208 protein-coding genes, 9 pseudogenes and 1 riboswitch (1 of these 218 only partly in view) are annotated in these 230,686 nt (G+C 40.5%); of the genes and pseudogenes, 102 read left to right on the top strand and 115 right to left on the bottom strand.

The annotated features are described in order from the left end of the window. Positions 1–167: 167 nt before the first annotated feature. From ACLKML_RS03510 to wecA, 4 genes are all read left to right on the top strand, one after another. Positions 168–1,304 (top strand): polysaccharide export protein, encoded by a 1,137-nt coding sequence (locus ACLKML_RS03510; protein ID WP_413283682.1) that lies wholly within the window; start codon positions 168–170, stop codon positions 1,302–1,304. A gap of 67 nt (positions 1,305–1,371) precedes the next feature. Then, complete coding sequence (locus ACLKML_RS03505; protein WP_413283681.1) at positions 1,372–1,812, top strand: low molecular weight phosphotyrosine protein phosphatase; 441 nt, start codon at positions 1,372–1,374, stop codon at positions 1,810–1,812. A gap of 153 nt (positions 1,813–1,965) precedes the next feature. Further along, on the top strand, positions 1,966–4,137 hold the full coding sequence (locus ACLKML_RS03500) for a polysaccharide biosynthesis tyrosine autokinase (RefSeq protein WP_413283680.1): 2,172 nt from the start codon (positions 1,966–1,968) through the stop codon (positions 4,135–4,137). Positions 4,138–4,337: 200 nt separating this feature from the next. After that, on the top strand, positions 4,338–5,456 hold the full coding sequence (gene wecA / locus ACLKML_RS03495; protein ID WP_413283679.1) for a UDP-N-acetylglucosamine--undecaprenyl-phosphate N-acetylglucosaminephosphotransferase: 1,119 nt from the start codon (positions 4,338–4,340) through the stop codon (positions 5,454–5,456). 249 nt (positions 5,457–5,705) lie between these two features. Here the strand turns inward: wecA and ACLKML_RS03490 are convergent. Then, positions 5,706–5,900 (bottom strand): annotated as a pseudogene (locus tag ACLKML_RS03490) (S4 domain-containing protein); the annotation flags it as partial. 10 nt (positions 5,901–5,910) lie between these two features. Between ACLKML_RS03490 and ACLKML_RS03485 the strand changes: the two are divergent. Beyond that, positions 5,911–6,487: pseudogene (locus ACLKML_RS03485) on the top strand (IS3 family transposase); the annotation flags it as partial. A gap of 36 nt (positions 6,488–6,523) precedes the next feature. Here the strand turns inward: ACLKML_RS03485 and ACLKML_RS03480 are convergent. Continuing rightward, positions 6,524–7,507, bottom strand: a complete 984-nt coding sequence (locus ACLKML_RS03480; protein WP_413283678.1) for a hypothetical protein — start codon at positions 7,505–7,507, stop codon at positions 6,524–6,526. Between the two features lie 245 nt (positions 7,508–7,752). Between ACLKML_RS03480 and ACLKML_RS03475 the strand changes: the two genes are divergently transcribed. Continuing rightward, the gene (locus tag ACLKML_RS03475) at positions 7,753–8,295 is read left to right on the top strand and encodes a tyrosine-type recombinase/integrase (RefSeq protein ID WP_413283677.1); all 543 of its coding nucleotides are present in this window, start codon (positions 7,753–7,755) and stop codon (positions 8,293–8,295) included. Here ACLKML_RS03475 and ACLKML_RS03470 read toward each other — a convergent pair. Continuing rightward, the gene (locus ACLKML_RS03470; protein ID WP_413283676.1) at positions 8,215–9,324 is read right to left on the bottom strand and encodes an alanine/ornithine racemase family PLP-dependent enzyme; all 1,110 of its coding nucleotides are present in this window, start codon (positions 9,322–9,324) and stop codon (positions 8,215–8,217) included. The genes ACLKML_RS03475 and ACLKML_RS03470 overlap by 81 nt on opposite strands. Continuing rightward, entirely contained in the window at positions 9,321–10,526 is a 1,206-nt protein-coding gene (locus ACLKML_RS03465) for a DUF1611 domain-containing protein (protein ID WP_413283675.1), read from the bottom strand. Before ACLKML_RS03465 ends, ACLKML_RS03470 begins: the two co-directional genes overlap by 4 nt. A 699-nt stretch (positions 10,527–11,225) precedes the next feature. Between ACLKML_RS03465 and ACLKML_RS03460 the strand changes: the two genes are divergently transcribed. After that, a complete protein-coding gene (locus ACLKML_RS03460) occupies positions 11,226–12,449 on the top strand; it encodes an MFS transporter (RefSeq protein ID WP_413283674.1) in 1,224 nt (407 codons plus the stop codon). A gap of 193 nt (positions 12,450–12,642) precedes the next feature. Here ACLKML_RS03460 and ACLKML_RS03455 read toward each other — a convergent pair whose 3' ends face one another. From ACLKML_RS03455 to efeO, 5 genes and pseudogenes are all read right to left on the bottom strand, one after another. After that, complete coding sequence (locus tag ACLKML_RS03455) at positions 12,643–13,161, bottom strand: GNAT family N-acetyltransferase (RefSeq protein WP_413283673.1); 519 nt, start codon at positions 13,159–13,161, stop codon at positions 12,643–12,645. Positions 13,162–13,541: 380 nt separating this feature from the next. After that, a pseudogene (locus ACLKML_RS03450) lies at positions 13,542–14,002 on the bottom strand (AAA family ATPase); the annotation flags it as partial. 315 nt (positions 14,003–14,317) lie between these two features. Further along, positions 14,318–16,069: an FTR1 family iron permease gene (locus tag ACLKML_RS03445; protein WP_413283672.1), complete on the bottom strand. Its 1,752-nt coding sequence runs from the start codon at positions 16,067–16,069 to the stop codon at positions 14,318–14,320. After that, positions 16,044–17,303 carry an iron uptake transporter deferrochelatase/peroxidase subunit gene (efeB, locus tag ACLKML_RS03440; RefSeq protein ID WP_413283671.1) on the bottom strand — a complete coding sequence of 420 codons (1,260 nt, stop codon included), beginning with the start codon at positions 17,301–17,303 and terminating at the stop codon, positions 16,044–16,046. Before efeB ends, ACLKML_RS03445 begins: the two co-directional genes overlap by 26 nt. Positions 17,304–17,306: 3 nt before the next feature. Continuing rightward, on the bottom strand, positions 17,307–18,101 hold the full coding sequence (gene efeO / locus ACLKML_RS03435; protein WP_413283670.1) for an iron uptake system protein EfeO: 795 nt from the start codon (positions 18,099–18,101) through the stop codon (positions 17,307–17,309). A 413-nt stretch (positions 18,102–18,514) separates the two neighbouring features. On the opposite strand from efeO, the gene phnD reads away from it, so the two are divergent. From phnD to phnE (ACLKML_RS03415), 4 genes are read left to right on the top strand one after another with little or no spacing between them, the layout of a single operon-like run. Beyond that, positions 18,515–19,456: a phosphate/phosphite/phosphonate ABC transporter substrate-binding protein gene (gene phnD / locus ACLKML_RS03430; RefSeq protein WP_413283669.1), complete on the top strand. Its 942-nt coding sequence runs from the start codon at positions 18,515–18,517 to the stop codon at positions 19,454–19,456. Positions 19,457–19,464: 8 nt separating this feature from the next. Further along, positions 19,465–20,253, top strand: coding sequence for a phosphonate ABC transporter ATP-binding protein (gene phnC, locus ACLKML_RS03425; RefSeq protein WP_413283668.1), 789 nt, complete (start codon positions 19,465–19,467; stop codon positions 20,251–20,253). Positions 20,254–20,303: 50 nt separating this feature from the next. Continuing rightward, positions 20,304–21,041: a phosphonate ABC transporter, permease protein PhnE gene (phnE, locus tag ACLKML_RS03420; protein WP_413283721.1), complete on the top strand. Its 738-nt coding sequence runs from the start codon at positions 20,304–20,306 to the stop codon at positions 21,039–21,041. After that, entirely contained in the window at positions 21,029–21,838 is an 810-nt protein-coding gene (gene phnE, locus ACLKML_RS03415) for a phosphonate ABC transporter, permease protein PhnE (protein ID WP_413283667.1), read from the top strand. The genes phnE (ACLKML_RS03420) and phnE (ACLKML_RS03415) overlap by 13 nt, the downstream gene beginning before the upstream one ends. Positions 21,839–21,883: 45 nt before the next feature. Here the strand turns inward: phnE (ACLKML_RS03415) and ACLKML_RS03410 are convergent, their stop codons facing one another. The 4 genes from ACLKML_RS03410 to ACLKML_RS03395 all read right to left on the bottom strand — a co-directional run bounded on the left by ACLKML_RS03410 (position 21,884) and on the right by ACLKML_RS03395 (position 25,685). Then, positions 21,884–22,381 carry a GNAT family N-acetyltransferase gene (locus tag ACLKML_RS03410; protein WP_413283666.1) on the bottom strand — a complete coding sequence of 166 codons (498 nt, stop codon included), beginning with the start codon at positions 22,379–22,381 and terminating at the stop codon, positions 21,884–21,886. Further along, positions 22,378–22,650 carry a DUF1778 domain-containing protein gene (locus ACLKML_RS03405; protein WP_413283665.1) on the bottom strand — a complete coding sequence of 91 codons (273 nt, stop codon included), beginning with the start codon at positions 22,648–22,650 and terminating at the stop codon, positions 22,378–22,380. The genes ACLKML_RS03410 and ACLKML_RS03405 overlap by 4 nt, the downstream gene beginning before the upstream one ends. A 327-nt stretch (positions 22,651–22,977) precedes the next feature. Next, the gene (locus tag ACLKML_RS03400) at positions 22,978–24,531 is read right to left on the bottom strand and encodes an AbgT family transporter (protein ID WP_413283664.1); all 1,554 of its coding nucleotides are present in this window, start codon (positions 24,529–24,531) and stop codon (positions 22,978–22,980) included. Beyond that, entirely contained in the window at positions 24,531–25,685 is a 1,155-nt protein-coding gene (locus ACLKML_RS03395; RefSeq protein WP_413283663.1) for a M20 metallopeptidase family protein, read from the bottom strand. Before ACLKML_RS03395 ends, ACLKML_RS03400 begins: the two co-directional genes overlap by 1 nt. A gap of 815 nt (positions 25,686–26,500) precedes the next feature. Between ACLKML_RS03395 and ACLKML_RS03390 the strand changes: the two genes are divergently transcribed. Continuing rightward, a complete protein-coding gene (locus ACLKML_RS03390) occupies positions 26,501–27,868 on the top strand; it encodes an L-cystine transporter (protein ID WP_413283662.1) in 1,368 nt (455 codons plus the stop codon). 270 nt (positions 27,869–28,138) lie between these two features. Here the strand turns inward: ACLKML_RS03390 and tnpA (ACLKML_RS03385) are convergent, their stop codons facing one another. Further along, positions 28,139–28,594, bottom strand: coding sequence for an IS200/IS605 family transposase (tnpA, locus tag ACLKML_RS03385; protein ID WP_413283661.1), 456 nt, complete (start codon positions 28,592–28,594; stop codon positions 28,139–28,141). Positions 28,595–28,671: 77 nt separating this feature from the next. Between tnpA (ACLKML_RS03385) and ACLKML_RS03380 the strand changes: the two genes are divergently transcribed. Beyond that, on the top strand, positions 28,672–30,051 hold the full coding sequence (locus ACLKML_RS03380) for an RNA-guided endonuclease InsQ/TnpB family protein (protein WP_413283660.1): 1,380 nt from the start codon (positions 28,672–28,674) through the stop codon (positions 30,049–30,051). 234 nt (positions 30,052–30,285) lie between these two features. Then, the gene (locus ACLKML_RS03375; protein WP_413283659.1) at positions 30,286–31,893 is read left to right on the top strand and encodes a methyl-accepting chemotaxis protein; all 1,608 of its coding nucleotides are present in this window, start codon (positions 30,286–30,288) and stop codon (positions 31,891–31,893) included. A gap of 117 nt (positions 31,894–32,010) precedes the next feature. Here ACLKML_RS03375 and ACLKML_RS03370 read toward each other — a convergent pair whose 3' ends face one another. The 7 genes from ACLKML_RS03370 to ACLKML_RS03340 all read right to left on the bottom strand — a co-directional run bounded on the left by ACLKML_RS03370 (position 32,011) and on the right by ACLKML_RS03340 (position 37,623). After that, positions 32,011–32,997 carry a LacI family DNA-binding transcriptional regulator gene (locus ACLKML_RS03370; RefSeq protein WP_413283658.1) on the bottom strand — a complete coding sequence of 329 codons (987 nt, stop codon included), beginning with the start codon at positions 32,995–32,997 and terminating at the stop codon, positions 32,011–32,013. Beyond that, complete coding sequence (locus ACLKML_RS03365) at positions 32,987–33,727, bottom strand: copper homeostasis protein CutC (protein ID WP_413283657.1); 741 nt, start codon at positions 33,725–33,727, stop codon at positions 32,987–32,989. Before ACLKML_RS03365 ends, ACLKML_RS03370 begins: the two co-directional genes overlap by 11 nt. Positions 33,728–33,816: 89 nt before the next feature. After that, positions 33,817–34,611 (bottom strand): transporter substrate-binding domain-containing protein, encoded by a 795-nt coding sequence (locus tag ACLKML_RS03360; RefSeq protein WP_413283656.1) that lies wholly within the window; start codon positions 34,609–34,611, stop codon positions 33,817–33,819. A gap of 14 nt (positions 34,612–34,625) precedes the next feature. After that, a complete protein-coding gene (locus ACLKML_RS03355) occupies positions 34,626–35,540 on the bottom strand; it encodes a N(4)-(beta-N-acetylglucosaminyl)-L-asparaginase (RefSeq protein WP_413283655.1) in 915 nt (304 codons plus the stop codon). Then, positions 35,540–36,274, bottom strand: coding sequence for an amino acid ABC transporter ATP-binding protein (locus ACLKML_RS03350; protein WP_413283654.1), 735 nt, complete (start codon positions 36,272–36,274; stop codon positions 35,540–35,542). The genes ACLKML_RS03355 and ACLKML_RS03350 overlap by 1 nt, the downstream gene beginning before the upstream one ends. Positions 36,275–36,283: 9 nt before the next feature. After that, on the bottom strand, positions 36,284–36,955 hold the full coding sequence (locus ACLKML_RS03345; protein WP_413283653.1) for an amino acid ABC transporter permease: 672 nt from the start codon (positions 36,953–36,955) through the stop codon (positions 36,284–36,286). Between the two features lie 2 nt (positions 36,956–36,957). Then, complete coding sequence (locus ACLKML_RS03340) at positions 36,958–37,623, bottom strand: amino acid ABC transporter permease (RefSeq protein WP_413283652.1); 666 nt, start codon at positions 37,621–37,623, stop codon at positions 36,958–36,960. Between the two features lie 291 nt (positions 37,624–37,914). Here ACLKML_RS03340 and ACLKML_RS03335 point away from each other — a divergent pair, with 291 nt between their 5' ends. After that, positions 37,915–38,232, top strand: coding sequence for an antibiotic biosynthesis monooxygenase family protein (locus ACLKML_RS03335; RefSeq protein WP_413283651.1), 318 nt, complete (start codon positions 37,915–37,917; stop codon positions 38,230–38,232). A 268-nt stretch (positions 38,233–38,500) separates the two neighbouring features. Continuing rightward, on the top strand, positions 38,501–39,322 hold the full coding sequence (locus ACLKML_RS03330) for a lipase family protein (protein ID WP_413283650.1): 822 nt from the start codon (positions 38,501–38,503) through the stop codon (positions 39,320–39,322). A 488-nt stretch (positions 39,323–39,810) separates the two neighbouring features. Here the strand turns inward: ACLKML_RS03330 and ACLKML_RS03325 are convergent, their stop codons facing one another. Together ACLKML_RS03325 and ACLKML_RS03320 are read right to left on the bottom strand one after the other, a co-directional pair. Continuing rightward, positions 39,811–41,301: a methyl-accepting chemotaxis protein gene (locus tag ACLKML_RS03325; protein ID WP_413283649.1), complete on the bottom strand. Its 1,491-nt coding sequence runs from the start codon at positions 41,299–41,301 to the stop codon at positions 39,811–39,813. A gap of 39 nt (positions 41,302–41,340) precedes the next feature. Continuing rightward, positions 41,341–42,189, bottom strand: a complete 849-nt coding sequence (locus tag ACLKML_RS03320) for a substrate-binding periplasmic protein (RefSeq protein ID WP_413283648.1) — start codon at positions 42,187–42,189, stop codon at positions 41,341–41,343. Positions 42,190–42,482: 293 nt separating this feature from the next. Here ACLKML_RS03320 and ACLKML_RS03315 point away from each other — a divergent pair, with 293 nt between their 5' ends. The 4 genes from ACLKML_RS03315 to ACLKML_RS03300 all read left to right on the top strand — a co-directional run bounded on the left by ACLKML_RS03315 (position 42,483) and on the right by ACLKML_RS03300 (position 46,107). Then, complete coding sequence (locus tag ACLKML_RS03315; protein ID WP_413283647.1) at positions 42,483–43,679, top strand: ABC transporter substrate-binding protein; 1,197 nt, start codon at positions 42,483–42,485, stop codon at positions 43,677–43,679. Continuing rightward, positions 43,679–44,788, top strand: coding sequence for a FecCD family ABC transporter permease (locus ACLKML_RS03310; RefSeq protein WP_413283646.1), 1,110 nt, complete (start codon positions 43,679–43,681; stop codon positions 44,786–44,788). Before ACLKML_RS03315 ends, ACLKML_RS03310 begins: the two co-directional genes overlap by 1 nt. After that, complete coding sequence (locus tag ACLKML_RS03305; RefSeq protein WP_413283645.1) at positions 44,788–45,534, top strand: ABC transporter ATP-binding protein; 747 nt, start codon at positions 44,788–44,790, stop codon at positions 45,532–45,534. Before ACLKML_RS03310 ends, ACLKML_RS03305 begins: the two co-directional genes overlap by 1 nt. Positions 45,535–45,783: 249 nt before the next feature. Continuing rightward, positions 45,784–46,107 carry a DUF3316 domain-containing protein gene (locus tag ACLKML_RS03300; RefSeq protein ID WP_413283644.1) on the top strand — a complete coding sequence of 108 codons (324 nt, stop codon included), beginning with the start codon at positions 45,784–45,786 and terminating at the stop codon, positions 46,105–46,107. Between the two features lie 99 nt (positions 46,108–46,206). On the opposite strand, the pseudogene ACLKML_RS03295 reads toward ACLKML_RS03300, so the two are convergent. Further along, positions 46,207–46,416: pseudogene (locus ACLKML_RS03295) on the bottom strand (prevent-host-death family protein); the annotation flags it as partial. Positions 46,417–46,679: 263 nt separating this feature from the next. Between ACLKML_RS03295 and ACLKML_RS03290 the strand changes: the two are divergent. The 3 genes from ACLKML_RS03290 (at position 46,680) to ACLKML_RS03280 (ending at position 48,715) form a co-directional block, all read left to right on the top strand. Beyond that, positions 46,680–47,018 (top strand): DUF1971 domain-containing protein, encoded by a 339-nt coding sequence (locus ACLKML_RS03290; RefSeq protein ID WP_413283643.1) that lies wholly within the window; start codon positions 46,680–46,682, stop codon positions 47,016–47,018. 247 nt (positions 47,019–47,265) lie between these two features. Further along, positions 47,266–48,432 carry a methyl-accepting chemotaxis protein gene (locus tag ACLKML_RS03285; protein ID WP_413283642.1) on the top strand — a complete coding sequence of 389 codons (1,167 nt, stop codon included), beginning with the start codon at positions 47,266–47,268 and terminating at the stop codon, positions 48,430–48,432. Between the two features lie 145 nt (positions 48,433–48,577). Continuing rightward, positions 48,578–48,715: a hypothetical protein gene (locus ACLKML_RS03280; RefSeq protein ID WP_413283641.1), complete on the top strand. Its 138-nt coding sequence runs from the start codon at positions 48,578–48,580 to the stop codon at positions 48,713–48,715. A gap of 212 nt (positions 48,716–48,927) precedes the next feature. On the opposite strand, the gene ACLKML_RS03275 is transcribed toward ACLKML_RS03280, so the two are convergent. Beyond that, positions 48,928–49,836: an IS5 family transposase gene (locus ACLKML_RS03275; RefSeq protein WP_413283640.1), complete on the bottom strand. Its 909-nt coding sequence runs from the start codon at positions 49,834–49,836 to the stop codon at positions 48,928–48,930. Positions 49,837–49,870: 34 nt separating this feature from the next. After that, a complete protein-coding gene (locus ACLKML_RS03270) occupies positions 49,871–50,887 on the bottom strand; it encodes an IS630 family transposase (RefSeq protein WP_413283639.1) in 1,017 nt (338 codons plus the stop codon). Between the two features lie 442 nt (positions 50,888–51,329). On the opposite strand from ACLKML_RS03270, the gene ACLKML_RS03265 reads away from it, so the two are divergent. From ACLKML_RS03265 to ACLKML_RS03245, 5 genes are all read left to right on the top strand, one after another. After that, on the top strand, positions 51,330–52,715 hold the full coding sequence (locus tag ACLKML_RS03265) for a hypothetical protein (protein WP_413283638.1): 1,386 nt from the start codon (positions 51,330–51,332) through the stop codon (positions 52,713–52,715). Between the two features lie 264 nt (positions 52,716–52,979). Next, positions 52,980–53,303 (top strand): DUF3316 domain-containing protein, encoded by a 324-nt coding sequence (locus ACLKML_RS03260; protein WP_413283637.1) that lies wholly within the window; start codon positions 52,980–52,982, stop codon positions 53,301–53,303. A 257-nt stretch (positions 53,304–53,560) separates the two neighbouring features. Continuing rightward, positions 53,561–55,537 (top strand): methyl-accepting chemotaxis protein, encoded by a 1,977-nt coding sequence (locus ACLKML_RS03255; RefSeq protein WP_413283636.1) that lies wholly within the window; start codon positions 53,561–53,563, stop codon positions 55,535–55,537. A 445-nt stretch (positions 55,538–55,982) separates the two neighbouring features. Beyond that, on the top strand, positions 55,983–56,306 hold the full coding sequence (locus ACLKML_RS03250; protein WP_413283635.1) for a DUF3316 domain-containing protein: 324 nt from the start codon (positions 55,983–55,985) through the stop codon (positions 56,304–56,306). Between the two features lie 209 nt (positions 56,307–56,515). Then, positions 56,516–56,974 carry a GNAT family N-acetyltransferase gene (locus ACLKML_RS03245; RefSeq protein ID WP_413283634.1) on the top strand — a complete coding sequence of 153 codons (459 nt, stop codon included), beginning with the start codon at positions 56,516–56,518 and terminating at the stop codon, positions 56,972–56,974. A 31-nt stretch (positions 56,975–57,005) separates the two neighbouring features. Here ACLKML_RS03245 and ACLKML_RS03240 read toward each other — a convergent pair whose 3' ends face one another. Continuing rightward, entirely contained in the window at positions 57,006–57,611 is a 606-nt protein-coding gene (locus tag ACLKML_RS03240) for a DNA-3-methyladenine glycosylase family protein (protein ID WP_413283633.1), read from the bottom strand. A 448-nt stretch (positions 57,612–58,059) separates the two neighbouring features. Between ACLKML_RS03240 and ACLKML_RS03235 the strand changes: the two genes are divergently transcribed. Then, complete coding sequence (locus tag ACLKML_RS03235) at positions 58,060–59,376, top strand: NAD(P)/FAD-dependent oxidoreductase (RefSeq protein WP_413283632.1); 1,317 nt, start codon at positions 58,060–58,062, stop codon at positions 59,374–59,376. A gap of 48 nt (positions 59,377–59,424) precedes the next feature. Here the strand turns inward: ACLKML_RS03235 and ACLKML_RS03230 are convergent, their stop codons facing one another. Both ACLKML_RS03230 and ACLKML_RS03225 read right to left on the bottom strand, forming a co-directional pair. Continuing rightward, the gene (locus ACLKML_RS03230; RefSeq protein ID WP_413283631.1) at positions 59,425–59,763 is read right to left on the bottom strand and encodes a HopJ type III effector protein; all 339 of its coding nucleotides are present in this window, start codon (positions 59,761–59,763) and stop codon (positions 59,425–59,427) included. A 134-nt stretch (positions 59,764–59,897) separates the two neighbouring features. Beyond that, positions 59,898–60,428, bottom strand: coding sequence for a GNAT family N-acetyltransferase (locus tag ACLKML_RS03225; RefSeq protein ID WP_413283630.1), 531 nt, complete (start codon positions 60,426–60,428; stop codon positions 59,898–59,900). Positions 60,429–60,657: 229 nt separating this feature from the next. On the opposite strand from ACLKML_RS03225, the gene ACLKML_RS03220 reads away from it, so the two are divergent. Further along, positions 60,658–60,903 carry a Rho-binding antiterminator gene (locus ACLKML_RS03220; RefSeq protein ID WP_413283629.1) on the top strand — a complete coding sequence of 82 codons (246 nt, stop codon included), beginning with the start codon at positions 60,658–60,660 and terminating at the stop codon, positions 60,901–60,903. Between the two features lie 65 nt (positions 60,904–60,968). Further along, positions 60,969–61,355: a DUF1801 domain-containing protein gene (locus tag ACLKML_RS03215; RefSeq protein WP_413283628.1), complete on the top strand. Its 387-nt coding sequence runs from the start codon at positions 60,969–60,971 to the stop codon at positions 61,353–61,355. 57 nt (positions 61,356–61,412) lie between these two features. Here ACLKML_RS03215 and ACLKML_RS03210 read toward each other — a convergent pair whose 3' ends face one another. Beyond that, positions 61,413–62,765, bottom strand: coding sequence for a diguanylate cyclase domain-containing protein (locus tag ACLKML_RS03210; RefSeq protein ID WP_413283627.1), 1,353 nt, complete (start codon positions 62,763–62,765; stop codon positions 61,413–61,415). 506 nt (positions 62,766–63,271) lie between these two features. Between ACLKML_RS03210 and ACLKML_RS03205 the strand changes: the two genes are divergently transcribed. The 7 genes from ACLKML_RS03205 to ACLKML_RS03175 all read left to right on the top strand — a co-directional run bounded on the left by ACLKML_RS03205 (position 63,272) and on the right by ACLKML_RS03175 (position 71,317). Beyond that, positions 63,272–64,405: a transporter substrate-binding protein gene (locus tag ACLKML_RS03205; RefSeq protein ID WP_413283626.1), complete on the top strand. Its 1,134-nt coding sequence runs from the start codon at positions 63,272–63,274 to the stop codon at positions 64,403–64,405. Further along, positions 64,402–64,980, top strand: coding sequence for an ANTAR domain-containing response regulator (locus ACLKML_RS03200; protein WP_413283625.1), 579 nt, complete (start codon positions 64,402–64,404; stop codon positions 64,978–64,980). The genes ACLKML_RS03205 and ACLKML_RS03200 overlap by 4 nt, the downstream gene beginning before the upstream one ends. 4 nt (positions 64,981–64,984) lie before the next feature. Continuing rightward, the gene (locus ACLKML_RS03195; protein WP_413283624.1) at positions 64,985–65,839 is read left to right on the top strand and encodes an ABC transporter permease; all 855 of its coding nucleotides are present in this window, start codon (positions 64,985–64,987) and stop codon (positions 65,837–65,839) included. Next, entirely contained in the window at positions 65,836–66,762 is a 927-nt protein-coding gene (locus tag ACLKML_RS03190) for an ABC transporter permease (RefSeq protein ID WP_413283623.1), read from the top strand. The genes ACLKML_RS03195 and ACLKML_RS03190 overlap by 4 nt, the downstream gene beginning before the upstream one ends. Positions 66,763–66,839: 77 nt before the next feature. After that, positions 66,840–68,450 carry an ABC transporter substrate-binding protein gene (locus ACLKML_RS03185; protein ID WP_413283622.1) on the top strand — a complete coding sequence of 537 codons (1,611 nt, stop codon included), beginning with the start codon at positions 66,840–66,842 and terminating at the stop codon, positions 68,448–68,450. Beyond that, a complete protein-coding gene (locus ACLKML_RS03180; protein WP_413283621.1) occupies positions 68,440–69,387 on the top strand; it encodes an acetamidase/formamidase family protein in 948 nt (315 codons plus the stop codon). Before ACLKML_RS03185 ends, ACLKML_RS03180 begins: the two co-directional genes overlap by 11 nt. A 193-nt stretch (positions 69,388–69,580) precedes the next feature. Continuing rightward, entirely contained in the window at positions 69,581–71,317 is a 1,737-nt protein-coding gene (locus ACLKML_RS03175; protein ID WP_413283620.1) for an ABC transporter ATP-binding protein, read from the top strand. Between the two features lie 259 nt (positions 71,318–71,576). Here ACLKML_RS03175 and ACLKML_RS03170 read toward each other — a convergent pair whose 3' ends face one another. Together ACLKML_RS03170 and ACLKML_RS03165 are read right to left on the bottom strand one after the other, a co-directional pair. After that, positions 71,577–73,475 carry a PhoX family protein gene (locus ACLKML_RS03170; protein WP_413283619.1) on the bottom strand — a complete coding sequence of 633 codons (1,899 nt, stop codon included), beginning with the start codon at positions 73,473–73,475 and terminating at the stop codon, positions 71,577–71,579. Positions 73,476–73,739: 264 nt separating this feature from the next. Further along, the gene (locus ACLKML_RS03165) at positions 73,740–74,489 is read right to left on the bottom strand and encodes a tetratricopeptide repeat protein (protein WP_413283618.1); all 750 of its coding nucleotides are present in this window, start codon (positions 74,487–74,489) and stop codon (positions 73,740–73,742) included. 86 nt (positions 74,490–74,575) lie between these two features. On the opposite strand from ACLKML_RS03165, the pseudogene ACLKML_RS03160 reads away from it, so the two are divergent. The 3 genes and pseudogenes from ACLKML_RS03160 to ACLKML_RS03150 form a co-directional block, all read left to right on the top strand. Continuing rightward, positions 74,576–74,677 (top strand): annotated as a pseudogene (locus ACLKML_RS03160) (ATP-binding protein); the annotation flags it as partial. Between the two features lie 44 nt (positions 74,678–74,721). Next, positions 74,722–75,738, top strand: a complete 1,017-nt coding sequence (locus ACLKML_RS03155; protein ID WP_413283617.1) for an IS110 family transposase — start codon at positions 74,722–74,724, stop codon at positions 75,736–75,738. 230 nt (positions 75,739–75,968) lie between these two features. Next, positions 75,969–76,360: pseudogene (locus tag ACLKML_RS03150) on the top strand (AAA family ATPase); the annotation flags it as partial. A gap of 58 nt (positions 76,361–76,418) precedes the next feature. Here the strand turns inward: ACLKML_RS03150 and tnpC (ACLKML_RS03145) are convergent. Then, positions 76,419–77,672: pseudogene (tnpC, locus tag ACLKML_RS03145) on the bottom strand (IS66 family transposase). Positions 77,673–78,189: 517 nt separating this feature from the next. Here tnpC (ACLKML_RS03145) and ACLKML_RS03140 point away from each other — a divergent pair. After that, the gene (locus ACLKML_RS03140; protein WP_413283616.1) at positions 78,190–79,206 is read left to right on the top strand and encodes a LacI family DNA-binding transcriptional regulator; all 1,017 of its coding nucleotides are present in this window, start codon (positions 78,190–78,192) and stop codon (positions 79,204–79,206) included. A gap of 15 nt (positions 79,207–79,221) precedes the next feature. On the opposite strand, the gene ACLKML_RS03135 is transcribed toward ACLKML_RS03140, so the two are convergent. From ACLKML_RS03135 to ACLKML_RS03100, 8 genes are all read right to left on the bottom strand, one after another. Next, positions 79,222–80,178, bottom strand: a complete 957-nt coding sequence (locus ACLKML_RS03135) for an ROK family protein (protein WP_413283615.1) — start codon at positions 80,176–80,178, stop codon at positions 79,222–79,224. 30 nt (positions 80,179–80,208) lie between these two features. Further along, a complete protein-coding gene (locus ACLKML_RS03130; protein ID WP_413283614.1) occupies positions 80,209–81,633 on the bottom strand; it encodes a glycoside hydrolase family 1 protein in 1,425 nt (474 codons plus the stop codon). 55 nt (positions 81,634–81,688) lie between these two features. Then, entirely contained in the window at positions 81,689–83,092 is a 1,404-nt protein-coding gene (locus ACLKML_RS03125; protein ID WP_413283613.1) for a glycoside hydrolase family 1 protein, read from the bottom strand. Between the two features lie 24 nt (positions 83,093–83,116). Next, complete coding sequence (locus ACLKML_RS03120; protein ID WP_413283612.1) at positions 83,117–83,428, bottom strand: PTS lactose/cellobiose transporter subunit IIA; 312 nt, start codon at positions 83,426–83,428, stop codon at positions 83,117–83,119. Positions 83,429–83,493: 65 nt separating this feature from the next. Continuing rightward, a complete protein-coding gene (locus ACLKML_RS03115) occupies positions 83,494–84,807 on the bottom strand; it encodes a PTS sugar transporter subunit IIC (protein ID WP_413283611.1) in 1,314 nt (437 codons plus the stop codon). 15 nt (positions 84,808–84,822) lie between these two features. Next, entirely contained in the window at positions 84,823–85,128 is a 306-nt protein-coding gene (locus ACLKML_RS03110) for a PTS sugar transporter subunit IIB (protein ID WP_413283610.1), read from the bottom strand. Between the two features lie 354 nt (positions 85,129–85,482). Next, positions 85,483–86,184, bottom strand: a complete 702-nt coding sequence (locus ACLKML_RS03105) for a type 1 glutamine amidotransferase (protein ID WP_413283609.1) — start codon at positions 86,182–86,184, stop codon at positions 85,483–85,485. A 64-nt stretch (positions 86,185–86,248) separates the two neighbouring features. Further along, positions 86,249–87,286 carry a permease gene (locus ACLKML_RS03100; protein ID WP_413283608.1) on the bottom strand — a complete coding sequence of 346 codons (1,038 nt, stop codon included), beginning with the start codon at positions 87,284–87,286 and terminating at the stop codon, positions 86,249–86,251. Positions 87,287–87,578: 292 nt separating this feature from the next. Between ACLKML_RS03100 and ACLKML_RS03095 the strand changes: the two genes are divergently transcribed. Continuing rightward, complete coding sequence (locus tag ACLKML_RS03095) at positions 87,579–88,523, top strand: rhodanese-related sulfurtransferase (RefSeq protein ID WP_413283607.1); 945 nt, start codon at positions 87,579–87,581, stop codon at positions 88,521–88,523. A gap of 188 nt (positions 88,524–88,711) precedes the next feature. Then, positions 88,712–89,032: a hypothetical protein gene (locus ACLKML_RS03090; protein WP_413283606.1), complete on the top strand. Its 321-nt coding sequence runs from the start codon at positions 88,712–88,714 to the stop codon at positions 89,030–89,032. A gap of 9 nt (positions 89,033–89,041) precedes the next feature. Here ACLKML_RS03090 and ACLKML_RS03085 read toward each other — a convergent pair whose 3' ends face one another. Beyond that, a complete protein-coding gene (locus ACLKML_RS03085) occupies positions 89,042–90,073 on the bottom strand; it encodes a two-component system response regulator (RefSeq protein WP_413283605.1) in 1,032 nt (343 codons plus the stop codon). Between the two features lie 230 nt (positions 90,074–90,303). On the opposite strand from ACLKML_RS03085, the gene ACLKML_RS03080 reads away from it, so the two are divergent. Beyond that, positions 90,304–92,664 (top strand): Lon protease family protein, encoded by a 2,361-nt coding sequence (locus ACLKML_RS03080; protein ID WP_413283604.1) that lies wholly within the window; start codon positions 90,304–90,306, stop codon positions 92,662–92,664. Positions 92,665–92,857: 193 nt separating this feature from the next. Here the strand turns inward: ACLKML_RS03080 and ACLKML_RS03075 are convergent, their stop codons facing one another. Then, complete coding sequence (locus ACLKML_RS03075; protein ID WP_413283603.1) at positions 92,858–93,652, bottom strand: flagellar brake domain-containing protein; 795 nt, start codon at positions 93,650–93,652, stop codon at positions 92,858–92,860. Between the two features lie 374 nt (positions 93,653–94,026). Here ACLKML_RS03075 and ACLKML_RS03070 point away from each other — a divergent pair. Continuing rightward, positions 94,027–95,118: pseudogene (locus ACLKML_RS03070) on the top strand (RNA-guided endonuclease TnpB family protein); the annotation flags it as partial. A gap of 82 nt (positions 95,119–95,200) precedes the next feature. On the opposite strand, the gene ACLKML_RS03065 reads toward ACLKML_RS03070, so the two are convergent. Continuing rightward, complete coding sequence (locus ACLKML_RS03065) at positions 95,201–96,991, bottom strand: glycoside hydrolase family 13 protein (protein WP_413283602.1); 1,791 nt, start codon at positions 96,989–96,991, stop codon at positions 95,201–95,203. 69 nt (positions 96,992–97,060) lie between these two features. Then, positions 97,061–98,101, bottom strand: coding sequence for a LacI family DNA-binding transcriptional regulator (locus tag ACLKML_RS03060; RefSeq protein WP_413283601.1), 1,041 nt, complete (start codon positions 98,099–98,101; stop codon positions 97,061–97,063). 429 nt (positions 98,102–98,530) lie between these two features. Between ACLKML_RS03060 and ACLKML_RS03055 the strand changes: the two genes are divergently transcribed. The 4 genes from ACLKML_RS03055 to ACLKML_RS03040 all read left to right on the top strand — a co-directional run bounded on the left by ACLKML_RS03055 (position 98,531) and on the right by ACLKML_RS03040 (position 103,370). Then, entirely contained in the window at positions 98,531–99,880 is a 1,350-nt protein-coding gene (locus tag ACLKML_RS03055; RefSeq protein WP_413283600.1) for an ABC transporter substrate-binding protein, read from the top strand. Between the two features lie 202 nt (positions 99,881–100,082). Further along, the gene (locus ACLKML_RS03050; RefSeq protein ID WP_413283599.1) at positions 100,083–101,093 is read left to right on the top strand and encodes a carbohydrate ABC transporter permease; all 1,011 of its coding nucleotides are present in this window, start codon (positions 100,083–100,085) and stop codon (positions 101,091–101,093) included. After that, positions 101,094–102,257, top strand: a complete 1,164-nt coding sequence (locus ACLKML_RS03045) for a carbohydrate ABC transporter permease (RefSeq protein ID WP_413283598.1) — start codon at positions 101,094–101,096, stop codon at positions 102,255–102,257. It abuts the gene before it with no gap. Positions 102,258–102,278: 21 nt separating this feature from the next. Then, a complete protein-coding gene (locus ACLKML_RS03040; RefSeq protein ID WP_413283597.1) occupies positions 102,279–103,370 on the top strand; it encodes an ABC transporter ATP-binding protein in 1,092 nt (363 codons plus the stop codon). 142 nt (positions 103,371–103,512) lie between these two features. On the opposite strand, the gene ACLKML_RS03035 is transcribed toward ACLKML_RS03040, so the two are convergent. Continuing rightward, positions 103,513–105,090, bottom strand: coding sequence for a BCCT family transporter (locus ACLKML_RS03035; protein WP_413283596.1), 1,578 nt, complete (start codon positions 105,088–105,090; stop codon positions 103,513–103,515). Between the two features lie 559 nt (positions 105,091–105,649). Between ACLKML_RS03035 and ACLKML_RS03030 the strand changes: the two genes are divergently transcribed. From ACLKML_RS03030 to ACLKML_RS02990, 9 genes and pseudogenes are all read left to right on the top strand, one after another. After that, entirely contained in the window at positions 105,650–106,141 is a 492-nt protein-coding gene (locus tag ACLKML_RS03030) for a MarR family winged helix-turn-helix transcriptional regulator (RefSeq protein WP_317717240.1), read from the top strand. Positions 106,142–106,651: 510 nt separating this feature from the next. Continuing rightward, positions 106,652–107,641, top strand: coding sequence for an ABC transporter substrate-binding protein (locus tag ACLKML_RS03025; protein ID WP_413283595.1), 990 nt, complete (start codon positions 106,652–106,654; stop codon positions 107,639–107,641). Between the two features lie 69 nt (positions 107,642–107,710). After that, positions 107,711–108,610: an ABC transporter permease gene (locus ACLKML_RS03020; protein ID WP_413283594.1), complete on the top strand. Its 900-nt coding sequence runs from the start codon at positions 107,711–107,713 to the stop codon at positions 108,608–108,610. Beyond that, positions 108,603–109,835, top strand: a complete 1,233-nt coding sequence (locus ACLKML_RS03015; RefSeq protein ID WP_413283593.1) for a quaternary amine ABC transporter ATP-binding protein — start codon at positions 108,603–108,605, stop codon at positions 109,833–109,835. Before ACLKML_RS03020 ends, ACLKML_RS03015 begins: the two co-directional genes overlap by 8 nt. Positions 109,836–110,013: 178 nt before the next feature. Further along, a complete protein-coding gene (locus tag ACLKML_RS03010; RefSeq protein WP_413283592.1) occupies positions 110,014–110,412 on the top strand; it encodes an OsmC family protein in 399 nt (132 codons plus the stop codon). A gap of 117 nt (positions 110,413–110,529) precedes the next feature. Continuing rightward, positions 110,530–111,003, top strand: coding sequence for a DUF2850 domain-containing protein (locus tag ACLKML_RS03005; protein ID WP_413283720.1), 474 nt, complete (start codon positions 110,530–110,532; stop codon positions 111,001–111,003). A gap of 146 nt (positions 111,004–111,149) precedes the next feature. Further along, positions 111,150–111,722, top strand: coding sequence for a class I SAM-dependent DNA methyltransferase (locus ACLKML_RS03000; RefSeq protein WP_413283591.1), 573 nt, complete (start codon positions 111,150–111,152; stop codon positions 111,720–111,722). Positions 111,723–111,783: 61 nt separating this feature from the next. Then, positions 111,784–112,029 (top strand): hypothetical protein, encoded by a 246-nt coding sequence (locus tag ACLKML_RS02995; RefSeq protein ID WP_413283590.1) that lies wholly within the window; start codon positions 111,784–111,786, stop codon positions 112,027–112,029. Between the two features lie 166 nt (positions 112,030–112,195). Then, positions 112,196–112,570: pseudogene (locus ACLKML_RS02990) on the top strand (helix-turn-helix domain-containing protein); the annotation flags it as partial. A gap of 27 nt (positions 112,571–112,597) precedes the next feature. Here ACLKML_RS02990 and tnpC (ACLKML_RS02985) read toward each other — a convergent pair. The 27 genes from tnpC (ACLKML_RS02985) to ACLKML_RS02855 form a co-directional block, all read right to left on the bottom strand. Then, the gene (gene tnpC, locus ACLKML_RS02985; RefSeq protein WP_413282880.1) at positions 112,598–114,109 is read right to left on the bottom strand and encodes an IS66 family transposase; all 1,512 of its coding nucleotides are present in this window, start codon (positions 114,107–114,109) and stop codon (positions 112,598–112,600) included. 59 nt (positions 114,110–114,168) lie between these two features. Beyond that, positions 114,169–114,522, bottom strand: coding sequence for an IS66 family insertion sequence element accessory protein TnpB (gene tnpB / locus ACLKML_RS02980; RefSeq protein WP_413282881.1), 354 nt, complete (start codon positions 114,520–114,522; stop codon positions 114,169–114,171). Continuing rightward, positions 114,519–114,842 (bottom strand): IS66 family insertion sequence element accessory protein TnpA, encoded by a 324-nt coding sequence (tnpA, locus tag ACLKML_RS02975; protein WP_413282882.1) that lies wholly within the window; start codon positions 114,840–114,842, stop codon positions 114,519–114,521. Before tnpA (ACLKML_RS02975) ends, tnpB begins: the two co-directional genes overlap by 4 nt. A gap of 45 nt (positions 114,843–114,887) precedes the next feature. Next, on the bottom strand, positions 114,888–115,601 hold the full coding sequence (locus ACLKML_RS02970) for a BspA family leucine-rich repeat surface protein (RefSeq protein WP_413283589.1): 714 nt from the start codon (positions 115,599–115,601) through the stop codon (positions 114,888–114,890). Positions 115,602–115,718: 117 nt separating this feature from the next. Beyond that, the gene (locus tag ACLKML_RS02965; RefSeq protein WP_413283588.1) at positions 115,719–116,231 is read right to left on the bottom strand and encodes a hypothetical protein; all 513 of its coding nucleotides are present in this window, start codon (positions 116,229–116,231) and stop codon (positions 115,719–115,721) included. Then, positions 116,216–116,413: a hypothetical protein gene (locus ACLKML_RS02960; protein ID WP_413283587.1), complete on the bottom strand. Its 198-nt coding sequence runs from the start codon at positions 116,411–116,413 to the stop codon at positions 116,216–116,218. The genes ACLKML_RS02965 and ACLKML_RS02960 overlap by 16 nt, the downstream gene beginning before the upstream one ends. Next, on the bottom strand, positions 116,410–117,153 hold the full coding sequence (locus ACLKML_RS02955; protein ID WP_413283586.1) for a hypothetical protein: 744 nt from the start codon (positions 117,151–117,153) through the stop codon (positions 116,410–116,412). Before ACLKML_RS02955 ends, ACLKML_RS02960 begins: the two co-directional genes overlap by 4 nt. Before the next feature lie 38 nt (positions 117,154–117,191). Further along, entirely contained in the window at positions 117,192–117,902 is a 711-nt protein-coding gene (locus ACLKML_RS02950; protein WP_413283585.1) for a hypothetical protein, read from the bottom strand. Then, the gene (locus ACLKML_RS02945; RefSeq protein ID WP_413283584.1) at positions 117,892–119,178 is read right to left on the bottom strand and encodes a hypothetical protein; all 1,287 of its coding nucleotides are present in this window, start codon (positions 119,176–119,178) and stop codon (positions 117,892–117,894) included. The genes ACLKML_RS02950 and ACLKML_RS02945 overlap by 11 nt, the downstream gene beginning before the upstream one ends. Further along, entirely contained in the window at positions 119,178–119,825 is a 648-nt protein-coding gene (locus ACLKML_RS02940) for a bacteriophage T4 gp5 trimerisation domain-containing protein (RefSeq protein WP_413283719.1), read from the bottom strand. The genes ACLKML_RS02945 and ACLKML_RS02940 overlap by 1 nt, the downstream gene beginning before the upstream one ends. After that, entirely contained in the window at positions 119,756–121,282 is a 1,527-nt protein-coding gene (gene tssI, locus ACLKML_RS02935; protein ID WP_413283583.1) for a type VI secretion system tip protein TssI/VgrG, read from the bottom strand. The genes ACLKML_RS02940 and tssI overlap by 70 nt, the downstream gene beginning before the upstream one ends. A gap of 554 nt (positions 121,283–121,836) precedes the next feature. Further along, positions 121,837–123,222: an amidase gene (locus tag ACLKML_RS02930; RefSeq protein WP_413283582.1), complete on the bottom strand. Its 1,386-nt coding sequence runs from the start codon at positions 123,220–123,222 to the stop codon at positions 121,837–121,839. Positions 123,223–123,243: 21 nt separating this feature from the next. Then, entirely contained in the window at positions 123,244–124,047 is an 804-nt protein-coding gene (locus ACLKML_RS02925) for an ABC transporter ATP-binding protein (protein ID WP_413283581.1), read from the bottom strand. Between the two features lie 11 nt (positions 124,048–124,058). After that, positions 124,059–124,886 carry an ATP-binding cassette domain-containing protein gene (locus ACLKML_RS02920; RefSeq protein ID WP_413283580.1) on the bottom strand — a complete coding sequence of 276 codons (828 nt, stop codon included), beginning with the start codon at positions 124,884–124,886 and terminating at the stop codon, positions 124,059–124,061. Continuing rightward, positions 124,883–125,701 carry an ABC transporter permease gene (locus tag ACLKML_RS02915; RefSeq protein ID WP_413283579.1) on the bottom strand — a complete coding sequence of 273 codons (819 nt, stop codon included), beginning with the start codon at positions 125,699–125,701 and terminating at the stop codon, positions 124,883–124,885. Before ACLKML_RS02915 ends, ACLKML_RS02920 begins: the two co-directional genes overlap by 4 nt. After that, on the bottom strand, positions 125,701–126,642 hold the full coding sequence (locus ACLKML_RS02910; protein WP_413283578.1) for an ABC transporter permease: 942 nt from the start codon (positions 126,640–126,642) through the stop codon (positions 125,701–125,703). Before ACLKML_RS02910 ends, ACLKML_RS02915 begins: the two co-directional genes overlap by 1 nt. 213 nt (positions 126,643–126,855) lie before the next feature. Continuing rightward, positions 126,856–128,346, bottom strand: a complete 1,491-nt coding sequence (locus tag ACLKML_RS02905; RefSeq protein ID WP_317715988.1) for an ABC transporter substrate-binding protein — start codon at positions 128,344–128,346, stop codon at positions 126,856–126,858. Between the two features lie 334 nt (positions 128,347–128,680). Next, a complete protein-coding gene (locus ACLKML_RS02900) occupies positions 128,681–129,604 on the bottom strand; it encodes a LysR family transcriptional regulator (protein ID WP_413283577.1) in 924 nt (307 codons plus the stop codon). Positions 129,605–129,869: 265 nt separating this feature from the next. Next, positions 129,870–130,682, bottom strand: a complete 813-nt coding sequence (locus ACLKML_RS02895; protein ID WP_413283576.1) for an ABC transporter ATP-binding protein — start codon at positions 130,680–130,682, stop codon at positions 129,870–129,872. Beyond that, positions 130,679–131,557 (bottom strand): ABC transporter ATP-binding protein, encoded by an 879-nt coding sequence (locus tag ACLKML_RS02890; RefSeq protein WP_413283575.1) that lies wholly within the window; start codon positions 131,555–131,557, stop codon positions 130,679–130,681. Before ACLKML_RS02890 ends, ACLKML_RS02895 begins: the two co-directional genes overlap by 4 nt. Further along, on the bottom strand, positions 131,557–132,477 hold the full coding sequence (locus ACLKML_RS02885) for an ABC transporter permease (protein WP_413283574.1): 921 nt from the start codon (positions 132,475–132,477) through the stop codon (positions 131,557–131,559). Before ACLKML_RS02885 ends, ACLKML_RS02890 begins: the two co-directional genes overlap by 1 nt. A 53-nt stretch (positions 132,478–132,530) precedes the next feature. Then, entirely contained in the window at positions 132,531–133,601 is a 1,071-nt protein-coding gene (locus ACLKML_RS02880; protein WP_413283573.1) for an ABC transporter permease, read from the bottom strand. Beyond that, positions 133,601–135,205 (bottom strand): ABC transporter substrate-binding protein, encoded by a 1,605-nt coding sequence (locus tag ACLKML_RS02875; RefSeq protein WP_413283572.1) that lies wholly within the window; start codon positions 135,203–135,205, stop codon positions 133,601–133,603. Before ACLKML_RS02875 ends, ACLKML_RS02880 begins: the two co-directional genes overlap by 1 nt. A gap of 208 nt (positions 135,206–135,413) precedes the next feature. Next, entirely contained in the window at positions 135,414–136,388 is a 975-nt protein-coding gene (locus ACLKML_RS02870; protein WP_413283571.1) for a dipeptidase, read from the bottom strand. 425 nt (positions 136,389–136,813) lie between these two features. Continuing rightward, positions 136,814–138,841, bottom strand: coding sequence for a heparinase II/III family protein (locus ACLKML_RS02865; protein WP_413283570.1), 2,028 nt, complete (start codon positions 138,839–138,841; stop codon positions 136,814–136,816). A 172-nt stretch (positions 138,842–139,013) separates the two neighbouring features. Continuing rightward, positions 139,014–140,417: a glucuronate isomerase gene (gene uxaC / locus ACLKML_RS02860; protein WP_413283569.1), complete on the bottom strand. Its 1,404-nt coding sequence runs from the start codon at positions 140,415–140,417 to the stop codon at positions 139,014–139,016. Positions 140,418–140,763: 346 nt separating this feature from the next. After that, complete coding sequence (locus tag ACLKML_RS02855) at positions 140,764–142,527, bottom strand: sodium:solute symporter family protein (protein WP_413283568.1); 1,764 nt, start codon at positions 142,525–142,527, stop codon at positions 140,764–140,766. Between the two features lie 626 nt (positions 142,528–143,153). Here ACLKML_RS02855 and ACLKML_RS02850 point away from each other — a divergent pair. From ACLKML_RS02850 to ACLKML_RS02835, 4 genes are read left to right on the top strand one after another with little or no spacing between them, the layout of a single operon-like run. After that, positions 143,154–144,263 carry an ABC transporter ATP-binding protein gene (locus tag ACLKML_RS02850; protein WP_413283567.1) on the top strand — a complete coding sequence of 370 codons (1,110 nt, stop codon included), beginning with the start codon at positions 143,154–143,156 and terminating at the stop codon, positions 144,261–144,263. Between the two features lie 34 nt (positions 144,264–144,297). Continuing rightward, positions 144,298–145,350: an ABC transporter substrate-binding protein gene (locus ACLKML_RS02845; RefSeq protein WP_413283566.1), complete on the top strand. Its 1,053-nt coding sequence runs from the start codon at positions 144,298–144,300 to the stop codon at positions 145,348–145,350. 30 nt (positions 145,351–145,380) lie between these two features. Continuing rightward, positions 145,381–146,619: an ABC transporter permease gene (locus ACLKML_RS02840; protein WP_413283565.1), complete on the top strand. Its 1,239-nt coding sequence runs from the start codon at positions 145,381–145,383 to the stop codon at positions 146,617–146,619. A 3-nt stretch (positions 146,620–146,622) separates the two neighbouring features. Further along, the gene (locus tag ACLKML_RS02835) at positions 146,623–147,474 is read left to right on the top strand and encodes an ABC transporter permease (RefSeq protein ID WP_413283564.1); all 852 of its coding nucleotides are present in this window, start codon (positions 146,623–146,625) and stop codon (positions 147,472–147,474) included. A gap of 46 nt (positions 147,475–147,520) precedes the next feature. On the opposite strand, the gene rpiB is transcribed toward ACLKML_RS02835, so the two are convergent. Together rpiB and ACLKML_RS02825 are read right to left on the bottom strand one after the other, a co-directional pair. Continuing rightward, on the bottom strand, positions 147,521–148,021 hold the full coding sequence (rpiB, locus tag ACLKML_RS02830) for a ribose 5-phosphate isomerase B (RefSeq protein WP_413283563.1): 501 nt from the start codon (positions 148,019–148,021) through the stop codon (positions 147,521–147,523). Between the two features lie 57 nt (positions 148,022–148,078). Beyond that, the gene (locus ACLKML_RS02825) at positions 148,079–149,644 is read right to left on the bottom strand and encodes a diguanylate cyclase (RefSeq protein ID WP_413283562.1); all 1,566 of its coding nucleotides are present in this window, start codon (positions 149,642–149,644) and stop codon (positions 148,079–148,081) included. 404 nt (positions 149,645–150,048) lie between these two features. On the opposite strand from ACLKML_RS02825, the gene ACLKML_RS02820 reads away from it, so the two are divergent. Then, positions 150,049–151,929 (top strand): methyl-accepting chemotaxis protein, encoded by a 1,881-nt coding sequence (locus ACLKML_RS02820; protein WP_413283561.1) that lies wholly within the window; start codon positions 150,049–150,051, stop codon positions 151,927–151,929. 137 nt (positions 151,930–152,066) lie between these two features. Here ACLKML_RS02820 and ACLKML_RS02815 read toward each other — a convergent pair whose 3' ends face one another. Further along, a complete protein-coding gene (locus tag ACLKML_RS02815) occupies positions 152,067–152,783 on the bottom strand; it encodes a 3'-5' exonuclease (RefSeq protein ID WP_413283560.1) in 717 nt (238 codons plus the stop codon). A 3-nt stretch (positions 152,784–152,786) separates the two neighbouring features. Then, positions 152,787–154,670 (bottom strand): DUF294 nucleotidyltransferase-like domain-containing protein, encoded by a 1,884-nt coding sequence (locus ACLKML_RS02810; protein WP_413283559.1) that lies wholly within the window; start codon positions 154,668–154,670, stop codon positions 152,787–152,789. Between the two features lie 158 nt (positions 154,671–154,828). Here ACLKML_RS02810 and ACLKML_RS02805 point away from each other — a divergent pair, with 158 nt between their 5' ends. Then, positions 154,829–155,527, top strand: coding sequence for a haloacid dehalogenase type II (locus ACLKML_RS02805; protein WP_413283558.1), 699 nt, complete (start codon positions 154,829–154,831; stop codon positions 155,525–155,527). A 207-nt stretch (positions 155,528–155,734) separates the two neighbouring features. On the opposite strand, the gene ACLKML_RS02800 is transcribed toward ACLKML_RS02805, so the two are convergent. From ACLKML_RS02800 to ACLKML_RS02775, 6 genes are all read right to left on the bottom strand, one after another. Beyond that, a complete protein-coding gene (locus ACLKML_RS02800) occupies positions 155,735–156,550 on the bottom strand; it encodes an ankyrin repeat domain-containing protein (RefSeq protein WP_413283557.1) in 816 nt (271 codons plus the stop codon). Between the two features lie 42 nt (positions 156,551–156,592). Further along, entirely contained in the window at positions 156,593–157,399 is an 807-nt protein-coding gene (locus tag ACLKML_RS02795; protein ID WP_413283556.1) for an ankyrin repeat domain-containing protein, read from the bottom strand. Continuing rightward, positions 157,396–158,772, bottom strand: coding sequence for a PAAR domain-containing protein (locus ACLKML_RS02790; RefSeq protein WP_413283555.1), 1,377 nt, complete (start codon positions 158,770–158,772; stop codon positions 157,396–157,398). Before ACLKML_RS02790 ends, ACLKML_RS02795 begins: the two co-directional genes overlap by 4 nt. Then, positions 158,751–158,942, bottom strand: a complete 192-nt coding sequence (locus tag ACLKML_RS02785; RefSeq protein WP_413283554.1) for a hypothetical protein — start codon at positions 158,940–158,942, stop codon at positions 158,751–158,753. Before ACLKML_RS02785 ends, ACLKML_RS02790 begins: the two co-directional genes overlap by 22 nt. A 523-nt stretch (positions 158,943–159,465) precedes the next feature. After that, positions 159,466–160,980 (bottom strand): NAD-dependent succinate-semialdehyde dehydrogenase, encoded by a 1,515-nt coding sequence (locus tag ACLKML_RS02780; protein ID WP_413283553.1) that lies wholly within the window; start codon positions 160,978–160,980, stop codon positions 159,466–159,468. Positions 160,981–161,140: 160 nt separating this feature from the next. Further along, positions 161,141–161,848, bottom strand: a complete 708-nt coding sequence (locus ACLKML_RS02775; RefSeq protein WP_413283552.1) for a glutamine amidotransferase-related protein — start codon at positions 161,846–161,848, stop codon at positions 161,141–161,143. 198 nt (positions 161,849–162,046) lie between these two features. Between ACLKML_RS02775 and ACLKML_RS02770 the strand changes: the two genes are divergently transcribed. Further along, positions 162,047–163,534, top strand: coding sequence for an aldehyde dehydrogenase (locus tag ACLKML_RS02770; protein ID WP_413283551.1), 1,488 nt, complete (start codon positions 162,047–162,049; stop codon positions 163,532–163,534). A 115-nt stretch (positions 163,535–163,649) separates the two neighbouring features. Here the strand turns inward: ACLKML_RS02770 and ACLKML_RS02765 are convergent, their stop codons facing one another. From ACLKML_RS02765 to ACLKML_RS02735, 7 genes are all read right to left on the bottom strand, one after another. Then, positions 163,650–164,192 carry a cupin domain-containing protein gene (locus ACLKML_RS02765; protein ID WP_317716007.1) on the bottom strand — a complete coding sequence of 181 codons (543 nt, stop codon included), beginning with the start codon at positions 164,190–164,192 and terminating at the stop codon, positions 163,650–163,652. 92 nt (positions 164,193–164,284) lie between these two features. After that, on the bottom strand, positions 164,285–165,124 hold the full coding sequence (locus ACLKML_RS02760; RefSeq protein WP_413283550.1) for an ABC transporter permease subunit: 840 nt from the start codon (positions 165,122–165,124) through the stop codon (positions 164,285–164,287). Further along, positions 165,124–166,029, bottom strand: coding sequence for a putrescine ABC transporter permease PotH (gene potH / locus ACLKML_RS02755; protein ID WP_317716009.1), 906 nt, complete (start codon positions 166,027–166,029; stop codon positions 165,124–165,126). Before potH ends, ACLKML_RS02760 begins: the two co-directional genes overlap by 1 nt. Then, the gene (potA, locus tag ACLKML_RS02750; protein WP_413283549.1) at positions 166,026–167,192 is read right to left on the bottom strand and encodes a polyamine ABC transporter ATP-binding protein; all 1,167 of its coding nucleotides are present in this window, start codon (positions 167,190–167,192) and stop codon (positions 166,026–166,028) included. Before potA ends, potH begins: the two co-directional genes overlap by 4 nt. Positions 167,193–167,452: 260 nt before the next feature. Continuing rightward, positions 167,453–168,517: a polyamine ABC transporter substrate-binding protein gene (locus ACLKML_RS02745; protein WP_413283718.1), complete on the bottom strand. Its 1,065-nt coding sequence runs from the start codon at positions 168,515–168,517 to the stop codon at positions 167,453–167,455. Positions 168,518–168,620: 103 nt separating this feature from the next. Next, the gene (locus tag ACLKML_RS02740; protein WP_413283548.1) at positions 168,621–169,964 is read right to left on the bottom strand and encodes an aspartate aminotransferase family protein; all 1,344 of its coding nucleotides are present in this window, start codon (positions 169,962–169,964) and stop codon (positions 168,621–168,623) included. Positions 169,965–169,980: 16 nt separating this feature from the next. After that, positions 169,981–171,312, bottom strand: coding sequence for a glutamine synthetase family protein (locus tag ACLKML_RS02735; protein ID WP_413283547.1), 1,332 nt, complete (start codon positions 171,310–171,312; stop codon positions 169,981–169,983). Between the two features lie 231 nt (positions 171,313–171,543). Between ACLKML_RS02735 and ACLKML_RS02730 the strand changes: the two genes are divergently transcribed. Both ACLKML_RS02730 and ACLKML_RS02725 read left to right on the top strand, forming a co-directional pair. Further along, entirely contained in the window at positions 171,544–172,917 is a 1,374-nt protein-coding gene (locus tag ACLKML_RS02730; protein WP_413283546.1) for a glutamine synthetase family protein, read from the top strand. A 53-nt stretch (positions 172,918–172,970) separates the two neighbouring features. Further along, on the top strand, positions 172,971–174,248 hold the full coding sequence (locus ACLKML_RS02725) for an NAD(P)/FAD-dependent oxidoreductase (RefSeq protein ID WP_413283545.1): 1,278 nt from the start codon (positions 172,971–172,973) through the stop codon (positions 174,246–174,248). A gap of 99 nt (positions 174,249–174,347) precedes the next feature. On the opposite strand, the gene ACLKML_RS02720 is transcribed toward ACLKML_RS02725, so the two are convergent. Then, entirely contained in the window at positions 174,348–175,958 is a 1,611-nt protein-coding gene (locus tag ACLKML_RS02720; protein WP_413283544.1) for an ABC-F family ATPase, read from the bottom strand. Positions 175,959–176,100: 142 nt separating this feature from the next. Continuing rightward, positions 176,101–176,529, bottom strand: a complete 429-nt coding sequence (locus ACLKML_RS02715; RefSeq protein ID WP_413283543.1) for a MarR family winged helix-turn-helix transcriptional regulator — start codon at positions 176,527–176,529, stop codon at positions 176,101–176,103. Between the two features lie 98 nt (positions 176,530–176,627). On the opposite strand from ACLKML_RS02715, the gene ACLKML_RS02710 reads away from it, so the two are divergent. Both ACLKML_RS02710 and ACLKML_RS02705 read left to right on the top strand, forming a co-directional pair. Then, positions 176,628–177,368 carry a siderophore-interacting protein gene (locus ACLKML_RS02710; RefSeq protein WP_413283542.1) on the top strand — a complete coding sequence of 247 codons (741 nt, stop codon included), beginning with the start codon at positions 176,628–176,630 and terminating at the stop codon, positions 177,366–177,368. 72 nt (positions 177,369–177,440) lie between these two features. Then, entirely contained in the window at positions 177,441–177,707 is a 267-nt protein-coding gene (locus tag ACLKML_RS02705) for a DUF5062 family protein (protein WP_317716017.1), read from the top strand. Positions 177,708–177,791: 84 nt separating this feature from the next. Here the strand turns inward: ACLKML_RS02705 and ACLKML_RS02700 are convergent, their stop codons facing one another. The 20 genes from ACLKML_RS02700 to pduA all read right to left on the bottom strand — a co-directional run bounded on the left by ACLKML_RS02700 (position 177,792) and on the right by pduA (position 195,963). Then, a complete protein-coding gene (locus tag ACLKML_RS02700) occupies positions 177,792–179,570 on the bottom strand; it encodes a choline/carnitine O-acyltransferase (protein ID WP_413283541.1) in 1,779 nt (592 codons plus the stop codon). A gap of 375 nt (positions 179,571–179,945) precedes the next feature. Further along, entirely contained in the window at positions 179,946–181,142 is a 1,197-nt protein-coding gene (locus tag ACLKML_RS02695; RefSeq protein WP_413283540.1) for an acetate/propionate family kinase, read from the bottom strand. A 9-nt stretch (positions 181,143–181,151) separates the two neighbouring features. Then, entirely contained in the window at positions 181,152–181,682 is a 531-nt protein-coding gene (locus ACLKML_RS02690) for a EutP/PduV family microcompartment system protein (protein WP_413283539.1), read from the bottom strand. 14 nt (positions 181,683–181,696) lie between these two features. Then, complete coding sequence (locus tag ACLKML_RS02685; protein ID WP_317716021.1) at positions 181,697–182,044, bottom strand: BMC domain-containing protein; 348 nt, start codon at positions 182,042–182,044, stop codon at positions 181,697–181,699. 21 nt (positions 182,045–182,065) lie between these two features. Then, positions 182,066–182,614 (bottom strand): BMC domain-containing protein, encoded by a 549-nt coding sequence (locus ACLKML_RS02680; protein ID WP_413283538.1) that lies wholly within the window; start codon positions 182,612–182,614, stop codon positions 182,066–182,068. A gap of 3 nt (positions 182,615–182,617) precedes the next feature. After that, a complete protein-coding gene (locus ACLKML_RS02675; RefSeq protein ID WP_413283537.1) occupies positions 182,618–184,012 on the bottom strand; it encodes an SLBB domain-containing protein in 1,395 nt (464 codons plus the stop codon). Further along, on the bottom strand, positions 184,012–185,130 hold the full coding sequence (locus tag ACLKML_RS02670; protein ID WP_413283536.1) for a 1-propanol dehydrogenase PduQ: 1,119 nt from the start codon (positions 185,128–185,130) through the stop codon (positions 184,012–184,014). Before ACLKML_RS02670 ends, ACLKML_RS02675 begins: the two co-directional genes overlap by 1 nt. A gap of 41 nt (positions 185,131–185,171) precedes the next feature. Beyond that, a complete protein-coding gene (locus tag ACLKML_RS02665; RefSeq protein WP_413283535.1) occupies positions 185,172–186,578 on the bottom strand; it encodes an aldehyde dehydrogenase family protein in 1,407 nt (468 codons plus the stop codon). A 3-nt stretch (positions 186,579–186,581) separates the two neighbouring features. Next, positions 186,582–187,643, bottom strand: a complete 1,062-nt coding sequence (locus ACLKML_RS02660) for a cob(I)yrinic acid a,c-diamide adenosyltransferase (RefSeq protein WP_413283534.1) — start codon at positions 187,641–187,643, stop codon at positions 186,582–186,584. A gap of 12 nt (positions 187,644–187,655) precedes the next feature. Next, a complete protein-coding gene (locus tag ACLKML_RS02655) occupies positions 187,656–187,943 on the bottom strand; it encodes a EutN/CcmL family microcompartment protein (protein ID WP_317716027.1) in 288 nt (95 codons plus the stop codon). Between the two features lie 6 nt (positions 187,944–187,949). Continuing rightward, a complete protein-coding gene (pduM, locus tag ACLKML_RS02650) occupies positions 187,950–188,498 on the bottom strand; it encodes a PduM family microcompartment protein (protein WP_413283533.1) in 549 nt (182 codons plus the stop codon). An 11-nt stretch (positions 188,499–188,509) separates the two neighbouring features. Further along, positions 188,510–189,142 carry a phosphate propanoyltransferase gene (locus tag ACLKML_RS02645; protein WP_413283532.1) on the bottom strand — a complete coding sequence of 211 codons (633 nt, stop codon included), beginning with the start codon at positions 189,140–189,142 and terminating at the stop codon, positions 188,510–188,512. After that, positions 189,135–189,707 (bottom strand): BMC domain-containing protein, encoded by a 573-nt coding sequence (locus ACLKML_RS02640; protein WP_413283531.1) that lies wholly within the window; start codon positions 189,705–189,707, stop codon positions 189,135–189,137. The genes ACLKML_RS02645 and ACLKML_RS02640 overlap by 8 nt, the downstream gene beginning before the upstream one ends. A gap of 20 nt (positions 189,708–189,727) precedes the next feature. Beyond that, a complete protein-coding gene (locus ACLKML_RS02635; protein ID WP_413283530.1) occupies positions 189,728–190,090 on the bottom strand; it encodes a glycerol dehydratase reactivase beta/small subunit family protein in 363 nt (120 codons plus the stop codon). Beyond that, a complete protein-coding gene (locus ACLKML_RS02630; RefSeq protein ID WP_413283529.1) occupies positions 190,083–191,933 on the bottom strand; it encodes a diol dehydratase reactivase subunit alpha in 1,851 nt (616 codons plus the stop codon). Before ACLKML_RS02630 ends, ACLKML_RS02635 begins: the two co-directional genes overlap by 8 nt. Positions 191,934–191,975: 42 nt before the next feature. Continuing rightward, complete coding sequence (pduE, locus tag ACLKML_RS02625) at positions 191,976–192,494, bottom strand: propanediol dehydratase small subunit PduE (RefSeq protein WP_317716033.1); 519 nt, start codon at positions 192,492–192,494, stop codon at positions 191,976–191,978. A gap of 13 nt (positions 192,495–192,507) precedes the next feature. Next, a complete protein-coding gene (locus tag ACLKML_RS02620; RefSeq protein ID WP_317716034.1) occupies positions 192,508–193,179 on the bottom strand; it encodes a propanediol/glycerol family dehydratase medium subunit in 672 nt (223 codons plus the stop codon). A gap of 11 nt (positions 193,180–193,190) precedes the next feature. Next, positions 193,191–194,855, bottom strand: coding sequence for a propanediol/glycerol family dehydratase large subunit (locus ACLKML_RS02615; RefSeq protein WP_413283528.1), 1,665 nt, complete (start codon positions 194,853–194,855; stop codon positions 193,191–193,193). A gap of 20 nt (positions 194,856–194,875) precedes the next feature. Beyond that, positions 194,876–195,682 carry a propanediol utilization microcompartment protein PduB gene (gene pduB / locus ACLKML_RS02610; RefSeq protein ID WP_413283527.1) on the bottom strand — a complete coding sequence of 269 codons (807 nt, stop codon included), beginning with the start codon at positions 195,680–195,682 and terminating at the stop codon, positions 194,876–194,878. Continuing rightward, on the bottom strand, positions 195,682–195,963 hold the full coding sequence (pduA, locus tag ACLKML_RS02605; protein WP_317716036.1) for a propanediol utilization microcompartment protein PduA: 282 nt from the start codon (positions 195,961–195,963) through the stop codon (positions 195,682–195,684). The genes pduB and pduA overlap by 1 nt, the downstream gene beginning before the upstream one ends. Before the next feature lie 700 nt (positions 195,964–196,663). Here pduA and ACLKML_RS02600 point away from each other — a divergent pair. The 27 genes from ACLKML_RS02600 to ACLKML_RS02470 all read left to right on the top strand — a co-directional run bounded on the left by ACLKML_RS02600 (position 196,664) and on the right by ACLKML_RS02470 (position 223,844). Further along, positions 196,664–197,446 (top strand): MIP/aquaporin family protein, encoded by a 783-nt coding sequence (locus ACLKML_RS02600; RefSeq protein ID WP_413283526.1) that lies wholly within the window; start codon positions 196,664–196,666, stop codon positions 197,444–197,446. 151 nt (positions 197,447–197,597) lie between these two features. Further along, complete coding sequence (locus tag ACLKML_RS02595; RefSeq protein WP_413283525.1) at positions 197,598–198,509, top strand: PocR ligand-binding domain-containing protein; 912 nt, start codon at positions 197,598–197,600, stop codon at positions 198,507–198,509. A 120-nt stretch (positions 198,510–198,629) separates the two neighbouring features. Then, on the top strand, positions 198,630–199,415 hold the full coding sequence (locus ACLKML_RS02590) for a hypothetical protein (protein WP_413283524.1): 786 nt from the start codon (positions 198,630–198,632) through the stop codon (positions 199,413–199,415). Positions 199,416–199,554: 139 nt separating this feature from the next. Then, positions 199,555–200,703 (top strand): lactaldehyde reductase, encoded by a 1,149-nt coding sequence (fucO, locus tag ACLKML_RS02585; protein WP_413283523.1) that lies wholly within the window; start codon positions 199,555–199,557, stop codon positions 200,701–200,703. Between the two features lie 170 nt (positions 200,704–200,873). Then, positions 200,874–201,064, top strand: a riboswitch (cobalamin riboswitch). Positions 201,065–201,184: 120 nt separating this feature from the next. Next, positions 201,185–202,213, top strand: a complete 1,029-nt coding sequence (locus ACLKML_RS02580; RefSeq protein WP_413283522.1) for a sirohydrochlorin cobaltochelatase — start codon at positions 201,185–201,187, stop codon at positions 202,211–202,213. An 8-nt stretch (positions 202,214–202,221) separates the two neighbouring features. After that, entirely contained in the window at positions 202,222–203,196 is a 975-nt protein-coding gene (locus tag ACLKML_RS02575; RefSeq protein WP_413283521.1) for an ABC transporter ATP-binding protein, read from the top strand. Then, a complete protein-coding gene (locus ACLKML_RS02570; RefSeq protein ID WP_317716043.1) occupies positions 203,189–203,929 on the top strand; it encodes an ABC transporter permease in 741 nt (246 codons plus the stop codon). Before ACLKML_RS02575 ends, ACLKML_RS02570 begins: the two co-directional genes overlap by 8 nt. Continuing rightward, positions 203,926–204,876: a FecCD family ABC transporter permease gene (locus tag ACLKML_RS02565; RefSeq protein WP_413283520.1), complete on the top strand. Its 951-nt coding sequence runs from the start codon at positions 203,926–203,928 to the stop codon at positions 204,874–204,876. Before ACLKML_RS02570 ends, ACLKML_RS02565 begins: the two co-directional genes overlap by 4 nt. Further along, positions 204,869–205,606 carry an ABC transporter ATP-binding protein gene (locus ACLKML_RS02560; RefSeq protein WP_413283519.1) on the top strand — a complete coding sequence of 246 codons (738 nt, stop codon included), beginning with the start codon at positions 204,869–204,871 and terminating at the stop codon, positions 205,604–205,606. Before ACLKML_RS02565 ends, ACLKML_RS02560 begins: the two co-directional genes overlap by 8 nt. Continuing rightward, positions 205,575–206,333, top strand: coding sequence for an ABC transporter substrate-binding protein (locus ACLKML_RS02555; RefSeq protein ID WP_413283518.1), 759 nt, complete (start codon positions 205,575–205,577; stop codon positions 206,331–206,333). The genes ACLKML_RS02560 and ACLKML_RS02555 overlap by 32 nt, the downstream gene beginning before the upstream one ends. A 65-nt stretch (positions 206,334–206,398) precedes the next feature. Next, positions 206,399–207,646 (top strand): cobalt-precorrin-5B (C(1))-methyltransferase, encoded by a 1,248-nt coding sequence (locus tag ACLKML_RS02550; RefSeq protein ID WP_413283517.1) that lies wholly within the window; start codon positions 206,399–206,401, stop codon positions 207,644–207,646. Further along, positions 207,639–208,292 carry a precorrin-8X methylmutase gene (locus tag ACLKML_RS02545; RefSeq protein ID WP_413283516.1) on the top strand — a complete coding sequence of 218 codons (654 nt, stop codon included), beginning with the start codon at positions 207,639–207,641 and terminating at the stop codon, positions 208,290–208,292. Before ACLKML_RS02550 ends, ACLKML_RS02545 begins: the two co-directional genes overlap by 8 nt. Before the next feature lie 13 nt (positions 208,293–208,305). Further along, positions 208,306–209,553, top strand: coding sequence for a precorrin-6y C5,15-methyltransferase (decarboxylating) subunit CbiE (gene cbiE, locus ACLKML_RS02540; protein ID WP_413283515.1), 1,248 nt, complete (start codon positions 208,306–208,308; stop codon positions 209,551–209,553). Beyond that, positions 209,550–210,314: a precorrin-2 C(20)-methyltransferase gene (gene cobI, locus ACLKML_RS02535; RefSeq protein ID WP_317716050.1), complete on the top strand. Its 765-nt coding sequence runs from the start codon at positions 209,550–209,552 to the stop codon at positions 210,312–210,314. The genes cbiE and cobI overlap by 4 nt, the downstream gene beginning before the upstream one ends. Positions 210,315–210,325: 11 nt before the next feature. Continuing rightward, complete coding sequence (locus ACLKML_RS02530; protein WP_413283514.1) at positions 210,326–212,086, top strand: cobalamin biosynthesis protein; 1,761 nt, start codon at positions 210,326–210,328, stop codon at positions 212,084–212,086. Next, positions 212,079–212,900: a precorrin-3B C(17)-methyltransferase gene (cobJ, locus tag ACLKML_RS02525; RefSeq protein ID WP_413283513.1), complete on the top strand. Its 822-nt coding sequence runs from the start codon at positions 212,079–212,081 to the stop codon at positions 212,898–212,900. Before ACLKML_RS02530 ends, cobJ begins: the two co-directional genes overlap by 8 nt. Next, entirely contained in the window at positions 212,897–213,691 is a 795-nt protein-coding gene (gene cobM / locus ACLKML_RS02520; RefSeq protein WP_413283512.1) for a precorrin-4 C(11)-methyltransferase, read from the top strand. The genes cobJ and cobM overlap by 4 nt, the downstream gene beginning before the upstream one ends. Further along, positions 213,684–215,048, top strand: a complete 1,365-nt coding sequence (gene cobA, locus ACLKML_RS02515; RefSeq protein WP_413283511.1) for a uroporphyrinogen-III C-methyltransferase — start codon at positions 213,684–213,686, stop codon at positions 215,046–215,048. Before cobM ends, cobA begins: the two co-directional genes overlap by 8 nt. Continuing rightward, complete coding sequence (gene cbiB, locus ACLKML_RS02510; protein WP_413283717.1) at positions 214,987–216,006, top strand: adenosylcobinamide-phosphate synthase CbiB; 1,020 nt, start codon at positions 214,987–214,989, stop codon at positions 216,004–216,006. The genes cobA and cbiB overlap by 62 nt, the downstream gene beginning before the upstream one ends. Then, the gene (locus ACLKML_RS02505; RefSeq protein WP_413283510.1) at positions 216,006–217,193 is read left to right on the top strand and encodes a threonine-phosphate decarboxylase; all 1,188 of its coding nucleotides are present in this window, start codon (positions 216,006–216,008) and stop codon (positions 217,191–217,193) included. Before cbiB ends, ACLKML_RS02505 begins: the two co-directional genes overlap by 1 nt. A gap of 59 nt (positions 217,194–217,252) precedes the next feature. After that, a complete protein-coding gene (gene cobU, locus ACLKML_RS02500) occupies positions 217,253–217,786 on the top strand; it encodes a bifunctional adenosylcobinamide kinase/adenosylcobinamide-phosphate guanylyltransferase (protein WP_413283509.1) in 534 nt (177 codons plus the stop codon). A 146-nt stretch (positions 217,787–217,932) separates the two neighbouring features. Continuing rightward, positions 217,933–218,964: a hypothetical protein gene (locus ACLKML_RS02495; protein WP_413283508.1), complete on the top strand. Its 1,032-nt coding sequence runs from the start codon at positions 217,933–217,935 to the stop codon at positions 218,962–218,964. Between the two features lie 13 nt (positions 218,965–218,977). Continuing rightward, positions 218,978–220,477 (top strand): cobyric acid synthase, encoded by a 1,500-nt coding sequence (locus tag ACLKML_RS02490; protein WP_413283507.1) that lies wholly within the window; start codon positions 218,978–218,980, stop codon positions 220,475–220,477. Between the two features lie 83 nt (positions 220,478–220,560). Next, the gene (locus ACLKML_RS02485; RefSeq protein ID WP_413283506.1) at positions 220,561–221,880 is read left to right on the top strand and encodes a cobyrinate a,c-diamide synthase; all 1,320 of its coding nucleotides are present in this window, start codon (positions 220,561–220,563) and stop codon (positions 221,878–221,880) included. Continuing rightward, positions 221,877–222,449 (top strand): histidine phosphatase family protein, encoded by a 573-nt coding sequence (locus ACLKML_RS02480; protein WP_413283505.1) that lies wholly within the window; start codon positions 221,877–221,879, stop codon positions 222,447–222,449. Before ACLKML_RS02485 ends, ACLKML_RS02480 begins: the two co-directional genes overlap by 4 nt. 10 nt (positions 222,450–222,459) lie before the next feature. Next, positions 222,460–223,077: a histidine phosphatase family protein gene (locus ACLKML_RS02475; protein ID WP_413283504.1), complete on the top strand. Its 618-nt coding sequence runs from the start codon at positions 222,460–222,462 to the stop codon at positions 223,075–223,077. A gap of 5 nt (positions 223,078–223,082) precedes the next feature. Further along, on the top strand, positions 223,083–223,844 hold the full coding sequence (locus ACLKML_RS02470; RefSeq protein ID WP_413283503.1) for an adenosylcobinamide-GDP ribazoletransferase: 762 nt from the start codon (positions 223,083–223,085) through the stop codon (positions 223,842–223,844). A gap of 126 nt (positions 223,845–223,970) precedes the next feature. Here ACLKML_RS02470 and ACLKML_RS02465 read toward each other — a convergent pair whose 3' ends face one another. The 3 genes from ACLKML_RS02465 to kduD all read right to left on the bottom strand — a co-directional run bounded on the left by ACLKML_RS02465 (position 223,971) and on the right by kduD (position 226,057). Next, positions 223,971–224,612 carry an RpiB/LacA/LacB family sugar-phosphate isomerase gene (locus ACLKML_RS02465; protein WP_413283502.1) on the bottom strand — a complete coding sequence of 214 codons (642 nt, stop codon included), beginning with the start codon at positions 224,610–224,612 and terminating at the stop codon, positions 223,971–223,973. Positions 224,613–224,741: 129 nt separating this feature from the next. Further along, entirely contained in the window at positions 224,742–225,263 is a 522-nt protein-coding gene (locus tag ACLKML_RS02460) for a YgjV family protein (protein ID WP_413283501.1), read from the bottom strand. Between the two features lie 32 nt (positions 225,264–225,295). Then, positions 225,296–226,057, bottom strand: coding sequence for a 2-dehydro-3-deoxy-D-gluconate 5-dehydrogenase KduD (kduD, locus tag ACLKML_RS02455; protein WP_413283500.1), 762 nt, complete (start codon positions 226,055–226,057; stop codon positions 225,296–225,298). Positions 226,058–226,341: 284 nt separating this feature from the next. On the opposite strand from kduD, the gene kdgR reads away from it, so the two are divergent. From kdgR to cysN, 5 genes are all read left to right on the top strand, one after another. Next, positions 226,342–227,124 carry a DNA-binding transcriptional regulator KdgR gene (gene kdgR, locus ACLKML_RS02450; protein WP_413283499.1) on the top strand — a complete coding sequence of 261 codons (783 nt, stop codon included), beginning with the start codon at positions 226,342–226,344 and terminating at the stop codon, positions 227,122–227,124. A gap of 305 nt (positions 227,125–227,429) precedes the next feature. Beyond that, complete coding sequence (locus ACLKML_RS02445; protein ID WP_413283498.1) at positions 227,430–228,107, top strand: glutathione S-transferase family protein; 678 nt, start codon at positions 227,430–227,432, stop codon at positions 228,105–228,107. A gap of 500 nt (positions 228,108–228,607) precedes the next feature. Continuing rightward, the gene (gene cysD, locus ACLKML_RS02440) at positions 228,608–229,522 is read left to right on the top strand and encodes a sulfate adenylyltransferase subunit CysD (protein WP_413283497.1); all 915 of its coding nucleotides are present in this window, start codon (positions 228,608–228,610) and stop codon (positions 229,520–229,522) included. Further along, a complete protein-coding gene (gene cysC, locus ACLKML_RS02435; protein WP_413283496.1) occupies positions 229,523–230,152 on the top strand; it encodes an adenylyl-sulfate kinase in 630 nt (209 codons plus the stop codon). It abuts the gene before it with no gap. Positions 230,153–230,361: 209 nt separating this feature from the next. Continuing rightward, positions 230,362–230,686: the 5' end (the start) of a sulfate adenylyltransferase subunit CysN gene (cysN, locus tag ACLKML_RS02430; RefSeq protein ID WP_413283495.1), read on the top strand. It continues 1,085 nt past the right edge of the window; the window shows 325 of its 1,410 coding nt (coding positions 1–325); its start codon is at positions 230,362–230,364; its stop codon lies beyond the right edge, outside the window.

Below are 230,686 nucleotides of genomic sequence, written 5' to 3'. Positions count from 1 at the left end.
TGTATTGCCACTCACTATTCAATGTGGCAGCCGTTCCATGTTTATTATAATTGGAAGCAAGATCTCATTTTTCGCTCCATTTACTCTTTGCAAGGCTGTATAGCTTATAGAATCCGTGGCTGTTATTGTTGAGTGTCACGATACATTCCTTTTATGATTTGGTTAACATGAAAATTAATAAAAATCGTCTCCTTTTAGTACTGCTGCCTGCATTTCTGGTTGGGTGTACTGTTCCTGGGTCTCACCTTTCTACCGATAATAAAAATGTGATCCTTGCTGCTGAAGATGAGACACAACCGGACATCTCAGATGTGGTTAACTTGTACCCTCTTACCGCACAGTCGGTGGCCAATTATCGTAGTGAAACTTTGTCGGTTTCTCTGGCTAATCCTAAATTAGATGCCGATATTGCTTTGTATGAATATAAAGTCGGTGTCGGTGATATTTTAAATATTACTATTTGGGACCATCCTGAACTGACCATTCCTGCAGGCTCTTATCGCAGTAGTGAAGAAGCCGGTAACTGGGTACACGCCGATGGCACTATTTTTTATCCTTACATTGGTGTGGTACAAGTCGCGGGAAAAACTGTTCGTGACATCCGTACCGATATTGCCAGCCGCTTAGCAAAATACATCGAAAGCCCTCAGGTAGACGTTAACGTAGCCGCGTTTCGCTCTAAAAAAACCTACATTACTGGTGAGGTTGCTACACCAGGTCAACAATACATTACCAATATTCCTTTAACTTTACTCGATGCCATTAATCGCTCTGGTGGGTTATCTGAGGATGCCGATTGGCGTAATGTGTCACTCACCCGTGACGGCATAGAGGAAAATCTTTCGTTGTACGGTTTGATGCAACGTGGCGATTTAACTCAAAATCGCTTGCTGCAAGCGGGCGATATAGTGCACGTGCCGCGTAACGATGCGCAGAAAGTGTTTGTGATGGGCGAAGTTAATGAACCTAAGTTACTTAAAATTGACCGAGTGGGCATGAGCTTAACTGAGGCGCTGAGCCAGGTGGGCGGTATTAGCCAACTTTATGCCGATGCAACCGGAGTGTTTGTGATTCGAACCTCCGATGATAAATCTGAACGGATGGCCGATATCTACCAGCTAAATATGCAAGATGCCTCCGCTTTGGTGATTGGTACCGAATTTGATTTAAAACCTTATGACATTGTGTATGTGACCGCTGCGCCCATCAGCCGTTGGAACCGTGTGATTGGTCAGTTAGTGCCGACCATCTCCGGCTTTAATGAATTGACAGAAGGTGTACTACGCATTCGTAATTGGCCATAAGCTAAGGTAGAATAGACATTAGACCACATTTTTATTGTGGTCTATTTTTTATAGTTGAAAGAATATTATGTTTAATAAAATTTTAGTGGTATGTGTGGGCAATATTTGCCGTTCACCTACTGGCGAGCGAGTACTGCAAACCTTGCTACCAGATAAACAGATCGCCTCAGCAGGTATTGCTGCCGAAAAAAGCGGACTAGTCGGCAAACCGGCCGATAACAGTGCTGTTGCCATTGCCGCAGAGAATGGGGTTGATGTGGCAAACCACCAGTCTCAACAACTGACCGCCCAGCTTTGTGCTCAGTATGATTTGATCTTAGTGATGGAGAAAGGGCATTTACAGGCTTTGACTGAAATATCCCCCGAATCTCGTGGTAAAGCGATGTTGTTTGGCCAATGGATTGGGCAGAAAGATATTCCCGATCCGTATCGCCAGAGCCGCGAAGCCTTTGAACATGCTTATCAATTGATTGATCAAGCCGCGCGCGCGTGGGCGAAAAAGCTGTAAAGCTTAAATTCTCTCAGGTTTATGTTTTGCAACATTTAAGTACCGCTTAAGATGGTGTAAGCTAAGCCACGACTGAAAAATCATACAAAAAAGCATGCGGCAAGTCGTTAGCATGCTTTGTTAAATCGTACTCTTTTAGGAACTCGCAATCTAATGACAACACAACCATCTCAGCAATCATATTCTGATCACTCCGATGAAATAGATTTAGGAAAACTGCTTGGTATTTTACTGGATGCTAAATGGTTCATTATATTCATCACCTTCTCCTTCGCTGTATTTGGTGTTGCTTTTGCGCTGCTTTCTACCCCGATATACAAAGCCGATGCCTTGATTCAAATTGAACAGAAAAGCTCTGGTGGTATCTCATCCATGGTGGGTGATATGGGCGATCTGTTTGCTCAAGAATCGTCGGCTACTACTGAAGTGGAGATCATCAAATCTCGGATGATTTTGGGCGAGACAGTCGATAAATTTAACTTAACTATTGTTACTTCCCCTGTCTATATGCCCTTGGTAGGTAAAGGCCTGGCTCGTTTAACCGGTGAGATTAATACGATCTCGGTTGGTCGTTTTTTGCTGCCAGATTATGCCAGTCAATATGGGCATACCATACAGATTGTTGATGCCGAGCAAGGCACTTATCAACTGGTTCGTGAAGATGAACGGGTTATCTTGCAAGGCAAAGTAGGCGAGCTGGCCAACGTAGATGGTTACAGCTTATTTGTCGCGGGCTTTGACTCTAGCAATGGCTTTGAGTTTGCTATTGGTAAGCGTAGTCGACTAGAGGCCATTGAATGGCTCAAGTCTTCCTTATCTTTGGCTGAACAAGGCAAACAGACCGGTATTTTGAAATTAAGCTTTGAAGGCGAAGATAAACAGCTGATTGCCGAAATACTTAACCATATCAGCCAGATCTATTTCTTACAGAATGTCGAGCGTAATTCAGCTGAAGCAGAGAAAAGTCTGGCTTTCTTAGAAGGCCACTTACCAGGTATTAAATCGAAATTGACAGATTTTGAAAATACCTTAAACAATTATCGCCAAGAGAATGAGTCAATAGATCTTGGCCTAGAAGCGCAATCCACTTTGCGAGTGATGGTTGAGCTTGAAGCGCAGTTAAATGAACTGACTTTTAAAGAGAGCGAAGTTAGCCAGCGCTTTACCAAAGACCACCCTACTTATAAGGCTCTTATTGATAAGCGACAAGTTTTATTGAGTGAAAAAGAGCGGTTAAATAAGCAAGTGCAAAAGTTGCCGAAAACGCAACGAGAGGTGCTGCGTATGACCCGTGATGTAGAAGTCAACCAACAGATTTATATTCAACTGCTTAATAAAGTGCAAGAGCTGAGCATTATTAAAGCCGGTACCGTAGGTAACGTGCGTATTTTAGATGATGCGCAAACTTATTCCCGAGCAGTAAAACCTAAGAAGCCACTGATTGCTGTGTTAGCCACCTTACTCGGTGGTATGTTAAGCGTTGCTTTAGTTTTGGTTAAGGCTGCTTTCCATAAAGGTATTGAAAGCGCCGATCAAATTGAACAGATTGGTTTATCTGTTTATGCTGCGGTACCTAAATCTGCTTTGCAGATTGAGCTTAGTAATCGCTTTAAATCTAAAAAGCACAAAAATCAAGGTACGCAAGCCTTGCTGGCAGAATCTAACCCCGCCGATCTTTCGGTGGAAGCATTACGTGGCCTTCGCACCAGCTTGCACTTTGCTATGTTAGAAGCAAAAAATAACATTGTGATGATTTCCGGTCCGGCGCCGAGTATTGGTAAGTCGTTTATCTCAACTAACTTTGCTGCGGTTGCAGCGAAAACCGGCCAAAAGGTATTGTTAATTGATGCTGATATGCGTAAAGGGTATTTGCAACAAAGCTTTGGTGTGGGTTGGGATAATGGTCTTTCTGATTTACTAGGTGGCAAGCAAGAGAACGCTCAAGCGGTGAAAGCCACGCCAGTTGAAAATTTGGATATTATCACCCGTGGTCAAGTGCCGCCTAACCCATCGGAATTATTAATGCACCCGCGCTTTGCCCAATTATTGGACTGGGCGGCGCAAGAGTATGATTTAGTTATTGTCGATACCCCACCAGTCCTGGCGGTTACCGATCCAAGTATTGTTGGCGCGCTTGCTGGCACCACATTAATGGTGGCCCGTTTTGGTCAAAATACCATTAAAGAGATTGAAGTGGCGCGTAATCGTTTTGAACAATCGGGTATTGAAGTGAAAGGGGTTATCTTTAACGCTATTGAGAAGAAAGCATCTAGCTCGTACGGTTATGGTTATTACAACTATGCGTATTCAAGTGATAAAAAATAGCCATTGATAATAAATAGTCATTAAATCCGCTATTAATAGAAAATTTTTTTACATTTGAATGCCAGTCAGCTTTGCTGATTGGCATTTTTTATTATTAAACGAGGCAAATATGAGCTATGCTATGCAACGCTAAGCACAGCGTGCTAGCGTTATTTTTATTAAAAAAATTCCATATCGTCAGATGCTAATTGATTAATATTATGTTTTTAGAACTATTTTTTGTGTTTATCTCGTCGTTTTTATTTCTTTTTATGCTGCGTAAAGCGGCTAGAAAGGTTGGGTTAGTTGATAAACCTAACGCAAGAAAACTTCATAAAGGTGCGATTCCACTGGTTGGAGGGCTTGCCATATGCATTTCTATCACTCAGTTGTTGGTATTTAAACCGGATCTTATTACTCACAGTAAGTTGTTTATTGGCTGTATTGTTTTACTCGCCGTGTTAGGTGCGTTTGACGATAAGTTCGATATCAGTGTGAAAATTAGGTTGTTGGTTCAAACTGCTCTAGCGATTGTTATGCTGAATGTCGCCGATATCGAATTATTAGATATTGGCAATATTGTTGGCGGCGGCAATATCCATTTAGGCTTACTCGCGCCTATTGCCACTATTGTGGCGGTTATTGGTGCAATTAATGCGTTTAATATGGTTGATGGTATTGATGGTTTGCTTGGCGGGCTATCGATAACGGTGTTTGCTGGCCTATCTTATTTACTGTTCGACAAAGGGCAAACCGGCTTAGCCTATCTGTCTATCGCAATCATTGTGGCCATGATCCCGTATGTTTGTATGAACCTTGGCATATGCGGAAGGCAACGAAAAGTCTTTATGGGCGATGCGGGCAGCATGGTAATTGGTTTTAGTGTGATTTGGTTGTTACTAGAAGCTAGCCAAAACTCTCAGCATAACAGTGGCCCGATTATGCGCCCAATTACTGCGTTATGGCTTATTGCCGTACCACTGATGGATATGGCAGCGATTATGATCCGCCGTATACGTCGCGGTGTGTCACCATTTAAACCCGATAGAGAACACCTTCATCATATTTTCCAACGTTTAGGTTTTTCTTCGCGGGAAACGTTACTCATTATCTGCTTAATCTCAGTTTTTTATGTCAGTTTCGGTATTTATGGTGAAATGAACGCGATTGATGAATCGGTTATGTTTGCGCTGTTTATGTTCTGTTTTGCGATTTATGCAGTTTCATTAAGTTATGTGTGGCGTATTACTCATTTTTTACGCAAGAGGCTTAAATTGCACCGGATACGTAAGCTACGTAAAACATCAGTTGCTGGTGTTTTGGAAAGCGATAACGTGTAAGGTAATTCTAATGTGTAAATAGGGCGACAACATGTCAACCTAATTACCATTTGATCTAACTGTAATTTCATCTAATTATTTTCTGATCTAACAGCTATCTGATTTGATTGAAGCTATCCACTATTATTGACGCTATCCACTGTTTATTAAGGCTAATACAGTGGATAGCTTGTAGTGATTTGCTTGTAATGAATAGCTTGTCGTGGCAAGTAATTTACACAAATACTTATGTTTATGTATACGTATCGGTTATTTCAGTTTGACTAAGCAAAAGTGCTTCTTACCACGCTGAATTAACCAGCACTGATCAAATAACGCAAAGTCGGGCTGTGGATTAGTTGGGGTTATGTTTTCACCATTTACACTAATCGCATTATCTTTGATTAGCTTTCTGGTGATACGTTTGGATTTCGCTAATCCTGATTCAACCAACAACTCTACCACATAAATATAAAAATCGGGCTCAGAGCACATAGCTATCCCTAATTATTTAGAGCGTCAATTTGCAGTGACGGCTCCAAACAAAGTTTGGGTTGGAGATGTAACGTTTGTGTGGACAGGAAATCGATGGGCATATCTCGCGGTAGTCATCGACCTATTTTCACGTAAGCCTATTGGGTGGGCGATGTCTTTATCACCTGATAGTAAATTAACAGGTAAAGCACTTTCAATGGCCTTTGAATCACGAGGTCAACCGGAAGGTATTTTGTTCCACTCGGCATCCAGGGAAGCCATTATACAAGTAGGAAATATCGTCAATTACTTTGGCGTTATCGAATCAAGCAGAGCTTATTACGCAGAGGAAACTGTTGGGATATAGTCCGATGGAACGTTTCTTCAGAAGTTTGAAAAGTGAATGGATCCCTGAAAATGGTTATCGTACTTTTTCTGAAGCTAAAGAACAGATTGTTCGGTACATTATTGGATATTACAGCCAGCTTAGGCCCCATCAATATATTGGAGGATTAACACCGAATGAATCGAAACGATTATTCTGGTTAAACTCCGACATCGTGGCCAATTATTCTTGACCACTTCAAACTGCTTCTTATGTTGAGAGGATAAGGCTATTTCACTTCGTATCTAAGTAGAACTTCATTATCTAAAACAACATTTGTTGACCAAATGAAGCTCGCTCCATCACCACTGAATTTCTCAATAAAATTCATGTAAGATTTCTTGTTATTCACACCAATTTGATCTTCTGAGTATTCAGTTGCTCGCGGCCATGAAACTGCGTCAAAATCTTTTGCCATCCAGTTACTTGGAGTTTCCCAGTGAGCTGCATAAGCATTTTCACCGTTATCTGTACCTTGTGTTGTACAGTTCTCCGATAGTCGCTCACCATCAACTTCACTCAGGCAACTTAAATCATAGATTGGTGCAGTATAAAATGTCTGTGCTTGCCAGTCGGAACCTGTCACAGTACCGTCACTAAAGCTGGCGATAAAACCACCATCGCCTGGGTGGAATGCCTTCCCACGGTTGTCTTCTGTACCTAAACCTAAATTTTCTTCCCAATCAATTACTTTTACAGCAATAGTGTATGGCTTATTTACTTTGAATTTTACGATACTAGAGTTAAACGGTGTGAAAGGTACAGTGTCTACTGCAACGAGCTGGCCATTAATATATAGCTCGAAATAGTTGTCAGCAAAGATGTAACCAGTGATCTCTTCACCATCAGGATCAATAACAGCTACAGGCACAGAGGCTTCATCCACATCGGCTATGCTTTCGGGTGTGATGTTGGCGCACTCTTCATAAAGATCGACCGCTTTTGGCGCAGTTGTAAAATGGTTTTGAGCAGGGATTGTCCACACTTTTCCATCAGCGTCAGCAATTTCACCGATGCCTGCAACACGGCTTCGACCATTCGCACACTCAAAAAGGTTTGCTTCTACTGTTTTTGCAAGACCTTGGGTAATGCTAGCTGAGCCTTTGTAATCACTAATTGCTCCAGTTACCGTTAGGTCGGAGGATGGAGAGCAGCCAGCCAGCAGCAAGGCGATAGACGCAAGAGCGAAAACTTGATTGTTTGTAGTACCCATCAATAAAAATCCAGTAGTAAGTATGAAGCTTAAGTGTAGTTTTCAGTCTCAACAAATCAATATGTTGAGCTACATAAATAGTTGGCGCATATATTAGGCTATGTACTGTAAATTAACGTAAGCGATGTGCAATTTTCAGTAAATGAGCTTCTAGCCCGAACTTTTATATCTAGTCCCTCATAACTCATAAATGTCCATTTCCTTCCAACTACAATCGTGATGACCAAATTTAAAAGGAGGTCATCATGGTAGTTTTCAACAAAACGAAACGAAGTGGCGTCAAAAAGCCTTTTCGGCTTGAGGAGATTTGGCGGATCAGAACCAGATTAGAAATTGAAAATAATTTGATACAGCTTGCGTTGCTCAACTTAGCTATTGATAGCAAACTTAGAGCAAGTGATTTGCTCGTTCTCAGAGTTTGCGATGTATCTTCGCAAGATAGGATATTTAACCGCGTTAAGCATATCCAGCGCAAAACAGATATTGAAGTTCAATTTGAGATAACGACAAGAACTCAGCAGAGTCTAATGAAATGGATTTTGATGGCTTCGCTACATGACAGCAATTTTATTTTCCCAAGCCAAAGGCGAAAGCAACAACCGATTAGCTATTCGTACTATCGATACTTAGTGAGGAGATGGGCTTCTAATCTGGGGTTGGATCCTAACTTGTATGGCACTCACTCGATGAGGAGAACAAAAGCGACGTTAGTCTACGCAAAAATTATGCGTTCCATCTTGCTTTCTTCTCCCTTTAGGTGCCTTAAAATATTTATTGATATAACGTGAAGACATAGAAGATAAGAGCGCACTGTAATCTAAACCGAATGTGATTCTTTCCCCTACAAATAGTGGTTTTTGTGAGGGTTCAAGGACAAGATGATCACTGGTTGAAGACATGATCTTAATCCCATTCGGAGCCTTAAGCCCGCTGACACAAACATCTTGGCGGCCTAATGCTAGAATAGCTTGTGAGACCTCCCCTCTATCTTGAAGGCTTTCTTTTTCACCAAAAGCATTTCCCCCCCGACTCCCCCAAGGCAAAGTCGGTTTAGTCTTGGATTCAATCACTTCAGCGGTCAAAGAAACCGCATTCGTATGTAAGCCTTTGATATTTTCGTGCTCTAAAGGCTCACAGCCTAAAAAAATTGCTTCTCCTATACGAAGGTTATTTACTCGAGTTAAGCCTGTTCTCTGAAGAGCCCAGTTAACTGAAGCAGAATTACCCCCTGAAATAATCTCTAGACTGATCCCAAATGTAGCTTCAATTCCATCGGCAAGCTCAGAAAGAATATTCATATTTTGATCATCTGGAGCGACACCATACCGACAGGCTAAATTCGTACCAATTCCTTTTATCGTGATGTTTGGTAAAGAAATAACTTTTCGGATAAAATCAATAATATGATGGGGCATCACACCTTCTCTGAGATCGCCAAGCTCAACCATAATAATGATACCGTGACGGCAATTTTGTTGTTCCGCTGCATGTGAAAGCCTCTGAATTACTTCAACTTCAGAATTTAAACTCATATCACTGTATTTTATTACGCTCGCCACTTGACTTAGCATGGGTGTACGTATGAGCATTTTAGGGATAGCAATGCCAGATTCAGTCATCTTTTGAAGATTTTCGATTCTTGAATCGGCTAACATTGTTGCGCCAGCATCAATAAGAACTTGTGCGATGATAGGGTGGCCGAGGAAGGCTTTTGTTACAGGTGTAACGGATATATTTTTTAGTGAGAGCTGAGTAATCAGGAACTGAGCGTTATGGTGAATCTTCCCACAATCAATGTCTAATCTAGGGTAGTTCACCCTTTTGCGGCCAGTTTACTTGCTATTATAGGGAAAGCTGACGTTACGATGTGCAGCAGATGTTCGACAGGCTGTGATAATGCATCAGTAACCGGTATACCAAATTCGGTAGTGTAGCTGTCTATCACACAGCGTGTTTCATCTAAAGACATATCTTCATGATTCAGTGTTAGTCCAATAACATCGGTATTAGAAAATGTTTCGATAAGATTGATTTCTGAGGCAATCGAAGGCATTGGGCAATCAGGAAAATCACTACGATATAAACGTTTAGGAGCATGTTGCAATATCACACCCGCTGGACAACTGCCACGTAAGATAAATGCGCTGGTTGAAAACGCAGGGTGACTCAAGGCTCCTTGCCCTTCAATAATAATCAGGTCCGGATTTTCTTTTTCATAGGCCTGTACAATGACAGATTCCAACTCACCGGCACAAAATTGTGAAGGGACAGCATCGAGTGCAACGCAGTATTGTGCGCCTTGCATAATACCTGTTTGACCAGTGGCAATCAGAACGACGTTAAGGCCTTTTCTAGTCAGTTCATTCGCCAATATTGTTGCTGTTGTTCGTTTTCCTAGCGCGCAATCCGTCCCCATTACAGCAATTCTCGGACATTTAACGTTATGTATTTTGCCGCTAAACGTTTTCAGATCGCCTTTACTTTTGGGTTTGCGAGTATCGAATATTCGAACGTTATTCTTTAAGCTAGCTTCTAAAAATAGAGGATCATCAGTTAGGAATTCATGCAAGCCATTTACGATGTTCATTCCTAGTGACATGGCATTTAAAATGATGCTTTTATCTAAGTCAGATAAAAAACCACTTGATGGCGCGATGCCAAAAATGAAGTAATCGGGAATGCTTTCCGCGTGAATGATAGCTTCTTCAGCATTGGCAAGGATCGGTATTCCATTGGCTTTGTTATCAAGTACTTCTCCAGCATCTAAGCCGGCAGATACACTATCAATAACCGATAGAATACGATAGCTTAATGAATGCCTCACTAGCCCATTAGCGGTTTTACCATCAATTTCACCGAAATTACCTTCGCAATATATAATTGCCGAAGGGATGACAGGTTTCACTTTCTGAGCAAGTGGTAGCCAAGGAGCGATATGGGTTGCATCGTAGTTGGTTTTGAAATTTTCAATTCTAGTGAGTTTGAAGATGTTTCTTAACTTTTGGGTTGAAATAGACATAATTAAAGCCTGCGGTGAGGCTTAGGAGGGCAACTAAGGAGTGCCGAGATGCGAGTTCGGAAAAGAAAAGAAGTCCCGACTAAGCGGTAGGGATAGAAACTAAGGTAACACACTCACCAGACTTTTGTTGATTATTATTCATATGCTTTCTAAGTCTATCACTTTCAGGCTTCACCCATACTAACGTGACTGATTAGATATCTACGACTCATTGTTCAACGTCGCCGTATCAACCTCTCAGCTTTGAGGTTTCAAGATACTTTTTCTAATATCAGTTAAGTGAGTTAGAGTTTTTGATCTAACACATTTTGTCCACAAGTTTGTTATAGCAATAATTCTGCTAGTTAGTTTTTACTCTGAATCTTCTTATAGTTGCCAATCTTCAGCATATCTGTAGCCTTAAATAGTTGAAATTGGGTTTAATTCGACGTTCTATCTTACCAAATTTGATAGTCTTGATTTGGTAGAGAATGATTGACCGTACTGGCATCTAACAACATTTCTAACTATATGGCTAAATTCAGTGAGCCATTACAAGTAGTGTGTTGAGGCTTAACTAGATATAAGTATATGCATGCAAAGATCGGCGGTTTTCAAGCTACTTGTCGCCTCGAAAAAATATCTTGCTATCTTATTACTTATTTCGCTTAATGCAGCTTACTTAAAAAATAATTACTGGTTATCTATTAAAAGCGAACTATGAACAGTTATCTTTCTTTTATTCGTCAGCAATGGCCGATGTTGGCATTTGGTTTTATTACTATTTTTGTTGGTAATTTTGGTCAATCTTTTTTCCTTAGTTGGTACGGTGCTGATATCCAAAGAGAGCTGGTCATTTCAGCTATCGATTATGGTTTGATTTACGCTGTTGCCACACTTTGTAGCAGCGTAACTATTATGGTTGTTGGCGGTATGGTCGATAGTTGGCCCGTTCGTGCCTTTACCACACTTGTTACCATTATTTTAGCGGTAGCTTGTTTGTTAATGGCGAATGTTACATCACCTTTTATGTTGTTTTTTGCCTTTTATGCATTGAGATTAACAGGACAAGGTCTGTTACCACACACCGCTCAGACAACAATGATACGTTGTTATTCAAGTCAACGTGGTAAAGCCATCAGTATTGCGGGAAGCGGAGTTGCGATGGGTGAAGTTATATTACCTACTATGATTGTGTTACTTATTGGAAGCGTAGGTTGGCGATCCAGCTGGTATACATTGTCAGCTTTGGTTCTATTTCTATATTTGCCTGTTGCATATTATTTGTTGGCTAAAACCGATCAAGTTAAGGCATTAACTAAGAAAGTCCGTATCATAGGAAAAGGTAAAATAAAACAAGGACGTAGAGAGGTATTGGCCGATTGGCGTTTTTGGGCAATATTACCTTCAACGTTAGCGGCGCCATTTGTTGTTACAGGTGTTTTTATTCAACAAAATTTCTTATTAACAGAAAAAATGTGGTCACCGTCGTTATTAGCAAATAGCTTCGTTGCTTATGGTGTTATGCACTGGATAGGTTCAATGGTTGCAGGTGCATTGGTTGATAGATACGGTGCAAATCGTTTATTGAACTACTTCATGTTACCACTTATTGCTGGATTGATGACATTAACTTCTTTGGATCAAAGTTGGTCTGCAATTTTGTTTATGACGTTATTTGGTACAGGGATAGGGGCTTCAAATCCTATTATTAATGCACTTTGGGCTGAAGTATATGGTGTAGAACATATAGGGGCAATTCGCTCTATAATGACCTCCTTAATGATATTTTCGACCGCAGCCGCCCCGTGGTTTTTTGGGTTTTTTATCGAGTCAGGCTGGTCTAGTCGTTCATTTTTTGGCATGTTAACGACGGCAATGATGATCGTGTCAATAATAATCTTGCCTGCTCAACGCGTGTTTGCAAAACAAATAAATAAGTGAATACAATCAGTTAACACTATTTAGTGTACGCTCATATAATAGGAGTTTCCTACCGAATTAGCTAGAAAAGGATGTCAATAGATAGTGCTTCTGCATTTTACGCAAGTTATGATCACCAAGTGCTTGGAATTCTGTAAATAAGTGTATTTTGATAAGAGAGTAAACTCAATAATGCATTTGTATAAATATACCGCTACTCACATCGCACCCAGTATCTTGCCAGTGGATTAGTAAAAACTTTTCCCACAACGATATTTTCAAGCTTACCACCATTAGCTTCGATAACTTTACGCGATGCATAGTTGTCTTCGTCAGCAGTAATCAAAGCTTCATTGATACCAAGTGCTCTTGCTTTGGATAACGCAAGTTTAAGCATGACTTTGCCATACCCACGACCACGAGATGAAGGGGCAATATCATATCCAATGTGTCCCGCTTCCACTGATAGAAACTCGTTACCAATATTGTGACGAATTCTAATAACACCCAGAATGCTTCTCTGATTGTTTATTAGCCAAAAGTGATCACATGGAACATAATTATCTCGTAAGTTCACGCCATTTGATTCATCAGTTAAACGCTGAATATAAGTCGTAAAGTTAGTTGCACCATCTCTGTAATAGTCTGAATTTTCAGTATCTTTGTCGGCAAAGTCTTTGTAGAAGGCCAAGAATTCTGATTTAAACTCTGATGAAGGTAAAACTAATTTCATGCTATTTATTTCCTTGTTGTATAAGGTTTTTTGACAGAAAATCCGTATTTTCTTTCAGTCTATAATGCTCTCAGCAGCTATGTAATTCAAGCCGCATTCGTAAGTTAAATGGCGATTTTACATACATGAGCATTTGACCTAAATGATGAAGGTGGGGAAAAGGAAACGCATTATGTGGCAGTGCAAAGTATATGATAAATCAAATAATCAGCATGTAGCGTCTTCGTTGAATCAGAACTGACGTGAAAACTTTTGCCCAAATACAATTTACAACGTGGTTTTTAAACAGCTAATACTCGCTTATGGTGGTTAGTTTAGGCTTCAATACTAGATTGTTTTTGAAAGCCCCGCTGGGGCTTTCTGTTTCTTTTGTCACTAGCCTAATTTTTGTCTAGATCATTCAAATGATCAAGTAAGTATTCTGTGTAGTAAAGCGGCATCACTATGTGCTTTTTCTCTGTTGCTGGAGAGCCTTGAGTACCTGTAAGTTTGATTGTCTTGTGGGGCTTGCACTTCTCGATGTAGGATTGCAATGATTTCGCACGGGTTCGCTTACCGCTTTTGACTTCTACAGGTACGATACGACCTAGGTCATCAGCGATGACGAACTCTATCTCCGCTCTTGCATCTCCCCAAGAGAAGCTTGGTTCAATAGCCCTACATCAAAGAGAAATAGTTTAACCGTATTTTCCTTCTGATAAGCAGCTAAAGGAGAACGAGGCTGTCCTTCAATAGGATGGTTTTTTAAAGCAAGCCGACACTTGTGAAGCCATGTGATCGCACTTTCATATTCAGCATAGCGAGACTTGCGTTCGTGAACTCCCTTGAATTTAAACCGTTTATTTTTGATTGGTTGCTTCACAAGGAGATCAATGAGCGCAGTGATAAAGCCCTAACGGACTTTCAGATGCCAGCCTTGAGTTTATTTTTAGTGATGATAGAAGAAAAGATAATAATAACCAATGGTACCGCATATTAAGCAGGACAATCCTTTGTACTACCTTGTCACACCCAGCAGAGTTATGAGTGGCAGATGATTGTTTGGCTTGTCATAGCAAGTTATCGCAGTTTTCATTGATGGTTTGTCGATGGTTAAATAAAGGGTGTTGCACGTTCATACATCACCCTTTTGTTGAGAGTTTTTCTTTTACTGTCGCTATGCGGGCTGCGGTATTTTCTTATGTTGCCAATAAATTGATGCAAGGATGATAAGCACATAAACTAAATGTGCAATCACGGTTTCAATAGTAGGGTAGAACCCGATAAAGTTAATCGTTGGCAGATAGTTAAGCACATGGATATTGATGCTGCTTGTCAACTGTAGCGCATGAATACTTACGCCTAACATCTTGAATGCCAAGAAGTAGACCAACCAAGTGAAGATCTTAAAGATGACTGGAGTAGGCAGTTTGACTGATGTTTTTAAGATGGTTATTGTGACGACAGCAAGCACTCCAATGGCAATGACAATGCCAAGTATGAACTGGCTAAACTCTATTTTAGGTAAAATACCCGCATAAAATAGAATGGTCTCCGCGCCTTCTCTAAACACAGCAAGGAAGCTTAAAGCGGCGAGAGAAAAGAAGCTTCCCGCTGTTAGTGCGTTCGTGGTGTGTTTTTGTAAAAAACGTTTCCACGATTGTGCCGACGATTTTCCGTGTAGCCATAATCCCACAAACAGCATCATTACAACGGCGATTAACCCCACCACACCTTCTAATGTCTCGCGTGTGGTTCCTGCGATATTGGTGGGTAAGAAATGCACGAATGCCCATGCGAAAGCTAAGCTAGTGACCAGTCCAGCTGTCGCACCACCAACCACCCAACGTTGTCCGCGTTTTTGTTGTGCGGCTTGCATGGATGAAAATAGAGCAATCACGATTAATAGTGCTTCTAAACCTTCTCTTAATAAGATCAGTGCTGCGTCCATTGCGGTATAGTTCGCCGTAGGGTTTAACGCGGAAAGATCAGTAATGAGCTTCTCTAAAGTTGCTTGGCTTTTGCTGTTGCCGTTTGCTGCAATAATGAGTGGCAGTTGGTTTTCAACTTTGGTGTACAAACTTGGTGCACGAGTGCTTACGTCGCTTTCAAACACTGGCCAGTTTTTAATAAAGGTCAGTATGTGTCCATTCCCTGTATCATAATGTTGCTGCTGATAATCGCTTAACGCTGTGTTTAGCAGAGCGATACCTTCCTCAAGCCCCATATCACTATTGCTTGTGGCAATGGTTTCACCATTGTTAAAGCTTCTCAGTGTGTCACCTAGATTGTTGCTTTGTTGCTTAATTTCATCCCATGATAGCGTGGTGCGCGCTTTTGCAACATTTAATAAGGCTAATGAGGTTTCTATGCGACCGTAATGCCCCATACTGGTCTCATGAACGACGCGCTCACGTTTTGCCCAAGCGCTATTAAAAGTGCGGAATGTGCTTTGCAATTGTGCTATATCCTGCTCTTCAATGGCTTTAGCCATTGCGTCGTATGTGGGCATTACGCGTTTAATAAATTGTTTGCGCATCGAAGCGTAATCAACTGGGTTGACGTAATTCTCAAGCTGGATCAAAGAGGAAGAGAGCGCAGTTAAATTTTCAACTGATGGGGTTTGCTCTGCGATGCTTATGGCGGTAAAGACATTTTTCTTATTGGCGGTATCTGCTATGGCTAGGCGATTAAGATAGGCGCCAACCTCAGCAATGTTTTGCTTGGCAGCATCAATGTCGCCACTTTTGCTGGCTCCAATGGCGTCTGATAGCGCAATATAAGCAGGTGAGAAATTCACTTTATCGGCTGCAAACACGGATGTGCTTGTAGCCAATGATACGGCAACCATGTTACATAGCAGCATTGCGTAAACAATAAACTGCTTAGAAAGGCGAATAAGACTAGCCTTCAAGTAAAGATTGTCCAATGTACTCTCCTTCTTTTACGCCTCTGAAACAAGCAAAAAGACCACTACCCACGTGCGTGATGTATTCATTCATTTTATCGATATTGCCAAAGGCGTTTTGTATCGCAATGAACTGCTGCGGTGATTTTTGAAATGAAATAAATAACAAACCAGTGTCATACTGGCTGGTCAGTGTGTTGATTCCGCCGGCATAAGAGAACGAACGGCGTAATAGTTGAAGCCCTGTTCTGTGTGCTAGGTGGACATGGGAATCCGTTGGCATCACAGGTTGACCTTTTTCGTCTTTTAATGTCGGGTCAATCATTTCGAACTCGTTTTTTTGTCCCATAGGTGCACCGTGAACTTTATCACGTCCAAAGGTGTTCTCTTGTTCGTTGTAGCTGGTGCGATCCCACGTTTCTATGTGCATTTGAATACGACGAACCACCATATAGCTGCCACCATCCATCCAATCTGGACCATCAGTCCAAATGTGCTTATCGGCGTCTTTCAAGGTGAGGGCGTTGGCAGTACCATCTTTAAAGGCGAACAGGTTACGCGGCGTGTGGCTTTTTTTATCGTAAGAATTAAACCCGTTTTGTGCCCACAGCATGGAAACCATGGATGTTCGCGCATAACGAACTAATTGTCTTATGGCGTGAAACGCCACTTGTGGATCGTCGGCGCAAGATTGAATACAGATATCGCCGCCCGTGTACTGCTCTTTCAGTTGATCACGTGGAAAGTGTGGTAGAGGAACAAATTCAGCTGGTGATTTATCTTGTAGTCCGACCTTTTGTATAAAAGAAGGCGTAATTCCAAAAGTTAGCGTGAGATTGTATGGGTGCAGGCTGTCGGCTTCGCCTGTATCTGCTGGCGGCACAAACTTGTTTTTGCTGTAAGGTGCAATGTTTTTACCTTGTGTTAGCAAAGCGGATTGCCTTGTCCACTCTTTAAACAATTGTATGACGGCTTGTTTGTCAGGGTTATCAAGCTTTAACACCATGAAATAAATATGACGCTGAGCTGGTGTCACAATACCAGCCTGATGCTTACCATAAAATGGCACATGCCCTTCGGCATAGGAAGGGACATCGGATTGCGCGGTTTCTTGTGCGATGTTTTGATTGGTTTGTGCCGCAATTGCTTTCCCCAAAAGAAGGGAAGAGCCGCCAATAGCCGCTCCTTTTAGCAAGCGACGACGCGATAAACTGGATGGTTCAACAGACGTCTTATTTTGTCGTTCACTTGTCATTGTTTACTCCAGAATGATACCCATTTGAGCTAAAGGTTCGCCTAATTTGTTAACGGCTTCTGCAAGACCTGCGATTTCAGATTCAGTTAACTCTGTATAGTATTTGAATTCGTCGCCCACTTTTTGATCAGCAAGTAGTTGGTTTACTTCTGCAAAACGTGTATCCAGTGTTTTCACTAGGTCAGCATCGATTTGAGTCAACTTCGGCTTAAAGATATCGAAGATTTTCTCCGCGCCGTCGATATTGCCTTGGAAGTCATAAAGGTCAGTGTGGGAGAATATTTCTTCTTCACCAGAGATTTTGCTTGTAGAGACTTCGTTCAACAAATCCACCGCACCTTGAACCATCAATTCTGGTGTGACTTCTACTGTAGATACTTTCGCGCGCAGTTCTTTCACATCAGACATTAGCTGAGCGGTGTATTTTTCTGTGCCGTCGGTTGTATTGTTCACCCAAAGGATTTCTTCAATTGGGTGGAAGCCTGTCCATTCTTCGTTTGGTTCTAAATCCGCTTTACGCGCATCAATACGAGGATCTAAATCACCAAAGCTTTCTGCAATTGGTTCCGCAGTTTCAAAGTTCATACGAACGATAGGGTATAGCTTTTTAGCTTCTTGTAAGTTGCCTTCGTTAAGTAAATCAACAAATTGTTGAGTTTGAGCCACAAGCGCGTCGATTTTATCAACCGCAAACGTTTTGTATTCTTGTCGTTCAGAATCAACATTAGGCGCTGCTTGAACTGCTCCTGCCAAGCTTACCGATGCGAATAATGCGAAAACTGTCTTTTGGAAGTGCATAAATACCTCTTCATGAGAATGATAATGATTAACAATAACAATTGTACGAAATTCTACGATCAATTGTAAATTTGTCAATTATTTTGTTTCAAAATGTAAATTTTTTGCATTGGAAAGGTATTAAGTACAAATGATAGAGAGTAATAACAGAGTGAGAGCGCCACTTAGCATAGGATTTGTCTCGGTATAACATTGTCAAGTTAAAATTATATGGGAGTGTTTCCATATGAGCATTTATAACTATCCAGTTTCTGGATAGTTTTAGGTATATGAACATTGTATTACAGGGACTTAATTCATATTTATGTAGCAAAATGGTAATGCGCTGGTTGTAGTCTTCGTATCAAACGTTACATGCGCAGATCAATATATAAATTTGCGAAGACTCAGCTACTTATTAAGGGCGATACAAAATGAAACCTCTTTACGCATTTGCTTTTGCGTCATTGCTAGCCGCGAACACCGTTCATGCAGAGTTCTCTCTGGATAGTCGTTATGTTGATAATGACAACGATTTGGTGGCAGATATTCCAACCGATAAGTCTAAACTGCTTGACCCAAGCACACTTATCTTTGCTTATACACCGGTTGAAGACCCATCAGTATACGTAGATGTGTGGTCCAATTTCCTTGAGCATATGGAAAATATTACCGGTAAAAAAGTGAAGTTTTTCCCAGTTCAATCAAATGCCGCTCAGATTGAAGCAATGCGTGCAGGCCGTTTGCATATTGCTGGTTTTAACACCGGTTCGAATCCTCTTGCGGTTGCTTGTGCCGGTTATCGTCCATTTACTATGATGGCAGCAAAAGATGGTTCATTTGGCTATGAAATGGAAATCATCACTTACCCTGGTTCTGGTATTCATTCACCAAAAGACATAAAAGGTAAGAAGTTAGCATTCACTTCTCAAACTTCAAACTCTGGTTTTAAAGCACCGTCTGCTATTTTGAAAGCAGACTTTGACCTTCTTCCTGAGCGCGATTTTGAGCCAGCATTCTCTGGTAAGCATGATAACTCAGTGCTTGGTGTTGCGAACAAAGATTACCCAGCAGCGGCAGTGGCTAACTCGGTATTGAATCGCATGATCGCACGTGATGTGGTGAAGAAAGAACAGATCAAATCTATCTATAAGTCTCAGACTTTCCCGACAACAAGTTACGGTATTGCGTACAACCTAAAGCCTGAACTTCAGGAAAAAATCAAAGAAGCCTTTTTCTCTTACAATTGGGAAGGCAGCAAACTGCAAGAAGAATTCAAAAGCGAAGGCCAGTTCTTGCCCATTACCTTTAAAGAACATTGGAATGTTATTAGGAAGATCGACGCAGCAAATGGTGTTGCATATACCTGTAAATAGGCTTTATTTTGCTAAAAATAGAACATCTAAAAAAGCGTTATAAAACCGGCCCTTGGGTACTAAAAGACATCAGTTTTGAGGTGCCAAAAGGTGAGATTGTTGGACTTATCGGCCCTAGCGGGGCAGGTAAATCTACACTTATCCGTTGTATTAATCGCTTGATTGATCCCTCTGAAGGGAAAATTTTTCTTGAAGACACCTGTTTGAGTAAACTCTCCACCAATCAAATTAGGCAACAGCGCCGACATATTGGGATGATTTTTCAGGAATACGCGTTGATAGAAAGACTCAGTGTCATGGAGAACGTGTTATCTGGTCGACTCGGTTATTTACCTTTTTGGCGAAGCTTTTTACGACGTTACCCTCAACAAGATATTAATAATGCCTTTGAATATCTCGAACGGGTGGGTCTGATTGACCACGCAAATAAACGAGCGGATGAACTGTCGGGTGGTCAGCGTCAGCGTGTCGGCATTGCCCGAGCTCTGGCTCAGACTCCGAACTTATTGTTAGTCGATGAGCCCACAGCAAGTCTGGATCCTAAGACGTCAAGACAGATCATGCGTCTTATTCAGTCAATCTGTCGTGAAAATGGATTGCCTGCCATCATTAATATCCACGATGTTCCGCTAGCCGTGCAGTTTGTGGATCGCATTATCGGACTTCAGGGTGGCGAACTCGTCTTTGATGGCAAACCGAGTGAACTGACCGAAGAGGTACTGACTCGTATTTATGGCGATGAAGATTGGCATGCGGTAAAACCTGATGAAGATCAGGATTGCGAGGAGGCGGCTTGATGCGAACCTGGCAAAGACCTCACTTTCTTGTTCCGGACCGACGCTGGAGAATGGCGCTTTGGGTACTGTTTTTTCTCTATCTAGTGATAGGAGTAGGCAGCGTAGAAGTGAACTGGTTGCGTGCCTACGAAGGACTGGAAAGAGGCATGCGTTTCCTTGAAGGCTTTTTGCAGCCCGATTTTACCAGTAGGGCAAAAGATATCTATGCCGGCATATATGAAAGCTTGACTATGACGGTAACCTCTACTGTTGCCGGCATATTGCTTTCTCTACCTTTTGGTTTGGGGGCGGCGCGCAATATATCACCAAGACCTATTTATCTGTTCTGCCGCAGTTTTATTGCGATATCTCGTTCAATGCAGGAACTTATCGTCGCAATTTTCCTTGTGGCTTTGTTTGGCTTCGGCGCTTTTGCGGGCTTCTTAACCCTTACTTATGCCACGATAGGCTTTTTAGGTAAGTTATTGGCAGAAGAAATTGAAGGGATTGATCGCAAACAGCTCGAAGCGGTTAGCTCAACGGGGGCAACCTGGTTGCAGCGCTTTCATATCGCCATCTGGCCGCAGGTGACGCCACGTATGATTGGTCTGTCGTTTTATCGATTTGATATCAATTTCCGCGAGTCAGCGGTCATTGGCATCGTTGGTGCAGGTGGTATTGGTGCCACTTTGAATACCGCAATTGATCGCTATGAGTACGACTCAGCAGGGGCGATACTGATTTTAATTATTCTCATAGTGATGGCCTGTGAGTACCTTTCTGGATGGATTAGAAAATGGGTCAGCTAGAACAAAATAAATTATGGAAAAGCAGAATAAACCGTCAGGCATGGATTGTCTGGGGGGGTTGGTTCGTTATTGTATTATTAACGGTTTACTGCTGGATCATTATGAACGAAGAGACAATGTGGATCTTTGTTTATGATGCTCCTGAGCAGGCAGCTGATCTGATTAGCCGTATGTTCCCACCGGATTGGATGTACGTCAATAAGCTATATAAGGCACTGTGGGATACACTCAATATCGCGACACTTGGTACGTTATTGGGGGTTGTGCTGGCTTTTCCGGTTGCTTTTTTGGCCGCAAGAAATACGACACCTTCAACGGTGTTTATTCGTCCGATAGCGTTGTTTATTATTGCCGCTTCACGTTCAATCAACTCATTGATTTGGGCGTTACTTTTAGTCGCAATTTTGGGGCCGGGTATTTTGGCCGGTATCATCGCCATTGGACTTCGCTCTATTGGATTTATCGCTAAACTGCTATACGAGAGCATTGAAGAGATAAACAGTACCAGTCTTGAAGCGATTGAATCTACAGGCGCTTCACGCTTGCAAGCCATTGATTATGCAATTATTCCACAGATATTACCTGCGTTTCTGAGTATTGCGATTTTCAGATGGGATATTAATATCCGTGAATCGACAATATTAGGGCTAGTTGGCGCTGGGGGGATTGGGTTATTTTTATCATCATCACTTAATGTTCTAGCCTGGCCTAAAGTGACGCTGATCATCATCGTTATTTTGGGTACAGTGGTAATCTCTGAATTCCTGTCTGCAAAAGTCCGTGATTTATTGATTTGATGCTATGAGATTTGCTGTTCGTTCAATCGTAGAGAGTACCGTTAACTAGCCTAAGCTTGCTCTCACATTAGCAATGGTGATAAAGAGTTTGTTTTCAGCGTCTTGAAATGCTTGAAAACCATAACGTTCATAGAAATGTTTTGCACCGTCTTTGGCATCAACGATAACAACTGGAAATGCAACGCTATCACTAGCCGCTAATAGTTTTCTGAGGGCGTCTATAAGCAGCCACTCACCAAAGCCTTTTCCTTTGTATCGGCTATCGACAGCAATACGGGCAATCAGACCACCAGAAGTGGATGATTGGTGCTTTTTTTGTAACTTATCGGGCAATGCCTTAAAGTCAATTGGCGTCATTGTTAGTGTGTAAAAGCCGATGATATGTGAGTTGTCGTTATCATCTTCTAAAACAAACGTTCTGGTGTTGTCTTTCTTTGCTTGCTGGCTCGCCATTACTTTCAAATAATTATTGAGAGCTTCGATGCTACAGTTGAATCGGTTTCTATCATGCTTAGCTTTATCTAGAAGTACCGTATTCATCATCGAGTTTTGCTCTCGTATCGTTCAGAAGCCGCTTTTAGTTTTGAGTTCTGTGTTGCAGGACGGTCTAAAGCGTCCATTAGTAACATAGCATCAGCTTGGCTCAGTTTTAAAGCTTGTTCGCGTTCGATGACTTGTTTAGCTTTTTCGATTGCTGCACTTAAAACAAATGAGTTAATACTAGACATGCCAGCGATTGCGGCAGCCTTAGTAAGTAAATCTTGTGTATCAACATCAACTCTAGCCGTGATGCGAGGCAAGCTAGTCGCCATAATGTTATCTCCTGTTGTGTCAAAATGTCACATGAGTATTATGGTCTTAAAGTGTGCAATAAGCAATTTGTGTGTCACTTTGGTACGAAAACTAATTGGGCGTTAGCAATATGGAGTATTTGTGAGCTGTGATTCTATACATCGATTTAGAGTTATTACGTATAACTATTCTTGGTATCAATATTTGATCAAATGTCTAAATTTGAAACAGAGAGAAATGCGATGAATACTGCTACAAAATTACCAAGTGTTGAAGAGTGGTAAGTCGCTTACAAAAAAAGGGCAAGATACTCTCTATGCCCTCATTCAATATGATGAAACTTTTACTTAGTTAATGTACATCGATACGCCAGGACCAACATCTAGACCAAGACCTGTCCACAATAGTAAGAACGCGGTCCAGAAGACAAGGAAACCAATCGCAAGAGGTAGCATGGTTGCCATTAAGGTGCCGATGCGTAATTCTGGTTTATAGCTTTGCATGTATACCAGTGCGACACTGAAGTACGGCGACATTGGAGAGATAATGTTGGTAGAACTGTCTCCAATACGGAACATGGCGAGTGTGAATGCTGGGTCAATATTCAATTGCATTAGCATTGGGATGAAGATTGGTGCAAACAGAGCAAATTGTGCACTGCCACTGGTCATAAAGACATTACAGATACAAGTAATCAAGATGAAGCTAATAATTAATGCATAGCCATCAAATCCTACCGACTGTAAAAAGTGAGCACCTTCAAAAGCAACTAAGTTACCAATGCCTGTCCATTTAAAATAAGCAATAAATTGAGCGATAGCTAAAAATAGTACCAGTGTGGTTGCGAGCGCTTTGACTGATTCCGCCATCAACGCTGGTATATCTTCTACTTGCTTAATTTTTCCGACTGCTTTGCCGTAAATTACCCCTATTCCTAAAAAGTAAAAAAACATGAATGGAACCAGGCTTTTTAGAAACGGTGAAGGAATTAATCCGCCATCGGCATTTCTTAGCGCGGAAGATTCAGGTAACACTAGCGCTAATACAAATGCAATGTAACCCAGCGTAAACCAAGCCACGCGTTTTAAGCCTAACTTTTCATCTGAGGTCATATCGACATCAGCGGTTGGCTGTTCTTTTTGCATGCTGGATATTGGGTGTATTTTGTTCAGACGTGGTTCGACTACTTTATCTATGATAAGCGTACCAACCGTGGCTAGGACAAATACTGAAGCGGCGACAAAATAGTAGTTATCTACCGCACTGACGTAGGCATCAGGATCGACGATTCGAGCCGCATCGGTTGCTATTCCGGCAAATAAGGCATCACCGACGGTGATAAATAAGCTGGCATCAAAGCCCGCTCCAGCGGCTGCATATGCGGCGGCGGCACCGGCTAATGGGTTGCGGCCAACGCTATGAAAGACCATAGCGACCAGTGGGATAAGAATTAGGTAGTTGGCATCTGACGCGATAGAACCACAAATACCTGCGATAAATACGCAAAACGTTAATAAGTGATGCGGTGCTTTGGCAACGGTCTGGGTTAACAAAGTGGATAATAAACCCACTCGCTCAGCTAAGCCAATCCCTAGCATTACGGTAATAATGGTACCAAGTGGTGGAAAGTTGACAAAGTTTTTCACGAAATTCGTGAACATATAAGCAACCCCATCACCAGAAAGCAATGATTTAATTGGATAAGTTTCTGCGGTCTTAGGGTTATAAGTGTTGACGCCAAAATAGTTCAATATGGCCGAAATGACCATGACAAAAATGGCAAGATATACAAACAGTAAAAACGGATGCGGTAATTTATTCCCTGTCGTCTCTACCCAGGCTAAAAAGCGGTTATCTTTGATTGTGTCCGGTTGCGACGGTAGTTTTTCTGTCTTTTCCATTAATTATCTCTCCCTAAATAAAATTGTGCTATATCCATATACACTTGTCGTGCTACTGCGATGTTGTTGTCGTTGAAATCGTAATGCGGGTTATGTAAGTAAGCGGAATCTTCGCCATTACCAATAAAGAAATAACACCCCGGCCTTTCCAGTAAGTAGAAGCTGAAATCTTCTGCGCCCATTGTGGGCATATAGTCAATTTCCAATAAGTTATCGCTATCGAAGCTATCTTTACATGCATGCATCACATCGGTGGTTTCTTGGCGATGATTGACGAGTGCGGGAATGGATAGCAAATTGATCAACTCGTACTGACAATTGAATTGTTCACACACACACTTCAAAGTCTTCTCAATTTCATGAACCAATAGCTCATCGGTTTCTTTATGATCCGAACGTACGCTTAAGCTCAGTTGTGCGTGTGAGCTAATAACATTATGTCCTTGTCCTGCATGGAACTCTGAAACCGTTACCGCAGCGGAGTTGAGCGGAGACAGCTTTCTAGATATGACGGTTTGAACTTGAGTGACAAAGCTTGAACCGGCAACAATAGGATCATGTGATAAATGAGGCATGGCAGCATGCCCACCTTTGCCAGTAATATTGACGGTCAGGCTGGTATTGCCTCCCATCGCCGGACCTGATTTGACAAACACAAGCCCCTGTTTAAAGCCGGGTCTATTGTGGTAGCCAAATATTTTATCGACTCTAGGATTTTCAAGCACGCCATCATCGATCATTGCTTTGGCACCGGCTCCGCCTTCTTCGGCAGGCTGCATAATAATCACAATGGTGCCGCAATATGAGTCTTTGGCCTTCATTAATGATTCTGCTGCACAAAGTAAGCTCGCTGTGTGCCCATCATGGCCACAAGCGTGCATTTTTCCTTCATTTTGAGATTTATGCTCAAAGTCATTCAATTCTTCAATTGGGAGCGCGTCTAAATCGGCACGAAAGGCAATCGTTGGTCCCGGCCTGTTGGTATTGAGTACCGCTTTTACACCAGTTTTTCCTATTCCAGTGGTAACTTGGTAGCCTAGGTTAGTTAAATGTTCAGCGACTAATTTACTTGTGTTGAACTCCTCATATTTCAGTTCAGGATTGCGATGAAGCGCTTTCCTCATTTCGATGTATTTGTTTATATCTGTGTCCATAACCATCCATGTTGTTGATTTAATGTTATTTTAGTTTTCGTGATGTTAATCCATTTGATTTCACTTAACAATGTTTCATATTAAATAAAAAAATAAGCTTTAAGTGAAAATGGAAATAGGGAAGGTTATTTTTGTTGTTACTCTTAACTTCTTCTTTTTTAAGAGGTGGTACACATCGTTGTGTGGAATATGTACGAACGATACTCACATTATGAACATACTAAAGTCAGGTAAAAAAAATGTTAAATACCTTATGTATATGACCAAAAAAACAAAGAATATGGATAATGTGAGTAGGTATGAATGGAGTTAGCCTGTATTCATATTCAATTCAAAACATTTAAATAACAATTTATTTAAATCAATAAATAAAAATTAGTGCAGGGGATTTAATTTATCGATAACTATTTTTACTAAATATAATTTCATATTATTTGATTTTGCATAAACGGGAAATGAAGGGTGAATTTATTGCTACATTCAGTGCGATAGGATTCAATAATGCTTTCAAAGTTTCCCAACACTCGTCGATTGTGAGTAGAGTTATACATTCGTTCGAACGGTTTTTTTATGTTTGATAGCGTCAGCGTGTCGAAATCAGTTTAGTTAAGCAAATGAATATAGCGATAATTGTTAGTTCTATAACTATATATTCCAGTGTTCTTGCTTAATTATTGGCTATAACTCTGTTTTTAATGCCATTTTGTTCTATTTAATAAATAAATGTTCTTTTCCCTTCTGTCATAAAGCGTTATGTTTCCGCCCCCAAGCCTTGTTTAGGTATTCACACATTTATTTTTTGTAAGGAACTCACTATGTCGGTTTCAATATTGGCAGCCTTAGCGGTTTTTGTTGGTATTTTATTCTTCCTATTTAGCCAACAACAAAAAGCGCACTCGTTATCACGACTGGTTTTCTTTGGTTTGATATTGGGCAGCTTATTTGGTCTCGCTATCCAACTTATATTCGGTGAAGGTAACCCTGCCATCAACTTTATACTTGATTGGGTTAAAGTAGTGGGTAACGGTTATGTCGGATTGTTGAAAATGGTGATCATGCCACTTGTTTTAGTGTCTATGATCTCGGCAGTAGTGAAGCTTGAAAAGGGCGGCTCACTGGGTAAAATTTCCGGTTTAACTATTTCAATCCTATTATTCACCACTGCGATTGCTGCATTAATTGGTATTTTGGTTGCACAGGGTTTTGGACTGTCTGCTGAAGGGCTTACCGAAGGTGCTCGCGAAACGGCGCGAATTTCAATTTTAGAGACTCGCTCTGAGGCTGTGAGTGATTTGACCATTCCACAAATGCTGATTAGCTTTATTCCGACTAACCCATTTGCAGACCTAACGGGCGCGCGTTCAACTTCTATTATCGCGGTTGTTATTTTTGGTGTTTTAGTTGGCATCGCTGCGCGTAAAGTTATGGCTGAAAAAGTAGAATACGAAGACGTGATTCGTCGTAGCGTTAACGCGATTCAATCGATTGTGATGCGTCTTGTTAAAATGATAATGGCGCTGACACCATACGGGATTGCGGCGTTAATGACCAAAGTGGTGGCTACATCCAATGCGTCAGATATCCTGAATTTATTAGGTTTTATCGTGGCTTCTTATGTGGCGATATTATTGATGTTTGTTGTCCATGGGTTGCTTGTTTCTTTAGTTGGTGTGAGCCCGAAAGAGTACTTTAAGAAAATTTGGCCTGTCCTTACCTTTGCATTTACTTCTCGAAGCTCGGCTGCGACCATTCCGCTAAATGTGGAAGCGCAAATCACTAAATTGAACGTGTCGCCTGCTATTGCAAACTTGTCGGCTTCTTTTGGTGCAACTATTGGGCAAAACGGATGTGCAGGGATTTATCCTGCTATGTTGGCTGTCATGGTGGCTCCAAGTGTGGGGATTGACCCAACTGATTTACATTTTATCGTGTCATTAATCGCCATGATCACCATTAGTTCATTTGGTATAGCTGGTGTTGGTGGTGGGGCAACATTTGCGGCCTTAATTGTTTTACCTTCAATGGGCTTGCCTATTACTATTGTCGCGTTATTGATTTCAATTGAGCCGTTAATTGATATGGCAAGAACGGCGTTGAATGTGTCTGGTGCGATGACAGCAGGCACCATTACTAGTCGAGTCTTGGATCAGAAAGCGACAGAAAGCGAAATGCAAAACGCATAAAAACCGCTTACAACATTGAATATAAGCCGTCATTTACCACAATGACGGCTTTTTTATTTACTTATACGTATCACTAGCGCGATAATAGCGGTTAATTCAGTCATCGTATCCGTTGTAACAACGGTTTTTATATTACGTTTAAGTCGGTTTGAATAAGGACGAGCCCTCAGAGCTCGGCTTTAATTCTGTCACCAGTAAGGTTACGTGTCTTTATTGAACATAAAGCTTTCGCAATCTCGCCCTTTTAAGGGCGAGTCAAGCAAGAGGTAACTAGTCTTTTTTGTGACTTAAAGCGCGTGATGTCTTAATAGCCCTTTCACTTGGTGGTGTACTTTGGTTTTCGATGTACTGCTTAACCACATCCAAACTCGCACCACCACATGACACGACACAATAGCTAGGCGACCAAAAGTGATTGCCCCAAAGCATTGCCTTTATGCGCTCCCAATACTCGCGCCTTAGCATGTATGACGATTTTCCTTTCAGCTTACCAACCAAGTTCGATACAGCTACCTTTGGGTGAATAGACACCATCAAGTGAACGTGATCATGCTCACCACCGAACTCCAATAATTCGCAATCCATCTGCTTGCATGTTTCTTCCATTATCGCCTTGGTTCTATCCAGCATCTCTTTAGTGAAAACACCTTTACGATACTTAGTAAAAAAGACTAGATGTGCATTATTTTTAAAAAGGCAGTTTCTGCCTGTTCTCCATTCGTACATATTAACAATAGACTAGATTGACAGGTTGGCAATCAGTGTAATAACATTCACTGCAAATGACAACCAACGGAACTACCATGCTAACTGGCATCAAGCTACGAGCTAACCCTACATCCAATCAAAAACTGGTACTAAGTCAGTGGATGGGCTGTGCGCGTAGTATTTGGAATGCCAAAGTCGATGAAGAAAGGTATTACCGTACTTTTGCGCGTAAGTATTATCCAATTGGTACTTATACCCCTATTGATCAGAAAGCATCGCAATTCAAATCTAAAGAGCTATCACCTTGGCTCTATCAGTGTCCTAGCCAGATAATCCGCAACAGTGCTGTTAACTGGTATCAGACTTACCAAAAGTTCATGAAAGGCGCGTGTGGACGACCTAAGCGCAAGCCTAAAACTGATCGCGGTAGCATCTACCTTACTCGCGAGGTGTTCCGCTTCGACCGTTGCGAAGATGGCAATTCACGCCTATTTATCGGCACGAAGACTAACAATATTGGTTACTTATCTTTTAAAGCTCATAGTAAGTTCGAGATCCCGAACTCGCTTTATGTGCGTAAAGAGCGTGGTCAATATTATGTGTCTTTCTGTTATGAGAATGGTAATAGTGAAGATGGGTTGTCTAGCAATTCTGAGCATTTAGCGTTCCTGCAAGGTTCAACAAAAGAGTATCTGGAAGAAAGCGTTATCGGTGTAGACCGTGGTGTTGCCATCCCTGCTCATGCTGGCTCAATGACGTTCGACTTCTGTGACAATCAGAAAAAGAAGATGAGCAAAGCTGATCGCTATATTAAGCGACTACAGCGTAAGTTGGCGCGTCAGGTAAAAGGCTCAAATCGCAGGAACAAGACTAAGCACCGTATTGCTACGCATCATGCTAAAAAGGCGAACATACGTAATGATTTTGCGCATAAAACAAGTCGTTCATTAGTCGATAGTCAAGCTAAGGTTATTGTGTTCGAGGCTCTAAGAACCTCAAGCATGACGCGCAAACCAAAGGCAAAGCAGGACGAACAAGGTCGATATGTGTCAAACAAAGCCAAGCAAAAGGCAGGGCTAAACAAGTCCATCTTAAATGTTGGTTGGCACATCATAGAAACCTACACGAAATACAAGGCTTACCAAGCAGGTAAAGCCGTATTCAAAATAAATCCAGCCTACACCAGTCAGGAGTGCGCCAAGTGCGGTCCCACTCACCCCGACAACCGAGAATCACAAGAACTATTTGAGTGCGGTAACTGTGGAAACACTGACAATGCAGATAACAACGCATCACTGGTCATTAAAAAACGGGCAATTAATCTAATATTAGACACTGGAACGGTGTTGTCTGACGATGGAGTTCTACGAACGAAGTCAGATAGTGGACGTGGAGGCAATCGTAAGACTAGCCGAGCCAAAAGCTCGACTAGCGGTGTCCAACGAAGCGTCAAAAAAGAAAAGTTAGCGGCTTAGGCTGTTATCTTGGAAGCTCGCTGCTTTACCTGCGAGTAGTTCACTAGTCAGATTTGATGTCGAGTCTGGCAAAAAGTTAAAGTGGAATAAGAGGAGAGATTGTAAAGTTATTACTTTTTTTGCCGATAAAGGGATTGATAAAGGCAATTAACATGACATTTCAGGTTTAATGGTATCAATATTAACGGCTGACAATGAATACGAATTATCATATATGTAGTAGGTATGGATATCATGACAGATAAAGAAAGAACATTTGGCGAGAATGCCACACTCATCTCTGTAACGAATTTGGATGGTGTTATCCAATATTGCAACCGCGATTTTATTGAGATTAGCGGGTACAGTGAAGATGAACTTATAGGTTCCCACCACAATATTGTTCGGCATCGTGATATGCCTAAAGCCGCATTCGAAAATTTATGGTCGACGGTTAAGGCAGACAAACCGTGGAAGGGGATGGTAAAAAATCGATGTAAAGATGGTGGCTATTACTGGGTTGAGGCGTATGTAACACCAATATTTGAAAATGGCAAAAAAATAGGCTATCAATCTATTAGAAGTTGCCCATCTCGTAAACAGATAACTGATGCTCAATCTTTATATTCTAGTTTGAATGCAAATCCTCAAAAAAGAATGCCAAAACCTAACTTCTTATCGACGTTAACCTTGTCATCAAAGGTCAATACTATTGTGAGCTTGGTTTTTATCTCGATAGTTTTGATGGAATGGCACAATGGTCAGCTTTTGAGTTCTGATTTTGTCCACATAGCCTCTAATCTATGGATACTATGTTTATTTGGTATTTTACTATACGTAATAAACGCGGATGTTATTAAGCGCGTCAATCAGTTAACGGCGATTATTAAACGTATTTCATCTGGAGATCTGACTGAAAGAGTCGACATTAGTCAGCAAGATGAAATTGGTGAAGCGTTGGTGTCGGCGAAAATGCTTCAGGGCAGGCTTAAAGCGGTTATTGGTCGATTCGGTGAGTCATCTCAAGATTTGCTCCAAGCAACGGATGTGCTTAGTGCAACTAGTACCACCACAAAAGAAAGTATGAATGTGCAGCATGTTGAAACTGAGTTAGTGGCAACAGCGATGGATGAAATGAGTGCAACCGTTTCTGAAATTGCTCAAAATACATCACGGACCTCAGAGCTTGCAGCACATGCCAATACAGCAACTGACAATGGAAAAGTAGTCGTTTTATCTACTAAAGACACGATTCTAAATCTTTCGGAAAGCTTATTACTTATTTCTGAGTCGATAAACGAATTAGCAAGCGAGTGTCAACAAATTAGAGATATTACTGATTCTATTAGCGGCATATCAGAGCAAACGAATCTATTAGCACTCAATGCTGCGATTGAAGCGGCAAGAGCAGGAGAGCATGGTAGAGGATTTGCGGTAGTTGCCGATGAAGTAAGAGTATTGTCCTCTAGAACGCAGCAGTCTACCGTAGAAATATCAACGATGATTGACCGACTGCAACGTGGAAGTAGTCAGGCTGTTGAGGCGGTAGAGGCGGGGCTAGAAAAGGTAAACTTTTCTGTAGAGCAGATACAACAAACTGAAAATGCGTTTACTGATATCGCCAATTCAGTTGTTGATGTCAATGACATGAATATGCAGATAGCCACAGCCGCAGAGCAACAATCTAGTGTAGCAGAAGAGATGAATCAAAACGTCACTTCAATAAGTAGTCATTCTTATAAAACGATGGCGAATGTTGAAGCATTGGAAGAGGAAATAGTAACATTAACAAAAATGTCTGAATCTCTAAAGCTCCAACTCAATCAGTATAACCTAGGGGATACCTCATCTATAACTTCTTGATGTAATATTTGAATGAGTTGCTGTCGAAAGAGCCGTAATTTTTGGCCGCTAGTGTGCATTTGGTTTGGAGAAGCTAATTGTGGGCTAATATGTCTTTCATTTTGCATTAAGGTAGCTTTAATCTCGGCAATAAAATGTTGTATCAACAGTTAAATGTCTCGATTGCTTATTTTTGAATGTATTTTTACGTAATAAACTGGTTATTTTTTTAATAAAAGAATCATTACAGTATCCAATGGACGAAAAACGATAGCTTCCTCTTTGGGAGAATTGGGTATTATCAAATCCGTAGATAAATTTCTTGTTAACGATATCGGGTGAGTTATTGCGAAAAAAATCAACCGCAGCCATGGCCATGGCATCCGATGTGCAAAAAATACCTAAATTATCTCTATCTTGCTGCGGTTGAGATTCTAAATATTGAGTCGCTAATTCATATGAGTAGTCGCAGTATGCTAATTCCACAATATCGATATGATGAGTCTTCATTGCCTGCTGGTAACTTTTTATTCGTTCTTGTTCTGTCGATGATGTTTGTCGGCCACATAATAGTAGCGCTTGTGAAATAGAACGTTGATTGGCATTAAGAATGGCTTCTTCTATGCCCAAGGCTTCATTTACTGTGACAGAAAAACCGGATTCAATTTTTCTGCCATTAAGCATGATGACTTTATCGGTATAAAATAGAGTGGGAGCCTCTTCTGGCTGAATCAAATCAGAAAAAATTAAAGCAGCATCTACTCTATGCACGAATGGGTTTCGCTTGATTTCCGTGATATCTTCTTCTGAACGGAGCCGGATAAATAACGCTTGTTTTTCTAATGCTTGAATAGCTTGAATAAGTGGATCGAAAAGAGCAAGGTCACTTATGTCTGCAATGTGGTTTACTACGATAGCAACCAAGCCTGTTGATTTGTCTCTCAAGCTTTGAGCAAATGGGTTGGCGACATAACCCAACTCTTCTGCCGCTTTGAGAACTCGAATCTTTTTTTCTGCCGCAATGGGTCTATTTTTTCCTGAAAGGGCGCGAGAAGCAACAGCTTTAGAAACGTTAGCCAGTTTGGCTACATCATCTAATGTTGGTATTGATGCTTTATCTCTCATTGAATTGTGTCACTATCTTTTTTATTAATTGGAAGTCGGTAACGTCAATAAAATTATCGTTAATAGAGTTTGTACCCATGCTGGCATTTGAAAAAGAGACCATTTTACTGGTCTTGGATTTCTTACCCGATAAATGCAATTCAGTGGCGTCGGTGTCGTTAATTATGAGCATCGCATTGTCATTGTTTATTCCACATCCAGGCATTACGGTAATTCTGTGAGCAGATTGCTGGACTAGTGCTTTTATGCACTCTATTCCGTTTACCGCTGTATCTGCACCACCGGACGTTAGTACTCTTTCACAGCCTAAATCAATAAGAGTTTCTAACGATTTAAATGGATCTTGAACTAAGTCGAATGCACGATGGAAAGTGACGCCCATATTATCTGCGGTATTTACGAATTTTGTTACCGCGCGCGTGTCAATTTGAGCATCTGAAGTCAGCGCTCCTATGACTATGCCATTGATACCTATCTCTTTAAAAAACTGTATCTCATCACACATCATATCTATTTCTCTGTTCGAGTAAAGAAAGTCACCACTTCGAGGGCGGATCATAGCATAAATTGGTGTATGAGAATTTACTGCAATGGAGGTAAGGCCATAAGTAGGTGTCAGTCCACCTAATAATAAGGCGCTACAAAGCTCAATTCTGTCAGCGCCAGCTTTTATTGCATTGTCAAGAGACTCTATATTATCAACACAGACCTCTATAGATATTTTATTCATAGGTAAATTGACCAAAAAATTGTTGAGGGATACCCGACTCCTCCAATTTAGGAGGGAAGTTTGAAGAAGCCAGGTATAATTAGGTGTGTTTACCAAATACCATCCAGTTTTGGAGCATTTGCTTCTGCTCCCCACCATTTGTGGTAGGACTGTTGGTAATCGCCAGAGTTTATGTAGTCTGATACGAACATATCCATCCAGCGTAGAAATTCTGGATCGCCTTTGCGTACGCCAATAGCGATGGGATCGTTTGAATATAAACCTTCAAGTGTGACTAATTTATCATTCTGAGTTGCCAAGTAATCAACTAAAGAACTGTCTTCGATACCGGCATCTACACGACCTTGACGCAGAAGTAACACACCGTCAGGTGCAAAAGTATCGGTATAAACTAAATCTGCACCCGGTACTGCTCGCTTTAAGAATGATTCACCAGTTGACCCTCTACCTACGACAACTTTTTTACCATCTAAGTCTTGCAAATTATCGATATTCAGGTTTTTTTGAGTAATGACACGAAGACCTGCACGATTATATGGAATGGTAAAATCTATGGCTTTAGCCCGTTCTAAGGTTGCGGATAAATTACCAATAACTGCGTCTAATTGGTCCGAAAATAACATAGATACACGAGCGTCACCGTGGACATCGGTAAAGCGTGCCTCTACGCCGAGTTTATCGGCTAAACGATACGCTAGATCGACATCGTAACCAACAGGTTGGTTTTTTTGGTCACGGAAACCAATTGGTTCACCTCCAAGCGATACGCCTATTTTTATGAATCCACGTTGTTGAATTTCTTCTAGCTTACCAGCGATGGCCTGGGCAGAACTAAAAGCAAGAGCACTACATAGAACCGTAGATATAATCCTTTTAAATTTCATTTTTTACTCCTTTATTAACATTTTTCCGCTACACAGTGTTGCGGGCTCTTCATACCAGTTTTATAAACCCAGTACTTAATTTCTTCTTCACACCCCACATTCACAACTCGGTGATTGTCATTTTTATCTATGGCATGGATCACGACACCAGCTAGAAAGCCACCTTTAAGTGACTTTAGCTCTTCAATTGCCATATCTACTGCATCGTGAAGTGAATAACCGAGTCTCAATGCCATTACGATGGAATACGACGTGTTTGCTCGGATTGTCATTTCACCAGTGTGTGTACATGCGGCCGCGCCATAGCGACTATCAGCATAAAAACCAGCGCCAACAATAGGAGAGTCACCCAAACGACCTGGGTATTTCCAAGCCCAACCAGATGTACTCGTCGCAGAGTAGGTACTTCCATGTTTGTCGTTGCTTAAAAATACAGTCGTATCACGAACTTTTTCTGGATCGGTAATTAAGCTATTTAATTTAGCTAACGGCCTTTTAGACATGTCTGGATTTTGTTCATTAGTGATCTCTTGTAGCTTTTCAAACCAAACTCGTTTCGACTCTTCCATCAAAGGTGAACTACACTTGAATCCCATTTCATAGGCAAACCTTGTTGCGCCGTCCCCAACAATTATTTCGTGATTAAGTTCTTCCATCACTTTTCTTGCAACACGAGTTACATGAAAGTGATCTTTGATGGCTCCTACAGCGCCAGTGCGTAAATCGTCACCATCCATAACTGCGCCATCAAATTCCATTTCACCTAATAGGTTGGGCCAGCCACCATAACCAACACTGCGTACTTTTGGTTCTGCTTCTACTTTTTCGATACCATGAATAATCGCATCAAGGCCATTTTTACCGTTATCCAGCATATCTGCGGTATCTTGGATCCCTGCCCAAGCTTCTGAATTCGAGAGAACAATCATTATTTACTATCCATTTTGTCTAAAAATCGTTTGATACGAGGATCTTGTTTACCACCTTGCTCAGAAAAAAATGCTTCTTTTTCTAAATCAGCTCTCACTTTCCCTTGATCAAGGAAAATGATTCTATTGGAAATTTTTCTAGCAAAGGCAATTTCATGAGTTACGAAAATTAATGTTGTTCCAGAGTCTGCCAGCTGTGCTAAAACATCGAGAACTTCAGAGGTCATCTCCGGATCCAGAGCACTCGTGACTTCATCTAAAAGAAGACATTCAGGTTCCATTGCTAAGGCGCGACAAATACCAATACGTTGTTTTTGTCCGCCAGATAATTGAGCTGGGTAAGCATCACTTTTGCTTTCAAGTCCCACTAAAGAGAGTAACTCTGTGGCTTTTTTAATCGCGTTCTCTTCTTTCCAACCTAGAACTTCAATTGGTGCGAGAGTGATGTTTTCCATAATTGTAAGGTGTGGGTATAAATTAAAATGCTGAAATACTGTAGAGACAGTTTGTCTGATCTTGGAAAGTTCATTTCTATTGTTAACCGATAGATTTTTTACATGAATATCTCCAGAATTTAATTTCTCCAAGCCATTAATACAGCGAATTAAAGTGGATTTACCAGAACCACTCGCTCCTAAAATTGATACAACATCTCCTTTATTAATAGTTAAAGAAACATCATCAAGTATTACTGTATCACCAAATTTTTTTTGGATGTTGTTAATCAAAATCATGATTTATCCTTAAATACTGAGCCAATGTTGGTGCTTATTAAGACGGTTTTCAAAATGTCTGCCAATTCTAGATAGCGCCCAAGATAGAGTGAAATAGGTCAAACCTATAATTGGCCAAACAATAAATGGTTGCCAGGTACGTTGATTTAAAATTTGACCAACTTTTGTTATATCCATAACGCCAATAACTGAAATTAACGATGTGACCTGTAATTGATTAACCGCGAGCCCAATCAACGGTGCAATAGCAACTAGCAATGCTTGAGGCGTGATAATTTTCGTTAGTACTTTCCACTCAGAAAGACCAAAGACTCTTGCGGCCTCGATTTGGCCTTTATCAATTGACGCTAAAGAAGAAACTACAATCACTGATACAAAAGCAGCAGTATTGCCAGAGAGCGTAATAATTGCCGCTTCTTTCGCGTCTAAATTAATCCCTAAAATCATTGGGAGACCAAAATAGATTAAGAACAGCTGAACAATCACGGGTGAATTTTTTAAAAATTCAGTGATGAATGTACATACATGGTTTAAAAGCAGTATTCGGTAATGTCTAGATAGGGCGAGAAAACAGCCTAATATCGCTCCGATGACACTTGAAATAACAAATACTTCTAATGAAACTCCAATACCATGAAGCAATACAATAGCGTCGTATGGTACAAAAACATGATTAGACAAAATTAGTTCTCCATAACGAAATGTCGATTAAATCTAGCGTGAACACGAGATATCAGGAATGACAACATGTACGTAAGCACACAATAGAAAAGTAATAAGAAAAAATAGACTTCAAAAGGTCGGAATGTTTCTGCCGCGATTATTTTTGCGGTACCAGTTAATTCATTCAACGTTACGGTAGATAAAATTGATGTCGTTAGAATTAAATTGATAAATATAGAACCCAACGGCCTAATGGAGGTGCGAAGTGCTATTGGAAGAATGATTTTTTGATAGATCAGTTTTCTGGATAAGCCAAATGATTGAGCGGCTTCGATAACTTCGTTGTCTACTTGCATCACACTGGCTCTTATCACATCTGCACAGTACGCGCCTACTGCGACTGATAGTGCGAGAATTCCTGTGGTATAAGGATCAATAAAAATGCCTAGTTCTGGTAATCCATAAAAAATAAAGAAAACCTGCACGATAAAAGGGATGTTACGAAAGCAACTAATATAACTATAGCCAAATATACGGATCCATTTTGTGTGACTCACACACGCGAACATAATCGCTAGTCCAATCAAAAAACTACCAATTATAGATATGACACTGACGAAAGCTGTTATTTCGAATCCGTCAAGAAAGGCCCCTAGGTGATGGTAAATGATGGTTAAATCAAACATAAATCGCAATCCATTTGCAAAGTGAAATCGATTTCACTATACATTTTTAAGATTGAATGTAAATGTTTTTAAATTGTTAATGTGATCTATGAATGGGCCATTGAGGCAATCGATAAGATGGGGTTTTTATCTATCAAGGTGTTGATTTTAATGTGTAAAATAAATAATTCTGTTCGGTTATATGCTGATTTTAATTTAAGTTTCTGAATATTATTTTTTTTTGAAAAACAGGTTTTATGTTAATTGTTCAATTAAACTCTTTGTGTAACTTGCCTGTTTTAAGGAGATGGAATGTCAGCAATCGCAAATACACCAAACCCACCATATTATGCCGTGATTTTTACTTCTACGCGGACAGAAGGGGATAATGGTTATGGTGAAATGTCAGTTAGAATGCTCGAATTAGCAAGACAACAATCCGGCTTTCTAGGTGTAGAGTCTGCACGAGAAGACGTTGGAATTACGGTTTCATATTGGTCAAATCTTGATTCAATCAAACAATGGAAAGCGAATTATGAGCATATAGAGGCTCAAAAGGCTGGCCGTAAGTTGTGGTATGAATCCTTTAAGGTTCGTATCTCAAAAGTCGAGCGAGATTATGGGATTTAAAAGTATAAAAATAACAATTGAACAGCGCCGATTATCTATGGCCAGAATGTAAATTGATTCGATTGATACCGATTAGATTCCTGCTGAACCTGTAATTCTATTGTGTATAACCCTGCCAAGTAAGCTTCTTTTAATTATCCTCTATCTAAAGTTAGGCATTTGTATCGCTAGTGTAATGCAGCTGCTATTTGACGCTGATGATGTTATCTAAAGCCTATTAAATTAAGTCAAACCAAACGAGTCTAGTTGGGTTAATAGGAGCTTTATTATGGATGTTTATGATCATTTTACTCGTTTGTCTGGTATTGAGTACGATAAAGAAACATCGCTATCCTTAGCAGTTGCATGCTTACTTGCGTATCAGCCAGATGAATCTGAAGTCAAGAAAATTATAGAACGTTGGGAGTATCAGCTAATTGGTTTAGAAAGTACCTTAAAAGGTAAAGACATAGATACACAGTGTTATGTAATGGAAAATGCCGATAATGTGGTGGTGGTATTTAGAGGCACCGATTCAATAGAGGACTGGCTTGGTAATTTTCAAGCCGTTTATGATCCTGGGCCGCTGAATAAAACTAAAGCGCATGAAGGTTTCCAAGATGCTCTTTTCCCAGCGGTTATTGCTATTACACGTATGCTTGAACAACCTATTCGATACTCGAAAAAATTGTGGGTCACTGGCCATAGTTTAGGTGGAGCACTTGCTTCTTTGTTCGCGGGTATGCTGATAGAGCATGGTTATGCGGTGCATGGTATTTACACCTTTGCTAGCCCTAGGCCAGGAAATGGCTCTTTTGAGGTGCAGCTGAATAGCAATGTATTTGGGCCTCATTATCGAGTGGTCAACTCTGGTGATATCGTTCCTCATGTTCCCCCTGAACCGTTCTATAGCCATCCAGGTTCTCGCATTATCTTAAAAGAATTTGGCATTGTTGACTCCAAAGGTTCTTGGTTTGAACAAAGAATCATGGCTTTAGAGAAGTTTATCGAGAAGACGGCCAATTTATTTGATGTTGTCGATAATCACAGTTTGAATGCAGACCAAGAGAGTTATATTCCTCGTTTGATAAGAGAACTGAATCGTGGATAGCTTTCTACTTTATTACCTTAAATTTTAATGAAGAGTCACAAGCTTTAGATGTTTGAGCTCTGAATTTGGTTCTTGGTCGTTAAGTACACCAGTCTCTCATACCTATAGATTGTAATTCGTACGGATGTTTTACTTAAATCATGGCTAATAAATCCAATATTGGTGCGAATAATACAGATCTAACTACTGGTTTAATAAAAATATAGGGCTATTTTTGTTCTAGTAGCGATACTATTTTTTATCTTTGCGGTAAAAATTATGTCGGGGTAATTAATGACCGAATTAGTCGTGCCATTCTGCCTTTTATTGTGGCCAATATAGTTATCGTTTTACTTATTACATATGTTCCGGCATTTACTTTATTTATCCCTTCATTATTTAACTGATTTCACTACTTACCAATAAAAAAGCTGAAACTCTGCCTAGAATTTAGACAGATTTTCAGCTTTTAATCAGAGTTACGGTTAATTTAATTCATGTAGATTGTATCAAAGTCTAAAGTTGGATAAATCACCTTTAATACTGGTGCTAAGCGATTCTAGAATGTGGCTCAGTTCGCCCACTTGGCCGGCATTCTCGGTTACTCTGGAAGTAAGTGAGTTGATAGTCATTACTTTTTCACTTACCTCGGCGGTTACCGCATTTTGCTCTTCTGTTGCGGTTGCAATATGTGTGTTCATATCGTTTATTTCATGGATATCACGAATAATATCTTCAAGTGCGGTTATTGCATATTCTGACTCTGCAATCGTCTGAGATAGCGTAGTGGTTGTCACAGACATTTGCTTGTTCGCTTCAACAGATGACACTTGTAGGTCTTTGATGATCCCTTCAATTTCTTTGGTTGAATCTTGCGTACGTTGCGCGAGTCCGCGAACTTCATCTGCAACAACGGCAAAACCACGACCATATTCACCGGCTCGGGCAGCTTCTATCGCTGCATTTAATGCCAATAGATTGGTTTGTTCTGCAATTTCTTTTATTACAGTTAGAACGGTATTAATTTGTTCACTGCGTTCTTTGAGTTCACCTATGGTTGTTGAGGTGCTGGATAAGTCTAAGCCTAAGTTATGAATTTCTTCGACTGTTTTCTTAACGATGTTATTGCCTTTCTCAGCTAAAAGGTTGCAGCTCTCTGTCTTTTGCGCCGTTATGTTTGCATTTTGCGATACTTCTTGTGTTGTCGATGTCATCTCATTTAATGCTGTAGCAACTTGCTCGATTTCAGCTAACTGTTGGCCTGTGGCAGCTTTGTTTGTTCCTGCATTCGATTTTATCTGACCGGTGCATTCTGTTAATTCATCCGCTGACGTCACAATGCGAGTGACCAAACCATGCAGATTTTGTAAAAATGTGTCGAAACCTTTCGCTAACATTCCGATTTCATCATCGCTTTTTATGTTAAGTCTTCTGGTTAGATCTCCGCCTCCTTGAGCAATTTCAGACATCGCATTAGCAACCACTTTTATCGGGTTGACTACGTAACGGCTCAATACTACCCAGTTTGTTAATTGCAAGGCTAATAAGATAACAATGGCAATTACAATGAACATCATTCGTGCGGCAGTTAGAACCCCATCGTTACTGTCATGTCGATAGGTTACTTCAATTTTACCAACGTCCCTCGACCCTCCCCATACTACCTTATTAGTGTGAGTAACTAATTGAGATTTATCGATATTATCTTCACTTTCTGCTTGCGCAATCAGCTTATCGCGATGGTCAAATGCTTTGATCTTAGCTATGTATGGGAACAGTACAAACGACTGTAAAATATCGCTCGTTAGTTCAGAGTCATACGAAAAAATAGGCTCTTGTAAAACAATAGAAAGGGTATGGTCGGCTTCAACTATTTGTCTTTCAAGCGCCTTGTCAAAGTAGTTACAGACTAAAATATAACTGGTCGATAGAATGGCTACCATCACGACTAAAGTAACGGAAGAAAGGATCATCATCGAGCGATATTTGATTGAGTTCATGTTTATATCCTTGGCTTTAAATTTAGCCACTTAAATTGGTTATAGCTGATTAAGGTCTAGCCAAAATTCTTTTCTGTCAAACGGAGTGTCTGGGTGCATAAATGGGTTATCGATACGAATGACGGATCTTCCTCCAAGGTTGGCTTTTTCTAATACTGCTGTTATTGCCGAGTTATTAAAGAATAATTGATCAAAGCTGCCGTCTTTAATCGACATTTCAAACCCTTTATACAGTTTTTCATGCAAATCTTTCGCATTTTTATTGACATAAAACAGCATCGCGTATGGATAGATCAGCATCACTTGTTTTTCAACCACGAGATTTAATTCTGGGCGTTGTTCTACCTCAGGCCAAGGTTCATGAATGGCTCTTGGGAAATAATCAAAACGGCCGCCTTCCAACATTTTGAATAAATTTGGGTATTTAATGGTTGTTAATGTTGGTAAGCCTGCACTTTTTAGAACTTGTGTATCCGCCCAAAATTTACCTTGACCACCATTGAGTTTTTTTAAATCTTCTAGAGTTCGAATGTGATTAAAACGCGGTTGGTCACCTTTGCGGATAATGAAGATCCGATGGCCAAGAATGCCTTTTAAAATGGGTATTCTTACCGCATTCAAACGTTTGTCGTTTTCAGGCGATGCGCCAGACCACATAATATCAACATTACCAGCTTCGACTTCACTTACGTTACGCGCTGTATTGGTGGTATTGGGGATTTGAGTTAACTCAACATTGCTATCTACTTTACTTAGTGCTAATTGTAAAATCTCAAGAACGAGCTTATTTCTAGTATCTGTCGCCTCTATAATTTTATATTGATCTGCTGATACATTAGCGATAGATAAACACGATAATGTAAAGGCGATTATTGTTACCACTTTCATTCTTTATCTCCAGATAAAATCTGATCTACTTTCTTTTTCGTAACAACTACTGTTACTAATTATCGGCTATACAACCTATTTCTTTAGTGTAGTGAAAATAAATAACATGGCCTTTGACAATAAGCATAGTTAATGTGAATAAGTTGCATCTATATCTGAAGTTTTTGGTATATGAGCAAGGCGTGTTCCTTTTTACAAAGTAAATTATTTTGTAACATTTACTTACAATTATCTTGAATCTAAATTGCAATGCAAATCATTCTCATTTGCATAATTGGTATGGTTTCCTTCTCATGAAAAAAATATTTTCCCTATATTCGTTAGTTACTCCTTTATATTTGTCTGTTACTAGTATGATTTTGCTCACTTTATCTGTATTTAGTTCAACAGTATTGGCCGATACGTTCCCGGTTACGGTAACGGATGTGGCAGGACGTACCATCACATTAGAAACTCAACCGAAAAATATTGCTTTGTCGACAGGGCGCGTTTTCCCTTTGCTTGAAATGATTTATCAGCAAGAAGCTGCCGATCATTTGGTGGCATGGCGCGACGACACGCGAGTGTCAGCACCAAGTATGTATGCTGATTACATTAAAGATTATCCGCAACTTGAAAATGTTTTGAAGATCGGAAAGATTAAATCAGGTGAGTTCGATACCGAGCGTTTTATCAACATGGCAGAAAAGCCGGATCTATTTGTGGTGGATATATCAAACATTAAATTAGCCGAAGAAAAAGGGCTGATCAAAAAGTTAGATAAACTGGGTATCAAAGTGCTTGCGATAGATTTTCGTGAAAACCCTATTAAAAACACGCTGCAATCGGTGACCAGTTTAGCAACGGCGCTTGGTAAACAACAGCAAGGCCAAAAATTTGCTGAGTACTATCAAAATCATGTTAATCATTTAGAACAAGTGGTGAGTTCGCTACCTGAAAGTGAATTGAACAAAAAAGTATTCATCGAAAGAGCGGCCGGTTATCACGATTCATGTTGCCATACGTTTGCTACCGGTAATATGGGCGCATACATTCCGTTTTTAAAAGCAATTAATATTGCCGATAAGCCGTTGCAAGGCGCGATAACAGGACAAATGTCGACAGAGAGTGTGATTACTTACCAACCGGATGTTTACATAATGCAAACTACGGGTTGGATAGATAAAGACGGCAATGCGACAGCGGGTGTTCCATTTGGTTATGCGCCACTTAATCCTGCTGCGATTAAACAAGCGACCGCATCATTAATGGATCGCCCTTGGCTTAAAGCGGTTAACGGATACCAAAATAAAGCGGTTTATTCTATTTATATGCCTTTTTATAACTCGCCTTATAATCTAGTAGCCATGGAGTATTTTGCTAAGTGGCTTCATCCTGAACAGTTTAAAGATCTTAACCCTGAAAAGACGTTTGAAGAGATGAACCAACGTTTTGCGAATCGAAGCGTAACCGGTGTGTTTGGTCAAAATAACTTTGAGGCGATGAAATAGTGAGTGATTTGGCTTGTACATCCTATGTCAAATTACGCCAAAGTAATGGTGAAGATACGTTGTTATCAGGAAAGCGTCAGGCACTAAAGAAACATAATGCTCGCGCCAGAAAGAAAAAGGTCGCACTGGGTGCTTTCTTTTTGCTCAGTGTGGTGTGCTTGATTGCCGATATTTTGATTGGTTCGCAAGGGCTAACGCTGGCACAAGTACTTAATGGGGTTTTTCATCCTGCTTCAAGTGACATCGCTAGCCGCGTCATCATTTGGGACATTCGCATGCCGATGTCTCTGATGGCCCCATTGGTTGGAGGGGCGTTAGCTATTGCGGGTGCTCAGATGCAAACTACGTTGAACAATCCATTGGCTGACCCGTATACATTTGGCGTTTCTGCTGCTGCTGGATTTGGTGCCTCTTTGGTGATCACAAATATAGTGGCATTACCGTTTATACCGCCGCAATATCAAATTGCGGTGATGGCCTTTCTAATGTGTTTACTGACCACATTTATGATCGCGGCTATGTCTTCTATTCGACGAATTTCGATTGAAGGGGTGATGTTGTTCGGCGTAGCAATTATGTTTGCTTACGATGGCATGCTGATCATGATGCAATATATTGCAACAGAAACGCAGTTGCAGACCTTAGTGTTTTGGCAAATGGGGTCGCTTGACCGAGGGAGTTGGCAAAAAATATCCATACTTGCGATTCTTCTACCTGTGGTTATGGCTATTATGATGAAAGATGCTTGGAAACTGTCATCGCTAAAAATTGGCCAAGAACGCGCGGAAGCGATGGGTATAAACGTTAATCGTTTGCGCATTAAAACGTTAATTTTGGTGTCGATTATAACGTCCTTATCCGTGTCGTTTGTTGGTGCGGTTGGGTTTGTTGGATTAGTCGCGCCTCATATCGCCCGAATGATTCTGGGTGAAGATCAACGCTTTTTTTTACCGGCTTCGTTTTTACTTGGCGCGGTATTGCTTGAGTTGGCTTCTATTGCCAGCAAGTCGATTATGCCCGGTATTATTCTGCCCTTAACGGTGATGATGTCGATGGTCGGTGTACCTTTCTTTATCTTTTTAATTGTTAAAAAAGGAGGACGTTTCTGATGAGCCTCAATATTCAGAATCTCTCGGTCTCTTTTAATGGTAATCAAGTACTGAATAATTTGACCATTCCAACTATTTATCCGGGCGAAATGGTGTCATTAATTGGTAAGAATGGCGCAGGCAAATCCACCGTTCTTAAACAGATGACCAAACTCATTCAGTTTGATCCTAAGTTGATTACCTTAAATGGCCAACCAATCGCAACTGATGACATTGGTTATTTGCCGCAAGATCATAGGATTTGGGCAAGCATTACTGTAGTTGAACTGTTAATTACCACCATGCATGTGGGCCACAACTCATTGTTAACCAAAGCAAACAGCGCCGAAACGGCGTTAGCGTTACTTGACAACATAGGCATTATCCATCTTGCCAACAAGATGTGCACTGAACTTTCTGGTGGCGAAAGCCAAATGGTGGGCTTAGCGCAAGCGGTAATCAATCAGCCTAAAGTGTTGATATTAGATGAGCCTACATCTGCATTGGATATGAATAACCAACTTAAATTATTGGAATATGTGAAAGAATACACACGCACACATTCTGCTTATACCTTGATGGTGGTGCATGATTTAAATTTGGCTATTCAATATTCCGATAAAGTGGCCGCATTGCATAATGGCGTACTGTTTACCTATGGTGAACCGAAAACAATTATTAACCAACAACTCATCTCTGATTTGTTCAGTGTTAATTCACACATTATTCAGCTTGATGATTATCCTATCGTTGCTGCTTGTTTGTAGAGGACGGATCTATAGATATTGGCGATTTATCAAGTTACTTTCATTAAATCAATTAGCTTTATTTATTTTACTTACTTCAATTTAAGTATGTACCGTACAGGCCAGTTTATGGATTTAAAATCTGTCTCTGGCTTTTTCTTAATCTCCTTTACGTTCCTTTACATTCATCTTAACCCTGCCTTAACCACCCTAAAGCGTATGATAACCCCATCTTGTTAAGACATACGAAATTCAAAAAAGGGTTCTATCATGAAAAAAATTATTACTACTGCTATCGCTGCACTTCTTATCAGTTCAACTGCATTTGCAGGTGCGGTAACGTCTACATCAACATTGAAAACAGCAAGTTTTGACAGTAAAGCACAAGCGTATGAAGCTGCGTTTGAACTTGCTGATTCAATCAATGACAAAACCGATAACCAACTGCAAAAAGATTTGCATGTACTAAATGGCTCTGGTGTATCGGTGAATGATGTTGAAGTGAACGTGGAAGAGTTTGCTACCGATCGCAATGACATTGGTTACCGCGCAATTCTTGAAGTGAACTACTCTTATGACAGCAGCGACAGCTAAGATGTGAGTACCGCCAATCACCTTATTACCACTGCTAATTAAGAAACGAAAGGGTCCAGATTTGGGCCCTTTTTTATAGTTTTGTAAGGCTAAAGGTACCTAAACTACTTTCATACGCGCCAATACTTGAGCTTGTGTAACTTCGTGAGAAATACCCGAACCAGATGCTAAGTGACCCTCGGCGATACGCATTTTTTCCAATAACTCGATCTTTTCTTGCACAACTCCATATCCCGCAATATCAAGTACCACTGCAACGCCCTTGCCATGTTGAGCCGTCACCAATGAACGGCGAGTTTCGTTTATTTGTCACTTCGAAATAGTCGTGTGAAGGAAATTGTCATTATGATATTTATATTGTCTATATGACAAACTATAAACCGCTGTCCATATGACAATCTTGATCTTAAATTAAATATAATATATTGATATTATTAGATTTTATTTTCTGGCATATATCATGCTATTACAAAAGAGACATAATAGTTTTTTAAGGTAAGAAGATTACCAGTTATGCAGAAGCAACCGAGTAATTAGTTACCTATACATCAAATATAGCTAGGAGAACAACTATGAGCCACCAAAGGATCCCTAATAACTGGACTATTCAAAGATCAACTCAGTTCTTTACCAACGAGAATGTGCCAGAAGCATTACTGTCTCATCACAATACCGCAGAGGGTGTTTTTGGCCAACTTTGTGTGATGGAAGGCGTCGTTACTTATTATGGCTTTGCCGATGAAAATGCTGTTGAACCGGAAGTTAAAGTAGTCATTCCTGCGGGGAGTTTTGCAACCAGTCCTCCACAGTACTGGCATCGTGTGGAATTAAGTGATGATGCCCAGTTTAATATTAATTTCTGGTCTGATTCAGATAAGAAAGATCAAAAAATGTATCTCACCAAAGCCTAACTGTTACATGTTGCAATTTAAATTTTCTATGTTTTTAAATAAAAAAAATAAGGTAATCAGTATTTATAAAGAAATCATAATCCTATGCACGTTGAAAGTGGGCTTGGTCGTTGCAGATGGAATAAAAACAACAGCAGTCAGAGTTTATCTCATAGGCAGAAGTGAATATGCAGCAAGGTTATTTATTCTTCAGGCCAAAAACTCTTATTCAATAACGTTAAATTGAACATTTTTAACAGAGGTTAAAATGAGATCTTTATTTTTACGCATGAGAACGATTCACTGGCTAGGTGCTATCTTTCTATTTATTAACGCCTTATTTTTCACCGAATCAACAGTATCTCAAGTGTTCCAATATATAGTGACTGTATTTTTAGTAATACATGATATTGATGAAAAAATCTGGGGAGTAGACTCGCTTAAAAACGTTGCTCTATATATGAAAGCCTTTGAAAGAAGGGATTTGTCGGTACCTTGTGATATAGATAGCTCTTATAACAGCGAATTTGGTAAAGTTTTGGAGGTGATTAATCGCTTTAGAGAGGAAGTTAGGTTAGCACTTACTGATATCCAAAAACAGGCCGGTGCTTCAGATGATATTGCCGAGCATCTTAAGGGGAAGGTTCAAAGTATTTCTATACGCATTGGCGAACAAGATACACGAGTGAGTGGGATTACTCAGTTGGTTGATGTGTTAGATAACACGTCGGCAGCACTTCGAGATAAAGGCGAAGAGACCCGGCAACAGGTAGAAAGCACTAGAGACGGGATTATTCGCTCCAATGAAACCATGGGTGAGATGATACAAGAACTGAGTCAATATATTACCAGTAATGACGAGTTACAGAATAAGTTTACTGCACTTTCTGAGCAAACAAGTTCCATAGGACAAGTTATCTCGGTAATAAGTAATCTGGCCGACCAGACTAATTTATTAGCACTCAATGCAGCCATTGAAGCGGCAAGAGCCGGTGAGCACGGGCGTGGTTTTGCCGTTGTAGCTGATGAAGTAAGAAATTTGGCGGCATCTACTCAGAGTAGCTTGGATGAAATAAATAGCATCATTGCTGGCATCTCCACTGCGGTACTTGAAGCCGGAGAGCAAATGAAATTGCAGTCAGGAGCGATAGAGTCAGTCTCGGCACATACACAAGCAGGACAGGAAGAGCTTCTGGCTACCTGCAGTAGCATCGATGAAATCTTGAATCTTATTAGCAATGACAACAACATAGACAGTGTTGATATTCATCAAATTAGTCGACTTGTTAATGATGTATCACTTGAAGTTGAAGTTCTTAAATCTCTGTCAGGTTCAAATGCTAAAGATTGCGAAGAGCTACAAATACAGGGTGACAAGTTAACGAATGTTACTGAGCAAATCGTTGAACAACTGGGCACATTTAAAACTCATTAAGGTTGTCTATTTGGTTGTTCTTACTCTCCTTTACGTTCCTTTACATTTATCTTAACCCTGTCTTAACCACCCTAAAGCGTATGAAGCTGCGTTTGAACTTGCTGATTCAATCAATGACAAAACCGATAACCAACTGCAAAAAGATTTGCATGTACTAAATGGCTCTGGTGTATCGGTGAATGATGTTGAAGTGAACGTGGAAGAGTTTGCTACCGATCGCAATGACATTGGTTACCGCGCAATTCTTGAAGTGAACTACTCGTATGACAGCAGCGACAGCTAAGATGTGAGTACTGCCAATCACCTTATTACCACTGCTAACTAAAAACGAAAGGGTCCAGATTTGGGCCCTTTTTTTGAAAGAAAGAGAATATCACTATAGTAATAATTTTAGTGCTTTATTTTTACTTTAGGAGCTTATTACTCATATGTTTTTAATATGGCGTTGTTGATCAAATCAGGTAAAAGACGCAGTTATCTTATAGAACCTACCTGTTAGTTTCTAATGGGCATACTTCGCCCTAGGACTTTGTTAATTGCTTTGACATTTGCTAGCGCCTCACCAACTTGAGCGTTATAGCATCTCAAGCTCAATGTGCCGCTAGTCAATCTTTTGTATCGAGACATTGCCGTCTCAGAGATTGAACGGTCGTGATAACCAGAGTCAGTTTTCCACTGAGCTAGCGTATCGTTTCTAAGTGCATCGACCGCTTCATTCCGAGGATGTCCCTTTTCCCAGTAATCAGCATTTTTTCTGGGAGGTATAAGAGGCTTGTTGCCCTTATTTTGCAATATTTCATGGCATTTTTTTGGATCGTAAGCACCGTCTGCTGATACGAAATGCACCTTTCTACGAAGCGGGTTCAATAATGTAGGGAGAGCTTCGCTATCACCAACATTGACGAGGCTGACTTCTGCGCGAATAACATCATGAGTATCGACATCAACGGCAAGATGCAGTTTACGCCAAGTCCTACGTTTTTCAGCGCCATGCTTTTTAACTTTCCATTCGCCTTCTCCAAAGACTTTCAGGCCTGTTGAGTCAATTGCGATATGGCGAACTGAGCCTTTAGATTTATTCTTATATTTTACCTGAACGGTCTTAGAACGTTTGCTGATACTTGTGTAATCAGGGGAACGTAAGGGGACATTCATCAATGCAAATATAGAGTCGATAAAACCTTGAAGTGCACGCAACGGAAGAGAGAATATCCCTTTAATCATCAAAGCTGTTTCGATTGCAGTATCAGAAAATTGAAAGCCTCTGCCACGTTTACCGTGGTGGCTTTTGCATTGCCATGCTTCAACGGCGGAGTCGTCAATCCAGAACGTCACTGAGCCTCGTTTACACAAGGCTTCATTATATTCACGCCAGTTGATTATCTTCTTTTTTGACTTACCCATAACATCACTATGTCTCTACTATACCCAATCAACTTCAAGTTGCAGCTTTCAAAACCTGAAAATTATCGTTAATTCGGGTCGTAAGCGAGCCTGCAACTTTTGGTAAAGTCACATCGAAAAATGTATTTATTGCATCCTTAAAGGATGCTTTTGTAGGGAAGCAAACATTATTTCTGGCATGTTCATGCATGACCTTCCACAGGCGCTCAATTGGATTTAAATTTGGACTATATGGCGGTAAATAATGCAGTTCAATATTGAGCATAAAGGCGAAATCTTTCACCAACTGACTTCGATGATACCCTGCACCATCAAGTATGACATTAATCTTTTGCCCCAACGGATAATGTTCTTTTTTGAATTTCCAAAAGAAACGAGCAATACTTTCACTATTAATCGTTTCATAACTGTCAGTCACAGTAGCAGCTATATCAGTTAGATTTAACGCACCGACAAAGTTCAATCGAGTACGACTACCAGTGGTTTCAATCACTTTGTCTTCACCTTTGCGGATCCAACCATAAGTAATCTTGGTCGCTTGACTTGGATGCACAGCATCCATAAACAAAATAGGTTCGTTTTTTTTTAGCTCCTGATAATATTGAATAAAAGCATCTTGAGCTTCAGGATTAAATCTATGTAGAACACCTTTAGGTTGCTTATAAGAGAAAGCATTATGATGTAACCATTTATTCATTCCAGCGACTGTATAGGTAATTTGAAATTCATTTTGAACATATTCAACAATCTGATGAGTATGGAAATAGGTATGTTCTGTCAGGTGTTCAATCAATGACATTGTTTCAGCTGCATTAAGTTTACTTTGCGACCCACCATTTTCAGGTGCCAATTTCTCAGACTGTAGATAATCATTAAGATGACGAGTCACTGTTGTTTGATGAATTCGCAATGCTTGCGAAATCATAGAAACAGACCAATCTTCAGATGCAAGCAAAACAGCCTTAATGCGATTACGCACTCGACCATCACGAGCAGAATCATGCATGCGCTCAAGTTGTTTTTTCTTTTGATTGGACAGTTCAATTTTCATGATGTCTAGCATGATCCTATTCATAGAGAACATCAAGCATCTTCAATGATCACGGGTATATATGGGATCAGATCGCAAGAATAAGGAAAGGTTCAACTGATTTAGTCAACAACGCCTTTTAATATAATAAATTAATAATTTTAAGAGTTGGTAGGTTTAATTTTTATTATATTAATCATGTGTTTTTTAATCTTTATTTTAATTCCGTCCTTTAGTTATTAAATTTAAATATGTTAATTTTTAAATAGATGATTTTATGTTTGATATAAGAAAAAATTGTAATTTAATTAATAGGTTACTCTGGTTGTTGTTAGTAAGAAATTTGTGATTAATGTCACTAATTGTAAATGAAAATCTGTTTTTTTATTAAATATCTGATTCCAGGCATTGGTAAATTTTGTTATAGTTTTTGAAAAACAACCTATAAATAAAGGTGCAATCAGTGGATGTCAGTAAATACGAAGAAATTTTTGAAGAAATATTTTTTAATTTAGCTCAAGAGTCAAATATTATATCCGATGGAATATACCTTAAACCAAATATTCCAACCAAAAAACTTACTGGCGCTATCGGCAAATATGCACAAGACATCGCCCCTGAAGAAATCATCGTTTTAGTCGATGACACGGTATTTGGAGGGGCTAAAGAAGGTATGATCCTTACCTCTTATGAAATACTTGGTAATGAAAAGTTTGAAGATGCATTTTGTGTATCTTATGATGAGGTAGACGACATCGGCTTTCCTAAAAAGCGCAAATTGTATATTAATGGTTTGAAGCGTATGACTTTTACACTTCCTGACCATAATGCTCTCGTTAACTTAGCAAAGAACCTTGAAATTTCAATAAAAAAATCCAAATTGGCTTTTAGTAAGCCCACTCAGAATCAACCTGATCAGGTTAGTGTAACGGCTGATGTATCGACGTCCGACACGCCTAATGACAATGCATCCGTCGACACTAAAATTGTTCACAAAACAGAGCCGATTAATAAAATAGAACAGAAAGTCAATATTAATTACAGTGACGATGATATTCGATCAGATAAGCAACAAATCAATTCAGCAATTCAAGCACCTAAAACAGAGGAAGATGCTCCCCAACTTTCTGATGTCGATGAGCAAGTTGTTTTAAATTTAAAGGTGTGGAAAAACGATTCAATTTTCCCTGCAATTAAGAAGTGCTACCGTATTGAGCAGGTTAGTTCTGTACTTCCTGTTAGCCCTAATCAATATAAAGAAGCTGGTGAAGCTTTGGTTAAGTCTTGCCATAAAGCGATCGTTAAATATAGAACGATACTCGTCGATAAAGCTGAATTCCAAGAGATGGCAAATAATACCGCAACGCTTGAAGCCCTTTGTCATTTTGCTAGTACTGCAATTGCAAAAATGAAATCTGAGCGTGTTCCAGAAGAGTTTATACAAGCCATACTTGAGCGGAATTTTTATGACGTATTTTTAATGAAGCCAACAGACCGAAATAGTGAGATGTGGGCGAGTATCATGAGGGTTGTGACAGGGTACTTAGAAGTTTGGTATAAAACTAAAGATTGTGTGAATTTTGAGGTGTTTATCATCAGGCTGATTGGAAGCAATATAGCGGGTAATTTTGATATTGATTTGAATAAAGTATTGTCTATTATTTACCCTGATGGTAAAAATGCGATTGAAGATATGTTGTATGTGACGACTGAATACGATGAAAGCTTGCAAAAATACCATCGGTTTGTGGAGCGAGAAGCGGATTCTTTAGTTGAGACAGTTTTTCGAATATTGAATGGAAGTGATGCACCAAAGAGTCGATCAACCTACTGGGATATTAATTGCTGAGAGTTTGAAGCTCTTAAATCTCTGTCAGGTTCAAATGCTAAAGATTGCGAAGAGCTACAAATACAGGGTGACAAGTTAACGAATGTTACTGAGCAAATCGTTGAACAACTGGGCGCATTTAAAACTCATTAAGGTTGTCTATTTGGTTGTTCTTACTCTCCTTTACGTTCCTTTACATTTATCTTAACCCTGTCTTAACCACCCTAAAGCGTATGATAACTCCATCTTGTTAAGACATACGAAATTCAAAAAAAGGGTTCTATCATGAAAAAAATTATTACTACTGCTATTGCTGCACTTCTTATCAGTTCAACTGCATTTGCAGGTGCGGTAACGTCTACATCAACATTGAAAACAGCAAGCTTTGACAGTAAAGCGCAAGCGTATGAAGCTGCGTTTGAACTTGCTGACTCAATCAATGACAAAACTGATAACCAACTGCAAAAAGATTTGCATGTACTAAATGGCTCTGGTGTATCGGTGAATAATGTTGAAGTGAACGTGGAAGAGTTTGCTACCGATCGCAATGACATTGGTTACCGCGCAATTCTTGAAGTGAACTACTCTTATGACAGCAGCGACAGCTAAGATGTGAATACTGCCAATCACACTATTATCACTGCTAACTAGAAACGAAAGGGTCCAGATTTGGGCCCTTTTTTCTATTTCTCTCAGATACTTTTCAATACAACGTCTGGTTGTGATCTAATCCAACTACATTTTCTTAGTTTTCGTGAATAATTGGGCGTGAAGGAATTCATGAATGAAATACTGCCCTTATATTAATTATGGTGGTATATTTATTAGCAATAACTAATAAAACACTCTCTAATAAGGGACCGTCCATGCCTCTAAAATCAATTAAGCAAAGATATAGTTTAGTTCTAGTGACCTTTATCGCTCTAATCACTATCCTCACAACGATTGGTATACAGCAATGGGTTAAACCAGAACTACAAGCAGAAGAAGAAAAAAATCTTAGCTTTGCTGTCAAAGATATTGCCACTGAAATTAAACTAACCCTTACGTCTGTCCAGGCTCAACAGCGTTCTACGACTCAACTTATCCCGAACCTTGAAAGTGCGCAAATTGATTTGTTATTACCTTACTTAGTTGATCAGTATGGCAATCAATTGGTATTTGGTGGCGGTATTTGGCCTATGCCGAATAAGAGAGTTGCTGGTGTAGACAGAGCAAGCTCTTTCTTCCATCGTGACGTAAATGGCCAACTGATAGTAAACACTTACTGGAATAGTGATGAAGCTCCGGACTATTTCACACAAGCATGGCATAAGGCAGGACAGAACGCCCCTAAAGGTCAATGTGTTTGGGCCAATGCTTATAAAGATGGTGCCAGTTTACAACCACGCACTAACTGCGCAATGGGTATTTATCAAGGTTCATCGTTGTATGGTGTTTCAACTGTTGATGTGACTCTTGGTTTCTTCAATGACCTTGTTGCGGATAAAGAGCGTGAACTTAATGCAGAGATATTGATTGTTGAAGCAGATGGTAAGATTCTTAGTACCAATAAAGTGCTTAGCAACGACAATGTCATCTTAACTGAACTGTCTGAACAGTCTTATCCATTGGCTACAACGTTAAATGAAGCTTTAAAAACGTCAGAATTCAGAAAAGAATTTGAGCAAAATGGTGAAAAACACATTCTTTTAATTCAACAAGTTGAAGGGACTCCGTGGCTTATCGCTGTAGCAAAACCAACAAATTTACTCACGATGCAAACTCAAGAAATTATGTCTACCTTGGCCATGATTCAGTTACCAATGGTCGTCATTTTATTAGCGGTCTTGCTTTATGCATTTACAAGTTTAGGGAATCGATTTAAGACTCTTAAAGAGAATGTAGATACACTTTCTGCAGGTGATGCAGATTTAAGTATAAGGCTTCCGATCAAAGGTGAAGATGAGTTAGATGCTGTTTCGGAATCTATGAATAACTTTATTTCATATCTACAAAAGTTGATCACTAACGTTATAGAAGCAAATAGAGTTTGTAATGAACAAATTACGGCAATGTCAGCGGTGACTGAGAAAACCCTTATGGTTTTGGATAAACATGTTAAAGAAACAGACATGGTAGCAACTGCGGTCAACGAATTAAGCTCTTCAGCACAAGAAGTTGCAGGATATACCAATCAAAGTACAGATATTACCAATTCAGCACATCGTGAAGCTCAGAACTCGGAAGGTTCAGCACGTAAAGCAACGGACAGTGTTGGTGAATTAATGAAAAATGTTGAACTTACTTCTGAAAATGTTGGCAAGATGCAAGATAATGCAGCTTCAATTGAAGGTGTTTTACAAGTTATTCGTGGTATCGCAGAACAAACAAACTTACTTGCACTTAATGCGGCGATTGAAGCTGCTCGGGCAGGTGAAATGGGTCGTGGTTTTGCGGTTGTTGCCGATGAGGTTAGAAATTTAGCAGCAAAAACTCAAGACAGTACTACCGAAGTGGCAGAGATGTTGGATATTTTAAAAAGTGGTGTTGAAACAACGGTTATGTCAATGTCAGAAACTCGAGATCAATGCCAAGTCACATCGGTATTGACGAATGAGGTAACCGAAGGTATCGCCATTATGCAAAATTCCGTATCCAAAGTGGATGATGTGAGCGTTCAAATTGCCACGGCTGCAAATGAGCAAAGTCACGTTGCCGATGATATTAATCGAAGTATGGTATCTATTAGCACTATGCTTACAGAATTACATAGCCATGGTCAAACATCAGAGGAACACGCTAAAGCTCTTCAAAATGCTAATCGAGCATTGCAAGATCTCGTTGATCAATTCAAGGTGTAATATCTAAAACAAGATTGTTTCAGATACTTTTACCAATCACGTAACAGGAGCCGGCTTGAGTCGGCTCTTTTGGTTATTTATCTTATTTATTTGAAATTGCTTGTTGAGTTAGTGAATATTACGTTTTTTGTTACATTATGCAGTGATTAATAGATTAATTTTTAGTTAATCTTTGTTCTCTATAACCATTAAATCTAGTTATTTAAAAATATTTTTCACTAACTTTTCAGTTAAAAATCTACCTAGCTACTTTTTAAATTAAGTAGTCATATTAGTTTCGCTTACTTTAATATAAGCCTGTACCGTACTGGTCAATGTATGAACGTAGCTGATTTTTATCTCCTTTACGTTCCTTTACATTTATCTTAACCCTGTCTTAACCACCCTAAAGCGTATGATAACCCTATCTTCTTAAGACATACGAAATTCAAAAAAGGGTTCTATCATGAAAAAAATTATTACTACTGCTATCGCTGCACTTCTTATTAGTTCAACTGCATTTGCAGGTGCGGTAACGTCTACATCAACATTGAAAACAGCAAGTTTTGACAGTAAAGCACAAGCGTATGAAGCTGCGTTTGAACTTGCTGATGCAATCAATGACAAAACCGATAGCCAACTGCAAAAAGATTTGCATGTACTAAATGGCTCTGGTGTATCGGTGAATGATGTTGAAGTAAACGTGGAAGAGTTTGCTACCGATCGCAGTGACATTGGTTACCGCGCGGTTCTTGAAGTGAACTACTCTTATGACAGCAGCGACAGCTAAGATGTGAATACTGCCAATCATCTTATTAATACCGCTAACTAAGAAACGAAAGGGTCCAGATTTGGGCTCTTTTTCTATTTAATGATGTATTGTTTTGATGCGAGTGTCATAAGCGATAAGCTTGTTGAAGGATTGTTATTAGAGGCGGCGTTAGTCAGTTACTATATAATCGACAATTATATCTTTCCGTCAAATTAGGTGTAACAAGAATGAACGTACGAAAAGCAAAAGCTCATGAGCTTGATTGTATTTATGCGATGGGTTTTGATGTTTGGAATGATGGTCTGACGTTTGAAGAGTATTTAACGGCTTGCCGAAAAAGCACCAAGTATCAATCTGGTACTTGGTATCTGTTAATAGATAATGACAAGATAGTTTCGTCGCTCATTGTTTATAGCGATAATTTTGGGCTTAAAGAAGGTTGTTTTGGTGTTGGATCCGTTGCAACGTCTCCAAATTGTCGTGGTAAAGGATATGCCTCTTACTGCATTAGTTCCATTACTACTGAACTGTTTGCTAACTCTAATTGTAAAGCGGTGTACTTGCATAGTGATATTGGTTATGAGTTTTACCATAAGCTCGGCTTTGTCCGCATTGAAGGTACGGATTGTATGTTGTATGCCAAACAGTCATCCAAATGGGACCACTCAATACCCAGTTATTTCTAGTTAATAATGACTCTTTTTGAGTTATTTCTGCTTAAGTATTATGGTAATAATTCCACAGGAATAGTGATCCAATGCTTCGCCAAGGCGTCCAATGGCTAACCAATTCACGTGCTTGTGTAGGGGTTGGCCTATAATCGAGTTGTTTTAATCGTTGTAATCCGATAAGTATTCCTAAATCGTCTGCAGGAAATATATCGGTTCGCCCTAATGAAAATATTAAATATATTTCGGCGCTCCAACGGCCAAGCCCTCTAATACTAGTGATGGATTGTATTGCCTCTTCATCGCTCAAGTGTTTTAAAGCATCAATATCAAAATTGTCGTCAAGAATGTCTTTTGCTAATCCTTGAGTATACTCAATTTTTCTGTACGACAAGCCCGCATCACGAAGCTGTTGATCTGGAATTTTTACGAATTGCTCTGCGGTAACGTCGTCTAAGAGACAAAAGACACGCTGTGTTATTACCGTAGCCACTTTGGTGGATAATTGTTGACTTATTATGGTAGATAAAAACGCTTCAAATCCACTAGAACGCATATGAATTTCTGGTGGACCGAACCTAGTGAACGCTTCTTTTATCTCTGGGTCAGCTAGACTTAAGTGTTGCATGCCCTGCAGTATGGTTTCAGCCTTCATATTTATCCTATTTGTGAGTACTGTTTTAAACATCTAAACGAGTGGTAAACACCTAAACTAATTTTACTAACGTTGACTATACTTAATTCAGAAACAAGCTGTTGAGTTAGTAGCTGGTTATGTCAGTGGCACTTGTTAGATCTAAACATCTTGCATATTTATATAAGAATATGCTAATTTAGATTGTGCTTTAGTTTGCTGCAACAAAAGGTATTTTAACTAAATAAGAGTGTATAGAAAATGCTTTGGTAAAAGCAGTGGCAACAACTAAGCACGTTCAATGTGTGTTGGTACAGTATCTAAATTAAACATTTTGATTTTTGTACAATTTTAAGTGATAGGCCGTTTTGAATACAGTCTCGCTTCAATGATGTGAAATTCCGCCACGCATAGAGTCAGTGATAATCAAGTTAATGTTGAGTAACGTAACTTAACTAAGGAAAAGAAAATGGCAATTTCCCGACGAACATTATTAAAATCTGGTTTAGGTATTGGTGCGCTCGGTGTGGCTGGTGTCACTTATAGTGAGTTGCAGAAAATAAAGACCAATGCAAAAATTGTCGTTGTAGGCGGGGGAGCTGCTGGGATCGGTATTTCCAATATGTTGTTACGCAGCCTTGACGGAGTAAGTATGACGATCGTAGAGCCTAGAGACTTTCATTGGTATCAACCAGGACAAACACTCTTTCTTGCCGGATCATATACAGAACCTAATGACGTAGTTGGTCCAATCGAAAAATACCTCGATCAGCGCGTGACGTGGAAGCAAGATTCAGTAGTGGAGTTTATTCCAGACCAAAATAAAGTCGTGACCACTGATGGTGAATCAATACACTATGACTATCTTATTGTGTCTACTGGGCTCAATCTACGCTATGACATGATTGAAGGCATGGATGCAAGCTTGATCGGAAAAAATGGTATAGCGAGTATTTATCATAGCCCTGAATCTGGCATTGCGAGCTATAAACAAGCTCATGATTTTATTAGTAATCCGGGGCAAGGTAAGGCTATATTTACACGGCCTCAAGGCGCAATGAAGTGCGCAGGTGCGCCGATGAAAGCAATAAACTTGGTTGAGAGTTTTGCTCAACAGTCGCCAAATCGTGAACACATAAATTTTGACTATTTTACGTCAGAATCATTCCTGTTCTCGGTCAAACCATTCAATGAAAAGCTGATAGATATTTGGCAGCAACGTCAGATCACGCCTAACTACGGACATGTGTTAAGTGCGCTTGATCCTGAGAAAAAAACAGCGACGTTTAAGCTAAATGATGGCGAGAGAAAAACGTTAGAATGGGATTTTATTCATATTGTGCCTCCTATGATGCCTCCTAAAGCAGTTATTGAATCAGAGTTAGCGGATAGTAATCGGTTCCAAGGGTATCTCGAAGTCGAGCCTTATACCTTACAACATAAACGTTATCCTAATGTGTTTGGTTTGGGAGACTGTGTTGGAACACCAATTGGTAAAACGGCCGCTTCGGTTAAATCTCAATTACCAGTGGTAACCCACAACCTTTGTGCATTGCTTCGTGGAGAAGAATTGAGTGCGAGATGGGATGGTTATACGTCCTGCCCTATGATTCTTGATGTTGGACATGCCATGCTGTGGGAGTTTAATTATTCACTGCAACCTGTAACAGCATTACCGTTTCAAGTTGTTGACCCACTTGAAGAAAGTGCTTTGGCATGGCGTATGGAAGAAACCTTCCTAAGGCCGGTGTATGACATTATGCTAAAAGGTTATACACCGATTTAATGGAAGGTTATTTACTCGTTGGGTTTAAGTTAAATCAGTAGTAACCTTCTATTTGGCGGTTAATGCCGTCCCATTGAAACGAATACCTGCCCAGCCGTGTTGGATGAAATTGCGAATATTGGCATGATCATTCCCCGCTGGGTTGTTTAACACATCGTCACGATAAAATTGGCCGAAACAAGCTAACGTTGATGGTTCGTCTAACCCTTGCATCTTAGCAAAAGCAAATATTTTGCATGACCCGTTGTTCTGTCCTGCTTGGTTTTCGGTTTCGCCGTTTACAAAGTTAACGGGGGTAAAGTCGAAATTAGAGTCAATAACTTGCATGGTTTGCTCAAACATCACTTCGTTTGGTGTTGTGGCTAGCAGCTGTAAGAATTGTTTCATGTCACATCCTGTGTCGAGATTATTTATTAGCGTTTGTACTATATCATTAGGTAAAAATAAAGAGACAATGCGACGTAATATCGGTTAGGTGAATCTCACGATGTCGTAAAGTGCAACTGCAACTAATTAAACATTTAAAATACTTTGGCTAAACGGGCCATATGATAAACAGAGACATAGTCACCATTTCTGAAGGCATAAAGAGCGGATTCGCCTTCGATAACAAAACCAAACTTTTTGTATAAGTTTATGGCCGCGGTATTATCTATATACACGGTTAATTCTAGTCGCTTTAAGTTTAACCAATTATCTGCTAAATCAACGGCTGCTGATAACAGCGCTTTTCCTATACCTTTTCCAAGTTCGTTATCTTTTACTCCCATGCCAAAGGAGGCAACATGTCGACGTCTATGGTTAGTACAAACTTCTAAGCCTAAATTTCCAACCACTTTGCCATCTAGCTCTGCAACGTAAGAGTGCACATTATCTGGTATATTTGACATCCTCTTGGTCCACATCTCAACTGTCGGATGAGGTAACTGCAAAGTGCAGCTATATGCATTTGGGCACTGGTAAATTTCTTTGATTAATTGAGCATCTGATGGTTCTGATTTTCTAATTTTTATGTTCACGATGAATGATTCCCTTAAATTTATAACGCTCATGTTATACGTCTGTTCTTCATGACTATATTTTCAATAATTCCAATACTTTGCCAGTTAATTCTATAATAACAATCAGTAGTATAAAATCACAATTCGCGTTAAGCCGTCACTGAGTCTATTATCAAGTTTTACCTATGCTTTGATTGAGACACCAATGTGACAGTATGACGTGTGAATTGAGTTTATAACGGAGCAAGGGGAACAGTTAATTCTGCCTTTGAATAATTTTATGATCACTTGCCAAGAATATGATTATGTTGAAATTGCTTGCTTATACCGTTATCCGGTGAGATTAACGATGAAAAGTGGTGAGATCATACAAGGCATTGCGCTTGATATATCGCGTAATGAAAATCGTAAAGAATGTATTAAAATTAGTCGTAACGAAATAGACATGCTGATTGAACTAGATAGTATTTTTAAGTTAGAAATATTAGCTGATAATCCGAATTTCTCTGAGATCATTTTTAAATAATTTAAAAATATTATGATTAAAAATGGCGTTAGTAAATACAGCCTTAGTAAAAAGAGAAAGTAATAATGGATAAACTTGTCAAAAATCGTTTTGAAGAATACCCCGATGATGTTCGAATTCGATTAGAAGAATTGCGGCAGTTAATTTTTAAGCTTTGTTCTGATTTGCGGCTAAATGACATCGAAGAGTCATTGAAATGGGGCGAACCGAGTTATAGCGTTAAGACCGGGAGTCCCGTTCGACTGGACTGGAAGCTGAAATCACCAAATAATTATTACTTATTTTTTCATTGCCAAACCAAACTCGTGGATACGTTTAGAGAGCTTTACGACGGCACGTTGCAGTTTCAGGGTAATAGAGCCATAGTCTTAAGTTTATCAGAGCCCTTACCAACGCAGGCAATTACGCACTGTTTGGAATTAGCCTTAACTTATCAGCAGTGGAAAAACTAGCGGCAAAGAGAACCTAAAAAGGTAATTAGAATTAGCCAGACAAAGAACTAAAATAAATCAAATTGATTTGGATTTTTTGTCTTCATACATTGACAGATCGGCTATTTTCATTAGTTCACTTGCAGTTATTTGTTCATTTGTATAAATAGCGTAACCAATGCTGACATTTACATGTATTTCTACGTGCCCGAATTGTGCCGGTTTAGCGCTAAATGCTTCCTTAATCGTGGTTAATACTCGTTGTAAGTCTGCTTCGTTAGCAAGCCTTGGAAGGATTATCAGAAACTCATCTCCACCGGTACGTGCAACAATATCAGATGATCTAAGGACACTTTTTAATCTCAAAGCAATTTCAGTTAATAATTTATCTCCGATTGCATGTCCGTAGGTATCATTGACCGCTTTAAATTTATCTATATCAATATTCAAAAGCACAAAACGGCTGCCTTTTTTCTGGCAACTTGTGATCATTTGCTCTAATGCATACATGAAATAGCGTCGATTTGGCAACAGAGTTAATTCATCTCGCATCGAGTGGACATATGCGCGATGATATAAATAATAGACTCCCATGAAAATAACGAGTAGTAACAACATCATAGGATAGCCAATCAGCCGTGATATATTATTTTGTGAAAAAGAAAAGGCCTCGTTTATTGAAGGTAGAGTTATTGCGATTTGCCAAGTACCAGAAGGTAACACGACGGTTTCTTTAATATACTTTGAGTCAAAAACGCTGCTCTTTCCCCAAAATACCTCACCTAAGGCGCCTTTACCGTCAGTTCCTCTTATAGCAAAATTGTATGTATTACTAATTTCGTCTATTCCTACGCTCTTGAATAGACTCTCAATATCTAGAACTGCACTACAAACACCCCAATATTCTTGGTTGTGTGGTGGATCGGTAAAAATGGGTGTTCGAGCGATAAGACCAATTCCACCTTGAACAAGGTTTAAAGGGCCAGCCATAAATATAGATTGCTGATCACGGGCTTTTTGTACGGTTTTAAACTGGTCGGGAAGGGTTGTATAATCTAATCCAAGCGCAGCTTTGTTGCCCTCTAAAGGATAAATAAACTCGATAACGTCATTAGGCGCGATTGCTAGATTCTTTAAATGTTTTGTTTTTTTATATAGTGCTTCTGCTATGTGTTGCCAGTGATCTTTAGGCATTTCTGGGCTGACATTAATAATGGTTGCTAAGCTGTTGGCATAAAAAATATCTAAATAAATATCCGCCTCTAATTTCGAGCGTATGATGAGTAACTCGCGCTGGGCTGAGCTTTTGATTATATTTTGAGAGTTAACTTGGTGCTGTGAATGTTGGTATTCAATTACAAAAACAGAGCCTAGTGCTAACGTAACTAATATAAATGCCATTAGTGTACGAATTTTTAATGGATTATTCATAGATACCAAATATTATTAATATTTTAATTTTTAGCCTCTCAGTCAAAGTTGACTATAGAAGATTTAACTATATCTATTTTTTATGTATTTGTAACTTTTCTTACGGTATTTCTATTGTGCCAGTGCTTTATGTCACAATCTATGAATAGAACCCAGTGCGGCAATTTATTTCATTCGAACTCGATTATTGAACAATCATATTCAATATTTATATTCTTCAGATTAGCCATAATTATGAGTTATTGTTTCTAAATCGCCTAAATTGGCACGCTTTTTTCATAGTTATTGTTAGATTAGTAAATAAATTAAGCGTTTTGACCAATTTGAGCTGATATTCATGCATTAGAGCACTAATATCGAGCATGCACTGCACCAGGATGGCGATTAATCATCCTGGATTGATCAAAATTAAGTCTTATTGAATTTCGCTTCGGCGAGGGTAATTGCGCCCAAACCTCCGTTTTATAGCGGAGGTTTGGGCGTTTTTTTTGTTCAAGGAAGATCAAATGAAGCACCAAGTCCCGATTGGGCTGATATATTCAACGCAAGGCACCTATAAACATATGGGAACCAATGCTTATTTAGGAGCGCTTTATGCTATCCAACAGATAAATAAAGCCAATTCATTGAATATTGAACTCATTGCTGATCATCGTGATCCGAAAGGAAACTTGGATCATTATGTTACGGCGGTGAATGATTTATTGGCTCAAGATATTCATCATATATTTGGCACGATAACATCGAGTGCTCGTAAAGAAGTATTACCCGATATACAAAAAGCGGATGGTATGCTTTGGTATGCAAGTCCATATGAGGGTTATGAGTGTGATGAAAACGTTGTTTATCATGGCCCATGTCCTAATCAAAACTTACTGCCACTGCTTAGCTATATTATTCCTAATTATGGTAAACGAGCGGCATTGGTTGCTTCCAACTATATTTGGGGATGGGAGAGTAACCGTATTGCTTCTGAATTATTGTCAGCAGCAAACGGAGAGGTGGTATTAGAACGTTGTTTTCACCTGGATGATCTTGATTTTTCCGCAACGATCTCTGCTGTTATTGACCAGTCACCGAGTTTTGTTGTTAACAATTTAGTTGGCGAGTCGAGTTATGCATTTCTTGAGCAGCTCAATGCTCAATGGTCACAGGATCCACTTGCCGTTTTAAGTTGCAACCTTACTGAGTGCGAACTCTCGACTTTACCTAATTTTGCCAATTTAAAGCTAATCACAGCCGCGCCTTTCTTTGAATCGGTTAATCCAGAATTTGTAGCGAAAGTAAAAAATACGTTGGGTAATGTTCCAGTATCGGCCTATTTTATGGGAGCTTATCTATCGATATACAGTTATTACTATTCGTTAGTTAAAGAGTTAACTAACGATACCGCAAAGCTGCGAAGCACATTGCAATCGATTTGTTATCCATCTCCAACAGGAGAAAGTCTGTCGATAGCAGCTAACCAACACGCGATTTTACCTTGTTACATTGGCCTGTGGCATAACGGTCAGTTTCAACTTTTGCACACCAAAAATCAGAGCCAGCCGAATCCATTTTTGACGGCGAAAAATTTTTTAGATGTGGAATTATTAGGCACGCTGTCTGACACCACTCCAACCTTGAGGTTAATATCATGATCACCAAACCTCTTTGTTTATCGCATATTGGATTACTGGGTTGCGATACTCGAACACGAGACCAGTTATTAAAAGTGAGTTCCCGCATAGGTTTGCAGTGTCAATCATTTGTAACCGCTACAGAGGTAAACAAAACCGATGTTCTGATTGTTGATATCGCACATTGCTATCGCCAGAACTTATTGGATTCAGCTTTGCCAATCAACCTTCCTATTATTGGATTATTAGCTCATGGCTCACCAACTGAAATCGATAAATCAATTGAGTTAGGTGCAATGGCGGTGATTCATAAACCTATTAATCAAAATGGATTATATGCAGCGTTATCGATGGCGCAGCGTTTAAAACAGCAGCAGACAATGCTTGTTGACGAATTGGCTGATCTTCGTAATCGACAGCAACAGAGAACCGTGGTGATTAAAGCGACAACACTTTTGATGGAACGCTATGAGGTTGATGTTGATAAAGCGTTATCAATGCTTCGAACGTTATCTATGCAAAATAATCAATCATTAGAACAACTTTGTCAGGACATGGTAGTAAAAATACCAAAACTGACCAGCACTAATAGGTAAGCTTATGTCTTTAATTACCAGCCTTTATCGTCGACCTTCTGTAATGATTGCATTGTTTATTATTGTAACAGTGGCAACGTTAGCTATTGGTGCACCATGGCTTGCACCGTTTGATCCAACCGAACAATTTTTTGAAGGTTTGACTCTTGAAGGAGCACCATTGCCACCAAATAGTCAATTTTGGTTAGGTACCGATCTTCTAGGACGCGACCTGTTATCACGTATTATTTATGGCTCACAAACTTCGCTTTTTATTGGTGTTGTTGCTAATGGGGTCGCGGTGATATTGGGTTGTATTGTTGGAATGACCGCAGCGTATTTCCGTGGATGGGTTGGGTCGATATTGATGCGTTTTACTGACCTTATGATGGCTTTCCCCGCGTTACTACTCGCGATTGTGTTAGCGGCTATTTTTTCTCCCAGTATTTGGATAGTGGCAATGGTTATTGCCATGGTGAATTGGGTACAAGTTGCGAGGGTGATTTATTCCGAAACGCTTGCTATCTCTGATAGAGATTTTATTGCGGCTGAACACGCTATAGGCTTGGGTTCATTCCGTATCTTGGTTGAGCATATTATTCCACACCTAATACCGACGATGTTGGTGTGGGCGACATTAGGTATTTCTACCACAGTATTGCTAGAGGCAACGCTGTCTTACTTAGGGGTTGGTGTGCAACCACCAATACCGAGTTGGGGCAATATTATCTTTGAAAATCAAACCTACTTCACCGTGGCTCCTTGGTTGGTCTTTATTCCAGGGGTTGTGATTATTGTTTTATCACTTTGCTTTAATATTCTTGGCGACGCATTACGTGACGCCCTTGACCCAACACTAAATGGGAGGGACGCTGAATGAGTCGCTATCTTGCAAAACGTATACTTCATGCGTTACTAATATTGTTAGGTGTTACATTCATTACTTACCTACTGCTTTATATGCTGCCGGCTGATCCTGCACGCCAAATTGCCGGACGCAGTGCCACGGCAGAAACCGTGGCAAATATTCGAGCTCAGCTCGGACTCGATCTGCCTTTTTATCATCAATACTTTAATTATCTTCTGGACTTGCTCCAAGGTGACATGGGCCGCTCTTGGCTGCAAAAAACCGAAGTGTCGGAGTTAATCGCAGCTAGGTTGCCTGCATCATTAGAGTTGATGTTTGCTGGAATCATTACCGAACTGATTATTGGGGTTAGTCTTGGTGTGGTTGCCGCTTTAAAACGGAATCGACCAGTGGACAAACTGCTCATGACGTTTTCATTTATCGGTGTTTCATCACCACAATTTATTGCAGCAATGTTGTTCCTCTACTTATTTTCGGTCAAATGGTCACTCTTGCCAATCGGTGGTTATGGTACATGGCAACATTTAGTCCTACCTGCATTAACGCTAGGCATACTCGGTAGTGGTTGGTATTCACGTATGGTGCGCTCCTCGATGATTGAAGTGATTCATCAAGATTTTATTCGTACCGCTAAGGCCAAGGGTATCAGTCAACGACGCATTATCGTTCGACACATCATACCTAATGCGATCCTGCCGATTATCGCCATGATAGGTATCGATATTGGTATCTTTATGGGAGGGCTGGTTGTGGTTGAGTCTGTGTTTGGTTGGCCAGGTATTGGTCAATTAGTTTGGCAAGCAATTCAACGAGTCGACATCCCTATTATTGTCGGTGTTACTACGGTGTCAGCTTTTGCAATCGTGTTAGGCAACCTATTAGCCGATCTCATAGCGCCACTTGTCGACCCACGTATTGATTTAAACAAAATGTAATTGTCGAAATTTGATTTTTTAAATGGAAATAATGATCGCTCTAATTGTTAAGCGCATCAACACTAAGGAAGGTAAATATGAATAAAAGTATTTTGGCGAGTCTGATCGCTGTTAGTTTAAGCTTTTCTGCCAATGCAGAGATTAAGCAGGGCGGTTCAATGAGTGTCACTTATAAAGATGACGTTTCTACCTTAGATCCTGCTATTGGTTATGATTGGCAAAACTGGTCGATGATTAAGAGCCTTTTTGATGGCTTAATGGATTATAAGCCTGGTACTACTGAGCTAGAAAAAGACTTGGCGGAAGATTTTACCATTTCCGACGATGGTATGTTGTATACCTTTACACTGAAAAAAGGCGTGACATTTCATAATGGTAGAGAGTTAAAAGCACAGGACGTTAAATACTCAATTGAGCGAACGATTAATCCGAAAACTCAAAGTCCTGGTGCTGGTTTTTTTGGTTCAATTGCAGGATTTGAAGAATTCAATGGCGGTAAAACAACCAGCCTTGAAAGCATTAAAGTGGTAGACGATTATACCGTAAGTTTTCAACTTTCTCGTCCAGATGCGACGTTCTTACACGTATTAGCGATTAACTTCTCTTCTGTTATTCCAAAAGAAGCGGTTGAGAAATGGGGAGAAGACTTCGGTAAGCATCCTGTAGGGACTGGCGCGTTTAAGTTGGATGAATGGAAGCTTGGTCAATACCTTAACTTTGTTAGAAATGACGATTACAACAAGCCAGGTTTACCATACTTAGATTCTATTCGTTTCGAGGTTGGACAAGAGCCAATTGTTGCTTTATTACGTTTAGAAAAGGGCGAAGTTGATATTGCTGGCGATGGTATTCCCCCAGCTAAATTTTTACAAATGAAGAACAACCCGCAGTTTAAAGATCTTATCGTTGAAGGTGAGCAATTACATACCGGATACATCACCATGAACGTGAAGATGAAACCATTTGATAACCTTGGTGTTCGTCAAGCTGTTAACATGGCGGTAAATAAAGATCGCATCGTTCGTATTATTAATGGTCGAGCAAAACCTGCCAACCAACCTCTTCCACCCGCTATGCCTGGCTATTCTGAAGATTATGTTGGCTATAGCTACGATATAGAAAAAGCCAAGACATTGCTTAAAGAGTCGGGCTTTGAAAATGGATTTACTACTGAACTGTACGTTGCCAACATCGATCCTCAACCTCGTATTGCTCAAGCAATTCAGCAAGATCTATCTAAAGTCGGTATCACGGTTGAAATTAAAGCATTGGCACAAGCGAATGTGATTGCTGCCGGTGGCGATGCAGAGCAAGCGCCAATGATATGGTCTGGCGGCATGGCGTGGATTGCCGATTTCCCAGATCCGTCTAACTTCTATGCTCCAATTCTTGGTTGTGCTGGTGCTGTTGAAGGTGGTTGGAACTGGTCTTGGTACTGTAATCCTGAGTTAGATGAAAAAGCAACGCAAGCGGATTCAATGGTTAACCCAGATCAGCAACAAGAACGTACGGCGTTATGGGAAAGCATTTATGTCGATATTATGGCTGATGCACCTTGGGTTCCTGTTTTCAATGAACAGCGTTTTACCATTCGTTCTGAACGTTTAGGTGGCGAAGACAGTATTTTTGTCGATCCTGTTCATGTTCCTGTTAACTATGACAATGTGTGGGTGAAAGATGTGCAATAACTGCTTAGTAAAAACAATACATAGTGCGAATCATCATTTTGGGTGGGATAACAGTATTGCGCCTATCGCAACGGTAGCACCCGGGACGACCTTAGAGTTTGATTGTTTGGATTGTTCTGGTGGACAGCTTGGTCCAAGTTCTACTCTTGCCGATTTGGATCAGTTGGATTTTAGCTCAATAAATCCTATCACTGGTCCCATTTTTGTCGATGGAGCCAAACCTGGTGATGTCTTAAAGGTCAACATTCAGCAATTTAAGCCGACAGGTTTTGGCTGGACAGGCAATATCCCAGGTTTTGGTCTTCTTGCCGATCAATTTACTGAATCGGCATTGCAGATCTGGGATTTTGATCCGAACTCTCTTGCACCGTCGGCATTTGGTAAATTTGCCAGAGTGCCATTGAAACCGTTCGCCGGGACATTGGGTGTTGCGCCAGCAGAATCTGGACTCCATTCCGTTGTGCCACCAAGACGAGTAGGGGGTAATCTAGATATCCGAGACCTTTCTGCAGGAACGACCCTGTATCTTCCTGTTGAAGTTGAGGGCGCATTGTTCTCAATTGGCGATACGCATGCTGCTCAAGGTGATGGTGAAGTTTGCGGGACAGCTATTGAGAGTCCAATGTCAGTGGTTGTGGAGTTGGATGTGGTAAAGGATATGAATATTCAAACCCCAATGTTTACCACTCCAGGTCCAGTGACCAATCATCTTGATAGTAAAGGTTACCAAGTTACAACGGGTATTGGCCCTGATTTAATGACAGGAGCACGAAATGCAGTTAGTCAAATGATCGAGCTCATATCTAAGCAGCACAATATGCCGGCCGAACAAGCCTATATGTTGTGTTCTGTTTGTGGTGATCTTCGTATCAGTGAAATCGTTGATATGCCTAACTGGGTCGTGTCGTTTTATCTACCTAATGTAATCTTCGATTAAAGCAAAATGCTACTTTGCTGCTGTTTTGTTGTTTATATGTGGTGGTATTACTACGTACCAATGCGAAGGTAATGAACAGCAATGCAATGGTAATAAATATCAAGACAGCGCAAAGTAGCGAAGTGACATTTGTACGTCATCAATTAGCACAAGGCAGTGCGGCTAGAGAAAAGTATCAATAAGGAATAATGTTATGAGTAAACTATTATCAGTAGAAGGGGTATCGATAGATATCGGCCAAGGCTCAAATAAAAAACGAGTGGTCGAATCATTATCTTTTACCTTAGACAAACGCCAAACTCTCTGCATTGCTGGTGAATCTGGTAGTGGTAAATCACTGTCCACGCTCGCTATTATGGGGTTACTTCCTAAAGTTGCCACAGTGCCTCAAGGGGCGATTATTTTTGACAATCAAGATCTCATCTCCTTAAATGAGCGCAAGATGCAACAAATCCGTGGTAATGATATTGCCATGATTTTTCAAGAACCAATGACCTCTCTTAATCCGTTAATGACGGCTGGCAATCAACTGATTGAAGCAATACGGGCTCACCAGTTTATTTCCGTAACGGACGCAAAACGAGTGGCAATGACGATGTTAGATGCGGTTAAAGTGCCTCAAGCAGAGAAACGTTTTAAACAGTACCCGCATGAAATGTCCGGTGGAATGCGTCAGCGTATTATGATCGCTATGGCACTAGCCTGTCAGCCTAAAATTTTGATTGCAGATGAACCAACCACGGCTCTTGATGTGACAATTCAAGCCCAGATCTTGCAGCTTTTACGAGAACTTCAGCAAGACTTTGACACGGGGGTTCTGATGATAACCCACGATATGGGCGTTGTAGCTGAAATGGCCGATGATGTGGTGGTAATGAATCGAGGTGTAGTTGAAGAACATGCGCTGATTGAACCATTATTTACCGCGCCACAATCGCTGTATACGCAAAGCTTGTTGGCTGCGGTTCCTAAGCTTGGTCATGCCAAACCACTAGAGCCGGTTTCTGCTTCAGAAAACCTTTTGCAAGTAAAAGATCTGACAGTACGCTTTGCTATGAAAAAACCTTGGCTCTCACGTGATTACCAACAAGTTCGTGCGGTTGAAAAGGTCAGCTTTTCTATAAAGCCAGGTGAAACACTCGGATTAGTTGGCGAAAGCGGTTGTGGTAAATCCACCACAGGTCGGGCTTTAATGAACTTACAAGCATTTCAGGGCAGTGCCATTCTTGATGGTGTCGAGTTGAATAATCTAAAAGGTCAGCAACTTAAGTCTATGCGTAAAAATATCCAGATGATATTTCAAGACCCTTATGCTTCTTTGAATTCGCGAAAAACCATCGCCGCTTTGCTGTCTGAGCCGCTTTTATTACATAACATTGCAACCGAAAAAAACTGTAAAGAACATATTATAAAGCTATTGAATCAAGTTGGCTTAGAAGCGGATGCAATGGACAGATATCCGCATCAGTTTTCTGGCGGACAACGTCAAAGAATTAGTATCGCGAGGGCTATTGCGTCGCAGCCTAAACTTATTATTGCAGACGAATCAGTCTCGGCTCTAGATGTATCGGTACAAGCTCAAGTATTAGAGTTACTTCAGCAGTTACAGCGTGATTTAGGCATTAGTTATCTTTTTATTTCTCATGATATGGCAGTAGTAGAACAAATTTGTCATCGAGTTGCGGTTATGCACGGTGGGCAAATCGTTGAGATGGGGCCGAGAGATCAGATAATGCAATCGCCGAAACACAGTTACACCCAACGTTTACTAAGTTCTGTACCCATTGCAGAAATTAGGCCCAAAAGAGATCTCAAGTTGGTGCTGTCAGATCATGAAACGACCGATCCTATTAAGATGTCTTCACATCGTGCTGAGCCTATCATGTATGACAAACATGACAATGACCATTTAGTTGCGATTAACTATTGATTTTATAAGATATTAGCTATTGATTTTATAAGACATTAGCTATGAATTGATAGATTATTAGCCAGTAATCTATAGAACTAGAAAGGGTAGGTGAGTCTTGTTTTTCTACCTTTTCAGACAGTATGCACAATTTAACAGTGTCTTTTGATTATTTCGTTACGGCGAACAATAGGAGTAGCGTGATCAACCTCTGCGAGTGTTAATCACGCTTTTTTAACGATAAGAGATAAAATTAGCGAAGGAAAACATTTATCTTCTGTTATGCACCAATTACACCACCATCCTTACGAGTAATAGCAATAACAGAGGATCGAGGGATGCTATCCCCACCTTGAGGGAAGTGTGAGTCCGCAAGTTTTTCGCCCGGATGCTGGACGCCAACAAACATCGTTTTGTAGTCTTGTGAGAAAGTTAAGCCTGTAATTTCACAAGCGACAGGTCCTGTTAGAAAACGACGAATTTCACCTGTTTTAGGGTCACTACAAAGCATTTGGTTATTGCCCATTCCTGCAAAAATATCTTTATCTTTGTAGTTGCCATCGGTTTGAATCCAAAGGCGACCAAAACGGTCAAAACCGATTCCATCTGGGCTGTTAAACATATTATCTTTGTTGATGTTGTCAGTACCAGCCATTAAGCCTGATTTATGTACTTCTGGATTGCCGGCCAATACATAAATATCCCATTCGAATGTATTCGCGATGTGATTTCCATTGTCTGGTCTCCAGCGGATGATATGCCCATAAGGATTTTCTTTTCGTGGGTTTGCTGCATTCAAAGGTTGTGACTCTTTTACGCCGCGGTATTTATTGTTGGTCAGTGTACAAAAAACCGAATGATTATCTGGGTGCACAGCAACCCACTCTGGGCGATCCATGGTGGTTGCACCAACTTGAGTGGCGGCAAGACGCGCGAATACCATTACAGAAGCAGCATCTGGGAAACCATTTTCAGGAGTGAGACCGTTCTTACCCCATGTCATTTCTAGCCATTCACCTTGTCCGGCTTGTTCACCTTCAGTGCCATTAAATTTGGCCACATAAAGCGTACCATCTTCAAGTAGGTCAGCATTTTCAGAGGAGTCTGCAACATATTTGTTTTTAGAGACAAACTTGTACAGATGCTCTCCGCGTTCATCATCACCCATATAAACAATAACATGACCAGATTCATCAATCGTTAACGCGGCATTTTCGTGTTTGAATCGACCTAACGCACTTCGTTTTTTGGGTGTAGAGTTTGGGTTCATTGGGTCGATTTCGACAATCCATCCCATACGGTGTGGTTCGTTAGGGTGCTTAGCCATGTCAAAACGATCATCGTGTTTAAACCAATCATAGCCCCAATCTTCTTTTTTTAGACCGTAGCGGGCATAACTATCACCAAGGTCATTGTCAGCAGAAGAACCAAAGTAGCCATTGAAATTTTCTTCGCAAGTTAGATACGTTCCCCATGGCGTTTGTCCGTTGGCACAGTTGTTCATAGTACCAAGGATTTTCATTCCCGATGGATCGTTCTCTGTTTTTAAAAGAGCATGTCCGCGAGCTGGACCGGTCATCTCCATCTCAGTAAACGCGGTGATTCTGCGGTTCACTCTGCCTTGTGGGTTGACGACCCATTTGCCATTTTTCTTGGTCAGTTCAACAACAGATACACCGTGGGCTGCCTGTGCTTTTCGTACGTCATCGGCAGAAATATTTTTACCCTGATGGGGGTATAAATACTCTAAATTCACATATTCATTGTTTACCGCAAGAAGTGCTCGGTCATTTGAAATAGGGAAAAATGTCATCCCATCGTTGTTATCACCGAATTGTTTTTCTTGTGCCAGAGAATCATTTGACTGACTGAATTCGGGAGCACCGTTGAGTATTGGGTCACCCCAAGAAATTAGAACATCAGCATCATAACCGGCAGGTACCACAATGCTATCGGCCGTCGATGCTGGAATCGCCTCGAAGCCCATAATAGCGGTTTCATGTTGCATAGAACTTGCAATGGCTTGGCTAATTGGACTAGCAGAAAAAAAAGCAACGGTACTAGCAGCGCCGGTGTTTTTAAGAAAATTTCTGCGAGACATTACGGCTTCTATAAAGCGGTTGAATTCGGGTTCCTTTTCTAGAGGACGCTGATCATCATCGTGGTCAAACTGTGTCATTGGCTGCTTCCTTTACGTGTTTATATTAGCCTTTACGCGGCTGTTAATTATGCCAACACCATAGAAGTTTATTGTTGCAGTAAGATTGCACTTAAGTAACCGAAATGTGATTTTTGGGTTGAGTGGGAGTTTAGATTTTTGTTGATATGTTGAAGACATATATAACAAGATTACTTGCACGTAGTGATCGGTTTAATAGCCATTTATCGAGACAACTTAACCAGTTAACGACCATGACAGCGATTAACTGGCTAATTGATTACACTAACGTTTACCAAATATATCGTTAGCGGTGGCCTTCTTGAACCAATAGTCAGACTTTGCTTGGTTTTTAGCCACTCCTATCCCTTCGAGATAGAATTTTGATGTTAAATATTGTGCTTCTATATCTCCTTGCTGAGCGGCTTTTCTGATGTACTTAAATGCCTCAGTGTTATTCGTTCCATAAAACGTATAACCATACATTTTTTGACCTTGCGGATGGTTATCTCTTGCTGATTGTTCGAACCAATAGACCGCTTTATCAAAATATTGTTCTACGCCTACCCCATGCATATACAACATCGCTACTTGAATTTTAGCCTCGCTATCACCCTTTCTAGCAGCTGTTATGAGTTGTTGATATGAACGTTTAATATTTAATTTATTAAACGAAAAATTTTTCCCCGGCAGTAAATACACATTATTCCAGTTGGTTTTGTAGTTGGATTGTACCGCTGACTTTGTAGTGACTATTGCCGGTGCTTGTACTGTTTTCACTGTTTTTATTGATTCTTTATAGTGCTTTAATCCCCAATCACCGGTACTGAAGGAGTAGCTCAATTTGTCTGACACCTCAATGGTATATTCCTGTAGATCAAGAAGAATTCGATTGGAAGCAGAGGCAATATACAAACAGACTATTGGAACGATTAATGTCGTTACAATATAAGCCGTTAATTGCCTTTTGTTTTTAGTAAAAATGCCTAAAACGATTGCAATCCACACACAGAATAATAAAGACGCTAATTTCACAATAATATTTAAGCGCACGAGGAATAATATCAGTAGCGAGCTCTTCAATATAATAACCGTCTTTACTACCATGATACGTAGGGGTGATGAGTAAAATTTACTTTATATGTGGCTTTATTGGATCGGGCAAAACGACCTATTTAAAACAGTTTGCAGCAAACATAATGAGATGGTACGTCCCTCCCTACACAGCTAAACTCAAATTGGTTTAGTCTTAAAAGGAAAGTGCCAAATGAATAACTCACACATTATCGGAATCGATTTAGGTAAGAACTCTTTTCATTTAGTTGGTCATGACCAAGCTGGGCATCAGTTATTTAAGAAAAAGCTTACTCGCCCAAAATTACTAGAATTCTTATCGTGCCATGAGCCTGTAATTATAGCCATGGAATCATGCGGCGGATCTCATTGGCTTGCTAGAAAATGTGCAGAATTTGGTCATACTGCCAAGCTAATTCCACCTCAATATGTAAAACCTTACGTTAAAACCAATAAAAATGACTTTATCGATGCCGACGCTATCGCAGAAGCAGCTTCACGGCCAACTATGAGGTTCTCCTCAGCAAAGACAGAGTCAGCTCAGGTTATATCAACTATTCGAAAAATTCGTAGCGGATATATTAGGGAGCGTACCGCTTGTATGAACCGAATTGGCTCAATCCTTCTTGAGTTTGGGCTCAGTTTGCCAAAAGGTCACGCTAGTATGAAAGGTTTATTCCAGTGGCTAGTGGATAAGAATCAACACCTTCCACCTCTAATCATTTTTGAATTAAGTGAGTTACATGAGCACTATCAAAATCTTAATGAACGCATAGATTCACAAGCAGATAAGGTCGAGAGAATTCTTGCAGATAACGAGCAGATGAAACAACTACAAAGTGTTCCTGGCATTGGCCCAGTCATCGCTAGTGCTTGTTTATCATCAGTTGGCAACCCCAATGACTTCAAAAACGGGAGAAATTTTGCAGCATGGATCGGACTTGTCCCCATTCAATATTCAACAGGTGGTAAATCAACGCTACTTGGAATATCGAAACGAGGAAATAAAGAACTAAGGACGCTATTCATCCATGCTGCAAGGTCTATTTTATGGAGAGACAAATCGGTCGAAAAATACTTTGGTTCGTGGCTTGTAGAGCTTAAGAAACGAAAACCCTTTAACGTGGCAGTGGTAGCACTAGCCAACAAAATAGCCCGTATAGCGTGGGCAATTTTAGTTAATAAAAAATCTTTTGAAATAAGAACATAATCAAAATTTGCAATGAGAGTAAAAAATGACACAACGGTTAGACCACCAGATTGAAGACCTGTTGCCCCAAACAGCAACTTAATATGCTTTAAACTTTGTGAGGACAGTCTGGCGCACACCTCATCATAGAGCTGAGACTAATAACTGTCTCTAATAGACTCTGGATATATTAGCGCAAATCAACTCGTTATTTTGAACTCTACTTGCAATAACGGGACGTACCATATATTGGGGCTTTTTGCTTCTCTATAGATGAATGGATGATTCCTTTGTACGGTGAGCATATGGAGCGAGACGTTTTTGATCGTTGTTTCGAAACGCTGACAACGTTATTTAAACAATCGGCACAGCAGTTGTTCTCGTTAGATGTACCTGTTATTTTCGATTTTGGTTTTTGGTGTAAATCAGAGCGAGATTCGTTTATTCAGTGGGCTTCCAATTTAAGTGTTGTCAGTGAAGTACACTATCTTGATTTACCTTTTGAGACTTGTAAAAAAGAGCATTAGCACGTAATTCCGATCTAGATGGTCAGTCTTATGGGATGACCGCAGAAATATTAGATTTATTCTGGTCTTGGTTTGAGACCCCAGAATTAAACGAAAATGTGGTTCGGATTCAATAAACAAATGATGCGAATGTGTTTATAGGTAACTATTCACTCGCGAGCTATTGACTACGGTTTACGATAAAAACGGGGGCGTTTGATAATCCACTTTGAGCATATGATGGTCGACGATTTCACGCAGCCATTTATAAGCGGAGATCTGTTGAATTTCAGCCGTCTCGATAAGCGAGAACATCCGCTCACGGAACTGGTCTCCTCGATATGAACGAGTTACATAACAGCACTTTCTCATCAATATGTAATTTCGGAGAACTCGCTCGGCTGCGTTATTTGTTAACGCCCATTCGGAGTCATCCATAAAACGCCAGACCATAGCATCGTCAGCGATGAGATCACGGCACCGACCTCGATATCGTTTAGAGCATTAATAACTGTCTAGTTTAAGCCAATGAAGCCAGCTCTGTCTTAATCGCCTGAGTCGACGATAATATTGGTTTTCGCTAATTTTGCTCTCAATATATCGATGGTGGCACCTGAATACGCTATGAGCGACTAATGCGAGTTTTTCTCCTATTTTTTGATTTTCAGGGCAAACACTCTCCTCGATAGCTATAACGTTTCTCAAGATGTGTGCCCAGCATAACTGTCGTTTGGAGTCATCAATATATTTATAGGCCGAGTATTGGTCAGTCACTAAAAGGTGTGAAACTGCCTCACCGAGCAGTCGTTTGGCAGCATGTTGATTTCTAACGCTATTAATCTGGAAAAAGGCTACGTCATTGCTCAGTGCAGCCCACATCCAACGTTTATCATTATTACGTTGATGTGAGGTTTCATCAGCCATAATCAGTTGAAAGGCTTTGACGGTCTCATGAATTTGTACATGAGTATCAGCTAGATATTCAGTCACTCGTCCCTGTACTGCTGATATCGCACCAGTAGAGAAGTTCCGCTGAAAGACATCTTTCAGCATAGACTGTATTTTACCTATACTTTGATGATGCTGCGTTGCTTGGATTGCGATAAAGCTATGCAGATTTGAGCCCATCTGAACGTCAGGCACATACTCTGGAAGCTCAGCTTGGTGTTTATCACCACACCATGAGCATTCGCCTTTGAAGACTTGATGTTGAACAAGCGTGTATGAGATATCGGGTAAATCAAAAATTTGTTGTCGTTTATAAGGTTTTCGATTTGGGATCACGCAACCACCGCAGTGGCATGTCTTATTTGGTAAGTATTGCTCAACCGAGGCACTATCTTCTACAGGATGAAGTAGTCGGCGATGGCCTTTATGCCTGGGTTGAGCTCCTTGCTTTTTTCCAGATTTCTTCCGATTAGGCGAAGTATTCTTGGCTTTGTTGTGCAAAGGCTGCTGTGATGATGGTACAGAAGAGTTTCGACTATTTTAATTTAGCCGGTCTTCAAGCTCTGCCAGCTTATTCCACAAAAAGTGGATGATATCTTTCGCCTCTTCAGGCGAATCGAAATCTGGCGGTGGAGGTAATGTTTTCTTATTCATACCTCCAGATTGCCATCACAAAAAGATCACTCAAGTTGAATATGGGATCAAGTTAACTAAGTCACAGAACTTTGGTGTCAAGGCCTCGTGGGTGAACAGTTACGTTTATAGTGTCAGGCTCTGGACTCCTTTCAAAAGTTCGCTCTATAAGAATGGTCAATCATAAGGTATAAAGGTGACATTTAACCAAGTATTACTCCACTAACAGCACAGTAGTTAGTATTAATCGTCTATAACTTTTTAGCATGTTTAATGTGTTAATTTTGTTTCAACCAAAGTGTAACCAGTTTTGTTGCATGTTATTATCTTTCTCACTAGCGGTTAGTTGTATATTAACTATTAATTAAAGAATTAAAGGGTGCTGATGAGTACTATTGTTGACGTTTGCAAGTTAGCTGGTGTATCTAAAGCCACAGTTTCAAGAGTGGTAAACGGTACAGGGCAAGTAAAAGAGTCTACCCGTAAAGCCGTTTTTGCGGCCATGGAGCAGCTTGGATATAGACCAAATAAACTCGCTCAAGCATTAGCAACTAATCGTACTAACAGCATAGGCTTAGTGGTTTCTGATTTTGATGGTGTTCATTTTGGGTTATTGTTAAAACAAGCTGCAGCGAGTGCGGATAGCGCCCATAAACAATTAATTGTGACTAACGGGAAAAATGATCCTGAACAGGAATATGAAGCGATTCGTCAACTTGAAGGACGTTGTGATGCGGTCATTCTTTATAGTCGAACATTGTCTGATGAACATATCAAAACTCTGAATAAACAACTGTCAATACCATTAGTTATATTGAACCGAAATTCCTCAGAGTCTTCTTATTATACGGTTTCTTTTGATCAAGAAGGGGCCATAACCCTAATGATGGAATATTTGATCCAACTTGGTCATAGAGGTATTGCATGTATTACCGGCCCACTTGATAATCCAACTGGACAAGCTCGTTTGGCTGGCTATAAAAATGCATTAAAAGCTAGCGAGATCCCATTTCAGATGAATCTGGTTGAAACCGGCGATTATCATATGATGAGCGGATATACCGCGTGCAAAAAATTGCTTGCTCAAGGTGCCTCCTTTTCCGCCATCGTTGCATTTAATGACAACATGGCGGTGGGTGCTTTAAAAGCATTGAATGAATCAAGAATTAACGTTCCAGAACAAGTCTCCATCATTGGCATTGATAATGACCCGATTACCGAGTTTTTTAACCCTACTCTAACAACAGTAGAACTACCTATTGAAGATATGACAAAACAAGCGGTCGACTTAGCATTAGAGCTTATTGAAACAAAACAGCGACTATCTTGTTCTCATCATCACCATGGAAAGCTTATTGAGCGTAATTCTGTAATTCCGTTCCAGGGACAAAAAGACAGTTAGAACGATAGGCTATGTTTATAATCGTGATATTTTTTGCGACTGCCTTTGTTTTTGCATGGTGACAAAATGATATACCGCACCAATTAGGCCATTATCATTGTTGAATGATGTACTTTCGATAGCAACAAGTTCATTGAACTTGAGTTTATTGGCTACGGGAATTGCTGTGAGTAACTGTTCCATTTTACCGATCACATTAGGAATTAACTCTGACCTTTCACTAATAGCACCGCCAATGATAATTTTGTCAGGATTGAGTATGAACGTTAAATTATGCAGTCCCACAGCAATGCTATTGTAAAATTCATCAATGATTTTGATGGCTATATTGTCGCCATTTTCCGCTAATGAAAAGATATCTTTCCCCGATATAAGCTCGAGGTTAGATATTCCTTTATCGTTCGCATAACGTCGTCTTAAGCCGTCTCGTACTGAGGCAGTCATATTCATTGTTTCGTTAGCTTTATCCTCTGTTTCATGTGCATAGGTAATGAAGGTGTAACCAAATTCACCAGCAAGTGAGTGGTGCCCGCGTATTAATTGGTTGTTTATATAAATCGCCCCACCGATACCTGTACCAAGAGTTATACAGACAAAGTTACTGATATCTTGGGCTTTCCCTAACCATTTTTCAGCTAATGCAACGCAATTAACATCATTCTCGACTTCTACCGCCAGAGAAAGTTTATCGGTTAAAATACGTTTAAAGTCGAACTCACTGAAATCGGAAATAGCGCCTCCGGATTTTAAATAGCCGGTTTCAATATTAACAAATCCAGGCACGGAGAATGCAGCACCAGAGATAATAAACTCCTGCTCCAACTCTTGTTTTATATTTACAATCGTTTGGATGATTTCTTTGCCGTTAGAGGCAGTTTTAACTTTTCCTCGGTGTAGAATATCTCCTTGAGCATTTACAATACCAAATTTAATGTCTGTACCACCAATATCAAACGACAGATAAGTTGCCATAGCGCTGCTTTCTCTCCAGTTTAGTTATTTTCACACGTCTTCATGGCGATTGGATATAACCTCTTTATACCAATAAAATGACGCTTTTTTCTTTCGTTGTAGGTTGTTGTTATGATCGACATAAATGAAACCATACTGCTTTTTATAACCATTCAACCAACTTAGCAGATCAATAGCGGACCACGCAAAATAGCCTTTAATATGCACACCGTGTTGGATCGCTTTTTTGACAGCAGCAAGATGTTCTTTTAAAAATTTAATTCTGGCTATATCGCAAATTTCGCCTTCAATAATAGGATCTTCATCGCCTAACCCGTTTTCGGTAATATAGATCTTAATTTGTCCATATTGCTCTTTTAGCATTTCAAGTCCACAGACAAAACCTTCTGGAGAGATTTCCCAATTCCATTTGGTATAACGTTTATCGTTCATTTTTACTGTTTGATAAACATTATCATAGCTTGTATCACCGGGTGAACCAGTTGCACTTGCACGTGTTAACTGCTGAGTATGAGTCTGTCCTTGAGCTTTCTGGACACGCATTGGTTGATAATAATTCAGCCCTATGAAGTCATTCAGTGGTGCGGCTTTTTCGATAGTCTCTAGTTCATCGGCAGTCCAGTCAGGAAGATTACCTTCTTGCTTGAGTTGGCTTACAACATATTGTGGATATGTTCCTAGCAGGATAGGATCAAAAAACCAATTCATCTTAAATTTGTTGGCATGTTCTTGCGCGAATAAATTATCTTCGGAATTGTCTACTGAAAACGCGGGATTAAAAACATGGCTGAGGCCGATTTCACCAAACTGATTCAATTTCTTATATTCAATGACAGCTTTCGCATGAGCATAAAAAACATTGTGCGTCGCTTGAAAATATTTTTTGGGATCATTCTGAATCCCAGGTGGGTGAGCACCACGCATATAACCAAGTGAGCAGAACACGACTGTTTCGTTAAATGTGATGAAATGTTTGACTCTGTCACCAAATTCGTTAAAGCAGAGTTTGGCATATTGGATGTAGGCGTTGGTCGTTTCTTTGTTCAACCAGCCGCCTTTTTTCTCCAAGGTTAAAGGCAAATCCCAGTGGTAAAGAGTGATAAATGGGACCATTCCATATCTCAGACATTCGTTAATCAGGTTATTGTAAAAATCAATGCCTTTTTGATTTACTTTGCCTGTTCCTTCAGGAAATATCCTAGCCCAAGAGATAGAGAAGCGATAAGACTCAAGGCCCATTTCCGCCATTAACGCGATGTCTTCTTTATAACGATTGTAATGGTCGATGGCGACATCACCATTAGTATTTTCGAAAGTTTTACCTGGGATTTTGCTGAATTCATCCCAGTTTGTTGGGCCTTTTCCATCTTGATCCCAAGCTCCTTCAATTTGATACGAAGCAGTTGCTGCGCCTATTAAAAAATCATTAGCAAATTTCATTGTATGGGTATCCATTAAATTTAGTTCCTGAGACGGGAATTAATTCTCAGGAGAACGATAAGGGGAAGTGCTATAATTGATTGTTCTCAATTAAATTTTTATACCAATGGAAACTTTTTTTCTTCGAGCGTTTCATTTCTTTGAGGTCAAATTCTTCTCTATCTACGTGAATGAATCCATATCGTTTAGAGCAACCTTGATGAGTACTAACCAAATCGATAGCAGACCATGGGCAGTAACCAAACACTTCAACTCCGTCGGTAATGGCGTATTGCACTTGTTCTATATGCTTATGTAAGTATTCAATGCGATAATCATCGTTAATTGAGCCATCTTCCTCTACTACATCAAAAGCGCCTAGACCATTTTCGGTCACAATAAGTGGCAATGCGTAACGTTCGTAGATTTCGCGCATTGTCGTTCTGAAACCTACAGGGTCTATTTCCCAGCCGAATTCATTTTTTTCTAGGTTTTTATTTCCTACACCTTTATATGCGCCAATTTCACCAATAGTGATCTGCTGGTCACCAGTGGAATTAATATCACTTTCATCACCAGAACTGGCTGCAACTGTTTGCGAGTTATAGTAATTAAAGGCGATAAAATCTGGTTTGGCCGATGCCATAATGGCCATGTCCTGAGGTTCGATAGTAGGAAGAGCATCCCTTTCTTCTAGGAAACGAAGAACGGTCTTGTTGTATCGACCATACACTGCCATATCTAGGTACAACCAGTTACGTAGAGCCGAAAATGTATTTGCCGCTAAAATGTCTTCTGGTTTTGCTGATGCTGGATAGATAACAGAGATATTAGGAGCAGGACCAATTTTCGCTTCAGGCAGTATTTGGTGGCATAGGCTCATGGCTTTCGCTTGTGCTAACAGCATGTGATGGTTTTGTTGATAGAGATCTTTCATTGGATTTTCGTCAGCAACATGCTTTGTTCCTAGCGCATCACCGTGTAAAATCATCATATTTTGTTCGTTAATTGTCAGCCAGTATTTCACTCGGTTGCCATAATGCTCAAACAGAGTTTTACTATATATTGCAAAAGCTTCAACCGTGTTTCTGTTAGACCAGCCTCCTTTTTCTTGTAGAGCATAAGGCAGATCAAAATGATACATGGTGACAATAGGTTCAATATTGTGCTTTAGTAATTCGTCAATTAGGTTGCTGTAGAATTCGATTCCTTTTGGGTTAATTTCACCATCGCCATTTGGAAATATTCTGGTCCATGCTATAGAGAAACGGTAGGCTTTGAGGCCAAGCTCTGAAAAGAGTGCAACGTCTTCTTTATATTTATGATAATGGTCGCTAGTGATTGTAAAATCTGTTGTACCTTGAACAACGTTTCCTTTATCGATGACAGACGGTCCTTTACCATCTTCATTCCACGCGCCTTCAACTTGATAGGCTGAAGTTGATGCTCCCCAGAAAAAATTGTCAGGAAAGTCTTTTAATTTTGTGTTTTGCATGGGTAGGTCCTGTAGTTATTTTTCTTATGCATCTTGCATAGTGCGGTGAATGTTAATAAGCTCTTCGATGAGTTCTCTTGCTAGCATTGAGGTCATGATATGATCTTGTGCGTGCACCATAATTAGGTTTACCGGTACTTTACCTTCGCCTTCATCAAGACCTATAAGCTCAGTTTGTACAGAATGCGCGCGTTTTGATGCAGCAGTAGATTGAGCTAACAGGTCATCAACTTCCTCCCATTGTCCTTTCTTAGCACTGATTAATGCTTGCATTGCACAGCTTTTCGATTCACCTGCATTGATGATCAATTCCATAACAGTAGATTCAAGATCCATTGTGATACTCCGAGTCATTATTGGCGGGAAATGATTTCCCGCCAGAACAAATAATTAGTGTGTGATTAAGCGTAGTTAGGTGTGTTTGCGCTCTTTTCGTTTTCAGTTGGGGTTTCTTCTGCAATCAATTGTTTTTCATAAATTTTGAAGAAAGGATAATAAATAACCAAATCAAGTATAATTAGACCGATTACGAGTAAGCCGTTATTTATTTCCCAACCGGCTCCCCAAGCAGCACCAATTGGAGCTGGAGCAGTCCAAGGAACGAGTGAAATTGTTTTGCTAATTAAGTCAGTTTGTACTGCTATATAGGCAATGGTGGCATTTATCATTGGAGCGCCGACAAATGGTATAAATAGGACTGGATTCATTACGATTGGACTACCGAAAATAACAGGTTCGTTGATATTAAATAGTGTCGGTACCGCACATAGTTTTCCGATAGAGCGTAAGTGAACAGATTTACTACGTAGATAAAGTAAGACAAGCGCAAAGGTAGCACCTGAACCACCCAATGTAATAAAGAAGCTCCAAAATGGCTCAATAAAAGTTGCAGGTAACTCTGTACCTGCTGCTAGTGCATCTTGATTGAGCCCTAAGTTAACTAACCAGAAAGGCGCCATAATACCACCGACGATTGCTGCACCATGAATACCAGCAAACCAAAGAGCATGAGCTAGGAAAGCAGCTAAAAGAATGGCAGGTAAAGAATCGGAGGCTGAAATTAATGGAGCAAATAATGACATGATAGCCGCAGGCAAAATCATATCTAGCTGACCTTGCAAGAATAGATTTAGTGGGTAAATGGTAAAAATAACAACCAGAGCTGGAATTAATAGATCGAATGATTGTCGGATTTTTTCTGGTACTTGCTCAGGTAATTTGATGCCAATGTTTCTCATTTTTAAGAATCGAGTCAGCTCCGTGACATAAATAGATAAGATAATGGTCGTGAATATGCCGGTACCACCCATGAATGCTGCCGATAATTTTCCATCTTCCATAGGTGCGGCAACCAATAAAAAGGTCATGAGGGATAGTAGACCGGTAGGAAGCGCATCGAGTTTGTAGTGGTTTGCTAGGTTATAGGCAATGCCGACACTGATATAACAAGACATGATACCCATCGTCATATTGAAAGGTGTCATAATTTGGTCGAAATACTGCTGAGACATGCTGATCCACCACTGGCCAAACCCAAAAGATGTTTCTGCAGAGAAAGGAGGAAAAGCGAATACCAGTAAAAATGAACCCACTATCATAAAGGGCATACCACCGATAAATCCATCACGTATGGCACTAACATGACGTTGTGACGCAAATGCACCAGCAACGGGTGCGATCTTATTTTCAATGAAATCAAAAAAGGGGTTAGACATGATTTTTCTCCATTATTAGACCAGTAGTGCCAAAGCATCATCGAGTATTTTTTCGCCTTTCATCATTCCGTAATCCATGGCATTTATCACGGCAACTGGTTTGCCGACCCTATCTGCTTTTAGTTTGAAGTCATTCAATTTGTATTTTATTTGTGGGCCTAAAAGAAAGCAGTCATAAGTATCTAGATTTGCATCAAATTCATCTAATCCAACCGCTTTAACTTCAACAGACAGATTTTTATTGGCGGCAGCTTCTTTCATTTTTTTTACGACCATACTGGTTGACATACCAGCGGCACAGCAGAGAAGAATTTTAGTCATATCGTTGTCCTCAGTTTGTTTGATTTATTATCTTAGGTTAGGAATACATTTTGTTTCCAAATAACTGTAACCGGTTTCTGTAACCGGTTACAGTTTGTGGCTGCATTTATGTGAGATGCTTCATTATATTTTGGTTTTTGAGAGCAAAAAACGGTATCGCATTACTGAATTTTTGTAACCGGATCACAAACGTCAGAATGATCAGAGAGAACGAGAGCAGAGAGGGTAAACTGCGTTCTAAATACAGTTTACCGTTGAAAGGATAGCGTCAATTTACTCGAATTGAGGATAGATGCTAATTGAGAACCGCACTGGTTAAGGAAGGAACCAGATGATTCCTCTAGAGGAGCACTATTAATTGAACAAAAATTGATGAGCGAATTGATTAAAAATGGTAGAAAATCGCATGGATTCCTTATCATGGATTTTTGCTTTGTGTCGCTGCTCTTCGTTAAATTGGTTTGTACGTTGTTCAAGTAAAGCATTAAAAAACGGCCCGCTAAATTCAGGATGTCCTTGAACCGTTAGTACTTGGTTTTTGTAGCGAGTAATGTAGTTAGGGCAAAATTGGTTCCCTGCTATGACTTCAAATTGGTTCCCTGGTTTCACTACCTGATCTTGATGGATCGATATTAACTTCATGCTTTGGCCTGCATTTAATTCTCCAATATTTTCTTTTAACTGCACGTGGTAAGAGCCTAGCCCCCATCCTTGATCCGCTCTTTGTACTTCGCCACCTAGTGCATGATTAATTATCTGATGACCAAAACAGATGCCAAACAGTTTTCTATTCGCCAAAAATGCTTGGCGAATAAATGTGATTAAGTGATGGAGCCACTCTAGATTATCGTTCACGCCAGATGGGCTTCCTCCAATAACATAAGCCTCACATTCATACGCATCCTGTGGTAGTTGGTGTTGTTGGTAGACATTCCATACTTTAACTTCACCATATTGTTCTAAATTTAATTGGGACTTGAGACAGTCGGTATAGTGTCCAAATTCATCCACTAATTCGGATGGCACATCACCACAAAGCAAAATTCCGATGGTCATTTTTTATTCCTTAAAGTACGCATGGTCTGAATCGAAGTTTCAGGCCATGCATTAGTGACTAAACCTAAACTACATATTGAAAAAGTAAGCCTGCGATAACCGCAGTCGTTAACACAATACCGACAAAAGCGATCACTGCTTTCGGTTTTAGAACAGAAGAAACTAGGGCGATTTCAGGCAAACTCGCGCCAGTACCACCGACAATCAGTGCCATGGCTGGACCGAGTCCCATTCCTTTTACGATTAACACATTGAGCAATGGAATCGCCATTTCGATTCGAAGATACAGCGGAACACCGATGACAGCGGCGATAAAGATAGACGACATATTGTCACCACCAACGTATTTCTCGACTAATTCTGATGGTAAGTAAGCTGCAGATAAACCACTGATTATTGCGCCCAGTAATACATAAGGAATGATTTTTTTAAACAAAGCCAATGCAAAACGAAGCGCGTTTTGGGTTTTGCTTGGTTCGATTTCATTCATCGTTAGCGTTCCCGTTGCACCACAAGCGAGGTTTACATTGGAGGTGTCGATTTGTGGTTGTGCATTACAAGAAGCCGCAACAGGTTGAGAGTTTTGATTTGCTGTTGTTTGATTGCTTCCACAAGTGGAGGCTTTTGGTGTTGATCCACAAGAAGGTGCTTTGTTTGTTTCAAGTTCATCTTCTCGTTTAATTTCATTACGCCATGGAGTTTTGGTTATTAACCAGCCGCCAATAACCGCAGAGCTAAACGTCACCGCGAGATAAGTAGCCGTAACTTTTAAGCCGAAAGTGGCGTACACCATAGCCAAAACGACGAAATTACACAGCGGAGCTGAAATTAAGAAGCTTAATACGGTACCTAGCGAGACACCCATTGTCGCCATTCCCATTGATACCGGTACAACTGAAGCGCTACAAAATGGCGTTAACATACCAAACAGTGAACCAAGGAGTGGCCCCCATTTTTCATGTTTAGCGAGTTTCTTTTGTAGTTTATCCTGTGGAATATATTCACGCATAAAGCCAGTCAGTATTGAGACGATTGCGATCACTATGATCAATGCACCTCCAACGTGAATAAATTCATCTAAAGCAACTGTTAGTTTTTCCATGTTCACGACATCACCCTTATGTTTATTAGTAAACCCTAAAATTAGTTTGGATAAAAACAATACTATTAAATGCATAATTGCGCAAGTATGTATTTGTTTGGGCGGTTAGTACCTTAATGAGGACAGGGACTATTTAGTTATATAATCCTATCGTTATATAATTTTACCGTTATATAACCCTATTTTTACTTGGTTTTTGTTTGTGTGCTGCTTAGTTATACTGCAGCGCTTTTAAAATAATACTGATACCACACGCTCTGGATTTACGTTCCAGCTCGCAGAAGGAAAAACCATGTCTCAATATGTAGTATGTGCTTTATATAAATTTGTCACTTTGGATAATTACCAAGAATTTCGACAGCCTTTAACCGACCTCCTTATCGCAAATAAAATCAAAGGAACCTTGCTACTCGCAAGTGAAGGGATCAATGGGACGGTTGCCGGTAAGCGTGAATCAATAGATGCGCTATTGGCATGGTTCGATCAAGACGCTCGTCTTGCTAATGTGGTTCATAAAGAATCATTCAGCGAGGAACTGCCGTTTAACCGGACAAAAGTAAAATTGAAAAAAGAAATAGTGACGATGGGAGTAGAAGACATCGATCCGCTGAAAGTGGTTGGTACCTATGTTAAGCCGGCCCAGTGGAATGAGCTGATTTCTGATCCAGAAGTGTTATTAGTTGATACGCGTAACGACTATGAAGTTGATATAGGGACGTTTAGGAATGCAGTCAACCCCAATACTGAAACGTTCCGTGAGTTTCCGCAATATGTTGCCGATAATCTAGATCCAGCGAAGCACAAAAAAGTAGCTATGTTTTGTACTGGGGGTATTCGTTGTGAAAAATCAACTGCTTACCTAAAAGAGCAAGGCTTTGATGAAGTGTATCATCTTGAAGGTGGTATCCTTAAGTATTTAGAAGAAGTACCAGAAGAGCAGAGCATGTGGGAAGGCGATTGTTATGTATTTGATGAGCGTGTTGCTGTGAATCATCAGTTGCAAAAAAGTGATTATGATATTTGTCATGCTTGTCGTTTACCGATAACAAGTGATGAGAAAAAATCTGAGCATTTCGAGAAAGGTGTCAGTTGTCCTAAATGTATTGATAAACATAGCGAAGAGAGAAAAGCCCGTTTTCGTGAACGTGAAAAACAAATCCAGCTAGCGAATGCACGAGGCGAAACTCACGTTGGCTCTGAAGCGGTGCATCGAATTAAGCCGAGTAAAAATAACTGACGCTGCAAAGTAGGATGACTTAAGACACTCAGTACAGACCCCATGCTTTTTGCTGGGGTTTACTTGCTTATATACTGGTTTTACGGAATCGAATTCAATTTGATCATGATGTTAACGGCCCAATTTGGTCGTGGAGCAAAAGTGCGTCTATAATTACTTATATTCATGAATCAATCAGGAGAGAAGTTATGGCCGTTACTCGCATGCATACTGACCCTGGAAAGTCCTATGATCCCAATAAGGAACTGACGAATACTCAGCGTAAACGTTTTTCTGAGATAGCCAACAAAACCGAAGAACGTCGAGAGCAGCGAGAGCTTTACCAGTCAGTGATCCACCCTGAAAAATTACACGCAAAAGCCTATCAAAAATTAAAACAACGGCGGATGAAAAAAGCGATACTCAAACCAGAAAAATCACCTGAGTTAACACGTTGGCGAGTAGTCGGTTGGTTTATTGTCTTAACGATATTCTGGTTGTCGATACATTTTATGTTTCCCAGTCAGTAAGCACTTACTTTATTCGTAGAAATCTTGATGTTGATCTCTAACCTTTAATATTTCTGGTAAGCATTCAAGAAATTTGGGTACTAGGCTCGGATCAAAATGTTTCCCAGCTTCTTCTTGTAGTAAATCAATGACCTTCTCCATTGGCCAAGCGGCTTTATAAGGCCTTACACTGGTTAATGCATCAAATACATCTGTGATAGCCACAATCCGAGCCGATAAAGGAATATCGGTTCCAGCTATGCCATGCGGATACCCAGTCCCATCCCACTTTTCATGGTGGTAAATAGCTACTTCTTTCGCCAGTTGTAAAAGTGGCGACGCATGCTCACCGATAATTTCGCCGCCATAGCTAGAATGCTGTTTCATCGTTTCCCACTCTTCTGCATCAAGCTTACCGGGTTTTAGTAACACACGATCGGGAATGCCTATTTTGCCAATATCATGCATCGGCGCTGCGTTATACAGCAAATCGATCCAGTCGGCATTATCGCTTACTTTTTCTGCTAGTAGTTTGGTGTATTTACTCATGCGTACTACGTGTAAGCCCGTTTCATTGTCTTTATATTCGGCCGCTCTGCCTAATCTACGGATGATTTCAAATCGAGTTTCGTTTAGTTCAGCGGTTCTAGTTTGGACTAATTTCTCTAAGTGACGGGCTTGATCATATAAACTAAGTTGCGTTTTTACGCGGGCGAGAACTAAGGGAGGACTTATTGGCTTGGTGATATAGTCGGTGGCGCCTAGTGCAAAGCCTCTTTCTTCGTCTTGAATTTCCGATTTGGCGGTAACAAAGATAACCGGTATTTTACACGTTTCAGGATCGCGCTTTAGTTGCTCACAGACTTCATAACCGTCCATATCTGGCATCATGATATCTAATAGTATTAAATCAGGCTGAGGGTGAGCTTTGGCAATTTTTAGTGCAATTTTTCCGTTTAATGCTGCTTTAACTTTATAGTGCTTACGCAACACGCCGCTTAATATGTCGATGTTATCTGGCGTATCATCTACCACTAATATGCTTGCGTTATTTTCTATCATCCCTAACCTCAGGTAGTGTAAGTTAAGCCACTGATGATGCTCATACTTACTGGTTGCTTTATTGATTGCAGTACTTTTATTGATTGTAGTACTAAACGTGAACTTTGAATAAGTAAATTGATTAACAAATAACCACTTAACACTCGTTTGTTGGTTAACTCACTAAAATGTAATGAAAAAGCATCTACACTGATAAAATCATTGTAAATGAATTATCACGGGAGGTGATAATGCCTATTGTTTCTTTAACGCCAGCGGAACTTTACCATGTAGCGGAGTTAGAAAAGCTTCCCTGCAAGTCAACTAAAGAGTTGCCGCCATTGGATGAAATTGTTGGGCAAGAGCGAGCGCAGAAAGCGGTCGAATTTGCGATGTCTATTAAGGAAAAAGGGTACAACATTTATGCAATAGGTCGGAATGGTTTGGGTAAACGAACCATGATTTTGCGCTATTTAAACCGGCATCAACATGAAGTGAATACTTTACATGATTGGTGTTATGTTGCGAATTTTGATGACATTAGAACCCCAAAAGTGCTTAAGTTACCAACTAAGATGGGAGTTAAATTTAAGCAAGATATCGAAAAATTGATGGTGAAGTTAGTAAAAGCGATTCCATTAGCGTTTGATAACGAGATGTATTTTACTCGAGCTGAGAAATTAAAAAGTCAGTTAGTCAACAAGCAACAAAGTGACTTGGAAGAGATCAGTAAGAAAGCGCAACAGAAGAACATCAGTTTAACTTTAACCACTCAAGGGGATTATCAATTTATCGCCATGAATGGTGAAGAAGAGCATACCGAAGAAACGTTTGATGCACTGTCAAAGAAAGAACAGCAACAATTTGGTAAGCATATAGATGAATTAGAAATACAGCTGAGAACTATGGTTCGTCGGCTAACGGAATGGGAAGAAAAGTACAGCGAAAAAATACAAAAGTTAAATGATGAAGTCACTTTAGATGTCATCACACATTTTATTAAAGCACTCAAAAAAAAATATGTAGGTTATGTTGAAATAAAGAAATATCTGACCGAGCTGCAAAAAGATATTGTAGAGAACGTTGAGATTTTTCTTGAAGAAACGGGTGAACAAGGTGAAATAGCTACCGCTTCGCTAGATAAAAAATTGCCGAGGCGTTATCGAATCAATGTGCTAGTGAGTCAAAGTGATGATACGTTGCCTATTATCGTTGAGGAAAACCCGAGTTATCATTCTCTGTTTGGCTATACAGAAACGGCCACCTATAAAGGTACAGTTTTTACTGATTTTTCGCTGATTCGATCCGGCAGTTTGCATAAAGCAAATGGCGGGGTTTTACTTATGGATGCGATAAAAGTACTTGAGCAGCCCTACGTTTGGGATGGCATAAAAAGAGCGTTACGTTCAAAGCAACTTAGTTTTACCTCTTTGGAAAAAGAAGTGACGTTAACGGGTACCGTTTCACTTGACCCTGAACCGATCCCTTTGGATGTGAAGATTATTTTATTTGGTGATTATCGAACCTATCAGTTATTGCAACACTATGATCCAGAATTTAGCGAGTTATTTCGTGTAACCGCCGATTTTGAAGATGAAATGAAACGTACCCCTGATTCTGAACTGCATTATGCACGGTTTATTTCTAGTATTGTGCATGACAATAATATGCTGCATTGCGATAAACAGGCGATGAGCCGAATTATTGAGTACAGTTCGCGTAATGCGGGAGATCAGAATAAGTTATCGCTGCATTCTGCTCATATCGCCAACTTACTTAGAGAATCGAATTACGTGGCGAGAAATGCTCGTTCTAATTTAATTCGTGCTAATCATGTTGAGCAAGCTTTAGAAAACCAGAAAATGCGCGCCAGTCGGTTGCAAGATGATGTCATGGAAAGTTTCGTTAATGGGTCTACTTTATTACGAACTGAGGGCACAGCGATAGGTCAAGTGAATGCATTGTCAGTTTTATCGACCAGTGATTACATGTTTGGTGCACCAAACAGAATTACTGCAACCACGTCCTATGGAGAAGGAGGTGTCATTGATATCGAGAGAAACGTCGATCTTGGTGGCAGCATTCATTCTAAAGGCGTTTTAATTTTATCTGCTTATCTTGCTTCTGTGTTTGGTAAGACGGCTAAAGTACCATTGACGACTCACATTACCTTTGAGCAATCTTATGGTGGGGTTGATGGCGACAGTGCGAGTATGGCCGAGTTTTGTGCGATAGTGTCTGCTTTTGCCAAGCAAGCAAACCGGCAAGATATCGCAATTACTGGCTCGATGAACCAATTTGGGGAATCACAACCAATTGGTGGTGTTAATGAGAAAATAGAAGGGTTCTTTGATGTATGTTGTATCAAAGGTCGTTCAGCACACCAAGGTGTGATTATTCCTAAATCCAATGCTCATAACTTGATGTTACGAAAAGATATTGTCAAAGCGGTTGAGAAAGGCGAATTTTCGATTTGGGCTATTGAGCATGTCTCTGAAGCTATTGAGTTATTGACAGGAAAACCAGCGGGTGAAGCAACGGAAGAGGGTAGTTTTCCAGTCAATACCATATTTGGTATTGCACAAGCAAAACTCAATGCTTTACGTAAGTAAAATATCCTGCTGAAGAAAATCGATAAACGCAGAGAGAAAAAATAGAACGAAATAGAGATAAGCCGTGATAGTCATCAACGAGCTTATGTTTCAAGGAGTCTAGATTTCGAGGAGCTTATATTTGGTGGAGCCTAGGCTCCATTTTGCAATTATTACGTTACTGACAATAACAATCGCTATAGATTGCTTCTATTTATATTTTCAATGAGAGTTTTACGCCATCGAATTTGAGTAAACTCAATAAACTTTTAACATGAGATTTACCAATACTATCGAATCTAAGTCCATATTTAGCATAGTGCATAGAAGATTGCAGGTTACAAATTTTGCCATGAAGCGGAAGTAATTGAACTTTGGAGTTTGCTGAAGTCATGATGTTTATAACCACCTCTTCGCCAACATCATATTTTTTAGCCAAAGGGCTGGTAATAAATCGGCATCCTCCTTTCGATAAATCTCTTACTTCACATTCAATTTTACTTTGTCCGGTTTTCGTATTTACAGCCCCAGTATTCGTCGTAGTTGCATTTGCACGTTCAACACAAGCTTTCAATGATACATCGTACCTTGGTTCTTTTCTTAACTGATGTATTTTCATTGTACTTGGAATAGACACCATGACTAACGGGATGGGATCTTTGAGGATATGCACAATCTGGGTTTTGAAATAGATGAGTGCGCCTTCACCTTTTTGGGAGATAGCCCGAACATTCATCCAGAACCCTTCTTGGAAAAAGTAACGTTGATCTTCTTCCGATATATTGGGGATCTCCATTAGAATTAAATTGTTCGAATGGCTACCAATAAAGTTGGTTTTTCCCATATATTTGATACCAACGGGCGTAGTGAGATTAATAGTTAACTCGCTACCATGAGCAACCATATCAATAGCATCGGTACTATTTATAGTACTTTCATTGCACTTGATTTCAGATGGCTCTTTAACTTCCACTTTACGGTGTTGTGTTCCTAAATATTGAGCACCCACTCGTTAACTCCTATGTAAATATAAGCCTATATAGGCATATTCACTTATAAATAATAAGGATTATTTATATTGTTGCAACTGACTTTTTAGTATGAGCCAAAATATAAACAAATAGTTGCATAATATGTGATCTTGTTATAGGTAAATAAATGGATACCGCTAAATACTCTTGATTTATAACAAAGGGTATTTAGCAATCTCGCCGTAAACCCTCGTCCGATCTGAGGGCGGGGATATAAGGCGAAAGTGCGGTAGCACTTTAAAGTAGACATATTACAAGTGGTTGATATAATACTGGACATATATACAGTCGAGAGTTCTAGGTGTTAAGAGCAACGAAGGTACGCATTTATCCAACGTAAGAACAAGCTGAGTTTTTAATAGCTCAGTTTGGCGCTGTGCGTTTTGCGTATAATAAAGCTCTGCACTTAAAGTCTCACATGTACCGCAAACATGGCGTAACACTGAATCCTAAAAAGGATATAAAGCCATTACTTTCCATTGCCAAGAAATCACGAAAGTACCACTGGCTTAAACAATATGACTCGATTGCCTTACAGCAATCAGTCATTAATCTGCACTCTGCTTTTGATAACTTCTTTAATCCAAAATTAAGAGTTAAATACCCAAACTTTAAACGTAGACACGGCAAGCAATCTAGCTATCACTGTGTTGGTGTTAAGGTTCTTGATGGTGCGATTAAACTCCCCAAGGTGACCCCAGTTAAAGCCAACATCCATCGTGAGATCATTGGTAAGGTTAAAAGCATTACTCTCAGTTTGAGTAAAACAGGTAAGTTTTATGCGTCCATTCTTATGGATGATGGCGTTGAAACGCCTAGCTTGATTCACTCAATCGATAAAATCACTGGTATTGATTTGGGGTTATCACACTTTGTTATTCAATCGAACGGTAAGAAAGAAGCTAACCCGCGATTCGTAAAGCGTGCTGAGAAGAATCTTAGACGCAAACAGAAGCAGCTTTCTCGCAAGGCCAAAGGTAGCGCAAACAGAGCTAAAGCTCGTTTTCTTGTAGCAAAATGCCACGAAAAGACAGTGAACGCTCGCGCTGATTTCCAACATAAACTATCTCGAACACTCGTAGACAAAAACCACGCTGTGATTGTAGAGACATTGAAATCGGCCAATATGATGAAAAACCGCAAACTAGCGAAACACATAGCAGATGCTTCATGGCATAGCTTTGTTGTTAAGTTGGAGTACAAGTTGAAAGAGCAAGGCAAACATTTTGTTAAACTCGATCAGTGGTACGCCAGCTCTAAAACATGCCACGGTTGCGGTCATAAAATGGAAGACATGCCCTTATCCGTTCGCAAGTGGGATTGCCCATCTTGTGGCGCTACGGATATAGATCGGGATCTAAATGCCGCTCTTAATATTCGTGATAAAGGTATCCTAGAATTAAAAGCGGCTGGACAGTCGTTTCTGCTTATGGAAGCTGCGTAAGCCTCGATACTATCGAGCACTGGCTAACGAAATAAGAAGCATCGCCCAACGGGCGGTGAGTAGTCACCGGTTTGATTGGGTACTATTCAACATTGAAAATGTAAGCTTGATAAGGCTGTAACATGATATCCTGCAATGAGGTATTTAGCGCAGACGAACGATTTTCTGGGTTGTCATTAATCAAAACATGCTTGCTAACTTGATCAGCATTGGTTTCCAGTTCACCGACAGTAGCCAGGTGGCTGTCGGTAAACAGGTTATAATTATTAAGCAGAATTTTCTTAAGACTAAAATCGTAACGACGTTTTTGTGTTTCGGCTGTGAAATTTGCTAATATTAACAGTGTCTTACCGTCATAATAGCGAAGGTATGCGTAAACACTGGCATCATCTTTATCTAATAATTCGTGCTTACCGTAAACAACCACATCGCCAAATTCACTTCCTTTGCGCAGTGCAATCAGTTTTTGGTAGTGAGCATAAATTGAATCTTTATCGCTGATAGCTTGCTTAGCATTGATGTAAGTGTAATTAGGATTAATCGCAAGCCAGGGGGTTCCTGTGGTAAAACCGGCATTTTTTTCATTATCCCATTGTACTGGAACTCTGGCATGATCACGTGAAAAATGATTAAGGAAGTCTAATGCATCTTGTTTACTGACGCCTTTATCGATCATTTTTTGATAATGAAATTTTGCCATAAGATCGTCGTATTCATCAATATCCGCAAAATACTTGTTAGTCATACCAAGCTCTTCACCTTGATAAATATAGGGTGTTCCACTCATCATATGTAGAACCGTTGCTAACATTTTTGCACTAATCACTCGATATTCTTCAGATGGATCGCCGTAGCGAGACACGGCCCGAGGTTGATCGTGATTACTCCAATATAAACTGTTCCAACCTTTTTGATAAAGGTCATCTTGCCACTTCGACATAATGGATTTAAATTCTATTAAATCAAAAGGTTTACGTACGGCGTTGTGCTCTTCACGATCGATACCCATGTGTTCGAAATGGAAAATCATGCTCACTTCATGTCGATCAGGATGCGAATAGTAACGTCCATCTAGAGTTGTGGTAAAAGGCGTTTCTCCAACTGTGAGTACGTCATAATGAGAGAGCACTTTTTGGTGCATTTCTCTTAGGTATTGATGTACAAGAAGGTTATTTGACCAGTGTTCCCAACCCGCGACTCCAGAATCAAAAATGGTCGCATCTGGATAGTCGGATGGTTTGCCAATCATATTGATCACGTCCATTCTGAATCCGCCTAGTCCTTTTTTAAGCCAAAAATGCATCATATCGTAAATCGCATTTCTTACTTCAGGATTGGCCCAATTCAAGTCTGGCTGTTTTTTACTAAACAGGTGACAGTAGTATTGTCCTGTGTTTTCATCTAACGTCCAAGCTTTCGGTGTAAAGAAGGACTCCCAGTTATTCGGTTCACTACCATCTGCTTTTGGATCTTTCCAAATATACCACTCTCGTTTGGGGTTGTTTTTACTGCTTTTCGATTCAATAAACCATGGATGCTCGTCTGACGTATGGTTGGCCACTAAATCCATTACAATTTTTATATTTCGTTGTTTTGCCTGTGCAATTAGATCATCCATATCTTGCATACTGCCAAATTCTGGAGCAATCGCCATATAATCAGAAATATCATAGCCATTATCATCCATCGGAGAATCATAAACCGGACTGAGCCAAATAACATTCGCACCAAGTTCGCTAATATAATCAAGCTTTTCGATAATGCCGGGAATGTCACCTATACCATCGCCATTCGAGTCATTGAAGCTACGAGGGTAGATTTGATAAACCACGGCATTATGCCACCAGCGCTTAGCTAATTGTGTGGAACTCATGAGTGTTCTCCTTTAACAAATATTTTTAATAAATGAATGGCTATAAATAGGTCTTATCCATATCTTGTTTTAACTGGTATTACGCTTAACTAAGTGATACGGCAGTTGAACGGATTCATAAGGCACTAAATTAAGCGCCATTTGAGCAGCGACTCTGCCTTTTTCGACTAGGGGTTGTGCGATAGTTGTTAGGCCGTTGATTTCGGAATCTGGAATGCCATCAAATCCCACTATTTTTAACTGATTAGGGACCGAGATATTCAATTCTTTGGCGACTTGCAACGCAGACAGAGCAATTCTATCGCTCATACATAAAAGTACATCAACAGGATCTGATGCAGTTAAAGCCCCTCGTAATAGAGTATTTAATGCTTCAGAATTTAAGTCGTGTATTTGCCATACATCTTTAGTGGTTAACTGATGACCAACTTCAGATAAGGCCTTTTTATAACCCTCGAATCGACACCTTGAGATAGATTCTTTTTCACTGTAAAGGTTATCAAAATTGGCGAGTGTTAGAGAGGAAGAGGGTTCGAGTCTCAACCCTAAAATAAGTGCTTTATGTTGGCTTTTCTGTAAGGTATGCGTTGCTATTTCATAGGCCGCAGAATGGTTATTTATTCCAATTGAAGGGGCATTTTGTAAAGTAAAATCTACAGCGATTAACGGCTTACCTTGACGTTCGAGTCGTTCAATTATGCTCTTATCAACTGGTTTTCCATAAACAATAAAGCAATCAGGTATCGTTTCAACTTGGGTGTTTTGATAGTTTTCTGCCTTAGATGGAAGTAACAGCATATTGGCATGCTGTGTATCTAACGTTTGTGCTATCCCTGCCAGAAATTGAGTTGCAACAGGATCGGTGAAATTAAATACAAGGTTGTCGGCTAGCAACACGCCAATAACGCCAGTTTTACCGGTTCGCAAACTTCTGGCGGTTAAACTTGGCCCGGTGTACCCGAGTTCATTGCACTGGAATAAAATTTTGTCTCGAAGCGCAGAAGACAATTGATCAGGTCGATTAAAGGCATTAGAAACGGTTGCGGTAGACACGCCTAGTTTTTCAGCAACCGTTTTAAGGGTTGGCTTTTTAATCGTGTTATTTTGCATACCTTACCTTTTAGTTATCGTAGGCATTACTTTCGCCAGTCGTTTTGTTATAGACAAGGCGTTGTGATGAAAACTTTGCCGTGCCTAATGAACGACATAACAGATTCTAGAACGATTAAGTAAAATTAATAAATAGCCATAAGTTGCTATGAGTTGTTCTTTTGAACTTGCTCACTAAATATCGAAAATAAAGCCAAAATATTCGATCTATATAGCATATTTGGATGAGAAGTTGGTTGAATTTGCTAATGAGGTCTACTGTATTAATCAAGACTTAACCGATTAAGTCTTAATGTGATTTTGAACAAATAATAATTAAACATGAAACCGCTTTATTAAACGTGCACAACCATAATTAAACGTGAACAATCATAATTAAATGAAATAAAAGTAATTAAACGAACGTAACTAAACACGGAGTTTGAATCGATGAAAACTACTCTACTCACGAGCGCTGTGGCTTTGGCCATATTATCCTCGTCCGCAATGGCTGCTGATCTTAAATATTCACCGGGAGAAGATAGCCGATTTGATTGGTCTAGCTATGACGCCCTAAAAAATATTGACCTTAAAGGTGAAGTTATTACCTTGCGTGGTCCATGGTTAGGTCCAGATAAAGAGCTGGTTGAAACTGTGATTGCCTACTTTGAAGCGGCAACAGGAGCTGATGTCCAGTACGCCGGTTCTGACTCTTTTGAACAACAAATTGCTATTGATGTGCAAGCGGGTAGTGCTCCAAATATCGCCATTTTCCCTCAACCGGGTTTGGCTGCTGATTTGGCCTCAAAAGGCTTCTTAACACCTTTAGATGAAAGTTGGGGGCCATGGATAAAAGACAACTATGCAGCTGGGAACTCTTGGGTTGATTTGGGTACGTTTGCAGATAAACAAGATCAACAACATTTGTTTGGTTTCTTTTATAAAGTTGATTTGAAATCACTAGTTTGGTACATACCAGAAAACTTTGAAGACGCTGGCTATGAAGTTCCCGAATCAATGGAAGAGTTGAAAGCCTTAACGCAACAAATTGCGGAAGATGGCGACACACCTTGGTGTATTGGTTTAGGAAGTGGAGCCGCCACAGGTTGGCCTGCTACCGATTGGGTTGAAGATTTGATGTTACGAACTCAATCACCAGAAGATTATGATGCATGGATAACAAATGACCTTAAATTTAATGATCCAAAAGTGGTCGGTGCTATCGATGAATTTGGTTGGTTCCTACAAGATGAATTTGTAGATGGTGGCTCTCGTGCTGTCGCTGCAACCGATTTCCGTGATAGCCCGAAAGGCTTGTTTAGCTCGCCAGCCAAATGTTACATGCATCGTCAAGCTTCGTTTATTCCTAGCTTTTTCCCAGAAGGAACAGAGTTGGGCGCAGATGCCGATTTCTTCTATTTCCCTGCTTACGAAGGTAAAGAGCTCGGAAAACCAGTGCTTGGTGCAGGTACGATGTGGAGTATTACCAAAGATTCGAAAGCAACCCGTGAATTTATGAAATTTTTACGTTTACCGATTGCACATGAAATATGGATGGCTCAATCTGGATTCTTAACACCATTTAAGGGCGCAAACTTGGACGCTTATGCGAATTCAGCTCTTAAAAAACAAGGCCAGATTCTACTTGGTGCAACTACGTTCCGCTTTGACGGTTCCGATTTGATGCCAGGTAAAATTGGTGCAGGATCTTTCTGGACTGGAATGGTTGACTATAGTGGTGGTAAGTCTTCTAAACAAGTAGCCGATGAAATTCAAAGCACGTGGGATGCGATTAAGTAACTTATAGCAGTATAAAGGCCAGTATGAATATATTGGCCTTTATGTCTTTGTTTCTTGTTACTTTTATTGGCTTTTAACTTTTCTCAGATGATTAACTTATGTCAGATTAATAATCTATGACAGTGCAACAAATTTGCCTAAGTTCATAATTTGTCTGTTGGTTATAAACCTTTTTACAAAGTGTATTTTTCGTGGGGTTGCTATGGAGCAATTATATTCCTCTCTTTTTATTATGGCGCTTGGTGTGGCTGCTTGTGTGTTCTATTTCTTTGGCAGCAACATGCTATTGGGCTTAATTTTCCCTTCTCGCGGTGTATCAAATGCTCAAATGGCGAAAAACATTCGTCGAGCTGCTGCTATCCGTCCTTGGTTATTTCTTGGTCCAGCATTAAGCTTTTTAGGACTGTATTTGGTTTACCCTGTTTTCGATTCTTTGATGCTGTCTTTAAGTGATAGAACAGGAGAAGAATTTGTTGGGCTTAGCAACTATGTATGGTTGATCAATGACAAAGAGTTTATCGAATCTTTGTTCAACAATTTATTATGGCTGCTTGTGGTTCCCGCTGCCTCGACTTTTTTTGGCCTTGTTATTGCGGCTATGACCGATAAAGTCAGTTGGGGAAATATTGCAAAAAGCTTGGTGTTTATGCCAATGGCGATCTCTTTTATTGGCGCATCAATTATTTGGAAATTTGTGTACGACTTTCGTGCAGAAGGGTCTGAGCAAATTGGCATTTTGAACGCGATTGTTGAATATTTTGGTGGTACGCCAGAAGCGTGGATAACCATTCCTTTTTGGAACAACTTCTTTTTAATGGTTATCCTAATTTGGATCCAAACTGGGTTTGCCATGGTGATTTTGTCTGCTGCATTACGTGGTATCCCTGAAGAAACGGTAGAAGCTGCAGTACTTGATGGTGCGAATGGTATCCAAATCTTCTTTAAAATACTGATCCCACAAATTTGGGCAACCATAGCGGTGGTTTGGACCACTATTACCATTACGGTTTTGAAAGTCTTCGATATTGTTCTGGCGATGACTAATGGGCAATGGAATACGCAAGTACTGGCTAATATGATGTTTGACTGGATGTTCAGAGGCGGTGGTGATTTTGGTCGCGGCGCCGCGATTGCGGTTGTTATTATGGTGGCGGTTATCCCGGTTATGGTTTGGAACATTCGTCAAGCAAATGCTCAAATGGAGGGACGTTAGATGTCTGGAGCCAAACTTAGCATAAGTCAATTAAGACGCTCTCCGTTAACGCTATTGGTACACTTTGCTGTCTTTGTCGTGGTTGTTTTGTGGACATTACCCACTGCTGGGCTGTTAATTTCTTCTTTTAGAGATAAAGATCAACTGGCGATTTCCGGTTGGTGGACGGCGTTATCGGTATCGGAACAGAATCTAATTGGTCGTACTGATGATCCTGACACTCAAGTGCAACAAGATGGCGTTTATGTATTAAAAGGCTCACTTGCCGAACAAGATGAAGAGGTTGATGTCATCATGTTTGGGTGGACGTCTAAAGCCCCGACGGCGTATGTCGCCGGAACGGTTGCTGAAATGCGCAACGGCGGAACGTTGACCGTCAGTTCTGATGGTGACTATATTATGACGTCACCTAAGCCATTTACTGGCTCGCGAGGGAAACGGGTTTTCTATACGGCTAAAATTCCGCCTAAATTCAGTTTGGACAATTATCGTGAAGTGTTAACGGCAGAGGGCATCGGCCAATCATTTATTAACTCGTTAACCGTGACTATTCCGGCGACAGTGATCCCTATTTTAATTGCCGCGTATGCCGCCTATGCACTTTCTTGGATGCGTATGCCCGGCCGTCCATTATTGATTGCATTGGTGGTAGGTTTGTTAGTTGTGCCACTGCAAATGTCATTGATTCCTTTATTGAGGCTATATAACGATATTGGCGCATTTTTTGGTGTCGGAGCCAAAACGTATTTAGGCATTTGGCTGGCTCATACTGGTTTTGGTTTGCCGTTAGCAATCTATTTGTTACGCAATTATATTTCTAATTTACCCAAAGAAATTATTGAATCAGCGCGTGTCGATGGTGCGACCGATTTTGAAATTTTTGTCCGGATTGTATTGCCGCTGTCTTTTCCTGCTCTCGCATCCTTTGCCATATTCCAGTTTTTATGGGTGTGGAATGACCTATTAGTCGCGACGGTATTTTTGGGTAACGGCGAACATGAATTGGTATTAACCGGACGATTAAGAGAACTGCTTGGTTCTCGAGGGGGGAACTGGGAAATATTAACCGCGTCGGCTTTTGTTTCTATTGCCGTGCCTTTGGCCGTATTTTTTAGCCTGCAACGATATTTAGTCCGTGGCCTTTTAGCTGGCTCAGTGAAATAATTGATTTAAGAGAAGAATTTAATGAATGGTTTAAAATTAACGAACATTAAAAAAGCCTATGGCGACACTGAAGTTCTTCATGGTATTGATTTAGACATTGATATTGGTGAATTTATTGTTTTTGTCGGCCCATCAGGCTGTGGGAAATCAACCTTATTGCGTATGATCGCGGGCTTAGAAGATATCACTGCTGGTGACTTAGAAATAGAAGGGGCTCGAGTGAATGATATGCCTGCTGCAATGCGCGGTATTGCAATGGTATTTCAAACTTATGCACTATATCCGCATATGACAGTGTACGACAATATGGCATTTGCGATGCGCATTGCCAAAGAGTCTAAAGACAATATCCATGAACGAGTGATGGCTGCGGCGGAAATGCTTCAGTTGACAGAATACTTAGGTAGGCTCCCCAAAGCACTTTCCGGTGGTCAAAGGCAGCGTGTTGCGATTGGCCGAGCGATTGTACGTAATCCGAAAGTATTTTTATTTGATGAACCATTATCCAACCTTGATGCGGCATTACGGGTACAAACACGAATTGAAATTGCGAATTTAAAAGAAAAAATGGAAAAAACAACCATGATCTATGTGACGCATGATCAGGTTGAAGCCATGACATTGGCGGATAGAATTGTCGTGTTGTCTGCGGGAAAAATAGAGCAAGTAGGGACGCCGTTAGAGCTTTATACTAACCCTGCTAATGTATTTGTTGCTAAATTTATTGGTTCGCCTTCAATGAATATTATTAGCACCGATATTATTGCTGGTGGCGAAACAGGTAAAGTTCGCTTTGAAAATAATCGTGAAGCGGATTATGACTTCGCTATACCAAACAACTTGGTCGGTACGTCAGGGCAACTGGGTATCCGTCCAGAAGATTTTGAATTGGCTGAAGAAAATCAAGCCTTTATTTCTGGTTCGGTATTATTTGTTGAATCGCTGGGAGAGGTAACTCAGTTGCATATTCAAGTCGCGAATCAGCAAGAGGCAATTGTGGTCAAATTACCCGGTATTATCGACTTACATAAAGGTGAAACTATCCATTTAAAAGCACCAGCAAACAAAATACATTTGTTTGATAGCCAAGGCATTTCTGTTCGTTATCTGTAGCCAATGTTACTTATTGGCCAGAGCTTTGTTTAAAAGGCAGCTCTTATAAAAAAGCCCCCGAATTGAGTCGGGAGCTTTGTCTATGTTTTATTCACTTCTTGCTATTAGCTATGAATCAGTTGTGGTTAAATGTGCTAACACACTATACCTTTTTTCTTTCGGTTCTAAGACCCAAAGTTAGGCTCACACACATTAATAGTAGAATAATTGTAAACGGTAACGCAGTGGAGATAGCGCCAGCCTGTAGAGCTTGAATGGCTTCTGTTCCGCCAATCCATAATAATGCTGCAGCAATTGCGCCTTCAATGGTTGCCCAAAATATTCTTTGTGGTACTGGTGCATCGATTTTACCGCCAGCAGTAATACTATCGATAACCAATGAGCCTGAATCGGAAGACGTTATAAAGAACACCAATACCAATACAATAGCAACTACTGACAATATTGCACCGTATGGTAAGGCATCGAACATTTGGAACATAGCCAACGGAACATCCGTTAAGCCTTTAGTACCAAGTTCACCGACTTTATTCACCACTTGATCTAACGCTAGTCCACCAAAAACAGACATCCATATAATAGTGACAAAGGTTGGTACCAGTAATACAGCGGTTAGAAACTCTCTTACAGTACGACCTTTAGATACTCGAGCGATGAACATACCAACAAATGGTGACCATGAGATCCACCATGCCCAATAGAATACAGTCCAACCTTGGAACCAAGCCGTATCATCTCGGCCAATTGGGTTACTTAATGGGATAATGTTTTCAACATAAGCCATGAAGGTTGTTGGAATTGTTCCAAGGGTAACGGCGAAGCCAATAATAGCAACCAATAGCACCAATATCAGTGCAATAAACATATTGACGTTACTTAATACTTTCACACCGCCTTCTATTCCGCGAACCACAGATATGATGGCAAGAAATGTAACGAAAGCAATAATAGCAAGTTGTAAGCCAATTCCTGCTTCTATGCCGAATACATGGTGGATACCACTGGCGGCTTGTTGTGCACCTAGACCAAGAGAAGTAGCTAAACCAAATAGAGTTGCAATAACGGCCAAAATGTCGACTACGTGCCCTGCAACACCCCACGTTCTGTCCCCAAGTAAAGGATAGAAAATAGAACGCATAGATAAAGGCAATCCTTTATTGTAAGTAAAAAAGGCAAGAGATAGAGCAACAACGGCATAGATTGCCCATGGGTGTAATCCCCAGTGGAACATGGTTGCGCCTAATGCTAATTTCATCGCTTCTGGTGTATTGGCTTCAACTCCTAATGGTGTTTCATACCATCCAGTAAAGTAAGCGACTGGCTCTGCGACACTCCAGAACATTAAACCGATACCCATCCCAGCAGCAAAAAGCATCGCTAGCCAAGATAAAAAGGAGTGATCGGCAGTAGCATTGTCTCCGCCTAAACGGATTTTACCTAATGGTGAGGCGATTAGTACCAGACAAAATATAACAAATATGTTGCCAGACCAGATAAACAACCAATCGAATGTGCCGATTATTTTCCATTTTAGTCCATCTAATACTGATTTTGCTGTTTCTGGGTCACTGACTAAAACAGCGACCAGAAATAGGAAAACCAACCCTGCGCTAATACCGAATACGGGGTTATGAACATCAAATCCCCATTTTTGAACATTATCCTGCCCGACACTATAGTCGGTGCTATGGATACTATATTTTTTTGATCCTTGCGGCATGTTTTCTCTCTTAGTTTCTAACATTGAGGCATAAATAACGTTGAATAACTGTAATTAACCTAAATAACTATAGTTAACCTAAATAATGATAAGTAACTCTAAATAACCATAAGTAATTTTAGTAGAAAATCAGAAGTAGCAAACCAAATGATTTGTACTCGTTGTATTGCTCTCTACTTTTTTTGCGATAGTTTACTCTCTTTGGTAAAAAATGCCATAACCTGGCTATATTTTGAACTGAAATGCTGGTAATTTACAACTGAATGGCGATTCTATGTCCTTTGTAACCTTCAACTAGGAAGGTTACTGGGCAAAAACTATTTGATTTCTAATTATTACAGGTCATAGTATTGTTACTGTAGAGCATATTATTATTATTGTAGGCCATAATATTGTTATTACCGAGCATAGTGTTGGCAATAATTACATTAATTAGTCACAATAGATGGTTACAGATAGCAATTAATTAGTAGACCACGTTTTGAAGCTCAGCTTTCAATCAAAGTAAGGTCTATTTTTTCTACCGTTTTTGGCATTTTTATAGTTACGGAGTGGTGAGTTGGAAAAACATGAGGAAGTTCTCGTTTCACTGAGACAAATTATTAGGGCAATAGATCTGCATTCCAAGAAATTGAGCAAGGAATCTGGCCTTACTGGTCCACAATTGATACTTATGCGCTCAATCAGAGAATTAGGCGAAGTAACCATTAGGCAATTGTCTAATCATACTAATATGAGCCCAGCTACAGCAACGACGATACTAGATAGGTTGGAACGAAATAACCTCGTTGAGCGAGTAAGAAGTACCACTGATAAGCGTAAAGTTCACGCTAACCTTACCGAAAAAGGTAATCTCTTACTGAGTAATGCGCCATTACCATTGCAAGAAAGCTTTATTAATAAGTTGCAAAGTTTGGATGAATGGGAGCAAAGCTTATTACTATCATCAGTTCAACGCATTGCAGGAATGATGAATGCTGAGTCAATCAGTGTGGCACCTGTACTGGAACTTGGCGATATTACCGACCCTGAGTTGAATACTGAAAAGTAATTTTTGTTTCTTTTCTAGATCTTAATTCCTTCTGATTGTGGGCTTCACTTAATCTTTGAGGTGTAGCTTGGTTTGATTGTTAGCATACAATCAAATAGTCCGCTTATTAGTGAGTAGATATAGCTATGCGGCAGAAATAGTCATTAATATAGATAATTAAGGGTTTGATAGTTAGACCCTTAACTCTTTCTGTTCACAGACACATTACGTTCTATTCACCGTCACATTACGTCAACCTTCGACTTAAATCCTTCGACCTATAATTGTTTATTCAACAACATTTTTGTCAATTAATAGACGATTTAATTTTTCTTTCTTTTCATACTGCTAATTCCATTGTTTTTTTTAGATATTAATCGCATTTTCCCCTGTTCTTTTGCCTATGTAATTGAACTAAATCCATAGGTATTTAGAGGGTACTCAAATGCTTATAGCTATAATCATTTGAACACGAAGTATAATTTCGGTATGATTGTAATCTAACTATGGAAGTTATTTAAGGGAATGAGTATGAAATTGAAACTTGCGACACTGGCTTTATTTGCCGGTGCCAGTACCAGCGTATCCGCTAGTGAATGTGGCGATGTAACGATCGCAGATATGAATTGGAACTCCGCTAGTTTACTCGCTAACGTAGATAAGTTTATCTTAGAAAATGCTTTTGGTTGTGATGCTGAGTTGATTCCTGGTGACACAATGCCTACCACAACATCTATGATTGAGAAAGGACAACCAGATATCGCACCTGAGTTATGGGCAAATGCGGTAAAAGATGCGGTAGAAGCAGGCGTTAAAGAAGGCCGAATTGTTCTTGCTGGTAAGTCGTTAGTCAATGGTGGTGAAGAAGGTTTCTGGGTTCCAAAATATATGGTGGATAAATACCCTGAACTGAGCACTATCGAAGGTGTCAAAAAACACGCTGATTTGTTTGAACATCCAGAAAATAAAGATGTAGGTGGTTTCTACGGTTGTCCTGCAGGCTGGGGTTGTCAAATCTCAGCATCTAACTTGTTTAGAGCATTGAAACTCGATGAAGCTAATTTTGAATTAATCGATCCAGGATCGTCTGCTGGTCTTTCTGGATCAATCGCTAAAGCTTATGAGCGTGAAGAAGGCTGGTTAGGGTATTATTGGGCTCCAACAGCGATCTTAGGTAAATATGAGATGGTTAAAGTTGATTTTGGTGCAGGTGTAGATGAAGAAGAATACTTTGCTTGTACTACAGTTGATGGTTGTGAATCGCCAAAAGTAACAGCGTATCCTGCTTCACCTGTTTACACCGTGGCTTCTGCGGAATTTTCTAAAGATAACCAAGAAATAATGAGCTATTTAGACACTCGTGGAGTGACTAATGCTGAGATGAACAAATTATTGGCTTGGATGGAAGAAGAGCAAGCGGATGCTTCCGATGCAATGTTCTATTTCTTAGAGAACTATCCTTCAATTTGGAAAGCATGGTTACCTGAAGATAAAGCCGAAATGGTTGAGAGTGCGTTGTAAGTTAGTATTGTAAAATTTCGAAAAGAGTAACTTGCTACGAGTTGCTCTTTTCGTTTCAAGGAATTAAAAATGGCTGATAGTAGCTGGTTGTACAGTTTTCCAGAAATGGACCGTTCGGGTCTGAGAGCAATTAGAAAAACGCTTGATGGCGCATATAAAGATTTTTCAAGAGAATATGGTGATTTAATAGAGTCTATTTTTGACCCATTGTTGTCGTTTCTTATTTGGTTTGAGAAGTTATTATTAAGTACTCCTTGGTGGATAGTTTTAGCTATTTGCACTGGGTTTGTTTATCTAGCGAGTCGTTCAACGAAACTCGCTGTCGCTTGCTTTGGCTCTTTATTACTTATAGGCTATTTTGGGATGTGGGAAGATACGATGCGTACGCTGAGTATTATTACCGTATGTACCTTTTTAGCTATCGCGGTAGGTATTCCCATTGGTATTGCCATGGCACGATCAAATCGAATTCAAGCGGTTATTACCCCGTTATTAGATATTATGCAAACTATGCCTGCCTTCGTTTATCTTATCCCTGTGGTCATGCTGTTAGGTATTGGTAAAATTCCGGGTCTGATTGCAGTAATTATATACGCTATCCCTCCGGTTATTCGATTGACTAATCTAGGTATTCGTTTGGTTGATAAAGAAGTATTAGAAGCGGCTACAGCCTTTGGTGCCAGCCAACGGCAAAGGTTAACTGGTGTTCAGTTACCTTTAGCTATGCCAACTATTATGGCCGGTATTAACCAAACTATTATGATGGCTTTGTCTATGGTGGTTATCGCCTCAATGATAGGTGTGAAAGGGCTAGGGCAACCGGTACTAAAAGCAATAACGAACCAATATTTTACTCTAGGATTATTAAATGGCTTTGCTATCGTTGCATTGGCGATTTTATTTGACCGCGCATCACAAGCGTATGCAAAGCGTACTCAAGCTCATTTAGGAGACCAGAAACATGACTGAGTCAGTAATTAAGATTTCAGGTCTTTACAAAGTTTTTGGTTCTAATCCTAAGTCTGTGCTACCTATGATTAGTGAAGGCTTAAGTAAAGATGAAATCTTGAAAAAAACGGGTCATACCGTTGGCCTAAAAGATATTAATTTAGAGATTAAAAAAGGCGAAATTTTCGTCATTATGGGGCTATCTGGCTCAGGTAAATCGACATTAATACGCCACTTTAATCGCTTGATTGATCCCACTGAAGGGCAAATTATTGTTGAAGGCACTGATATAATGGAATTTGGTGTCCATGATCTTCAAGAGTTTCGTCGTCATAAGATGTCAATGGTCTTCCAACGTTTTGGTTTATTTCCACACAGAAAGGTCATTGATAATGTTGCTTATGGCTTGGAAGTACAAAATATTGATAAGGCTGTGCGACTTAACAAGGCTAAAGAATGGATAGATACTGTTGGCTTGAAAGGCTACGATGATCAGTATCCATCTCAGCTTTCCGGTGGTCAGCAGCAACGTGTCGGTTTAGCACGCGCACTGTGTACTGATGCGGAAATTTTATTAATGGATGAAGCGTTTTCGGCACTCGATCCATTGATCAGAAGTGAAATGCAAGATCAGCTCATTGAATTGCAAGAAACCTTACAAAAGACCATTATTTTTATCACCCATGATTTAGATGAAGCGCTCAGACTAGGTGACCGAATTGCTATTCTTAAAGATGGTGAACTTGTTCAGCAAGGAACGCCTGATGAGATATTGCTAGAGCCTGCTAACGATTATGTAGAAGCCTTTGTTAAAGATGTTAACCGAGCTCGAGCACTAACGGTTGAAACTGTCATGCAACGCCCTGCAATGCGTATTACAGCTGAAACCATCGATGGTGCGCTTGCGCAAATGAAAAAGTCGGTCCATGACTATGGTTACCACATTACTGAAGATGGCTTCCAAGGCATAATAACTGAAAAAGAACTAGAATCTGCTGCTTCTTCTGATGTAAATAACGGCGAATTCAATCCTGATATTTATGAAGATGTACCGACTATTTCACCAGAATCTGCTATTGAGGACGTACTCACAGAGACCATTTCTTCGGAGTACTCTTTACCCGTTGTGGATAGTGACGGTAACTTGAAAGGTTCTCTGGAAAAAGAATCGGTTGCCGATATTTTTTCTGAGAAGTCAACCTTAGATGCAGAGCCTGAAGAACAACTAACGGAAGAGAAAAAATAGTCTCGGTTGGTTTATCTTAAAATCATAATTAGTATTTATTGATAAGTATTATCAATAGTATATAAAGGGGAGTCGATATTTGACTTCCCTTTTTTATTATTTAAACGGTATGGTTAGTATCCGTAATATGTGATTGGCTATATCTTGTAACAGCAAAACAAATAGTTAGGAGAATTATATGCAAGCAGAAGTTAAGTGGGTCGATAACTTGACCTTTATTGGTCAATCAGCATCTGGACATTCAGTTATTATGGATGGTAAGGGAGGGTCGACTGCACCAAGTCCGATGGAGATGGTTTTAATGGCAGCAGGAGGGTGTAGTTCGGTAGACGTTGTTGCTGGTCTGAAATCAGAAAACCAGAAGGTTAGCGATTGTATTGCTAAACTTACGACAGAACGACGAGAAAATGCACCACGAATTTTTACCCATATTAATATTCATTTTGAAATCAGTGGAGAGGAGCTTGATGAAGCAGTAATAGCAAAAGTAACGTCCGATTCGCTGCAAAAATATTGTTCGGTTTGCTTAATGTTATCAGAAGGCGTAACAATGACGCATTCATGGTCAATTATATAGTGAAATAGATGCTGTTGCATAAACCGTGTGGTGCTAAATAGTACATAAACCAGCAAGGTGAGTTAAGCCTTAAAGTAACCCTGTGAAGTAGCAGATATGGTGGTCCGATTGAAAAGAATGACTAAAAATCAAAATAGTCAAAACACTGAAAAAAACGGTGGGCCTAATTATGTGTTGTGGACCGTGATCGTGCTAGCTTTGTTCACAGTTAGTTTGGCTGGGTATTTTTCATTTATTAGCTACAAGAATCATATAGACCCAACGCGAGTTTATGGTGAATGGTCCGAAATTGGTGCCCCTAGCTGGCTCACCGATAGGTTTATTTTAAGTGCCGATGGGGTTATGCAAGAAAGTCGTTTTATCGCGTCTTCATTTGATTTTGATGGTTCTATTGTTTCGTATACAACAGGTGAAGAGCGATACAAATTACAAGTTTTTGGTCAACAAGATGAACGGTTAAGGCGAATTTCAGGTGGAGGGCATAGCGCGTCATTCATAAAAAAAGGTTACGAAGATACGTTGCCAAAACAAGATAATATAGGACCCGCTAGACGGGTTTCTCTAGCTGAACATTTTCGAAGCAAGAAATAGTTATTGCTTAAAATCAGTCGCAACCAGTTTATTTCTCGTGTTATATAAGAGAAATGATCAAAACTAAGGTAATTAGTCGTGAAGCTAAACGGCATTTTGTTTACCATGGTAGTAGAAATCAAAAGTCAGTAAAAAATGGAGACCAAATGTCATACAATTGGGATAAAAAAGCAAAACAGTGGGAAACCCCTACCGCTGCTCTATTCGCAACCAAAGCTTTTGAACAGTTAGAGAGTAGTATCAATATTACTAATTTGAGAGTTTTTGATTTTGGTTGTGGCACTGGATTGTTAAGTCAAAAAATTGCACCGTTAGCCAAAGATATTGTGGCACTAGACTCATCAGAAGCCATGATAGAGGAACTTGATAAGAAAATGTTGCCGAACGTTGAGCCTGTAGTGGATAGCTTATCACGAGGCCTTATTGCTCAGCATCCGGCGTTTCGTGGTCAATTTGATTGTGTAGTGGCTTCCTCTGTATGTGGATTTTTAGACGATTTTAGCGAAGCTGCAACTCTCATTCATGCTCTGTTAGATGACGGTGGCGTGTTTATACATTGGGACTGGGTAGCCAAAGATAATCAATCTGGATTAACACAAAAACAGGTAGAAAAAGTACTGATTAATGCTGGTTTCGATTCTGTCTCCGTGTCTGTTCCTTTTGAAATAGAAACAGAACAAGGAATAATTCCAGTATTGATGGGGGTTGCAGAGAAGTAATCGTTGTTATCCGCTATGCTAGAAACAAGTCGTATATTGAAAGTATAAGGTGCACTAACTGATGAGTCATGAATCGAAACAACATATAATTGCATTGCGCATGATTTTATTAGCATTGGATGACGTGGTGAAATCTGGCGCAAAACCGAGGTATGAAGGGGATGATAGTAGTACTAATCCTGAGTCCTTTAAAAAACTAGTAATGCAACTCGCCGGAGATAGAGTCAGTGAATCGGTTATAGATGAAGCATTAAAAATCCCATTGCAAGAGATTGCGGAGAGGTTAATGGTAGCCGCTAAGCGCTAATTGCCTTTGAGCGAGTGTTGGTTAGCAATCTCGCCGTAAACCCTCGTCCGATCTGAGGGCGGGGATATAAGGCGAAAGTGCGGTAGCACTTTAAAGTAGATATATTACAAGTGGTTGATATAATACTGGGCATATATACAGTCGAGAGTTCTAGGTATTAAGAGCAACGAAGGTACGTATTTATCCAACGCAAGAACAAGCTGAGTTTCTAATTGCTCAGCTTGGTGCTGTGCGTTTTGCGTATAACAAAGCTCTACACTTAAAGTCTCATATGTACCGCAAACATGGTGTAACACTGAATCCTAAAAAGGATATAAAACCACTACTTGCCGTTGCCAAGAAATCACGAAAGTACCACTGGCTTAAACAATATGATTCAATTGCCTTGCAGCAATCAGTTATTAACTTGCACACTGCTTTTGATAACTTTTTCAATCCAAAGTTGAGAGCTAAATACCCAAGCTTTAAGCGCAGACACGACAAGCAATCTAGCTATCACTGTGTCGGTGTTAAGGTGTTTGATAATACTATTAAGCTGTGAGCGCCCCATAAACCCACAGGCGCATTATTAGTGAAGGAAGTTCCAAGGAAGAAGTGAATCGATATCTGGCTCTGGTTTGGCCAACTCTTTCATGCACTGAACCAGATAATCGTAAAGGATAAGCCCATTCGCTTTCGCAGTTTCGATGATGCTGTAAAGCATCGCGCTAGCACCTGCACCTTTCGGTGTATCGGAGAATAACCAATTTTTTCTCCCAATAACCAGAGACTTAATTGCACGTTCCGCTCGGTTATTATCGATAGATAAGTGGCCATCTTCCACATACCGAACAAGTTTAGGCCACTGACCAACCGTGTATTTTATCGCTTTACCTAACTGGCTCGATTCTATTACCTTTTGCGATGTCAGCCATTTATGTAAGTCATCCAGCATTGGCTTCGCCAACTTTTGCCGCTCAGTTAATCGCTGCTCTGCGGTTTGGCCTTTCAGGCGAGTTTCCAGTGCATACAGCTTTTGGATTTTCGCCAGCGCGATATCCGCTTTGCCCGCCTTTCCTTTGCCTTGCAGTTTTTTGGCATCCATAAATTTGCGACGTGCGTGAGCAAGGCAGCCAAGGTGTTTCACCTTTGGCAGCCCGTCATAAGCTTTGTAGCCATCCGTTTGTAAATAACCATCGTACTCACCAAGGAAGGCGATAGGACATGCCCTTGAACGACCATTTTGATAATCGAACAAGACGATATTTTTGACCCCTTTCAGACTCGCATCGGGTGAATCCGCACCTGATGCGTAAACCCACATGTAGCATTTCTTGTCTTCTTTAAGGACATTGAGCGGCGTTTCATCCGCTTGCACCACTACTTGCTCCAGAAGGTGTTTTTGCAGAGCTTGATAGAGCGGAGTAAAGTGCTCGCTGACCTGCATGACCCAACGTGCCATGGTCGTTCGGGACAGTTCAATGCCTGATTGCTCGAACAGGCTTTCCTGACGATAAAGTGGCAGTGCGTACTGATATTTGCCTAAAATGATGTTGCTTAGCAGGCTTTCTGTGGCAAAGCTTTTTGGGATAAGACTGGCAGGGGCAGGCTTTTGAACGATGCTGACTTTATCTGCGTCTTTTTCGCACTGGCGACAGCCGTACTTAGGGCGAACATATTCCAGCACCTTCAATACCGCAGGGGTAAACTCAAGCTTTTCGCTGCTGTCTTCACCGATTTTATGCAACGGGTGCTGGCAACACGAGCAGACTTTCTCTTTATCATCCAAGTCCAGCACGATTTGCTCACGCGGTAGGTCTTTAGGAAGAGGTTTGCGTTTACCACGCACTTTTTTGATTGTAGTGGTCGTAACCACTTCTTCTTGCTCATCAGCAGGGGCTTCACATTCCACCTCATTGAACAGGTCACCCTGCGCTTCATCATAAGGTTTGAGTGTTTCGGCACGTTTGGCGAACTGGCGGTCGATAGCCAGTTTGAACTGCTCAAGAAGGGATTCTTTTTCAGCCATCAGGGCTTTCACCATCGCTTGAAGCTCGGCGACATCTTGGCTGTCAGGGTTAATATCAGGCGTCTTTTTCATGGCATTTATTATACTAAAAAGACCATAGGAATACCTGATATATCTGACTTTTATCGTGATTAACTCATTGTAAAATCGTGTATTTCAACCGATTTATGGCCGATTATCGTAAAGCCTGCAAGGAGTCTTTCTAACTCAAATTGGCTTAAAGTAAACACTTGGTTTTTCTCCTTGGACGGCCATTTGAACTTGGCTTTTTCAAGGCGTTTGTACCAAAGAGCAAAGCCCGTTTTATCCCAATAGAGCACCTTCATTTTATCGCGCTGCTTATTGGTAAACAGGAAGAGCGCACCAGAGTTCAGGGACAAATCCGTTTCAGACTCAACCAATGCCGCAAGACCGTTAATGGATTTTCTAAAGTCGACGAACTCACGATAAAGGTAAATCGTAGGGGGATTCACTAACCCTTTCATGATTGAAGCGCACAGATGAGTTTTGCCAAATACTGGGTTGGTGTTCCTTGCGGAACGCTCAACTCGACATCATTAAAACTGAGCGTCATATTCGCCAGTTCAGGTTGAGCCACTTGATAACGGGTAGTTTGCTCAACCACTTCTGCGCGAACAAAGCTACTCTGATGGCTTTCACCTGTCAATTGCAGCGAGCGTCGTTTAGTAAAGAAAGTGGAAAGTGCGAGCTTATTCTGTCGGCAAAATTCTTTCTGGGTTAAAGCGCTGCTTTCGTATTGCTGTAAAAGTCCCAACCATTCCTGGTCACTACGTCGATTAACCATGCTCTTATCTCCTTAATTGTTGGAGTTAAGAGCATAAATTGCCAGTCAGCTTATTTGAATGTGGGGTTTATGGGGCGGATACGAAGTATTCCAATCACCTATTGGTTGATTAAATGAAGTTGCATCACTAAACATACTTCTAATATTAGTTACATTGAAAGTGTTCCAGTTGCCTATGGGTTGATTAAACGAGGTTGCACCACCAAGCATCATGAACATATTGGTCACATTGGAAGTGTTCCAGTTGCCTATGGGTTGATTAAAGGAGGTTGCACTACTAAACATGCTTTCCATATTGGTCACATTAGAAGTATTCCAATCACTAATGGGTTGATTAAAGGAGGTTGCACTACTAAACATGCTTTCCATATTGGTCACATTAGAAGTATTCCAATCATTAATGGGTTGGTTAAAAGAGGTCGCCTTAAAAAACATCAACTTCATATTAGTCACATTGGAGGTGTCCCAATCGCTTATAGAGTGATTAAAGGAGGTTCTGCTAAACATTTTATTCATGTTTGTCACTTTTGATGTACAGTATCGTATGTCACCTTTAGCTAGTTTTGCAAAATTAGCCTTATCACGAGCTGTTTTATTATCAACAACCAAATACATCTTATCCTTGTGCTTAAAAATACTACCCACTTCTTTATCAGAACAGTAGGTTGTGGAACCTTTGGTATTAATAGCCATGGCGTCACTAGAACTAAAGGCAGTAAGGGTTAGCACACTTATAAGGGTTATTTTTACCACTTTCATTTAACGCTCCTTTAATTTGAATGTTTTTTATTACACATAGTTGATTGCATAACTTATCAACATCTTGGTTACTGCATAAATATCTTTAAATATTTATCTATCATATATTGCAATCATTTAATGATGACGAGGTTTATCAATATACTGACAAGGTCTTGTGGCGAAATGTCTATAATATTTATCTTTCTTTTCAGGGGGCTTGTCTAAATCGGATTCCACCCAATCGATCACTTTAATTAACCATTCCCGTTGAGGGTCATCTTGATCTGTTAGGTTTAGTGAATAAGCGATTTTTGTGTATATACTCACTAAATTTTTGGGCTCAACTTCTGGGCAACCACTGTAACTTATAGGAGTATAACCATTCATATAGTCCGCTCCACGCAACAGCAGAGCGTAAGCTACGTCATATCGACCACGGCTTAAAGCAAGTGCTAAAGGGCTATGCCCTCCCCCCCAAGAGACGTTATACACTCCATTGATTTTAAAGCCTTGTTTCATTAATTTATCAATCTGTCTTTCCACGGTGGCTAATTTAGGTCTTTTATCGGTCATGGGCTCAAGAACATCTAAAAAAATAGGCGAGGTGTGTATTACATCGCCAGTTCTATCTCTTAAATCGCTGTGCAAGAGCGCCATATTTTCTGGGATCGAATAGTAGTAGTCGTTCTCGTTAATGCGTTCCGCTGCTGTTTGTCGGCAATAAGGTACACAAACCAATATTGGAGGCTATAAGGGGCAATCACCGACCAAAGTAGGATAAATAGGCCAAAACCGATTAACCCTTTTTTTAAGGTTGATTTATTTATCATGAATCTGAACCATTTGCTGGGAGTGGTAATCGATGATGATGGGGTTTATCCACGTATTGACAAGGTGTTATGTCAAAATCCCGGTAATATTTGGCTTTTTTTTCAGGGTGCTTGTCTAAATCCGACTCTACCCAATTAATCACTTTAGTTAACCACTTTCGCTGAGGGTCATTTTGATACGTTCGGTTTAATGAAGAGTAAATTTTGGTGTATATACTCGCTAAATTTTTGGGCTCAACCTCTGGACAGTTACTGTAACTAATCGGGGTGTAGCCATCCATATAATCGGCTCCACGTGACAGCAGAGCGTAGGCTACGTCATAGCGGCCATGAAATAAAGCAACTGCTATTGGGCTTTTCTCTCCCATCCAAGAGACGTTATAAACCCCATTGATTTTAAAGCCTTGCTTCATTAATTTATCAATCTGTCTTTCCACGGTGGCTAATTTAGGTCTTTTATCGGTCATGGGCTCAAGAACATCTAAAAAAATAGGCGAGGTATGCATCACTCTTCCTTGTTTATTTCTTGGATCGCTGTGCAAGAGCGCCATGTTTTCTGGGATCGAATAATCTAATCTTACAATCGGTGTGCCAGTTCTTGTCAGTGCTTTTCTGTGTTGGTCATCTGTAATAAGATACACAAACCAATATTGGAGGCTATAAGGGGCAATCACCGACCAAAGTAGGATAAATAGGCCAAAACCGATTACCCCTTTTTTTAAGGTTGATTTATTTATCATGGTGGTGTCCCTTTATGCCATATTTATTGCAACAATAATTAATGATGACGAGGTTTATCAACATACTGACAAGGCCTTGTGGCAAACGCTCGGTAATATTTATCTTTTTTTTCAGGATGCTTGTCTAAATCGGATTCAATCCAATCAATCATTTTAATTAACCATTCCCGTTGAGGGTCCTCCTCATGCATTTTATCCAAGTCACCAGCTATTCTAATATACACACTAACTAAGTTTTTCGGTTCAACCTCCGGACAGTTACTGTAACTAATAGAAGTTTTACTACTCATATAGTCCGCTCCACGCAACAACAGAGCGTAAGCCACGTCATAGCGACCACGACTTAAAGAAAGTCCTAGTGGAGTGTTTCCCCCTCCCCAAGAGACGTTATACACCCCATTGATTTTAAAGCCTTGCTTCATTAATTTATCAATCTGTCTTTCCACGGTGGCTAATTTAGGTCTTTTATCGGTCATGGGCTCAAGAACATCTAAAAAAATAGGCGAGGTATGCATCACTCTTCCTTGTTCATTTCTTGGATCGCTGTGCAAGAGCGCCATGTTTTCTGGGATCGAATAATCTAATCTTACAATCGGTGTGCCAGTTCTTGTCAGTGCTTTTCTGTGTTGGTCATCTGTAATAAGATACACAAACCAATATTGGAGGCTATAAGGGGCAATCACCGACCAAAGTAGGATAAATAGGCCAAAACCGATTAACCCTTTTTTTAAGATTGATTTATTTATCATGATTGTGTCCCTTTATGCCATATTTATCACAAATAACTTTCATGCCATGGGAGCCAATAGCACCTAAAGAAACTTGCTTGCCATTAGCATTTGGAAAGACGCTACGATTAGACATTTGTAACATATCCCATGTGCTGTAAAACGTGGTGATATCGGCAGGTTTTTGTTCGGGCACGGTTTCATCTCGAACCCCTGCGGCATTAAATACATAGGCTTTGCCGCCAATCCGTTTTGCCGCTGCGGTGGCCAATCCGCCCCCTAGTGAATGGCCGGTAAAGGTGATTTGATTGACATCAATTTCTTCTATTAATTCATGCGCTTTCTCCATCGCTATTTTATAACGAGGCGACTCTAACCAACTTATCCCTTGTTTTAAGTTTTCCGCCCAATCTTTGCTGCTGGAAGGGTCGGTGCCGACAAAAGCGATAATAATATCACCGTTGCCGTTTTCAAATCGTCCGCCAATAATTAACGGCACGTTTATTATTTCACCAGTTTTTTGCAAATATGCTTTAGGGTATTCTAAGTTTGATTCTATCGTGTTAATGACAGGATATTTATACTCTTGTTCAATTACTTGTTTTAATAGATAAGAGCCAATCTGTAATTTATTTACATCACTATTTTTAATCTTGTACACCTCGCAAGAGAGGGTCACGCATATTCGTTGCAGTTCGGTTAACTCTATGTCTCTATCCCTCATAAGACTAAACACACGATTTGCGCCAATAATCACATCAGTCACCGCCATTGCGAGATTTGAATCAAATTGAGAGGTGTAATTCGTCCAATTGTAAATCCAATGGTACATTTCATCCCACGCTTTCCCTATGTTTTTTGGGCTTTCTTGGATAGCTAACGTGATGTTTTTAGCTCTCTCTAACTGCTCTTTTGTTGGCGTTGGCCAATATTGACCTTGGTTCGATTTATTACTGTAATCAACTTCGACTAATTCGAATAATAACTCTTGTGGCATAATGCGAATGGTGACTTCTTCATTGTAGTCGAGCACACCATCACCATTGAGATCTATCCAACCTTTTACATACGCTACTTTGCTGGGGTTTATATTAAATGAATTGGCAATATCTTCGGTTATAAAAGGGTATGTGACTCCTTGGTTTTTTATTATCGCGCGGTCTATTTTGATAGCTAATTTTTGTTGTTTTTCATCGAGTAAGGTGATCCTTATATTCACTCTGATTCTACTCGCATCTTTGACGCCAAAAGCATCAACTTGTAGTTTTACTTGTTTATTTATAGCGAATGTGTCCATTATTCATTGATCCTTAAACTGGTTAATACCGTGTCTTTCTCTAACACGTCTGAGACCTTACTCATGCCCGCGGCGAGGTTAGCGTGAGGTAGATCGAACTCATCAGGACTAATCGGTTTAGGAGCCGTGCCTTTACCTGCAACGCCACCCAGATTGATCATCACTTTATCTCCGGAAAAGGTGATGCCATCATTATCTATTTTTATAAAGTTACTAAGGCTGTTGAACGTTGATTCATCCGTCACTTCAAGTACAATTTTTTTCGCGTGTAAGGAACTCTCGCTTGTTACTTTTATCCTTTGGTTGTCACCAATGATTTTCTGTTCAGATGCGCCTATACTTGTTCGACTGGATCCTTCTATTTGAGTAATCATGCCTCCACCGATATAACGTTTCACCATACCTAAAACCCGTTGAATAACGTTATGGCCAATTTTTTCGTGGTGATCACGGCCCACTTGAGCGATGTGGTCTTGCCCTATGTTGCTATGCAGATGTTGTTCAATATGTTCAAACTTGTCATGCCCCACGGTTAGGTGCTGGTCGTTGCCTATCTCTTCTCTATGACTATTATTGATCACCATATCCATGTCTTTTTGGCCATGAATGTAGATTTGTTCATGGCGGGCTTCATCTTCAAAACGCAGTTCATTGAACCCTCGGCTTTGTGGCTTTGTGTTTTAAGCACAGTGCGCGTTTTATGATTGGGTAATATATAAGGGGTTACATTGGTCGAATGATACGTCCGGCCGGTAATAATGGGTTGATCGGGATCGCGTTCTAAAAAACTGACGATCACTTCATGGCCAATACGAGGCACGGCTACCATGCCGTATTGGCTTCCAGCCCAGCCTTGGCTGACTCGTACCCAACAACTTGATAGTTCGTTACTTTCACCATATCTATCCCACGGAAACTGGACTTTTACCCGGCCAAATTCATCACAAAATATTTCTTCATTGCTAGGGCCAACTACTGTCGCTATCTGTGAGCCAGTGATTAACGGTTTGCTGTTGGGCTCGGCCTGCCAGGGATTATTACCCGGAATGGCGAGAAACTGGTTATTGTAACGAGTCGGTTTTTGGCTATTTTCTTCTTCAGCCGCCGCGCCTTGTTCACCTTTATGCTCAACGGTTGTGAGAACCCAATCATGGTTTAATGCCGCATCACTGTGGTCACAAAAATCAAATTTAAAGCCAGATATGGCTTGCATGATATTACTATGACCAATGGCGACTTGTGCATCACGGCGTAGATATTCTTGACGAACTTGTGTAATGGGAATGCCGGTTGAATCTCCTTTATACCTTCCGGGATAATCGAAATGTTCGTAGTCTGGCTGCTGAAAAGTAAGATTTTTGCCATGGCTACTTTGGAGAAAACTGTATTGCGGATTTTTAAAACTGTAGTCTTTTAGGCTCACATAGGCAGGCTGTATTTGATGCTGATAACTGAATTGGTTTACAAAAGTCGTCTCGGCAATGCCGCCACTGAGGGCATTGTAAGGAAACGGACGGGCCAATGTGCTTAATTTACTGGTGCTGTCACAAAAAATTAAAGTATGAACATTTTGATTATGTTCAAAATAATAAAATAACCCAATTTCTGCGGCTAAACGACTGATAAATTGAAAATCCGTTTCACTATATTGCACGCAGTATTCACGGAGATCGGATTCAACTCGGCTTTCACAGTTAAACGCGTAATGGTTTATTCCCATTTCATCAAGCAAGGTAGAGATAATACTTACCACACTTTGTTGTTGGAATATCCGACTGTTTTTTCTTAACGTTAGACGAGATAAAGCCGGAACCAGAGTGACGCTATATTGAGTATGGTGATGGCCACTGTCTTGTTTACTAAACTGGCTAACGATCCCGTGAACATAACGCTCAACCAGATCCTCTTTTGACCAGCTCATTAAACCTGTTTGATCAACAATGGATTCAGCTGTGAGATGGTCGAAGCGACTGATTAACGTCAGTTTGGCTTCAAAGGGGGCGGATAAACTTTCAACAAAACAAAAATCAAGGACGTCGAAACTGTCTTCAGCTAAGCTTTGTGCCTTAAAATGAAACCGCAATCCAGTGCTTAAAAGTGCCATACCTATTTCCTTAAAACCTCGATAATGGGTTAAAAAGAAGCGTAATGGGTACAAAAAATAATAGTAATAGGTTTAGTGATAAATCTGATGTGTGATGTTGCTAATAGCATGCTCTATTTTAACTATTTGGTTTTTATGAAAATAATCAGGTTAGATATAAAATCAGGTCAAAAGAAAGCTAGAATCGAGCGAAAAGTGGTTTAGATGGCTTTGAATTTTCCAGTTAGGGAAGCATTTTATGAATCCATCTCACATTTTCTAAACGAGCTACAGCGGGATTTTTGTTCATATTTGGAATCGGATTCTCATTTTGTTAGGCGAAGTGCTTGGTTATATGCGGTTATTTTTATAAAGTGAGTCTTTTTGGTCAGTTTTCACTAGACCGTTTTAGGGTCGAAAGTTATAAAATCAGAACAATAAAAAGCAATGACAAACGTCATTGCTTTATTAATAGACAATTGATAGAGACGTCTTTACGGCGTTAATTCTGTCATCATTGTGGTTTATTATCGCTTTGGTTGCTAGCAGATCGGGTTGCTAGCAGATCAGGCTGATTAGAGCTCAGGCCAATTAGTGATAGCTCCGCGCCAGTTTTCATACGCTTTTGCTAGCGCAATTACTGTTAAATCTTCAAATTTTGCGGCAACAATTTGTAAGCCTATCGGCATTCCACTTTTCGAAAAGCCACAATTAATCGAAGCAGCGGGTTGTTCTCCCATGTTCCAAGGCATAGTGAAAGCAATATGTTCAAATGGCTTTTGTGGGTCATTGGTAGGGGACGCCCAATCGGCTGGATAAGAGACATTCGGGTTAACAGGGGATAAAACTGCGTCAACTTGAGTAAAAATATCGGCACAAGTGTTACGCATTTCCATGGTGCCATCGAAGCCTTTTACGACATCAAGAGGGTTGGCATCGCCACCAGTTTTAGCCCAGTCATAAATATAAGGTAGAATAAGTTTTCGTTTCTGTTCAGGTAACCCTAGCATGGTATTCCAGAACCGAGCTCGCCAAAACACGTCTAATCCATCAAGCTGTTCGCGTTTTAATATTGGACCTAACTCAATAATTTCCGCACCCTCGGCTTCAAATTGTTTGGCGGCTTGAATGACCGCTGCTTTTACTTCTGGCTCTGCGTCTATGCCACAGCCTGCATCTAGAATTAAACCAATTTTCATACCGCGCACATCTGCCGCTGGAACGTTCCATTGTAAATTCTCATACTTAACAGAAGTGGCATCGCGATGATCAGGACGAGAAATGGTTGGCATAACCATGATAGCATCATCAACCGTACGCGTCATTGGGCCTGCTGAACGGCCAGTATAATAAGGATAAATTGGGATACGACCTAATGTTGGCTTAAAGCCAAATAAGCCAGTCCAACCTGCTGGTAGGCGCACCGAACCGCCGATATCTGTCCCGATGTGTAATGGGCCTAATCCTGCGGCTGCGGCTGAGGCTGCGCCGGCCGATGACCCTCCGGGATTTTGAGTTAAGTCCCATGGGTTGCGGCTTAAATGGTGAAAGGTGGATAGTCCTGAAGAAAGCATGCCGTAGTCTGGGCAGGTCGTTTTAGCAAAAATAATGGCGCCATCTTCTTTTAAACGAGCGGCGGTGGGAGCATCTTCGCTTGCAGGAGTTTTATCACTGGCAGCCGTGCCTAAAGGAATAGGGTCGCCTTTAGTGGCGATGAGCTCTTTTACCGTTACTGGAACGCCATCTAATGGGCCAACTGTTTGTCCTTTGTGCCAACGAATGGTCGACTCTTCTGCTTGCTGTAAGGCTTGTTCTGGTTTAAAAGCGTACAGCGAGCATATTTTAGGTTCGATTTTTTCAACTTGGTTTACTAACCAATGCATGTACTCTGATGGACTAGTACTGCCATCTTCATAAGCTTGTACAAGAGCGCGAGTATTGAGTTTAGAGAAATCAGTCATATTTTTAACATCCATATTAAATTAAATAACTTGGCGACCTTTTCGGCCTATGGTATCCAACGTTAACTCAGCAGAAAGAAGACGTTTGGTGTAATCTTTGCTTGGATTATCCAGTACTTGCCTAACCGGACCTGCTTCTACGATTTTGCCCGATTGCATTACCGCAACACTGTCACAAATTGCATCGACTACGCCAATATTGTGCGTGATAAACAGAACAGAAATACCGTAGGTATCGCGCATCTTCAGAATCAATTTAAGTATCTGTGCTTGAACGGTAAGATCGAGTGCCGAAGTCGCTTCATCTGCAACCAATAATTTAGGTTTGGTGATGAGTGCTCGGGCTATTGCGATACGTTGACGCTGTCCACCAGAAAATTCGTGTGGATATTTGTCCATGTCCGCAGCCGATAAGCCAACCTCTTCCAGTAAAACACCCACTCGTTCACGTAACGCTTTTCCTTTAGGTGCGTTTTTTTCTAGGTGCAAAGGCTCTGCAACTATTCGGCCTATTTTATGCCGAGGGTTGAGTGAGCCGTAAGGATCTTGAAAGACCATTTGAAAGTTGGCTCGCATGCGACGTAAATGGGCGGCTCGTTGAGTGAAGATATCCCAATTTTCGAACAAAATGTTGCCCTCAGTGGGTTTATCTAAAGCCATTACAATACGGGCTAAAGTTGATTTCCCCGATCCACTTTCGCCGACCACACCTAAGATTTCGCCTTTATTAATCGACAAGTTGACATCATTTACCGCTTTAACTGTGGTATTGCCAAGCTTGAATTCTCGTGTGAGACCAATGATCTCTAGTAATTTTGAGCTCATATTTTGTCTCCTTAATTGGCGGATTCTGCTGTGAAGTCACTACGAACAGAGTCACTACGAACCCGTCTAGGTTGTGCATCGATTAATTTACGTGTGTACGCATGGCTTGGTTGACGCAATATCTGTTCAGTCTCTCCTTGTTCTATCTCATCGCCTCGATACATCACTAGCGTTCGATCGGCAATGCGGGCGATTACCCCTAAATCGTGAGAAATTAAGATCAATGCGATACCGAGTTTACTAACCAAATCGTCTAGAATATCGAGGACTTCTGCTTGTACTGTCACATCTAGTGCTGTAGTTGGTTCATCGGCGATAAGTAAATCTGGTTCCAGTGCCAGTGCAATAGCGATCCCGACACGTTGTCGTTGGCCCCCTGACATTTCATGCGGATAAGAATGAGCTTTTCGCTTTGCATCAGGAATCTTAACCATTTCTAGTAGTCGAATAACTTCAGCATTGGCCTCTGAGCGACTAATATTACGATGCAGTCTCAATCCTTCTGCTATCTGACTGCCAATTTTCATTGCTGGATTTAATGCGGTCATCGGTTCTTGGAAGATCATCCCAATTTTAGACCCTCGTAATGCGCACATCTGTTGTTCTGATTTTGACAATATATCTTCACCATTAAACAGGATTTCACCGGAAGCTTGTGCGGTTTTTGGCAGTAGTCCGATGGTTGCTAAGGACAACACTGATTTGCCAGAACCACTTTCTCCGACTATTCCGAGGGTTTCTCCTTTAGCAAGAGAGACATTAATTCCGTGTACGACTTCGACTTGTTGGCCATTGTCGTTGTTAAACGTGACTCTTAGGTCTTTAATATCAAGCATCATGTCGATTGTTTCCGTCTCGGATCAGTTAAATCTCGTAGTCCATCACCCAATAGGTTTAGTCCTAGTACGGCAATACAAATAACTAAGCCAGGGACAAAAACTAGATGAGGAGCAGTTGAAAGATAGGTTTGAGCATCGGCTAGCATACGGCCCCAACTTGGTGTTGGAGGCGCAATACCTAGGCCGAGAAAGGACAGACCTGCTTCGGTCAAAATACCAAGTCCAGTCTGGATAGAAATTTGCACGATAATTTGTGCAGCAATATTTGGGATAATGTGTTCAATGGTTATTCTAACATGGCTCTTTCCTGCCATACGTGCCGCGAGTATGTAGTCTCTAGCCCAGATCTGTAGCGCAGCTCCGCGGGTTATACGAGTGAAAACCGGAATCATAAACAGGGCTATAGCCACAATAATGGTTACTGGTCCGCCACCCAGTATCGCTGCCAATAAAATAGCAGATAGAACTGGTGGAAAAGCAAATAGCACATCGTTGACTCGCATGACTAATGATTCGAATACACCACGTTGTGATGCTGCGGTTACACCGAGTACAGTGCCAATAAATCCACCAATGGCGATAGCAGAAAAGGCGATACCAAGTGAGACCCATGCTCCAGTCATGATCATGGATAATTCGTCTCGACCAAAATGGTCGGTACCTAGTAAAGCGTCGGTTCCAGGCGGACTTAATCGGTTTGTGATGTTAATTTGTGTTGGGTCAGCAGGTGTCCAGAAAAGGCTTAAAATAGCAGCACTGACCAAAATAAGCGTGATTAACCCACCAATAATCAGAGACCAAGAATAGTGTTTCATTATCTGCTCCTCAAGCGCGGGTCTAGTATGGTATAGAGTGCGTCGACGATGAAATTAACGCCCATTACAATGGCGGCAAAAAATAACACAACGTTTTGAATGACAATTAAGTCTCGTTGCGCTAAAGCTTGATAGGCTAGCGTACCCATGCCAGGTAAGTTAAATACGTTTTCAACTAACACTGCGCCAGCAATCAATACTGATATTTGCATGCCTAACATGGTTACAACAGGAATGAGAGCATTGGGCATAACATGACGCCAAAGCACGTGACTAGGAGTGGCACCTTTCGCTCTTGCTGTCCGAACGAAATCCTCGTTGATGACTTCAAGTACCGCCGCGCGTGTTACTCGAGTGAGTACCGCCGCTTGTGGTATTGCCAACGCAATCGATGGTAAAACCAATGCTTGTAAGGACAACGCAACGCTGGTGTCCCATCCGGGAAAACCGCCAGCAGGAAACCAGCCAAATGTGAGTGCTATACCTAAAATTAACAGTAAACCTATCCAAAAATTTGGTACTGCGATACCAATTTGAGAAAAGAATGAGGCAAAAATATCAACCGCACTGTTTGGTTTAGCCGCCGCCAACACACCTAAAGGAACCGATATAACGACTGATAACATAACCGCAATGGCGGTCAACGGTAGCGTTACCGCAAGGCGTTCACTAATGAGTTCTGAGACTGCGGTGGAATAGGTATAAGAGTTACCTAGATCACCTTGCAATAAACCGACTAACCATAGGCTATAGCGAGTAAGAAGAGGTTGATCTAAGCCAAGTTGCGCTCGGAGAGCTGCTAAGGTATCGGGTTGCGCCGACATACCTAAAATAATTTCAGCAGGATCTCCAGGAACGGCTTCCATGATCAGAAAAATGACGAAGGAAACGATAAGCAAGGTTATTAATAACCTGGAAAAAGAGTGAGTAATATGCCGCATGTATATTTTTATCCTTGGGCTCTAGTCTATTGTGAGCATTGCTTTAGTTTGGCGACCAGTTTGTTGGTTATTTGAGGTTGATCGGTTCTCTCTCCACTTGCTATCTCAAGTAGAAAGAGAACTCACGACTCTGTTTGATCGATACTCTAATAAGGATTAGTAATTCGAACAATGATTAGTCATTCGTATAATCAGAAGTCATTCGCATAACCACTAGTTACTCCAATAAACGTCGGTTAGGTCATTGGAAGGAACAGGTTCATTAGTCCATAACCCTACTAAGTCTTTTTTCCAAATACCGATTTTAGGAAAAGCATATAGGAATAGGGAAGGCACATCATTTGCCAGTATTTTCTGCGCTTGTTGGTAGCCAGCAATTCGATCTTCTTCTGTTGTCGAGTTGGCAATATCAGCCATCACTTTGTCGAAATCCGGATTACTATAATTAAAGTAGTATGGATTTCGAGCATAAATACCAATATCAAGCGGTTCGGCATGGCCAATAATAGTCATATCATAATTGGTATCTTTAAATACATCTTGTACCCATTTAGCTGGAAACTCAGATGATTCAATGTTCATTGTGACACCAACCATAGAAAAATAAGCTTGCATAATTTCAGCTGCTCTTTCGGTATATGGGCGAGTGGGTACTTTCATAGTGAAGCTGAAACCATTTGGGTAACCCGCTTCGCTGAGCAGTTGTTTCGCTTTTACTGGGTCATAAGAATAAACGTTAGTAAGATCTTGATATCCAGCATCCGACGGTGAGTAATGGCTTCCTAATGGTTTACCTAACCCTTCGCTAGTTGCATCGATAATTGCTTGGCGATCAGTGGCTAACATTAAAGCTTGGCGAACACGAATATCATTGAATGGCTTTTTGCTGTTGTTCATACCAGCAATCACTTCCATACTGGTTGTGCCGATTACTGTCTCGAAAGCACTATTATTTTTAAATTGGCTCACAAGCTCCGGTGCACTAAATTCTGGCATGGCGTCAATCCCACCGGAGTTAAGTGCTGCAGCTTGCGCTTGTGGGTCACCAATAAAGCGAAACGTTACTTTGTCTAGCTTCGCCGCGTCACCCCAATAATCAGTGTTTTTAACCAAGGTAACTTGGTTGCCTCTTTTCCATTCGGCGAAGCGAAATGGACCGGTGCCGATAGGGTTAGTCGAATTTGATGCTTCGCTAGATGGTTCTACCATTACTGCAGCAGGGAAGCCTAACCAATAAAGTAGGTCGGAAGACGGGGTGGAAAGTTCAACAACCAAGGTATCTGAATCGGGAGCCGTAACTTTTGTTATCGTTTTGTAGAGCGATTTTTGTGGATTAATTGAATCGGCCGACAATAATCTGTCTAAAGTGTATTTTGCAGTTTTAGCACTAAATTCGATGCCATTCTGAAATTTAACATTATCTTGCAGGTCAAAAGTATAGGTTAGCCCATCTTCAGAAATAACCCAGCTGTCTGCAAGTTCAGGTTCAATATCGCCGTCTTTGTTTATTGTGACCAATCCTTCAAATAGATTTTGCCAAACCACTTGACCAATAGCCACAGGTGCAGCCGTTGTTGGATCGAGACCGGATGGTTCAATACTCATACCGAGAACGAGGTCGGTACGCGAGGCTGCGTTTACCGTGTTGCTTGCAAGCACACCGATAATTACAGTGGCTAAAAAAGAGCGAATATTACAAGTCATAAATTGGATTCCTTTCCGAGGGTTTATAAAACATGTCATTCTGTATGTCTACCATGCCCGATAATTAAGTGTAAATGCAATGATATTTATTAGTACACAGTGAAATCAAAACCGTAACACTAAAAATAACGCTTGTTATCACTAATCTTGGCGGTGGTTGGTGAGAAAATTTTTTGGAAAATGAATTCATCTGTGCTGAACGATATGCGGTAAATTTGGTTTTTCATGTAAGTTTTAACTATCTCGTCGAGTTTAAGTGACCAATAACAGGTAACTTACCACTATTTTTATCGTTGTTCAGCGTAGTATTTTTTGTTTACCCGAGTTTGGTTACTTAATCAGCTTTGTTATGCATAGAACGAGCTTGAGCGGGTAAAAATTCTTCTAGAAAATCGGTTAACTTGGCTGCTGCAAAACTAGGCGCAACATTTTTCGCGCGGCTTATTTGCAGTTCTGTGGATATCACGGACTGTGGCTGAAATGGTCGAACGACCAGATCATGCGAGTCTATCTCACGGATAACCGACATTGCGGGTAAAATAAGTACCGCCGCTTGACGTAAAGCTAACTCTTTTTGTAACTCTAATGATGAGGTGGTAAAAGTGGGTTCTACAGGTTCTAATCCTGCTTCGCGTTGACGTTTCTCAAATGATCGCCGAATACCAAACGATTTATTTGGCATCGCGATTGGATATTTACGAATGTCGTCTAAGCTGATTTCGTCGTGTGTTGCTAATGGATGATCGACCGAGACCACGACTTCGTGGTAAACGGGAAATTTAAAGCGAATATCCATTAGTGGATCAGAAGATGAAAACATAGTTGCCGCGATATCAGTATTACCGTTGATAACGGCATTAACGGTTTCTTCTGCAGATGAAACGGTGACCTCAATAGAAACAGCAGGGTACAATTTATAAAATTCAGCCAGTGCAGGGGCTAAAATTGTATTAATGGCTGCACCGTTGATATGAATAGAAACACTGCCTCTTTTTAAACCTCTTAAATCATCGATCACCTGTTTGGCATTTTCTAAATCGCGAATGATGTTTTTAGAATGTACAGCTAGCGACTCACCTGCGGCCGTTAGCATAATACCTCGTGCACCTCTTATCAGCAGTGGAGCGCCAACATAATGCTCTAAGTTTTCAAGTTGGCGTATAACTGCAGTAGGCGACACCCCTAAATTTTCTGCGGCTTGTCGAATTGAGCGAGAACTAACCAGTTCATTAAAATAGGTGATGGCGTGTAACTTCATTGCTGCGTTCCTAATGTTATTTTTAGCGATCCCAGTTTTTTTAATGACCACAGCTGTTTTTAAATGACCACAGTGATGTTTTTACGATCACAACTGTTTTTAAACCGGTTCGTCGTTGCTTTTAACTTATTCCGGATTTACCGTTATTTGACCAACTTGACTTAAATTTAATCGCTTTTGGATCAAAATTAATCTGGGTTCTACAGCTGCACTTCTATGGCCTAGCAGTCATAGTTTGGCCGTTTTACGTATGACGAGTCGCTGATTAATCGTGGTCGATAAACTGTTCTATAACTTCTCGGTCGTAGCCTTTAGAAGCAAGATTTAGCTGTATGGTATAAGGTTGTTTCGCGTGTGTTTCGCCATCTTGATCGACTTGTAAGAGTTCGACCAGTTTTCCGTGCTGCATTACGGCAATTTGTTCACACATGTAAGAGACAACGGCTAAATCGTGGCTAACTAACAAGTAAGTTAACGATAATTCACTGCGTAGTTGCGACAGTAGATTTAAAATTTCGGCTTGTATTGATACGTCTAGTGCAGAAGTCGGTTCATCTAACAGTAAAATCTCTGGTTCTAAAATTAAGGCGCGAGCAATAGCGACACGTTGACGTTGTCCTCCTGATAGTTGATGCGGGTAACGAAACCTAAATTTGCTCGGCAAGGCCACTTGGTCCATAACGGTATTAATTCTGGCATCTGTATCTTTAAAACCATGAATAGCTAAAGGTTCAGCGAGTATTCTATCGATGGTATGTCGGGGATGAAGTGAGGCATAAGGATCTTGAAAAACCATCTGTACTTTTTTGTAAAAGGCTTTATCTCGTTGAGTGGCAAGCGGTTTTCCTTCAAGTAGCATTTGTCCAGCGCAAGGCTGATTTAATCCTGCTAGTGCTCGTAAAATAGTGGATTTACCCGATCCTGATTCGCCTACCAATCCAAAGGATTGCTGAGTCGGAACACGAAAAGAGACGTTATCTACCGCTTTAACTTGGTCGTCACCTGTACCAAAATGGATCGATAAATTGTCTATTTCTATTGCAGAGGTAAGTAGGTTTTTTTGTTGTTTAATGCTCATACTAAGTTGCCCTGTGCATCTAACGAGCTATTTAGCCAGTTATCTTTGCGTTGTAATGTTGCCAAAGGTTGTCCTTTGGTTGCGTTGCTCGGTAGGCAAGAGAGCAAACCTTTGGTGTAGGGATGTTGTGCTTGATCGAGTTTATCCGCTTGAATTTCTTCTACGATCCGTCCTGCGTACATCACCAAAATTCTATCGCAGAAACTTGCGACTAAAGGTAAATCATGTGAAATCAAAATAAGCCCCATTCCGCGTTCTTTTACGAGGTCGTCCATAATGGCAAGCACTTGTAATTGTACGGTTACATCGAGAGCGGATGTTGGTTCGTCTGCAATCAGCAGATCTGGACTGGATAGCAACATCATAGCAATCATGATGCGTTGTCCCATACCACCTGAAATCTCATGTGGATAGGCGTTAAAAACGCGCATAGGGTTTCTTATTCGTACTGCTTCAAGCATGTCAATACAACGTGTAATGGCTTGTTTTTTAGATACCTTCATCTGTATTTGACAAGCTTCGATCATCTGCTTGCCTATTGTCATTACCGGATTGAGTGAATATTTTGGATCTTGCATGACCATTGAGATGCGCTTGCCACGAATTTGACGATAATCGCGCAGCGATAGGCTTTGCAGATCAACGCCATCAAAAACTAATTTGCTGGCGCTCACTTGGCCTGAACTTAAGCCTAAAATGGCTCTTCCGGTTTGTGATTTTCCCGAACCTGATTCACCAACGATAGCTATTTTTTCGTGTCCCATCGTGAAAGAGATATCTCGAACCGCTTTGACCGGACCATGAACAGACGGAAATTGTACATTTAGATTTTCAATTTCAAGTAATTTATCGCTCGAACGTTTGCTATCGTCCATTAGTGCTGCCCTCCTGATTTTGGATCTAACACATCTCTTAAGCCATCACCGAGTAAATTAAAGCCGAAAGCGACAATAAAGATGACTAATCCAGGGAAAGTAGCCAGCCACCAGTAATTTAAAATGTAATCGCGACCTTCTGCTATCATCGCACCCCATTCTGGGGTGGGCGGTTGAGCGCCTAAGCCCAAGAAACCGAGCCCTGCCGCCGTTAATATAATACCTGCCATATCTAACGTGACTCGCACAACTAATGAGGACAGGCATAACGGCATAATGTGACCAGAAATTAATCGCCAGTGACTCGCCCCTTGTAGTCGAGCGGCGGCTAAGAAATCGGAATTTCGTATAGTAAGGGTTTCAGCTCTAGCAAGACGTGCGTAAGCTGGCCAAGAGGTGATTGCGATAGCGAAGATCGCCGATTCAAGCCCTCTGCCCAGTGCCGCAGCCAATGCAAGCGCTAAAACTAATTTTGGGAATGCGAGAAAAACATCGGTAATACGCATTAATACAACATCAACCCAGCCACCGAAATAGCCTGAAACCGTACCAATAACAAAGCCTAAAATTGGCGCGGTGAAAATAACAATGCCAACAATTAATAATGTTATCCGGCTACCAATGATTATTCGGCTGAACACGTCGTTTGCTTGGCCGTCGGTGCCAAACCAGTGTTCAGCTGAAGGTGGTTGAAAACGTTGTGCTTTTAGTGCATCGCCAGTTAAGCCACTGGTGATGCCTTCTGGCGCAATATATGGAGCAAATATTGCCATTACAATTAAGGATAAAACAATGACAAAACCAATCATAGCTAAGGGATTTCGAAAAAATCGAAGCCAGCCTAAATAGCCACGGCCCATTGCAGCTTGTATTCTAGAATCTGGGTTTTCGGCTAACAGCCAACCTTTTAACTCAGTCATTATAATGAACCTTATAAGTACTTCGCTTAAGAAATACTGAAAAATATATGTCGTTATCTGGCTCTTGGATCAAAGACTTTATAGAGCAGATCAGAGGTTAAATTTAAAAGTATAAAGACCAATCCGACCACAATTGTGCCACCTAAAACTGCGTTCATATCTGCAGCCAATAAGCCGTCAGTAATATAGCGACCTAGTCCCGGCCATGAAAATACAATTTCTGTTAGCACCGATCCTTCTAATAAGGTGGCGTAAGTCAATGCGATAACTGTTATTAACGGAACGAGTGCATTGCCTAATGCATGCCGCCAGATTATGGCTGTCTCAGATACGCCTTTTACTCGCGCAGTCGTAATATATTCTTGTTGGAGTTGGTCTAGCATAAAGGAGCGAGTCATTCTACTTAGATAAGCGACGCTGTAATAAGAAAGGAGCGAAGCGGGCAGTATAATGTGAGAAAATGCGTCTTTGAATGCATCCCAGTCGCCGGCAATCATGGTGTCAATTAACACCATATTGGTGACTTTAGGTAAGGTGTATTCATACATCACCCCAAGTCGTCCTTCTGGTGCTGCTACCCAATCTAAATGTTGATAAAACACGACAATACCCAACATCGCCAACCAAAATATTGGTGCACTATGACCAACCAAACCTAAAAATCGAACTAGGTTATCTGGCCATTTATTTTGTTTAACTGCGGCGATTACCCCCATGGGAATACCGAATAAAATACCAAAAAAAGTGGCCAGTGTTGCCAGTTCTAAGGTGGCAGGGAAGTAATTGAGTATATCATCTGTTACTAAGTTAGCGGTGCGTACCGATGTACCAAGATCGCCACTCACTACTCCCTTTAAATAGTAGATAAACTGCACCACTATTGGCTTGTCTAAGCCCATCTCGGTATACGTTTTTTGGTACAGTGCTTCTGGCGCTTTGTCTCCAATAACGGCAATAACCGGGTCGGTTGGCATTAACCGACCAATAACAAAGGTAAGTAACAGTAAGCCAAAAAAGGTCAGCGCCAGCATGCTAAAGAAATGCACAAAGGGTTTGGCTTTTTTGGCATAAAAAGAAGAAAAAAAGACGGCCGCCAAACCGTCTTTAGCTTTGGATGTCTTCATTATTTTTTCACAACATCTTTATATGAATTACTATCAAACGATGGCCCTAGAACATAACCATCAATATTGGCACGAACGCCAGCCACTTCTTGCTCTTGCATTATGAAAGCAAAAGGTGCGCTTTGTTGGTGCTCTTTTTGAATAGCTAGGTACATTTCAGCACGTTTGTCTGCATCGGATTCAACCAGAGCGGCTAAGGTATCTTTAGTCATCTGCTCTGGTGCATAAGCATTACGCCATGCCACCGGTTTTGACTTCGCGTCATCGCTATTATCTAGGTTTTTAGCAAAGGTATCGGCGTTAGTATGCGGGTCTTGATAATCTGGTCCCCATGCACCAAAGAACAACTGGTGTTTACGTGCACGATACACGGTTAATACTTGTTTTCCATCCATAGGAACTAAGCTGACTTTGATACCAGCTTTAGCAAACGTTGTTTGAATAGATTTAGCTGTATCAATACGAATGGTATTGTTTCGTACAATTAATTCTACTTCAAAACCGTCTGGATAACCTGCGTCTGCTAACAGTTGTTTGGCTTTGTCTATGTCAAGTGAGAATGGTTTATCTTCTAAAGCGCCAAGGAAGCCTTTTGGAAGGAAAGCTTGTTGAACTTGGCCACGACCCGCCCAAACAGTATCTTCTAATCCTTTGTAATCGATTAAATATTTAAGAGCCTGTTGAACTTGAGGTTTAGCTAAAATTGGATCTTTTAAGTTCATTGATAGGTAATAAAGCGTTCCTTTACCTTTCTTCAGTAACTTAACGTCTTCACTGTTGCTCACGCTTTTCAATTGCTCTGTCTCTAAGTTACGAGCAATATCAAGATCACCTTTTTCAAGCAGTAATTGCTGTACTGATGATTCTGCGATATGACGGATAAATACATTGTTGACTGCTGGTGCTCCGTCCCAGTAATCTTTGTTGGCACTTAGTACCACGATTTCTGATGGTTTCCACTGCTCTATTTTAAAAGGGCCAGAACCGGCATAGTTGGTGCGTAACCAAGCGAAGCCCATATCTCCATCAACTTCATGCTTCATTACTTCCGCTTTATCTACGATAGAAGCAATGGTGGCAGAAAGACAATATAAAACGAAGGTAGGTGCATACGCTTTATCCGTTTCTAAGGTTAATGTTTCGGCATCGACTACTTTAATTTTATCTTTGACGTTGGCTTCGGTTAAGCCAAATTGGCTTAGAATGAACGCGGGTGTTTTGTTTAAGATGATGGCACGTTGTAGTGAGAAGGCGGCATCTTCAGCTGTCATTTCATTGCCGGATGCAAATTTTATCCCTTTGCGCATTTTAAAGGTAAACAGTTTTCCATCTTCACTAACCGTCCAACTTTCGGCAGCAACACCGAATATTTTAGACACATCATCCGGATCATAGCCGATCAAACGGTCATAGCTATTACCGACAATTTCTGCACCGGAAAATTCGAATACTTCCGCGGTGTCTAGGGTGATAATGTCGTCAAATTGCCAACCAACCACCAATGAATCTTTAGGTGTCGCTGCGAATACGGTCGATGTTGCGAGTGCTAACATCAAGCTGGCAGTACCGGCCATGCGACGTGCTTTGTTTAAAAATAATTTCATACTATCTCCGAAAATATAAATTCCATGTAATTTTCTAGCGCTATTTACGCTGAAAGATCTGTATCTACTTATTTGCTTATCTATCTATTTATTTACTTATCATATAGTTATCTACTCAATATATTTCTACATCCTGATGAAATGTATTGAGTATTCAAGCAGTCACTCATGTTTAATCGAGTAGGCTTGATAAGTTATTTGAGTGTTATTACCTCCAAATTTGTTGTGCTAAATTACGCATATTGTTGCCATAAATCGCCTCTATATGCGCTTGTTTATAACCCATTGCTGTGAGTAATTGCGTCATTTCCAAAAATCGTTCAGGTGGCGCATATAATAAGTTTAAAAACCCGTCACTGGCGTTATCATAACCATATTCTGGTGGCCACCAATGACTAACATCTAGCCCCTCTGGGCCTTTATCTAAGTGGCTGTCATAGACAAAATCTAATCCTAATCCGACATGCTCATAGCCTAAAAGTTGTACTAGATAATCTATCGCTTCAACCATACTTTGTGCGCTGGCTTGCGGACAATTAAGGAACCGAGAGACACCGTTAATACATACTACACCACCTGTAGTGGCACAGGCTTTTAGTTGGTCGTCATAGTAGTTACGGTTGTGATCTTTCAGAGCCCTAGGGTTACCATGGCTAATGATTACTGGTTTAGATGAGTATTCAAAAATGTCCATACTCGTTCGATAACCAGTATGAGAGACATCCATAAACATTTTATTGGCGTTGATGGCATCGACAATGGCTCGGCCTTTTTGGGTTAAGCCTGTATCTGTATCGTGGCAGCCGCCAGCCAGAGAATTGCTACGGTTATAAGCAAGGTGTACTTGCTTTACGCCGAGGTCGGCAAATAGGGCGACCATTGCAGGACTCTCGCATAACGGAATCCCTCCTTCTAAATCAAAAGATACCGCTAGTTTTCCTTCTCGTTGTGCTCGTTCAACGTCTGAAAAATCATTGACTTGAACCAAAAAATCCAGTTCATCTATGCGTTTTCTAAAGCCTGCGATGATCTGGATAATCTCGGATAATGGATTAAAGTCCATGCCGACGTTAATAGAAATATAGTAGGCACCACAATCGATATGACGTTGCAGTGAAGCTAAATTGTATTCTGCAAAGAGAGGCACACATGTATGTGCATCCCAAACTGGCGTCCTTGTCAAAGCGTTCTCCTAGTACAAACTTAAGATGTTGTGAATAAAGACAATTCACTGTATTCATTTGAGGCAGCTTGTGTAGCTAGCTAAAACCGTGCCGCTATTAACCATAGATTAAAAAATGCTATAAAACAATGAGTTAATTTAAAGTTCTTATCATTTATAAAGAGTGGCGTATGGTTTACTGTGTGTTATAGATGTGCTCTGCACGAAAAAAGTGCTTTGAATACAATGATTTTGAATTCATGAGATAATTTTAATTTTGGCTAGTAATTGTACGATTTTGTGAAGTGTATCGATAAAAATGGGTTTTTATAGATTACCAGTTTTTTATAAATAACCAGTCTGTTAATAACGAGTCCGTTTACCTTTAAGAAGTGACCTGTTCAGGGTGACAGGCCACTTAATTTGGTCTTATCTTTGAGTTGTTATTAAAGCATTTTCATTCCATCCGGACTAAACTGCAAGGTCAACTGCAATGGTTGCTGGTGTGCTATATCGTCATGTGCGGTTTGGTTTTGGATAGATAACGTCACTATATCGCCATCCCACTGAACAGAAACATCACTGATTGTATTGCCGACCGTTAAATCGTGAACCACTACGGAACGCAATTGCAGAGCATTGCTGCGGCAGAGCATATAAGATAAATTTTTTGTGGCTGGGTTATCCGGACCTTGGGCGAATAACAATTCAGCATTGGCTGAAATAAAGCATTGATACGGTTCTTCTTCACCTTCTACCAAAAATTGTTCTTTGACTACTCCGCTAATCGGTTTTGTTGTGCAATCACTAAGATAATGCAATGGCCCTTGTGTGAACGGGTTATCGATTGCTTTATTTTGACTGGACGGTAAATAGTTAGCTCGATAATGCCAGATTAAATCTAGCTGTGCTTGATGAGGGTTTTCTACTTGATCTATTTGGATAGCGATGTCACCAAGCCAGACAATACTGCGACGAAATTGTATGTCGCGATAGGCATCTTCGTCCCACTGCACGATAGTGTGACTATCTAGTCCTGAATAGGTTTCACGCCAATCTACTAGAGTATCAAGTAATATTACCTGTTCATTCTGCTGGTAAGTCAGCACTTTGGGTTTAGCTGGCGGCTGATTCTTTTGTCCAACTGCTAATACATTATGAGTCGCGGTATTTTTATAATAGCTGTAGTGCAATTCGGCGCCATAACCGCAGGTGCCTAAGTCTGGCAACAATTGATGCCCATGTCTAAACAATAAAATACCGAGGCGATCATAATGATCATGTTCGCCACCGAAAGGTGTGTGTTTAACCAATAACATATTGTTGCGAACTTTATCCACCATGGTGGTAATACCAACACCTGGAGAATGCAGAGGTTGTGCATCTAGTGGTTCTAAATGTTCCGGTAGTTGTTCGACACCATACAACAGTGCATCAAGATTATCGCGACTGATATTTTGATAAATGTTTTTTAATGCTCGACCAAACAGTGGATCGTTAAACTCTGAATAAGCGTACTCAAATAAATAAGATTGATTAAGTACTTCTTGGCCGAATACATTGTCATTAATTAATGGAAAGTGGCCATCTAACATAATGAGTTGCAAAGGGTAAGAGAGTAACTTGTAAAAATTAGGATGTGATTTTAATGTATGGTTAGTGCGACGAGCCATAAGCTCGAAGCCCATGAGTGCTTGTAGTGCATAGTAGTGATAATGAACCGACCCTTCAAACCACATTCCTTCACCAATTAAGCCGTGCTCCATTTGGTATCGCAGCCCATATTCCGCGTTTAAGGCAAAATCGATTAGCCGTTCATCATTAAGCAATAAACCGATCACCCCAATGGTAGAGCCAATTTTCATTTCGTGATTATGCAGTTGTGGCGTTCGATACTGCATCATAAACTCAGCACCTTCACGCAGCAGGTCCTGCTCAATGTGAACCTGTTCATCTTCACTTAGCGCTTGTTTTACAAAATCATAACCTCGGGCAAAATCTATATGACAATTTGCTTCGCACAAGGTTTGAGAATTCGCTTTACCCGGATTGTTATAAGGAATACCACCATGTTCTTCATAGCTAGGATAAACATCGGCGTAACTTAATAATATCTCTTTCACTTTTTCAAGGTAGCGGTTATCGCCAGTTAGATGCCATAGCAGCCCCAAATCATTACATGCTTTAGAATTTAAGCCGTTTAACCAACGCCACCATGCGCCATCATAGGGCTCACCGGTGAAGATTTTACCATCGATTGGGCAACGGTGTTGTTTGTCGTTATTTCGGTCCCATTCAAGCCGAACGCCATGTTCGGGACAAAAATAGTAGTGGTTCCAAGTGGCACGAGCATCAGGTGGAACCAATGTTTCAGATTGAAGCACGACTTTGTTATTAGTTTTAAGTGCTTCAATTATTTCATGATTACTACGAGCGATGATTCGCTCCATCTCTTGTGGTGAAAATTGCAGCATGGGCTATCTCATTTTATTTATTTATGTAAAAACAGGTGACTAATTTATGTAAGACCAGATTACTAATTGACGTAAAACAGTTTGGTGCTGATGGACGAAGCGACCTGTTTTGTTTGTTCTATATATCGCCTCTCAAAGTGAGAGAGGCGAGTTGAGCAGGAGACGCGTGATATTAAATGCCAAAATAATTTTTTGCATTACGATAGCAAATAGCTTGCACGGTTTCTTTTAATAGCGTTTCGTCATTAGGTAATTCGCCTTGCTCCACCCATTCGCCAATGAGATTACATACGATTCGGCGGAAATATTCATGACGAGGAAAAGACAACAAGCTTCGAGAATCCGTTAGCATACCGACAAAACGCCCGAGCAAACCAACGTTTGCCAGTGTTTTCATCTGTTCGATCATGCCTTCTTTTTGATCGTTAAACCACCACGCTGCACCAAACTGAATTTTACCCGGTGAACAGTCGCTATCTTGGAATGCACCAATTAATGTTCCTATCACTGCGTTGTCGCGTGGATTTAGGCAGTAAATAATGGTTTGCGGTAAGCTTTTATCCTCATCTAGGCTACTGAGTAGATTGCCTAAGTTGCGAGCAAAACAGGTATCATTAATGGCACTAAAACCGGCAGCAGGGCCAATTTCATTGAAACGTCGTTTGTTTATATCTTGTAATACGCCAATATGCAGTTGGTATGTCCAACCTAATTCTTTATTTTTACGACCGATATACTGGAATAATTGGCTTTTAAACTGAGCGGCTTCTAATGGATTGATGGGGTGACCTGCTATTACCTTTTTGAAAGCCGTATCCGCTTCATCTAGAGTGCAATCAGCGAATTCAACTTCTGCTAACCCTAAATCAGAAAGACGACAACCTGCCTTATGAAAGTAATCAAAACGCGTGTCTAACGCTGTAAATAGATCCTGTAAATTACTGATAGGCATTTTTGTCACGTCGGTGAGTTTTTCTATCCAAGTGACAAAAGCTTGTTGGCGCGAAATGTTGTAAAGAGCATCAGCACGAAATGTCGGTAGCACTTTGACATCAAAGTCTTCGTTGGCTAAGGCAATGTGGTATTGCAAGTCATCTAGAGGGTCATCGGTGGTACATAATGATTCAACATTCATCATTTTAATTAAGTTACGAGCAGAATAAGCGTTAGTCGCGATTTTTTCATTGGCTTGCTGCCATATGCTGTGACTATTTTGTTTGTTGATTACTGTGTCTATCGCAAAATAACGACGCAGTTCTAAATGTGTCCATGGATACAAAGGGTTACCAATTAATTGTGGAACTGTTTCGCACCATTTAGTGAATTTGTCAAAGTCACTGGCATCACCAGTAATGAAAGACTCATCAACTCCGTTACTGCGCATGGCTTTCCATTTGTAGTGATCGTGACCGAGCCAGGCTTGAGCAATGTTATCGAAGGTAATATCTTCAAAGATTTCTTTGGCACTCAGATGATTATGGTAGTCAATAATCGGTAATTCTTTGGCGTAACTGTGGTACAAATTTTTAGCGGTTTCATTGTTTAATAAGAAATCATCACAGATAAAAGCTTTCATTTTTTTCTCCATATTTATCGATTCCACTGAATGTATTAATCAATGCTATCGATGGTTACTTTTTCAATGTTGAAAATGTCGATGTTGAAATTCAAGCAATAAACATGTTGTTTGAAATAAGGTGGTTTAGTTTGAGAGTAAGCGAGCTGACATTTAAATTATTTAACATCATCGCTATTTAAAACTAGGTTTCGTGGTGCCACGTTATTTAAGATCAAGTTATTTGCTATCAATTTATTTAACCGAAAATTAGTGAGGGCCATATTTTACAAGGCACCTCACTTTTTGATGATTGATAACCGCATACTTGACCAGTTTATCAATATGTCTTTGATTACAATCAGAGCTAAGCTAGTTCTTCAACACAGTCTTCGGATGGTGTATTGGCACTTTTCCTTAACAAATAGCCAATCAGCAAAATTGCTATTGCACATCCAGCGAACATTAATCGGCCCCACATTGGATTTGGAATAAGTATCATGAGGAATAACCCTAGTCCCATGTACGTGACAAGAGTTCCTAATCGAGACCGTTGAATACGGTCATATTCATCTTGTCCTTCTTCTGCCACAACAGGTGTTTCAAGTTGTTCGAAGAACTTCTCTTCACGCTCTAAATCGGCTGCACTAGGTTCTTTATAAAACAAGGTGCTGGCGATAAAGAAACCGGCAGTTAAGAATAAATGCGCCGCGATAGTAATAATATTTCTTAATTCTGATGTTTCACGCTTGGTTAATTCACCCATACCAGTAAGCTCGGCGAACCATTGTGGCGTAAGAACTGTTAAGCATAACCAAGATACGAGCATACCGAATACAACGGTTCCCCAAGCTGCCCATTTAGGGGTTTTTTTGATGACAATAGCCAGGAATAGCGGTACTAAAATTGGCGTAGAAACGAGCGTTGATACACTCATCATTAAGTCGAATAAGCTCATATGTTTCAGAGAATTGAAAAACTGAGCCATTAAAATAACTAAGCCACCATTAACTAAACAAGCTACTTGTCCTGCACGTAACAATTCGCGGTCAGAGGCTTTTCCTTTGCGAACAATATTTGAATAGAAGCTACGAACGAAAATACCTGAATTTCGGTTTAGAGCTGAATCCATCGATGACATGGTGGCAGAGAATAAACCAGCCATTAGCAGACCAACAGTACCTATCGGCATCCATTCTCTAGCGAAAACGAGGAAAACGGCATCACTAGATTTGGCTCCTAGGTTAGAATAAGCACTGGCGGCATCTGGATTTAGAATAGCCGTTGCCCAAGGAGGAATAAACCAAATGACTGACCCAGCAAGCATTAGGAAGAAACCCATTAATGCGGCTTTATCTGCATGTTTTGAATCTCTAGCACTTAAAAATCGATACGAGTCCTGCATGTTATTGAGGTTTTGTACTTGTTTTACAATAAAGAAAATAAAAGAACAAATCAGTAGTACTGGATAATTCATATCCGGACCAACGACAAAACCAGATGGGAATTCATTCACTATTACGCTTGGTCCACCAACCGCTACCAGAGCAACTATTGCACAAGAAATAGAAATGACGGCGACAACAAGTGTTTGTACAAAATCAGAAGCAACCACTCCCCATGCACCAGATAAGAGTGAAATCATTAATACAGCAGCACCAGTGATAAAAATGGTGGTATTGACATCAGCATCAAATACCGCTGAAGCAAATACGCCCAGACCATTCAACCATACTCCACCACTAAGAACACTGAGTGGAATTATTGCCCAAGTAAAGAATTGTTCGTTAATACCACCGAAACGTTGTTTGATTCCTTCAGTCGGAGTATCAACACGCATTTGGCGAAAGCGTCTTGCAAAAAAGAAGTGGGCACATAGATAGGCGACGCAGTTTGCAAGAAATACTGACATGATGGTCATACCGTCACTGTAGGCTTTACCTGCTGCTCCAGTAAACGTCCAAGCTGAGAATTGGCACATGAATGCGGTTGAACCCACCATCCACCAAATCATTTTACCGCCCCCACGGAAATAGTCACTGGTACTTTTACTTGCCATGTTTTTGAATAAAAAGCTAATTACTACCATTAATATAAAGTAACCAGCTATTACGATGTAATCATATGTCATTCTTTCACCACTGTTGGTTGTTAGTTTGTGAAAAGACTATATTAAAAATACGAAACAAATCAATTTTAAAAATAAAATGATGGTTTAAAAAATTAAGATGTGTGAGGTGATTCAAATATTGAGCAGATTGATGCCGATATTGTGTATTTAAAGTTGAAACGGTCAAATGTTAATCAGGTTAATGTAAGGTTATTTTTCTATAACATATTGTTTACAAAGTTATTTTATATTTTTCTATTTCACCTAATTAAACATCAATGGATTTAGCATTAATTATTCGAATGGATTATTCGAATAGGCTAAGTGAAATGTTATTTATCGAATATTACAAATTGCACACTATTTGTGCACCCGCACCGTGCTGAAGTTATTATTGGCGATTTTTAATTTTTAGCCCGCAATTTGTATAGTTAATTATACTGCTAACTATTGTTTATTTGGGTTATTAAACTACCTAATTGTAAGAATCAATTTGTTAATCAATCACGTGGTTAATTTTTAGTCACACAAGTCTACTTGGCATTGAACTTGCGGAGGCTTTACTTATAAACAGGATGTTATGTGTTGAATGTTGCCTGTGTTGTAAATAGAAACATCAATGCAAAAGGCACTTCAAAGAGGGATGCATGAACAAATTAGATGAAGAGAAGTACGTACAGTTTGTCAAAGTTAAAAAGAGTTACGATCTACATAATCTTGTGGTGAAAGAATTTAACTTGAATATACGTAAAGGGGAGTTCGTTACTCTTCTCGGTCCTTCAGGTTCAGGAAAAACCACTTGCTTAATGATGTTGGCAGGGTTTGAAGATGTCACTAGTGGCGAAATATTAGTTAATGGTGAGCCTATAACTAATGTTGCACCTTATGATAGAAACATTGGTATGGTGTTTCAGCACTACGCTCTTTTCCCGCATATGACTGTTGAAGAAAACCTTGCTTATCCTCTTAAAGTTAGAAAAATTGCTGCCGCTGAAATTGAATCTCGTGTTGCGGAATCACTGGCTCTAGTTGAACTCGAAATGTTTGGTAAACGTTATCCGGGGCAACTGTCCGGTGGACAACGTCAGCGTGTTGCTTTAGCTCGTTCGCTAATCTTCGAACCTTCAATTGTGTTAATGGATGAACCTTTAGGCGCGTTGGATAAAAATCTTCGTGAGCAAATGCAGTTCGAAATTAAACGTTTACATGAAAAAATCGGCTTTACAGCGATTTATGTCACGCATGACCAAACAGAAGCGCTGACCATGTCTGATCGTATTGCTGTATTTGATGATGGTGTTGTTCAACAATGCGCTAGTCCTGATGAACTTTATGAAAAACCTGCCAACGCCTTTGTGGCGGACTTTATTGGTGAAAACAATCATCTTCCTGCCGTCGTTACTAGCCTAGATGGCGAGTACGCTGAACTTCAACTCGGCGACGGAAAAGCGACCGGAAAAGGCAGAATAAAGGCGTTAGCTATAGATCCACCGGAAATAGGTGAAACGTGTATTCTCACGGTTCGTCCGGAAAACTTGTTTATTGGCGATCATGCTCAAGCCAATGCTAATAGCGTTGAGGCCAGTTTTATTACTCAACTCTATGTTGGCGATTTTATTCGCTATTTTTTCTTATTGAGTGACGAAACAGAAGTCATGTTAAAGGTACTCAATGACCATCAGGCTCCGCGCTTTAAACCTGGTGAAATTGCAAGGTTAACATGGGCAGTTGACGATGGATTAGCGCTCAAACCTTAACCAAACCAACTTAATGGACTAAGAAGGAATCTTTATGATTAGAACAACGACAATCGCGATGTTGCTCGCTGGCGTATTTAGTGCAAATGCTTCTGCTGAACAATTGACTGCGGTATCTTTTGGTGGCTCATATGGCGCAACACAACAAAAATATATGATTGATCCTTTTGTTGCAGAAACTGGCCATAAAATTTTATTTGAAGACTATTCTGGTGGTATTGCTGAACTTAAAGCTCAAGTTGAAAGTGGCAATGTACTTTGGGATGTGATCGATGTGGAAGTAATCGATTTGGAACGCGCTTGTTCTGAAGGACTATTAGAACCATTCCCGATGGATACATTACCAGATGGTGCTGATGGCACTCCTGCTATGGAAGACTTTAATAAAGAGGCCTTGGCTAATGAATGTGGTGTAGGGAACATTGTTTGGACAGTGTTATTTGCTTATAACAGCGATACCATTAAAGGCGGTGAGCCAACAAGCGTAATGGACTTGTTTGACACCAAAAAATTCCCTGGAAAACGAGCGCTTCGCAAGCGTCCACAAGTAAACATGGAATGGGCCTTGATTGCTGATGGAGTCGCAAAAGAAGATGTTTATGAGGTACTAGAAACTGATGAAGGTCAACAACGAGCGCTAGATAAATTAGCTTCGATAAAAGATGACATCGTTTGGTTTGATTCATGGTCACAGGCACCACAATTGTTAAATGATGGTGGGGCGGTGATGGTTCAATCTGCTAATGGTCGTATTTTTAATGCAATTCAAGCTGAAGAGAAACCATTTGAAATGGTATGGGATGCTCATTTATATGATTTAGATGTTTGGGCGGTTGTGAAAGGAACAAAACATAAAGCGTTAGCCGAAGAGTTTATCCGTTTTGCAACAGGTTCAAAACCGTTGTCAGGTATGCCGGATATTGCGTATGGTCCAACACGTCAATCGTCGTATGAATATGTGGACAAAGATCTAATTCCTAAATTACCGTCTTCACACTTGGATGAAGGATTGAAAGCGTCAGGTATTTTCTGGGCTGATTATGGTGAATCTCTAGGTGAGAAATTTAATGAATGGTTGCTGAAGTAAGCCAGTAGTTAATTGAAAAAGGAGTTATAAATGTCAGCACAACTTAATTCGCAAGAGAAAGCGCATTTTCAGAAACAACTGAAACGAAAGAAACTCAAGTTGTTAGCATTTACGTTACCACTTTTGTGTTTTGTCCTGTTGGCATTTATTGCTCCGATTGCCACTATGTTATATCGCAGTGTTTATCATCCTACGGTTGCACAGTTGATCCCAGAAACTTTAGCTGCAATGAAAAGTTGGGATTCACAGCAAGGTGATTTACCGCCAGGATCGACGATTGCGATTTTCAGTCAAGAACTACAAACGTTAGCCAATGAACGCCGTTCGGGTAAATTGGCTGAAGAGTTGAATCGAGCGGTACCCGGTTCTTCTAGTTTGATCAAATCGTCTTCACGTAAATTAAGAAGAATTCCGGTTGAAGAGTTAGCCAATGGTAACGGTGAGCAGTTGCTGGCCATGCATAAAAAATGGCATAACCCAGATTTATGGATTTCAATGGATCAGTTTGGTGGTGCTTGGACGGATCGATTTTATCTTACCGCACTGGATCTAGAGCGAGATATCGCGGGCAATATAGAAGCTAGAGATACGCAAATTTACCTAAAATTGTATTGGCGTAGTCTGCGTATTGCATTAACCATTACTTTATTTACCGCTATCCTTGCATTTCCACTTTCCTATTTCTTGGCTCAGGCCAGTTCAAAGAAAGCCAATACTTTAATTGTTTTTGTATTGTTGCCATTTTGGACCTCTTTACTGGTGCGAACCACATCTTGGATCGCGTTATTGCAGACCAACGGAGTGGTGAATTCTACCTTGCAGTTTTTCGGTATAATTAATGACCCGTTGGAACTGCTGTATACCGAATTTGCCACGGTCATCTCTATGACTCACATTCTTTTACCATTTATGATTTTGCCACTTTATAGTGTGATGAAAAATATTGATCCGAGTTACTTCAAAGCAGCATTATCTCTGGGAGCCAAACCGTTTCCCGCGTTTTATAAAATTTATTTCCCAATGACATTCCCCGGTTTAAGTGCTGGTGCACTTTTGGTGTTTATCATTTCTATTGGTTACTACATAACTCCAGCACTGGTTGGGGGAACCGACGGACAGATGATCAGTAATATTATTGCTTTCCATATGCAATCATCCAATAACTGGGAATTAGCCGCAGCGTTAGGCAGTTTATTATTAGTATTGATAGTGCTGCTTTATTGGATTTATGACCGCAGTGTCGGCGTTAAAAATATTAAATTGGGGTAAATTATGCTACGTTTTCCAAGCTATTATTCACCGATACAAAAGCTGGGTTCATTGAGCCTATCGTTTGGTGCCTATTTGGTATTGGCGTTCTTGATGTTGCCAATATTAGTGATTATTCCTCTGTCATTTAATGCTGAACCGTTTTTCTCTTTTACCGAAGGGATGCTTGCGTTTGAGCCTGATGCGTATTCTATTAAGTGGTATCAACAGATTTGGCAAGATGAGAAGTGGATGCTAGCCATCAAAAACAGTTTCCTTATTGGTATCGCCTCCACTATTGTTGCAACGGTATTAGGTACACTGGCAGCAATTGGGATGAGTAATTCTGATATGCCATTTCAACGTGCGATAATGGCACTACTTTTATCGCCAATGATCGTGCCTTTGATCATCACTGCAGCAGGCATGTTTTTTTTCTACACACAATTGAATCTAGCGGGTACTTATCTTGGTGTCATTATCGCCCACGCCGCCTTAGGTACACCGTTCGTTATTATTACTGTTAACGCAGCTTTAGCAGGCTTTGACCATTCTCTGGTGAATGCATCGTTAGGCATGGGAGCAAAACCCGGTTACACTTTTTTCAAAGTAATTATGCCGTTGATTCGTCCTGGGGTTATTTCTGGAGGATTATTCGCGTTTGTCACATCGTTTGATGAAGTTGTAGTTGTGCTATTCCTTGCCGGTCCTGAGCAACGTACTATTCCTCGGCAAATGTTTTCTGGCTTACGAGAACAAATTAACCCAACCATTTTAGCAGTAGCAACGCTATTAGTGGTGCTGTCTATGCTACTGTTACTCACTATTGAATACTTGCGAGCACGGTCTGAAAGTATTCGTTTGGGAGAAAAATAGCGTTCGTTCTTTTTGTCTACCGTTCAGGTTGGTCAGTCGGGGCGATTCAATTAGACTTAGCAGCAGGTTTAGTCTGGTTAGATTTAGCTTGTGCGGATTTAATTTGTTGAGCTTCTATCTCGTTGATAAGCTCTAATCGATAGTTGCGCACCTCGTTATCTTCAAATTGTGCATTAAGCCATACAGTGACGAGTTCTGTCGCTAGTGTTTCATTGGTAGTGAGTGCGCCAAGAGCAAGAACATTGGTGTTATTGTGTTGTTTTGCTTGTTTAACCGTATACGGGTCGGCTGCAATGACGGCGCGAATGCCATTTACTTTATTGGCGCATATCGACATGCCTACCCCAGTTCCACAGATCAAAATACCCAATTCCGCTTCATTATTATTGACCAGATTTGTCACTTTCGTCGCATACAAGGCGGAATGCGTTCTGGTTGGATCATTGGTACCAACATCAATAATATGATGATCAAGTGACTCTAAATGAGAAACAATATGAGTTTTTAACGCTAGCCCTGAATGGTCATTACCAATTGCGATTATCATATTGTTTCCTTGTTTTCTCATGTATTAGCGGTTTGTCACTTAACCAGATAACCGTCGTTATTTTGTTTGGACTTGGTTTCTACCATTTCTTTTGGCTTCATATAGTGCTTCATCAGCATGTTTAATCACATCTTCAATTTTCATTGGTTGTCCTGACCAGTGAGACAAGCCAGCTGAAACGGTGACATGACCAACGGTAGGGAATGAATATTGCTCGATTTTTTTTCTTAATCGTTCAGCAATATTATTAGCCACTTGAAGATTTGTTTTTGCCAAAAATATCAAAAATTCTTCACCACCATAACGGCATACCACATCTTCTTGCCTCGCTTCTTCTAGCATTGCATTTGAAATAGCGATAATCAAAGCATCTCCTTGGTCATGACCATAGGTATCATTCACTTTTTTGAAGAAATCAATATCGACTGCTAGTACTGAAAAGGGCACATTATATAAATTAAATGACTCGATAGCTTGCTCCAAGCCTCTTCGATTCAATAAGCCCGTCATTGCATCCGTATGACTGTCGCTATGTAATTGATTAATGGTGGTGGACATAATATTAAAAGCTTTAACCAAGGTAGTTTTAAGGTGAGATACCTCGTAATACCAGGGATTAATGTGATTTAAATCGTTTCTACTATTGCTTTGTTGTTCAAAGTTTTTAACCGCACTAGCGAGTTCCCAAAGTGGTCTAGAAATGAAAATAGACGATACCCAAATGAAAATGAAAGTGACAATTACCACCGGTATCAGCTCTTTAACCACGTTTAAAACTTGTTGGTTAAGCTCTGCAAGTGTGACTAATCTATCTCGTTGAACAATGACTCCCCAGCCGGATCTTGATATTGGTGAAAAGCCCGCAAGCATATGTACGCCAGAAGAGTTGACCAGTTCTAATGAGCCAGTCTCACCCTTATCAACTTTGTTTATGGCTATATTTTTTTCAACTATTTGGCCTATTTTATTGATATCTGGATGATAAATAATGGTTTTATTCCGGTCGACCACATACAGATAGGTACCATCTTCATAACTATGCTTGCCTAAAATACTGGATAAAATGTTCTTTTGTTCCAAATAAATGGTACCAGCAACATAGCCAAGATAATTCCCCTGCGGTGAAAAAATTGGGTGAGAAATACTGATTAGGTAATTACCTGCAACAGAGGTAAAGGGGTTAGTCACGAGTGGTCTTTTTTCGGTCAACGACTGTAACGCATTTTGCGATGAAACCTGTATACCTTTAATTTGAACGGTTTCTGGTGAAACAGAAATAATTTTACCGGATGCATTAACTACTACGACGGAATTAAATGTTTGTGTCTGATTGCGTAAACGATCCGTTTCTTGTTGCAGATAGAGCTCATCGTTCATTCTCAAACTGAGTGTGCTAGCACTGTATTTAAGTTGTGATTGAGCCGATGCGATAAAGGTATCGGTCACTTCAGCCATTTTTTCCGAATAGACTCGATTGGATTCAAGAGTGTTATCTACAATCAAATCGCCTTCGACTTTATAGATAGAATACAAAGCATTGAGTAGTGTAATTACAACACTAACGACAGCCAATAAAAGGATAAGCTTGCGTAGATTAAGTCTGATTTTAGGGCACTGGAGCATAAAAAGGAAAAACCTTGTAATTATTAACTTATTTGCAATTTGTATGTAAACAATGCATTTTATACTTAATTGTGATTAATGTATAACTGAATTAATCGATTAGTGAATGATTACACTTTGTTAATAAGATAATTTTTTATAAAGTTATCTTATTAACAACAATATCTATTTGCTATATATCGCTTATATCTATTTGCTATATATATCTAGTAAACTATTAATAAATAACAACCTAAATCACGCGCATTCTACTTGAAAAGTGATTCAGTAAGAAGCGTATTATTGAAGCAACGTTATAAATAAAGTGCCTCGAACGCCTGATAGACAATACCGAGTTGAAAGTTAACGCTAACGGATGAACTAAAATATGAGCTGCTTATAACATACTTGAGAAAATACCCATTATGAAAAAATTCAGGTTACAAGTCATTATCGCGATCAGTGCGATTGTTGTCGCAACGATCTTAACGATTGCGTCATTAGATTTCTTCGCGTTTAAATCTGAAAGTGTTCAATTGAACAAACAATTACTGCGAGAAAAAAATATTGCTTTAAAAGAGAGGCTTACTGAAAAATTTGACAACTATCAACTAATGTTGTCATCAGTGAATGCTCAGAACAACCAGCTAGAAGACGGCATGTTGCCGATGGATGTGCGCTTTCAGTTACAAGCATTAGACAACATTTTTCATGGTGGAAGTAATGGTGTCTACTTAGTTAAAAAAGATGGGTCTCTTTTTAGCAAAGATGGCGAAAAATTAAAGATCAATGTTAAAAAGCTTAAGCGTGATTATTACCAAGCAGTATTTGAAGATAACAAGCAATTTTATGTGTCAGCACCTTACGTTGCTGCAATCAATGGTAAAACCGTGATTGGGATTGTGTATAAGTTAAACCAGGATACCGCAGTGCTTGCCAGTATGCATTTGGATTCTGTGTTGGGTAATATTGCTAACAGAAATGATATGTTCTTATATTCTGACGATGGAACTATTATGCGTGCGCCTTATTCTGAGCTGTTAGGAAAAAATGTATATTCTGAACGGCCTTTTTTCAAACAATTCTCACCAGAAATGCCAGAATTATCTTACACCACTAATGTTGATGGACAAGAGGTCGATTTCACCGCATTCTGGGGTAATTTGGAGATAAATGGTTGGGGATATGTGTCTTATATTTCAGACGATATGATTGCCCAAGGAGCAAGTAAGCAAATCGTTTCTTCGTTGCTGGTGGGTATCATTTGTTTGGTCCTTGCTGTGGCCATTTTACTTACCATTCTGAATAGGTTAGTAATAAAACCTGTTGGTGGCGCTCCAAGTGAAATAGCTTCGCTTATGGAAAGCATGGCAAAAGGAGATTTGCAACAAAACTTACAACGTAGCAATCAAGATTCTGGTATTTATCTCTCTTTGGTTAATTTGTCTGACCAGTTATCTACTTTAATAAAAGACTCACATAATATTTCAACAAATGTATCTTCTGCTTCGCAGGAACTGAATGCTGTTATGACCGATACATTGAAAAATGTTGAACACGAACAGGCGCAAATTGAGCAAATTTCCACGGCGATTAGTGAACTGTCTACCACATCAATGGAAGTGTGTAATAAAGCGATGTTGGCTGAAGAACAAACCAAGAAAAGTCACAGTAATGTAGAAAGTGGTAAACAAACCTTAGAACAAAACATTGCGTTGACTCACAATATTAATGAGTCGGTGGCCAGTACAGCGCAAATTGTAGAAGAGTTAAAAGAGTTTGCTGAAGAGATTGGTACGGTAACCGAAGTGATTGATGGTATTTCAGAGCAGACTAACCTTCTTGCTTTGAATGCGGCGATTGAAGCGGCGCGAGCAGGTGAAGCCGGACGTGGTTTTGCGGTGGTAGCAGATGAAGTGCGAAACTTAGCGTCTAAAACACAACAATCGACAGTAAATATTCAAGAAATTATTAGTAAATTGCAAACCCAATCTGAGAAGGCCAACACTAATATGGTGCAGAATGTTGGGTTAATAGAACAATCGGTGATGTTAGCCGATCAGATAAAAGCGTCATTTGAAGATATCTCCATGGCGGTAGAATCTATTTCTGAGATCAATGAATTGGTGGCGACGGCATCGACTCAGCAACATAGTGTGACTGAAGATGTATCGAAAAACACTACTCAAGCATTCGATTTAGTGCAGCAAAATGTTTCAGCGGTTAATCAGACCTTGCAAGCGTCGGTAGAGCTAGCCAAACTTGCTCAGACTCAAGAAGAACAGTTGACCTATTTCAAGGTGTAAGGTTTAACACTAATGGTAAAAAGCTATAGTTTATAAAAGCTCTAATCTATAAAAGCTACAGTCTATAAAAGCTACAGTCGGTCAAAGCATAACCTGTAAAGGCTAGGGTTAAAAGCGGACGAAATATGCTGTGGCTTTTATACCCATAATTTGCTAATCGCAGTTTCAGGTTGAAAATGAGTGAGAATTTGTGCCTGCAACAGTTCTGCTGTTGCAATGGCATCGGTTAATGCATCGTGCGGTGGGTAGCTTGGCAGGTTATAACGCGTTCGACTATTTGCCAGACGAATTGAGATGGATTGTTTTTTCCTGAACCAGTTAGAAAACTTGTTAGATTGTTTTTCTACAATATTGGCTTCTAGCTGCATGGTGTCAACGACAGGGAAAATAATCCCTTCATTGATTAGCCCTCGTAACGCTGCGTCAATAAAATCACGTTCAATCCAACGATAATGTACTACCACCACCTTTCCTGCTAACTCATCTAACAATTGTTCTAAAATGCGTAATAAATCTGGTGCGCCTTTTAAATCAGAATGAGTGATGCCATGAATGATTATTGAATCTTCTTGCAGTTTATCTTCCGGTGTGACTAACCAGTGTTTTGCGTTTTTGCATGCAATACGCTGCAGAGTAAATGGGACTAAACCAATACTAATAATACTGTTTTGTTCAGCATCCAAACCTGTGGTTTCAAAATCTAAAGCGACAAACTCAATGTCTTTTACCATAGTATGTTCAGGATAAGTACTGGCGTTGTAAAAGTTGGTTAAGCGGCTATCTTTACTCTCCAACGCTTGGATTTCTAAAAACGCTTTCCAATTTAAAATTTGGTGGTTATTGAAAGGATGCATAGATTACCCCTTCATGCTGTTTGCGTTGTAACGATATTTTAAAAAGTTCTGTGCACTGCTTAACACCAAAAATGCATCTTTTAAGTTACGTCGTTCGAAGTCAGACATGTTCTCTGGTTCTATGTTGTTATCTGGTTCTTGATTCGCTTCAATATCCAATGCTTGATGGTGAAGACGGACCAAAGAGATAAATTCCATCGCATGTTGCAGGTCTTTTCCTTTGGAAGGCGGTAAAATTCCGGCTTCTATAATATCTTCTAAACGGTCGAACGAGTTTTGTGATTGGGAGCCAATAGCAAGTGCATGAACACGAATAAGGTCGCCTAACGGTGCCGTTCCTCTGCGTTTCAAATTAATTGAGTTGTTATGACGGCCATCTTTTTCCATAACAAAGTTTTTAAAAAAACCAAGAGGAGGGGTTCTGTTTAATGCGTTTCTAGCAAGACAAGCGAGAAAGCGGTTATTCTTTTTAGCTTTTCTTAAAATGAATGCATTCAATTGTTCCGCCCATTTTTTTCGGCCATAAACGCCATTTAAATCAAAGAAAATAGAGCAATTTAGTAATGTTTTTGGGCTCGGGTTATCTATCCAATCGGCAAAGCAGGTTTCCCATTGTTCATGGGTTTTACGGTATTCAGGATTGGTGGCCATAATGTTACCAGTACAATAACTGTAGCCACAAGCGGCTAAACCATCACAAACATAAGTGGCTAAACCTTCAAAATACTTACCATGCAGTGACGGTTGGTATTGGTTATCCAGTATGATGGCATTATCTTGGTCGGTAACAATAAGTTGTTCATCACGAGCCATTGAGCCTAATGCTAAAAAGCAATAAGGGATTGGAGGGGGACCTAATTCTTCCTCGGCTAATTCCAGTAAGCGCTGTTTGAAGCTTCGGCCAATTTCTGACATCGCTCGTCCGACCATATGAGAATTTGCGTCTTCATTGATCATGCGAACAAAACAGTCTTTTAACTGGCCAGAAAGTAACACCAAATCGTCAATACTATTTTGTTGAAAAATACTGCTAACAAACAGTAGGCTGTTTTGAGATTCATAACGAATAATGTCAGTCACTTCAATTAAACCGATCGGTTGTTTGTTTTTTAATATCGGCAAATGATGGACGTTGTAGCGAAGCATTAACAGCATGGCTTCAAAAATATAGGCATTGTGATCTAGAGAAATGAGTTCTATTGACATGATTTCTGATACTTGGGTGTCAACACTCAATCCTTGGGTGATCACTTTGGCGCATAAATCGCGTTCGGTGATGATTCCGACAAAACTATCGCCACCTTCATCGGTAAGAGTTGGGTCATGGATCAATGCCGCAGAGACATTATTTTCTGTCATTAATTTAGCGACGTTTTGCACTGTGGTGGTGTTGGCTAACATTAATGGATCACCGCTCAATAAGGTTTTTACTTTTGATGTGGTTAATGAGTTAGCATTGTCATTGTTATCTTCCACCGCTTGCTGTAATCGGATACTGCCTTCTACTTCAACGAAATCAGCAAAGGAGTCATAGCGTTCACAGAAATCTTCGAAGATGTTCTCAGGAATGCAGTATAAAAGGGTATCTTTGAGCGATTTGGCTGGAAAGCGGACTTTTTTATTGGTGAGTAGACCCATTTGACCGAACAAGCCACCTTGATCTAGACGGTTATATAACTCACCTGTACGACGATATATTTCAACCACGCCACTGCGAATCATATACAGATCGTGTATTTTATCGCCGAACTCGATGATCATGCTATCCGCTCTGAAATAGGAAATTTCGACGCTATTTGAAATTTCGATCAATGCTTCTTCAGGCAACTGATCAAAAGGTGGGTATTGGCTGATGAAGTTGCGAATTTCCAGTAGCTCGACTTCCATAATTGACTCGATATTGGCGATAGATTAGTTGGTAATAGTATAAGTCATCTGGGTGAGAGTTGCAGCTAGGTGGTGTGTTAGATAGTAGTAAAAAATAGCCATGCCAAAGGTTGATTTTTGTTAGTATGGCCAATAACTTTGTCAGCAGGTGAACTTTTATGGGTAATAAATCAGTAGTTAATAAGGTAAAGGCTAATCAAACAATATTGTTTGATATTAATGAAACCGTGTTGAACCTTGCTAGTCTCAAGGCAAAATTTAAAACGGCCTTTGGTGACGAGCAGGTAACGGCAACATGGTTTTCAATGTTACTCCACTCTTCTACAGTTTGTATTTTGACTAAAGTTGATACTGATTTTGCCACCTTAGCTAAGATCAATTTACAGACCATTGCTTCACGCCGTGGAGTGACGTTATCACAACAGATGAGCCTGGATATATTGAATGGTTTTGCTAGTCTCAGCGCACACGATGATATGGTTGGCGCATTAAAGACTCTGCGTAATGCAGGTGTGAAAACAGTGGCCTTTTCTAATTCGTCTTTAGCTCTAATCACAGCACAAATTACTAACGCAGGCTTAAGCGAGTATTTTGATGATATTGTGTCAGTAGAACAAACGGGTAGTTTTAAACCCGATCCTAACGTTTATAAGTTTGTTGCCAATAAGCTTAACCAGCCTGTACAACAGTTGCGATTAGTGGCAACTCATGATTGGGATACCCATGGTGCTTTGTCTGTGGGCATGAAGGCGGCGTATATTAATCGATTAAACTCACTTTATAATCCACTCTATTTACAACCCGATATTGTCGCTAATACCATGGATGAAATTGTGGCGGAGATTTTGCGCACCTAAACAAAGTAATTGAAATACGTACAAGTGGAAAAGCGTTCGATTGATCATGAGTGTGCTCTTTTATATCGTATCTATCGTAGATAATGAGTTATGATGAGTTTTAGGGGCTGTGCCTAAATTCAAAGCTTGTTGGGTTGCTTTGAGGTCATTTGTTATGGTTTTCACAGCGGGCTCCTTAATAAAACCAATGGCGGTATCAATGATTTTTTACTGGCTTGGTTTGCCATGTTTATCCCACATGGCTCGCACTTCTTTTGGTGATGGTGGAGGAAATTGAACTCCTTGTTCGATAAGGTACTGCTTGATTTTCATCACCCATGGGTAATTGACGTTACCGGGTGCAACAATCCCATCTGCAATCACTTCATGAACCCTCCATGCTAAATTTGCGCCCCCAGAGCTATATATAAAGGGGTCTGCGCCTTGTTGGAGAAAGAAATAGACAAACTCATATTTCATTATATACGCAGGATATAAAGCACTATTACTACCGTTGCGATCCTTCAAGTTCACATCAGCACCATATTCCAATAACGTATTAATATTGTGCCAATTCTCGCCACCAATCGCATCAAACAGCGCTGGATGCCCATTTCTATCGATAGAATTTGGGTCGCCCCCCGCGGCTAATAACATTTTTAACCACTCTGGCGCATAGTTTCGTGCGACAAAAGTAATCGCATTATCGCCATTGGGGCGCTGAAAATTAGGATCCGCACCTAACTCAAGGGCTCGTTTGGTTGCTTTTAGGTCATTGGTTTGCGTAATAAACCATAACAGGGGCGTAATACCTTCATTACCTAGCACATTAAGATCAACTCCTTGAGCGATCAGTTGGTTAGCGGTGCTCATGTCATTTTTTTGAATGCTGTGTAGTAGTTGCACCATCTCTGGTTCGAAAAAACGCTCTGCTTTCATTTTTGTGCCTCCCATAACATTAGATAAAGGACTGCAAGCGGTAAACAGGCCGACTAGCAGAGATACCCCTGCCGTGAATAGACGATTATTTGTTATGGTTTTCACAGTGGGCTCCTTAATAAAACCAATGGCGGTATCAATGACTTTTTACTGGCTTGGTTTGCCATGTTTATCCCACATGGCTCGCACTTCTTTTGGTGATGGTGGAGGAAATTGAACCCCTTGTTCGATAAGGTACTGCTTGATTTTCATCACCCATGGGTAATTAGGATTGTCTGGAGTTATTATTTCATCTGAAAGGGCGTCATGTACTAGCCATGCTAAGTCTGCTCCACCAGACATATATACTCTCACGTCTACATCTTTCTCAATAAAAAAGCTAACCAATTCATATTTGTGTAAAATTGCAGCATGTAATGCAGAATTAAAACCACTTTTGTCTTTCAAGTTCACATCAGCACCATATTCCAATAACGTATTAATATTGTGCCAATTCTCGCCACCAATCGCATCAAACAGTGCTGGCATGCCGTCACTATCAATCGAGTTAGGATCACCTCCTGCATCCAACAACATTTTTAACCACTCTGGTTTAAAATTACGTACCACAAAATTAACAGGGCCATCCCCATCTCCATCGGTAAAGTTTGGATCCGCACCTAACTCTATGGCTCGTTGGGTTGCTTTTAGGTCATTGGTTTGCGTAATAAACCACAACAGGGGCGTAATACCTTCATTACCCAGCACATTAAGATCAACCCCTTGAGCGATCAGTTGGTTAGCGGTACTCATATCATTTTTTTGAATGCTGTGTAGTAGTTGCACCATCTCTGGTTCGAAAAAACGCTCTGCTTTCATTTTTGTACCTCCCATAACATTAGATAAAGGACTGCAAGCGGTAAACAGGCCGACTAGCAGAGATACCCCTGCCGTGAATAGACGATTATTTGTCATTGTGTCGTCCTTTGGTGTTGGGTTAATGTGTCAATATCTTGCTTTTTTTGCGCTTCTATTCCAGTTATCACCTGCTCCATACCATGCCGAGTCACAGGGCTACCTCCTTCAATACTTTCTAAGCCACGCATGTTTCCGGCAGCCTCAGGTAAAGCGCCATTGGCCAATATAGCCGCGCCTAAAAAACTCCCAATCAACGTACCGGCTTTACCACCAAACGCACTACCAACTCCGGCGATTAATGGCGCCATTACCCCCCTATTTTTTTGTAGCAGAGTGAGCACTTCGCCATCGACTGCTTGGGTTTGCATTAAGTTATTGATTTTTTGCATAGCTAAACCACCTTTACGCTGTAACGTGTTTTTATGTAAGCCAGCAGAATTAAAGCTGTAACCTTTTAGTCCTGTTATACCCACCGCACTGGCGGCCAAACCACCGCCTAATGAATGCCCCACCATTTGAATATTTTTTCCTAAAGCAATTTTTGTTTGTTGAGCAAGCTTCATTGCTTGATCATACTGCACGGACTGATTACCAATACCTTGCGAACCGTTTGTTATCCAATCTTTCCAACCGGTTACGCCATTATTGGTACCTCGGTAGGTAAGCATGGTGGCGTCGTTGATCTCAGATTTGAATAAAGCAGCACCAAAGCCTGATTTTTTACTCGTAAACGTGGCACTTTCTAAGCCCGCAATAGCCTTAGTATCAACAAGCTCTAAGCCTACCGGAGCGTCTGGCAATGGGTATTTATCTGGGTCACGACGGTTTTCGTCGACCCGGTAAACATATTGCGCTGCTTCAGCTCGTATAATACTGTCGTTATTAAAGGCAAGCCTTTCACTGGCAGCGTTAATTTTTGGATTGTTTTCATCGATGCTACAGCTGGCTAAGTTTTTGCGTGCCTGATAGCGGATTTTTCGCTGCTTCACTGTAGTCACTATTGAGTTAACACTAGCGGGTTCGCCCCATTTTATTGGTTTTAGCCGCGGCATTGCCACTAAGGCTAACAAGGGCGCATGCTGTTTAACGGCATTTTCGCCACACTGGTGACTGGGTGATTGATATGGCGTATCACCAATAAACACATTGCCAGAGCCTGCCGAAACAGAGCCACCACAATTAATTGCATCGCCCACACGAGCCGCTGGTTTACCATTAATTGAGACACTAGAAGAACCGGCAGCGATATTTCGTCCGTGCAGAGCATGAGGCATTTTGGGGCAAGGACAAGCGTGCAACAATACGGAATCGCCTTTACGAGCAGCAGGCTTGCCATTAATGCTCACATCGGGACTTCCTGCTACAATTGGCGTAGCAGGAAAACATCCATGGCCAGCACAACTGTCGCCTAATCGGGCTGCTTTTGGCATATCGACTCTTTAGCGTCTGTACACTGGTTTGAGTGGTTGGCTAACGTCAGTTTTGTTTCAAAAGGGTTGGATAAACTTTCAACAAAACAAAAATCAACCATATCAAAACTGTCTTCCGTTAAGTTTTGTGTTTTAAAATCAAACTGCAATCCAATGCCTAAAAGAGCCATGCTTATTTCCTTAAAACCGCAATAATGGGTAATAAAGAAGCGTAATTGGTTCAAAATAGAATAGTAATAGGCTTAGTGATAAATTTGAGACGTGTATTGCTAATAGCAGATATTATTTTAACTAGCTGATTTTTATTGAAAATAGTTTAACTAGATATAAAATCAGGTATAACGTAGGCCAGAATCGAGTCAAAAGTGGTCTAAATAACCCTCAATTTTCCGCTAAGGAAAGCCGTTTATGAACTGATGTCACAGTCTCACAAAAGTTAAATCTCTATTTTTGTTCATATTTGGAATTTAATTCTAATTTTTTTAGCGAAGGAGTTGGTTACATGAGATTATATTTATGAAGTGGTCCTTCAGGGCAGGCTAAAACTGAGCCGATTTAAGGTAGAAAGTTATAAAATGACGATAGTAAAAGCAATGACAATCGCCATTGCTTTATTAGTCGATAATTGACAGAGGTATATTTGCGGCATTAATTTTTCTGCAATGATATTTCTTTTCTGATTGCGAAATTTCTCTATTTATCTAAACCGCCCAGACATAAATATTTAATTTCTAGATAATCATCTAAGCCGTATTTTGATCCTTCGCGCCCGCTACCCGACTGTTTTACACCACCAAATGGTGCGGCGGCGTTAGAAATAATGCCTTCATTAATGCCAACGATGCCAAATTCTAACTTTTCAGCCACCCGCCAAATCAAGCCAATATCTCGAGCGTAAAAATAAGCCGCGAGGCCATATTCAGTGTCATTGGCCATTGCGATGACATCTTCTTCATTATCAAAAGCAATAATAGGCGAAACAGGGCCAAATATCTCATTGCTTGCGATTGGCATATCGTTAGTTACGTTGGTTAAAATCGTCGGTTGATAAAAAGTATCACCAATTTGACTGCGTTTACCACCTAGAACCAAGTTAGCGCCGGCAGAAATTGAATCCTTAACTAAGGTGTCAACATTATCTACCGCTTGTGTTGAGATCATTGGACCGATATTAACGCCGTCGGTTAAGCCATTGCCCATGGTTAATTCTTCAACCGCTGCGGTGAATTTTTTAGTGAACGTTTCGATGACATCTTTTTGTACAAATAAACGATTGCTGCACACGCAAGTTTGGCCGGCATTGCGGTATTTTGATATTACTGCGCCTTGTACCGCAGCATCGATATCAGCGTCGTTAAAGACAATAAAGGGCGCGTTGCCACCCAGTTCCATTGACACTTTTTTCACCGAAGTCGCGCATTGGCTGATGAGCGTTTTGCCTACCGCGGTGGAGCCTGTAAAAGTAAATTTAGCAATATCAGGATGTTGGGTTAATACTTTACCAATACCTTGTGCATCTTCACCAACGACAACGTTAAATACTCCGGCAGGAATACCCGCACGTTCAGCTAGTTCTGCCATTGCCAATGCAGATAGAGGGGTTTGTGTGGCAGGACGAACCACAAAAGTACATCCAGCAGCTAGTGCGGCTGCGGCTTTTCTTGTGATCATTGCATTAGGGAAATTCCATGGCGTAATGGATCCAACCACACCAACAGGTTGTTTGATTACGATAATGCGTTTGTCACCAGATGGCGCCGGAATAGTGTCGCCATAAATGCGTTTGCCTTCTTCAGCAAACCAATCCAAAAATGCCGCACCGTAAGCGATTTCACCTTTCGCTTCCGCTAGAGGTTTTCCTTGTTCCAAGGTTAAAATACGTCCGAGGTCGTCTTGATGCTGCATTACTAAATTAAACCAGCTTCTCATTAACTCAGCACGTTCATTGGCAGACTTAGAAGACCACATGTTTAGAGCGGCCTTGGCTGAGGTAACCGCTAGTTCTGCATCTGCTACACTGGCATCATCAACTTGAGCAATTATGTCGCCATTGGCGGGATTCGAGATCGAAATTTTTGCATCATTAGTTTGCCAATGACCATTTATGTAAGAACAGTGTTTAACGAGTGTTGTATCTTGTAAACCTACTGATTCATCTTGAAAATCGATTGACTCAACTGGCAAATTTGTTGGTTTAATCCTGTCCATCCTTAACCTCTATTGATTTGTTTCTAACCTTGATAATTCTCTAATGGCGTAGAATAAGTGATTGAATACAAAGTATACTCGTTATCCCACAAGCTGCCTTTTTGATTTAATTAATTTTTGATTTAGTTAACTTTTTACTCGAGTTGATTTTTTACGCGAGTTAATTTTTTGATTGGATTAAGAATTCGGCAAACCATTTCATAACTACGCTTGAATCTGGTTCAATTTGTAAGCTAAGTTTGGCTTTTTCATACAGTTCGTCAGAAATCAGGTCTCTTTTCTTGTCTAATAATTTTTGTTCAAACTCTACCGAAAATTCAGGGTGTCCTTGTACCGTTAAAATATGTTGCTCTTTGCTGAACATATAATACGGACAGAAATCACTTGAAGAAATAAGCTGAGTAGAAGGGGGAAGTTCGGTGACTTGATCTTGATGACTAACCAGTAGGTTTAGTTGAGTTTTGTTTGGAGTCATCCATGCTGGGTGCTGATGAACTTGGTTCTCACTGACTCCAAGTCCCCAACCTTTGTTTGATTTTTCGACTTTACCACCAAGGGCGATACTAATCACTTGGTGACCGAAGCAAATTCCAACTACAGGTTTACGTATTTGGTCGCAGTACTTAATCCACTCAATTAAATTATGTACCCAAGGTTGATCGGAATAAGCGTCGTGGGTACTGCCGGTTATAATATAGCCTTGGCAGTCATCATTTTGTTTGGGCAAATTTTGTTGTAAGGCATCATATTGTTGATATTCGAACTGCCCATGAGGCGAAAGGGTCGCCATTATCATATCTGCAAACTCGCCAAATTGTTGTGACAAAACGGGGTCGAGCTTGTCGCAAACTATTATACCTATTTTCATTTATAAACCTCATCCATGAAGTTGAAACCAATTGATTTTTTGAATGACAAATACCATTGTGATTCAATATACTTTACATTAGTATGGAATTTAAGCTAAAACATACGTTAAATGCAACTTATAATTAACAGTTGTTAATGATGAAAGGCTAGGGTAGGACTCCTAAGCTGGGTATAAATCAACATTTAAAGGGAATTTATGAGTAATCAAATATGGCTAGAACGTGCAAAGCAGTTGTCATTTTCGACTAAAGCATTGATAAATGGTGAGCTAACTGACGCAATAAGTAAAGAGACATTTGCTTGTATTAATCCTGCTGATGGTCAATTACTAGCAAATGTAGCACGTTGTGATCAGCAAGATGTCGACATTGCGGTGATGGTTGCCAAACGTGTTTTCGATAGCGGAGTTTGGTCTGGACTCGAACCTTCGGCGAGAAAAACAATTTTATTGAAATTCGCTCAGCTTATTGACGACAATGTTGAAAAACTGGCTTTGTTAGACTCGCTAGACGCCGGTAAACCAATTAATGACACCCTGGGTTATGATGCTCCAGCAACCGCTCGTTGTATTGCATGGAACGCAGAAGCCATTGATAAAATATATGATGAAGTCGCTCCTACAACGTCAGATGCGTTGGCATTGGTAACACGTGAGCCCCTGGGTGTTGTCGCAGCTATTGTGCCATGGAATTTTCCATCGGTAATGGCATCGTGGAAGATCGGTCCAGCACTTGCAGCGGGTAACTCGATTATTGTTAAACCGTCTGAAAAAAGTCCATTGTCAGCTATTTTTCTAGCAGAATTAGCGTTGCAAGCTGGTATACCTTCTGGGGTATTTCAAGTGTTACCGGGATTTGGTGGCGAAGCTGGTCAAGCGCTGGCTCTACATGCTGATGTGGATTGCATTACCTTTACTGGATCGACAGCCGTCGGCAAAAAATTGCTGACATTTGCAGGCGAATCCAACTTAAAACGCACCTTTATGGAGTGCGGTGGAAAAAGCCCGCATATCATTTGTGCTGATGTGAAAGATCTTGATAAAGCGGTCGCAACGGCTTTAAGCGCAATTTGTTATAACCAAGGTGAAGTGTGTACGGCAGGTTCTCGCCTTCTGGTTGAACGAAGTATTTATCAATCAGTGGTAGAAAAACTCGCGCAAGGGGTAAAAAATTGGCAGCCAAGTCATCCCTTAAGCACGGATACTTCGATGGGGGCGATTATTGATAGTCAGCAAATGGAACGCGTGCTTGGTTATATAGAAATCGGTAAAAAAGAAGGGGCGAAGCTATTATGTGGCGGTTCTCGCGTTTTATCGGAAACTGGCGGATATTACATTCAGCCAACGATATTTACCGATGTCAGTGCAAGCATGACTATTGCAAAAGAAGAGATATTTGGTCCTGTGTTATCGGTTTTAGTGTTTGACTCACTTGAAGAGGCGATTTCGATTGCCAATGACAGTGAATATGGCTTAGCTGCAGGGATTTGGACCAACGATATTTCTAAAGCCATTCGTGGTTCTAGGGCTTTAAAAGCGGGCACTGTGTTTGTTAATAACTGGGACGGTGGAGACATGACTATGCCGTTTGGTGGTTTTAAACAAAGCGGTAATGGTCGTGATAAATCATTACATGCAATAGAGAAATACACAGAATTGAAATCAACATGGATTGAACTTGATTAATGACAATGAGTTTTATGTTGTGAACCGCTCGAATAAAATCGAGCGGTTTCTTGGACTGTGATTTTGGTTTGTTGCGATTGGTCTTGGTTTGCTGTGATGGCTAACTTAGTTAATATTAGAACGTGGCAGGCGTTGCGGCACTAATTAATTCGCATTCGACCTTACCTTTATTTCTGAAGCGATGCGGTTGTCGAGTTTCAAAATAATAAGAATCACCAGGCTTAAGAATTTGTGATTGATTACCAACAATAACCTCTATTTCTCCCCTTAAAACGATACCGCCTTCTTCTCCTTCATGTTGCATGAAGTCTGTACCTGTATCGGCACCAGGTGGATAAATTTCGCGTAGAATAGCCAATTTCTTATCACTTCTTTTGCCGCCGACAAGCAGCATACTTATGACATTATCGCCGATATCCACTAGCTCTTCCGCTGAGTAGAATATCTTATCTTCAGCTTCGATATTAATGGTGAAGAACTCGCCCATGGAGATTGGGATCGCGTCTAAGATTTTCTTGAGAGAGCCAACCGAAGGGTTGACCTGATTTTTTTCGATTTGAGATATCATCGCATTGGTAACACCACTGAGTTTCGCAAGCTCTCGTTGTGAAATGCCTTTTATAGTACGAATTGTTTTCAGTTGTTTGCCTATGTCCATTCCAATTTCCCAAGTTTGTAATAGTGCTACTCTGGTTAAATTATAGCGCTACTCTGGTTAAATAGAGCAGCGCCATTGTTTACAGAACGGTATTATGACGTAGCGTTGATCTCCATTCGGCGCCTTTTCTCTGCTTTCGCCATCAACCACCAGCCTATAAAGGACGCACATGATACAATAAGTACCATTAAGGTTGCTAGCGCATTTATTTTAGGGCTTATACCTAACCGAACACTTGAAAACACCACAATAGGCAATGTTGTTGAGCTAGGGCCAGACACAAAGCTTGAAATCACTAAATCGTCTAAAGACAAAGTAAAGGCCAATAACCATCCTGCTACCAAAGACGGCAGAATCATTGGTAACGTAATTTGGAAAAATACTTTCCAAGGCGGCGCACCGAGATCCATTGCCGCTTCTTCAACTGACCGATCCAATTCTTGCAAACGTGAGCTAATTACGACCGTTACGTAGGCGGTACAGAAGGTAACGTGAGCAATCCAAATGGTTAACATGCCGCGTTGTGCAAACAGATCAATAAACTGACCGAGAGAAATAAACAACAGCAACAAGGACAGGCCGGTAATGACATCTGGCATAACCAAAGGTGCGGTGATCATAAAAGCAAAGCTGGTTTCCCCTCTAAACTTGCCAAAACGCTTTAAGATGAAAGCTGAGATAGTGCCAAGTACAACTGCAGCTGATGCGGCAAGCACACCAACCGTTAAACTGATTTTCAGGCCGTTAATTAGTAGGTCATCTTGGAATAATTCGCTGTACCATTTAGTTGAGAAGCCAGACCATACAGTGACGAGACGGCTTTCATTGAAAGAGTAAATGATAAGGATAACAATCGGTAAATAGAGGAAACTAAAAACCGACCCTAACATTATCCATTTCCATTTGTTGTTATAAACTGGTATTGAATTCATTATGCTGCCTCCAATTCACGTTTTTGGTAACGATGGAACCAGACAATTGGTACCATTAGAATCAGTAACATGGTTATTGCTACCGCAGAAGCGACAGGCCAATCACGATTATTGAAAAATTCTTGCCACAATACTCGTCCTATTAATACTGAATCAGGTCCACCAAGTAGTTCTGGGATAACAAATTCGCCCACCGCGGGAATAAATACCAACATTGATCCTGCAATAATTCCGGCTTTGGTTAACGGTATTAATATTCGAATTAGCACAGTAAATGGTCTCGCTCCTAGGTCGAGTGCCGCTTCAATGAGCGAATAATCGACCTTCATTAATGCCGTGTAGATAGGAAGGACCATAAAGGGTAGGTAAGTATAAATAATACCGATATAAACAGCGGTATCGGTATGCAAAATATGCAGTGGCTGATCAATAACACCGAGCCCCATTAAGAAATTGTTTAACAGACCGTTGTTTTTAAATATGCCGATTAGTGCGTAAATACGGATTAAAAAACTGGTCCATGAAGGTAGAATAATCAACATCAGCAAAACATTGCGTGTTGCTGGCGTTGAGTGAACAATCGCCCACGCTGTCGGAAAGCCGATAAGTAGACAAAGTACAGTTGAAATAAAGGCAATTCGGAGTGACATTAAATAAGATGAAGCGTATAAACTGTCTTCAATGAGATAGAGATAGTTGCCGATATTGATGAAAAACTGTAACTGTTCGTCGACGATAGCAACCAGATCGGAGTAGGGTGGGATGGCAAGCTCTGCCTCTGCTAGACTTATTTTGAAGACAAATAAGAATGGAAGGAGAAAAAAAAGTAGTAACCAGCTATAAGGTATCGCCATAACTAGATAACGCGAAAACGGAATATTTCGAATAGAATTAAGTATCTTCATATTGTTAATACCACCCCACTTTCTGTTTCCCAATATAAGCTGACTGGATCATTCCACGTTGGCATTCCCACTCTGTGCCGACTAATGTTTTGTACCGATACCACCACCAATTTATTGCTTGGTAAGCGGACATGGTAAATTGACTGACTGCCTATATACGCAATGTCTTCCACAATGCCTGAGCAACTGTTAGTTTGACTTAATGATTCGGTGCATAGATATATTTTTTCTGGGCGAACTGCAACCATCAATTCGGTTCCAGGCGTAGCAGAAAGTCTGCGATTGAATACAATTGGTTTATCTAAATCAGCGCACTGAATCATTGAACGGTCATCGGTACTGCTGGTTAAAGTGCCGTCGAAAATATTGACTGAACCAATAAACTCGGCGCAATAGCGTGAATTTGGTGATTCATAAATAGAGTTAGGCGAACCAATTTGAACAAATTGACCCTTGTTCATAATAGCGATGCGGTCTGCCATGGTCATCGCTTCTTCTTGGTCATGCGTGACCATTACGCAGGTAACGCCAACTCGCTCAAGAATGTCGACGATTTCGAGTTGCATTTTTTCACGTAAATTTTTATCCAATGCACCCATTGGTTCATCAAGTAGCAACAATATTGGTCGTTTCGCTAAACTTCTTGCTAGGGCCACACGTTGTCTTTGCCCACCAGACAGTTGATGAGGTTTACGATTGGCGTACTCAGTCATATGAACCAGTTCAAGGAGTTCTTCAACGGTCTTTTTAATTTCTACTTTAGAAAGGCTTTCCTGCTTTAGACCAAAGGCAATGTTATTGAATACGGTCATATGAGGAAATAGGGCGTAGGATTGGAACATCATATTGACTGGGCGACGATAAGGCGGAATATTAGCTAAGTCTTCCCCACCAAGAATGATTTGGCCTGAATCGGGTGATTCGAATCCGGCGAGCATTCGCAGTAGTGTCGATTTCCCACAACCAGAACCGCCAACTAGTGCGCATATTTCACCTTGATTAATGGTGAGATCGACGTTGTCGACAGCGGTATGGCCGTCAAATGTTTTGGTTAATCCTTTTATTTGTAACAGTGGTCTGTTCTGTTTTCGTACAGCCGTTGGTTTTTCAATAGTGTTCTCTACACTATCTGACGTGGGTGAGTCTGTGGTTATTGTCGTCATATATGTCCCTATATAAAACCTGTCCGTGTAAACACTTTTCTACATATAACTATGTTATTTTCATAAAACTATACTGTTTAAAATTGACTATTTTGTTGTGGTATAAATACGTTGTTCTAATGTAAATAAACTGTCTTGGTATAATGCTATTTCTATCTAATTAAGCGTTAACGATTTGATAAAATTATGCTGCGATTGACGGTCATTTTAATTAACTAGCGCTCTAATTAAGTAAAGCTAGAGCGCTAATTTTTAGCTGACTAGTTTCTAACAAACTCTGTCCATGTGCGCGTGATCACACGAGAAACCTTATTCGGTAGCATTTTGCTACTGTACAGTTTTTCTTGAACTTGTTCGGAAGGATAAATACCAGGGTTATCAAGGATTTCTTGGTCAAGAAACTCACGTGACGCGGTATTTGCATTGGCGTACCAGACGTAGTTACTGATATTAGCCATTACTTCTGGACGCAATAGATAATTGATAAATTTCATCGCATTATCTGGGTGTTTTGCATCTTTCGGTATGGCCATTAAATCAAACCATGCGAGCGCCCCTTCTTTTGGAATATTGTACGCAACTTCTACACCGTTCTCTGCTTCTGCTGCTCGGTCAGATGCTTGTAGAACATCACCAGACCAACCGACGGTTACACAAATGTCACCATTGGCTAAGTCATTGATGTATTGAGAAGAATGAAAGTAGGTAATGTAAGGTCTGACTTGTTTTAGCAGTGCAAGTGCTTCTTTGTAGTCATCGCTATTTCGTGAGTTAGGATCTTTGCCAAGATAGTTTAACGCAGCCGCTAGGATTTCTGTTGGTGCGTTTAAGAATGCTACGCCACAGCTGCTGAGTTTTTCCATGTTTTCTGGTTTAAACACAAGATCCCAACTGTCTACCGGGGCATCTTTACCCAACGCTTGTTCAACTTTGTCTACGTTGTATCCAATACCTGTTGTACCCCAAAGGTATGGAACAGCATAAGCATTTTTAGGATCGACTGTTTGCTCTAAAACTGACATCAGCTTGCTATCTAAGTTGCCATAGTTGGTCAGTTTGTTTTTGTCGAGTGGCATGAAAGCGCCCGCGATTACTTGACGGCCAAGAAAGTCATTGGATGGAACAACAATGTCAAAACCAGTCTGTCCAGATAAAATTTTTGCTTCTAGTACCTCATTGGAATCAAACACATCATAGACTACTTTTATACCTGTTTCTGCTTCAAAGTCCTTGATAGTGTCTGCTGCAATATAATCCGACCAGTTATAGATATTAAGTACTTTTTCTTCTTCAGCAAAGACAGAATGTGTTGTTGTCGCCCCCATAATTCCTATTGCTAATGCTGTTGCTAGGTTTTTCTTTAACATAGTTAATCTCCAATCCTTGGGTATGTTTATGTTTTGCTAGGCTTTTAAAGTTATAATCAACTTATAAAGAAGCCAGAGTTAAATCGAGTGCTTGTTTTACTCTTTCAATAAGCAGATCAATTTCATTTTCAGTGATAATTAATGGAGGGCTCACTATCATAGTGTCGCCGACTGCTCGCATGATTAAGCCGCTTTTTAGGCAGTTTTCTCGACATACTGTGCCCATTTCCATCTCTTTTTCGAAGCGCTGATTGGTGGTTTTGTCAGACACCAATTCGATTGCTGCTACCATTCCTTTTGAACGAGCTTCGCCAACTAGAGGGTGGGCTGACAAGCTCTGCCATTTCTGGTTAAAGTAAGGAACGATTTTATCTTTTAGTGTTGGAATAATATTTTGTGATTGCATCTGTTTGATATTGGCGATAGCCACAGCACAAGCGGCTGGGTGACCAGAATAAGTAAATCCGTGTGCAAATTCTGAATCGACATCTTTGAGTACTTTGGCGACGTCATCATGTACCATCACTCCACCAAGAGGCAGATACCCTGATGTAATCCCTTTTGCCATACACAATAAATCAGGTTTGATGTTATAAGTGTTACTGGCAAACCACTCACCTGTACGACCAAAGCCACAAATTACTTCATCTGCAACCAATAAGATTTCATATTTATCGCAAATACGTTGAATTTCTGGCCAATAATTTTCTGGTGGGATAATAACGCCACCGGCACCTTGAATAGGTTCTGCAATGAATGCTGCGACGTTATCTTCACCTAATTCAAGAATTTTTTCTTCTAGCTGGCGTGCTCGCTCGAGACCGAAAGCTTCAACATCGCCATCTGTACATTCAGCAAAACTATAGGGTTGGTCAATATGCACAATATCCGGAACCAGACAGCCGGTTTGTTGGCGCATAAAATCCATACCGCCTAAACTTGCGCCCGCGATAGTACTACCGTGATAGGCATTTTTTCGGCCAATAATGACTTTTTTGTCTTTCTTACCCAAGGCGTTCCAGTAGTAGCGAACCATGCGAACCACAGTATCGTTACACTCTGAACCTGAACCAGTAAAAAAGACGTGATTCATTCCTTCCGGAGTAACTTCTGACAGCAGTTTAGCCAGTTTTGCGGCTGGTGGATGAGTGGTTTGGAAAAACAGATTGTAATAAGGCAGTGTTTTTAGCTGCTCGGTTGCGGCTTCAATTAATGGTTCGCAGTTGTAGCCTAAATTTACGCACCACAAACCAGACATGGCATCGAGAATTTCAAATCCTGTTTCATCATAAACGTATATTCCTTCAGCTCTTTCTATCATTCGAGCGCCTTTAGCGTTTAACTCGTGATAGTTACTAAAAGGATGAAAACAGTGTTGCGCATCGTATTGTACTAATTCAGACATAATAACCTCCTTATCCTTACACATTGAGTAGTAAAAATTCTCTTTCCCATGAGCTAATTACTTGGAAAAACGTTTGGTATTCTTTACGCTTGATGGCAACGTAAGCCGCAACAAAACGTTCACCTAGAATTTCTTTTAGTTCATCGCAGTTTTCGAGCAGTCGCAGCGCTTCTTCAACGGTACGAGGAAGTTCATACGGGTCTTGGCTGGTGTCCTCAGTCGCAATGTCGGTCGGCTCTAATTCTTGCACCATGCCTAGATAACCACATGCGAGTGACACAGCCATTGCCAAATAAGGATTGGCATCCGCACCTGCATAACGATTTTCTACTCGACGAGATTTTCCATCAGATACAGGGATCCTTAACCCGACTGTCCTGTTATCTTCACCCCATTCTAAGTTTGTAGGGGCTGAGTCACCAAACACTAGGCGGCGGTACGAGTTGACGTTAGGTGCGAAAAATGACAAGCCAGCAGGTGTGTATTTTTGCAGACCCGCAATATAGTTGTATAACGCTTTACTGTTACTGCCATCAGGGTTGCTGAATAGATTATTACCATCTTTGTCGAGTATATTTTGATGGATATGCATCGCCGAACCAGGTTCGTGCTCCATCGGTTTAGCCATAAACGTTGCATAAACGTTGTGAGTAAGAGCGGATTCTCGAACCGTACGTTTAAATAGAAAAACTTGATCGGCGCTTTCTAGTGCTTCGCCGTGATCAAAGTTGATTTCCATTTGCGCTGCACCTGATTCGTGAATGAGTGTGTCGACTTCTAATTCTTGAACTTCACAAAAGTCATACATATCTTCAAATAAAGGATCAAACTCATTGACGGCATCAATACTGAAAGATTGTCTAGCAGTTTCTGGGCGACCATTACGCCCGACAGGTGGTTCTAGTGGGTAATCCCAATCGAGGTTTTGTTTCACTAAGAAAAACTCTAGCTCAGGTGCGACGATTGGCGTCCACCCTTTATCGTGATAGAGTTTTAGAACTCGTTTGAGCACACTTCGCGGTGCGATACCAACCAAATCGCCACTTGCGTCATAACAGTTGTGGATGATTTGTGCGGTTGGTTCTTTTGCCCAAGGAACAAAGCGAATGGTTTGTGGGTCTGGCTCCAAGATCATGTCTTTTTCGGTGAGGTCGATCATGGTGTCATCGTCGGGCCAGTCACCAGTAATGGTCTGAAAAAATAAGCTTTCTGGGAGTCTCATCCCCTTATCTTTCAAGAATTTATTGGCAGGAATAATTTTGCCACGAGCATTACCAGTAATATCTGGGATAAGACATTCAACTTCGGTAATGTTATTTTCGAGTATCCATTTTCTGATTGTGTCCATATTTGTCAGCCATTTTTTGTCAATAGTTATTTGGTAACTATGTGAGGCTCTCCGTAGTCTCACTATTCTAGAAATGCCACATAATCAATATTCATGTCAACCATTTGTTAACTATTTATTGTTTATTTTGCTATTTAATAAGAAATTAACCAGTTTTGTATCAAAATACTTTACATTGATGTGGTTTTTTTACTAGTCTGTTTTTTGTTCGATATGAGAAGGAAGTCATAGATGACATATAAAAACAGTAAATGGATGACCGAAGATAGTATTGCAGATGTAGATCTGTTTATTGCGCAACATCCAGAAATAACAAGTATAGACTTGATTCTTTTTGATATTAATGGAATTGAACGAGGCAAGAGAATTCCAGTGTCTATGTTGGAAAAAGTGGTGAGACATGGCGTTTGTATGCCAGCGTCGGTATTTGCATTGGACATTAACGGTGAAACGGTTGAGGAAACAGGGTTGGGGTTTGCTCAGGGCGATTCTGATCGTGTTTGTCGTATTGTAGATGGAACGCTGACGGTAATTCCATGGAAGCCCGGCGTTGCTCAAGCAATAATTACCATGTTGGATCAAAATCAGGTGGATGGCTTTTTTGCTGACCCCAGACAAGTGCTCAACAAACAGTTGATAGAAATGGCAAACAAAAACTATTTCCCGTGTGTTGCGGTTGAGTTTGAGTTTTATCTACAAGATCTTGAGTTAGATGCAGATGGAAAACCGCAACCGCCGTTGATGCCGAATAGCCAACAGCGGATGGAAAAAACTCAAGTCTATTCACTTGAAGAGCTGGATGAGTTTCGTGAATTTATCGACGAAATTATTGCGGCATGCGAACTTCAAAATATTCCTGCCGCTAATATAACCGCCGAATATGCACCAGGCCAGTTTGAAGTAAATTTGAATCACAACCTCGATGTTGTTCAAGCATGCGACCAAGCCATGGCGATGAAGCGAGTGGTTAGAGAAGTAGCGAAAAAGCATGGCTTTAAGGCTAACTTTATGGCGAAACCCTATCGTGAATATTCCGGTAGTGGTTGCCACGTTCATATCAGTGTGTTTGATGAAAACGGGATGAATGTGTTCAATCACACCCCTGAGATATTGAACTATTCCATCGCTGGTATTTTACAATATATGCCAGATACTATGGCTATTATTGCTCCCAATGCCAATTCTTATCGCCGTTTTCAACCTAATATGTTTGTCTCTCTTTGGCCGAACTGGGGATGGGATAATAGGACAGTCGCCTTAAGAGTGCCTGCCGATACTGGGCAAAATAGACGTTTAGAGCACCGTATTTCTGGTGCGGACTGCAATCCTTATTTAGTTATTGCGGCTATTTTGGCTACGATACAAGAGGGGATAGAGCAACATATGGTTCCTTCTGAACCAATATCAGGTAATGCTTACGAGCTTGAGGGAAGTAATTTCTTGCCTCAGTCTTGGCTGCATGCAATTGATAAGTTTCAATCCAGTGATGTGTTATACCAAAGATTGAGCGCAGAGTTTTGCAATGTGTACCAACAAAATAAACGCAGTGAGCAGCAGAGCTTTTTTTCGCAAGTTTCTTCATTGGATTATGAATGGTATTTGTAAAGAACAGAGATGTTTTGTAAAGGAATAAATGACGTTGTTAAGGATAACAAACAATGAAACAGCAACATGAAAATTCATATTATGCACACAGTGCCAATCAGCAATTTGATTTTCCACAACTTCAAGGCGAACAAAAATTTGATGTGTGTGTGGTTGGCTCTGGAATTACCGGAGTAGCTTCTGCATTAGAGTTAGCTAAAAAAGGGTACAAGGTAGCCGTACTAGAAGCTAATCGAGTCGGATGGGGGGCGTCGGGTCGTAGTGGAGGACAAGCTATATTTGGCTGGGCTAGTGAACAACATTCTTTAGAAAAAATGGTCGGTAAAGCGGATGCCAAGCGACTTTGGGATATGAGCGTTGAAGGCTTAGCGATTACTAAAGGCTATATTGCCGAACATAATATTGAATGTGATTGGCGAGATGGCATGGCGCATCTTGGTGTTAAAGCGCGCCATGATAGAGAGTTGCAAGAATGGCTTGAAAATCTGCATACAGACTATAATTATGATTCGCTAGAAATATGGGATAAGAATAAAGTCCGTCAGCATATCGCGAGTGACAAATATACCTCAGGTATGTTTGATTCTAATAGCGGTCATCTACATCCACTAAATTATACATTGGGTTTGGTTAAAGCGGCTAAAGAAGCTGGCGTTCAGTTTTTTGAAGACAGTACCGTAGAAAGTATACAACATGGGAACCCTGTTAAACTGTGTACAGCAAAGGGTCATGTTATTGCTAATCATGTGGTGCTTGCTTGCAATGCATATATGAAAGGACTTGAGTACTCGATCGAAAATAAAGTGATGCCAGTGGGCACATACGTTTGTGCAACTGAACCATTGGGTGAAGAGATGTCGATGGCGTTAATGAAGGATCATATTGCAGCTTGTGATATTAATTTTGTTTTAGATTATTTTCGCTTTTCTGGCGATCATCGAATGTTATTTGGAGGTAAGGTTAGTTATTCTGGGATTGAGCCTCGTAACCTTGCTCAGACGATGCGAGCTCGCATGGTCAGCGTGTTTCCACAATTAAAGGATGCAAAAATTGACTGTGCATGGGGGGGGAATGTTGCCATCACTATGAACAGAGCCCCGCATTTTGGTCGAATTAAACCAAACGTATATTATGCTCAGGGGTTTTCTGGACATGGTATCGCCGCTACGGGGTTAGCTGGTAAATTGATGGCAGAAGCGGTATCTGGAACGGCAGAAAGATTAGACGTTTTTGAACGAATACCTCACCTACCTTTTGTTGGTGGTAGGATGCTTAGAACGCCTGCCTTGGTGTTAGGGATGGCGTATTACAGATTGCGTGACTTACTTTAATAGGCACAAAAGGTTCAGAGAGTATCTGAACCTTTTGCCAACAAACATCTGAGCCTTTTATTAACCAGTATTCTTTTTAATAGTCAGTATCACAGGTATTTAGGCGACTTTTCTGCTATTTGCTTCTTTTTGGCTTGCCATGTAATCATTAAAGGTTCCATGGAAATTAATCAATTTATTATCTTTAATGTCAATAATGTGAGTAGCCAGTGACGAGACAAACTCTCTATCGTGGCTAACAAAAATCAGTGTGCCTTCAAATAATTTCAAGGCCTGATTTAATGCTTCGATTGCTTCCATATCCATGTGATTGGTTGGCTCATCCATTATTAGAACATTAATATCTAACATCATCAGTTTGCCAAATAGTAAGCGATTCTTTTCTCCACCTGAGCAGTTACGGGCTTTTTTGTTGATGTCATCTTCAGTGAATAGAAGGCGGCCCAACATGCCTCGTATCATTAAGTCATTATGCTTGGTTGAACGCCATTGCGACATCCATTCAAATAGTGATAAATCGTTATCAAAGTCTCGATTGCTATCTTGTGGACAGTACCCAATAGCGGCATTTTCAGACCATTTGACCACACCTTGATTATGAGCCAGCTCTTCAACTAAGCAGCGCAGTAAAGTGGTTTTACCCACGCCATTTTCTCCAATAACCGCCAGTTTGGCCCCAGCTTCAAGAATCAGGTTGCCACCTTCAAATAAAAGTTGATCGTCAAAACCGTGTGCTAAGTCTTCTAAAATGAGTGCTTGTCGGTGCAGTTTTTTGCTTTCATCAAAGCGCAGCGATGGTGTCATTCTGCTGGATGACTTGACTTCATCGAGTGATATTTTTTCTAATTTTTTGGCTCGTGAACTGGCTTGTTTTGCTTTAGATGCATTTGCACCAAAGCGGTTAACAAAGTCTTGTAACTCGACCATTTCAGCACTTTTCTTGGCATTACCAGCGAGTAATTGTTCTTGTATTAGGCTTGACGCTTCGAGGAAGTATTCATAATTGCCAGGATAAATTCGCAGCTCACCGTAATCAATATCGGCCATATGAGTACAAACGGTATTTAGAAAATGTCGATCATGGGAAATAATGATCATGGTGCACTTACGTTGATTAAGTTCACCGGCAAGCCAGTTGATAGTATGAATATCAAGGTTGTTGGTTGGTTCATCAAGCAGCAAGATATCAGGATTAGAGAACAATGCTTGCGCCAACAGAACACGCAACTTTCGACCCGGGGCAACTTGGCTCATTAATCCAAAGTGAAATTTTTCTTCGATACCGGCTTCGAGTAAAATTTCGCCCGCGCGACTTTCTGCACTGTAACCATCCATTTCGGCAAATTCACTTTCTAATTCACCTACTTTCATACCATCTTCTTCACTCATTTCAGGTAATGAATAGATACGTTCACGTTGTTGTTTTATTTCCCAGAGCTTAGGATCACCCTGAATTACGGCATCAATTACCGTGTATTGTTCGAAAGCAAACTGATCTTGACTCAATGTTCCGACTTTTTGTCCTGGAGTGATGGATACGTTACCAGAGGTCGGCGCGAGCTCTCCACTTAGGATCTTCATAAACGTTGACTTGCCACATCCGTTTGCACCAATTAAACCGTAACGGTTTCCGTTGCCGAATTTTGCGGAGATGTTTTCAAATAATGGCGCAGGGCCAAACTGCATGGTGATATTTGCGGTAGAGATCAATGGAATTTCCTAGATAGTCATGACTGGATAACAAGAAGAGTAAGGCTTGTATTTGAGGTCAGCCGTTTATGTGGCTGAAACAGCGGCGCATTATACAGAATAATCTGTTTAAATGTCGAGCAAGCATTGAAACTAAATATTATTACCTCTCTCTCAAAGTATTGGCGATGATGTCAGCGACCCGTTTGAATTCTTCTAATTCTTCTGTACTTAGGTTTTTTTGTATTTTTTCTTGCACATCGCGTTGCGTGTCTGCGATTAAGTTTGCTAATGATTTACCTTGTTCGGTTAAAGATAAAAGCTGACTGCGTTTGTCTTGTGGGTTGGCTACTTTAGTGACCCAGTTTTTATCTATCATCTCTTTGATTAATCGAGCAATTTGAGATTTATCTCGTGAGAAAAAACTCGCTATATCATTAGCGGTACAGACGGTATTTCTATCGATAAAGGTTAGGCATTTTACATGCATTGAATGTAAGCCTATGTCAGTGGCATTAAGCTTAGAACGCATAGTGAGTCGATACAAATGCATGATAGTAAAAACAGAATCTGAAATAGATACATTATTCATAACTAAATCCTTAATTATAGTTGACAATATCAACTAACCTCTAATATAGTAGACTTTATCAACTTATTTGTTGAGTTTCAAGTTTAGAGGAAATGCCAGTGAAACCGAAAGCTCCCAATTTACGTTCCGTTCATGTTGCTAGTATCAGCGATCTGTCTCCACATTTACGCCGTATCGTTGTAACAGGAGAAAGCCTAAAGGATTTTCCAACTGGTTTGGAAGGTTCTTATGTCAAAGTTGTGTTGCCACAAGATGGCGACGATAAGCGTAAGATGCGCTCTTATACGATCCGCCGTTTTGATAAGACAACTAAGCGATTAACGCTCGATTTTGTCATTAATCTTCATACTGGGCCTGCAACCAATTGGGCAAAAAATGCAAAGGTTGGTGACCCAGTGGCGATAGCTGGACCTGGTCCATTAAAAATGACTAACTACGATCACCATAGCTATTTATTGGTGGGAGATATTACCTCGGTTAATGCGATAAACGGGTATGTTCCTCGATTTAAATCCAGTGCAGATATTCGGGCGATTATTTCGGTGCCCACTCGAGCAGATATTATCCAGATGGATTACCAAGATGCCGATAATACCATTTGGTTTATCGAAGACGAGGCAAGCGTAACGTTAGAGCAAGTTGTGATTGAAACTGCGCAAAACATGGCAAAAGACACACACGTTTTCTTAGGACTAGAAGCAAGAACTATTCGTTCGCTTAGGCCTGTTTTGCAACAAGAAATAGGATTTGATCGGCTAAATGTATCGGCGGTAGGGTATTGGAAAAGAGGGGTCGATGCCGATCGTTTTGGTATGGAGAAGAAAAGCAATCCGTTGTAGAAATTTTTGCTCGTCAAGTTTTACTATATCTATATACTGATGACATTACTTAATCTGAATGGTGGCTGTTGTATGTCAAAAACGAGTAAGATAATAAATGAAGATAAGTTACTAAAAAAAGCGTTAGAAGTTGGCAGTAAAATGGCAAAAATGCAGGGTTACGAACTGTTTAATCAAAGTTCCTCGGCACAGATTAAAACAAAAGCATTGTATTTGTTTTTAGTTGAAGTTCGCCAGATTACCCCTTTACCAGATGATAAACTGGATGGAAAAAATATTAAGAAGCGTTTAGCACTGTGGATTCATAGTGCACTACCTGATAATGATCCTCTAAAATAGTCCCATTCTTTAAGTTTATCTTGGCCACTAATTATTCAGGCTAAGATAAACTACCTAGCCTGAACTCCGAATGAACAATTCAGATTAACTAGCCATTATCTCTGCCATTTCAAGCAAGGCTTGCTCTATATATAATGTCATTTTATCGAGATCAGCTCGGAGTTTGGTTCTGCTGGTCATATTAAAACAGATAGAATTATCGCGAACAAAATATCTAATCCCAAACCCGTGGTCAACAATTGGTCCGTAACCCGCTAGTTCAACCCCGTATTCAGAGGTAGTGCTTGTACAAACCACGCTCTCGGTTAATGCTTGATACCCTTTATCACTAAACAGTGTCGGTAGTGTTTTAATACCCAGATCTTCACCTGCAAGTTGGTAACAATATTTCAGAGCAAGTAGGTGAGTGTGAACTCCTTTTCCTTGTCGGCATTCATTCGCTCGAGCGGTGTGTTTTCGTGTCGCTTCAATCAACGCTTTAGCGGTTGTTGCTTGGCTGCTATCGTTAGATTGAATGTGTTGAATAAAGGCTAATGATTCTGGTGAAACGGTGTACAACACGTCAATTCTTCCATCAAGAAAAGTTCGGGTCATTACGGCTTCATAGGCACTATAACACTGGCCGTATAACTTATATTCTGCCAATTGTAGAGCAAGTTGCACGAAGGCATCTGGGCTGACTTTGAAGGTTTTGATTTTCTGCTTGCCAAAATGATCAAAGTTCAGAATACAGGTGTGGGTATTGGTAATATGCGTGTGAAATGCGGGTATGGCCGATTGAATTTTTTGATGCAAATGGTCATTTAAATCGAAGATTAATGATTTGGTTTGCTGTGTTAACAAATCGTCTGAAGGTCGACATGTTAGGTTCGTTTCAAATGAGATGGTATCAATGGTGTCATAGATATGGGCGATTAGTCGTAACATGACAGATCCATCTACCCCGGTGTGTTCGAAGTTGATGCCTGTTTTACCATTTTTAAACACGATAAACTGCAAAGACTTATCAAACAATCGGTCTATTCCGCTGCCATGTAAACACTGCTTCGATATATCGATCAGTTGTTCAGGGCTGTTTTGATCTAGACATATTGCAAATGCCGCCTGTTCGATCTGTTGCATGTTTTCTACATTATCGGCTGATAAATCTAACAGCTTTGTTCTTGTTTCTGCCCAGTCATCTCGGTTTAAGGTGGTTAATAAACCGATATTTTGTCCTTGTTGAGTGCTGGAGAGAATACACTCTACTTGTCGTTTAATGCTCGATGCTGGTTGGCGGTTTCCTTGGCCATCTAGTATCTCTACTTTGAAAATAGATTGATTATGCAACACGACAATATGTTTTTTCTCTGAAAATACTTGAAAGGTATCGGTTGTTTGGCAAGGTATTCGAATAGAAGAAAATAAATTTTTGTATTGATTCATGCAAAGGGGGGTAGTTTTTTGCCTATCCGGTGTGAGCTGTTTGTTTTCGAGCAAGGCGATAAAATCATAAACAGTGCTTATGAGCGCGGCAGCAATGTGAGCCTGAGAACAGAGTTGTTCATCTAGTTTGCTTTTTAGATAATAGAAAACGTTACTGTTAATGACTAATGGTGAGCGAGATTGCAGATACAGGTTTTGCCAAACAGGTGCTGACCAGTTGCCAACTGACTCTGTTCCACTCCAGTGATGAAGTTGCTTTTGTAATTGCTCTCCTTCAGCTCCAGGCTGAAGAAACCGCTGAACAACTTTGTTGGTGTCGATGGCTTCTTGTTTAGTTAACAGAGGTTTAGACCACTCTATAAATTTGTAACATGTGTCACTTAATTCGGGTATTGGCATTTTAGGTAATGACGTTTGACCGCTAAATGTGCTTCCCATTGGTCTGTTAAACTCCTAGTAATGGACGCTATTTACTTACAAAAATGAGCTTGATTGCTTTTATGTTTTTTAGGAAATATGTTTTTTAGGAAATATGTTTTTTAGAAAATATATTGCTTAGATAATATTTTGTTTAGAAAATTGTCGTCGAAAAAACGAGACATCGAAAAAGACGGCTTCTATCCTAAGTATCATAGAGTGATTTGTCTATATATAACCTGAACTGTCGGCATATTGCTATGCATTGAGTGGTTTACGACAATAATCATATTGCAGTAAACCACTATCTTACGCTGATTTTGGAGTATTTTGGGGTATGGATCATCGCTTTAACCTACAAGCGATTAAAGCACTTTGTTGCTAAGATGATCGATTTTACGATTTGTTGAAAACAATATTGAAGGCTTCTCTTGTCATCATTAGTTCTTCGTTTGTGTTGATTATTGCCAGTTTTACTCGAGAATTTTGTGTATGGATAAAGGTTTGTTTTGCTTGGTTTAATTTTTCATTAAGCTCAATACCGATACCTTCTAGGTCTTTGCACACAGCGGCGCGGATGTAATCTGAATTTTCTCCAATGCCTCCGGTAAATAGTATGACATCGGCACCACCCATTTGAATTAAGTACGAACCGATAAAATCCCTGATGCGTTGAATAAAAATTTCCAGCGCGATTTGAGCTCTTTCATTACCTTGTTTGGCAGCAGATTCAACTTCTCGGCAATCGTTCGATATACCAGACAGGCCAAGAAGACCAGATTTACTGTTCATTATCTGGTTAAGATCATCAATACTCAGATGGTATTTTTTGGTTAAAAAAACCAGAATTGAAGGGTCAATATCACCACAGCGAGTCCCCATCATTAAACCTGCCATCGGCGTAAATCCCATCGAAGTATTGACCGAATAGCCTTTATCAATAGCGCAAATACTCGCACCACTGCCTAAATGACAGCTGATGATTTTTAGTTCTGCTAAGGGTTTGTTCATTTGTTCAGCACAAACTTGGCTGACATATTTATGGCTTGTTCCGTGAAATCCATAACGGCGGATATGATCATCCTGATAGAAATGGTAAGGGATAGCATATAGAAAATGTTCTTTTTTGATGCTTTGATGGAACGAAGTATCAAACACCGCAATTTGTTCTACTTGGGGTAATTTGTCAGCCATGGCTTTGATAAAGGCGATGTTGACCGGATTATGCAAAGGAGCTAATTCTATTAGCGTTTCTAATTGTTCTATTACGTCATTGGTTATAGAGACTGATTGGGTAAAATTTTCACCGCCGTGTGCCACGCGATGGGCGACACTTTTTATCTCTGCTATACAGGAAATTGCCTGATGATATTTCAATTGCTCAAGCAAGAAGTCAATCGCTTCATGTGGGGAATTTAACTCAATATTCTCCTGACGATGGCGTTTATTGTCTGTTTTTAGAACAAACTCTGCGTCTTCTTTGCCTATTTTATCTATCATCCCTTTGGCGAGTAATTTCTCGCTTGGCATAGAATACAATTGAAACTTTAATGTTGAGCTGCCTGCATTAATTGCTAATATCTTATTTTCCATAATGATGTTCTATTCCCAATTTAAAAATTGTCTTAATTGAATAATGCCTGTGTTGTTATACGCAGAAGTTGATAAAACGATTGAGGCTCCTGCATCGATAAGTTGCTGTGTAATTAGGTGTGCTTCTTGTTCGGTAATGACATCCGCTTTGGTCATAATGCCAATAACACGTTTGTTGAATGCGGTAGCAAACTGAGGCGCAAAAATATTGTGTGGATTATCGGCACACTGAACTAATGCGATCACATCAGCATCGTAAGAAACATTAATGAGCGCACTGTATAATCTAGGGTTCTCTAAGTATTCGCCAGGCGTATCGATAGCACTATGGGAAAACTGCATTGCTTGAGTTTTTTGGTATTCAATAATTTGATTATTCAAACTCTGCAATAATGTCGTTTTACCACTGCCACTTCGGCCAATTAACATCAGCTTTTTAGGTGGTACTAGTGTGCTAGACGCCTCTTTATGCGACCTCTCTGTTTTGGAGGCGCTATCTGTTTTGGAGTAGCTATCTGTTTTCGATGCGCTTTTCGTCATATATGAATTGCCGATCATGTACGAGTTAACGGACAAGTGGTAAATTTCATCATGTCCCCTAATGTATAGCTAACCTGTTTTAATGCATATTCCACTGCGGAAACATCGCCAGTAAATACTACAGAACCGGTGAAGCGATCAACGAAGCCTAATTCAATTGCACCGGATTTTGTGGCGATATCGCCTGCAATTATTGCCGCTTCGCTCGGTGTGATCGTCAGAATACCAATGGCGTTGGTTTCGCAATTTAATCCCATTTTTTGATAAAGCGCTTTGTTGGGATTAGCAATTAAATGTACTAGCGTAATCTGTTTACCTGGGACATATTCTTGAACGACTCTATCTTTCTCTTCATTCGCCATGGCTGGTTCCTTTATTCATAGTTATAAAACATGCTGCCATAAGGCTTTATCTGGTTTTGCTATACAGCTGTTTTGTACCAATAAACCTTTACTTCCTGCGCTATTTGACGCCTCAGTGACGGCGGTTTTTATGTCGGTTATTTCGCCGTTCAGTACCATGTAACATTTTCCACCAATGCCGAACGCCATGTGAATTCTAGCCAGTTGGACATTCGCGGATTTTACAGCAGCATCGGCAGCAGTAATGCAGGCACCAACACTGTAGGTTTCAACAATGCCGATGGATTTTTTATCGCCGATTTCATTTACACCACTTAATGCGGGTAGAACAGACGCATGAATGTTGGCAATAACAAAACTGTCTACAATTAGATGTTTACCTGCGTGAACACCATTATCGACTGCTTGTTTGATTGCACCGATTTCCCCGCCGACTAAGGCAATGTATTTGCCTGGGCAAATAGTTTTAGCGATTAAAAGTTCTACATTTGAGCTAGTGAGCATGACATCGGTGACTTCAATGCCTTTAGCAATGCTACTCAGTTCTACTAATCCAATGGCGTGATGCATGAGTTACTCCCTTGTTATTGTTATATCGGAATCAGAAACCTGGCTAACTACACCAGTAATGCTAGAGTGAATAGACACACCCAATGCGTCATTATCTGCAGTTGCGATGCACTGTTCTGCTTGTACGTGTTCGCCTACAGTGACGATAGGATTGGAAGGTTTTCCTATGTGTTGCTGCAAAGGAATGGTGACCTTGTCTGGTGACCAGTTGAGTGATTGTATTGGTGCATCTTTATTAAATTCTTCTAAATTAAGCCGAGCGACCAGACGTTTTGTTGGTAACATGCGATAAGTCATCATCGGGTCTACCTCGCGGAGTTCCCCTTCATATTTAGCGCCTTGCTGCCTAAATTGTTTTTTAAGCGTTTGGTTTACTCGCATAGGTGAAATTTCAACCGGGCATGCGTAAGCTTCACATATTCCGCATTCGGAACAGGTTAACGCGGAAAGTAAAATAGATGGCTTACTGACTTTTTCATAGCAGACTGCTTTAACTATTTCACTTGGTGACAACTCATGACCGATAAGATGTCTTGGGCAGAGCTCGGTACACATTTTACATTGCTCACAAACGTTACGAGCCATAGCCATAACAGATTGCAGAGATTGTTGTTGACGCTTAATGATTAAATGAGAGCGAGGGAGAACTAGCAGCCCACCGGTGGTTTTGGTCACCGGTTTATTGAGATCGTCGGTAACTTTTCCCATCATAGGACCACCAACAATAAAGGCTGGATCTGGTATGGTCACGCCTCCCGCCAATTGCAAAGCTTCTGCCAAGGTTATACCTATCGGTGCAGTAAAAGTAATAGGATTAGCAACGGCACCATTGACGGTTAAGGTACGCTTAGTGACGGGTTTATTGTGCTCTAATGTATCGGCTAGCTGGATTAAAGTTTGTACATTATTAACCAATACTCCAATGCTAATAGGTAAGTCACCGGCTGCAACTTGTCTACCAGTAGCGAGCCAAATAGTAATCACTTCATCACCAGCAGGATAGATGTCTGGTAAAACATGGATGCGAATATTATCCGGTAACAATGGCGTCAGAGCTAACATGGCCTGTTGATATTTTTCTTTTAAAGCGATGATGCCTTCTTTAGCCCCAGTCAATGCCATTCCATATTGCAATCCGCGAATAAGCTTGCTGGCTTCTTGGACCATTAATTGTTGATCAACTTTGAGCATGGGCTCGCATTCAGCAGCATTAACCAGAAATATTTCTGCTTTTGACTGTAATTTGACGTAAGTAGGAAAACCAGCACCACCTGCTCCAACGATACCTGCGTCACGTACATTTTGGAGCATGGTTTGTTGATCAGCCTTGTGCAAAGTGCTTGATACAATAACGTGATTTGATGCCTTAACGTCTGTAGGCGAATGTAATGTTTCCATTATAGAATTGCCTCTAATATTTTTTTGATGTCGTTATCTGTTGTTGGGCATGGGTTGGTTTCAATCGTACTGTCAGCAAAGGTTGCTTTAATTATTGCTGCTTGTTTTTCTCTCATCATTTTGTCGTTAATGCCCATTTTTCGTAACGACGTTTTGATATGTAGCTTCACCATTAACTGTTTGATTTGATAAATTAGTTGATTGACTGCGGCCATATCGTTGATTGATTTCGGGCACAGTTGGCAGAGTTTGGCAACTCTGGCATAACGTTTTCTGGCACGAATGTTTTTGGCGTTGTGTCGAATGACGTGAGGAAGCAAAATAGCATTAGCATGACCATGTGCTATGTGAAACTGACCACCTAATTGATGTGCAATAGCATGGTTTAACCCTAAGCCAGCTTGACTAAAAGCCATGCCTGCCATGCTAGATGCGTTGTGTACCTTTGTTCGTGTGGGTATACAAGAACCGTTAGTATATGCAGTAGGAAGATATTGAAAAATATTGTAGATGGCTTTTTCTGCTAGTGCGTCTGCAAAGTCGTTTGCCTCTAATGATACGTAGGCTTCTAGGGCGTGAGTTAATACATCCATGCCAGTGTTTGCTGTTATATCATCGGGTACGCTAACGATTAATTCGGGATCTAAAATAGCAATGTCAGGAAAAATACTGGGATGAAAAAGCGGGTATTTGATACCTTTTTCTTTGTCACTGATAACAGTAGCAGAGGTGACTTCTGACCCAGTACCGCTGGTTGTAGGTATTGCGATACAACATTCAAGAGGTAAATGGTGGTTTTGTTCAACAAAAAATCGTATTGCTTTGGCGGCGTCTATGGCCGAGCCGCCACCAAAACCGATGATGATATTTGGTTGTACTTTTTGTAAGTCAGCAATCCCTTTTACAATAGTGGTAATGTCGGGATCTGAGCTAATATCAGAATAAACGAATAACTCGTTATCGTTATCTAGCATTGACTTTAGTCGAGTGAACAGCGGACTGGTTGCTAAAAAGCCATCACAAACAATCCATATTTTTTTGTGAGTGAAGCGTTGCAAGTATTCAAGACTTGCAACACCGCTATATACTCTGGTTTTAACCGAAAATTTCTTCATCATCCCTTCTCAACGTTGTTAGTAATGACAACGCTTTTTAGTAATTAACGGATTGAAAATCCATTTTGCAATACGCAACGACGCGAACGCGCAAATGATTTTGCCGATGTGGTTCCTTCGCCTGTTGGGGTCGCAATTGTGAAGGTGGTAAAGCTTTCTGCTCCTACACCAATGCCACTGTAAGATGGTCCATTTTTAACAAAAATAGAGGTTTGCATTATTTGCGCGGCTTTGTTTAAGCGAGAGACATTCTGTGAATGCATAATCGCAGTATGATGTAAGCCATTTTCTACCGCTAAAGAGAGTTCGAGTCCTTGGTCAAAGTCTTTGACTCTTACAATCGGAATAACAGGCATAAGCTGTTCTTCTATAACAAATAAATCATCTTTTTCTGTTTCTAATATAATTAGCTTCGGTTCTTTTTCTGGGCAATCTATCCCAGCAGCGGCCAAAATAGTCGCGGGGCTTCTACCGACTAAATCTTTGTTTACTGCTCCGTTTAGAAAGCAAATATTACGCAAGCTTTCAATTTCACTAGCTTTAGATATTAAATGGGCATCAAACGATTGCATTTGTTGAATTAACTGATCAGCGACTTGATCAACGACAATAACTGATTTTTCGGCAATACAAGGGACGTTATGGTCTAACGATGCACCAGCGATAATACTTTTTGCCGCATGAATGATTTCTGCTGTTTCATCAACTAAGCAAGGTGGATTTCCTGCGCCTGCACCAATTACTTTTTTGCCAGTTTTCATTGCCGATTCAACTATGGCAGGCCCACCGGTTACAGCTAATAAAGCGATGCCTGGATGATTCATCATCTCTTTAGTTGCTTTGAAACTAGGTTGCTTAATTGTGACGATTAAGTTTCTAATTCCACTGGCTTTAAATGCAATTTCTTCCATTTTACTGATCAGCCATAATGAGACGATTTTGGCTCCCGGATGAGGAGAAAAATAGACACTATTACCCGCGGCAATCATACTAATGGAATTGTTGATGATGGTTTCTGTTGGGTTGGTGCTTGGTGTAATTGAACCTATCACTCCATACGGAGAGTATTCGTACAACACCATTCCATCATCACCGGTCAATGCTTGAGTGGTTAGATCTTCTATACCGGGGGTGTTTTCAAGCGCTGCCTGATTTTTTAGAATTTTGTCTTCTGTGTTACCCATCCCTGATTCCGCAACTGCATCGGCCGATAACTTAGCAATGATAGGCGCAATTTCTTTGCGAATAGCGGTAATAATTGCACTACGAGTTTTTAATGGGCTTTGATGGAATCTTTTAAATGCTTTTGTCGCAGCCATTATTGCTGTGTCGACATCGTCAAACAGTGCATACGATTCTGAGGATGAACTTTCGACATGGCTTGCCGTGGTGGCAGCCAGTTTCTCAGTTAAAATATTGCGTACTATGGTCTCTAATTCAGTGTTGTCCATTTTTTAGTTTTCCTCTAAATCTAAATTTTTAATAGCGGCTAATGCAATGTCTACATCTTGAGCCACTGTTCCGCCACTAATACCAATGGCTCCAAGTAATTCCTTGCCGCTGTATAAAGGAATGCCACCTCCAAATGTGATGATTTTCCCATCACACATACTTTCTAATTGGTAAAGATCGTTTCTCGGTTGAACTAATTCTGATAATTGATGGGTTGCGGTTTTTAGAGCGACGGATGTATAGGCTTTTTTCGGTGCCAATTCAGTGCTCACTAACAACGCATCTGGCATACGGTAGGTCATAATTAAATGACCATTGTTATCGACCACTGAAATGACAACAGGTACCGCGAGTTTCATTGCTGCATCAACGGCTTGTTTCATCATTTGATGCACGTGGGCAAAGTTGAGTTTCATGGTTGGAGGCATAATTGGTTCCTCACTCCGCTGTTGTTGATCTTGAGTTTGTGAGCTGCTGGTAGCTTGTGTTGATAACGTCGTTGCTTCTAGGTAGTTGTTTACAATTTGGTTGATCATTTTTTTATTAACGTTGAGCTGATCTTCATGGCGAGCTAATGCATAAAGAAAATCCGAAAGGCGATTAATATATTTGAGTACAACAGGGCGTACCGTTTGCAATTGAGCAAGAGAAACCAGACGTCTTTCTGCTCGTCTAGCAATGGTCCGAGCGTAATGGAGCCTACTGCCAGATTCAGAACTACCAGGTAATATAAAACTACGTACTGGAGGCAGAGCTGACATACAACGATCTATCGCTTTTTCCATTTGCTCAATATCGCTATCTTCGACTATTTTTTGATCGGTTTTGATAGCGTTCTCTTTTGCTGTGGCAATCTCGGCACCTAAATAGAACAGTTGATGCTGAATTGACTCTAGCAAGGCGATATTGTCGCTATCTTGCACCGTCTTGCTGGCTAAACTAATACAAGAGTTTAATTCATCGATGGTCCCGTAAGTTTCGACTTGTTCATCCGATTTATTGACTCTTACACCACCAACAAGTGATGTTGAACCTGCATCGCCTTTTTTTGTATAAATGCTCATTACAACTTACCTTTATTGCTCATCTTGATAGCTAACCGAATCGACAATGCCAATAATGGCGAGATCGACGGCTTCTGAACCGTTGTCTTGAATAAGCCTTGCTGATGATCCGCGAGTGACAAAAACCAGTTCACCTTCTCCAGCGCCAACGCAATCTGCGGCTATTTCATCTGACCATTCCGGATTGGATAGCTTCGTTTCATTTCCATTAATACGGCGTACAATCAGCAATTTTCTGCCGATCAACGATGGCGTTTTTTGGGTTGAAACAATTGAACCAACGACTTTTGCTAATTGCATGAGTAGTTACCTCACTTTAATCAAGTGAATGTTTTTCTGAATAAGAATATCTTTGGCGAGTTGCGTCACAAGTATGGAGTGAGGTGCAATAAGCCATTTACCAGAAAATGTGATGACCTGTTGGTAACTAATTATCGAGCCTGTTTCTAAGCCGATAGGGTTACCAAGTTGGTCGTATAAATGAACCGGTAAAACCGACAGTTTCTCTAGTGGTAGGGAAGGGAGCAATTGTTGATGAAGACTGATTTTTAGCTTTAAGCCATAAGAAAGAGCTTCATAAACACTTTTGACTGCCACATTGTTCTCTACACTATGCCCATCGGCCAACTGTTGAATAAACAGCATGTCAGGAAGCGCAATAAATAGTGTGCCGTATTGAGTATAAACAGAAGTTGGTAACCCTTGAGCTAGTTGATGTGTATCCGTTTTGTAGGTACTTGAACCGCGTTGTGTTAATACGGTAATGACGGCATCAACGATTTTCTCGATGTCAAAATTATTGATATCAAAAGTGCTCATAGTTACAGGGTTAATATCGAGCTCACTACTGGCCACTTACTTCACCTCTATTCTTTTATTAGGACAGCAAACGCTTCACTGTTACCAAGATCTGCTGCATTAGCTTCATCTGTATCAATATGCATTTCTAGTGTGAGTTCTGGATCAACACGTATTGCTACATCATCGAAAATAGCTTTTCGTAATGTGCCTTGAATCGCAATTTTCACAGAATCACCATTTGAAACACCATAAATCAGCGCATCTACTGGCGACATATGGATATGACGCAGGGCGATAATGGTGCCTTGTTGTAGCGTTACTTCACCGAATGGGCTCACAAGTCGCACGCCAGGGGTGTCACTGAGTCGACCAGATAAACGAAGCGGGGCTTTTACGCCAATACTTCTTGCATCGGTGGCCGAAAGTTCAACTTGTGTTGCACTGCGTAAAGGGCCCAAAACTCTCACGCGTTCGATACAGCCTTTAGGACCACATACAGTTAACGTTTCTTCTGCCGCATACTGACCTGGTTGAAGTAAGGCTTTTTTTACGGTTAAATCGTTACCTGGAAATAGTTGGTTGAAATCTTCTTTACAAAGATGAATATGCCTATTAGACACACCAACAGGAATAGGTCGATGACGCAACTGTTCGAATACATTATCAACTGCGTTGCGAATAACATTTTCGTTAATCATTTTTCTTACCCTTATTTATGCAATTGCCATGCGGTTCTCCTTTGATTCTTGGACAGGCTGGGTCTTGGCAGATATTGCATGTAGGTTCTAACGGTTGGTTGTGCTCTTGTTCATCGCTGGCTAGATCTTGATTAGAGATATCTTCCATAGACGTTTCTGCCGATAATTGATTCTGTTGTGTGTCGTTATCTATATCAGTATTATCAAGAGTATCAGCAGGTTGGTCGGTTGTTACTTCAACTTGTGGCTCAACACTCTCAATAGGAAGCGCTGGTACCTTCGGTTTTTTTACCGTTGTATTTATCGCATTGAGCAATTGTTGATCTGGACGTGATATAACTTTATGAGAAACTAAACCACTGTGTTTTTCGGCTAATGAAGCACCTGTAGAGATTGCCGATTGAACAGCAGAAACGTCCCCTGTGATTTTTATCATCATCCAACCACCACCGTTGGTTTTTTCTATTTCAACAATATTGACGGCGGCACATTTAGCCATAGAATCAGCAGTGTTAATTGCTAAAGCTAGTCCTTTTACTTCTAATAAACCAAGAGATATCTTCACCGTGGTGTTCTCCTTACTGCTCATTCATTTATTTTAAATGGGATACCTTTGACCAAACGTGCTGCGTTGCTACCTAGGTTTCTTAGTTGTTCTGGTTTGGTAGTTGCGCTAGAGCTTGTTCTGAATAAAGGTTGCTGTTGTTGCAAATTTTTGTAATGAATTACTATTTCGTTATTGGAACAGGCGATTCCTACAGCTAATGCCGATTGATGAGCGGCCTCATACGCGTTTTCTTCGATGGAATACTCACTATTAGCTTGCTTAATTTGAAACGGAATACCTTCTTCCTCAATACCCCAAAGGACTTGATTCCATTGGTTATCAATCTTGCCTTGTTCTGTCATGATCAAAATACTGGGTTTATGCTCGCTGAAGTTAATCATTGTTTTTCTCCTTTGACATGGAGAGGATCAAGCCTGTTGCGACGGCGTTTCTCGGTCCTTCACAGCCACGAACATTTCCTTGACCAGCAACAAGGTTGTAATGAGCGAGTGCATCGGTGACCAATTGTGGTATTTCGAAATCTAGAGAAGAGCCTCCGACCAAAACGACAAAAGGAATATCACGGATATTGCCTGTTGGGCTGACCGTTTTCAGTGCGCGTAAAGAGTTGGTTACAAAAACTCGTGATTTGGCGTTTTGTCGAATGTTGCGAACTTTTTCCAATGTAAGTTCGCCGTCAAGTGGGATAAAGCCATCTTCTTTCACTACGACAACGCGAGCAAACACATCGGATGAAAGTGGTTTATCAAAAAATTGTACGGTGTTATCTTCATGACGAATATGAAATAAACTTTCAACTTTCGCGAGTGGGTAGCGTTTAATGTCTTCGGCTAAATAATGATCTTGTAAGCCCAATTCCGCTGCGATAATCATGGTGACCATTTGTCCCGCACCAGCGAGGTGAATTGCGACAATATCTTCCTTACTATTGATGATAGAAGCATCGGTTGATCCTGCTCCTAAATCTAAAATAGCCATTGGTTTATCTGTACCTGGAGTGGTGAGTGCGCCTAAAATAGCCGCTTCCGCTTCCGCACCTCCTATCTGTACATCAATGCCTAACGTATGGCGAATATCTTCTGCAATTCGTGCCATTTGTAAATGGTCAGATTTCACCATAGACGCAATGCCAACAGCGTGTTCGAGAGCAAATTCACCTGCAAGCCCGCCTTGTACGTTGACCGGTACTAAGGTATCTACTGCGAGTAAATCTTGGATAAATATTTCATCACAAGGTTTATTGGTTAATTCCGCCATGGTCTGCCGAACATTTTCTATCATGCCGCCAATATTGGTTCCGGTTTCGCCAGTGGCATTGGTGAGTTGACCAATCGAAGATACAGCATCCATAACTGCTTCGCTGCCACGGGCAATATCAACTTCTAGGGTTTGGTTTTTGCTGAATAGCGACAGTTTACCGGCAGGAATGACTCTCGCCTTAACATCACCTTCTGGCGTTTTAACCACAACAGCGGAACGAGTGCCAATTAATGCACGAGCCACTGGTACAATACTTTTAGTTTCGTCGGCAGTGAGTTCAAACATAGTCGCAATACCATATGGGTTAGATAGGGTACTGATGACTTTGCCTTGTTCGGCGACTTCTATTGCGGCTTGCATACCTAGTGGAATTTTGTCGACAAAGGCAACCTCATCCACAATAGGTATGACTTTATTGAGACGATTGTTAACTAGAACGCCATCGTCTTTTTGTAATATCGCGCCAGTAATGTCATACCCTGCATATTGCGCCGCGTTGATCATGGCTGCCGCGTCTGCGAAATCGATCTCTTTAGGGACGACCACGATATAGGATTTCGAATTATCAAGTGTTAATAAATCATTAAAGGAAATGGTGACACCAACACCAATCCCAAGTCCACCAGGTGTCTTGGGATTGTGACCAATCATGGTTGATTCGGTGATAATAGTTTCTGTTATCATCTCCATTGCAACATCACCGATCACAGGTGTGGCCTCATTAATTCGGATAAGATCAAGCTCTTTTAGAGAAATACCAGCCTTTGCCACTAAAAGATCTAGTGCTTTGTATATTCCTACTAAGTTTTGTTTGGTGCCTTTAATTCCAGTCGTATCTGTAATCGCACTGGCGAGAAAATGCACATCAGCTGCATTATTCGGCTGTGCTAAAGTAATATTTGACTGAGCTAAAGTGACTTCAGTAGAAGAATTACCAATGTCTACGCCAACAATATAAGTCATAATCTTATCCATATCTTACGGTTGAATTGAGAGTGTTGTTGCTTAGTTATCACCTTGTAGTTTCTTTCTTTGTTGGTATAACTCAGCGGCTTCTCTAACGAACTCTGCACAAATAGTTGCTTGATATTTGCTATCTAATTCTTGAGCGATATCGAGTAACTCTTGTTTAGTAGATCGGTATGGTCTTAGCGCGTTGTAGATATCGAGTACTTTTTCATCTGGCACTGCAGTTAATTCTGCGGCACGTTCGAAGTTAAGTGCTAAAAGTTCTCTACCTGCATCGCGTGCGATTTCAGCTTGAGTTCTTAGAACTTCAGGCGTGATACGCATGTCTTCATTGGTTACGCTGCCGTTAAGTACGTTTTCTACCGTGATATCAGCAGCGGTTTTACCTGTTGGTGTTTTCACCCAATCAGGATGTACTGATGCTAAAGGGTAATCATTTACAGTCGCGGTTTTACTGCTAGTCGGTGCTGAGCTTGGAGCAGGCGCAGAACCTTGTTGACTATTCATTTTTTCCAGTACATCGCGAACCATAGATTCAATCGTTTCTGAGTTCATCTGTTCTTCCTTTTTAAATAACGACCGCTAGCTCAACCGCTTTTTTGCCAGTCACAACATGTTTGGTTTCTTTGATATGCAAGACGGCAGATTTTGCTTGGTACTTTGGTCTTGCCATCTGATCATTCAATGTTGGAACCGGTTGCGGGGTTTCCCCTTTAGCATATTTGGCGGCGTTTTTACCTATTTGACGATAGGTTTCTAACGTCAGCAAAGGTGCTTGCGGAAATAGCTCTAAGTTAGATAAAGGTGGTAAACCTTTTTGGTGTATGACCGTTGTTCCTTTAGATTGAATTCCGATACAAATACCAGAGCCACAAAGGTGCTCACCTTCCACTGCGACAAACGCAACATCAGAAGATTTGAAGCATCGAATAACTCGTGAACTTAACCCTTCTTCTTCAATTCCGGCAATCATTTCACGCAAGATGTTTTGATGTGGGACACCGATAATATTTTCGGTTTGAGATAGGCCAAATGCAGGACCTACCGCAATGACAACTTCATCACGTTTGGTGCTGATTTTGGCTTCACCTCGATCTTGCAAGAAACCTTCTGAGGTCGAAGTTGTAGCGTTGGTTACCGCTGTTTTCTTAAAAGAAACGGCTTGCGAATCTTGTTGTTGTTGCATGCTGCCGATAACATCTTCAATGATAGTTCGCAGCAATTTTTCGTTAATTTCCATAGTTAACCTCCTTAGCCGAGCTCGTTTGGATCAAGCGCATTTGGGATATTTTTAACTTGTTCCCAACGTTCGCCTTCAAGTCGATAACCCGATGCTGGACCCGCATAATCATTGAGATGATTGACTGCAGAACTCACTTCATTATCACCAACAATAATGGCTGATGTGTGCAAATAATCGCCGGAGATTTTAGCTTTTTGGATATTTAACATGTCTTTAGCAACATCTTCGAATCCACCTTCTACCAGCGCTTTTACCACTTCTAACCCGGTGCGATTTTGATCAATGATCTCTTGCGCCGCTTTAAGGTCTTCTACAATATTTCGTTCTGGCATGTCTTTAGAACCGTGAGCATAGGTGGCAGCCGTTACTTCTTCATCGGTTATTGTTGGTAGCCCCATTCCTGCAAAAATAGCTTGCATTGCTCTAGCGGCTTTGTTGCGTGTTGCCACGACGTCTTCTTCTAAGACTGGGTTTAATCCACCATCTACTTTTAGATCTCGTTGTAGAATGTTGTAGTCATCAAAATCTTCTGCATCTTCGTTGGAACCAGCAAACATGTTGTCGTAATTTGGTACGGCGGAATAACCAGAAGAGATGAAATCGGTTCCTGGTAAAAACTGCATCAACATACGAGCGGTTCGTCTCATATCTGAGTGAGTGAAGGTTTGGTCATTACTTGATGCACATTCTAGATCTAAAGAAGAGCAGATTAGGTTTTCAGCCAGTACAGCTCGAATGCCGGAAGGAACCGCAGATGGCACACCAATACAGCTTACCGAACCATTTTGTAGCCCTTGTACACCAGCAGCTTTAGTTATGTAGATACAACGAGCTTCTAGGTAGAGCATTGATTTACCTTCGGCATAACCCATTTGAACTTCTGAGCCACTACCTGAAGTGAAGCGCATTTTTAAACCACGAGAAGCGTAAGATGAAGCTAAGAACCCTTTAGACCATGGAGTATCATCACCATCGGTAAAGACTGGTTCAGTACCATAAACTGAAATGGTTTCGGCGTAGCAGGTGTGTCCTAACATACCAAGTTTCAGTTCGGTTGCTTCTTCTAGCGCACATTGAGTTAATACGCCAGGGCGACCAACTTGTGAACCTACTAATAAAGCGATGGCGTTGAATGGAGCATAACGAGCAACGGCAACGGTGGTTTCTTGTTCATCAAACCCGCGCAATGCGCCTTCTGCTGCGTCAGCCGCGATTTGTACTGGGTTGTCTTTAATATTGGTAACGTGTGCTTGTTGAGATGGTGTTTTTCTAGCGCGCATTTTCTGCATCGACATCATCATTTCGACTACGTTCATTTGTGACATAACATCAACAATTTTTGCTGGTGTCATAGCTGTCGTTAATGGCACGATATCTTTACGCGCTACATTTGGATCACACAGCATATTGGCGAGCTTGGCAGAATCCATCGCCATTACTTTTTCGGCGTTATCCAGATTAATACCATAGCGGGCAATAAAATGATCAATTAGGTCAAAATCGGCTTTTGGTTTGCTATCGAGTTCGACAACTTCACCATTGACAATTTTAATGGAAGGTACAGGATCGTTAGGGCTATCCATAGCGATAAACCCTTCTTCGACCCACTCTTTTACAAAGCCGTCCTGATTAACAGGGCGTTTTGCCAATGCTTCAAATCGTTTTGATTTCATGGATCAACCTCTGTTTAGCATTAGATATAAGAAGGACGGTCATTTGTTGGTTCATCACCCATTGTTCCTAGTAGGGTTTTACCAACTTCACGTGCTGATATGACAGCTTGACGCACAGCGCCTGAATCACCTGAAATAACTAAAATCGCTTCATTACTGAAGCTCGTTCCGTTGGCAGGTGTGCTGTAAGCAACGGTTTCTACGTTGGCAGATTTCACTGCGGTATCGGCCATTAAAACGCCAACAGCCGCAGGGGCACCAACAATAATTCCACACGCTTTACCTAGAGGTGTACCAAATGCTTTCTCCAATGCGTAACTTGCACGTGCGCTATATTGCAACTCGATATGACCAGCGTCATTGGCATAAACATCGCCAAAAGTACGGTCTAGTTCCTTAAGTGCAACTTCAACAGCACGTCTTACATCTGATACATCGTCGCCACCAAATATAATTAGTGAACCATGTCCCGCACCACCTTTGGTATCGCGAGGTAGTTCAATCGAAACCACTTCTGTATTAGTGCTTTTAACGGCTTCATCTGCCGCCATAATATGTGGGCCAGCACCGGTACGTGCGCCTAAAATACCGATAGAACGATATTTTTTTTCTAATTTCATTGCCTCTAGGACTTCGGTGTCGACATTGGCAATAACTAAACCAATTGTGTCACCAATCGCAGTGCCAACAAATTCTGTTAATCCACAGGTTTTTTGAGCCATTTTGCTGCCTCGTTCAATGTTTTGTTGATCGGGAGTTTGATTTGCTTGATCTAAAACTTTTGCCATAACCTGAGTCATGACTTCATCGACCAGGTTGCTGTTCATTATTCAAGTCCCTTTGGAAGTATTTTTTCAACGTCCGTATGAGGACGAGGAATAACGTGTGTTGCGACGATTTCGCCAACGTTAGCAGCAGCAGAAGATCCTGCATCGGTTGCCGCTTTTACTGCTCCCACATCGCCACGAACAATCACTGTAACCAAACCTGAGCCAATTTTTTCATAACCGACTAGATTCACGTTTGCTGACTTAACCATAGTGTCAGCTGCTTCAATAGCAGCAGTTAACCCTTTAGTTTCAACCATACCTAATGCTTCTTGTTGCATAATTAGCCTCTACTTTTGCTTTGTTGAATAGATGTAAACTTTTTGTTTTATAGATTTAAATCGAAATATAAATACCAGGCTAAATCTATACTGAATAACTGATAAAAAATTGTCTTTTTAGTATAAATATATGAATTTATCCTGATGTGTTAATGGTAAAAAATTGCTGTTGTTTTCTTAATGTCTTTATTTGACAGTGAGTTAGATGATTTTTAAAAAATGAATAAATAGTGAAAAAGTAATATTCATTTTCGAGACACAGGTATAAAAAATGCGATGTTATATGATCTGAGTAACATTTGGATAAAATACTAATGACAAATTATTATTGTTTATTTTAGTCAAGGTGAATTAACTTAACCATCTGATATTGTGTGGTTATTTTTTTGTTATCTTACGAGGTTCGATAAATAATTAGTAATTATTTATGAGGTTAAGCGGGTAATTTCTATATTTTATGATGATTTTTTATCACTAATACTAGGAGTTTGTCGCTATGATGAATGACAGAAGTATCGTTAAGTATAGTATTGGTTAAGTATGTGTTTTTATTTGTATTAAGTAGTTTATATAGAGTAGTGACCTTAATTAAAAAAATAGTGATCTGTGATAAGAAATATAAACAACTTTAATTTTATTATAAAAAATACATCGCGACTGTTATTTAAAAAATCTGACATAAATTAAATAAGGGTTTGTCATGAAAGACTCATTGAAAGCACAGTGTATAGCAGAATTTTTTGCTACAGGTTTGTTTTTATTTTTTGGGGCGTCTTGCTTAGCTGCAATTAAAGTAGCGGGAGCGTCATTTGGTTTGTGGGAAATCTGTATAGTGTGGGGGCTTGGTATCTCACTTGCGGTATATCTCTCTGCTGGAATTTCGGGCGCTCACTTAAATCCAGCGGTTACGGTTGGTTTGTGGTTATTTGCTAATTTTGATAGGCGTAAAGTGGTACCTTACATTGTTGCTCAAACAGCGGGTGCGTTTTTTGGCGTTGCGGTTTGTTACTTTATTTATGCCGATCTGTTTGTCTTATACGAACAAACACATTCAATGATACGTGGTAGTGAAGACAGTTTGTATCTTGCTAGTATTTTTAGTACCTATAATAATCCGGGTATTTCAATTTGGCGAGCAGCGGCGGTAGAAGTGATTATTACCGCGACATTAATGGGGCTTATTCTAGCCTTGACCGATGATGGTAATGGCGTGCCAAAAGGGCCATTAGCACCATTACTTATTGGTGTATTGGTTGCCGTTATTGGTGCTGCTACAGGGCCATTGACAGGATTTGCTATGAACCCGGCACGGGATTTTGGACCTAAATTATTTGCATTTTTCGCCGGATGGGGAGAAATCAGTTTTACAGGTTTGACTGAGATCCCTTACTTTATTGTACCGATTGTAGCGCCTCTTATAGGAGCATGTATTGGTGGAGCGGGTTATCGATTCTTTATCACAAAAAATTTAGTTCCAGCTTAAACAATAGATCTAATTTTTGAACTAAAACACGGTTTTACAATTAATGAAAGGCGAGCAGTGCTTACTGTCACATATAGTAGCACTGCCCGTTGAAATTTTAAGTCTGTAGTGGTTATTTATTAGTCAAATCGTAATAAGGTAAATGATACAGATGAAATCAGATAGCTTTTTAGAATCACAGGGTATTAATAAAATACTGGAAGATTTTGCTAACGCAACTGGATTGGCTGTGGTTTTGGTCGATATAGAAGGTCGAGAGGTATCTGCCAATTTCAATTTTACCGATTTTTGTTTGAAAATTCGTCAGAACCCAGACTTGCATGGGCGATGTAAAAGTAGTGACCGGTGTGGTGGTTTGGAAGCATCAAAAGAGAACAAACCGTGCGTTTACCGGTGCCATGCTGGATTGATTGATTTCTCTATTCCTTTGGAGATAAATGGTCATTTAGTTGGATTTGTACTTTGTGGACAAGCCAGAGTGAAAAATGCCAATGATTTAGGCGATATTCAACCTGTCGATAAGAAATGGATGAAAAATGCAGAGTTAGTTGGTGATTATGAAAAAATCCCGGTGATAGATTATGCTAAGTTATTTTCTGCTGCTGACTTATTGAAAGTCTTAGTGGATGATTCACTTAAAAAGCACATGGATTTTGTGGTTATCAACGATAATTACGACATTAAAAGTCTCTTTCATAGCCGCGATAGTCGGCACTCGTATGACGGGAAAATTAAAAAGGCTGTCAGGTATATTGAAACACATTATTTCGAAGAGATTAGGTTAGAAGAGGTCGCCGATCATGTTTTTTTAAGTCCGCACTATTTCAGCAAGTTATTTAAAAAAGAAATAGGGGTAGGATTTAATCATTATGTGAACCAGCAGAGGCTTCAAGGTGCGAAGAAAATGCTCCAATATAGTGATTGGTCTATTTCAAGAATTGCACATAATTTAGGTTATTCTTGCTCGAGTTACTTTTGTAAAGTATTTAGAAACTCGTATGGGATGACACCTCAAGATTTCAGAAATTCAATCTCAGAAGAACATGAAAATAAAGTTAATTAATACAATAAAGTTAATTAATATATTTAAATTTATCCATTATGCTGTCCTCTATAAAGGCAGAATCGTTATAGTTGTAATTTAGTTGTAATTGCAAGTTTTTAAAGTAGTTGAGGGGGAAATATGTATGTTTTTTCTCGGATACTGCGAGAGTGGCAAATTTTTCTTTTATCTTTATCCATTTTTACTTATTTGCCTATCCACAGTTCTTTCCTGAAAAAGAGTGTTGTTAATAATCAACATAAAAAAGCAGAATCTTATAAATATTGTCCTATGGTTGGCTTGTTGCTCGGTTTTTTTTCCGCGATAACCTATCATTATTCAATACTATTTTTTTCTAAATCTGTTGCGGTTATTTTATCTATTGTTGTTAGTTTTTTTTTGGCAAGAAGACCAAAATTGCATCTATTCTTTGATGTTAAATCAAGCTCGACTTGCTTAAAAAACAGTCAATATTCAAAATCAATTTTTAGTTCAAATAATGTGTTGTTTTTATTTTTCGTTATCATGTTATTTTTTGTTAAATATATGGTTTTAATGCAAGTTGTTAATGTTTATTTAGTTATAGTCTTATCTAGTTGTTTGAGTTATTCAACAGCATACAGTCTTATTTATACGGATAATTGTACTAAAGAAAACAACGAACAAGAACAACCTGAAATATTTCCTTTAGAGAGAAAAGATGATGTGATTTTTTTAATATTTATCACCTTGTCAATATTATTCTTAAGCTTAAATTCTAAATTGAGCTTTTTTCTTCTTTTAGCAGCTTTTTTAGTTAGAATTGTTTTGTTCTTCATGAGTGTAAGTCATTGTTGCATAGATAAAAAAGCGCCTATTGAAGTGATTAGGATGGCGGTTGAAATATTATGTTATGTATTGGCGTTTATTTCCTATATTGATTGTTAATACCTGTTGTTTTTATAAAAATAAATTGTCCACTTATAATAAAAAATTGTGTTCTGCAGTTTTTTTATAGCGATGACTCAGTATTTATTTGATCTGTTTTTATAATGTGTGCAAATGATCGATTAAGTAAGGAATTTGTATGTCATTTGCGTTGAATTTACCAAAATTGAGTTTTTCTGGTGTCGGAGCGGTTGAAGATTCTGTTGCCGAACTCGATAAACAACCTGTTAAAAAAGCACTGATTGTTACCGATGCGAATTTAGTTCAATTAGGCTTGTTAGATAAACTATTTCAAGAGTTAAAGCGATATTCAATTGACTATGTTGTTTTTGACCAAGTCACACCAAATCCTACTGCGTCATTGGTAAGACGTGGTTTAAGTCAATATATAGAATCACAGTGTGACTGCTTTATTGCCGTTGGTGGCGGAAGCCCAGTGGATTGCGCCAAAGCTATTCGAGTTATGGCGTCAAATGAAGGCGATATTTGTGATTTCAATGGGGTAGGGATGGTAAAAAATACAGGTGCCTTCTTTATCGCTATTAACACAACGGCAGGAACCGCTGCTGAAATGACTTCTAATTCCGTTATTACCGATGAAGATAATCAAGTCAAAATGGTTATCATTGATAGTAAACAAATTCCGGATATCGCGGTTAATGATCCGACGTTGATGGTCGATTTACCCTCCGGTGTAACCGCAGCAACAGGTATGGATGCACTAACTCATGCAGTTGAAGCTTATGTCACGCCTGGCTCTCATACTTTAACCAAGCCGACGGCTTTAGAAGCAATAAGGTTAATTACTAAATGGTTACCGGTTGCTGTAGACGATGGCAAAAATTTGTCAGCGCGAGATAACTTGGCGTGTGCTCAGTTTCTAGCGGGTATGGCCTTTAATAGCGCAGGATTGGGCCTAGTTCATGCTATGGCTCATCAGCCAGGAGCAACGCATAATTTACCCCATGGTGTCTGTAACGCAATACTGCTACCAGTCGTATGCAAGTTTAATGCGGAGCTTTGTCCTGAACCATTTCGTGCAGTGGCTGAGGTGATGGGTGGCGCCACGTTTGATCTCAATGATAAGCAAGCCGCTGATTTAGCTGTTGAGCTAATTTGTAAGTTATCTGAAAGAGTCGGTATCCCAAGTGGGTTTGCTGAATTAGGAATTACAGAGTCTGATCTAGCTGGCTGGATTGATAAAGCGATGCAAGATCCTTGTCTTCCTGGTAACCCAAGACAACCAAATGAAGCCGAAGTTTTAGCACTTTATAAACAAGCGCTTTAATAGCGTTATCGCTCAATCGGCGTAGCAGAAAAAATGGCGTTATGCCGATTAAAAGCAACATCAACTATTTTAATTAACCGATCAATTGATTTATTTAATCACTTGATTTAACTAAGCAATCAATAACTGATTTATTGATTTTAAACAAAAGTTTTTTTACAAAAACAGGCAATATCACTATTCCAATAGGTGAGAATAAAGTTCACTTTATTCTTTAAAAGGGAACCAAGTAGAAGCTTGGGCTGTACCCGCAACTGTGTTTGGCGAGCTAATAGCAATGAACCACTGGACTTTGTCTGGGAAGGAGCTGTTATGTGTTGACCCATAAGCCAGGATACCTGCCTAACGGGATAACAAGCATGCGAGCGGGTGTCTCGACGTTTATTCGTTATTTATACAATAACCAATTCTCTCTTCCTCCCTATCGCCATCTTTTATTCAACCAGCCTTTGGGTCGGTATAAAATTTTGGAAATAGAATTATGAAATGTTCAACCAACTTTCGCCATTTGATCAGGAAATTTTTGCTACTAGCCGTAGTGCCGTCAATAGTCAGCATGTCTACAGTTGCGTCGGATGATAATGTTACTAATACCGCAGGAAAAAAAATGAATACTCACAAATCAGCAATTGTATTGGCTGCTTTTGGAACCTCTTATGACAGTGCAGTTAATTCATTAGTTGCGATAGAGAAGCATATTGAATCGGCCTATCCTAATACGCCCGTTCGCTTTGCTTTCACTTCTAATATTATTCGAAAGAAATGGCATGCACGTCAAAATGATGAAGAATATAAACGTGCTCACCCACAGGTACCAGAGCATTTTTATGGCGTTAAAAATGTATTGGGTACCTTGGCTGACCTGCAAAATGAAGGCTATAAAAATATTGTTGTCCAAACCACGCTTCTTTCTCATGGTGAAGAATTTATTGATTTAAAGGCGTATGTGGATGCATTGGCTTCGATTGAAACTACTAAAGAAAAATGGAAACCTTTTAACCATATCGCTATCGGTCGTCCTTTAATGGGTACTTGGGGACATCATTATGAATATCAGGCTGATCTTGATGTTCTTGCTAGTGCATTAGCCGACGATATTGCTTTAGCAGAAAAAAATGACTCTGCTTTAGTTTACATGGGACATGGTAACGAGCATTTATCTACTGGTTTGTATGCTGAATTAGAGCAGCGATTAAATACCATGTATCCACAAGTGAACAGTTATGTTGGCTTGGTAGAAGGTTTTCCTGGTTTCGATATGTTGTTGGAAAAAATACAAGCCGATCAGATTACCAATGTCACTATTAAACCACTAATGGTTGTTGCTGGTGATCATGCAACTAATGATATGGCAGGCGACGAAGATGACTCTTGGAAGGTCATGTTATCAACAAATAATATTAATGTGATTCCAGTTTTAGAAGGTTTGGGCAGCAAACAAACGATTCAGGCAATTTATTTACGTCACCTTCAAGATGCGGCAAAAGATGCCGGCATTGAATTGGAGTAATAGTAAAGATGAATCACTCACTCGGTTGTTCTACTGCCCACTCTATAGAAAGTAACGTTATCGAGCATAATGTTATAAAAAGCGATGTTATAGACAACAATGTTATAGACAACAGCACTATTGCAAATAATGTGCTCATAGAAGTTAAGGCATTGTCACGCTCGTTTGGTAACAGCGTGGCTGTTGATGAGGTGAATTTTGTTATTCAGCCGGGTGAGATATGTGCTTTTCTTGGGCCAAATGGCGCAGGGAAAACCACCATCATAAAAATGTTAACGGGTTTATTGGAACCGAGTTCGGGTCATATTCTTTACCAGAATGAACAGTATGATCCGAGCCGCCTAGCGTTGAAAAAAATGATAGGAGTAGTTCCACAACATAATAACCTTGATAAAGAACTTACGTTAACAGAAAACCTTAGAGTGCATGGCTTATTGTACAAAATGCGCGGTAGTGTATTAAATAATGCTATTGAACAATGCCTTGAATTTGCCCAATTATCCGAACATAAAAATAAGCCAGCGGGTAAGTTATCGGGTGGCATGAAACGCAAATTAGTGATTGCTCGAGCACTCATGCATAACCCTAAAATTCTCTTCTTAGACGAACCAACCGTAGGGCTTGACCCACTGGCTCGTCGAAAAATGCTGTCATTTCTAAGCAAGATAAATAGGGAAAGAGAATGCACCATATTTCTTACTACCCATTACATCGAGGAAGCAGAAAAATTAGCGGAACGAGTTATTTTTATTGATAGAGGAAGAATCGTTACTCAAGGCACGTCAGAAAGTTTAAAACAACAGCTAGGCTGTTGCGCGATAGACATCGAGAAAGAGGAATTAGAGCAAGAGTTTTTTGCTCATCGTGACGATGCATTAGTCCGGATTAAAGCGCTGGGTAATGTGCCGGTTAGTATAAGAGAAACCACATTAGAAGATGTTTTTGTTCATTTTACCGGAACGAGGTTACATAAAAATGTTTAGTGGTGTGATAGGTATCTATTATCGTGAAGTGACGGTATTAAAGAAAAAAATCGTTCGAATATTACTGGCGTCCGCGGTGCCTCCATTCTTGTATCTTATGGCTTTCGGTTACGGCGTTGGCAAAGGCACCGTAGTCGGTGAAGTGGATTATCTTACCTTTCTATTACCTGGCTTATTGGCAATGTCGAGTATGAACTACAGTTACAATATCGCTTCGGAAATTAATATTAGCCGTTTTTATTTAAAGATCTTCGAAGAGTATCTTCTTGCACCAAATCAACGTTGGCAAATTGTTGTAGGAGAAGTGTTGTATGGCATGACCAAAGGTATGATCCCAGTCTTAATGGTTTCCCTTTATTGTCTTGGTTTTGGTATTGACCTTCATTTTTCGCTGCTGTTTTTTGCCGCTTTGTTCTTCCACCTTATGGCCTTTGCGCTGATTGGTTTAATTGTCGCGTTAAAGATGAAAAACCATCGCGACCAAGCCACCATGAACACCTTTATTATCACCCCTATGATGTTTTTATCGGGTACTTTTTTTCCTGTTGACCAAATGCCTATGGTTGTACAAGCCCTGGCGGCGATTTCGCCATTAACGTATAGCGCTGATCTTATTCGTTCTTCTATGCTGGCTACCGAACCGTTCAGTTTTTCTTCGTTAGCCATCTTACTTATCTTGAATCTAGTGTTAGTTGTTATCGCTAACCAAATCGTCAAGAGGGTAGAAACATGAAACTAGGATTAATGGTTATCTTGGCGCTGTGTATATTGGTTTCCATGTTTATTGGTCCTCACTGGATTAATCCAACCGATATGGCACCTATAGAACAGAGTATTTTGACTGAGCTAAGAATGCCACGAGTCCTTTTTGCTAGCATAATCGGCGCAATGCTTGGTCTTAGCGGAAGTATTTATCAGTTGACGTTAAAAAACCCATTAGCAGATAGCTTTACCACTGGTGCGGCATCGTCTTCTGCGTTAGGTGCGGTGCTGGCTATTTCTCTAGGTGTTCCCGCTCAATTTATTTTTGTGTTTGCTTTTGCTACTGGCATTAGCGGTTTGATGCTGGTGTATCGAATGTCACTTACTGCCGGCAGAATAAATCCGATTACCATGATCCTAGCTGGTGTCGTTATGAATATTATCGCTTCTGCCATCATCAGTTTTTCTAAATATTATTTTGAAGATTCACTTAATTCAATTGTTTATTGGTTAATGGGTGGCATCTTTATGGTCAGCTGGCAGCGAGTGGCGATATGTGTGGTTTTATTTGGATTAGTATTTAGCTATTTATATAAAAATTCAATGAAATTGAATGTGTTAGCTTTAGATGAACATTCAGCACAAAGCCTTGGACTTGATGTGCACAGATTGCGAACGATAGTGTTTGTCCTATCGACGTTACTGGTCTCGGTAGCGGTTAGCTTCTCTGGCATTATCGGTTTTGTCGGGCTTATTGTTCCGCATATATCTCGTAGCCTTTTTGGTAGCGATATGAAGAACAATATTTTCTATTCAAGTTTGTTTGGTGCTTTTTTATTAATGGCATCGGACACTTTATCTCGAGTAATAATTCCTGGTGGCGCTGAACTACCGGTCGGTATTTTGACCGCACTATTTGGTGGTTTGTTCTTCTTTTATCTTTTAAAACGACGTAGAGAGCATTTCTGGAATGGTTGATATTCAAATTAACAATCTAGTCTACAAAAGAGCCAATTTTTCTCTATGTTTGGAATCGTTAAATATTCAAGCTGGAGAGAAAGTAGCGCTAATGGGGGAGAATGGTTGTGGAAAAAGTACTTTAATTAACCTGATGGCTGGGTTGATTGATGAGGGTGCTGGCTCTGTTTTCTATCTTAATCAGGCATTGAAAACTATTAACCATGCCAAAAGAGCACATTTATTTTCGGTACTTCCTCAGTTTTCGGATGTTTCCTTTCCATTTAGTGTTTTAGAAGTGGCTTTACTGGGTCGGTTTGTGCATATGGAAGGTTCTGAATTTAACCAGAGCGATAAGAACCAGACCATTGAATTATTATCCCAACTTGATTTAGCTCACTATAAAGATCGCAGTTTTTCTGAGTTATCAGGTGGTGAGAAACGCCGAGTGATGATTGCTCGGGTACTTAATCAGCAAGCGCCTATCATCTACCTGGATGAACCGAATTCCAGTTTAGATATTCGTCATACGTTAGAGGTATTTGATTACCTACAACAATTAGATCAAACCGTGGTTACCTCGGTGCATGATGTCAATTTAGCGTATCGCTATTTTGACCGTTTTCTATTTTTTAAACAGGGTCGCCTTCTCTTCGATGTCAGTAGAGATGAAGTGACTAGCCAACTACTTTCTGAGGTATACGATGTATCGGTCTCTATTGACACTACTAGTTTTAATTTTTGTTCCTAATAGTTATGCCTATCAGCGAGTGGTTTTGTTAGCTCCGGCAGCGGGGGATATTTTTATTAAGCTTAACGCGCAAGACAAAGTGGTTGGCGTAACTCGTAGTAATGATGATTTTCCTAACGCACTCAAAATAGGTTCGCACATAAAACCCAATATCGAGCTGTTAAAAGGTCTAGAACCAGATTTATTAGTTATAAGTTCAAATCGTTTTTTCTCTGAACATCTTTCGCAAAAAATAGCAGCAGATGTCATTAAGTATGATCCTACTAATTTGGATGACATTCTGGTTGAGATAGAAACATTAGGCGAAATTTTAGATAGAAAGCAACAAGCGGAAAAATTAATCAAACAAATGGTCGATTTGCGTAACCAAATAAAACCTATTGCAACGGCGCCCAAGGTGGTTTTTGAGGTCACAGAAAGCCCTTTTATTATCGCTGGCCAGTTAAGCATTGTGCAGGGAATTATTTCTGCTGCTGGTGGACAGTTAATCGCACCTTCAAACCGCAAACTAGTTAAATACAACGTAGAAAGTGTGTTGGTTGAAAATCCCGATTATTACCTTTACCAAGTTGGGCCGATGAACAAAAAGCCAACGCCACCGAGCCAAAGGGCTAACTTCAGCATGATGAAGGGGCAGGTTATTAAAGTCGATCAGTTGGAATTTTCAAGAGCAAATACACATTCATTTGAGTTGGCGCTTGATATGAATAAGCAGTTTATACACTGAAACCAGTGAGTAATAAAAACAATTAGTAATCGGCTAATAAGTCGCAACAACTATAGGAATCGGTAGTGGGTAAATTAAAGCGTTCTGCAAATAAAGACGAGTTACGTGGTGGATATACCACGGGAGCTTGTGCGGCTGCTTCAGCCAGAGCAGCGGTGCGCATGTTAGTCACTCAACAATCGTTCTCAAACATAGAGATTATTTTGCCGAACAAACAAGCGGCGACATTCGAATTACATCGATTAGAAACCAATGTTGATGCCACTTCGTACGGATTGGACCAACCCAATAGCTCGGTTATGCAATCTGTTTTGGCTGGCATCATAAAAGATGCAGGGGATGATCCTGATTGTACGCACGGTATAGAGATACAGTGTACCGCCAAATGGTCTCAGAAGCCGGGCATCGAATTGAAAGGAGGCAAAGGCATTGCCCGTGTCACTTTACCCGGTTTGGAATTGCAAGTGGGTGAACCTGCGATTAACCCAGTCCCTAGAGCCAACATAGTCGCGATGGTTTCGTTAGAACTGGCTCAGTTACAAGTGACTAATTCTTCGGCGTTACTAAATCATGGGGTTGAATTGACCATTAGTGCACCGCGAGGCGAAGAAGTAGCTAAGGAAACCATTAGTGAAAGATTGGGGCTTATTGGTGGTATTTCTATTTTAGGAACTCGAGGCACAGTGAAGCCTTATTCTACCTCTGCATTTGCAGCGTCTGTTCGACAATCTATTCAAATTGCCGCAGCGAATAAGCTTGATCATGTGGTGCTGACTACAGGCAGTCGATCTGAAAAGGCGGCAATGGATCTCTTTTCTCAGCTTGGTGATATGGCCTTTATCCAAGCGGGTGATTTTATGGGAATAGGATTAAGAGCATCGAAGCGCTATCAAATCAATAAAGTGTCCATGGTGGTGATGATGGGCAAAATGGGCAAGTTGATTTCAGGAAAAATGATGACTCATGTTTCTGGTCACGCAATAGATTTCAATCTGTTAGCGGAGTTAGCCAAACAAGAAGGTATGGATCCACAAGTCTGCGAGCAGATCTTAAAGGCCAATACTGGCCGTCATGTTTTAGACATTGTTAGGCAATATGAAGCAAGAGGGTTCTTTACTCGTTTGTGTAAAGAGAGTTTAGACCAGGCCAATAAGTACATAAATTATGCTCTAGAGACGGAGATGATTTTAATTGACTTTGATGGGACACCGCTGGGACGTTTTGCTAAGCAAGATGAGCTAGCCAATACGGCGAACGCAAATAATTTAACTGCTATGAACGATATGAATAAAGGGCGGAATGATAATGGATAAAATGCAACAGATGACGCGTCAAGGAAAAGCGATTGAAAACGGATCCTTTTCGATTATCGATCATGAAATTCATCAATATCACGGTGGGCATAGTTTTGATCAACAGCAATGGCAAGTGGTTCGACGAGCCATTCATACCACGGGTGATTTTGATTTTGCTAACTTGTTTCGGTTTAGTCAAGGCGCGGTGCAACAAGGAATTGATGCCTTAAAAAATGGTTGCGCAATTATTAGTGATGTCACGATGATAACCAGTGGCCTTAGTGCACAGCGTTTGTCGGTATATAATAACCAGGCACATTGTTTTATTAGCGATGACGAGGTGATAACTAAAGCAAAACAGACCGGAGACACCCGAGCCATTTGGGCGATGAGAAAAGCGCGAGACTTAGGGATTTTAGATGGTGCGATTGTGGGGGTAGGTAATGCGCCTACTGCTTTGTACGAAATATTACGCATGGTAAAGGAAAACGAAGCCAAGCCTGCGCTGGTCATTGGTATTCCGGTTGGTTTTGTTAAAGCACAAGAATCTAAACAAGCGCTTATCGACCAAAATGACGTGCCTTATATCGCCAGCGTTGGCCGCAAAGGTGGCAGCCCTATTGTGGTCTCTAGTATTCACGCGCTTCTTTATCAGACTGTGTAACAAGGTAAAACGAATGATGACTCGAATTACAATAGTTGGTGTTCCGGAAGATGGATGCTTAGGTTTGACTAGTCGAGCGGTCAATGCCGTTTCAAACGCCAGAGTGGTTGCTGGTCATCCAAGGCATCGAGAGTGGTTTCCTCAATTTGAAGGACTCTTTTTAGATATGTCGCTAGGTTTTTCTGATTGGATGAATAAAGTGATCGACGAGAGTGAAGAAGGAGGAGTGGTGATTCTCGCGTCTGGTGACCCACTTTTCTTTGGTATAGGCACTACACTATTAAAAAAAATGTCTGCCAGTGACTTAGCTTTTATTCCGTCCATTAGCTCGGCTCAACTTGCGTTTTCACGTTTAGGCTTGCCTTGGAATGAGGCTCGCTTTCTGTCTTGCCATGGTAGAAGTTTAACGGGTCTGACAAGTCAGCTACAGCAAGGTGACTTGTTTGCGATATTAACCGACTACAAGAATACTCCTTTGGTGTTAGCGGCACATATGCAAAGGTTCAATCAAATGGACTGGCAACTTAGTGTATGTGAACAATTGGGCGCAACCAATGAACGCATTCGCTCTTTTACGGTTGAAGAGCTCGTTAATAGTGATATTGAATTCGACAAATTGAATATTGTTTTGGCCCAACGGCTCACCAATAAAAAATGGGGCGGACATGGTCAGTTTGCCAGCGATGAAAGCTTTTTAAAACGAATGCCACAAAAAGGTCTGATTACTAAGTTAGCCGTCAGAAACTTGGCGTTAACAAGTTTGACTATTCAAGCCAACGATACGGTATGGGATATCGGTTCAGGATCGGGTTCGGTTGCAATTGAGTCGGCCAAACTGGCTTGGAATGGCAAAGTGTATGCGGTGGAATGCAATCAAGAGTGTTTGCAAAGCATACAAGAAAACTGCTTTGCACACAGTACCGACAATGTCTGTCTGATTGACGCTAAAGCACCCGATGGGTTAGCCGATTTACCCGACCCTGATGCGGTATTTATTGGTGGCAGCAGAGGTCAAATGGCATCCATTTTATCCACTGCCGTGCAACGGCTAAAAAACCACGGCCGGTTAATGATCAGTGCCGTTACCATAGACACCGTTGCCGAAGTATACCAATGGGCAAAACAAAACCAACATACGTTATCCACTCAAGTTATCAATGTGTCTCATACTCAACCACTGGCGCACTATCAACGCTTTCAGGCTGAGAATCCAATCTATTTATTTACGGTAATAAAAACTGTACAGGAGAATTTATCATGAGCGTTTCATCACTAGGTCAGCTTTACGCCGTAGGTATAGGAACTGGCGATAGCGAACTACTGACGTTAAAGGCAGTACGAATAATTAAACAAGTTGATGTGTTAGCTATTCCAGAAAAAACCAAAGGCAAGGCCGATTCATTTGCATGGGAAATAGTAACAGGCGGGATTAGCGAAGATGAGATTAGCGCTGAACGCTGCTTCCTACACTTTCCGATGACGCGTGATGCTGGTCAGAATGTTCCAGCATGGCAAGCCGCAGCAGAGACGATTCTTGGTCATTTAAAACAGGGTAAATCTGTCGCTTTTGTTACCGAAGGCGATCCATCGGTGTTTAGTACTTGGGCTTATATTCAGGAAGAGTTATTGGTCACTGCGCCAGAACTAGAACCGATTATTATTCCTGGTGTTACCTCTATTACTGCGGTGCCTGCCGCTACTAAGATCCCATTAGCCGATGGTCAAGAACGCTTTTGTGTGGTTCCTGCAACCTACGGAATAGACTGTCTGGATGAATTGGTCAAAGAGTTTGACACCATTATGTTGATCAAAGCTGGACGAGTTATACCTAAACTGTCAGCGAAATTAAAGCAACTAGGCTTAGAAAATACTGCAACGTATGTTTCACACGCCAGTACTGAACAACAACAAGTGTTTAGTAACCTAGATGATGTGCCCGAAGGGCATCGCTATTTTTCGATGGTTCAATTATCCATTCGCTCTCGTAAAGGTATTTTACGCGGCAAGTTATCCGTAGCGTAATTGAGGTTGTTATGAAATTAGCAATATACGCAATTACAGTTAACGGTGCTAGGCAGGCACAACGTCTCAAAAAAGCGTTACCGTTTGCCGATGTGTTCGTTGCGCAAGTCGCGATAAACGACACCGTGAATGCGGAGCTTTTGTCTTTTCCATTATCCGATTTTGTTGCTGAAAAATTTGCTCAATACGATGGCCATATTTTTATCTTTGCTAGTGGCATCGTTACTCGAGTTATTAGCCCGTTAATTAAAGATAAACGACTTGATCCAGCGGTGGTCTGTTTAGACGAACAAGCTAAATTTGCAATATCCATGTTGTCGGGTCATCGAGGTGGCGCGAATGAATTGACCCAACGGGTTGCGCATCTTGTAAAGGCGACCCCAGTCATCACCACCGCGTCTGATGTGTCGGAAAGTGTTTCAGCCGATATGTTTGGAGCGCCATTTGGTTGGGTACTTGACCCTATATCCGAGTGTTCCATTACATCAGTATCAGCCAGCATAGTTAATGATGAGCCAGTCGCTATTGTGCAAGAATCGGGAGAAAAAAACTGGTGGAATTATGACAAAAGAATGCCAGCACATCTTATTACTAGCAATACATTAGATAGCATTGATCCTAATTACTTTAAAGGGTTGCTGTTAGTTAGCGACCAAAACCGATTGGAATTAAACCAATGGCAGAATCGGGTAGTTGTGTGGCGTCCAAAATCTCTGGTACTAGGGATTGGTTGTGACAGAAATACCCCGCTTTCGGTATTAGAAGCAGGATTGAAGGCTTTTATGCAACAGCATAATCTTGCTATCGATTCGGTATGTGCTGTTTCAAGTATTGACTTAAAAAAAGATGAGCAGGCCATTATTGCCTTATCTGCTCAGAAACAATGGCCGTTTGTGACTTATTCTCCTGAGCAATTAGATGGACTTGCAGGGATACAAAATCCGTCAGATTACGTTAAAAAAGTAACAGGCAGTTGCTCTGTCTCGGAGGCGGCGGCGTTACGGCACAGCAACACTGATACACTTCTGGTACCTAAATGGGTATTTAAACAAGACGGTTTTAATATGACGCTATCTTGTTGCAGAAAGTTGTTTTCTGAATCACTCGTTCAGCAAAATCGTAAAAATTGGTTTGGTGCAAAAAAACATGGCAGTGAACAACGTCACGGTATTACCGAACAGATTAGTACCAAAGAGAGTGATACTGAAAACACTAATACTGGCTTTGAAGATACGGTGTCGGTAACGGCGACTCCACCAACAAAGCTTAATGCACATGGCAATGCAGTTTTAGAAGGTTATCAATGTAAACCGGTTCATGCCGACCTTGACCGAGCCATGTTATTCCATCGCTATCACATCTTACTTTGCGAAGGAAAACGATGCGTTAAATCGGGTAGTAAAAATTTAGCGCATGATCTACGAATGCTGCTCAAACAAATGGGGTTGGCCAGTGGTAATCAGCGAATAAAAATTAGTCGTACCTTGTGTGCAGGCGCATGCAGAAACCGTTCAACTTTGGTTATTTATGAACGAAATTCTGGAGCGAGCACCGTTAAAGATCAACGTTCTACGGAGATGCTTACTGGTTGTGAGGAGTTCAGCGTATCGGTTAACAACGCACAATGGTTAAGAAATGTAGAGCAACTTTCTCAGCAACAGTGGCAAGCACTATTTCGTGCTTTGGCAGATAACCAACCTATTAATCAAGTGATAGGTGAAGAATATTTTGCAGCGGTAGAAGGCCCTGCAATGGAGAACAATTGTGGCTAAATTATCTTTAGTTGGATTAGGTCCCGGTAGCTTAGAATTAATGTCAGTAAAAGCTCAACAAGTGGTTAAGCAGGCGGATGTTATTGTTGGTTACGGGCCGTATGTGAAAATGGTGGCTTCATTGATTGATAGCCAAGCACTAGTAAGAACCGGAATGACAAAAGAGTGGCAAAGAGCTGATTCGGCGATTGCACTGGCTGTTGAAGGGAAAAACGTTGCCTTGGTGTGTTCGGGGGACGCGGGAATGTATGCCATGGCGCCATTGGTGTTTGAAATGTTAGCCGATAAACCGCAACCAATTGAGTTAGAGATGGTTCCTGGTATCACTGCTGCTAATGCCTGTGCTTCTTTGGTCGGTGCGCCACTTGGACATGATAGTTGTACTATTTCTCTATCTGATTTGTTGACACCGTGGGAAGTGATTACCAAACGAATTGAAGCAGCGGCTTACGCTGATTTCGCCATCACCTTTTATAACCCACGATCTAAAAAGCGTCAGAATCATATTATTGAGGCACAACAAATTCTATTGCAGCATCGTGATCCGCAAACGCCTGTTGCGGTTGTTAATGCAGCCTATCGTCCAGAGCAATCAGTTCAACTGGCAACATTGGCTAACTTTACCGAATTAGAGTTTGGTATGAATTCAGCAGTAATCGTGGGGAACAATAGCAGCTATCGATTTGAAGATTGGATAGTCACCCCACGCGGTTACAAAAATAAATATACATTGGACGACGGCGAAACCAGAGAAGGTCAAACGCCCGGCCGTTCACTTATTCAGAATAAGCAACACGTTGAGGTGACAGAATGACCGTTTATTTTATAGGAGCAGGGCCGGGAGACCCAGATTTAATCACAGTGAAAGGTGCTAAGTTAGTTGAGCGTTGTCCAGTGATTTTATACGCAGGAAGCTTAGTGCCAAAGGCGGTAATAGAACGAGCTCGCCCGGATGCAAAAGTGTTTAATTCCGCAGATATGGATTTAGACGACATTACCAAAGTGTACACTGATGCTTTCGAAAATGGTCAAGATGTGGCCAGAGTACAAACTGGTGACCTTTCAATTTATTCTTCTTTAGCTGAGCAATCTCGTCGCTTAAATGCATTAGGTATTGATTGGCAAGTCGTTCCTGGTGTTTCCTCTTTTCAAGCATCGGCAGCCGCGTTAGGTCAAGAGTTAACCTTACCTGAAGAGTGTCAAACCATCATATTGTCTCGGGCTTCAGGTCGTACCCCTGTTCCGGATAAAGAAAACCTCAAATCGTTAGCAAAACATGAAGCGACCTTATGCTTGTTCTTGAGCGCGACGTTAATTCGTAAAGTTGTGCGTGAATTGAGTGACGTTTATCCACAAACTTGGCCAGTGGCGGTTGTGGAAAAAGCATCGCATCCTGAACAACGTATTATTCGTGGTACATTGGCCGATATTGCACAAAAAATGCATGACGCTAACATTCGTTCGACCGCAATGATCATCGTAAGTAAAGTGTTTGCGATTGATGATTTTGTCGATTCAAAGCTCTATGATCCGACTTTTTCTCATGCTTGTCGTAAAGCCAAAGTGGTGGAGTCACAACAACAAAAGGTGGTTAGTGATGAATAACGGTAAAGTATATTTAATTGGTGCAGGTCCCGGCGACCCCGGTTTGTTAACGTGCCGTGCTCAACGATTATTAACAGAATGCGATGTGGTTTGTTATGACAAACTGGTTGCGCCTGCAATCTTAGCGATGATCCCAAATCATGTTCAGCTTCATCAAATGGGCTATCGCGGTTATCAAGGTGGACACATAGAATATGACATGCATCCAGATGTGATCAAGTATGCATTAGCAGGGAAAAGTGTTGCTCGTCTAAAATCTGGCGATCCTTGTATATTTGGTCGTACTACCGAAGAGTGCCGCGACTTAAAAGCGCACAATATTCCATATGAAATTGTACCGGGCATTACAGCAGCGCTGGGTGCAGCGGCTTATTCTGGCTTTCCTTTGACTAGCGGTGGCATTGCTTCCAGTGTTACTTTTGTTAGTGGTCATCAACATTCAAAAACCATTGCATCATGGGGCGAGTTAGGTCGTTCAGGTGGGACATTAGTGCTGTACATGGGCGCAAAAAAATTGGCTCAACATGCAACTAACTTGATAGAAAATGGCCGAGATCCTAATACCCCTATTGCTTTGATTAGTAACGCAACTCGTGCAGAACATTCCTGTGTTATTGGTACGTTAGCAACGATTTCGCAAAAAATAGCCACCAATCAACTTACCGGACCCGCTTTAACCATTATTGGTGAAGTAGTCTCGCAAAGTAGTGAATTAGATTGGAGAAGTTCATTACCACTTTCAGGTCGTAGTTTTATGCTGTGTGGACAGTATCCAAATGTCGACTTCCTTAAACAAAACGGTGCGCAAATGATCACAATTGATTGTTTACCTGCTACCGCTTTGCTTAATAAAAACGACCTTGAGTTATTGGCTCGTCAGCCAGAGCTTGCATTTGCAGACCTCACCTCGTTTCAGTTGTGGTGGCAAGCAATGCAAGATTACCAATTTGATATAAGAAAATTCACTATGCCTATCGGCAGTCAGAGTCAATCGGTACGTAATGCATTAGCCAAAATCGGCATAATTAGTGAAAAGGTGTCTCCAGCTTCGTTGATGTTGACGGTAGAAGAAAGCAAAACCTTCGCGATTAATGAACGCCATTACCTTGTTGGCCGAATAGACAGTAAACCGTTAGCTTATGAACTTCCGCAAATTGATTGGCTACTGGTTGATGATATTGTGATTGCAGAGCAAATTTTACAACACAATCCACAATACTTCGCGAACAGTCGAATTGTCGCGCTGAATCGTCAGGCGAGAGATTGGGCCTTAGCTAATGATTATTTTATTGATCATGCTGAACTATCTGGCCTTATCGACGATGTTGATGCTTACGAGTGTAGCCATGTTGCTTAGTAGCGAGCTCATTAGTCAGCATACATTTGTATTCAGTTGTGTGATTGCAATCATGGCGCTGTGGATGGACAAATTACTCGGTGAACCGCGTTATTTTCATCCACTCGTTGGGTTTGGTCACTACGTCAATTGGGTCGAAAAATACAGTCGTAAACTGACGCTGTTAAGCCCACAACAACAGGGCATTTTGGCGTGGTTACTAGCGGTTATGCCAATTACTTTATTCACTCTGTTTTTACAAATAAAAGCGGCGCAAAGTTCGTTAGGTGTATTTTTGCTAGTTAATAGCGTCATTGTTTATTTGACACTAGGAGGTAAAAGTTTGTTGCAACATGCGTACAATATATACCGTCCGTTAAAAGACGCTAACATTGAACAGGCTCGCTATCAAGTGTCGATGATTGTGAGTCGAAATACAGAAAAAATGACAGAAAAAGAGATCGCCTCGTCTGCTATTGAATCGGTATTAGAGAATGGTAATGATGCTGTTTTTGCACCACTATTATGGTTTCTGATTTTGGGTGCTCCCGGTGCGGTATTGTTTCGTTTAACCAATACCCTTGATGCGATGTGGGGATATAAAAATAGTCGTTATTTACATTTTGGCTCTTTTAGCGCCAAGGTCGACGATGCATTGGCTTGGTTTCCCGCTCGATTGACGGCTCTGATTTATGCATTACAAGGAAATTTTAAGCAAGCAATTGATTGTTGGCAAAAGCAGGCAAAACAGTGCAGTAGCCCAAACGGCGGCGTTGTGATGACCGCAGGTGCAGGCGCGTTAAATATTATTATTGGTGGTCCAACTTACTATCACGGTGTACTGCACGACAAAAAACCAATGGGATGTGGACAAGAAGCGACTTGGCAAGCGATACTTTTAGCCAATCAATTGGTTACTAAAGGCAGTTTTGCTTTTGGTTATAGCTGCTTGATCATTGCTTTAGTAGGAATGAACTAATGACAATTAAACACGGTGGTAATTTACTGCAGATTATTGCGCAGTATGGAGGAGAAGAGAGCGAATGGGTCGATCTCTCCACTGGCGTCAGCCCCTTTACTTATCCTGTAGGCAATATTCCGGAATCCGTATGGAACCGCTTACCTCAACCAAACGATGGATTGGAACGAGCCGCAAAGACTTATTACCAAGCGGCTCAAGAACCGGTGGCCATTGCAGGATCTCAAGCCGGGATCATGATTTTACCCGCTATTGTGCGTCAATTACGCGCAGATAACGCCGGTGTTATTGCATTACCTAAAGTTGGATACAAAGAGCACCAACATGCATGGCTCAAACACAGTACCGAGTGCCATGCTGGTAGCCAATCTGATTGGCAAGTGATTTGGTATGATGATTTTCCTAGTGTCGAACAGGTTAAACAAAGTGATGTGGTGTTGGTTATTAATCCAAATAATCCCAGTGGTTATACTGCCACGTCAACGGAATTACTTCACTTGCATCAACAACTAATAGATAACGGCGGCATGTTGATTGTTGATGAGGCGTTTGTCGATACTCAACCTGACAATAGTATATTAACCAAGTTGGATAAACTTGAGCATATTGTTGTATTTAGGTCGGTTGGTAAATTTTTTGGTTTAGCGGGAGCAAGGGTAGGCTTTCTATTTGCCGATCAAGAAATTAGGCAACAAGTATATCAACGAATTGGTCCTTGGACAGTGACCGGTCCAAGCCGTTGGATAATGAAGCAAGCGTTAACGGATGTTGCATGGCAAGTTGAAACAAGTAAGAAACTCAGCCAGGCCTCTGAACGGTTGCAGCAATTACTTACTGATTATTTAGTCGCCCCTCTTAATGAACTTAACGGGACAGTCCCGCTATCAAGATCATTATTACCTTCGTCAAGGGTAGTTAAAGAGGCCGCCGTTAAAGGGACAGTCCCGTTTAATGCGTCTAGTAAGGTAAGTCTTAAAGGGACCGATTTATTTTGTACCGTTTCAATCGAAGAAGCGGTTTTTCTGCATGACTGGTTGTGTCAGCACGCTATTTTTACTCGATTGTGTGATGAGCAAGATGGCGTTCGGTTTGGCTTGCCAGCAGATGAATCACAATGGAAAAAGCTTGAAGCCGCCATGGTCGAATTCAGCCAGTTGGTCTCTCGAACGTCTGCATTGGCCGTATAAGTCAGTCGACATTGGCACTGTAAGTAGCATGCATTTACGCAATAAGTAAAAGAGTTGAAATGAATATTGAAAATACAAAGGTTGAACTGGTAATTGGTGGCGCGCGTTCAGGTAAAAGTAGTTATGCAGAGCAAGTCGCTAAACAATCAGAAAAACCTGTTATTTATATTGCTACTTCTGAAGTGCGTGATGAAGAAATGGCTCAAAGAGTGGCAATGCATAAAGCGCAACGTCCATCTGAATGGCTAGTGATAGAAGAGCCGTTAGAGTTAGCTGAAACGCTCAAAGAATATAGCCGTAAAGATAATTGTCTATTAGTTGATTGTTTAACACTTTGGTTAACTAACTGTTTGTTCTCTGAATCAGCAACAGAATGGTCAGACTATAAAGCGAATTTTTTACAAGTTATCGAACAATTACCAGGACAAGTTTTATTGGTCACAAACGAAGTGGGTTGTGGTGTTGTGCCTATGGGCGATATGAGCAGGCGATTTGTCGATGAGGCAGGGTGGTTGCATCAAGCTATTGCTGAACGAGTGGCCAAAGTGACACTGGTGACGGCTGGATTACCTCTGGCTCTAAAAGATCAATAGAGTTGACAGACAGTTTGGGTTAGTAAACTAATTCGGTTGGTACAGTAAGTGGGTTAGTAAAGTAAGTTCATTGCTATATGTAGTAACTAATTAGCGAATTAGTGAGGCGCTATAGCTAATTTGATAGGTCAAGATAAGGGAATACTATGTGCTGGCTAAATTTCATTACGCTTAATTCGGTGGCTCCCATTGCCAATTTGCATTTAGTTAGTGATGCCGGTGCTGGTGAAGGGTTGATGCAACTCCATCCGACCAGAGATACAGAACTGATCGCGTGTGGTAAAGCGAATACGTTGCTTAACGGGCAATCCTTTCCTTCTCCTGTTATTGACAACGGCTCGGTAACCCCTGCTATTTTAGTGCACGGTGTGCTGAGAGCGTTACAACAACAAGGTTACAAAATAAGGCTGCATTGTTATCAATTAGGCCTAGATTCTGACCCCGACTTTACCGATTGTAAAATGGATGAGGTAGTTGTGCACCATTGCCAAGTGGGTGAAGAAGCAACTTTGATGCAACGTGTATTAGTGCCTGAATTATTGCGTCAACATGCTCATCAAGAGCAACATTTGCTTGCCGAATCTGGTATTGGGGGAACGACCTTTGCCACGTTGTGGTTGCAGCGTTGGATCAATAGCGATTTATGGTTTGCTGGTAGCACTAAAGATAAAGCTAAGCTGGCAGTAAAAAAACAGGTACTTGCTGAGTTGACTACGGCAACTGAGCATTTACCCAAACAAGTCAATGCTTACCTAGAGAATACGCGCTATTCAGATCCTATTCAAAGAGCCTGTTGTGCACTATTGGCCAGTGAGTTACCTTGTTTGCATTTTGCTGGTGGAGCAATGATATTTGCGCCAATTATCGCCATGGTGGAACGTATTCGAGTTACTCAGTTATCAGTTGCAACTACTCGGTGGGTTTTACAATGTCGAGACTCGCAAATTGCTGCTACTCATTTACCCGAACTGTGTCAGTTACGCAGCCCAAAAATAGAATTTTTTCTGTCTCAATTTGAAGCTTTGCGCATGTACGAGCGTGGTTACGTAGTAGAAGGCTGCGGGTTAGGTGCTTGTTTGGATTTCGCAGAGCAACAGGGGTTGGTAGCTAAACAGTTGTTAGCTAGCCTAGATACAACAGTCGCGCCTTGGTTTTTATCGCCGACTTTAACCAAATAAATGGACAAAAATTATGCAAGCTACTTCTAAAGCACTTATGGTACAAGGTACTACATCTGACGCAGGAAAAAGCGTTCTGGTGGCTGGTTTGTGTCGAGTATTGGCGAGACAAGGAATAAAAGTTGCGCCGTTTAAATCGCAAAATATGGCACTAAATAGTGCAGTAACCGTAGATGGTGGTGAAATAGGTAGAGCGCAAGCTGTTCAAGCATACGCTTGCAATATTGAGCCAACAACGGATATGAATCCTGTGTTACTAAAACCGAATACCGATATTGGTGCTCAAGTAATTATTCACGGTAAGGCATTACAAGATATGGATGCGGTTGAGTATCATGCTTTTAAGCCTCAAGTTATGAAGTATGTTATTGAATCTTTTGACCGTTTACAGAGTGAATATTCATCGATAATGATTGAAGGTGCGGGGAGTCCTGCTGAGATCAATTTGCGAGAACATGATATCGCTAATATGGGCTTTGCTGAAGAAGCGGATATTCCAGTGATTATTGTGGCAGATATTGATCGGGGAGGAGTGTTTGCCCATCTTTATGGCACGCTGGCGCTATTGAGTCAAAGTGAGCAAGATCGTGTGGTCGGTTTTGTTATTAACCGTTTTAGAGGTGACATCAAATTACTTGAGAATGGCCTTGAATGGCTAGAACAAAAAACAGGTAAGCCTGTAATTGGTGTACTGCCTTACTTACACGGACTAATGTTAGAAGCCGAAGACGCGATCAATATTAGCCAACTGAGTAATGATGAAGAAAAAATCACCGTGGTTGTGCCGGTTTTACAACGTATTAGTAATCATACTGACTTTGATCCACTTCGAATGCATCCGAATGTAGATTTACAATTTATTGGAAAAAATCAGCGTTTACCCCCAGCTGATCTCATTATTTTGCCCGGCTCAAAGAGTGTTTGTTCTGATCTCGCTTTCTTGCGTAGCCAAGGTTGGGATAAACAAATTGAGCGTCACCTTCGCTTTGGAGGCAAATTAATGGGAGTGTGTGGCGGTTATCAAATGCTTGGAGAGATCATCTCGGACCCATTAGGTATTGAAGGTCCTATCGGTAGTAGTTCTGGGCTTGGTTATTTGTCGCTGACAACGGAGCTCCAAGAAACCAAACATTTGAGGCAAACCAAAGGTAGCATGACATTACCCGGTCAGAATAGTGTCGATGTTTTTGGTTATGAGATCCATGCAGGAGAAACACTGGGTGTAACTGACGATGCGCCACTGAAATTAACAGAAGGCCCGGATGGAGCAATAGGTATGGGCGGGCAAGTATTTGGTACCTATTTACACGGAATTTTTGAATCACCGTCAGCCTGTAGTGCAATTTTACGTTGGGCTGGACTGCAAGAAGCGAAAGGTTGCGATTTCGCTCAGATGCGAGAAGACGGTATTAATAGAGTAGCAGATACGATTGAAGAACATCTCAACCTTGAATTACTCTGGCCAGATATAACTTTGTCTGCAACTAAAAAGACAAAACAATCAAAAAATTGATAAGACTTAACGAGTCGAAACAAGCAAATAAACCAGTTTAAGTTATCGACGTTATGATCATTATGTTGAAATAAAGGTGTCTAATGGAAAACACAGTATCTTGTCCGGCTCTTGTGGTAGCGGCGCCAAGTTCAGGCAGTGGCAAAACAACGGTTGTTGCGGCCATTGCACGGCACTTTACCAATCAAGGCAAAAAAGTTCGAGTTTTTAAAACTGGCCCGGATTTTATTGATCCTAATTTTCTCGCTTTTGCGTCTGGTCATCCTGTTTATCAGTTAGATTTTTGGATGTGTGGCGAAGCACATTGTAAACAAATGGTGGCGCAAGCTGCCCAAGATGCTGATTTAATTTTGATTGAAGGTGTGATGGGTATGTTTGATGGCCAGTGCTCGAGTGCCGACATCGCTCAAACACTCGGTATTCCTGTTCTCGCTGTGATTGATGCTGGTGCAATGGCGCAAACTTTTGCTGCGATTGCTTATGGACTAGCTAATTTTCGACCTGAAATAGAAATGTATGGTGTGTTTGCTAATCGAGTTGGCTCCCCTGTACATGCACAGATGCTGCAAGAGTCGTTACCTGAAGAGTTAGCAATGTTTGGTTACTTAGCAAAAGACAGTGGCCTTACGTTACCTGAACGTCACTTGGGCTTAGTACAGGCTCAAGAACTTAAAGATTTGGATGAAAGGTTGAACCTAGCGGCGCACCTTATTGCAACAAATGAACTAAATAACAAACACAATTGCATTACTCTGCCTCCTGCGGTTGAATTTACATTACAAAAAGAGGCGAAGGTGACCAGATCACTAGAAAGTAAAGTGATTGCGATTGCACGAGATACAGCGTTTAGTTTTATTTATCAGGCCAATATAGAGTTGCTAGAGAAAATGGGAGCCACGATTCGTTATTTTTCTCCCATTGATAATCACCCTCTACCAGAATGTGATGCGCTGTATTTACCCGGTGGATACCCTGAACTGTATTTGGACAATTTGGCAAAAAATAGCCGACTCAAAAACCAAATTAAAACGCATATAAATAGCCAGAAACCAGTATTAGCTGAATGCGGTGGTATGTTGTATTTAAACCAAACATTAACCGATATCGAGAATAATTGTGTTGAATTAGTTGCGATATTAGACGCTAATTCCGTCATGCAGCCTAAGCTTGCAGCATTAGGTTTAGTTGAAGGTGAATTGGTGGCAGGACAGACGTTACGTGGCCACACATTTCATTACTCTAAAACGGAATCAAAAGAACAGATTCTATGTACCCCTATTTCCCAACGAGGCAGGAAAACCGATCCTGTCTGGCAACATAAAAATGTTATCGCTTCTTATATTCATTGGTATTTTCCATCTAATCCTGATTTAGTGGCAAAAATCTTCTTGGGGGAACGGTGAAACTGGTTCTAATCCGTCATGGTCAAACGCAATGGAATGTTCAAAAGCGAATTCAAGGTTGGTTGGACAGTCCATTAACTGACTGCGCTAAGCAGCAACTTGAACGAATGAATATGCCTACTTTAAATCAACCATTGTTATTTAGTAGTGATTTAGGTCGAGCATATCAATCCGCCCTCATTATTGGCCGAGGAATGAATGTCGAAGTACAAATTGATACACGTTTGCGTGAACGTGGTTTCGGAGTGTTGCAAGGTGAAGTGATTGATGAAAAACCGAGCTTAAGTGCCTATTGGGCTGCTTACCAGTCAAGGTACCAGCAACCTTTAAGTGCTGTGCCTGAAGTGGAAAGCGAAGGGCAATTTGAACAACGAATCCGCGCGTTTTTAGAACAAGTAGTAACACTTGATGATACGTCGGATATAGTACTAGTCACTCATGGCGAATGGATACGAGCTTGCGTTAATGTTGTGAATGGCGTGATGTCGTGGCATTCCGGATTTGGAATAGAAGCCAATGCAAAACCGATTGTGTTAGATTTGATGAAAAATGAACTTGCGCTTGGTTAAAGAGAATAAGATGACCACTACTCATATAGAATTACTACGACACGGGTTACCTGAAGGGGATGAGTGCTTTAGAGGACACACTAATTTTGCGCTGACCGAGGTTGGGTTGCAACAAATGCAGGCATCGACTGCAAGCATGCCGGCAGTGGGTTGTGTTATTACTTCTCCTTTACAGCGTTGTTATAAGTTTGCTGCAGGTTATGCCAAAAAACATCACCTTGAGTTAATAGAAAAAGCGGAATTTATGGAGTTGAATTTTGGCGATTGGGATGGAAAGCCCAAACAAAAGATTTGGGATGAACAACAAGATAAATTAGCGACATTTTGGGCAAAACCATGGCAATTTACTCCACCTAATGGTGAACCTGTTGAGCAATATGACCAACGAATTCAATTGGCATGGACAGAGCTGCTGCAACAAAAAAAAGGACAAAAAATTTTGTTAGTGACTCATGGTGGCGTCATTAAACAGATACTAAGAATGGTTTTGGAAATGCCTAAAACCAGTCATTACTTACAAAGGTTAGATATTCCATATGCAGCAAGAGTAACCATTAGTGTTTTTCACGACGATGATGGCACGCTCTGGCCAACGGTGCATTGGCCTAGTCTTGCAAATATTAGTTGAATCATATGAAAAAAATCATAATCAGAGAGTGGCAAATATTTCTATTGGCAATGTCGATATTCAGTCGAATACCAATATCGGCAGCGGTTCCCTATAGTGAGGCACGTAAAAATGAATCTTACAAGTATTGTGGGTTAGTTGGCTTAGTGGTTGGTAGCTTAAATGCGCTCGTATTTTTAACTGCTAACCTAATTTGGCCTGTTGATGTTTCGATTGCTTTGTCCATGGCATTTAGCGTTTACTTGACCGGCGCATTTCATGAAGACGGTTTTGCTGATACTTGTGATGGTTTTGGTGGCGCATTTACTGCTGAGAAAAAGCTAGAAATCATGAAAGATTCAAGAGTAGGAGCTTATGCCTTACTCGGTGTTGTACTGATTTTATTACTTAAATACACCACCTTGATTGGATTAGACAATGTAGCGTTACTGCTTGTTATTGCCCATATACTCAGTAGAACCATGGCGGTCAGTTTTGTTTATACTCACGGTTATGTTAGACAGGTTGAACAATCCAAACTGAATATAGCGCGTAGCCCGAATAGTCAAACCGACTTTATTACTTTACTGGTGATTGGCGGATTGACTCTTTTTTTGCTGCCTACACTGCAACAGGCAATGATGTTAGTTATTGTTCTGCTTGTTATGCGATGGATATTTAGTCGTTGGATGATAAAACAGATTGGTGGCTATACGGGTGATACATTAGGCGCAATTCAGCAAGTAACTGAAGTCATTTGTTATCTATTTTTCTTAGCTTACCTATGACGGTGGCTATGGTGAATTTGATTCTAGATCACTTTAGATAATTTAAGTGAACGTTTTTCTGAATGCGATACGACTAAAAAAGCTAGCTTATAAAGCTAGCTTTATCGTTGTATTAAATAGAAATTTTTATTTTAGAATCGATTTAACGTAAGCTTCGATTTCTGGTACTTGGCAGTTATCAAAAAAGCATTGTTGGAAGCGTTCACCAGAGACAGCCGTTTTAACTAATTCAGGGTCAATCGCTTTAAGTGTGTCTAAGTAATTTTCTTTAACTACCGCTGCTTTTACATCATCCAAAATTGATGCGTTGCGTTGTTGTGGTTCCGCTCGCTCAACTGGATAGCCTTGACCTCGTTCGCCAGTTTTAAACGCTTTTTCAAAAATGTAACCAACGTTTAATTCGGCACCCCAACCGTAACCTTTAGCAAAAGCAAGCGCCAGTGCGTTACCGTTGTTGATTTGGTTGAACAAAAATGCGTCAGAAGGATCTAAGCAATATCCGCATACTACGCCTGGGTGAATATTGAGTGACATCATCGCCCCTTGACCAGTACCACAACCTGCGATAATAAAATCAACCGCTTTAGAGTTGATAAGTAGACTAGCCATAATACCTAGGTGGATATAAGTCAGATGATGGTCGTTTTCGTCACTCATCCCGACGTTATAGACCGAGTAGCCTAAAGGATCGACAACGTTTGTGAGTTGGTTTAATACAGCTGCGTTCTTGCCTGCTTGGCTATTTTCCATCATTAAAGCAATTTTCATTTTGTTCTCCTACAGTATTCACTGCCAAGGTTGAATTTGATTGTTGAATAAAATTATCACACCAGATTCGATCAACTGAAACATTTCATTTGATCGAACGGTTAATACCATTTTTGTTCTTTGTTTCGATTAGATTTGGTCCGTTGTTAGCGGTGATTTACTATCAAAATAGAGTCGCTTTATAGTAATTAAGTTCATTATAATTACAGTCAACTCAAGTACTGTTCCACCTATAGAGCCTACAGAGATATTGTTGATTAACCAGCAAGTAGAACCGAGTAAAAACCCACAGCGCATTTTTATTCCACTGAGTAAAAATACTGAATAAGTACCAAACACAGTGCCTGCTATTGCCCATAATTGCCAAAGGTTTTCTGCTAGCATGACACCACTACCAATACTGATAGCAATAAAAGGTGCGGCAACCCAAACCGATGATAACCGAATAGCCAGCCCCGTTCTTATTGTCGACAACAACGCGCCGAGAGCCGAGACAACCGAACCTAAAATTATAAAGTGAATAAGATGATTTACGTTGAAAATAAGCATGACTATTTTCAATTTTCGATCGTCTTTTTGATAAAATACGGAAATACCAAGCAACAAGCTAATAAACCCAAAAAGTTGCGCGATTATTTCTTGATTATTCATCGTCAGCACTTATTCACCTTATCGTTATTAATTTAACGTGCTAACCAACCGCCATCGACAGCAATGGTGTAGCCGTTGACGTAATTTGCCGCGTCAGAGGCAAGAAAAACACACGGACCAGCAATATCTTCAGGTGTTCCCCAACGGTTTGCTGGAATACGTTCTAAAATTGCTTGATTTCGATCCGCATCAGCACGAAGTGCTTTGGTGTTGTTGGTTGCCATGTAGCCAGGAGCGATAGCATTGACATTAATATTGTCGCTTGCCCATTCATTTGCCATTGCACGAGTGATGCCCATTACCGCACTTTTAGAAGCAGTATAAGAAGGAACACGTATTCCTCCTTGGAAAGAAAGCATGGAAGCTATGTTAATTATTTTGCCGCCATTACCCTGAGAAATGAACTGTTTAGCTACAGCTTGAGACATAAAAAATACAGTTTTTGAGTTGATACTCATTACGTCATCCCAGTCTTGCTCGGAGAATTCAATCGCATCTTCGCGTCGAATAATACCGGCGTTATTGACTAAAATATCAATTTTACCGAATTCAGCCACAGCTTTTTCAATGATAGCTGGAATATCGTCTTGGTTAAGAAGATTTGCGCGGACATCTAAAAAAGCGTGACCTGCAGAATTCATTTTTTCAATGGTTTCAGATGGTTCGACATAATTAACACCAACGATCTTGCATCCAGCTTGAGCAAGACCTAATGCCATGCCTTGACCTAAACCTGTGTCACAACCAGTAACAATAGCGACTTTACCTTGCAGATTAAATGAATCTAACATCATGTTGTTTCCCTCAATACTTTTGTAACGGTGAAATTTCTAATCGTGAACGTTTTCTAATCTTGAACGTTTTTGAGTGTGGTTCACTGAGCTTTTGCTTACGATAAGATAAAATAGTAACGGTTGCAAATATTTTTGAAACATCATTTTAAAAATAAATAGTTTGAGTTGAAAAATGTGAACTAAATCCGGTTAGAGTTCCTTTTTATTGAAAAGGCTTTTCATAAATACTGGTAAATGATATTTTTGCCAACTGTGTCAAAATATTACATAAGCAAAGGAAAAAGATGGAAAAGTCAACGCAACCAGAAGCAGTTTCTTCAGTTTTAAAAGTATTCAGCATACTCCAAGCGTTGGGTGACCAGAAAGAGGTGGGTGTTTCCGATTTATCTCAACGTTTGATGATGTCAAAATCGACCACATACCGTTTCTTACAGACAATGAAAACGCTTGGTTACGTATCACAACAAGGTGAAGCAGATAAATATTCTCTTACATTGAAGATGTTTGAACTTGGCTCTAAGTCGCTAGAGTATGTTGATCTTGTTTCTTTGGCAGAAAAAGAGATGCGTCACCTGTCTGAACAGACCAATGAAACCATTCACTTGGGCACGTTAGATCATGGCTCGATTGTTTATATACATAAGATTGATTCTAGCTACAGTTTGCGGATGCATTCTCGCGTAGGGCGTCGTAACCCTCTGCATACAACGGCAATAGGTAAGGTTTTGTTGGCCGAGCGTGATGAAGCGTTTGTGCGTAACGAGTTTATTGATGTTGAATTTGTAAAAAGTACCGAAAATACGCTAGAAAATGTTGAGCAATTAATTGATGAATTAAAAATTGTTCGAGAACAGCATTATGGCGAAGATAATGAAGAACAAGAACCAGGATTGCGTTGCTTTGCTGTGCCAATTTATGACCGGTTTGGCAATGTAATTGCAGCCGTTTCTATTTCATTTCCTACCATTCGTTTTGATGAAAATAACTTGTCCAACTATGTCGCTTTATTACACCAAGCAGGTAAAAATATTTCTGAAGCCCTGGGTTTCGAAGATTATCCTGTATAGCAGCGCTACTGGTTTGTGATTTAAAATAGGATATGTTCAGAGTGGCTAATGTAGCTGCTCTGTATAATTCATCTTATTACTCCTTCTTATTACTCCTTCTTATTACTCCTTCTTATTACTCCTTCTTATTACTCCTTCTTATTACTCCTTCTTATTACTCCATCCTATTACTCCATCCTATTACTCCATCCTATTACTCCATCTCATCGTCCTTCGATTTTAGTTGCAAAAAACAATTAAATATTAGTTGAACAATCGTTCATCTAGTGCTTGAATGTAAGTCGTCATTAATCAAGGAGTGCATCATGATCACCTTTTACTACCACCGAACGCCGAACCCATCAAAAGTAGCATTGTATTTAGAAGAAACAGGCTTGCCTTATGAGCTTGTTGCCGTTGACACCGCAAAAGGTGAACAACATAGCCCTGATTATTTAAAAGTTAACCCTAACGGTAAAACTCCAGCTATAGAAGACGACGGTGTTCGTGTTTTCGATTCAAATGCCATTTTACTCTATCTTGCTGAAAAAACGGGTAAATTAGCAGGTGATCAAGCAGACCGCTCTGAACTACTTTCTTGGATGATGTTTATCGCTTCTGGTTTAGGGCCGTTTTCTGGACAATGTGTTCATTTCCGCCATGCTGCTCCAGAAAAAGTACCGTACGCGATTAACCGTTATCTTCGCGAAGCTCAACGTCACTATGAAGTTTTGGACAAGCATTTAGCCGATCGTGAATATATTGTCGGTAATGATTATACGATAGCTGATGTATCAGCATGGGGTTGGATCGACAAAGCGAACGTGGTGTTGGGTGAAGAAGGATTGGCTCCTTATCCTAACTTAAAACGCTGGTTTGATAGCATAAACAGTCGACCAGCAGTACAACGAGCGAGAGATGTTGCAAACGATATTGATTTTAAAGTACCAAATGATGATGATGCAAGGCGGGCGTTATATCCACAAAACTATGCTAAGGATTAGATTGCTTTTTCGCCAATTAATAACCTTGTTTGTCATTAAAGGTTAAACTTTACCTCACATGGTTCAGGTGATAAGTATCATAAATACTTGTCCATGTGAGTTGTTCATTATTTAAATTCTCTCTATTTCATATCCCAGCAACCATTTATTCTTTAGCAAAAAAACTGGTTCTAGATTCTTATCTGCCATTTCTCATTAATGATTAACTCCACATATTCCTATGTTATGCGATGCTATTATATGATAGAACATTCAAAAATGACGTATTTAATTCGATTGGTGATATTATCAAGCTCTATTAGCGTTTAATGTATATAACAGACTAATTATCCAGCACTTGATAGTTAGGTCATTTACGGTTTTTAATTGACTTAAGCGCGAGATAAAGTATTGGCTGTGAGATAATCATTATTGTGATACTTACGCTAGATGCTCATTAATACAAACATTAACGTAAAAAGATTGTATTTTTACGGAAGTAAGAAAATAAAAGGAAAAGAATGGACATTTCTTCAGAAAGGATGACTCATCTTAAGCAGTTAGAAGCTGAGTCTATCCATATCATGCGTGAAGTTGCAGCAGAATTTGATAACCCAGTAATGCTATATTCTGTAGGTAAAGATTCTTCTGTTATGCTGCATTTAGCCAAAAAAGCCTTTGCCCCTGGCGTGCCACCCTTTCCTCTAATGCATGTTGATACAACGTGGAAATTTAAGGAAATGATTCAATTTCGCGATTATATGGCTGAAAAAATCGGCATGAAATTGATTGTCCATCAGAACCCTGAAGGGCTTGCTATGAATATTAGTCCTTTTGTGCATGGTAGCTCGAAACATACCGATATCATGAAGACTCAAGGGCTGAAACAAGCTTTAGATAAGTACGGTTTTGATGCTGCGTTTGGCGGAGCAAGACGTGATGAAGAAAAATCTCGCGCAAAAGAGCGTGTTTATTCATTTCGTGATGAACATCATCGTTGGGATCCGAAAAACCAACGTCCAGAGCTGTGGAACATATTTAATGGCAAAGTAAACAAGGGTGAAAGCATCCGTGTATTCCCTTTGTCCAACTGGACAGAGCTTGATATCTGGCAATATATCTACCTTGAAGATATTGAAATTCCATCACTTTACCTATCGAAGTCACGTCCTGTCGTGGAGCGCGATGGTATGCTTATTATGAAAGATGATGAGCGTATGGAACTTAAAGAAGGTGAAGTTGTACAAGAAAAAATGGTTCGTTTTCGTACATTAGGCTGTTACCCATTAACAGGCGCGGTGGAATCTGAAGCGACCACACTACCTGAAATTATTCAAGAAATGTTATTAACCACTACATCGGAACGCCAAGGCCGTGCTATTGATCATGATAGTTCAGGATCGATGGAGAAGAAAAAACGAGAAGGCTATTTCTAAATGAGCTCACCTTATATCCTAAAAGACAATGATTCGGTTAGCGATGATGTGGTGTGGCATAACAGCACAGTGACTAGTGAAGATCGTGCTCAACTAAAGGGCCAAAAGCCAGTGGTGCTTTGGTTTACAGGTTTGAGTGGATCGGGTAAGTCAACCATTGCTAATGCGGTGGAGAGTAAGTTGTTAAGCATGGGTAAGCATTCTTACTTACTTGATGGCGACAACGTTCGACACGGTCTTAACAAAGATTTAGCCTTTAGCGATGAAGACCGGATTGAAAATATTCGTCGAATTGGTGAGGTAGCAAAGCTATTTGTTGATTCTGGCTCTATTGTATTAACTGCCTTTATCTCGCCTTTTATTAGTGACAGAGAGCAAGTGCGAGCATTATTTGCCGAGCAACAGTTTTTAGAAGTGTTTATTGACACACCAATCGAGATCTGTGAACAGCGTGATCCTAAAGGCTTATACAAGAAAGCGCGCGCAGGTGAAATTAAAAACTTCACTGGTATTGATTCAACGTATGAAGCGCCACTCAATGCCGAAATTCACCTTGAAACAGCTGGCCGTTCAGTCGAAGAGTGTGCTAATCAAATCGCCGCTCAATTAGTCTCGTTAGGTTATATATAGTTGGTTAGATATAGTCCGCTAGATTATACAGCTCGTTAAGTTAGTTACGGCTAGCTAAGTAAAATATAGAAAACCAACAGTAATTACTGCTGATATTGCACAATATTGTTGATGTTTTGTTTTAGTTATACACATGATTATAGGATGAAGTGACTGGTGCAATAAGATAATTATCTATTGTGCTAAATGTACTTCTTAAAGGAAATTATATGTCTCATAGTTCAGAATTGATTGCTGAAGATATAGAAGCCTATCTAAAGGTTCACGAAAATAAGGATCTACTGCGTTTTTTGACTTGCGGTAACGTTGATGATGGTAAATCTACTCTGATAGGCCGTTTACTGTTTGACAGTAAGTTGATCTATGAAGATCAAATGGCTGCCATTGAGAAAGATTCGCAAAAATTCAATACTACGGATGAAGATTTTGACCTAGCATTGTTGGTTGATGGATTGCAATCTGAACGTGAGCAAGGCATTACCATCGATGTAGCTTATCGCTACTTTTCAACTGAAAAGCGTAAATTTATCATTG

It is taken from the genome of Vibrio sp. MA40-2 (assembly GCF_047302445.1).
Classification (GTDB): domain Bacteria; phylum Pseudomonadota; class Gammaproteobacteria; order Enterobacterales; family Vibrionaceae; genus Vibrio.
This window is presented reverse-complemented; position numbering and strand designations above follow the sequence as displayed.

Coding starts and splice junctions, on each gene's coding strand:
- ACLKML_RS03510 (WP_413283682.1), top strand. CDS start 168: ATGAAAATTAATAAAAATCGTCTCCTTTTAGTACTGCTGCCTGCATTT.
- ACLKML_RS03505 (WP_413283681.1), top strand. CDS start 1,372: ATGTTTAATAAAATTTTAGTGGTATGTGTGGGCAATATTTGCCGTTCA.
- ACLKML_RS03500 (WP_413283680.1), top strand. CDS start 1,966: ATGACAACACAACCATCTCAGCAATCATATTCTGATCACTCCGATGAA.
- wecA (WP_413283679.1), top strand. CDS start 4,338: ATGTTTTTAGAACTATTTTTTGTGTTTATCTCGTCGTTTTTATTTCTT.
- ACLKML_RS03480 (WP_413283678.1), bottom strand. CDS start 7,507: ATGGGTACTACAAACAATCAAGTTTTCGCTCTTGCGTCTATCGCCTTG.
- ACLKML_RS03475 (WP_413283677.1), top strand. CDS start 7,753: ATGGTAGTTTTCAACAAAACGAAACGAAGTGGCGTCAAAAAGCCTTTT.
- ACLKML_RS03465 (WP_413283675.1), bottom strand. CDS start 10,526: ATGTCTATTTCAACCCAAAAGTTAAGAAACATCTTCAAACTCACTAGA.
- ACLKML_RS03460 (WP_413283674.1), top strand. CDS start 11,226: ATGAACAGTTATCTTTCTTTTATTCGTCAGCAATGGCCGATGTTGGCA.
- ACLKML_RS03455 (WP_413283673.1), bottom strand. CDS start 13,161: ATGAAATTAGTTTTACCTTCATCAGAGTTTAAATCAGAATTCTTGGCC.
- efeB (WP_413283671.1), bottom strand. CDS start 17,303: ATGACAAGTGAACGACAAAATAAGACGTCTGTTGAACCATCCAGTTTA.
- efeO (WP_413283670.1), bottom strand. CDS start 18,101: ATGCACTTCCAAAAGACAGTTTTCGCATTATTCGCATCGGTAAGCTTG.
- phnD (WP_413283669.1), top strand. CDS start 18,515: ATGAAACCTCTTTACGCATTTGCTTTTGCGTCATTGCTAGCCGCGAAC.
- phnE (WP_413283721.1), top strand. CDS start 20,304: ATGGCGCTTTGGGTACTGTTTTTTCTCTATCTAGTGATAGGAGTAGGC.
- phnE (WP_413283667.1), top strand. CDS start 21,029: ATGGGTCAGCTAGAACAAAATAAATTATGGAAAAGCAGAATAAACCGT.
- ACLKML_RS03410 (WP_413283666.1), bottom strand. CDS start 22,381: ATGATGAATACGGTACTTCTAGATAAAGCTAAGCATGATAGAAACCGA.
- ACLKML_RS03405 (WP_413283665.1), bottom strand. CDS start 22,650: ATGGCGACTAGCTTGCCTCGCATCACGGCTAGAGTTGATGTTGATACA.
- ACLKML_RS03400 (WP_413283664.1), bottom strand. CDS start 24,531: ATGGAAAAGACAGAAAAACTACCGTCGCAACCGGACACAATCAAAGAT.
- ACLKML_RS03395 (WP_413283663.1), bottom strand. CDS start 25,685: ATGGACACAGATATAAACAAATACATCGAAATGAGGAAAGCGCTTCAT.
- ACLKML_RS03390 (WP_413283662.1), top strand. CDS start 26,501: ATGTCGGTTTCAATATTGGCAGCCTTAGCGGTTTTTGTTGGTATTTTA.
- tnpA (WP_413283661.1), bottom strand. CDS start 28,594: ATGTACGAATGGAGAACAGGCAGAAACTGCCTTTTTAAAAATAATGCA.
- ACLKML_RS03380 (WP_413283660.1), top strand. CDS start 28,672: ATGCTAACTGGCATCAAGCTACGAGCTAACCCTACATCCAATCAAAAA.
- ACLKML_RS03375 (WP_413283659.1), top strand. CDS start 30,286: ATGACAGATAAAGAAAGAACATTTGGCGAGAATGCCACACTCATCTCT.
- ACLKML_RS03370 (WP_413283658.1), bottom strand. CDS start 32,997: ATGAGAGATAAAGCATCAATACCAACATTAGATGATGTAGCCAAACTG.
- ACLKML_RS03365 (WP_413283657.1), bottom strand. CDS start 33,727: ATGAATAAAATATCTATAGAGGTCTGTGTTGATAATATAGAGTCTCTT.
- ACLKML_RS03360 (WP_413283656.1), bottom strand. CDS start 34,611: ATGAAATTTAAAAGGATTATATCTACGGTTCTATGTAGTGCTCTTGCT.
- ACLKML_RS03355 (WP_413283655.1), bottom strand. CDS start 35,540: ATGATTGTTCTCTCGAATTCAGAAGCTTGGGCAGGGATCCAAGATACC.
- ACLKML_RS03350 (WP_413283654.1), bottom strand. CDS start 36,274: ATGATTTTGATTAACAACATCCAAAAAAAATTTGGTGATACAGTAATA.
- ACLKML_RS03340 (WP_413283652.1), bottom strand. CDS start 37,623: ATGTTTGATTTAACCATCATTTACCATCACCTAGGGGCCTTTCTTGAC.
- ACLKML_RS03335 (WP_413283651.1), top strand. CDS start 37,915: ATGTCAGCAATCGCAAATACACCAAACCCACCATATTATGCCGTGATT.
- ACLKML_RS03330 (WP_413283650.1), top strand. CDS start 38,501: ATGGATGTTTATGATCATTTTACTCGTTTGTCTGGTATTGAGTACGAT.
- ACLKML_RS03325 (WP_413283649.1), bottom strand. CDS start 41,301: ATGAACTCAATCAAATATCGCTCGATGATGATCCTTTCTTCCGTTACT.
- ACLKML_RS03320 (WP_413283648.1), bottom strand. CDS start 42,189: ATGAAAGTGGTAACAATAATCGCCTTTACATTATCGTGTTTATCTATC.
- ACLKML_RS03315 (WP_413283647.1), top strand. CDS start 42,483: ATGAAAAAAATATTTTCCCTATATTCGTTAGTTACTCCTTTATATTTG.
- ACLKML_RS03305 (WP_413283645.1), top strand. CDS start 44,788: ATGAGCCTCAATATTCAGAATCTCTCGGTCTCTTTTAATGGTAATCAA.
- ACLKML_RS03300 (WP_413283644.1), top strand. CDS start 45,784: ATGAAAAAAATTATTACTACTGCTATCGCTGCACTTCTTATCAGTTCA.
- ACLKML_RS03290 (WP_413283643.1), top strand. CDS start 46,680: ATGAGCCACCAAAGGATCCCTAATAACTGGACTATTCAAAGATCAACT.
- ACLKML_RS03285 (WP_413283642.1), top strand. CDS start 47,266: ATGAGATCTTTATTTTTACGCATGAGAACGATTCACTGGCTAGGTGCT.
- ACLKML_RS03275 (WP_413283640.1), bottom strand. CDS start 49,836: ATGGGTAAGTCAAAAAAGAAGATAATCAACTGGCGTGAATATAATGAA.
- ACLKML_RS03270 (WP_413283639.1), bottom strand. CDS start 50,887: ATGAAAATTGAACTGTCCAATCAAAAGAAAAAACAACTTGAGCGCATG.
- ACLKML_RS03260 (WP_413283637.1), top strand. CDS start 52,980: ATGAAAAAAATTATTACTACTGCTATTGCTGCACTTCTTATCAGTTCA.
- ACLKML_RS03255 (WP_413283636.1), top strand. CDS start 53,561: ATGCCTCTAAAATCAATTAAGCAAAGATATAGTTTAGTTCTAGTGACC.
- ACLKML_RS03250 (WP_413283635.1), top strand. CDS start 55,983: ATGAAAAAAATTATTACTACTGCTATCGCTGCACTTCTTATTAGTTCA.
- ACLKML_RS03245 (WP_413283634.1), top strand. CDS start 56,516: ATGAACGTACGAAAAGCAAAAGCTCATGAGCTTGATTGTATTTATGCG.
- ACLKML_RS03240 (WP_413283633.1), bottom strand. CDS start 57,611: ATGAAGGCTGAAACCATACTGCAGGGCATGCAACACTTAAGTCTAGCT.
- ACLKML_RS03235 (WP_413283632.1), top strand. CDS start 58,060: ATGGCAATTTCCCGACGAACATTATTAAAATCTGGTTTAGGTATTGGT.
- ACLKML_RS03230 (WP_413283631.1), bottom strand. CDS start 59,763: ATGAAACAATTCTTACAGCTGCTAGCCACAACACCAAACGAAGTGATG.
- ACLKML_RS03225 (WP_413283630.1), bottom strand. CDS start 60,428: ATGAGCGTTATAAATTTAAGGGAATCATTCATCGTGAACATAAAAATT.
- ACLKML_RS03220 (WP_413283629.1), top strand. CDS start 60,658: ATGATCACTTGCCAAGAATATGATTATGTTGAAATTGCTTGCTTATAC.
- ACLKML_RS03215 (WP_413283628.1), top strand. CDS start 60,969: ATGGATAAACTTGTCAAAAATCGTTTTGAAGAATACCCCGATGATGTT.
- ACLKML_RS03210 (WP_413283627.1), bottom strand. CDS start 62,765: ATGAATAATCCATTAAAAATTCGTACACTAATGGCATTTATATTAGTT.
- ACLKML_RS03205 (WP_413283626.1), top strand. CDS start 63,272: ATGAAGCACCAAGTCCCGATTGGGCTGATATATTCAACGCAAGGCACC.
- ACLKML_RS03200 (WP_413283625.1), top strand. CDS start 64,402: ATGATCACCAAACCTCTTTGTTTATCGCATATTGGATTACTGGGTTGC.
- ACLKML_RS03195 (WP_413283624.1), top strand. CDS start 64,985: ATGTCTTTAATTACCAGCCTTTATCGTCGACCTTCTGTAATGATTGCA.
- ACLKML_RS03190 (WP_413283623.1), top strand. CDS start 65,836: ATGAGTCGCTATCTTGCAAAACGTATACTTCATGCGTTACTAATATTG.
- ACLKML_RS03185 (WP_413283622.1), top strand. CDS start 66,840: ATGAATAAAAGTATTTTGGCGAGTCTGATCGCTGTTAGTTTAAGCTTT.
- ACLKML_RS03180 (WP_413283621.1), top strand. CDS start 68,440: ATGTGCAATAACTGCTTAGTAAAAACAATACATAGTGCGAATCATCAT.
- ACLKML_RS03175 (WP_413283620.1), top strand. CDS start 69,581: ATGAGTAAACTATTATCAGTAGAAGGGGTATCGATAGATATCGGCCAA.
- ACLKML_RS03170 (WP_413283619.1), bottom strand. CDS start 73,475: ATGACACAGTTTGACCACGATGATGATCAGCGTCCTCTAGAAAAGGAA.
- ACLKML_RS03155 (WP_413283617.1), top strand. CDS start 74,722: ATGAATAACTCACACATTATCGGAATCGATTTAGGTAAGAACTCTTTT.
- ACLKML_RS03140 (WP_413283616.1), top strand. CDS start 78,190: ATGAGTACTATTGTTGACGTTTGCAAGTTAGCTGGTGTATCTAAAGCC.
- ACLKML_RS03135 (WP_413283615.1), bottom strand. CDS start 80,178: ATGGCAACTTATCTGTCGTTTGATATTGGTGGTACAGACATTAAATTT.
- ACLKML_RS03130 (WP_413283614.1), bottom strand. CDS start 81,633: ATGGATACCCATACAATGAAATTTGCTAATGATTTTTTAATAGGCGCA.
- ACLKML_RS03125 (WP_413283613.1), bottom strand. CDS start 83,092: ATGCAAAACACAAAATTAAAAGACTTTCCTGACAATTTTTTCTGGGGA.
- ACLKML_RS03120 (WP_413283612.1), bottom strand. CDS start 83,428: ATGGATCTTGAATCTACTGTTATGGAATTGATCATCAATGCAGGTGAA.
- ACLKML_RS03115 (WP_413283611.1), bottom strand. CDS start 84,807: ATGTCTAACCCCTTTTTTGATTTCATTGAAAATAAGATCGCACCCGTT.
- ACLKML_RS03110 (WP_413283610.1), bottom strand. CDS start 85,128: ATGACTAAAATTCTTCTCTGCTGTGCCGCTGGTATGTCAACCAGTATG.
- ACLKML_RS03105 (WP_413283609.1), bottom strand. CDS start 86,184: ATGACCATCGGAATTTTGCTTTGTGGTGATGTGCCATCCGAATTAGTG.
- ACLKML_RS03100 (WP_413283608.1), bottom strand. CDS start 87,286: ATGGAAAAACTAACAGTTGCTTTAGATGAATTTATTCACGTTGGAGGT.
- ACLKML_RS03095 (WP_413283607.1), top strand. CDS start 87,579: ATGTCTCAATATGTAGTATGTGCTTTATATAAATTTGTCACTTTGGAT.
- ACLKML_RS03090 (WP_413283606.1), top strand. CDS start 88,712: ATGGCCGTTACTCGCATGCATACTGACCCTGGAAAGTCCTATGATCCC.
- ACLKML_RS03085 (WP_413283605.1), bottom strand. CDS start 90,073: ATGATAGAAAATAACGCAAGCATATTAGTGGTAGATGATACGCCAGAT.
- ACLKML_RS03080 (WP_413283604.1), top strand. CDS start 90,304: ATGCCTATTGTTTCTTTAACGCCAGCGGAACTTTACCATGTAGCGGAG.
- ACLKML_RS03065 (WP_413283602.1), bottom strand. CDS start 96,991: ATGAGTTCCACACAATTAGCTAAGCGCTGGTGGCATAATGCCGTGGTT.
- ACLKML_RS03060 (WP_413283601.1), bottom strand. CDS start 98,101: ATGCAAAATAACACGATTAAAAAGCCAACCCTTAAAACGGTTGCTGAA.
- ACLKML_RS03055 (WP_413283600.1), top strand. CDS start 98,531: ATGAAAACTACTCTACTCACGAGCGCTGTGGCTTTGGCCATATTATCC.
- ACLKML_RS03050 (WP_413283599.1), top strand. CDS start 100,083: ATGGAGCAATTATATTCCTCTCTTTTTATTATGGCGCTTGGTGTGGCT.
- ACLKML_RS03045 (WP_413283598.1), top strand. CDS start 101,094: ATGTCTGGAGCCAAACTTAGCATAAGTCAATTAAGACGCTCTCCGTTA.
- ACLKML_RS03040 (WP_413283597.1), top strand. CDS start 102,279: ATGAATGGTTTAAAATTAACGAACATTAAAAAAGCCTATGGCGACACT.
- ACLKML_RS03035 (WP_413283596.1), bottom strand. CDS start 105,090: ATGCCGCAAGGATCAAAAAAATATAGTATCCATAGCACCGACTATAGT.
- ACLKML_RS03025 (WP_413283595.1), top strand. CDS start 106,652: ATGAAATTGAAACTTGCGACACTGGCTTTATTTGCCGGTGCCAGTACC.
- ACLKML_RS03020 (WP_413283594.1), top strand. CDS start 107,711: ATGGCTGATAGTAGCTGGTTGTACAGTTTTCCAGAAATGGACCGTTCG.
- ACLKML_RS03015 (WP_413283593.1), top strand. CDS start 108,603: ATGACTGAGTCAGTAATTAAGATTTCAGGTCTTTACAAAGTTTTTGGT.
- ACLKML_RS03010 (WP_413283592.1), top strand. CDS start 110,014: ATGCAAGCAGAAGTTAAGTGGGTCGATAACTTGACCTTTATTGGTCAA.
- ACLKML_RS03005 (WP_413283720.1), top strand. CDS start 110,530: ATGACTAAAAATCAAAATAGTCAAAACACTGAAAAAAACGGTGGGCCT.
- ACLKML_RS03000 (WP_413283591.1), top strand. CDS start 111,150: ATGTCATACAATTGGGATAAAAAAGCAAAACAGTGGGAAACCCCTACC.
- ACLKML_RS02995 (WP_413283590.1), top strand. CDS start 111,784: ATGAGTCATGAATCGAAACAACATATAATTGCATTGCGCATGATTTTA.
- tnpC (WP_413282880.1), bottom strand. CDS start 114,109: ATGAAAAAGACGCCTGATATTAACCCTGACAGCCAAGATGTCGCCGAG.
- tnpB (WP_413282881.1), bottom strand. CDS start 114,522: ATGAAAGGGTTAGTGAATCCCCCTACGATTTACCTTTATCGTGAGTTC.
- tnpA (WP_413282882.1), bottom strand. CDS start 114,842: ATGGTTAATCGACGTAGTGACCAGGAATGGTTGGGACTTTTACAGCAA.
- ACLKML_RS02970 (WP_413283589.1), bottom strand. CDS start 115,601: ATGAAAGTGGTAAAAATAACCCTTATAAGTGTGCTAACCCTTACTGCC.
- ACLKML_RS02960 (WP_413283587.1), bottom strand. CDS start 116,413: ATGATAAATAAATCAACCTTAAAAAAAGGGTTAATCGGTTTTGGCCTA.
- ACLKML_RS02955 (WP_413283586.1), bottom strand. CDS start 117,153: ATGATAAATAAATCAACCTTAAAAAAAGGGGTAATCGGTTTTGGCCTA.
- ACLKML_RS02950 (WP_413283585.1), bottom strand. CDS start 117,902: ATGATAAATAAATCAATCTTAAAAAAAGGGTTAATCGGTTTTGGCCTA.
- ACLKML_RS02945 (WP_413283584.1), bottom strand. CDS start 119,178: ATGGACACATTCGCTATAAATAAACAAGTAAAACTACAAGTTGATGCT.
- tssI (WP_413283583.1), bottom strand. CDS start 121,282: ATGGCACTTTTAAGCACTGGATTGCGGTTTCATTTTAAGGCACAAAGC.
- ACLKML_RS02930 (WP_413283582.1), bottom strand. CDS start 123,222: ATGACTGATTTCTCTAAACTCAATACTCGCGCTCTTGTACAAGCTTAT.
- ACLKML_RS02925 (WP_413283581.1), bottom strand. CDS start 124,047: ATGAGCTCAAAATTACTAGAGATCATTGGTCTCACACGAGAATTCAAG.
- ACLKML_RS02920 (WP_413283580.1), bottom strand. CDS start 124,886: ATGATGCTTGATATTAAAGACCTAAGAGTCACGTTTAACAACGACAAT.
- ACLKML_RS02915 (WP_413283579.1), bottom strand. CDS start 125,701: ATGAAACACTATTCTTGGTCTCTGATTATTGGTGGGTTAATCACGCTT.
- ACLKML_RS02910 (WP_413283578.1), bottom strand. CDS start 126,642: ATGCGGCATATTACTCACTCTTTTTCCAGGTTATTAATAACCTTGCTT.
- ACLKML_RS02905 (WP_317715988.1), bottom strand. CDS start 128,346: ATGACTTGTAATATTCGCTCTTTTTTAGCCACTGTAATTATCGGTGTG.
- ACLKML_RS02900 (WP_413283577.1), bottom strand. CDS start 129,604: ATGAAGTTACACGCCATCACCTATTTTAATGAACTGGTTAGTTCTCGC.
- ACLKML_RS02895 (WP_413283576.1), bottom strand. CDS start 130,682: ATGAGCATTAAACAACAAAAAAACCTACTTACCTCTGCAATAGAAATA.
- ACLKML_RS02890 (WP_413283575.1), bottom strand. CDS start 131,557: ATGGACGATAGCAAACGTTCGAGCGATAAATTACTTGAAATTGAAAAT.
- ACLKML_RS02885 (WP_413283574.1), bottom strand. CDS start 132,477: ATGACTGAGTTAAAAGGTTGGCTGTTAGCCGAAAACCCAGATTCTAGA.
- ACLKML_RS02880 (WP_413283573.1), bottom strand. CDS start 133,601: ATGAAGACATCCAAAGCTAAAGACGGTTTGGCGGCCGTCTTTTTTTCT.
- ACLKML_RS02875 (WP_413283572.1), bottom strand. CDS start 135,205: ATGAAATTATTTTTAAACAAAGCACGTCGCATGGCCGGTACTGCCAGC.
- ACLKML_RS02865 (WP_413283570.1), bottom strand. CDS start 138,841: ATGCTGCAATTTTCACCACAAGAGATGGAGCGAATCATCGCTCGTAGT.
- uxaC (WP_413283569.1), bottom strand. CDS start 140,417: ATGAAAGCTTTTATCTGTGATGATTTCTTATTAAACAATGAAACCGCT.
- ACLKML_RS02855 (WP_413283568.1), bottom strand. CDS start 142,527: ATGACATATGATTACATCGTAATAGCTGGTTACTTTATATTAATGGTA.
- ACLKML_RS02850 (WP_413283567.1), top strand. CDS start 143,154: ATGAACAAATTAGATGAAGAGAAGTACGTACAGTTTGTCAAAGTTAAA.
- ACLKML_RS02845 (WP_413283566.1), top strand. CDS start 144,298: ATGATTAGAACAACGACAATCGCGATGTTGCTCGCTGGCGTATTTAGT.
- ACLKML_RS02840 (WP_413283565.1), top strand. CDS start 145,381: ATGTCAGCACAACTTAATTCGCAAGAGAAAGCGCATTTTCAGAAACAA.
- ACLKML_RS02835 (WP_413283564.1), top strand. CDS start 146,623: ATGCTACGTTTTCCAAGCTATTATTCACCGATACAAAAGCTGGGTTCA.
- rpiB (WP_413283563.1), bottom strand. CDS start 148,021: ATGATAATCGCAATTGGTAATGACCATTCAGGGCTAGCGTTAAAAACT.
- ACLKML_RS02825 (WP_413283562.1), bottom strand. CDS start 149,644: ATGCTCCAGTGCCCTAAAATCAGACTTAATCTACGCAAGCTTATCCTT.
- ACLKML_RS02820 (WP_413283561.1), top strand. CDS start 150,049: ATGAAAAAATTCAGGTTACAAGTCATTATCGCGATCAGTGCGATTGTT.
- ACLKML_RS02815 (WP_413283560.1), bottom strand. CDS start 152,783: ATGCATCCTTTCAATAACCACCAAATTTTAAATTGGAAAGCGTTTTTA.
- ACLKML_RS02810 (WP_413283559.1), bottom strand. CDS start 154,670: ATGGAAGTCGAGCTACTGGAAATTCGCAACTTCATCAGCCAATACCCA.
- ACLKML_RS02805 (WP_413283558.1), top strand. CDS start 154,829: ATGGGTAATAAATCAGTAGTTAATAAGGTAAAGGCTAATCAAACAATA.
- ACLKML_RS02795 (WP_413283556.1), bottom strand. CDS start 157,399: ATGACAAATAATCGTCTATTCACGGCAGGGGTATCTCTGCTAGTCGGC.
- ACLKML_RS02790 (WP_413283555.1), bottom strand. CDS start 158,772: ATGCCAAAAGCAGCCCGATTAGGCGACAGTTGTGCTGGCCATGGATGT.
- ACLKML_RS02785 (WP_413283554.1), bottom strand. CDS start 158,942: ATGGCTCTTTTAGGCATTGGATTGCAGTTTGATTTTAAAACACAAAAC.
- ACLKML_RS02780 (WP_413283553.1), bottom strand. CDS start 160,980: ATGGACAGGATTAAACCAACAAATTTGCCAGTTGAGTCAATCGATTTT.
- ACLKML_RS02775 (WP_413283552.1), bottom strand. CDS start 161,848: ATGAAAATAGGTATAATAGTTTGCGACAAGCTCGACCCCGTTTTGTCA.
- ACLKML_RS02770 (WP_413283551.1), top strand. CDS start 162,047: ATGAGTAATCAAATATGGCTAGAACGTGCAAAGCAGTTGTCATTTTCG.
- ACLKML_RS02765 (WP_317716007.1), bottom strand. CDS start 164,192: ATGGACATAGGCAAACAACTGAAAACAATTCGTACTATAAAAGGCATT.
- ACLKML_RS02760 (WP_413283550.1), bottom strand. CDS start 165,124: ATGAATTCAATACCAGTTTATAACAACAAATGGAAATGGATAATGTTA.
- potH (WP_317716009.1), bottom strand. CDS start 166,029: ATGAAGATACTTAATTCTATTCGAAATATTCCGTTTTCGCGTTATCTA.
- potA (WP_413283549.1), bottom strand. CDS start 167,192: ATGACGACAATAACCACAGACTCACCCACGTCAGATAGTGTAGAGAAC.
- ACLKML_RS02745 (WP_413283718.1), bottom strand. CDS start 168,517: ATGGGGGCGACAACAACACATTCTGTCTTTGCTGAAGAAGAAAAAGTA.
- ACLKML_RS02740 (WP_413283548.1), bottom strand. CDS start 169,964: ATGTCTGAATTAGTACAATACGATGCGCAACACTGTTTTCATCCTTTT.
- ACLKML_RS02735 (WP_413283547.1), bottom strand. CDS start 171,312: ATGGACACAATCAGAAAATGGATACTCGAAAATAACATTACCGAAGTT.
- ACLKML_RS02730 (WP_413283546.1), top strand. CDS start 171,544: ATGACATATAAAAACAGTAAATGGATGACCGAAGATAGTATTGCAGAT.
- ACLKML_RS02725 (WP_413283545.1), top strand. CDS start 172,971: ATGAAACAGCAACATGAAAATTCATATTATGCACACAGTGCCAATCAG.
- ACLKML_RS02715 (WP_413283543.1), bottom strand. CDS start 176,529: ATGAATAATGTATCTATTTCAGATTCTGTTTTTACTATCATGCATTTG.
- ACLKML_RS02705 (WP_317716017.1), top strand. CDS start 177,441: ATGTCAAAAACGAGTAAGATAATAAATGAAGATAAGTTACTAAAAAAA.
- ACLKML_RS02700 (WP_413283541.1), bottom strand. CDS start 179,570: ATGGGAAGCACATTTAGCGGTCAAACGTCATTACCTAAAATGCCAATA.
- ACLKML_RS02695 (WP_413283540.1), bottom strand. CDS start 181,142: ATGGAAAATAAGATATTAGCAATTAATGCAGGCAGCTCAACATTAAAG.
- ACLKML_RS02690 (WP_413283539.1), bottom strand. CDS start 181,682: ATGACGAAAAGCGCATCGAAAACAGATAGCTACTCCAAAACAGATAGC.
- ACLKML_RS02685 (WP_317716021.1), bottom strand. CDS start 182,044: ATGGCGAATGAAGAGAAAGATAGAGTCGTTCAAGAATATGTCCCAGGT.
- ACLKML_RS02680 (WP_413283538.1), bottom strand. CDS start 182,614: ATGCATCACGCCATTGGATTAGTAGAACTGAGTAGCATTGCTAAAGGC.
- ACLKML_RS02675 (WP_413283537.1), bottom strand. CDS start 184,012: ATGGAAACATTACATTCGCCTACAGACGTTAAGGCATCAAATCACGTT.
- ACLKML_RS02670 (WP_413283536.1), bottom strand. CDS start 185,130: ATGATGAAGAAATTTTCGGTTAAAACCAGAGTATATAGCGGTGTTGCA.
- ACLKML_RS02665 (WP_413283535.1), bottom strand. CDS start 186,578: ATGGACAACACTGAATTAGAGACCATAGTACGCAATATTTTAACTGAG.
- ACLKML_RS02660 (WP_413283534.1), bottom strand. CDS start 187,643: ATGAGCATTTATACAAAAAAAGGCGATGCAGGTTCAACATCACTTGTT.
- ACLKML_RS02655 (WP_317716027.1), bottom strand. CDS start 187,943: ATGCAATTAGCAAAAGTCGTTGGTTCAATTGTTTCAACCCAAAAAACG.
- ACLKML_RS02645 (WP_413283532.1), bottom strand. CDS start 189,142: ATGATTAACGAAAATGTTATTCGCAACGCAGTTGATAATGTATTCGAA.
- ACLKML_RS02635 (WP_413283530.1), bottom strand. CDS start 190,090: ATGATTAACTTCAGCGAGCATAAACCCAGTATTTTGATCATGACAGAA.
- ACLKML_RS02630 (WP_413283529.1), bottom strand. CDS start 191,933: ATGACTTATATTGTTGGCGTAGACATTGGTAATTCTTCTACTGAAGTC.
- pduE (WP_317716033.1), bottom strand. CDS start 192,494: ATGAACTCAGAAACGATTGAATCTATGGTTCGCGATGTACTGGAAAAA.
- ACLKML_RS02620 (WP_317716034.1), bottom strand. CDS start 193,179: ATGGAAATTAACGAAAAATTGCTGCGAACTATCATTGAAGATGTTATC.
- ACLKML_RS02615 (WP_413283528.1), bottom strand. CDS start 194,855: ATGAAATCAAAACGATTTGAAGCATTGGCAAAACGCCCTGTTAATCAG.
- pduB (WP_413283527.1), bottom strand. CDS start 195,682: ATGAACAGCAACCTGGTCGATGAAGTCATGACTCAGGTTATGGCAAAA.
- pduA (WP_317716036.1), bottom strand. CDS start 195,963: ATGCAACAAGAAGCATTAGGTATGGTTGAAACTAAAGGGTTAACTGCT.
- ACLKML_RS02600 (WP_413283526.1), top strand. CDS start 196,664: ATGAAAGACTCATTGAAAGCACAGTGTATAGCAGAATTTTTTGCTACA.
- ACLKML_RS02595 (WP_413283525.1), top strand. CDS start 197,598: ATGAAATCAGATAGCTTTTTAGAATCACAGGGTATTAATAAAATACTG.
- ACLKML_RS02590 (WP_413283524.1), top strand. CDS start 198,630: ATGTATGTTTTTTCTCGGATACTGCGAGAGTGGCAAATTTTTCTTTTA.
- fucO (WP_413283523.1), top strand. CDS start 199,555: ATGTCATTTGCGTTGAATTTACCAAAATTGAGTTTTTCTGGTGTCGGA.
- ACLKML_RS02580 (WP_413283522.1), top strand. CDS start 201,185: ATGAAATGTTCAACCAACTTTCGCCATTTGATCAGGAAATTTTTGCTA.
- ACLKML_RS02575 (WP_413283521.1), top strand. CDS start 202,222: ATGAATCACTCACTCGGTTGTTCTACTGCCCACTCTATAGAAAGTAAC.
- ACLKML_RS02570 (WP_317716043.1), top strand. CDS start 203,189: ATGTTTAGTGGTGTGATAGGTATCTATTATCGTGAAGTGACGGTATTA.
- ACLKML_RS02565 (WP_413283520.1), top strand. CDS start 203,926: ATGAAACTAGGATTAATGGTTATCTTGGCGCTGTGTATATTGGTTTCC.
- ACLKML_RS02560 (WP_413283519.1), top strand. CDS start 204,869: ATGGTTGATATTCAAATTAACAATCTAGTCTACAAAAGAGCCAATTTT.
- ACLKML_RS02545 (WP_413283516.1), top strand. CDS start 207,639: ATGGATAAAATGCAACAGATGACGCGTCAAGGAAAAGCGATTGAAAAC.
- cbiE (WP_413283515.1), top strand. CDS start 208,306: ATGATGACTCGAATTACAATAGTTGGTGTTCCGGAAGATGGATGCTTA.
- cobI (WP_317716050.1), top strand. CDS start 209,550: ATGAGCGTTTCATCACTAGGTCAGCTTTACGCCGTAGGTATAGGAACT.
- ACLKML_RS02530 (WP_413283514.1), top strand. CDS start 210,326: ATGAAATTAGCAATATACGCAATTACAGTTAACGGTGCTAGGCAGGCA.
- cobM (WP_413283512.1), top strand. CDS start 212,897: ATGACCGTTTATTTTATAGGAGCAGGGCCGGGAGACCCAGATTTAATC.
- cobA (WP_413283511.1), top strand. CDS start 213,684: ATGAATAACGGTAAAGTATATTTAATTGGTGCAGGTCCCGGCGACCCC.
- cbiB (WP_413283717.1), top strand. CDS start 214,987: ATGCTGAACTATCTGGCCTTATCGACGATGTTGATGCTTACGAGTGTA.
- ACLKML_RS02505 (WP_413283510.1), top strand. CDS start 216,006: ATGACAATTAAACACGGTGGTAATTTACTGCAGATTATTGCGCAGTAT.
- cobU (WP_413283509.1), top strand. CDS start 217,253: ATGAATATTGAAAATACAAAGGTTGAACTGGTAATTGGTGGCGCGCGT.
- ACLKML_RS02495 (WP_413283508.1), top strand. CDS start 217,933: ATGTGCTGGCTAAATTTCATTACGCTTAATTCGGTGGCTCCCATTGCC.
- ACLKML_RS02490 (WP_413283507.1), top strand. CDS start 218,978: ATGCAAGCTACTTCTAAAGCACTTATGGTACAAGGTACTACATCTGAC.
- ACLKML_RS02485 (WP_413283506.1), top strand. CDS start 220,561: ATGGAAAACACAGTATCTTGTCCGGCTCTTGTGGTAGCGGCGCCAAGT.
- ACLKML_RS02475 (WP_413283504.1), top strand. CDS start 222,460: ATGACCACTACTCATATAGAATTACTACGACACGGGTTACCTGAAGGG.
- ACLKML_RS02470 (WP_413283503.1), top strand. CDS start 223,083: ATGAAAAAAATCATAATCAGAGAGTGGCAAATATTTCTATTGGCAATG.
- ACLKML_RS02465 (WP_413283502.1), bottom strand. CDS start 224,612: ATGAAAATTGCTTTAATGATGGAAAATAGCCAAGCAGGCAAGAACGCA.
- ACLKML_RS02460 (WP_413283501.1), bottom strand. CDS start 225,263: ATGAATAATCAAGAAATAATCGCGCAACTTTTTGGGTTTATTAGCTTG.
- kduD (WP_413283500.1), bottom strand. CDS start 226,057: ATGATGTTAGATTCATTTAATCTGCAAGGTAAAGTCGCTATTGTTACT.
- kdgR (WP_413283499.1), top strand. CDS start 226,342: ATGGAAAAGTCAACGCAACCAGAAGCAGTTTCTTCAGTTTTAAAAGTA.
- ACLKML_RS02445 (WP_413283498.1), top strand. CDS start 227,430: ATGATCACCTTTTACTACCACCGAACGCCGAACCCATCAAAAGTAGCA.
- cysD (WP_413283497.1), top strand. CDS start 228,608: ATGGACATTTCTTCAGAAAGGATGACTCATCTTAAGCAGTTAGAAGCT.
- cysC (WP_413283496.1), top strand. CDS start 229,523: ATGAGCTCACCTTATATCCTAAAAGACAATGATTCGGTTAGCGATGAT.